The following is a 224,528-nucleotide window of genomic DNA, read 5'->3' as shown; positions in this document are numbered from 1 at the left end:
CGGGGCGTCGCGCGCGCCCTGATCGAAGCGGTCTGCGAGCATGCAGCGGCGGCCGACTCGCCACGGGTGTACTGGCAGACCCACGAGACCAACACCACGGCGATGAAGCTCTACGACAAGGTGGCCGAGAAATCCGGCTTCGTGGTCTATCGAAAGCTGCTCTGACGCGCGCGCCTCAGCTCCCTGTCGAGGCATAGTGGCGCACGCCCTTGCCCCAGGCCGCGAACGAGAGCGCGAGGAACGCGAAGCCGGCCAACGGCGAGATCCATCCCACCCATGCCGGCGCACCGAGCGGGTCGGCCCGCCCGAGGATCGCCAGCCCCGGGTAGTAGGCCACGCAGGCCAGCGGCACGACGAAGGTCAGCAGGCGGCGGAACCAGCGCGCGTACAACGCCATCGGGTACTGGCCGGCCTCCACGCCGCCATAGGTGAAGACGTTGGCGACCTCCAGGCTCTCGACGGTCCAGAAAGCCAGCGTGCCCTGCAGCACCAGGATGCCGAGGAACAGCGCCACGCCGCCGGCGATCGCGAACAGCGCCAGCGCCAGGTGCGCCGGCGTCCAGCCGATCGGCGCCTGCAGGCTGGCGAACACCAGCACGAGCAGGCCCTGCAGCAGCCGGCCCAGGCGGCTGATGCGCAGGTCGTGCCCCACCAGCTGCAGCGCCAGCGCGCGCGGTCGCAGCAACAGGCGATCGAAGGCACCGGTGCGCAGGAACTCGGTGCCGAGTACGTCGAAGCCGCGGCCGAGCGCGTCGGCCAGCGCGAACATCATGTTGACCAGGCCGTAGAACAGCGCCACCTCGCCGATGCGCCAGCCCTGCACGGTGCCGAAGCGATCGAACAGCGCCCAGATCGCGACCACCTCGATGCCGGTCACCAGGAACTGCGACACCGTCAGCATCAGGGCCGACGCCGGATAGCGGGCCTGCCCCCGCAGCGATCCGGCCACGAGCCGGAAAAAGAGCGAAAACCCGTTCATGTCAGCCGCCCTGCACTTCCAGGCGGCGCATCGTGCGCGCCATGAGCCAGCGGCCGAGCATCACCAGCACGACGGTCCAGCCGGCCTGCAGCGCCAGCCCGCCCGCCGCCTGCCAGCCCGCGAATTGCGCCACGTAGAGCCGCATCGGGATGTCCATCAGGCCGGCCAGCGGCTGCAGCAGCAGGGCCGTCTGCCAGGGGTCGGGCAACAGGGCCAGCGGCAGCAGGTTGCCCGAGAGCACGACCACCACCGGCACGGCCAGCGCGTTGATCCCGCGCTCGTTGAGCGCGGCGGCGGCCGCGACGTTGAGCAGCATCACGAGCGACACCGACAGCAGCAGCGCCAGCAGCGCGGAGACCGCAAAGGCCAGTCCGCCCGCCAGGCCCGCGGGCGGCTGCCAGCCCCATTCGCCCCATCCCAGCAGCGGCAGGGCGACGCCTGCGAAGGCCACCATCAGGGCCAGCCGCGGCAGCACGCGCGCCGCGATCCAGCCCGCGCTGCGCACGTACCACAGCGCATAGGCGTCGACCGGCCGCAGCCGGTCGTAGGCGACGGACCCGGTGCGCACCGCCTGCGCCACCTCGGGGTCGCCGGCCCAAGGCAGCAGCGTGAGCAGGCCCTGGGCCAGCCAGGTGTAGGTGATCGCATGCGCCAACGTCATCGGCAAGTCGCCCGCCTCGGCGCCGCCATAGAAGGCGGCCAGCACCATCACCTTGATGCCGCCCCACCAGCATTGGGTGCCGAAGCCCGCGAGCGCCGCCGTGCGGTACTGCAGCATCTGCAGAAAACGCGAGGCGAAGGCGGCCGTGTAGGGCCGCAGCAGGTTCTGCAGCGTCATGCCTCGGCCGCGCCATGCATGGCGTAGAAGCGCGAGATCACCTCTTCGATCGCCAGTGCTTCGAGCGGGATGTCCTCGCCCGGCGACTGCGCCGCGCTGCGCGCGGCCACCACCTGGGCACGCAAGGCTTCCACCGGGCTGTCGGCCAGCACGCGGCCATGGCCGATGACGATCACGCGCTCGGCCAGCGCCTCGATGTCGTGCATGTCGTGCGTGGTCAGCAGCACGGTCGTGCCGCGCTCGCGGTTGGCACGCCGCACGAAGTCGCGCACCGCCAGCTTCGACGGCGCGTCGAGCCCGATGGTCGGCTCGTCCAGGAACAGCAGGTCGGGCTCGTGCAGCAGCGCGGCGGCGATCTCGGCGCGCATGCGCTGGCCGAGCGATAGCTGTCGCACCGGTTGGTCGAGCACGCGCTCGAGCCTGAGCAGCGCCACCAGCTCGTCGCGGGTGCGCCGGTAGCGCGCCGCGTCGACGCGGTAGATGTCGCGCAGCAGGTCGAAGCCCTCGCCCACCGGCAGGTCCCACCACAGCTGGGTGCGCTGCCCGAAGACCACCCCGATGCGGCCGACATGCTGCTCGCGGTCGGCGAAGGGGTCGCGCCCGGCGACCTCCACCCGCCCGCTGTCCGGCCGCAGGATGCCGGCCAGGATCTTGATGGTGGTGGACTTGCCGGCGCCGTTCGGGCCGATGAAGCCGAGCAGTTCACCGCGCTCCAGCGCGAACGAAACGCCGGACAACGCCTCGACCGTGCGATGGCGCCGCTGCAGCAGGCCGCGCATCGCACCGCGCAGGCCCGGATCGCGCTCGGAAATGCGGTAGGTCTTGACGAGGCGCTCGACGCGGATGTGGGGCATGGTGCGGCACCCACGGTGTGGGCAGGAAGGCGGGGGGCGGATTCTAGGGGAACCCTTGCCCGCCGTCGCACCGCAGCGGTCAGTGTTCGACCGGCGCCGCCACGGCGGTCCCGTCTGCCTGCGCAGCGCCGTCCCTGCGCAGCATCGTGATCAGTTCGTCCAGCGCGGCCACGGCACCCTCGGCGTCCCGCGCCCGCAGGCACTGGACCACCTTGCGCCGCAGCGGAAACACGTCGGGCCTGGGCCGCACCGGGATCACGTGCGTCATGCGCTCGCGCAGCACGGTGGTCATCGTCTGGGCCATGAGCCGCAGCGCTTCGTTGTGCCCGGCCAGGCTGATCGACGAGAAGAAGCGTGCCGTCGCCTCGATGCGCCGCGGCAGCGCGTCCGCGCCCTGGTGCTGCTCGATCTCTTCCACGGCGGCCTCGATCGCGTCCACCTCCTCGGCGGTGGCCCGGTCGCAGGCCAGCCGCAGCAACTTGCCGTAGAGCGCGCGGTAGGCCTCGTCGATGTCGACCGTTCCCAGCTGCCCTTCGAGCACCCGCTGGCGCAGCGACTCGGCCAGCATCATGTAGGCGCCCTTGTAGAACACCAGCGCATGGTCGGCGCAGCCGCTGCGCATGTGCTTCACCTCGCCGATGAAGATCTCGTGGTCGCCGGCCTCGTGGCGGGCATGGACCCGGCACTCGAAGCTCGCCAGGCAATCGTCGACCAGCGGCGTCCCCAGCGGGCCGGGACGCCAGGCCACACCTTCGAACTTGTCGGCGATCCTGCTCGATGCGAAACGCCCGGACAGCTGGTCCTGGCTCTGCGAGAGGATGTTGATGGCGAAGCTGTCGGCCTCGACGAAGGTGCCCAGCAGGCTGCTCGCCTTGCGCAGGCTGAACAGCACCAGCGGCGGCTCCAGCGAGACCGAACTGAAGGAGTTGCAGGTCAGCCCCACGGGCGTGCCGTCCGGCGTGCGGGTCGTGATGACGGCCACCCCGGTGGGGAAGCAGCCCAGCAGCTGGCGAAACAGCTTGGGATCGATGGGCTCGGCGTGCGGCGTCGTTTGGCTCATGACGTGCTCCCCTGGCGCTTGAAGAGTTGGACGATGTTGCCCTCGGGGTCGCGCAGCGACAGCACCGCGCCGTGGGCGCCCATGTCGCGCACGCCGAGCACCTCGCCGCCCGAGGCGGCGACCCGTTGCGCGGTGGCGGCGAAGTCGTCGACCTCGAACACCATGACGACGCCGGAAGTCGCCGGCACGGCTTCTTCGCGGCAGGCCAGGGCTACGCTGGTGTTGCCCACCCCGTACTGGATCCAGCGGTCCTGGTCGCGGAACTTGAGCTGGAGCCCGAGCGCCGATTCGTAGAAGGCATGGAGTTCGGCGGGCCGTTCGGCCACCACGAAAACGTTCTGCAGCCGCTTGGGCGATTCGATGGCGGGGTTCATTGCGAGCTTCCGTAGAGATTGGTCAGCGATGCCTTCAGGAAGCCGCCGTCGACCACGATGTCCTGTCCGTTCACATACGCGGACGCATCGCTGGCGAGGAAGCACACGGCATCCGCGATGTCCGCCGGCAGGCCGAGCCGGCGGGCGGGAATCCTGGCGGTGCGGGCCGCCAAGGCGCCCTCGTCGCGGTAGTGCGGCTCCGACAAGGGCGTGCGGATCATGCCGGGGCTGACCGCGTTGGCACGGATGCCGCGCGGGCCCCATTCCACGGCCATCTGGCGGGTCAGCGCCTGCAGCGCGGCCTTGGTCGGCCCGTAGGCGCCGACCCGCGTGGGCACCTGCGCGGCGATCGACGCCACGTTGACGATGCTGCCCGCCTCGCGCTCGAACATCATCGGCGCCAGGGCCTGCGCGCACAGCAGGGCGCCGCGCAGGTTGACCCGGAAGATGCGGTCCCAGAGGTCGATCGGGAGGTCCTCGAGGCCCACCGGCGCCCCGCTGATGGCCGCGTTGTTGACCAGCACGTCGCAGCGGCCGAAGCGCGAACGCGTCAGCGCCGCCATCGCGGCGACGGATGCCGGCTCGGCGATGTCGCAGTGCACCGACAGCAGGCCGTCGGCCTCGGTCGGCGTGGCCGCATGGCTGATGTCGGCCTGCACCACCTGCGCGCCGATCGCGCGCAGGTGCTGGCAGATGGCCAGGCCCAGGCCGCCGGAGGCACCGGTGACCACGGCCACCCGGCCCTGCAGGGCGGCGTTGTCGAAAGCGAGGGGAGCGCGCATCGGTGACGGCGCCTCAGGCAGCGACGGCATGCATCGATGCGACTTCCTTGCGGATCGCCGGAATGATCTTCTCGCCCCACAGCTCGATCTGGCGCAGCATGGTCTTCTGGTCGCAGTCGCCCAGCTGGGTCTGCAGCGCGATGTGCTTGGGCCGCAGGATGGCGATTTCTTCCAGCATCTTGTCGATCACCTGGTTGACCGAACCCACCGGCAGGTTCTTGCGCAGCTGCTCGAAGCTCGGGTCGGTGGGCGACGGCACTTCCTTGACCATGTAGCCGTCGTCCGATTGGGCGCGGCGGAACTTGAGACTTTCCGAGATGCGGCGCTGGAAGCGCGCGTTGTCCAGGTAGGCGTCGATCTCGGATGCCTTGTCGGAGGCGAAGGCGCAGCGCAGGAAGCCGAACTTCACGTCCTCGTCGAGGTCGGCGCCGTTGTCCGCCGCCACCTTGTCGAGCCGCTCGCGCAGCGCCACGATCGCGTCGGTGCCGTTGAGCAGCGCGGTCACGAACAGGTTGTGGCCTTCGCGCACGCCGCGGCCCAGCGAGACGGGGTTGCCAGAGGTGATCCACAGCGGCGGCATCGGGTCCTGCACCGGACGCACGGCGATCGAGCTCGGCGGCAGTTTCAGGTACTGGCCGTCGTATTCGACGATCTTCTGGGTCAGGCCCTTGGGCAGGATGTCCAGGAACTCGTTGTAGATCGCGCCCGACTCCTCGATCTTCACGCCGAAGCGCTCGAACTCGAATTCCTGGTAGCCCGAGCCGATGCCGAGCTCCAGGCGGCCGTTGGACACCGTGTCCACGAAGCCGACCTCGGCCAGGAAGCGCGCGGGGTGGTACAGCGGAAGAATGCACACGGCCGATCCCAGGCGGATGCGCCGGGTCTTGGCCGCCATGTGCGCGATCATCATCAGCGGCGAGGGCGACAGCGAGTAATTGTTGAAGTGGTGCTCCGCATACCAGGCGGTGTCGAAGCCGGCCTGCTCGGCGACCACGCTCTGCTCGATCGAGTTCTGGATCACCTGCTGCGAAGTCTGGTGATAGCCGCGCTGCTGCGCCAGGATGAATACGCCGAATTCCATGTCTTGCCCCGCTTCCGAAGAGTGATGTGCGATGCAGGAATTCTCCAGTCGCGCCCGGCAATCGGGAATACGGTCGGCGCGCGATTCAGTCCTGCAAAAAAGCGCGGGATCGCCCCCCCGAGGCAAAAAGAAACGGGGCCCAGAGGCCCCGTTCTTCGTCACTTGCGCGATGCTTACTTTTCGCTCAGGTCGGTCACCTTCGCCAGGCCTTGCCAGATGGCGGCGTCCTTCTTGACCGAGGCGGCGAACTGCTTGGCCGAGCGGCTCGGCGGCACGATCATGTTCTGGCCTTCGATCTTCTGGCGCACCTCGTCGGTCTTCTGCAGGCGGTTGATCTCCTCGTTGAGCCGGTCGATGATGGCCGTCGGGGTTCCCGCCGGCGCGAACACGCCGTACCAGCCGTCGGCCTCGAACTTGTAGCCCTGTTCGGCCAGCGTCGGCACGTCGCGCGTGGCCGGCCAGCGCTGCGAACCCGTCTGGCCCAGCGCCACCAGCCGGCCATTGCGCATGTGCGGAATGGGCGATGCGATGTCGGTGAAGGCCACGCTGATGTTGTTGGCGATCAGGTCGGTGACTTCGGTGACGATCGTCTTGTACGGCACGTGGGGCATGTCCAGGCCGTAGTGCGCCTTGATGCCTTCCATGGCCAGGTGGCCGGACGAGCCCGTGCCCCACGAGCCGTAGGCGAGCTTGCCGGGATGCGCCTTGGCGTAGGCGACCATGTCGGCCAGGTTCTTGAAGCCGGTGCTCGGATTCGTCATCAGCAGGATGCCCGCGGCGCCGACCTGCGCGACCGGCACCAGGTCCGTTTCCGCGTTGTAGGGCAGCTTCGGGTGGATCACGGGGTTAATGAGGATGGACGACGACGGCGCGAACAGCAGCGTGTAGCCGTCGCCCGGCGCCTTGGCCACCGTGTCGCACGCGATCAGGCCGTTGGCGCCCGGCTTGGCGTCGACCACCACCGGCTGCTTCAGCGTCTTGCCCAAGGGGTCGGCGATCAGGCGGGCGAAGATGTCGCCCCCCGCGCCGGCCGAGCCGGCCACCACCAGGCGGATCGGGCGCGAAGGCCACGGCTCCGGGGCGGCCATGGCCTTGACGCCGGCGCCGAGCAGCATGCCGCCGAGCAAGACCGTGCGGCGCTGGATGAGTGTGTTGTTCATGGTTGTCTCCTGATTCGACTGCGCAAAGCGTTGGGGGATGGGGGTCCGCCTGTCCGGACCCGGTGCAGGCCCGCTGGGCCAGGGGGCGTGCCGATTGAATTCGGGTCAGGCAGCCAGTGCGTCGATCGCCGGCTGCTGGCGTCCCAACTCCTTCTGGATGGCGGGGATGATTTTTTCACCCCACAGGTCGATCTGCCTGAGCATGGTCTTCTGGTCGAAATCGCCCAGCTGGGTCTGCAGTGCGATGTGCTTGGGACGCAGGATGCTGATCTCCTCCAGCATCTTGTCGATGACCTGGTTGACCGAGCCCACCGGCAGGTTCTTGCGCAGCTGCTCCATCGTGGGGTCGGTCTCGGACGGCACTTCCTTGATCATGTAGCCGTCGTCGGACTGGGAGCGGCGGAACTTCAGGCTCTCGGAAATGCGGCGCTGGAAGCGGGCGCAATCCAGGTAGGCGTCGATCTCGGCCTGGTTGTCGGAGGCATAAGCGCAGCGCAGGAAGCCGAACTTGACGTCGCGGTCCAGGTCCTTGCCGTTGTCGTCGGCCACCTTGTCGAGGCGTTGGCGCAGTCCCTGGATGGCTTCGTTGCCGTTGAGCAGCGCAGTCACGAACAAGTTGTGGTTCTCGCGCACGCCGCGGCCCAGCGCGACCGGGTTGCCCGAGGTGATCCACACCGGCGGCATCGGGTCCTGGACGCAGCGCACCGCGATCGAGCTGGGAGGCACCTTCAGGAAGCGGCCTTCGTACTCGAAGATCTTCTGGGTCAGGCCCTTCGGCAGGATGTCCAGGAATTCGTTGTAGATCGCGCTGGCGTCGGCAATCTGGACGCCGAAACGCTCGAACTCGAACTCCTGGTAGCCCGAGCCCACGCCCAGGTCGAGGCGGCCATTGGAGACCGTGTCCACGAAACCGACCTCCGCCAGGAAACGGGCCGGCTGGTAGAGTGGAAGAATGCAGACCGCCGTACCCAGGCGGATGCGCGTCGTCTTGGCGGCCATGTGGGCGACCATCATCAACGGCGACGGCGAGAGCGAATAATTATTGAAGTGATGCTCCGCATACCAGGCATTGCAAAAGCCGGCCTGCTCCGCAGCGACAGTCTGCTCGATGGAGTTGTTGATGACCTGCTGCGAAGTCTGGTGATAGCCCCGTTGCTGGGCGAGAATGAATATTCCGAAATCCATGTGTGCTGTCTCCGCGAAAAATCGGGCCCGCGAGGGGTCAGCAAATTCTCGGGCAGGCCAGCTGAATTGATAATGGATGAAATTGCAGATCTGAACTGCGGAGACTGGAGGACTGATGGATAGATTGCGCGCCATGGAGCTGTTCCTGTCCATCTCCCAGACCCGTAACTTTTCCGAGACCGCGCGCCGCTTCGGGATCTCCGCCACCGGCGTGTCGCGCATGATCACCGACATCGAGGACGAGCTGAAGGTCAAGCTCCTGCTGCGCTCCACGCGGCAGGTCGCGCTGACCGAGTCGGGACAGGAATACGCGCGCCAGCTGGAGGGCATCCTGTGGCGCATCAACGAGCTGCAGGCCAACATCACCGCCATCAGCAGCGCGCCGCAGGGCCTGCTGCGCGTGCATTCGCGCATGATGTTCGGCTTGGGCGTACTGCCGCCCCTGATCGCATCGTTCCGCAAGCTCTACCCGGAGATCCACATCGAGCTCACGCTGGGCGAGACCGCGGCCGACCTGCGGCGCAGCCAGATCGACATCGATTTCCGGATCTCGCCGCCGGTGGAGGCCGGCGTCAAGCGCCGCATGCTGTTCCAGAGCGATCGCTACCTGGTGGCCGCGCCCGCCTACCTGGCCGGCAAGCCCGCCCTGCAGGCGCCCGAAGACATCCTGGCGCACGAGTGCCTGGCCTACCAGCTGCCCGGCGACGAATACACCTGGTTGTTCAAGCAGCCGGCGCAGACCAGCGCCATCGCGTTCAAGCCGCGCCATGTCAGCAACAACGGCATCGCCCTGCTGGAACTCGCGCGCCTGGGCGAAGGCCTGGCGCTGCTCGACGACTACACCGTGCACAACGACCTGCGCCAGGGCCGGCTGGTCCGGGTGCTGGGCGACCATCGCATCAGCAACAAGGGCTTCGACGAGGGCATGTACGCCACCATCCTCGACACCCCCATCATCCCGGCCAAGATCCGCCTGTTCCTGGATTTCGTGGCCGAGCACGTGGCGGGGCCGGAGCTGCGCTTTTCCGCCCACAGCAAGGCCGCCGGGCTCGACGCCCCGCCCGCGGCCTGACCGCCGCGCGGCCTACAGCGGCATCCGGCACTCGGGGCGGGCCGCGCCACTGAAGCCCAGGCCGGTCAGCTTGAGCACGGCGCCATCCAGGGGCCCGGAGGCGCTCAGGCGGCCGCTGTCGCTGATGGTCGTGACGAACAGATCGTCCATCGCCGGCCCGCCGAAGCACAGTGCGCTCGGGTGGGCCACCGGCAGCGCGACCTGGTGGGTGAGCCGGCCCTGCAGGTCGAAGCGGGCCAGCGCCCCCACGCGCACCAGCGCCATCCACAGGCCCCCTTCGCTGTCGAAGCAGCAGCCATCCGGTCCGGAGTCCTGGGCGTCGGTGCGCACGAACACCTGCTTGTCGGCCAGGCTGCCATTGGCTGCGATCGCATACGAATAGACGACCCGTGCGGCGCTGTCGGCCACGTGCAGGCGGCCGTTGACCGGGTTCACGCAGGGGCCGTTGGTGATGCCCAGGCCGTCGTCGAGCTTGTGCAATTGCAGCCGGGTATCGAGCCGGTACAGGCCGCCCAGGGGCGGCTCGTCGGCCTCGCGGAACACATGCATGGTGCCGACCACGAAGCTGCCGTCGGCCAGCGCGATGCCGTCGTTCAGCCGCAGGTGGGGGTGGCTGTGCTCGATGCGCGCCAGCGGGCGCAATTGCCCGCTGCGCAGGTCCAGCGCCGCGATCTCTTCCTTGAGGGCCAGCACGATGCGGTCGTCGCCGTTGAAGGCGAACGCGCCCAGGGGCGCAGGCGCCTCGTGGCGCGCCGTCACCGCCCCGGTGCCGGGGTCCAGCGCCAGCACCAGGCCGGCGCGGCAGTCCAGCAGCCAGAGCTGCTGTCCATGCCATACCGGGCATTCGCCCAATGCGGTTTTCAGATCTCCGAGGCGCTGAATATTCATTTTTGCACTCGCGCTTTAATTCTCTCAATTGAATTGAATCGACCAGATAAATCAATTGAACACATGGAAATTATCGTCCGTCGACTGGATGGAGGTCATGGTAGCGACCCTCTGGCGGCCCACCCGCCAGCGAATCCTTCATTTTTTGCAGAACACTCTCCCGGAAAAACGAGAAATCAAATTCAATGCGATTTCTATAATCGATCGAGCGTATTAAAACCGGGACAAACGTCTTTTTATTGCAGAGGTGGCGTATGAGTGATGAATGGGTTCGTCTGGAAGTTTCCGATGGCGTGGGACTGGTCACCATGGACCGCAAGCCGGTCAATGCGCTGAGCCGCGAGATGCGCCACGCGCTGGTGGCCACCTTCGACGCCATCTCCGAGCGCACGGACATCCGCTGCGCCGTCCTGACCGGCGCGGGCAGCGTGTTCTGTGCCGGCGCCGACCTGAAGGACCGCCCCGACGCCGATGTCGCCGGCGACTTCCTCGCGCACAACCGCATCACCCGCGAGACCGGCAACGCGATCCGCGAGTGCGCCAAGCCCGTGATCGCCGCCATCAACGGCGCGGCGCTGGGCGCCGGCTTCGGCCTGGCGGCGGCCTGCGACATCCTGTATGCCTCCGAGAACGCCACCGTGGGCATGCCCGAGATCAACGTCGGCCTGGCCGGCGGCGCCTCCATGCTCAAGACCCTGTTCGGCCGCTCCACACTGCGCCGCATGTTCTTCACTGGCCAGCGCCTGAGCGCGCACGACCTGCTGAAGCGCAACGTGGTCGACGACGTGCTGTCCGAGAAGGACCTGCTGCCCTTCACGATGGCACTGGCACGCGAGATCGCATCCAAGGCGCCGCTGGCCATCGCCTACGCCAAGCGCGCGGCCAACATGGTGGATGTCATGCCCCAGCGCGACGCCTATCGCTTCGAGCAGGAGTTCACCATGGCCCTGTCGAAGACCGAGGACGCCCGCGAAGCGCGCATGGCCTTCCTCGAGAAGCGCGCGCCCGTTTTCAAGGGACGCTGAAGCCATGCTGACCCAGGTTCAAGCCGCCCCGGGCGCCGGGCTCGACGCCTTCTTCAAGGCCGACGGCGTGGCCGTCATCGGCGCCTCCGACGACATCACCAAGATCGGCGGCCGCCCGGTGCAGCTGCTGCGCAAGTACGGCTACGCCGGTCCGATCTATCCGATCAACCCCAAGGGCGGCACCCTCCAGGGCCTGCAGGCCTACGCCTCGATCCTGGACACGCCCACGGCGCCGGAACTGGCGATCCTGGCGGTGCCGGTGGAAGCCACGCTGCAGGCGGTGCGCGACTGCGGCAGCCGCGGCGTGCGCGGCGTGATCGTGCTCACCGCGGGCTTCGCCGAGGCCGGCCCCGAAGGCGCGGCCCTGCAGGCCGAGCTGGTGCGGGTCGCGCGCAACCACGGCATGCGGCTGCTGGGCCCGAACTGCCTGGGCACCGTCAACGTGGTCGACCGGCTGGTGGGCTCGTTCTCGATCGCGCTGGAGCAGAGCCTGCCGCCGGCCGGGCAAGTGGGCATCGTCTCGCAGTCGGGCAACATCGGCAGCTTCACCATGCGCAACATGGCCGATCGCGGCCTGGGCGTGAGCCGCTTCATCGCGACCGGCAACGAGGCCGACGTGGACGTGGCCGACGGCATCGCGGCGCTGGCGCAGGACGACAGCACCCGCATCATCCTGTGCGCCATGGAAACCTGCCGCGATGCCGGCCGGCTGTTCCAGGCGCTCGACATGGCGCGCCGGCAGCACAAGCCGGTGATCGTGCTCAAGATCGGCGCCACCGAGCAAGGCCAGGCCGCCGCCGCCTCGCACACCGGCGCGCTGATGGGCTCCGACGCCGTGTTCGACGCCGTCTTCCGCCGCCACGGCGTGCTGCGCGTGCGCTCGTTCGAGGAGCTGCTCGACGTCGGCCATGCCGCCGCCCTGCTGGGCCGGCAGCGCCTGCCCGCCACCGACGCCGTGACGCTGGTGGCCGCCTCCGGCGGCTTCGGCATCATGATGGCCGACGCGATGGTGCAGGCCGGCATGACCTTGCCGCAGCTCGCCGAGACCACCCGGGCCCGGATCCGCGAGGCCGTGCCCACCGCCGGCACGAACAACCCGGTGGATGCGTCGGCCCAGATGTCGGCCCGCCCTGACATCCTGCTGAAGATGCTGAGCGCGCTGCAGGACGACGCCAACGGCAGCACGCTGGTGCTGCTGCTGGCCCTGTCGCTGTACAACCCGCGGCTGCGCGGCGTGTACCTGGAGGCGCTGTCCAAGGTCCGGGCCAGCCATCCCGATCGCCTGCTGGTCATCATCAGCCAGGGCCCGCCCGATGCGGTGGCCGAGATCAATGCGCTGGGCATCCCCGTGTTCCCGAGCATCCCGGCGGCCGCCATCGGACTGGCCGGCCTGGTCAGGCTCGGCCAGCTCGGCGCCCTGCCCGCGGCCGCCCCCTACGACGGTCCGGTCGACAGCGTGGATGCGGCCGTGTTCCGCAACGAGTTCCATGCCAAGAAGGCGCTGGCGGCGGCGGGCATCAGCGTGCCGCGCGAGGAGATCGTGGCCTCGGCCGACGAGGCCGTACGCAGCGCCCGCGCCACCGGCTACCCGGTGGTCCTCAAGATCGCCTCGGAAGACATCGCCCACAAGACCGAGATCGGCGGCGTGGCGCTGGGCCTGCAGGACGATGACGCCGTGCGCCAGGCCTACGACCGCCTCCTGGCCAACGCCCGGCAGCACGCGCCCGAGGCACGGCTGGACGGCGTGCTGGTGGCGCCGATGGTCCGCGGCGGCGTGGAGCTGATCGCCGGCGTTTCGCGCGATCCGGTGTTCGGCCCGGTGGTCATGGTCGGGCTGGGCGGCATCTATGCCGAGATCCTGAAGGATGTCGCGGTGCAGGTGGCGCCGGTCTCCGAAGAAGAAGCCCTGCGGATGATCCGCAGCCTGAAGATGTTCCCGCTGCTGGACGGCGCCCGCGGCCAGCCCAGGGCCGACGTGGCCGCCGCGGCGCGCACCGTGGCCCGGCTGTCGGACTTCGCCTGCCGCCATGCCGCCGACGTGGCCGAGATCGACATGAACCCCATCCTGGTCAAGCCGCAAGGCGAAGGCGTCCTGGTCCTGGACGCCCTGATGGTTCCCACCTCCCGCAACCGCCCTGCCCCCTGAGGCCTCTCATGCACATGGAAAAGAACCCGGCCATCCCGGACGCTGCAGCGGGCCCGGCCGTCTACCGGCAGTACGCCCGCCAGTGGCTGGGCGCCCACCTGCCCGCGCACATGCGTGCGGACAGCGTCGACTACCGCACCCCCACCCTGGACGAGTGCCGGGCCTGGGAGGCGTCGATGTACGACGCCGGCCTCGCGGGCATGACCTGGCCCAAGGCCTATGGCGGCCTCGGCCTGACGCTGCGGGAGCACCTGGTCGTCAACAAGGAAGTGGGCGCGCTGGCCATGCCGGAGAGCGTGAGCTCGATCGGCAAGGAGCTGGCGGGCCCGATCATCCAGACCGTGGGCACGGAAGAACAGAAGCAGCTGTTCCTGCCGCGCATCCTCGCCATGCGCGACTACTGGTGCCAGGGCTTCTCCGAGCCCGACGCGGGCTCGGACCTGGCGCGCCTGCGTACCAAGGCCGTGCCGGAAGGCGACGCCTGGCGCATCAACGGCCAGAAGATCTGGACCAGCGGCGCCGCCAAGGCGCGCTACTGCCTGCTGCTGACCCGCACCGGCACGGTGGCCGACAAGCACCGCGGCCTGCTGATGTTCGCCGTGCCCATGGACACGCCCGGCATCCGGGTGGTGCCGATCAAGTCGATCGATGGCAAGGTGTCCTTTGCCGAGGTCTTCTTCGACAACGTCGTGGTGCCCGACAGTGCGCGCCTGGGCGCACCGGACGAGGGCTGGAACGCGGCCATCCGCGTGCTGTCCATCGAGCGCGCGACCAACCGCATGTACCGTGCATGGCGCTTCGACTGCGAACTGCGCCAGCTGGTCGCCGCCTGCAAGTCCGATCCGCAGTTGTCGAGGCTGCTGGATGACGGCAGCTACCAGCGCCGCATCGGCGACGTGGTGGGCGAGATCGATGCGCTCAAGGGCCTGGTCGAGCAGACCGTGAACCGGATGATGGCCGGCGACAAGATCGGTGCCCGGGGTTCGCTCACCAAGCTGTATTGGTCCGAGTGCCACCAGGCCTTCGCAGGGCTGGCGCTCGCGCTCGTGTCGCACGTGAACCCGCGCTCCAGCGCGCTGGCGCAGCGCGCGCGCAAGCACTTCACCACGGCCTATTTCTATGCGCGTGCCGAGACCATCTACGCCGGCACCACCGAAGTGCAGCTGGACATCATCGCCCAGCGCATCATGAATCTTCCGAAGGACCTCTGAGATGACCATGCCGGACAACGATCTCAAGCCCGAAGAGTTCGCCCAGGCCGCGGCCGAGGCGATCCAGGATGCGCAGACCCGCGACTTCCGCGACGCCGCCCGGGTGCTGGCCGCCGCGGGTCTGTGCGGCGTCTGCGCGCAGGAGGACGCCGGCGGGCTGGCACTGGGCATCGCGTTCGCGCTGCCCATCGCGACCGAGGCGGGCAAGCTGCGCCTGCACTGGCCGCTGCTCGAAAACCTCCTGGTCGCAAAGGCGCTGGGCGACTCGCCCCTGGCGGCCCAGCTGGCCAGCGGCGAACGCGTCGCCACCTGGGCGCTGCAGGGCAGCCTGCAGGACGGGCTGGCCGGCCAGGCGCGTGGCGCCAGGGACTGCGACTGGGTGCTGGTGGCCGATGGCCGGGGCGGCGGCGCCCTGCTGGACGTGCGAAGCATCGAGATCCAGGAGGACGAGGCGCTGGACCCGGAGCATCCCCAATCCTGGCTGGTGCTGGACGATGCCGAAGTGCTGGCGCAGCTGGATGCCGCGGCCTTCGCCGCCCTGCAGCGCGACAGCCACATCCTGATCGCCGGCTTCGTCAACGGTGCGGCCGAGGCGGCCCTGGCCACCACGGCCGGCTACATGTCGACCCGTGTGCAGTTCGGGCGCCCGCTGTCGGCGAAGCAGGCCGTGCGCCACCTGCTGGCCCGCATGCGGCTGCAGCAGGAGGCCTCCAGCGCCGGCATCCAGCGCGTGCTCGACACCGACGAATACGGCCGCGTGCGCGAGACGCGGCCGGTGCTGGCCAATGCCCTGGCGAGTGCGGCCTTCGTGCTGGAGAAATCGATTCATCTACACGGCGGCATGGGCTTCACCTGGGAAGTGCCGCTGCACTACGCCCTGCGCGAAGTGCGCAAGTTCGATGCCGCCTTCGGCTCGGGCGCGCTGGCCAGCCAGGTCGGCCGCGACTTCATCCAGTCAGTGTGAAACAAGGAATGCGAATGAACCAGGATCTGCTCGGCCGCGTGGCCCTCATCACGGGCGCCGGCGCCGGCATCGGCCGCGAAACCGCGCTGCAGATGGCCGCCCGCGGCGCCATCGTCTGCGTCAACGACCTCAAGGAAGAACTGGTCATGCCGGTGGTGGACGAGATCCGCTCGCGCGGCGGCCAGGCCCATGCCGTGGTGCAGAACATCGCCAGCCGCGAAGGCATCCGCGAGGCCATCCAGCGCGCGCATGCGCTGGGCGGGCGCTTCGACATCCTGGTGAACAACGCCGCCTGGGTGCGCTACCAGGCCATCCCCGAGATCATGTCCGAGACGGTGGAACGCATGCTGGACGTGGGCTTCAAGTCCGTCATCTGGAGCCTGCAGGAGGCGGTGGCCCTGATGGACCCCGAGCGCGGCGGCGCGATAGTGAACGTGGCCTCGGTGGCGGCGCTGCGCTCGGCCGCCAACTCGGTGGTCTATTCCGGCATCAAGGCGGGCATCCTGGGCATCACCCGCGCCGCGGCCGCCGAGCTGGGCCCGCGCAACATCCGCGTCAATGCCGTCTGCCCTTCGGCCGTTCCGACCGAAGGCACGCAGCGCAACCGCAATGCCGAGCGCGACGCCAACCGCATTGCCCGCACGCCGATGGGCCGCCTGGGCACGGTGGAGGACATCGCCCGCAGCATCTGCTTCCTGGCCAGCGACGATGCGACCTTCATCACGGCCCAGGCGCTGGTGGTGGATGGCGGCATCACGCTGACCAACATCTGAGACGCGGGCGGTGGCGCGGATGCAGACCGTCCTGATCACCGGTTCGGCTTCCGGCATCGGACGAGACACCGCACGGCTGTTCGCCGGCGCGGGCTGGCAATGCGTGCTGGTCGACCACAACGCACCGGCCTTGCAGCAGCTGGGTCGCAGCCTGCCAGCGCCGGCCTCGGCCCCGCACCGCCTGCGCGCCGTCGACCTGACCGACCCGGTGCAGATCGCATCCCTCGGCGATGACACTCCCCGGCTGGATGCGATCCTCAACAACGCCGGCATGTCGGACGCCTCCAACACGCCGCTGGCCGAACAGGACGCGGCACAGGTCGCACGCCTGCTGGCGCTCAACCTGGCGGCGCCAGCGGCGGTGGTCGATGCCTGCGGACCGCTGCTGAAGCCGGGCGCGCGCATCGTGAACGTCGCATCGGGCGCCGGCCTGCATGCCATTCCCTGGCGCGGCGCCTACAGCCCGAGCAAGGCGGGGCTCATCGCCCAGAGCCTGGCCCTGGCGCAAGCGCGTCCCGACCTGTGCGTGACGGTGCTGGCGCCGGGATTCGTCCGCACCGAACTGGTGGATGGACTGATCCAGGCCGGCCGCCTCAAGCCCGAGGGCGCCCTGGGCAAGATCCCGCTCGGCCGCATGGCCGCGCCCGAAGAGATGGCGCAGGCGCTGTACTTCCTGGCCAGCGCCGGCGCGGCGCCGTTGCGCGGCCAGATCCTGGCCGTCAATGGCGGCTCGTCGGTCTATGGCGGCAGCCAGCCCTTGCCGCCCGCGACACTGCAGCCGCAGCCGCTGGACACGCCCCTGCAACTGGAGGTCTGCGGCGGCGAGGGCGAAGCCTGGCAAGGGGTGGCGCCGACCGCGGCCGCGCAGCCGCACTATGCGGCCTGCCTCGATCTGTCGCCGCTGCACTGCGCGTCGGCCGGCGTGCTGCAAGCCGTGCATGCGGCCGCCGCACGTTTCGCGGCGCGCCACACGCAGCAGGCCAGCCTGACCCTGCTGTTGCCCTCGGCACCGCCGCGCCGCTGGCAGGATGCCGGCGACGGGGCCGCGGCCCGCATGCTGGTTTCGACCCTCGCTTGCGAGTGGGGCAGCCGCGCCCTGCGCATCAATGCGCTGGAAGTGCCGGGCGGCGTCGATCCGCAGACGCTGCATCCGCTGCTGCGCTTCGTCTGCGGATCGGCCGCGCAGTACCTGACCGGTCAAACGCTGGTCTGCGGCGCAGACGCGCCAGGGACACCGCGATGAGCGATCCCGAACGCGCGCGGATCAAGGCGTACTTCATGGCCGAGCGCGGCTACTGGCGCCCCTGGACCGAGACCATGCTCGACGCCTGTCCCGGCTTCGTGCAGCACTACGCGCGCTACGCCGGCTATCCGGCGCGCTCGGGGCCGCTGAGCGAACGCATGGTGGAGTTGATCTACGTGGCCCTCGACACGTCGTCGTCGCATTTGTTCGAGGCCGGCCTGCACACCCACATGAAACGTGCGCTCGAGGTCGGCGCGAGCCGGGCCGACATCTTCGACGTGCTGCACCTGGTGGCCGTGCAGGGCATCGCCCGCGTGGGCCAGGCCGTCGACATCCTGGGCGAGTTCATCGACCTCGGCGGCGTGCCGGCCATCGATGAAAAGCTGCAGGCCCGCATCGACAGGCTCGGTGCCGCGCACGCCCTCGCCCTGCGCGGTGTGGCACGGCTCGACCCCGGCTATGCCGAGGTGCTGCTCGACTTCGTCGAGCAAGGCGGCCCCGGCACCGGGCTGAGCCCGGCGGAGCGCAGCCTGGTGCAGCTGGCGTTGCATGCATGCTTCACGGCCTTCGACGCGGATGCAGTCCGGCGGATCGTGCCCATGGCCCTGTCGCAAGGCCTGGCAGCCGCCGAACTGCTGCAAGCCATCCAGTTGGGGGCGCATCTGGCGGTGCATGGCAGCGCACTGGGCGCCAACGTCTACCGGCAAGTGTCGGGAACGGTTGCAGAGTGAAGGAGGCAGTGCCCCGCGCGTTCAGTCCTTGCTGAATGCCCGCGCTGCTTCCGCCGTGTCCAGTGCTTCGCGAAGCAGCTTGATTTTTCCTCCCTCGGCAATCAGCAAGCCGGCATAGGTTTGCCGGTAGAGCTTGCCGGTGTCGATCACGTGTGCCTCGACGGCGTATTCGCCGAACACCCTGTCGGGCGTGTCGATCCACAACTTGAAGTCCTTGAATCGGAAGTCCGGTATTTTCGCCAGCAGCCCGGAGATCAGCTTCTCAATGGCCGCTCGCCCCTGGGCGTGCGCCTTGACCGTTGGAAGTTCGAGTACGCCGTCCTCCGCAAAGAGGGCTGCGGCTGCGGCCGGGGTGCGGATGCTGGCTTGATAGGCCTCAAGCAATTCGAGAGCGGTCTTCATGATTGCGGCCTTAGACCTGGGCCATGCCGCCATCGGCGAAGAGCTCGATGCCGTTGATGAAGGACGAGTCGTCCGAGGCGAGGAAGACCGCTGCCTTGGCCACGTCGTCGGGTTGCCCGATGCGCCCGACGGGGATTTGCGAGGTCAGGTAGTCGAGCAGCCCTTGCTGCTGTGTTGTGTCCGGCCCGGCGAGTTCGACCAGGCCCGGCGTGTGGATCGGTCCTGGCGACAGCGTGTTGACGCGGATCGCACGGCCTTTGAGGTCCAGCACCCAGCTGCGGGCGAGGTTCCGGACCGCTGCCTTGGTGGCGCTGTAGATGCTGAAGTTCGCGGTGCCCGAGATGCCGGTCGTCGAGCCGGCCAGGATGACGGACGCACCGTTTGCCGCCTTGTCGAGCAGCGGCAACGCCTTCTGCACCGTGAACACCACACCTTTGACATTGCGATCGAAGGTCTGGTCGAAGTGTGCCTCGGTGATCGCGCCCAGCGGCAGCATCTCGCCGCCGCCTGCGTTGGCGTACAGCACGTCGATGCGGCCGTGCTGCGAGCTGACCGTCTCGTACAGGCGATCCAGGTCGTCGAGCTGGGTCGAGTCGGCCTGCACACCGGTCGCCTTGACGCCGATGGCGGCTACCGCCGCGTCGAGCTCGGCCTGGCGGCGGCCCGTGATGTAGACGAATGCGCCTTCCGACGCGAAGGCCTTGGCGGCGGCAAGGCCGATGCCGGTTGTGCCGCCTGTGATGACTGCGACCTTTTCAGAGAGTTTGTTGCCCATGTCTTGCTCCGATGTGTTGAGGTGAGCCAAGCTTATTGAGTTCACACGAATGAATAAATATGACAATCTTGACTTCTTAATTCATACATCTGAATAATCAGTCCCGCCATGGATCAACTGCTTGCCTTGCGCGTCTTCGTGCGGATCGCCGAGTCGGGCACGTTCTCGAAGGCTGCCGATTCGATGAACATTCCGCGCCCGACGGTGACCAAGCTCGTGCAAGACCTCGAGCGCCACCTCGCCACCAAGCTGCTGCATCGGACGACCCGGCGGGTCAGCGTGACGCCGGAGGGCGCGGCCTACTACGAGCGCGCCACGCGCCTCATCGGCGACCTCGACGAGATGGACGAAAGCGCCAGTCGCGCACGGGCTCAGCCGCGCGGCCGCATCCGCGTCGACGTCGGTTCGGTGCTGGCCAACATGATCCTGATCCCGGCGCTGCCGGGCTTTCGTGCGCGCCATCCGGACCTGCACATCGACCTGGGTGTCAGCGACCGGCCGATCGACCTGATCGGCGAAGGGGTCGACTGCGTGATTCGCGGCGGCGCACTGGCCGACACATCGCTCGTCGCGCGACGCATCGCCGACCTCGATTGGGTCACCTGCGCGAGCCCCCTGTACCTCGGCGCGCGCGGCGTCCCGAAGCATCCGTCAGAGCTGCTGCCCCGCGAGCCGGCGTCGGAGCAAGACGCGCGCGTGCCGGGCCACGCCATCGCCGGCTACTTCTCGTCACTCACCGGCCGGGCCTTCCCGCTCGAGTTCCGCAAGGGCGACGAGCAGATCCTGGTGCAAGGGCAGGTGGTCGTCGCGGTCAACGAGAGCACGGCCCACCTGAGCGCGCTGCTCGCGGGCGTCGGCCTGGGGCAGGCCTTCAAGTTCATGGTCTCCCCGCACCTCCAGAGCGGAAGGCTTCGCACCGTGCTCGACGACTGGCGGCGTCCGCGACAACCGCTTCACGTGGTCTATCCGAGCAACCGGCATCTGAGCGCCAAGACGCGGCTGTTCGTCGACTGGGTGGCGGAGGTGTTTGCGCCGTTCGACGACCGCTGAGACAGGTTGGGCTTTCTCCGGAGTCCAGCCGAATGGCCGCCGCCATCGTGTGGGCGGCGCGCGACAAGATGCCAAGGCTTGTGCATTGCGTGTGAAATTGCTCGCGCGCCACCGCCGCGCGCACCGCACAATTTCGACATGTCCAGCCATCGCCTACCGCCACTGTATCGCCACGCCTGGTGGCTGCCGGGCGCGTGCTCTGCCCTTGCGGCGGCCTTGGCGGCTGCTGCGTTTCATCCGAGCGAGAGCCTCCTGCTGGCTGTCGCGATCCTTTGCGCCCTCCCCTGGTCGCTGGCCCTTCTGCTCCTCGACCTCAGCCATGGATTCGCAGATCGTGCGGCACTGGTCGTCTCGCTGGGCCTGTTCGCGAACGCGATTCTGATCTGGGTAGTCACGGCACTCCTGCGTGCGCGCTTGCTCCACCGTCATCTGAACGAGTCCTGAGTCGTCGCGGCGCCATTCATGCGCTGGGACTGTCTACCAGGGCAGCCATGGAACGCCTTCTGCGGCGATTGCCCTCTTTCGCCCGGCGGCGGCCAAAGACTCAGTTCGGCCACGAGCGGACTCTCATGACCGCCGGCTGAATCGGATACAACATCCGTATGCATCAAGTCGCACAGCCAGACCGCCGGTCGGCCGAGCACCACGGGCTCGTCATCATCGAGGGAATCATGGGCTCCGGCAAGTCGACAACCATGAGGTTCGTCGCGAAAGCGCTGGAAGATGCAGGACGGCCGGTACTTGCTGTTCACGAGCGCACCGACCCTCACCCCGTCCGCGCGACCGATGATCTCCCGCACTGGTTCGAACCGTGGCGAGAATCCACGGCTGAACAGCTGGCGGTCCGTGCAATTTCGAAGTGGCGCTCGTTTGCGCAAACGGTTCGACTCGGCCCTTCTGTGCCCGTGCTAGACGGCCAGCTCTTTCACGGCGACCTTACCAATCTCTTCCTGATGGAGGCGAGCTTCGATGAACTCGCGGCGTACTGCGAGAGCTTGACTCAGCTCGTCGGGCCATTGCAACCGCTCGTCGTCTACCTGCGTCAGGAGAACGTGGAGCGCGCCGTGCGCACCGTTTGCGCAGAGCGGGGGGAGGCCTGGGTGAAGTATCAGGTCGATTGGAAGTTGAAGGGACCGTACGCGGTGCGCCGAATCCTGGTTGGTCTCGAAGGCCTCATCGCGCTGTACCAGGACTACCGACGCATGACGGACGCGCTGTTCGACCGATTGACGCTGGACAAGATGGTCATCGAGAACTCGGAGCGGCACTGGGCGCGGTACAACCAGCGGGTTCTCGAACGACTCGGTCTTGAAGGCGTACCAAGCGCCAGTTGAGGTGCGTGTTCATGGACAGAATCCGGCCAACAGCACAAGTTTGCATGCGCCACCCCATTTCCAATCCAGGAACAAGGTCCCCATGTTCATTGTCACTCTGACGTACATCCGTCCGCCCGAGGAGCTTGACGCGCCCATGTCCCAGCATGTCGGCTGGTTGAAGAAGCACTATGACAGCGGCCGCCCCGCCCGGCCAACTCCGGACATTCGCAAGTGGTGCCCAGTTCGCCAAGAACGAGCAAGGTTCGTTGCGGGTAAGCCGCGTCCTTCTTCTTGAGGAGACCTTCCGCCGCAAGGTGCCACTCGCTATGGCAGGATTCGGTATCGCTTCTTCGGCCGAGGCGTCTTCCCGACGGTCCCAGGATGACAGTTCGCCCAGGTCGAGTCGTAGCCACGGACGTGCAGAGGGGATCACATGAACGTCGACGAGTTCGTCAAGGTAACCGAGGCCCTCACAAAGCTGTTGGGCGTTTCTATATGGCCAATTGTTCTGGTGATTGTGCTCGTGAAGTTCTCGCCGGCGCTGAAAGAGTTCTTCTACGGTCTGGGTGAGTTTTCGTTCAAAGGAGGAGGTTTTGAGGCAACCGCAAAGAGAAAGCAAGCCGAAGCATCTGCAGCCCTTGTCGCCGCATCCGTCGCTCGCCCTGATGCCGGAACGACACCTGAGTCAGCTGCGAGGAACGCAAGGGAAGCGGCGGCTGTTGTTGCGGACACCGTCAATGCTCGAGTCATCCGTCGTGCCAGTTCCGCAACCGTGCTCTGGGTCGACGACCGGCCGAGCAACAACATCTTCGAGCGCCAGTCGCTGGAGGCTTTGGGCATCTCTTTTGTGCTCGCGACTTCGACCGAGGAGGCCCTCACGCTGGTGTCGAAGCAGCACTTCGACGCAATCATCTCTGATATGGGACGGCCTCCAGACCCCCGCGCGGGATACACCCTCTTGGAAAAGCTTCGCAGTTCAGGCAACCAAACGCCATTCGTCATCTACGCAGGCTCAAATGCTCCTGACCATAAGGCGGAAGCTCGCAGCCGCGGAGCCATTGGCTCGACAAATCGGGCGACCGAGCTGTTCGAGTACGTTCTTGCTGCCCTCAATGGAAAGCACTGACCTTCTCCGCGGTACGGCATAGTTCGGCCACGAGCGGTCGTCCCGTCCAGCTTCAAAGCAGAATTCATTCGGAAGGACCCGCCGCTTCGATCTCGACTGCGCACGAGGAGGCGGCAGCACATGCTCCGGCTTTCCGTCAACATCTCCACTGAGGACGCGTTCGAGGAATTGGGATGCTACTGTTGAACGATGCAGCGACGACTGTTTGCGACCGCGGTGCCGCACGTTGGAGGCGGCAACGTGCATCAGGGAAGGACAGATTTGCTCAACCAGAGAGGAAATCATGCGCCCCTCAGCCATCGTGCTTGCAGCAATGTCTGCAGCCACCCTGTTCGCGCCATTTAGTGCCACGGGCCAGAGCAATCCATACAACGGCAGCTGGCACGCCACCTTCAAGGGCTTCAGTGGCGCGAACCGTGATGGAACTGTCATCATCGCCGATGAGGGTGGTTCCTGGGACATGAACATCACCAACTCAAGCAACCCTTGCATTGGGAGAAAGTTCCCGATTGCCGTTCAGAAGGCAACCGCCGAGGAATTGGAGTTTACGGTGAATGGTTCTAAGACTTTGGTCGGCTGTCCGGACACACAGTTGACCTTCGGGCTATCGACGCCTCAACGCTCAAAGGAATGGTGAACGGGAACGAATTCACCCTGAAGAAGAAGTAGCCTGGGACCTGAGCCGATTCCAAGGAGCCTCCGCGTGAGAGGGGCGCCCGAGGGGCGAAAATCGGCTGCGGTCCTTCGGACGTGCCGCAGAATTGATAAGCAGACATTCGCGGCGCGGGGACAACAGTTCCGTCCTGAGGTAGGAATGCGCAGTCCGAAGCGCGTGCACACAAACAGGCATATGTGAACAATCGGCGGAATGCCCGGCCCAGCGCCCCTTTCGTTCAATTTTGTGCTCTTCGTCGCCATTGCTGCACTGGCCGGGCTGGCCATATCGCTCGTCGTTGGCCTCCTTATTGGGGCGGCGCTCCTGCCACGCGGCCATCCCGCGGCAGACCGCCTTCGTCAAATCGCTGGCAAGTTGCCTCGGTTTGCGCTCGCAGCCCTGGTCTGGATTCCTACCGTTGCGTTCGTCGGCGTCGTCGCCTTTTTCGCCCTTGTATAAGAACGCGCGATTTGGCCTGGACCAGTCACTCGTCTCCACCTGCTGGATTCAACAACCATGAGCCAACCCTGGACCTTCGCGGACGTCGGCGCTGGACATCCGTACCAGCCATGAAGTGCAGTCAATGTTCCAGCGTCGTTAGAGTTCTCTCCCCTGAGTGGCAAAGGCAACGCGAGGAGAGCGAGAAGACATGTCCATCGTGTGGCGCGGCGGTTGAGGTTGTTTTCGGCGGAATCAAGTTCGCCAAATGGCTCCTCGTGTCGGGCGCAATCGTGGCCGCCATATCGTTCGCCATGAGGGGGTCGGCGGTTCTGGCTGTGTTTCACGGATTCATGGTTGGAGTTTTCGTTGCGCTGTTTCCGAGCATCGAACTACGGCCACGGAAGCGCTTCAATTCAGGAATACGTCATGCACTGAATCGCCCGCGCGCCCTCCCAAGCTGGCTCAGTCCACCGGACTGGCTCAAGCTTGTCGGCGGGGCGACGTGGGCCGTTTGTGCGAAGCTGCTTTTGCTCGCCGCCATCGCATTGAGCGTCCCGCCTCCATGGTCGGGAATCTTGCTCGTCGTTCTGGGCGCCTTTGGAACCTTGCCGTGGGCGCCTTCCCCTGGCGCATCAAACGCCGCGAAGTTCGGCGCAGTTTGTCAATTCGTAGCAGGTCTTGCGATTCTTGTCCGCTACTAGGCCTACCTGCTCGCCCGACCGCAACCGCCGACGGTGGGATGCGGGCTTCCGGAGCGTGTGCGCACTGACCATGTGGCAGGCAAAAATCGGCCACGAACAGACATTCACGACTCAAGTTCAAGTCGTCCGATAGCCGACATTCGGGAGCGAACGGAACGCTCCTCGTCGTGTCTCGATTCGGCGAATCCAGGTGATGGCATGCTGGGCGGCTGCAATTCCTGTCGCCTCGGCAAGCAGCCTCTCCCGTGTGTTGCGATCAACATCCAGCAGCATGGCCCTCTGTGCAAGCAGCACACTGCGAAACAGATTCTCTCCGCTACGATCCATGCGCCCGAGGTGCAGGTCCAACTCCGCCAAGGCTTCGTCGCTGCGGCCCATTTCGACCAGCAGATCCGCCCTGAGGCTCGCGAACCAGGATTGCCAGTTCTCAAACCCCGTAGCCTGCCACAGGCGGATTCCGGCTTCCATGTCGTCCAGCCCGGCAGCGGTTTGTCCGTCGCGCGCCGTCGCCCAGCCACGCGAGATGCGGGCCAACCCCATGAATTCCGAGAATCCCGTCTGCGTGCAGAAGTCAATGCACTGTTGCGCGAACGTCCGCGCGACGCCCGGCTGGTTGCGCAATACCGCGATGGAGCAATTGGCAGCCATCGAAAAGCCCAGCGTGTGCGGCTGGTTCGCACGGGCGGCCAGTTCATGGGCGTCCCGGACGTGCCGGCCTGCAAGTTCTTCGTCGCCGGTGATCAGGGTGGCGAGCGCGAGGTAGAAGCGGCCGAACACGCCGAAGTCCATCAGGTAGACCGGGTAGAGCGAGGCATCGCGCTGCGGGTCGTAGCAGGCCACCGAGCGTTCCAGGTGTGCGCGCGCTGCACGGACGTCGCCCAGGCTCAGCTTGATCATGCCGCTCATGTTGTGCGCGGCGATCGTGGCTTCGGCGTCGTCGCGCCTGAGGTCGGCGACTTTCAACAGATCTTCGGCAAGCCATCGCGCGGTCTCGAGTTCGGCGCGGCCCCAGTGATAGAGGCAAAGGCCGTAGGTCACCGGGAACTGGCGCGGCGCGCCGGGCAGCTCATGACACAACGTGAATGCGCGTTGCTGCACATCCCTGAAAGCTTCGCTGCCAGGGCCGGTCAACACCATGGTGGTGGGCCCGAGTGTGGACAGGAGAGACAGCTCCGCTTCGCTGCGCTCGTGGCCGGCTGGCGCAGCGGCCAGCACGGAGACCCCTTCCGACAGGTGCGCGGCCGCCTCGCGAGGGGCGCCCCGTCGCAGGGCCTGCTCGCCCGCCCGGAGGAAATAGCGGCCCGCTTCGAGCGGCCTGAGCGCGCGCGACAGGTGGCGCGCAGCGACTTCGGGCTGGCGTTCGATGATTTCGGTGAATTCGCTCGTCAGCAAGTCCGCGAGCCGCCCGTGCAGGATGGCGCGAGTCTTGACGATTATCGAGCCGTAGGCCGCGTCTTCGATCAATGCGTGCTTGAAGGAGAATCGCTCGCCCTGGACATCGACCCGCAGCAGCAGGCCGGCACGCAGCATCGCGTGGAGTGCCTCGTTGAAGGCGGCCGGGTCCATGCCTGCCGCGCCGTACAGCAAGCGTCGGCTGAACTCGTGCCCGATCACCGCTGCGACCTGGGCCAGCCACTTGCCACTGCCCAGGCGATCGAGGCGCTCCATCAGTAGGTCCATCAGCGTGTCGGGGACTTCCGGCGGCCGAGCGATGGCATCGCATCGGCGGCCGCGGGAGTCCAGAAGCATGCGCGTCATTTCCTCGAGGAACAGGGGCACACCGTCGCTCCTGCGGATGATCGTTTCGATGTCCGCTGTAGACAACGCCATGCTGGCCGCCATGTTTGTCACCACTTCGCGCGACGCCTGCTCGTCGAGTCGCCCAAGGCGGATGAGCGAAGGCTGCGCCGCGAGTTCGCAAGGGCGTTCGGGCCTGCTGGTCAGCACCACGAGCATCGGCGCACGCTGTGCGCCAGCCAACAGTTGGTCAAGCAGGGCGAACGATGTCGGGTCCATCCAATGCAGATCCTCCACGATGAGAAGCAAGGGGGCCTTCTCGGTGGCGAGTCCCATGAAGTACCGGCACAGCACGTTTCGCGTCATCTGCAGTTGCATCGCGGCCGGCAGGTCGAGCGGTGGGTTGCCACTGGCGCCGTCGACCTCCACCAAAGAGGCGATGAGTCTGCGATCCAACTCGGCGCCTATGCCGGCGACGGCCAACTGGGCGTCCAGCTTCTCGACATGCAACGCCGGCGAGTCTGCCCGCGCGAAACCCGCCGCCCGCACGAGGTGTTGAACCACGGGCCGCAATATGCTGTTGGAATGGAACGGCGAGCATTGCAGGCGAACCGTCGTGTGAGCCACGGAGGCGATCTGCTGGTCGAACCCCGAAGCCAATCGCGACTTCCCGAGGCCGGGTTCGGCAACCACCAATACGCTCTCAATGCGGCGGTTCGTCGTGGCCATGTTCCAGCGCGCCTTGAGGCGCGCGATATCGGCTTCGCGACCCACCAGCGGGATCTTCGTGTCATGGCCCCGCCAAGCCGAACGGCCGTCAGGGTCGCCCGCGCCCGTGACCGCGGTGAGTCGCACAGGCTCGTCGAACCCCTTGAGCTCGAAGTCGCCGAGGTCCTGGTACTCGAACTGGGCGCCTGCAATGCGGCGCGTGCCGGGCGCGATGGTGACCTGCCCCGGACGCGCCACCGCCTGTATGCGAGCCGCGAGATTGGGCGTGCTTCCGGCGATCGCGAGGCCCTCCCTTGCTCCCACCGCGACGAGGCCGGTCGCAATGCCGACGCGCACTTGCACTGGCGTCGCGATGCCGCAGGTGTGATGCAGCCGCCCGGCTTCTTCGACGATGGCCAGGCCCGCATGCACCGCGCGCACCGCGTCGTCTTCGCTTGCGAGTGGATAGCCGAAATAGACATCGGCGCCGTCGCCGACGATCCGAGCGACGTGACCTCCGAAGCTCCGCGCGACGCGACCCATCAGGTCGCCGAATGCAGACAGCACGTCCAGCACGTCCTCCGGGTCGAGCCGTTCCGCCAGGCTTGTCGAGCCGACCACGTCGCAGAAGAGCACCGTCATCTGGCGGCGCGTCACACGCGAGGACCCGCTCGCGGGCGTCCGCCGGTCGGTGCCTGGTTCGGACACGACGTCATGCGATTCCATGGCGATGCTCCTTGGCAGGGCGCCGGCCTATGGACTGGCTGCCGTGAAGTGTTCCCGCAGCAACTGCTGGACGACCTTTTCGCCCAGCGCGCGGCCATGCACGGTCGCGGTGCGGAAATGCATGCCTCCATGGATGCGAGCCTGTTGCACGTTCTCGCTCATCGCTTCCACCGAATCAAACGGATGCGTGGTTCCGGTCACGGTGCTGTTGAAAGTGAATTGGACGCGGCTCGTTCCAAATGCCTGGCGAAGAGCCTCTCCCAGGGCGCCGGCGTTGCATGCATGCGCTGCGGGGTATTCGGGGTGATTGGGCGTGGTCACCACCGGCGTCCATTGCGGGTCCGGCTCGGTCGCTGCATTGCCGTCTGTTTCAGCCAGCCTGATGGCGGTTGTCGGACGCCAGAAATTGAAGTGATACTTCGATTCGAAGCACGCGGTGCTGGCGTCGGCCAGCGCAACCCAGAGCAACGCCATCAGCCTGGCGTTCTCTACCAGGGTCGGCTTGCTGGTGGCGAACTGGCGCAGGTTGCGTGTCCAGAACAGCGGGGGCGCCTCCGTGTGGAAGCGTGCGTTCTCGGTCTGTGCATCGGTGCGTTGCGTGCTGCTGGCGCTTCCCATGGTTCGGGTTTCGCCCACATCGGCAGCGTATGCAGCGCTGTCGAGCGCCGGCGGACCGCTTGCGCGAAACTGGTCGGCGGCCCTGAGCGAGAACGGGCGCAGGTAAGGGCGCGTCAAGCCCACCGGATTGACGCCTCGGAACTGCCCGGGGGCTGTGCCTGGCACGTAGGCCGGAACCGGCGTCCAGCGGCCGTCATTGGCCCGCTGCGCCAGGACCTTGCGGGCGACTTCCGCTCCGAATTGCAGGGCCGCTTGTGCGTCCGAATCCGCGGCGGCAAGCGCTGCGTCGTTCGTGGGTTGGTACTTGGCGGAACGCGATGGGAACAGCGTCGACAGAACGGTGTACGCCGCGCCATGCACGGCATAGTCCTGGGACAGCGAGCCGCGTGCGGGATCGTCCGGCATGGTCACCATGAATGGGCGGTAGGCTTTCGTGATGGCGGCGAGCGCGTCATAGATGGCCACATTCAACGTCGCCATGTCGGCGTCGTAGAGGGGCTGACGCTCTTCGGGTGTGCCGCTCGTGGCGGCCGGCACCGTGACCGTGTCGGCGGCCACCTTGTTCCAGAGGTCGACCGTGTTGGTACCCAGCGAGGTGATGGTGACGGGCTTGTCTTGTGCGGCCGGAACGAAGGCCGGGCCCCCGCCTCCCCCACCGCATGCCACCACGCCGGCCGTCGAGATGCTGATGGCCGCCACCAGCGCACGGAGATTGTCTCTGCGGTTCATCGAAGGTCCCTCCTGGTTCGGGCCGGCCGCGAGCGCGGTCGCACATGGACATTGTTCAACCTTGCCCTGAAGGCCGCTCGCGTTTGCGACGAACGCGGCGAAGGCATGACGAATGCGCCGCTACATCGATCGAAACAGGTGCTCATGTGCCTCGCTCACAGCCAATGTCTCGCTGCGCTGCTTGAGCTTGAGGTGCACATGGCCTCTGAAGTCCCTGGATACGCCGGCGATTGCGTTGGCATTGACGATCGTCGAACGGTGAACCAGCCAGAACTGCGAAGGGTCGAGTTGCTCCAGCAATTCCTTGAGTGAGCGGCGGATCAGCGACTCACCATCGGCCGTGATCACCAAGGTGTACTTCGATTCGGCCCTGAAGTAGCAGATCTCGTCGACAGTAATGATCCTGACGTCCTGGCCCTGCGATGCATTGATCCATCGCAGGTGATCGCGTACCGGCCTGGCCGCTGCAAGCTCGCGCAACAGCATGTCCAGCGAAGGCGGGGCGCTGCCGAGGCGCTCCTTCACCCGCCGAATTGTCTGCGACAGGCGCGGCAGATCATAGGGTTTGAGGACATAGTCGACGGCACCTTGTTCGAACGCGGCCACGGCGTAGGCGTCGTAGGCGGTGACGAAGACGACATGGCTGCGCCCCTGGATCTGGCGCGCGATGTCGATGCCATTGAGCCCCGGCATCTCGATATCGAGGAATACGACGTCGGGCACGTGCCTGTCCAGCGCCAGCAAGGCCTCCAGGCCGTTGCCAGCACTGGCTTCGATATGCAGGTCCGGCCAGAGGTCGCGAAGATGCGCTTGCAGCTCTTCGCGCAGCACGTCCTCGTCCTCGGCGACCAGGGCGGTGTGTCGGCGCATGGCGCTCATCCAGTCTTCTTCTTGGAGTCCTCGCCCGACTTCAGTTCGACCAGAAGGGCTCGCGAATCCTTGCCCGAGATGTTCTCGACCATGTGCGTCTCCGCCTCGCTCCAAAATACGCGCCCCAGCTTGGCCTCCCTGATCTCTACCTTGCCGTCGGGCAATGTCAACCGCGCTCTCGTGTCGGATAGGACGACCGTGAGATGGGGTGGATGCGAATGCATTCCGGTGCCGCATACGCCCATGCCCGGTCGGCTGTTGAACTCGAGGACACGCAGCTTGTCGTTCTCGAATGCCACCCGGTAGGCGCGAGGTTGGATCTTTTCTGCATCCTGCGCGTGCGCGGATTCACCAATAGCCAGAGTGGGCAACAGGGCCAGCAGCATCCGCCGCATGGTGTCCACGTCGCGAAATTCCTCGGGCAGCGCATTGAGAGGGTCGTCGCTCATTTCTGGCTCCTTTCCGGGTTAATGAATCAGGACGGGTTGGCGAATCGGATCCGCCTCCGGCGCGGCCTCGATGGCATTGGGCATCGCGACGGGCGGCGTCGCGCCAGAGCGAAGCGTGAAGGTGGTCGTTTCGCTGGAGGCATCGACCTCAACGTGGATCGCGGCATCGGCCCCCCACGTCGCACGCAAGCCGGCGAGCATGCGTTCTTCCAGCAACCGTACCAAGGAAGGCTCCGCGGCCCGTTTCACCTGGATCACGATGCGCCGTGCAACCCCTTCCAGATGGGCACTTACCGACCACGCCGGGCGCGGCGAAGGGCTACCGCGCAGTTCCTCGAGCATCGGCAACAGCAGCTGTGGCGGAAATGGGATGCGCCTGATGTCCTCGCCCTGCAGGTCGATCGCCCAACGCCCTCCGCCTGGATGGAGTTCATCCTGGAGATGGGCGCTGGCGCGAAGGATGAAGCATTCCGCCTCGAGCGTGGAGCTGTTGCTGCGAAGTCCCGGCATGAGACTGCGCAGGAGCGCGACGAGCCGGTCAAGCAGGCGGTCCGCGGCCACGGGGTCATGACCGTAGCGGTCCTGAATGACTTCCATCACGTGCAAGAAGAAGCTCGGATCGATCTGTCTCTGCAGCATCTGCAGCTGGGCCTGTTCGACCGCCTTCTCGCTTTGACGACGCGCAAGTTCTGCACGCCCGAGCATGCTGCGCGTTCGGGCAGCCCGGACGCTCAGGACATAGACGGGCGTAAACGTCGCTGCGATAAGGAGTGTCTCCCACGTCGTGTATGCCCACGTGCCGATGATGTGATGCGCTTCGCATGGTGCCTCCAGGCTTGGGAACATGACACCGAGGGCCCTTAGGTAGCCAAGGCGGCAAGCCGCTGGGACAAGGACTATCGCGATCAGCACTCCCCATCCCAAGGCAAGGACGACTGCTGCAACGATCAGCCTGGATCCAAGGTGCCGCTCGGCCCACATCACGCAGAACGCCATGCCCATGCCAGTGATGAACCATTGAACAAAAACCATCGACGCTACCGACAGCCACGTTGCAAATCCAAAGCTGGAGATGGGCAATACCGCCACCTCGACGATCCACGTCGCCACGCCCCAGATCGCAGAAAGGTAAAGAGAGCGCCGCCAGCCGCCATCATCCGATCCGCTCTTCCATTGGGTCATGGCGTGGCCTCCTGGATCGAACGGGGAAGTCGGATGCTGGCGCAAACGCCGCTTGGCTTGTTGCTCTCTACCCTCAGCACCCCGGAGGCGCCATAGAGGGTGCTCAGGCGGGCGCGGATATTGGCCAAGCCCACGCCACTGCCGCCCGAGCCGCTAAAGCCGGCGCCGGTATCGCGTACGGCGACCTCGACTTCGTCGCCATGCAGCTTGGCCTGGACGCAGATCTCGCCACCGGAGGGCGACGCGGAGATTCCGTGCTTGACGGCGTTCTCCACCAAGGTCGCGATGCACAAGGAAGGAAATACGCATTCGCGTAGCTCGGCAGGCACTTCGAACGCCACCTGCAATCGTCCGGACATGCGCACCGAGACGACGGCCAGATAGGCGCGCACGAGATCCAACTCACACCCAAGCGTGGTGAACTGCCCCTGAAGCTGCTGGCGTAGTGTTGAGTGCAGGTAGTCGAGAAAGTACGCCAGGAGCCGGGCACCTTCCGCGGGCTCCGTCTGGTGCAGGCGCCGGACCGTCGCGAGCGTGTTGAAGAGGAAGTGGGGCTCGATCTGGTTGCGCAACGCCTGCAATTGGACCTGGACGAGTTGGCGGCCCAGTTGCACACGCTGAAGGTCATTCGCCTGTGCCTCCGCGCGCAAGCGACTGGTGCGCGACGCAAGGCCGAACGTGGCCACGCTACAGCCGGAGATGGCCGCCCAGCGGACCGTACGCGCTGCCACCCAGGCCGTGTCGGGCGCGGCGCTCTGGAAGCCGGCAACAACAAGGGCGACATTCCCGAAGGCAGTGCCCAAGGCCACCGCGGCCATCAGGACGCAGGCATATGCCAACGGGGATGGACACTGCAGGCGAGACGCGAGCAGCAGCGCGCCGAGAACGAACATGCCTTCGACGATGCAGTGGCCCAGGACCTCGAGCCAGCCCGCAAGCACTTCATCCCATGGCCAGTTTTCCCACACGAAGGGCTGGAACAAATACTGGGTTGACAGCAGAACAGCCACCGCCAGCGACCAGAGCGCAGCAACGCGTGGTGGCAGGCGCCATGGGTCCATGGCGCACCTAGTGGCGCAAATTCCCGGAGGCTGACTCCCCGGGATGTTGTTCAACCTGCGTCGTCAAGGGATGGGCCATGAACTTCCCTCCGTTTTGATTCTTGACGCTCGACGCGATCCTTGCCTCCCTTTGCGACGAACGCCACCATTCGGGCGACGAGCACGCAAATCCAAGCTTGGAATACCCCTGATATCTCAGGAGAGCGCCAGCTTACCGGGCAATCCTCGGGGATTCAAGGAGCGGGTGCCACGGTTCGCAAGCGACCGGCTGCAACCAGTCAGTCTGAAGCTGAAGCTGGACGCAGTGTCAGACAACCGCCACTGACGTAGACGGGCTGACCTTGCGAATTCAGCATGCCGCCAGCGAGCGCTCAGTAGAGCGCCGCGGAACTAGCTGACTCTCGAGCCACTCGCACATCGGGCTTGCGCTCTGCTCGAAGCCGACGATCGCCGAGTAGTGGTTGGCGCCCGGTTGAGGTGCGCACAGCGACAGATTGCCCGCACCGGTCCATGCGGAATGGAAAGCCGTCGACTGCCGCACGAACTCCGCACTCTCCTCACCGCCCCATGTCAGCAGAACCGGCGTGGGACAGGCGCGAATCGAAATGAGCGGCGAGTTGCGCCGGATCACGCCGTCGTCCAGCTGAATCTGCGGCTGCAGATAGCTGTGGCGCAGCGGTTCCAGGTCGTACAGGCCGCTGACCAGGACGGCGGCCCGGAACGGATCTTCGGGCAGGCCGTAGTCATCCTGCCAGCGCGTCTGCAGTGCCATGGCCGCCAGGTGGGCGCCGGCCGAGTGCCCGCCGACGGCCACGCGCGCCGGATCCCCGCCGTGCCGCTCGATGTTGCGCAGCACCCAGGCCAGTGCGGCCCGCGTCTGGCGCGTGATCTCGTCGATGCCGACCCACGGCGCCAAGGCGTAGTTCACGACCACGGTCGTGATGCCCAGCGCATGCAAGCCCAGCGCGACACAGCTGAAATCACCGGCCGAGAACGCCCGCCAGTAACCCCCGTGGATGAAGACGAAGACCGGCGCACCGGGCTTCGCCGCCGGAAAGATGTCCAGCGTCTCGGCCAAGGTCGGCCCGAAGGGAACGCCCTGCAGGCCAGGCAAGCGCTCGCGCGCCAACCGGCTCTGTTCGACGTAGTGCCGCTGGTAGGCGCCCGGGTCGCTCAGCCGGGCCGCCGGGTTGTACTCGGCGTCGATCTCTGCCTGGCTGGCGAACTGGCGGTAGAGCATGGGTGGCCTCATCACAATCCCAGGTAGGCTTGGCGGATCATCGGATCGTCGATCAATGATGCCGAAGGGCCATGACGGACCACATGGCCATCCTCCATCACGTAGGCCGTGTCGGCAATCGACAGCGCCGCATAGACGTTCTGCTCCACCATGCCGATGGTCACGCCCTGGGCACGGATCGAACGCAGCGCGGCGAACACCTCGTCCGCCATGGCCGGCGCCAGGCCCAGGCTCGGCTCGTCCAGCAGCAGAACGCGCGGCATGGACATGAGGCCGCGCGCCAACGCCAGCATCTGCTGTTCACCGCCGGACAGCAGGCCGGCCGGGGTGGCGCGCCGCTCCTTCAGCCGCGGGAAGAGCTCATACATCAGGTCCACCCGCGCCCGCCACCCCTTGCGCACGCGCGGCAGGTAGGCACCGATGCGCAGGGTCTCGGCGACCGTGAAGTCCGCAAACACCAGGCGGCCTTCGGGCACAAGCGCGATGCCGTCGTCGACGCGCTGGTGGGCGAAACGGCCGGTGACGTCGGCGCCGTCGAAGCGAATGCGGCCCGACCGCAGGCGCAACAGGCCCGCCAGCGACCGCATCAAGGTGGACTTGCCCGCGCCGTTGCTGCCGATGATGGCCGTGATCGAACCGGCGGGGATCGCGACGTCGACCTGGTCGAGCACCTGGATCTCGCCGTAGCCGGCACTGGCGCCGAGCGCCTCAAGCAGGGACGGCATGGCGTCGTTCTCCCAGGTAGGCCTTGATGACGCGAGGATCGTTGGCGATCTCTGCAGGGAGGCCCTCGACCACCTTGCGACCTTCGTGCATGACCACGATGCGATCGCTGAGGCGCATGAGTGCCTTCATCACGTGCTCGATGATGACGATGCTCAGCCCGTAGCGCTCCCGCACTTCGCGGATCAGTTCGAGCGCCGCGCCCACCTCGGTGGCATTGAGCCCGGCCAGCACCTCGTCGAGCAGCAGCAGGCGGGGCCGGGTCGCCAGCGCGCGGGCGATCTCCAGCCGCTTGCGTCCCGCCAGGTTGAGCTGCGATGCCGGCAGGTCCGCTCGATCGGCGAGCCCGGTCTCGCGCAGCAGTGCGAAGGCATGTTCGCGGGCTTCCGCAGGGGACGCGATGCGCCCGCGCCCGTACATGGCACCGACGGCCACGTTCTCCAGCACGCTCATGCCCGGAAAGGGCCGCACGATCTGGAAGGTGCGTGCCACACCCAGCGCATTGATGCGCTCCGGCGGCTGCCCCTGGATCGCCTGGCCTTCGAGCATGATCTGTCCCGACGAAGGTTTGACGTTGCCCGCGATCATGCTGAACAGCGTGGTCTTGCCCGCGCCATTGGCGCCCATCACGCCGAGGATTTCTCCCGGCATGACATCGAAGCTGACGTCGTCGACCGCCAGGTTGCCGCCGTACCGGCGAGCCAGGTTGCGCACGGAAAGAAGACTCACGCCGGCCTCCCGACAACCGCGCGACGCTTGAGCGACGCCGAACGTCGCCGGGCCCACAGGCCCGACAGTCCGGACGGCGCCAGCAGCACGAAGCCGATCAGCAGCGCGCCCAGCAGGATCATGTAGGTCTGGGGCGCCCGAGCCCACAGCAGTTCGCTCAGGAACAGGATGAACGCTGCGCCCAGGATCGGCCCGGCGGGCCGGTCGCTGCCGCCGATGATCGCCATGGTCACGATGGTGAACGAGGTGGTCGGACTGAACAGCTGCATGGGCTCGAAGTAGGTGCTGCGCAGCACGCTCAGTGCGCCGACCATGGCGGGGATCACGGCCGACACCGCGAAGGCGAGCATCTTGATCCGCGTGACGGGCACGCCGACCGTGGCCGCGGCCGTCTCGTCTTCGCGGATGGCACGCAGCGCGGCACCGAGGCGCGACCGGGTCAGCCAGACGTTGATCGCGGTGGCGGCCAGGGCCAGCCCCAGCATCGGATAGAACAGGACAACGGTGTCGGGCGTGTCGATCAGCAGTCGGCCGCCGGCACCGAGCGACGCCTCGATGGCCACCACCACGTACTTCAGGAACTCCGAGATGCCCAAGGTCAGGATCACGAAGTAGGGACCCCGCACGCGCAGCGCCGGAAAGCCCACCACCAGCGCGAGCGCCGCCGCCGCCACGCCGGCCAGCGGCAGGATCGCCACGATCGGGATCTGCTGCCAGCCCAGCGCCATGATGTAGGCGCCAAGGCCGAAGAACACCGCGTGGCCCAGCGAGATGTAGCCCGTCATGCCGGAGAACGCGACCCAGCTGCCGGCCAGTGCGATCCAGGCGCACAGTTGCGTGAGAACACCGACCCCGTAGGCACTGAGGATCAGGGGCGACAGCGCGGCAACGCCGGTCAACGACGCGGCCACGGTCAGGCCGCCCTTGTCGACGGAAGAAATGACAGTGCGTGCCATCAGTTGGCCTTTCGTCCGAACAGCCCCTGCGGCCGCACGAACAGGATGAGAATGAACAAGCCGTAGACCAGGATCGAGCGGTAGGCCGCCGAGGTCAGCGTCACGCCGTAGACCTCGACGAAGGCCAGCAGCAGGCTCCCCGCCACGGCACCGCCGAGCGAGCCGAGGCCGCCGAGGATGACCACCACGAAGGCGGCGATCGTGAAGGGAAAGCCGCCGAAGGGCGTCACGCTCTCGGTCATGCTGATCAGCGCCCCGGCCAGGCCGGCCAGCGCGAAGCCCAGGCAGAACACCACGATGTTGATGCGATCGGCGTCGATGCCGATCAGCGACGCCGCGTCGCGTTGCTGTATCAAGGCCCTGATTGCGATGCCGAAGACGCTGAAGCGCAGGAAGCACAGCGCCGCCAGCGTCGCGCCGGCACTGATGCCCAGGATCACCAGTCGATTGAGGGCGATCGACACGCTGCCCCATTGCACCAGCGTGTCCATGTAGCTGTAGCTGCGGGCGTCGGCCGTGAACACCAGCGACATCAGGTTCTGCAGGATGATCGACACGCCGAAGAAGATCAGCAGCGAGTTGGCCTCCAGCCGCGCCGCGATCGCCGTGTTGCGCACCAGCCGCTTGAAGAACAGCGTGTAGCAGGCGATGCCCAGCCCCGCCGCAAGAAGCATCGCGCCGAAGAGACCCAGCAGCGGGCTCAGCCCCAGCAGGGTGAAGCCGCTCCAGGCCACGTAGCCGCCCAGCACCATCAGGTCGCCATGGGCCACGTTGAGCAGGCGCATGGCGCCGTAGATGAGGTTCAGGCCCAGAGCTACCAGGGCGTAGGTCGATGCGAGCATCAACGCCGCCAGCAGCAGCTCGGGAGACAGTATCTGTGCCATGGAGTTCGCCGGAGCGTCGTGGGCAAGGGGGCCGGGCCTACTTCTGCCAGCCGCTCTTGGCGACGAAGGACGCGGTCTGCTGCGAAGGCGGATAGACGATCTGGCCCTTGCCCTGCTGGAACTGCAGGAACATCGCCGGTGTCAGGCGGTTCTGGACGCCGTCGAAGGCAACCGGGCCGTCGATGGTTTCGAAGGTGCCGGAGGCGATGGCGGCGCGCAGCTTGTCCTTGTCCAGGCCCGCCTTGGCCACGGCCTGCTGCAGGACCTCGGCCGACACCCAGGCCAGCGCGACGTCGAGATAGTCGGGTGCCTCGCCGTACTTGGCCTGGTAGGCGTCGAAGAAGGGCTTCGCCTTCGGCCAGGCCTTCTGGTCCGGCGACCAATGGCCCAGGGTGACGATGTTGTCCAGGTTGGCGCCGAACATCTTCGAGAAGAAGGCGATGCTGGGGCCGACCGCCACGAACTGGAAGGGCGCCCGGAGATCCTGCTCGCGGGCCTGCTTCATGTAGAGCATCGAGTCTTCAGGGTAGGACAGCGAGATCACAGCGTCAGGCGCGGCGCGCTTGATGGCCACCATGCTCGCGGTCATGTCCTTGATGCCCGGCGCGTACTCCTCGTTGTGGACCACCTTGATGCCGGCGGCCTGCACGGCAGGCACCAGGAAGCGCTTGATCTCCTGCGGAAAGGGCAGCTGGACCGTGTTGATGGCGACCGACTTCACGCCCTGCGCCTGCATCATCTTCGCCAGCTCTGCGCCCAGCGCATCCGGGATGGCGGAGGTCGGGAACCAGATGTTCTTCGCCTTGAGCGAACGAATCTGCAGCGAAGCCGCGGAGCTGCCGACCATCGGAAACTTGTAGCGCTCCAGCACGCCCACCACCGCGAAGTGGGCGGGCGAGCCCCAGGGCGACAGCAGCAGGTCGACCTTGTCGCTGGTGATCAGCTTCTCGTAGATCGCCGCGGCCTTGGCCGGGTCGGACTGGTCGTCGTAGACCACCAGCTCCACCGGCCGCCGGGTGCCCGCCACATCGAGCCCGCCGGCCGCGTTGACCTGCTCCGCCCACAGCTGGTAGGCGTTGAGCTGGCCGGCACCGGCGGCGGCGAAGGCACCGGTCTTGGCCATGCTCATGCCGATGCGCACGGGCTGGGCGGCCCAGCTGCCGGCGGCCATCGCGAGCACGAATCCCGTCGCGAACATCCGAAAGACTTTGAGTAGTTTCATCATGGAGCCCTTGAGTTGAGAAAGTGCGGTCAGTGGCGAGGTGCCACCGTTCCGGTGGGTGAACTGTTGGCGGCCTTGAAGACCTGGCCCGCGACCCATTCGTCGCCCATGGCCGAGCGGATCACCTGCGAGCGCACCGCGTCGGGCAGGCAGGTGACTTCGCCGTACAGGATCGACCAGCGCTGGCAGTGCTCGACCAGCGGACGCTCCGCCGCTTCCCAGGCTTGCAGCGCCGCGGGGATGTCACGCGGGTCCTGCGCCTGCTCTAGCGCCACGGCCATGGCCAGGCCGTTCTGCATCGCCATGCCGCCGCCCTGGCCCAGGTTGGGTGGCTGGGCATGCGCGGCATCGCCGACGATCGCCGTGCGGCCGGCCGACCAGGCGCGGCTGCGCGTCACGCTGTAGACGCCCCAGCTCAGCGTGTCGCCGATGCGTTCGATCAAGTGGGCCCAGCGCGGGAAGGCGTCGATCCAGAGCTGCCGGTTCAGCGGCAGATTGCGCGCTTCATCGTCCTGCAGGCAGGTCAATGCGAGGTAGATCTGCGTCGCATTGACCGGCGTCACCAGAAGCCGGCGGGTGCCGTTCCAGTTCTCGATGTACTTGCCGACATCCTGCGCCGCGAAGTCGCCGGGCCGGGAGGCGATCATGGTGCGCAATGCGCCCTCGCGGGTCTGCTCGTGCAGCAGCTCCAGACCCAGGCTCTGGCGCACGCGCGACCAGATGCCGTCGACGCCGACCGCCAGGTCGGCGCGCACCGTCTGTCCGTTGGCCAGCAGCAACTCGCCGCCGGCCGTGGCGCCGATGGTTTCGGCGTTGGTGACGACCTTGACGCCGGCGCGCTCGCAGGCCGACTTCAGGGAGCCCAGCAGCCGGCTTCGCAGGACCGTCAGCAGGCGCTTGTCCGAGGCGATCGGTGCCGACTCGATGATCTGGTCGCGATTGTCACGCTGCTCGAAGTGGGTGCCGTGGAACGCCCCATCGGTGGCTTCTTCATAGGCCCCCAGTGCCTCCAGCACGCGCAGGCCGTTCTCCCAGATGTAGATGCCCGAGCCGGCCGCGCGCAGCTCGGACTGGCGCTCGTAGACGGTCACATCCCAGCCGCGCTGGGCCAGGGCGGCCGCGGTGGCCAGTCCGCCGATGCCGCCGCCGGAAATGATTGCGCTTCTTGCCATGGTTGTTGTCTTTCAGGCTGTTGAATGCCGAACGGGGACCGCTCAGGCCGCTTCGACCAGGTCGAGTTCGCCGAGTGCCGACAGCGCGCGCGGCGCTGGGCGCTTCGCGTACCACTCGCTGCAGAGGCCGTCGGGGTCGCGCAGGAAGATCGAACGCTTCCAGGGCAGATCGACCTGGCGCGCAATGGCCACGCCCTGCGTCTGCAGGCCCGCGATGGCCGAATCCAGCGTGGCCTCGTCGGCCAGCTGGAAGCTCGCATGGTGGTAGCTCGCGCTGTTCGCGGGCACCAGCACCAGGTGGTGGTCGTACTGGGCTTGCGTGGCGCCGAGGTAGACGACGCCCTCCTCGTGCGCCACCACGTGCAGACCGCCGATCTCGGTATAGAAGCGCGTCATCTCCTCGATGCGCGCCGTCTCGAGCACGGCATGCGTGATGCGCCAGGGGCGCATCGGCGCCGCGGTGTTGGTGCGCAGCACCGGGTCCGTGTCGTAGCGGCTTTCGGTGAAGCCCTCGGCGGTCAGCGGGTCCCAGTGCGTGGTGATCAGCGCCATCGGGCCGCTCAGGACCTGGCGCCATTCCTTGACGGTGTCGCAATAGAACTCGTTGTAGTTGCCGTCGGGATCGAACATGTAGACGCTGTGCGCCACCTGATGGTCGACCGTGATGTCGGTCGGAACGCCGTCGTCCTTCAGGCGCCTGAAGGCCGCCACCAGATCGGCCTCGTTCTCGAGTTCCCAGGCCAGGTGATTGAGGCCGGCATGCAGGCCGATGGTGCCGGGCAACTGGAGCAGACCATCCTTGCCGTAGCGGTCCACGCCATTGGTCTTCTGGATCATGCCGAGGTCATGCGGCGTATGGCCGGTTCCGAGGAAGGTGGCGACCAGCTCGGGCTCGCTGAACTCCACGCGCAGGCCGCACACATCGCTGTAGAAGCGTTCGGACGTCGGGATGTCATCGACCCAGAGATTCACATGCCCCAGGCGACGCGGGGTGAAGTAGGAAGCTTGTCGTGTGGCAGTCATGGAAGGCCTTTCATGAGTCGCGTAGCACCGGGCCATGCGGGGCCCGGACATTGATTTCCTTGGCATCGCCGAGCTCGAGAACTGCTCTTTCCGGGTACTCGAGTTGCGATCGAAGTGAACTCTAGAAGTCGCCTCGATGGCTGTCAATAGCGAATACCATTCATTTTTGAAAATGTGACAGCCAACGATTGGAAGCACAATTGGTGCATCGGGCGCTGCGGTCATCGCCGTCGGCGCGAGCACCAAAAGAAGGCATCGGCAAATGGTTCAACGCAAGAAGGAAGGGGTTCGAGATGCGATCCTCGAGGCTGCATTCCGCCTCTTCAGCGGACAGGGGTACAGCGAAACCTCCATTCCCGGCATCGCGCGGGAGGCAGGCATGTCGACCGCCAACGTCTACGTCTACTTTCAATCGAAGATCGACATCCTGTTCCAGCTGTATTCGCCGTGGTTGCTGGGACGCCTGGACAAGCTCGAGCGCGCGCAGCGCCGGATCGCCGATCCGCAAGAGCGACTGCGAAAGCTGTTGTTGACGCTGTGGCGCGACCTGCCCCGCGAAAACAACGGCTTCACCAACAACGTGATGCAAGCCGTCTCCACCAGCAGCGGCAACGGCGACTACAGCCCGGCGTTACGCCAGTTGTTCCAGTCGCGCGTGGCCGGTTGGATCCGAGAATGCCTCGGGACGCCCTCCGATGAGAGCGACATGCTCGCAAGCGTCGCGCTCATGGCGTTCGACGGCTTTGCCATGAACGTTCGCCTGGCGCACAGCCCCCCGTGCGACGACGACATGGCGCGACTGTTCAGTCGCTTGTTCGCTGGCGCCGCCGCGAAGTCCACGCCGACCCCATGAAAACGGTCTGGCCGCTGCAGAGGTCGAGTTGAGTGCCGACCAACCCGGTTTCGAAGCCAGATCGAACGACCGCGCGTGGCCGCGCAGCGCGTGTATCGACGCGGGCCGGGCTGCTCCTCGAGCGATGCTGCAACAATGTGGATGCCATGGATCCGATCTAACGTGACCCGCCGAGTCGACCCTTACAGCGTTCGATTGTTCGTCTCTGCCGCACGGGCCGGGTCGATCGTCCGCGCTGCCGAGCAGGAGCACATCGCTCCATCGGCGCTCAGCCGACGACTGGCCGACCTCGAGCGCGCCTTTGGCACGCCGCTTTTGATCCGGTCGCCCCGCGGTGTCGTTCTGACGGATGCCGGTCAACTGGTCCTGACGCGAGGTGAAAAGATCGACGAAGATTTGCAGGCGCTGCTGCGTGAGGTCCAGACAGAAGGCGCTGAGGTTCGCGGGCCCGTTCGCCTGTACGCCAACATGTCGGCCGTGATCGGATTTCTCCCGGAGCGTCTGCGCGCTTTCATGGCGGCTTACCCGCAAATTGAAGTGTCCTTGCAGGAGAACGACACGCGAGACGTCATCCGAGCCTGTCTGGACGACCGCGCCGACGTCGGTATCGGTGTGGACATGCCGGTGCCGTCAGGCCTCGAGACCTGGCTGTTTGCAACCGACCCCTTGCAGGTGGTGCTGCCTGCCGGCCACGCGCTCGCCAAGCGCAAGGCCTTGACCTTTGCGCAGGTGCTCGAACTGCCGCTGATCGGTGTTCATCAAGGTGGCGCCCTCGACCGCGCGCTGCACGAGCGCGCCGCCGCCTCGCATCGACCCTTCGCGCCTACCGTTTCGGTCAGCAGTTTCGATGCGGTCTGTCGCATGGTCGAAGCCGGCCTCGGCATCGCCGTGATTCCTCAGAGCGCGGCTGCGGCCTACGCCGGCAATCCGCGCTTCGTGCGCCGTCCGCTGGACGAGCCCTGGGCCGCTCGCGAACTCCGCATGTACGCACTTCGCAAGTCGCCGCGATCACGCGCGGTCGCCGCTCTGATCGAGCAGCTTCAAGGGTAAATACGGATCTCGCGTTTTGCGAGACCCCGTCTGCCGCATCAGCGCTTTTCGCCACCGGCCGTGCTGGCGAAGATTGGGCATGCCAGCCACGTCGCCAGCCAGCACCGCATCCCTCTCGTTCGCCCCGGCGATTCTCTTCCTGAGCAAGTCGGCCGACATTGTCGCCCGCAGCCTCAAGGGCGCGCCGGTGCGGCTCGACGAGGCCTTCCCCTTGCGCGATGACGTCTCCACCGACGAGATCACGCCGCTGACGATCCTCACGCACTACGATGAGAAGCTTGGCCGCTACCCCTATACGGGCTTCAGGGCCGGCGACGCAACGCCCATCGCCATCGACGCGGTCCACGCGCACGGGATCGAGGTCGTTGTGGCAGGCAAGCGCTATGGCAAGGGCTCCTCGCGCGAGCACAGTCCCGCCGCAGAGAAGCTCGCCGGCGTTCGGCTGGTGATTGCGGAGAGTTTCGAGCGCATCTACCGGCAGAACGCCGACAACATCGGCCTGTTTACCTCGACCGATTTCGGCCTGGTCGAACGCATCCAGAGGGGAGAGGCGATACCACTCCACGATCTGGTGGCCGGACGCGACGTACTGGCTGCCTCCATTCTTGAAAGCGGCGGTCTTCTGCGTTTCGGCCAACTGTTCATGCGGGACATCACCGTCGAGCCTGACGCGGTCGACGCGCGACCGCGAACGCTGTTCGAGAAGATCGTGGCCCGTCATGCGTTGGCCACGGAGCTGACTGCGGCGCACCCCGCAGCAGGCGACGGGGCCTTCGTGAAGGCGGACTGGCGCTTCATCCACGAGTATTACACCGGCATGGCGGCGCACATGCTGCACGCCACCTTCGGCCGTCCGCTGGCGCTGCGTGATGTCGCCTCCATCATCGTGTTCGAAGACCACACCTCGTACGTCGAGGAAAGCCCTGCTCACGTGCGCGGCGGCTTGGTTCCCAACGTGCACCGCATGGTCGAGGCACAGCGCGAATTCGCGTCGACGTACGCATTGCGCACGCACCGCACGCTCAGCGAAGCGGAGGCAGGGTCGGACGATGGCAGCAACATCGCCGGCATCTCTCACGCCATGATGGCCGAACGCTATGCGCTGCCGGGTCAGCTTGTCGTCGGCACCGATTCGCACACGCCGCACAGCGGTGCGCTCGGCTGCGTGGCCTTCGGGGTCGGCACCACGGACATGGCGAATGCATTTGTGACCGGGGCGGTGCGCCTGACCATGCCGGAATCACTGCGCATCGTGCTGGATGGCCGCGTGGCCGACGGCGTCACGGCCAAGGACATCGTGCTGCATCTTCTGGCGCTGCCTTTCATCCGAGGCGGCGGCGGGGTGGGCAAGGTGTTCGAGTTCGCAGGTGCGGCTGTCGCAGGCCTTGGCACCGACGAGCGCGCCACGCTCACCAACATGACAGCCGAGCTGGGCGGGCTGACGGGCATCGTCGCGCCGGATGGGGAGACGGTGCGCTTCCTGCGCGAGAGGCGCGGGATCGACTTCGAACTCGAGCCCTGGATGCACAGCGACGAGGGCGCTGCTTACGCCGAAACAGTCCGCATCGACTGCGCCGACGTTCAGCCGATGGTGGCGCGCCCGGGTGATCCCGGCAATGGTCTTCCACTGTCGGAGGTCTGCGAGCCGGTCCGCATCGACATTGCCTATGGCGGGTCATGCACCGCCGGCAAGCGCGAGGATTTCGACCATTACCACGCCGTGTTGCGCTGGGCGGCGGATCGCGGATTGAAGGTAGCGCCCAACGTGCAGCTGTTCCTGCAGTTCGGCACCACCGCCGTACGGGACTACTGCATCGCAGCGGGATACATGGCTGCCTTTGAAATGGTCGGTGCGCGAATGCTCCAACCTTCCTGCGGCGCTTGCGGAAATTGCGGCCCGGGCGGGTCGACCGCCCAAGATCAGATCACGGTCAGTGCGATCAATCGCAATTTCCCGGGACGAGGCGGTCCCGGGCGAGTCTGGCTTGCCAGCCCGCCGACCGTCGCGGCGAGCGCCATTGCCGGCGAACTGCTTTCCTTCGACGCGCTGCAGCAGCGGCACGCCTGACCCGACGACCACACCAGGAGACAACACGTGAACCCAAAGACCATCGGCCGACGTCCGGCCCTTGCCGCCGTATTCGCCCTGACATGCGTGGGCGTCGTCGCGCACGCCCAGTCCGACAAGCCCCTGCGCATGATCGTGCCCTTGGCGGCCGGCTCGACCGTCGACACCCTGGCGCGTGCCATGGCGCCGGGTTTCGGGATAGCCACCGGCCACCCGGTCGTCGTCGAGAACGTTGTCGGGGCCGGCGGAATCCCAGGAACCAGCCAGATCGTCAAGGCCCCAAAGGACGGGCTCACGCTCGGCATGATCTCGTCGAACCATGTCATCAACCCCGGAATCTACAAGACGGTTCCCTATGACAGTTTGAAGGACATCACCCCGATCGCGGTGCTCGCCACGGTGCCGTTGGTGCTGGTCGTGAATCCGACGCTCCCCATGAAGAATCTGAAGGAGTTGCTGGCCTATGCGAAGGCCAACCCCGGCAAGCTCAACTACGGCTCTGCCGGCAACGGCAGCACGCTGCATCTGGCGGGTGAATTGCTCATCAGTGAAACCGGGATCGACATGAAGCATGTGCCGTACCGTGGCACCGGGCCGCTGATCACCGATCTGATCGGGGGGCAGGTGCAGTCGGGCTTCGTCTCGATCTCTCAAGTCGCACCGCAGGTGAAGGCCGGGATGCTGCGTGCTCTCGCAGTGTCGACGCCCGCACGCTCCGCCGCGTTGCCCGACGTGCCGACCGTCGCCGAATCGGGGGCGCCCAAGTACAGCTTCGATGCGTGGATCGCGATGATCGGCCCCGCTGGGCTGCCCAAGACGATCGTCGACGCGGACTATTTGGCGGCGAAGACTGCGCTCTCCTCGCCGGAGGCGCAGACCGCGCTTTCGGCGCAGGGCCTGACGATCGTCAACACGGGGCCAGACCTGGCGCCGGCGTTCTTTCAGGCCGAACTGACGAAGCACCAGAAGCTGGTCAAGCAGTCGGGCGCGACCCTGGACTGAGAAAGACTTCGCGGATCACTCCCGCGACGCGAGATGTTCGCGCACGGCGGCAACGTGATTGCCGACCTTCGAAATGGTATCCCGCAGTTTCGCCTCAGTGCATCGAAGCTCCTTGCACCAGTACTTCAACTCCAGGGAATCTTCCTCAAGGATCCGACCTGGATCCAGTGGCTGGAAATTTCTCAGGTCATCAGGCATAAAGCCTCCTCAGGCAGTGTGGCCGGACCTTTATAGACTTGAGCGAATCGATCTGCAAGGCGGCGGACAGCGCAAAATCCACCCGCCTGAGCGTCGGCTGTGAGGCGTCACGAACTTCCGCTCCGGGCCCGAAGCTCCGATTCGCGACTTGCGGAAGCCGCCGTTCGCGCAGGAGGTCGTCCTGATCGTCCGTTGACACCCATGCCGGCAAGCCGCTCACATGAAACCGGCATGAGGAGAATGCGGCCATGGACGACCACGAAGTGCAAGCCGCCCTGCAGCGACACTGGGCGGCCTCCGATGCCAACGACTTCGCGGCGGAGCACGCGATCTACGCTGAGCACGCGGTGCTCGAGTACCCCCAATCCGGCGAGCGCATTCGCGGTCGGCAGCGCATTCAGGCGTCACGCATGGCGCAGCCGAACCAGAAGCGATTCACCGTGCGGCGAACGCTGGGTGGCGGCGCGCTGTGGATCACCGAATTCGTCATCACCTACGACGCGCAACCGGTCCATGCCGTGAGCATCATGGAATTCGAGGGCGGCCAGGTGGTTCGGGAAACGCAGTACTTCGGCGCGCCGTTCGAGCCCAGCCCCTCGCGCGCCCAGTGGGTCGAGCGGATGCGCTGAGGGCGGGTAATCCCTGCGCTTGATTGCGCCCAATTGCACGCATCTTGTGCTGATAATGCGGATTAGCAATTTAGTCATACGCATCAGCATCCCATGTCCGCCAGCCGTCGCCTGACCCAGCAAGACATCGCCAAGCTCGCGGGCGTGAGCCAGGCGACGGTGTCCCTGGTCCTCAATGGGGCCGACAACGCGCTGGCGCGCATTCCGCCCGAGACCCGGGAGCGGGTGCAGAAGATCATCCGCGAGACCGGCTACGTGCCCGATCCGATCGCCCGCCGGATGGCCAAGGGATCGAACCGGATCCTGGGCGTGTTCACCTACGAGCCGGCCTTCCCGAATGCGCACGCCGACTTCTTCCTGCCCTTCCTGTTCGGCATCGAGGAGGAGGCGCAGGCGCGCGGCTACGACCTGCTGCTGCTGACCGGCACCGGCCAGGGCCCGAACCGCAAGCTGTTCGCCGAGGAAAGCCGGCTGCGCATCGCCGACGGCTGCATCGTGCTCGGCAAGACCTTCGACCGGGCGGAACTCGCGCGGCTGGTGGCGGGCGACTATCCCTTCGTGGCCATCGGCCGGCGCGAGGATGCGGGCGGCCCCGTGCCCTTCGTCGGCGGCGACTACGCGACGGCCACCGGTGCGCTGGTGCGGCAGGCGCGCGACCTGGGGCATCGGCGCCTGGCCTGGCTCGGGTCGAACGGCCCGGCGGAATCGCCGCAGGACCGCTGGCGGGGCTTCACCGCGGCACTCGGCGACGACATGGAACTCGTCCTGCGCTTGCCCGAACCGCCCGCCGACGATGGGCAGGCGCTCGACGCCTTGCTGGCCAGTGGCGCGACCGCGGCCTTCTGCGTCGAACTGGCCGATGCGGTGCGCCTCGAACGCGCCGCCAGGGCACGCGGGCTGGGCCTGCCGGCGGATCTCTCGCTGGTCGCGCTGGGCTCGCACATCCGCACCGAAGGCAGCGGCACGCGCTTCGCCTCGTTCGCGATTCCGCGCGAGGAGATGGGCCGCCAGGCCACCGCGATGCTGGTGCGCCGCGTCGAGGGCGGCACGGCGCAGGCGGTGCAGCAGGTGCTGCTGCCCTGCGAGCCGATCCGCGGCGACACCCTCGGCCCCGTGAAGCCGCACTGAACCCATCCATTGGAACGACACAGCATGCGAGAACTGAAGACGGACATCCTGGTGGTCGGCGGCGGCCTCGGCGGTGTCGCCGCGGCGCTGGGCGCGCTGGAGGCCGGCCGCACGGTGGTGATGAGCGAGGCGTACGACTGGATCGGCGGCCAGCTCACCAGCCAGGCGGTGCCGCCGGACGAGCACAGCTGGGTCGAGCGGTTCGGCGTCACGCGCCGCTATCGGGCGCTGCGCGACGGCATCCGGCGCTACTACCGCGACCACTATCCGCTCACCGCGGCCAGCCGCGCATGGGACGAGCTCAACCCGGGCGCGGGCTGGGTCAGCCGCCTCTGCGCCGAGCCGCGCGTCGGCCTGGCGGTGCTCGAAGCCATGCTGGCGCCCCATCGCGGCGCCGGCCGCCTGACGGTGCTGCAACCCTACCGCCCGGTCGCGGCCGACACCCAGGGCGACACGGTGCGCGCGGTGACGCTGCGCCATCGCGACACCGCCGACGAGATCACGGTCGAAGCCGCCTTCGTGATCGACGCCACCGAACTGGGCGACCTGCTGCCGCTCGCCGGCTGCGACTACGCGACCGGCTTCGAAAGCCGGGCCGACACCGGCGAGCCGAGCGCGCCCGCCACGGCCCAGCCGCACAACGTGCAGGCGGTGTCGATCTGCTTCGCGATCGACCACGTCGACGGCGACCACACCATCGACAAGCCGCGCCACTACGACTTCTGGCGCAGCTACCAGCCGCATTTCTGGGGCGGGCCGCTGCTGGGCTTCAAGGCGCCGAACCCGCGCACCCTGGAGATCAGCGAGCGCTCCTTCACGCCCAATCCGGACGACGACCCGCTGCAGGTCGACGCCGACCAGCGCAAGAGCGGCGGCGACCAGAACCTGTGGACCTTCAGGCGCATCGCGGCGCGGCGCAACTTCGTGCCGGGCGCCTATGCCTCGGACATCTGCCTGGTGAACTGGCCCATGATCGACTACATGGAGGGCACGATCATCGACGTGCCCGAGGCCGAGCAGGCGCGCCACCTGCAGTCGGCGGCCGAGTTGTCGCACTCGGTCTTCTACTGGCTGCAGACCGAGGCGCCACGCGTCGACGGCGGCACCGGCTTCCCGGGGCTGCGGCTGCGCGGCGACGTCACGGGCACCTCGCACGGCCTGGCCATGGCGCCCTACATCCGGGAGAGCCGCCGCATCCTGGGCGTCACGCGGATCGTCGAGCAGGACCTGTCGCATGCCGTGCGCGGCGACCAGGGCGCCGTGCGCTATCGCGACAGCGTCGGCATCGGCATGTACCGCATCGACCTGCACCCCTCGACCGGCGGCGACAACTACATCGACGTGCCCTCCTGCCCCTTCGAGATCCCGCTCGGCGCCTTGCTGCCGCGCCGGATGACCAACTTGCTGGCCGGCGGCAAGAACATCGCCACCACCCACATCACCAACGGCTGCTTGCGGCTGCACCCGGTGGAGTGGAACGTCGGCGAGGTGGCCGGGATGCTGGCCGCCCATTGCCTAGCCCACGCCACCACGCCGCACGCGGTGCAGGCCGACGACGCGCGGCTCGCCGCCTTCCAGGCGATGCTGGCGCGCGCCGGCGTCGAGACGCGCTGGCCCGACGTGCGCGCCTACTGAGACTTCGACCGCTTCGCAGACCCGACCGAGGAGACCCAGCACCATGTTCCATTGCAAGACCTTCGCGAGCTTCCGTGCCATCGCCGGCGGCCTCGCCCTGTCGCTGACCCTGGCGGCCGGCGCGGCGGCCGAGACCCGGCTGCGCATGACCATCTGGAGCGCCAACGAGGCGCACCTGAAGCTCTTCAACGGCATCGCGGAGGGCTTCAAGAAGGAGAACCCCGACGTCACGGTCAGCTTCGAATCGCTGCCGTTCGAGAACTACACGACCGCGCTGACGACCCAGATCGCGGGCGGCAACGCACCCGACATGGCCTGGATCTTCGAGACCGCCGCCTTCGACTTCGTCAACTCCGGCGCACTGGTGCCGCTGACCAAGCCGCTGGCCGCCACGCCGGGCTACAACCTCGGCGAGCTCAGCCCGGCGGCGACCGAGCGCTGGTCGAAGGACGGCGTGCTCTACGCCTATCCCTTCTCGACCTCGCCGTTCGCGGTGTTCGTCAACAACGACCTGATCCGCAAGGCCGGCGCCAAGACCCCGGCCGAGCTGATCGCCGCCGGCCAGTGGACCTGGCCCCAGGCGATCGCGACCGCGCAGGCGGTGGCGCAAACCGGCAAGGGCGGCCTGGTGGTGCGCGACTTCAACTACCAGGCCTGGCAGTACCTGTCCTCGGTCTGGAACGCCTGGGGCGCGGCGCCCTGGAGCGCCGACGGCAAGCGCTGCACGCTGGCCGACAAGCCCATGGTCGATGCCCTGGGCTTCATCCACGACGCGATCTTCGTGAAGAAGGCGATTCCCGGGCCGGGCCAGAACGTCGACTTCTTCGCCGGCGACGCCGCGATGACGATCACGCAGATCAGCCGCGCCTCGCTGCTTCCCAAGGACAAGCGCTTCGACTGGGACCTGGTGCCGCTGCCCAAGGGCCCGACGGGCGACTACGCGATCGTCGGCCAGGCCGGCATCGGCGTGCTGCAGTCGGGCAAGAACCCGGCCGCGGCGGCCGCGTTCGTGGCCTACATGACCAACCCGGAGAACTCGGCCAGGCTGGCGCAGTTCTTCCCCTCGGCGCGCAAGTCGCTGCTCAACGCCGAAGTGCTCGGCAAAACCAACGCCCTGCTCTCGCCGGCGCAGCTCGACCGGGTCGTGGTCGCGGGCATCGCGAACGGCAAGGTGATGCCGGCGCACACCGACTTCGCGCGGCTGCAGCAGATGGTGCGCGCCGGCCTCGATGCCGTGTGGCAGCCGAAGGCCGACATCCCGGCCGCGACGCGCGCGATCTGCGCCCAGATCGCGCCGCTGCTCGCGCAGTAATCCGCCGCCGCCGGCACCCGACGCCCATCCCACGCCATGGCCCGTCCACCCGATCCCGCCGCCGAGCTGTCGCCGGACGCGCCCCGGCCGTTCTGGACCATCGCGCGGCGCGACACTGCGGCAGGCCTCTTGTTCGCCGCGCCGCAGCTGGCGGGCACGCTGGTCTTCGTGCTGGTGCCGCTGGTGCTGGTCTTCTGGTATTCGCTGCACGAGTGGAACGTCTTGGCCAACACCTTCCACTACACCGGCACCCGCAACTACGAACTGCTGTCGAGCGACCCCAGCCTGCCCGGCGTGCTGCTGGCCTCGGCGCTGTTCTCGGCCGGGCTGGTGGTCCTGAACATGAGCCTGGCCCTGCTGCTGGCCGTGCTGCTGAACCAGAAGCTCGCCGGCATCGCGGTGTTCCGAACGCTGTTCTTCTCGCCGGTGGTGGTGTCGCTGGTCGCCTGGACCATCGTCTGGGGCTTCCTGCTGCAGCACAACGGCGGCATCAACGGCACGCTCAGGCTGCTGGGCATCGAAGGGCCGAACTGGCTGCGCACCCCCGCCACCGCGATGCTTTCGGTGATCGTGGTGCAGGTGTTCAAGAACGTGGGGCTCAACATGGTGCTGTTCCTGGCCGCGCTGCAGGGCGTGCCGCGCGAGCTCTACGAAGCCGCGCGCATCGACGGCGCGTCGCGCTTCAGGCAGTTCCGCCGCATCACGCTGCCGCTCATCAGCCCCACCATCCTGCTGACCTCCATCATCACCATCGTCGGCTCGCTGCAGGTGTTCGCGCAGATCGCGGTGCTGACGCAAGGCGGGCCCGGCGTGTCGACCACGGTGCTGGTGTACTACCTGTACCAGCAGACCTTCCAGTTCCATCGCTTCGGCTACGGCTCGACGCTGGCGATCCTGCTGTTCGCGATCGTCGCGCTGCTGACGTTGGCCCAGTGGCAGCTGCGCAAGAGGTTCGTCTTCCATGAACGGTGAGATCTCCGCCCGCATGAAGGTCGCGCTGTACGGCCTGCTGTGCGTGCTGCTGATTCCCTTCGTGTTCCCGACCTGGTGGATGCTGACCTCGTCGCTGAAGCCGATCAGCGACATCTTCGTGTTTCCGCCGCAGCTTTTTCCGACCCACCCGGACTGGAGCAGCTACGCGCAGGTGTTCACGGTCCAGCCCTTCGCGCAGCAGTACTGGAACTCGGCCTGGATCGCGGCCGTGGTGACGGCCGCCACGCTCGCCATCTCGTCGATGGCCGGCTATGCCTTCGCGCGCATCCGCTTCCCGGGCGCCAACGCCCTGTTCATCGTCGTGCTGACCGGGCTGCTGATCCCTTCCGAAGTGACCATCGTGCCGCTGTTCCGGATGTTCCTGAAGCTCGGCTGGGTCAACACCCACTGGCCGCTGGTGCTGATTCCGGTCTTCGGTGCGCCCAGCGTGTTCGCGACCTTCGTGATGCGCCAGTTCTTCATCGCCCTGCCGGCGGAACTGGAAGAAGCCGCGCGGGTGGACGGCCTCGGGCGCTTCAGGATCTTCCGCACCATCGCGCTGCCGCTGGCGCGGCCGGCCCTGGCGTCGGTGGCGATCTTCACCTTTCTCCACAGCTGGAACCTGTACCTGGAGCCGATCGTGTTCCTGTCGACGCCGTCCAAGTTCACCCTGCCGCAGGCGCTCACGCAGTACACCGACGCCTATGGCGGGCCGATGTGGAACATCCAGCTGGCCGCGGCGACGCTCACGGCGCTGCCGGTGCTGATCGTCTTCGTGCTGGCACAGAAGCAGTTCGTCGAAGGCCTGGCCCACACCGGGCTCAAGGGCTGAGCCTCCACACACCGACCCCCTCATGGCAGAAGTCCTACTTTCCGGAATCCAGAAACGCTTCGGCGCCGTGCCGGTGATCCACGGCCTCGACCTCCATATCCACGATGGCGAGTTCGTGGCGCTGGTGGGGCCCTCGGGCTGCGGCAAATCGACCTTGCTGCGCATGATCGCCGGGCTGGAGGCCGTGTCGCACGGCCGCATCCGCATCGGTGGGCGCGACGTGACCGACCTGGATCCGAAGGACCGCGACATCGCCATGGTGTTCCAGAACTACGCGCTCTATCCGCACATGACGGTGGCCGCCAACATGGGCTTCTCGCTGGAGCACCGCGGGCGGCCGAAAGCGGAGATCGCCGAGCGCGTGCGCTGGGCGGCCGACATCCTGGGGCTGGCGGCACTGCTCGATCGCCATCCGCGCCAGCTCTCCGGCGGCCAGCGCCAGCGGGTCGCCATGGGGCGCGCCATCGTGCGCGATCCGCAGGTGTTCCTGTTCGACGAGCCCCTGTCCAACCTGGATGCCAAGCTGCGCATCGTCATGCGCGGGGAGATCAAGGGCCTGCACCAGCGGCTCAAGACCACCACGGTGTATGTCACGCACGACCAGGTCGAGGCGATGACGATGGCGGACCGCATCGTGGTGCTCAACGCCGGCCGGGTCGAGCAGGTCGGATCGCCGCTCGAACTGTTCGACCGTCCGGCCAACCAGTTCGTGGCCGGCTTCATCGGCTCGCCGGCGATGAACTTCGTGCCGGGCCGCTGCACGCCCAGGGGCTTCGAGGCCGCCGATGCGCTGCTGCCGCTGCCTGCGGCCGCCCTCGCCGGCCACGCGGGACGGGACGCCGTCTGCGGCATTCGGCCCGAGCATTTCGAGCTCTGCGATCCGGGCCAGGGGGCGGCGGCGCAGGTGCAGGTGGTGGAGCCCCTGGGCTCCGAGACGCAACTCGGCCTGCGCCTGGGCGCGGCTCAGGTGGTGGCGCTGTTCCACGAACGCCTGGCCGTGGCGCCGGGCGACCTGCTGCACCTGCGGCCGAAGCCGGGCGCCGTGCATCTGTTCGACCCGGCCACCGGCCTGCGGATGGACGCCGCCTGAGCACCAGGGCCTCGTGTCCCCGGCCGAAGCGGTGTATCGTGCCTTCCCGCCCACCCTGCGCTGCCCGCGATGAACGCCGCCACCCTCGCCGTCTTTGCCCTGGTCGCCCTGGTGGCCATCGCCACCCCGGGCCCGACCGTGCTGCTGGCCCTGGCCAACGGCTCGCGCCACGGCGTGCGCCGGTCCCTGTCCGGCATGTTCGGTGCCGTGGTCTCGGACTTCGTGCTGGTGGGCGCGGTGGCGCTCGGCCTGGGCGCCCTGCTCGCCGCATCGGAGTTCTGGTTCTCGGTCGTCAAGTGGGTCGGTGCCGCCTACCTCGCCTGGCTCGGCCTTCGGCTGCTGCGCTCCAAGGGCGGCCTGGACCTGTCGCAACTCGAAGAGCGCCGGGGCCAGGTGAGCACCCGGCGGATCTTCGCGCGCTCCTTCCTGGTCGCCGTGACCAATCCCAAGGGCTACCTGTTCTGCTCCGCGCTGCTGCCGCAGTTCATCGATGCTTCGGCCCCGCAATGGCCCCAGTACGCCGCCATCGCCCTGGTCTTCGCCGGCCTCGACTTCCTCGTGATGCTGGGCTATGCGGTGGTCGGCGCGCGCGCCGTGCGCCTGCTGCGCCAGCGCGCGGTGCTCTGGCTGGACCGGTCCTGCGGCGCGGCGCTGCTGGCACTGGCCGGATCGCTGGCCTTCTATCGGCGCGCCAGCTCCTGAGGACCGCGGCTCAATGCCGCAGGATCGAAGGGATGTCGGAGTGGTCCAGCAGTTCTTCCAGCGCGGTCACGGCGCGCCGGAACTCGTCTTCGTCGACACCCCGCGCCTGCAGCCAGCCGTGCACGAAACTGCGGAACGCCGCCTTGAAGCTGTCGTCGGCCATCCCGTGCGCGGCGAGCAGGGCAATCCCGATCACCTGGAACGTGGCCAGGCCGCGGGTGGCCTCGCTGTAGTTCTCCTCGAAACTCCGGGCCAGTCGTTCGCTGGCGGCGCCGTTCGAATTCATGGTGGGTGTGCCCCTGGTTGGCGGGTGCCATCTCGGCCGGCAAAATCTTGCGCCATCGGGACGGGTTTGTGAACTGTCTGTTCGGGTAACCGCCTCTGCCCTTTGGTGAGGGATTCCACCAAGGCGTGGCCCGGTCCGCCGCGGCGCATACTGGGGGCAGACCCGCGCCGATCCCCACCAGGTCGCGGGCGGCAGCCAGGAGACACGCCTTGCAGCGAACCGACATTGCCAACCCGGCCTATTTCCACAAGGTCGTCGATTGCCAGTACGCCTGTCCGGCGCACACCCCCGTCCCCGAATACATCCGCTTGATCGCGCAACGCCGCTATGGCGATGCCTACATGATCAACTGGGTCTCGAACGTGTTCCCCGGCATCCTCGGGCGCACCTGCGACCGGCCGTGCGAACCCGCCTGCCGGCGCGGGCGGGTCGAGGAGAGCAACGCCCAGGCACCCGAGCCGGTGGCCATCTGCCGGCTCAAGCGGGTGGCGGCCGACATGAAGGAGGACGTCCGCTCGCGGATGCCGACGGTGGCGCCCCGCAACGGCAAGCGCATCGCCTGCATCGGCGCTGGGCCGGCCTCGCTCACCGTCGCGCGCGACCTCGCGCCGCTGGGCTACGAAGTCACGGTGTTCGACGGCGAGGCCAAGGCCGGGGGCTTCATCCGGACGCAGATTCCGCGCTTCCGGCTGCCGGAATCGGTCATCGACGAAGAGACCGGCTACATCCTCGACCTCGGCGTCGAGTTTCGTTCCGGCGAGCGCATCGAGTCGATGAAGGCGCTGATGGCGCAGGGCTGGGACGCGATCTTCGTCGGCTGCGGTGCGCCGCGCGGGCGCGACCTGCAGGTGCCGGGCCGCCAGGAAGCGGCCGCCAGCATCCACATCGGCATCGACTGGCTCAATTCGGTCTCGTTCGGCCACGTGACGCACATCGGCCGGCGCGTGATCGTGCTCGGCGGCGGCAACACCGCGATGGACTGCTGCCGCTCGGCCCGCCGCCTCGGCGGCACCGACGTCAAGGTCATCGTCCGCAGCGGCTTCGACGAAATGAAGGCCTCGCCCTGGGAGAAAGAAGACGCCCAGCACGAGGGCATCCCGATCCTGAACTTCCACGTGCCCAAGGCCTTCGTCCACGAAGGCGGCAAGCTGCTGGGCATGCGCTTCGAGATCGTCCGGGCGGAATACGACGACCAGGGCCGTCGCACGCTGGTGCCCACCGGCGAGCCCGAGGCCTTCGTCGAATGCGACGAGGTGCTGGTGGCAGTGGGCCAGGAAAACGCCTTCCCGTGGATCGAGCGCGACTGCGGCATCGCCTTCGACAAGTGGGGCCTGCCCCGGCTCGACGAGAAGACCTTCCAGTCGTCGGTGCCGAACGTCTTCTTCGGCGGCGATGCGGCCTTCGGCCCCAAGAACATCATCACCGCCGTGGCCCATGGCCACGAGGCGGCGGTGTCGATCGACCGGCTGCTGCACGGCGACGCGGTCTATGTCCGACCGGCGCCGATGACCAACCTGGTGTCGCAGAAGATGGGCATCCACGAGTGGAGCTACGACAACGACACCTCCAACGACCTGCGCTACAAGGTGCCCTGGGCCAAGGCCGAGGCCGCGCTGGCCAGCATCCGGGTCGAGGTCGAGCTGGGCTTCGATGCCGCCACCGCCTTCAAGGAGGCCGAGCGCTGCCTCAACTGCGACGTTCAGACCGTGTTCACCGAGTCCGCCTGCATCGAATGCGACGCCTGCGTCGACATCTGCCCGATGGACTGCATCAGCTTCACGGTCAACGGCGAGGAAAGCGAGTTGCGGCCCCGGCTCAAGGCGCCCGCGCTCAATCTCGCGCAGGACCTGTACGTGTCCGGCGGGCTCAAGACCGGCCGCGTGATGGTCAAGGACGAAGACGTCTGCCTGCACTGCGGCCTGTGCGCCGAGCGCTGCCCCACGGGGGCCTGGGACATGCAGAAGTTTTTGCTCAAGATGACGCCGGCCGGGCCGCAGGCACGCGCCGCACGGGAGGTGGTGGCATGAGCCCCCGCCCGGCCGCTCCGAAGGGGGCTCGCACCGCAGTGCGCAGCACGGAGGTTGCTCTATGAGCCGTATCGAGGCAGTCAACGATTTCGTCATCAAGTTCGCCAACGTCAACGGCTCCGGCTCGGCCTCGGCCAACGAACTGTTCGCCAAGGCCATTCTGCGCATGGGCGTGCCGGTGAGCCCGCGCAACATCTTCCCGAGCAACATCCAGGGCCTGCCGACCTGGTACGAGGTGCGCGTCACCGAGAAAGGCCACCTGGGCCGGCGCGGCGGCACCGACATGATGGTGGCGATGAACCCGCAGACCTGGGACGCCGACGTCGCCGAGCTCGAGCCCGGCGGCTACCTGTTCTACGACAGCACGCGGCCGCTGCCGCCGTCGAAGTTCCGCGACGACATCCGGGTCATCGGCATGCCGCTGACCGAGATCTGCAACGCGGTCTACCACGACCCGCGGCAGCGCCAGCTGTTCAAGAACATCGTCTACGTGGGCGCGCTGGCGATCCTGCTGGGGATCGAGCCCGAGGTGGTCGAGAAGCTGTTCGGCGAGCAGTACAAGGGCAAGGAGAAGCTGCTGGCCTCCAACGTGCAGGCGCTGCACCTGGGCTGCGACTTCGCGCGCGAGAACCTGCGCGAGCCGGTGGGCCTGCAGGTGCGGCGGGCCGACCGGGTCGGCAACCGGATCTTCGTCGACGGCAACAGCGCCGCGGCACTGGGCTGCGTGTATGGCGGTGCCACGGTGGCGGCCTGGTACCCGATCACGCCGTCGTCCTCGGTGGCGGAGGCCTTCCAGAAGTACTGCGCCAAGTTCCGGGTCGACCCGGCGACCGGGCAGAACCGCTTCGCGATCGTGCAGGCCGAGGACGAGATCGCCTCCATCGGCATGGTGGTCGGCGCCGGCTGGAACGGCGCGCGCGCCTTCACCGCGACCTCGGGGCCGGGCGTCTCGCTGATGACCGAGTTCATCGGCCTGGCCTACTTCGCCGAGATTCCCGTCACCCTGATCAACGTGCAGCGCGGCGGGCCGTCCACCGGCATGCCCACGCGCACCCAGCAGGCCGACATCCTCTCGTGCGCCTACGCCTCGCACGGCGACACCAAGCACGTGCTGCTGTTCCCCGAGGACCCGCACGAGTGCTTCGAGCACGCGGCGGCGGCCCTCGACCTGGCCGACCGGCTGCAGACGCCGGTGTTCGTCATGACCGACCTCGACATCGGCATGAACCAGCGCCTGTGCGCGCCCTTCGCCTGGGACGACAGCCACGACTACGACCGCGGCAAGGTCATGACCGCCGAGGAACTCGAGGCCGGCCGCGACTTCGGCCGCTACAAGGACGTCGACGGCGACGGCATCCCCTGGCGCACCTTGCCCGGCACGCACCCGAGCAAGGGCAGCTTCTTCACCCGCGGCACGACCCGCGACGCCTATGCCCGCTATTCGGAACGCGGCCCCGACTACATCTACAACGTGGAGCGGCTGCTGAAGAAGTTCGCGACCGCCGCCGCCCTGGTGCCGCAGCCGGTGCTGCGGCCGGCGGCCCGCCAGACCGAGCTCGGCGTGATCTATTTCGGCTCGACCAGCCCGGCCATGGAAGAGGCGCTGGAGGCGCTCACCGAACGCGGCATCCACCTCGACGCCCTGCGGCTGCGCGCCTTTCCGTTCCCGGACAGCGTGGTGCAGTTCCTGGCCCGGCACACCCGGGTATTCGTGGTCGAGCAGAACCGCGACGCCCAGATGCGCAGCCTGCTGGTCAACGAACTCGAGATCGATCCGGCGCGCCTGGTCAAGGTGCTGCACTTCGACGGCACGCCGATCACGGCGCGCTTCATCGTCGAGGCCATCGGCGCCCATGTCGGGGCGCCCGCGCCCCGCGCCACCGACACCCAGGAAACCGCATGACCTACCTCGCCAAGCCCCGGCTGCATCATCCGACGCTGGCCACCAACAAGGTCGGCTACACCCGGCGCGACTACGAAGGCAAGATCTCGACCCTGTGCGCCGGCTGCGGCCACGACTCGATCTCCGCCGCCATCATCGAGGCCTGCTGGGAGCTCGACATCGAGCCGCACCGGGTCGCCAAGCTGTCGGGCATCGGCTGCAGCTCCAAGACGCCGGACTATTTCCTGGGCGCCTCGCACGGCTTCAACACGGTGCACGGCCGCATGCCCAGCGTGCTGACCGGCGCCAACCTGGCCAACCGCGACCTGCTGTACCTGGGCGTCTCCGGCGACGGCGACTCGGCCTCCATCGGCCTGGGCCAGTTCGCCCACGCCATGCGCCGCGGTGTGCGCATGGCCTACATCGTCGAGAACAACGGCGTCTACGGCCTTACCAAGGGCCAGTTCTCGGCCACCGCCGACCAGGGCTCCAAGAGCAAGAAGGGGGTGGTCAACACCGACAGCCCGGTCGACCTGGTCGGCATGGCGCTGCAGCTCGGCGCCAGCTACGTGGGACGCGGCTTTTCGGGTAACAAGGCGCAACTGGTGCCGCTGATCAAGGGGGCGATCAGCCACGGCGGCTCGGCCTTCATCGACGTCATCAGCCCTTGCGTCGCCTTCAACAACCACCCGGGCAGCACCAAGAGCTACGACTACGTGCGCGAGCACAACGAGGCGGTCAGCCGCATCGACTTCATCAGCGCCAGGGACGAGATCACGGTCGACATGGCGCCGGGCGAAGTGCTCGACGTGCGCCAGCACGACGGCACCCTGCTGCGGCTGCGCAGCCTGCATGCCGGCTACGACCCCGGCGACCGCTATGCCGCCATGGCCCACATGCAGCGCCACCAGGAGATGGGCGAGGTCGTGACCGGCCTGCTCTACGTCGACCCGCTGGCCACCGACCTGCATACGGCGCTCAACACCAGCGACCACCCGCTCAACGCGCTGGGGGCAGCCCAGCTCTGTCCCGGGGCGAAGGCCCTCGACCGGCTCAACGACTCCTTGCGCTGAGCCGGCACGACAGGCACCATAGCGCTTCCTCCGGAGGGCGGACCATGGCCGAACGCACTGTTTTCCAGTCCATCTCACGCAAGCACGTGACCAGCCTGGGCCCGCAGGCCAGCGTGCGGGATGCCGCCTGCATCATGACGCGCGCCAACTGCGGCAGCGTGCTCATCATGGAGCCGCCCGACAAGCTGCTGGGCATCCTGACCGAGCGCGACCTGATGACGCGCGTGCTGGCCAAGGGGCTCGACCCCGAGCACACCACGGCGCGCGAGGTCATGACGCCCAACCCGATCTGCGTGCCCCCCGAGACGCTGGTGTCCGACGCGGTCGTGCTGATGCTGGAGCGCGGCTTTCGCCACCTGCCGCTGGTGTCGGGCACCAAGATCCTCGGCGTCTTCTCGGTGCGCGACGCACTGCCGAGGGAGATCGGCACCGCGCTCAGCCAGGCGGAGTTCAACGAGCAGGTGAACGACGTGCTGGGCTGAAGGCGGCTGCGGCGGCTTGCCCGGTTCCGTGACATTTTCGGGGTTCGGGCCCCCGCAACGCGCGAACTTGCATCCGGCAACCCGCCGATCGGCGGCGGCGGCGTCGACAATCACGGGATCGCTCCGCCAGAAACCCGCCGGCCATGCCGTCCCGCTCCGCAGTCCTCCGCCTCCTGACAGGTCTGGCCGTCATCGCTGCCATCCTGCTGCTGACCCTGGTCGCCTGGTGGTCCACGCTGCCCCTGCGCGACGCGGTCATCGAGCGCGCGCACCGGGAGACGCAGCTCGAGGCGCTGAGCCTCTCCGAGCAGCTTTCCGCGGTCGCCCGCAGCGCGATTTCCAGCCTGAACGCCATCACCCAGTCGGTCCAGGAACGCGGCGGCCCGCGCCAGCTGCCCACCGCGGCGCTGCGCGCCGAGCTGCAGCGGGAGGCCGGCGACGAAGTCGGCACGCAGGCGATGTTCGTGGTCGATGCCGACGGCAAGGTGGTGGCGAGCGTCGGTCTCCCGGAAAGCCACGAGGGCCGCTCGCTGCTCGACCGCCCCACCATCGCCTATCACTTCCAGCACCCGACGGAGGTCGCCCTGCACGTCGGCCGGGCCCACTACTCCGAGCTGACCGGCGGCTGGATCCTGCCCATTTCCCGCATCATCGCGTCGCCCGAGGGAAAGATGCTCGGCGTCGTGTCGGTGGCGATCAACCTCTCGCACATGCGCGAGCTCTACGAGCAGATGGAGAACCTGCGAGAGGCGAGCCTCTCGATCATCGGGCGCAACGGAGAGATCATCTTTCGCTATCCCTTCGTCGAGCGCGCCGTCGGCTTCAAGCTGCCCGGTGGGCGTTCGTTCTCCGAAGGCACGGGCACCTACGAAGCGGCGAGCCCGATCGACGGCATCACGCGGATCCTCAGCTACCGTCAGCTCGACGACCTCGATGCGGTGATGCTGGTGGGCTTTCCGCGCGACCAGGTGCTGGCGGCCTGGCGCGACGTCGCGCGCGAACGCATGGTCTGGACCGCCTCCAGCCTGAGCTTGCTCGCGCTGCTCTGCGGCGGGGCGTGGCTGGCCTGGCACCGGCAACGCCGGCAGCTGCGCATGATCACGATGGACCACGCCACCAGGGAGCGTGAGCTGCGCGAGGAAGCACAGACCATCGAGCGTTTTTCCGTGGCGCTCTCGCAGAGCGTGAGCGAGCCGCTCAGCCATCTGCGGGGCCTGCTGCAGACCGACGTCGGCGGCGCCGCCACGGATGCGCCGACCGGCGCCCGGCGGGATGTCCTCGCGTCGACGATCAGGATGGAGGCGCTCGCCAAGGACCTGCGCGCGCTCGCACTGGCGCGGGACAAGCCGATCAAGCGCGAGGACCTCGACCTCTCGTCGCTGGCCCATGCGGTCGCGCGGTCGCAGCAAGCCGCGGACCCGGGGCGCACGGTCGAATTCCGCATCCAGGCGCAGATGTACACGACGGCGGATGCCCAATTGCTGAAGTTGGTGCTGACCAGCCTGGTCGGCAACGCCTGGAAATTCACGCGGGACTGTCCGCACCCCGTCATCACGGTCGGGGCCCACACGGGGCTGAACGAAACCACCTTCTGCGTGCGCGACAACGGGCCGGGCTTCGACCCGGCGGACGCGCGCAGCCTGTTCAAGCCCTTCCATCGGCTTTCGAATGCCGCGTCGTTCGAAGGACACGGCATCGGGCTCACGACCGCGAAACGCATCGTCGAGCGCCACGGCGGCCGCATCTGGGCCGAGGGCGGCAAGGACCACGGCGCCGCCTTCTTCTTCACGCTGCAGCCGGCGCTGTCGATCAGTTCCAGCAGCTACCAGGCCGCCCGCAGGGAACTCCAGAACCTCGGCTGAGCCCCGGGGGCATCCGCTCGGGCCGCCATCGCGGTTCACCCAAAACCCCCTGGAAGACCTTCGCCCCATCCGGAGCGGGGTGCGCACGCCCCTGGATTCAGGGTTTCTACCGGCGCTAATTTTTAGATCGCCCGTCTCTAAAAACGGTGCTTTGCGAGATCGCCTGCAGCTCCTAAATTCCGGTCACGCCACACGGCAGACGACCCGAATCCACAAACCAGGAACTCCGTCATGAATCACTCTTGCGACCCCGCACGCCGCCGCCTGCTCAAGACCTCGCTTGCCGCTGGTGCCTTCGCTGCCGGGGGCTTTCTCTCGATCGACGCGCTGGCCCAAGGCAAGACGCGCATCAACATGCAGCTCGGCTGGATCCCCAGCGTCAACCAGGTCGGCGAGGTGGTGGCCAAGCGCCTGGGCTTCTACGAGCAGGAGGGCATCGAGTTCGCGATCCAGCCCGGCGGTCCCAACATCGACGGCGTGGCGATCGTGGCCTCCGGCCGCTACGAAGTCGGCCAGGTGTCGTCGAGCCCCTCGGTGATGCTGGCCGTGTCGCAGGGCCTGCCGATCAAGTGCTTCGCGGTCGGCGCGCAAAAACACCCCTTCACCTTCTTCTCGCTCGCGAAGAACCCGGTGCGCAAGCCCGCCGACCTGGTGGGCAAGAAGGTGGGCATTCCGTCCACCGCCGGCATCCTGCTGCGTGCGCTGCTGGCCAAGAACAAGATCGCGGAGAAGGACGTGACCGTGGTCACCGTCGGCTCGGACATGGCGCCGCTCCTGACCGGGCAGGTCGACGTGGTCACCGGCTGGCTCACCAGCACCACCGCGCTCAAGGCGCTGGGTCCGGACCGGGTCGACCTAACGCTGTGGGACGGGGGTGTGCAGCTCTACGCACTGCCCTACTACGCCACCACCAAGACCATCGAGACCCAGCCCAAGGTGCTGGAGGCCTTCGTGCGCGCCACCTCGCGCGGCTGGCAGCATGCCAAGGGCAATCGCGACCAGGCGGTGGACCTGCTGGTGAAGGAATACCCCAACCTCAAGCGCGAGGACGAGCGCGCGGCCATCGACGTGATGATCGAGTACGCACTGGGCGGCGCCGCGCAGACCCAGGGGTGGGGCACGATGGACCCGGCGGTCTGGCAATCGCAGATCACGACCTACGCGGAGCTGGGCCAGTTCACGGCCCGCACGCCCAAGGTCGACGACGTCATCTGGCTCGGCGCGCTCAAGGGCACGGTCGAAGCACGCGTGAAGGCCTGAGCCATGGCTGCCGTGTTCAACGACGCACCCGCGATCTCGTGCCGCGATGTCGGCATGCGCTTCTTCACCGAGCGGCGCGACGTCACCGCGATCAAGTCGCTCGACCTCGAGGTGGCGCAGGGCGAGTTCCTGACGCTGCTCGGGCCCTCGGGCTGCGGCAAGTCCACGCTGCTGCGCGTGGTGGCCGACCTGCTGGCGCCGAGCCGCGGCAGCATCAGCGTGCTCGGCGCCACGCCCGAGCAGGCACGCCAGCGCCGCGACATCGGCTTCGTGTTCCAGGACGCGGCGCTGCTGCCCTGGCGCACCGCGCTGCAGAACGTGCAGTTGCCGCTGCAGGTGGGCGGCGGCGCCGGCCGCAAGGGCCGCCGGTCGCCGCAGGAACTGCTCGACCTCGTCGGCCTGAAGGACCGCGCCAACGCCTGGCCGCACGAGATGTCCGGTGGCCAGCGCCAGCGCGTGTCCATCGCGCGGGCGCTGGCGAGCGATCCGAAGATCCTGCTCATGGACGAGCCTTTCGGTGCGCTCGACGAGATCACGCGCGACCGCCTCAACGAGGAGATCCGCTGCGTCTGGAAGGAGACCGGCGTGACCATCCTGTTCGTCACCCACAGCATCCACGAGGCGGCCTTCCTCGGCCAGCGCGTGCTGATGCTGGCCGCCAATCCCGGGCGGGTGCGGGAGATCGTGCCGGTCGACCTGCCGGAAGACCGCACCCTGGACATCCGCGAGACCCCTGAATTCGTGCAGCTCACCGGCCATCTGCGCCGCGTGCTGGAAACCTGCTGAAGGCCGCCGACATGACCACCAGTTCCCTCGAAACCCCCGTGACGGTGCGCGCTTCCGTGGCCGCCGATCCCGAACACGCCGCCTGGGCCGCCGCGCGGCGCCGCAAGCTCTGGCGACGCCGCATCCTGCCCGCATTGGGCATCGGCGGGCTCGTCGCCCTGTGGTGGGCAGTGATCGTCGTCTTCGACGTCAAGCCCTTCATCGCGCCGTCGCCCTGGGCGGTGCTCGAGACGCTCTACGCCAAGCGCGCGGTGCTGCTCGACAACCTGATCCCCACCGCGCTGGAAGCGGCAGGCGGCTTCCTGCTGGGCAACCTCGCCGCGATCGCGATCGCGACGGTGTTCGTGCACAACAAGACGCTGCAGGACATCTTCTTCCCGGTGGTGCTGATGTTCAACGCCATCCCGCTGGTCGCGAAGGCCCCGGTGCTGGTGCTGATCATGGGCAACGGCATGGAGCCCAAGATCACCATCGCTGCGCTGGTGTGCTTCTTCCCCACGCTGGTCAACATGGTGCGCGGGCTGGAGTCGGTGAACCCGCAGGCCATGGAGCTGATGCGCGTGCTGTCGGCCAGCAAGACGGAGATCTTCTTCCGGCTGCGCCTGCTCAATTCGCTGCCCTACCTGTTCTCGGCGCTGCGCATCGCGGCCTCGATGAGCGTGATCGGCGCGGTGGTGGGCGAGTGGGTCGGTGCCACCGTGGGCATCGGCGCCATGATCCTGCAGGCCACCTTCAACTTCGACTCGCCGCTGCTCTACGCCGCGATCGTGATGAGCGCGACCTTGTCGGGTCTCTTCTTCCTGCTCGTGACCGTGGCCGAGCGTCTCGTCATCCGCTGGCAGCCCGAAGGCAGCCACTGAACCCCAGGAGCACGGCGCGCTGCGCGCCGCTCCATTCCCCCATCAATCAAGGAGATAGTGATGAGCCGTATTGGCGATTGGATGCATGAGAGCGCGCACGATGTTCGTGTCGCAGCCGAATCGGACGTGGTGGTGGTCGGCGGCGGCCCTGCCGGCCAGGCGGCCGCCTTGGCAGCTGCGCGCAACGGCGCCAGCGTGACCCTGCTGGAGCGCTACAACCACCTCGGCGGCCTCGCTTCCGGCGGCATGGTGCTGGTGCTCGACGACATGTGGGACAGCCATCTGCAGGAAATCTCGGTGCGCGGCATCTGCCTGGAGATGATCGAGCGCATGGCCGAGCGCGGCCTGGCCGAGTACCCGAAGCAGAAGGACTGGGGCAGCCTGCCCGAGTCGGTCCGCCGCTGGAAGCGCTGGGGCACCTTCGACTTCCACAGCAAGGAGAAGCCGCACCCGATCTGCTTCGCGGCCGCCTTCGACCCGGACGCCTTCAAGCGCGCTTCGCTCGAGATGGTGCTGCAGGCCAATGTCAACCTGCGCCTGCATTCGTGGTTCTCGCGCACGCTGGTGGAGGACGGCCAGGTCAAGGGCGTCATCTGCGAAAGCAAGAGCGGTCGCGAAGCGATCCTGGGCAAGGTGGTGATCGATGCCACGGGTGACCTGGATGTGGCTGCCTCGGCCGGCGCACCGCATGTCAGCGGCGCCTACATCGTGACCACGGTGTTCCGCCTCGGCGGCGTCGACACCGAGGAAGCCGAGCGCTTCGAGCACGAGGAGCCGGCGGCCTTCCAGGCGATCGACCGCGAGGTCAAGCACCTGCTGGGCGGCGCCTGGGACAGCTGGTGGCTCAAGACGCCGCTGCCGGGCGTGGTGTGGTGCAACTGCCCGCACATGGCGGGGCTGGACGGCCTCAAGGTGGCCGACCTGACGCGCGCCGAAGTGCAGGGCCGCGCGACCATCCACAAGGTGATCGAGTTCATCCGCGCGAAGCTGCCGGGCTTTGCCGACTGCTACCTGATCGACCTCGCGCCGCAGACCGGCGTGCGCCAGACCCGCCTGCTCGAAGGCGAGTACGTCATGAGCAAGGACGACGTGACGCAGCGCCTGCGCTTCGAAGACAGCGTGGCGCGCGGCCGCGACTACTACTACCCGTATCGCTCGCTGGTGCCGCGCAGCGTCGAGAACCTGCTGGTGGCGGGCCGCCACTACTCGTCGACTTCGGCGGCGCAGAAGATCTCGCGCGAGATCCCGCCCTGCATGGCGATGGGCGAAGCCGCCGGCACCGCTGCCGCATTGGCACTCGATGCCGGCGTGACGGTGCGCAAGGTCGACGTCGCCAAGCTCCAGCGCACGCTGCGCGCGCAGGGTGCCGACCCGGGTGACCAGAAGGGCCCGAATGCCGATGTGCCCGAGATCGCCCGTTCCTTCGCGGAGGCCGCATGACACACACGACGAAGACGCTGCCGCTGGCCGGCATCCGGGTGATCGACTTCACCCAGGTGATGATGGGCCCGGTCTGCACGCAGATGCTGGCGGACCATGGTGCGGACGTGATCAAGATCGAGCGCAAGGGCGCGGGCGACCTGAGCCGCTCCACCTTCGCGCCGGTGGCGGGGCATGACAACCCGATCTTCTGCAGCCTCAACCGCAACAAGCGCAGCTGCGAGATCGACCTGCGCGACCCGGCGCAGGTGGAACTGGTGAAGGCGCTGATCGCCGACGCCGACGTGGTCACCAACAACTTCCGCGCCGGCGTGATGGAACGCCTGGGCCTGGGCTACGAGGACTGCAAGCGCCTGAACCCGCGCATCATCTACGCGGTGGGCACCGGCTTCGGCGAAAGCGGGCCCTATGCGCACAAGGGCGGCCAGGACGTGCTCGCGCAGGCGCTGACCGGCGTGATGGCGCGCCGCGCCGATGCCTCGGTGCCGGTGTCGATCTATCCGACCGCGCTGGCCGACTACACCGCTGGCATGCACATGGTGCAGGGCATTCTCTTCGCGCTGCTGCAGCGCGAGCGCACCGGCGAGGGGCAGAAGGTCTCGGTGTCCCTCTACAACTCGATGCTGGCCATGCAGATGCAGGAGGCCGCGATGATCATGATGGAGGACTCCGAGGTGAACTGGGCGGCGATGCCGCTGTCGGGTGTCTTCCAGGCGCAGAACGGCGCGCTGGTGCTCGTCGGCGCCTTCAAGGCCAATCCGCTGCGCGACATCTGCGCCGCGCTGGAGATCGACGACCTGTCGCTCGACCCGCGCTTCTGCGACCTGCAGGGCCAGTTCAAGCACAAGGCCGAGCTGCACGCGATCTTCCGCGAACGCTTCGCGACCAACACCCGCGAGCACTGGCTGGCGCGGCTCGAGGCACAGGACCTGCTCTCCGCGCCGGTGCGTGACATGCGCGAGGCGCTGGTCGATCCGCAGACGCTTCACAACGAGATGATCCTCGACGGCGGAACGCCCGACGGCCGGCCACTGCGGTTCATCGCGAGTCCGATCCGCATGTCGGGCGCGTCCACCGGCCTGCGCCGTGCGCCGCCCCGGCTGGGCGAGCACACGGACGAAGTGCTGGACGAAGCGCGCGCGCTGAGCGAGGTGGCCCAATGAGCGTGAACTACGAAGTCAAGGAGCACGTCGCCCGCGTCACCATCGACCGGCCCGACGTGCTCAACGCGGTCGACCTGCCGACCGAGGCCGAACTCATCCGCATCTGGGACGACATCGAGCGGCGCGACGACGTGCGCGTGGTGGTGCTGACCGGCGCGGGCGAGCGTTCCTTCAGCGCCGGCGCCGACATGAAGAACACCAGCAACCTCAAGGGCGTCGAGTACTGGGCGGCCAGCCGCCCCGGCGGCTTCGGCGGCATTGCGCTGCGCGAGACGCTCGATGTGCCGGTGATCGCGCGGGTCAACGGCTTCGCGCTCGGCGGCGGCTTCGAGATGGTGCTCGGCTGCGACCTCGTGGTGGCCTGCGAGGAGGCCAGCTTCGGCCTGCCCGAGCCGCTGGTCGGTCGGCTGCCTCTGGATGGCGGCATGCTCCTGCTGCAGCGCCAGATCCCGTATCGCCAGGCCATGGGGATGATGCTGACCGGCCAGAGAGTCAAGGCGCGCCAGGCGCTGGAGATGGGCCTCGTCAACGAAGTCGTGCCGCGCGTCGAGCTCGACACCGCGGTCGAGCGCTGGGTGCAGCAACTGCTGGCCTGCGCGCCGCTGTCGCTGCGCGCCATCAAGCAGGTGGTGCGCCAGACTGGCCAGCTCTCGCCCGCTCAAGCCCACGGCATGCGCCTGCCCGCGCTGGTTGCCGCGCTGCAGTCGGAAGACTCCAGCGAAGGCGTGCTGGCCTTCCAGCAGAAGCGCAAGCCGCGCTGGCAGGGGCGCTGAGGCCGGAGCGCGAAGGGACGACACATGGCCCATGTCATCACCACCGCCTGCATCGACTGCAAGGACGGCGCCTGCGTGCCTTGCTGCCCGGTCGATTGCATCTACGAAGGCGCCCGGACTCTGTACATTCATCCGGATGAATGCATCGACTGCGGCGTTTGCGTATCGGCCTGTCCCGTGCAGGCCATCTACGAGGAGTCTCGGCTGCCGCCCGAGCTCGCGCATTTCACGGCCATCAACCGCGAGTACTTCGACGACGCGGTCAGCGGCCTGGGTTCGCCCGGCGGCGCGGACGGCCGGGCGAGCGCCTGCGACCACCCCGGCATCGCCACGGCGCTGCCATCCGTCGGAGCGATGGCGTAGTGCGCAGCGGGGCAGGAGGGCCGGCTGATGCATGCCAGCGTCCTGAAGTACTTCATCGAGGTGGCGCAGTGCGGCTCGGTGCGCAAGGCGTCCGAGCGGCTCTACGTGGCGGCCAGCGCGGTGAACCGGCAGATCCACAAGCTGGAGGACGAGCTGGGCGTCGAGCTGTTCGACCGCATGCCCAACGGCCTGCGGCTGAACCCGGCCGGCGAGCGGCTGCTCAAGCATGCGCAAGAGACGCTGCACCAGTTCCAGGTGATGCGCACCGAGCTGGATGCGCTCAAGGGCGAGCGCACCGGCCACGTCAAGGTGGCGGCGATGGATTCCTTCTTCGAGGAACTGCTGCCCTCTGCGGTGGAGGAGTTCCTCCAGATCTTTCCCGCGGTGACCTACACCATCACCTCCACCCAGCCCATGGAAGTGGCCCAGATGGTCATGGCCGGGCAGGCCGACGTCGGGTTGACCTTCCTGGGACGGCTGCCCGGCGGCGTGCGGGCCATGAACGTGGCGCACCTGCCGATCGGCATCGTGATGCCGCCGGGGCATCCGCTGGCCAGCTTCGATACCGTGTCGCTCAAGGAGTGCGCGAAGTATCCCTTCCTGCGCTCCAGCTCGCATCCGGTGATCAGCGCCGCGTCGTCCCCCGAGTTCGCCAGCTTCTGGGACGACATGGAGCCGGCCGCCACCTGCAATTCCACGCCCTTGCTCAAGCGCCTGATCATGGGCGGCAAGGGCATTTCCTGCTTCTCCAAGATCGCCTTCATCGAGGAACTCAAGCGCGGGGAACTGCTCTGGCGACCCTTCGAGTTGGAAGCGCTCAACGGAATGAAGGTGGGCATCGTGGTGCCCACGCAGCGCGTGCTGCCGCACGTCACGCAGAACTTCGTCGGCCGCATGGCCCGGCGACTCACGCAACTGGAAGCCATCGCCGCGACGCTCTGAAGATGCCCGCCGTGGTGGCGTTTCCTTCAACCCCTGAAAGAGCTTCACCATGAACGATCTGAAGAACAAGGCCGTCCTCATCACCGGCGCCAGCACCGGCATCGGCGCGGCCGTGGCACGCGCCATGGGCAAGGCCGGCGCCCGTGTGGCGGTGCACTACCGCGGCAGCCGGGCGGAGGCCGAAGCCGTGGCGCGCGACATCCGGTCGGCCGGCGGCGAGGCGCTGCTGGTGCAGGCCGACGTGATGGACACGAACGCGGTCGACCGCATGGTGCAGGCGGTGCACGAGGCCTTCGGCCGCATCGACATCCTGGTCAACAACGCCGGCGGCTTCGTCAAGCGCTCGCCGATCGTCGATGCGGACGACGACTACATCGACGCGGTGTTCAGGCTCAATGCACGCTCGGTCGTGGCGGTGAGCCGGCGGGTGATCCCGCTGATGTCGGCCGGCGGCGGTGGCGCCATCATCAACGTGACCACCCAGGCGGCGCGCACCGGCGGCGGGCCGGGCGCGGGGCTCTATGCGGCCTGCAAGGGATTCGTTTCCACGATCACGCGCACCATGGCCAAGGAACTCGTGAAGGACGGCATCCGCGTCAACGCGGTGGCGCCGGGCGTGATCGAGACGCCGTTCCATGACGGCCATTCGAGCCCCGAGGTGCTGAAGAACTTCGCCAGCGCGATCCCCATGGGACGCCTGGGCACCGCCGAGGAATGCGTCGGCGCGTTCATGTTCCTCGCGGACGCGCAGGCCAGCGGCTACATCACCGGCCAGATCGTCGAGGTCAACGGCGGGCAGGTGATGCCCTGAGGGTCAGCGCGGCCGCCACCACCGGCTTGGCCCATTGCGGCACCTGGTCGAGCGCGATGTGCGAGACGACCTGGCCGCCCTCCATGTGCAGCACCAGCACGGGTTGCGGCTTGATGCCGGCCTTGGGGTCGCCGTCGATGCTGTTGTCGTACACGCGCAGGCTGGCAAGGTGCGGCAGCAGGCGGACGAGGTTCGCGCGGCTGCTCTCGTAGCGCGCGCGGATCTTGTCCTCGGGGATGTCGTGGCCGCCGGCGATCACGCGTTCCTTCACGCGCTCGATGTGCTTCTCGGGCGATGCCAGCCCGGCGTACCAGAGGTGGACCTGCGCGCCCTTGCGTGCGCCGGCGAGCAGCATGTCCGGCAGCGTCCGCGCGCCCAGCGTGGTCTCGAAAGCGAAATTGAGGCCCTCGGCCAGCGCGCGTTCGAGACCGGCGCGGCCTATTTCCCAGGCCTGCGCGTTGGCCGTTTCCTGCGTGAGCGAGGGGTTGGCATCCAGCAGCGTGCGCGCCGCGAGGTCGGGGTTGAAGCAGGGGACCTTGCGCGCCTGGAGCGCCGCGCCGCCGATACTGCTCTTGCCGGCGCCGTTGACGCCCGCGAGAACGAAGATGCGCGCGACCATCAGCGGGGCATCACCTCTTGGCGGACTTGCTGCCGCCTGCGGCGCGGACGGCCGCCTTGCCCAGTTCGGCCGGGGACATCGCGAAGGCGTCTGCCATCGCCTGGGCGGCCGCGTCGCCCTGCATGCGGGCGAACATGTCGTCGAACTGCCGCGTGAGCGCATCCAGATCGGGCTTGGCCGCCTGTTCGAGCGCGAGGTAGCGGTCGATCGACATCAGCACCATGGCCGGCTCGTCGTGGCGGGTGACGACCACCGCGCCGTGCGTCATGACGGCGCTGGTGACCTTCTGCATCCCCGAGACCAGCTGGGTGGCGGAGACGGCAGGCAAGCCGCGCGTGAAACGATCGATGGCCTCTGGACGCGAATCGCGCGTGATGGACATGGGAAGCTCCGTTGGATCTCCGAAATACCCGTTTTAGCCGATTTGGCCATTTTAGGTATTTTCTGGGAAATCCGCGGGTCAGGGAGCGACAGCCCGGCGACCTAGCGCGGCGCCGAGGCCAGCAGCTTCGCGGTGCGCTCGGCACCCGCCTTGTTGTCGGCCGCCAGCGCCACGTCGTGGGCCCGGCTCCAGTAGTCCCTGGCGAGCTCCGGCCTGTCGGCCGACGCCTGGCCCAGCAGCAGCAGGTCCTGGTAGATCTTCTCGCTCGCCCCGGCCGCCTTGTCCAGCTTCAGGGCCTCCTCGAGCGGCGCCACGGCCGCGGCGGGCGTCTTCAGCGCAATGCAGGCGCTGCCCTGCAAGCGCAGGGCGTTGGCGCGCTCGAGCGCGTCGTCCTTGGCCAAGGCGCCGTGGGCCTGCTGGGCGAAGCGCAAGCCTTCCTCGGCGCGCCCCGAGGTCAGCGCCAGATAGGCCTTCAGGTTGAGGATCTTGCCCCTGACGGCGCATCGGCTGCCGCAGAGCGCGTCGGCGCGATCGAGCGCTTGCGCGGCGCCGGCGCGGTCCCCGGCCTGGACCGCCATCGCCCGGCGCAAGGCGGCCTCGGCGCGGCGGTCGTTGCTGAACGCGAGCCGGGGCTCGTCCAGCACCCCGTCCAGCTGCTTCAACGCCTCGTCCTGGCGCCCCATGCCGAGGTAGACCATCGACAGGTTGAGCCGGGCGACGGCGATCGCATCGTCGTCCTCGATCGACTGCGCGAGCTGGAGCGCCTGCTCGAAGTAGGTCAGCGCATGCGGCAGGTCGCCGGCCTTGTAGCGGTCCATGCCCTGGGTGTTGAAGCCCTGGGCCCGGATCTGCGCCGTCGAACGCGCGGGCGGCGTCGAGCAGGCCGCCAACAGGCCGGCCGCCACGACGCACACGACGACGGCGGCCCGCGCCGGTGCGCGACTCATTGCGCGTCCCCCGGCAGCGGCAGGCCGCCGATGCTGTCGATCGGCAGCGACTGCGGCGTGGTGGCGGTACCGGTCAGCCAGCTGATCGGCCAGGTCTGGCGCGCGTCGCTGACCATCTGGTTGGTCTGCGTCGCCGCCGCCTGGACCTGGTCGAGCACGCCGGGCAGTCTTTCGGCGGCCTGCGCCGCCATCGCATGCACCTCGGCGCTGGCCTGTTGCGAAGTGGCCGCCGCCTGCTGAACCTTCTCGATCACGGCCGGCGCGGCGTCGGCCACCACCCCGAGGGTCTGGTTGGCCTTCTGGAGCGTCGTCGCCGCGCCGCTCTCGACGGTCTTCACGGCCTGCTGCGCCTGCTGCAGCACCTCGCCGGCCTTCTCGGCGATGGCCGGGATCTTCGACGCCGCCTCCTGGCCGGCCTTCAGGGTCTGCTGGAACGGGCCCTCCGGATCGGTCAGGCTCTCGGTCAGCTTGCGCGCATCGGCGATCGCCGGCATCAGCGCGGCCTGCATGTCCTGCGACAGCTGGCCAGCCACGCGGGGGCGCTCGAACGCCAGCACCTCGCCGGAGGCCACCGGCTGCGCACGGCCGCCGCGCGGGGCCACCAGCTCGATCGCCGGCTTGCCAAGCGCGTTGTCCTGGACCAGCCTGGCCCGGGTGCCCTTCGGAAACTCCGCCATGTAGTCGCGGCCGATGCCGAGCTCGACCCTGACGCCCTGGTCGCCGGACGGCGCCGACGAGGCCAGCAGGATGCTGCGCACGCTGCCGATCACCAGGCCGCGGGTCGTCACCGGCATGCCCTCGCTCATTCCGGCCGCGTCGGGGACCTCGACGAAGAGCTGGTCCTGGCGGCTGAACAGCCCCTGGTGGTAGGCGATCCAGGCCAGCAGGGCGGCGATGACCAGCACCAGCAGGGCCATGGCGGGGGCCGTCCAGCGACGGCTGTCGGGAGTTGGCATCGAAGATCCTCCGTGGGGTGACAGTGAGAGCTCACAACGGTCACGCATGCTAGACCATCGGCCACCGCGCGTGGAGGCGTCGCTTTGCCTGACGGGCACGGTCAGTCGCGCATGCGCACGGCGTCCTGCTGGCGCAGCACGCGGCGCAGGATCTTGCCGGCCGGCGTCTTCGGTATGGCCTCGCACAGCACCACGTCGCCGAGCTGCTTGTAGGCCACCACCCGCTCGGCGACCCAGGCCTTGAGGTCCGCGGCGGCCAGGGCGCCGCGCGCCACGACGTAGGCCACCGGCATCTCGCCGGCACGGTCGTCGGGCCGGCCGATCACCGCGGCGTCGGCCACCTGCGGATGCGTATACAGCAGGGCCTCCAGCTCTGCCGGGGCGACCTGGAAGCCCTTCACCTTGATGAGCTCCTTGAGCCGGTCGGTGACGGTGAGGTAGCCGTCGGCATCGATGGTGACGAGGTCGCCGGTGCGGACCCAGCCGTCGTCGGTGAAGGTCGCCGCGGTGGCTTCCGGCTGGTTCAGGTAGCCCTTGAAGGCCTGCGGGCCGCGGAACCACAGCTCGCCGGACTGGCCGCGCGCCACGTCGGCGCCGGTCGCCGGGTCGACCACCCGCGCCTGCGTCCCGGGCAGGATCTGGCCGCTGGTGCCGGCGTGGATCCGGTCCGGGTGGCTCACGGTCACGCAACCCGAGGACTCGGTCATGCCGTAACCCTGCAGCACCTTGCACTTCAGGCGTTCGGCGACCTTGTGTTCCAGCGCGGCGCCGAGCGGTGCCGCGCCGCTGCCGATCACTTCGAGCGACGACAGGTCGAAGTCGTCCACCATCGGGTGCAGTCCGAGGAAGTGCATCACCGGCGGCACCACGGCGAGGCGCGACACGCGGTAGGTGGCGATCGCCTTGAGGAAGGCTTCAGGCTCGAAGCGCGGCACGGTCACCAACCGGCAGCCGGCGACCAGTCCGCACAGCGTGATGATGGTGAAGCCGAAGATGTGAAACATCGGCAAGAAAGCCAGCAACACCTTGTCCGGCGGGTGCGCATAGGCCTGCAGGTACTGGCTCACGTTGGCGACGATGGTGGCGTGCGTCAGCATCACGCCCTTGGCCATGCCGGTGGTGCCCGACGAATAGGGCAGCGCGGCCAGCGCGTCGGGGTCGATGTCCGGCGCCGGTTCGGGATCGGTGCAGGCCATCAGCGACGCGAAGGCCAGCGCGCCCTCGGCTTCGCCCAGCACCACCACGGTGGCCCCGCCGGCCAAGGCCGCGGCTTCGCGGACCGTGGGCAGCAGGGTCGGCAGGGTGAATACGAAGCGCGCGTTGGCGTCGCGCATCTGGTGCGCCAGGTCGGCCGCCCCGTACATCGGGTTGGCGCCGCTCACGACGCCGCCGGCAGCCATGGCGCCGAGCGCGGCGATCGGCCACTCCGGCGAGTTCGGCGCGAACAGCAGCAACACATCGCCGGGCTTGAAGCCCTGGGCCGCCAGGCCCGCCGCGAAGCGGCCGATCGCGTGGTCCAGCGCGCTGGAGCTCAGTTCGCGGCCGCTGGCGGCGTCCACCAGCGCGACCGCCTCGGGCCTTTCGCGCAAGCGTCGGCGAACGAACGCCGGCACGGTGGTCCGGGCCAATTCGCCCGTGAGCGCAGGCCCTTCGATGATGCCGTGGCTGCTGTGGTCCATGTGCGTCCTCCTTCGACTCGCCGCCGAGGCGCCGGCGCAAGTGTCTGTCGCGCCGCACATTACGCGCACCCGCGGACCGCGTCCAGACCCCGCGCGAAGGCCGTCGCACGCCGTTCGGAATTGCGGCTTATGCTCCGGGATCTTTTTCCAAGGAGCACCGATGCAGCCACGCCTCACAGCCCAGGACTTCGACCAGGAACTGCTCATTCTTTTCGACGCCTATGTCCACGGCAAACTGGACCGCAGAGGCTTCCTCGGGCAGGCGCAGAAGTTCGCCAAGGCGGGCGTCACCGCCGCCGGGCTGCTCGCCGCGCTGAGCCCCGATTTCGCGGCCGGCCAGCAGGTGCCGCCGGGCGACCCGAAGCTCAGGACCGAGCGCGTCGACTATCCCTCTCCCGCCGGCAGCGGCACCGTCAGGGGTTACCTGGCGCGACCCGCCGCCGCCGGCGCCACCCGCCTTCCCGCCGTTCTGGTGATCCACGAGAACCGCGGCCTCAACCCGCACATCGAGGACATCGCGCGGCGCCTGGCGCTGGACGGCTTCATGGCCTTCGCGCCCGACGCGCTGTCCCCGCTGGGCGGCTACCCCGGCGACGAAGACAAGGCCCGCGACGCCTTCGCCAAGCTGGACCAGGCCCATTCGCGGGAGGATTTCGTGGCCGCCGCCAATTGGCTGAAGGCGCGACCGGATGCCACCGGGAAGTTCGGTGCGGTCGGCTTCTGCTACGGCGGCGGCATCGTCCACGTGCTGAGCACGCGCATGCCCGACCTGAACGCCGGCGTGCCGTTCTATGGCAACGTGCCGGCGCCGGCCGACGCCGCCAAGGTCAAGGCGCCGCTGCTCGTGCACCGGGCCGCCGTCGACGAGCGCATCAACGCCGCATGGCCGGCCTACGAAGCGGCGCTCAAGGCCGCGGGCGTCAGCGTCAGTGACTTCCAGTATCCGGACACGCAGCACGGCTTCAACAACGACACGACGCCTCGCTACGACGCGGCCGCGGCCAAGCTCGCCTGGGCCCGCACGATCGAGTTCCTCAAGCTGCAACTGGGCGGCGCCGCCGGCTAGGCGTGTTCACCCTCATCCCCTGGAGCTTCACAAACATGACCATCCGCCATGCGTTTTTCCTGGCCGCCCTGCTCGTCGCCGGGCTCTCGCTGGGCCAGGCCGCCGCCGCGCAGCCCGTGCTGCCCAGCGGCTTCAAGACCCGCACGGTCGACGCGCAGGACGGAACGAAGCTCTTCGTTCGCTCCGGAGGCGCCGGCCCTGCGGTCGTCCTCATCCACGGATTCGGCGACACCGGCGACATGTGGGGGCCCCTGGCCGGGCAACTGGCCAAGACGCACCTGGTCATCGTGCCCGACCTGCGCGGCATGGGGCGCTCGGCCAAGGCGAGCGGCGGCTACGACAAGAAGTCGCAGGCCGCCGACATCCGGGCAGTGGTCACGGCTTTCGGCCAGGACCATGCGGCGGTGGTCGGCCACGACATCGGCACCATGGTCGCCTACGCGTACGCGGCGAGCTATCCGGACAAGGTCGACAAGCTGGTCGTGATGGACGCGCCGGTGCCCGGCATCGCGCCCTGGGACCAGATCATCCTCTGGCCCGCGCTGTGGCACTTCAATTTCGGCGGCCCCAATGCGGAGCGGCTGGTGGCGGGGCGCGAGCGCATCTACCTCGACCGCTTCTGGAACGAGTTCGCCGGCGATCCTTCCAAGATCGACGAAGCGACCCGCCGGCACTACACGAAGCTCTATGCACAGCCCGGCGCGATGCGGGCATCCTTCGCGCAGTTCAACACCATCGCGGCCAAGGATGTCGCCGACAACCTCGCGTTCTCGCGCAACAAGCTGCCGATGCCGGTGCTGGCCATCGGCGGAGAGAAGTCCTTCGGCCCCAACATGGCGACGGTCATGCGCAACGCGGCCACCAACGTGCAGCAGGAGGTGGTCCCGAACGCAGGGCACTGGCTGATGGAGGAAAGCACCGAGACGACGGTCGGCCTGGTCGACAAGTTCCTCGCCGTCCCGCAGTAGGGTCCCAGGCGAGCGCCATGGACCCGAACCCGACCGGCCTCAGGAAGGGCCTGACCAGCTACGGCGACCAGGGCTTCTCCCTGTTCCTGCGCAAGGCCTTCATCAAGGGCGCGGGCTACACCGACGGCGCGCTCGACCGTCCGGTGGTGGGCATTGCCAGCACGGGCAGCGCCTACAACCCCTGCCACGGCAACGCGCCCCAGTTGCTCGAGGCGGTCAAGCGCGGCGTCATGCTGGCCGGCGGCCTGCCGATGGAATTCCCGACGATCTCGATCCACGAGAGTTTCGCCGCCCCCACCAGCATGTACCTGCGCAACCTCATGTCGATGGACACCGAGGAAATGGTGCGCGCCCAACCGATGGACGCCGTGGTGCTGATCGGCGGCTGCGACAAGACCGTGCCGGCGCAGCTGATGGGCGCGGCCTCGGCCGGCATCCCGTCGATCCAGCTCATCACGGGCTCGATGCTGACCGGCAGCCACCGCGGCGAGCGCGTCGGGGCTTGCACCGACTGCCGCCGCTACTGGGGCCGGTTCCGCGCCGGCGAGATCGACGACGACGAGGTGGGCGAGGTCAACGACCAGCTGGTCGCGAGCGTCGGCACCTGTTCCGTGATGGGCACGGCCAGCACCATGGCCTGCATCGCCGAAGCCCTGGGGATGACGGTGCCGGGCGGCGCCTCGCCGCCGGCGGTCACCGCCGACCGCATGCGGGTGGCCGAACAGACCGGCACCCGGGCCGTGCAGATGGCGCGCGACGGCCTGTCGATCGACAAGGTTCTGACCCCGGCCGCCTTCGAGAACGCGATGCGCGTGCTGCTCGCAATCGGCGGCTCGACCAACGGCATCGTCCACCTGACCGCGATCGCGGGCCGCATGGGCCTGGACGTCGACCTGGACGCCCTCGACCGCATGGGCCGCGAGACGCCGGTGCTGCTGGACCTGAAGCCCTCGGGGCAGCACTACATGGAGGACTTCCATCGTGCCGGCGGCATGGCCACCCTGCTGCGCGAACTCAGGCCGCTGCTGCGGCTCGATGCGCTGACCGTGACCGGCCGCACGCTCGGCGAGGAGATCGAGGCCTCGGGGCCCGGCTTCGCGCAGGACGTGGTGCGGCCCATCGCGCGCCCGATCTACCCGCAGGGCGGCATCGCGGTGCTGCGCGGCAACCTGGCCCCGGGCGGCGCGATCATCAAGCAGTCGGCGGCGGACGCCCGGCTGATGGAGCACGAAGGCCGGGCGGTCGTGTTCGAGAACCTCGAGGACCTGGCCGAACGCATCGACAGCGACGACCTGGACGTCGCGGCCGACGACGTGCTGGTGCTGAAGAACATCGGCCCCAGGGGCGCGCCCGGCATGCCCGAGGCGGGCTACCTCCCGATCCCGCGCAAGCTCGCACGGGCCGGCGTGAAGGACATCGTGCGCATCTCCGATGGCCGCATGAGCGGCACCGCCTTCGGCACCATCGTGCTGCACGTCACGCCCGAGTCGGCCATCGGCGGCCCGCTGGCCCATGTGCGCAACGGCGACCGGATTCGCCTGAGCGTGCAGTCCCGCGAGATCGCCCTGCTGGTGTCCGACGAAGAGCTGGCGCGCCGCGCCGAGGCCTCGCCGGTGGTGGCGCCGACCGCCGGGCGCGGCTACCGCAAGCTGTTCCTGGAGACCGTCACGCAGGCCGACCAGGGGGTGGACTTCGACTTTCTGCGGGCCGCGAAGACGATGGGGAAGGTGCCGGAGTAGACACGCAGGCGGCGCTCACCCCGGCGCGGCGCCGCCCCAGTGCAGCCAGGCCATCACGAGCAGCGCCAGGAACACCGTTTCGCCGACCATCAGGGCGATCGGCTTCCATCCCACCGTGGCGAGTTCCTTCAACTGGGTCTTCATGCCGATCGCGGCGATCGACGTGACGAGGCACCATTGCGACAGGTCCATGCCCGCCTGGGCCACGGCCTTGGGCACCCAGCCCGTGCTGTTGATGGCGACCAGCAGCGCGAAGGCCAGCGCGAACCAAGGCAGCAGCGGCGGGCGCGGGCCATCGACCGCGCCGCCCTGGTGCGCACGCGTCATGAAGCCCGCGAACGCGATCACGGGCAGCAGCATCGCGACACGCAGCAGCTTCACGAAGGTGGCGGCATCGCCGGTGGCGGTCGACATGCCGTAGCCGGCACCCACCACCTGGGCCACGTCGTGGATCGTGGCGCCGAGGAAGATGCCCGCCTGCACCGGATCGAGGCCCGCCGCGCGCACGATCATCGGATAGACGACCATCGCCAGCGTCGACAGCGCGCTGACGCCGATCACGGTGAACAGCGTGGCGCGCTCGCGCATCGGGTGGTGCGGCATCGCCGCGGAAAGCGCCATGGCCGCCGAGGCGCCGCAGATCGCGACCGACCCGCCCGTGAGCAGGCCGAAGAAGCTCCGGTAGCCCATCAGCCTGGCGACCCCGATGCCCAGGCCGATGGTGAGCGCCACCGAGGCCACCACCATCACCACCGGATGCCAGCCCATGGCCGCGATCTGGCCGGTGGTGATGCGCAAGCCCAACAAGGCCACGCCGATGCGCAGCACCTGGCGGGCGGTCCACTCGATGCCCGGGGTGCAGGAGCTGTCGGCGGAAAGGAAGTTCATCGCCATGCCGAGCAGCAGTGCGAAGAGCATCACCGGCGCGCCATAGTGCTGCGACAGGAACATGGCGGCGGCGGCCACGACGGCGCTGGCAAGCACGCCGGGGAAAAGCTGGCGTCCGAGCGCCGGCCAGCCGGTCAGGGTCAGTGCGGTCATCGGCGGTCAGAAGATGTGGCGGATGCCGAGGTCGTAGCCGGTCGACGACTGCGCGGTCGGCACGGAACCATTGATCGGCTTCGCGTAGAAGGCCGGTCCGCCCACCGTGAGGTCGGCGCCGTTCGAGTTGTCGATTCGTGCCACGGTCGCGTACAGGGCCGTGCGCCTCGACAGGTTGTACACGTAGCCGAGGGCGAACTTCTCCGACTTCGGATCTGGCGACAGGCCGGGGATGAGCTGGCTCAGGGGGGTGACGTTGTTGTACTTGACCTGGGTGTAGACGGCGCGGATCAGGCCGGGTCCGACCGGCACGGTGGCGCCGACCAGGGCGCCGTTGGCGCCCGGGCTGGTGAAGCCGAAGGCGTTGGGCAGCGGCGGGATGCCCGAGAAGTCGGTCTTCAACTTGTTGTGCGAGTACTCGCCGAACAGCTTGACGACGCCGAAGTCGTAGGTTGCGCCGAGGTTCCAGATGTCCAGATTGGTCGTGGTGCCCTGGAAGAACTGGTCCCCGATGGTGCTCCGGCCCGCCGCCAGGGCGACGTCCAGCGGACCGTTGGCGTAGCCGAAGCGCCCGCCCACATAGCGGCCGGCGCGCTGGCTGTTGGGCACGTTCGGCGTCAGCGTGCCCGGGTCGTACTTGGTCGCCTCGTTGAAGGCGTACATGAGTTGGCCGTAGAAGCCGCCCAGGTTCGGCGGCAGGAAGTAGCCCACCGAGTTGGAGGCACGCAGGTAGTTCGGATTGCCCTGGAAGCCGTTGGCCACCTGGCCCGGCGAGTTGAAGCCGCTCGCGGTCGCGATCAGGTTGATGCCCACGCCGTTCGAGGTGAACGGATCGGCCACGGCGTCGTTCCAGAAGGTGGGCGTGTAGTCCCGGCCGAGGCGGACCTCGCCCAGGACGCCCGACAGGCTGACGGTCGAGCGGCGGTTGAAGGCCAGGCCACCGCTGGGCGTGACGCCGTTGCCGGTGTCGCTGAGCAACCCGGCTTCGAGCCAGAAGCTGGCCGCCGCACCACCGCCCAGATCCTCGGTGCCGCGGAAGCCCAGGCGGCTGCTGGCATAGCCGCCGCTGTTCTGTCCCGTGCTGCTGGTGGTCACGCCGACGCCGAACGGCGTCTCGGCCTTGTTCGAATAGCCGCTGACCGTGGCGTCGACGACGCCGAACAACGTGACGGAGGACTGGGCGGAAGCGCCGCCGGCGGCGAGGACGGTCAAGGCGACCAGGGTTCTTTTCATTGGAGTCTCTTTGGTTTTGGAAAAAATGCGGGCGCGAAAAAAGTCGTGCGCCCTCGGGCCAAGTCCTCGAACGGGACCTACATGGCGGTCTTGCCCCCGTTGACGGCGAGGATCTGGCCCGAGATGTACCTGGCGCGGTCGGACGCCAGGAACACCACCGCATCGGCGACCTCTTCCGGCGTGCCGATGCGACCGGCCGGGATCGCTGCGGCGACAGCCGCGATCTTCTCGGCCCCGCCGGCGATGCGTTCGAGCATCCCGGTGTCGATCGGGCCGGGGGCCACCGCGTTCACCCGCACGTTCGACCGTCCCGCCTCCAGTGCGGCAGACTTGGTCAGGCCCTCGATCGCGTGCTTGCTGGCCACGTAGATCGGGTTCTGCGGGTTGCCGCGGCTTCCCATCGTGGAGGAAAGATTGACGATGGCGCCCTGCCGCTGCCGCAGCATCACGCGCAACTGGTGCTTCATGCTGAGAAAGGTCCCCAGGACATTCGCATCGAAGGTCGCCGAATAGGATTCGACCGTCTGGTCCACGATCGAGCCGGGCGTTCCTTCCGTCCCCGCACTGTTCACGGCAACGTCGAGCCGTCCGAAGCGCGCGACGGTGCGCTCGACCAGCGCGCTGACTTGCGCCTCATTGCTGACGTCGGCGGCCACGAACTCGGCCTCCACGCCCAGCTCACGGAGTTCGGCCACCAGCGCGGCGCCGGCCGTGGCATTGCGGCCGGAGCACACCAGCCGGGCGCCTTCGCGAGCGAATGCGAGCGCGGTCGCGCGGCCAATCCCGGCCGTGGCGCCGGTGATCAAGACGACAGGTTCAGTCATCACAAGTTCCTTGTTCGGTGTTCGGGCGCAGGCAGCGGATCAGAAGGCAACCGCATGCCGGCCTTTGAGTTGCAGCATCTCGCGTGTGTCGGCGGGTGTCGCGATCTCCAGGTTCAGCGATCGCAGGGTCGAGACGATGCGCTGCACCTGCTGGGCATTGCTCGTCGCCAGCCGGCCCGGCCCGTCCCAGAGCGAGTCCTCGAGTCCGACCCGGACGTTGCCGCCCATCGAGGCGGCCATGGCGGCGAGCGGGAACTGGCTGCGGCCGGCGCCGAGCACCGACCAGTAGTAGTCCTTGCCGAACAGGCGCTCCGCCGTCCTTCGCATGTGCATCAGGTCGTCGGGGTGCGAGCCGATCCCGCCCAGCAGCCCGAAGACCGTCTGGATGAAAAAGGGCGGCTTCAGGATGCCGCGGTCGATGAAGTGCGCCGCGGTGTAGAGATGGCTGGTGTCATAGCACTCGATCTCGAAGCGCGTGCCGTTGTCGGCGCAGGATTCGAGGATGTAGCGGATCTCCTTGAAGGTGTTGCGGAACACGCGGTCTTCCGAGCCTTCGAGATAGGGGCGCTCCCAGTCGTGCTTGAATTCCTTGTAGCGGTCCAGCATCGGATAGAGGCCGAAATTCATCGAGCCCATGTTCAGCGACGCCACCTCCGGCTTGAGCTGCAAGGCCGGCTGCAGCCGCTCCTCAACCAGCATGTTCGGCGCGCCGCCGGTGGTGAGATTGACGACCACATCCGAGCGCTCGGCGATGACCGGCAGAAAGGCGCGGAACAGCGCCGGGTCCTGCGACGGCTGGCCGGTCTCGGGATGGCGCGCATGCAGATGGACGATCGACGCGCCGGCTTCCGCGGCCGCGATCGCCTCCCGGGCGATCTCGTCGGCGGTGATCGGCAGGTACGGCGACATGGTCGGCGTGTGGATCGCGCCGGTGACCGCACAGGTCACGATCACCTTGCTTTGGGGTGCTGCCATGGCGCGTCGCTCAGGCCACCAGCACGGTGGAGCCGATGGTCTTGCGTCCTTCGAGCGCGCGATGCGCTTCGGCCGCATCGGCCAAGGCGAAACTCTGCCGCGGTTCGCTGACGATCCGGCCGGCAAGCACATGGTCGAACAGCTCGCGCGCCATGTCGAGCATGTGCGAGCGGGGCTCGATGTAGTGCCTCATCGCCGGGCGCGTGAACCAGATCGAACCCTTGGTCGCCAGCAGCCCCGTGTTGAAGATCACCGGGCCCGACGACGTGCCGTTGCTCACCATCGTGCCGCGAAGCTGCAGGCAGTCGAGCGAGGCTTCCAGCGTGTCCTTGCCGACCGAGTCGTACACCACCGGCACGCCCTTGCCGTCGGTGATCTCGCGCACCCGCTGGGCGATGTTCTCGCGCGAGGTCACGATGGTGTGGGCGCAGCCGTTGGCCTTGGCGATGGCGGCCTTCTCGTCGGTGCTGACGGTGCCGATCATCGTCACGCCCATGGCGCGCGCCCACTGGCAGGCGATCAGGCCGACGCCGCCGGCGGCCGCGTGATAGAGGATGGTCTCGCCGCCCTTCAGCGGGAACACCTGGCGGAACAGGTACTGCGCCGTCATGCCCTTCATGATGAGCGAGGCCGCGGTGCGGTCCGGGATGCCATCGGGCAAGGGGATCAGCACATTGGCAGGCATCACGCGGGCCTGCGAGTAGGCCCCCGGCGGTCCCACCAGATAGCCGACCCGGTCGCCCACGCGGATGTCGGTCACACCGGGCCCCACGGCCTCGACCACGCCCACCGCATCGGTGCCCAGGCCACTGGGCAGCGCCTGCGGATAGAAGCCGGTCCGGAAGTAGATGTCGGCGAAGTTGACGGCGACGAAGCTGTGGCGAACGCGGGCCTCGCCGGCGCCGGGTTCGCCGACTTCGACGTCCTCGAATTTCAGGACATCGGCGCCCCCGGTTTCGTAGAAGCGGATGGCCTTGGTCATGGTGCGTCTCCTCGTGAATGCATGTGGAGCGGCGATTCTTGCGGGCCCGTTCCGCGAGCGGAAGCCCGCCGCCGCGAATGACCCATCTCGACAAGTTGATGTCCCATAAAAGCAAGTCTCGAGCGCCGCTGCGTCGGATACTGAAGGCGTCGGCAGCCCATGACCGGCACGAGGAAGAACTGGAGACAAAGATGAGACTGAAGCTGTTTGCGCGCCCTGCCCTGGCGCTGGTCGGATGCTCGCTGGCGTTCGGCGCCTGGGCCTTCGGCGACAAGCCCTTGAAGGTGATCGTTCCGGCACCGGCGGGCGGAACGACGGACATCGCCGCCCGCGTGGTCGGGCAACAGATGTCCGTGGACATCGGCCGGCCGGTGATCGTCGAGAACCGCCCCGGTGCGAGCGGATCGATCGGCCTTCATGCCATGCTGCAGGCCGCGCCCGACGGCGACACGATCATCGTCGGGCCGAACAACCTGCTGGTGGAATCGCCGCTGGTGATGAAGGTCCCGTACGACCCGCTGAAGGACATCGTCAGCATCGCGAGGGTGGCCAAGACCAGCTATGTGCTGGTGACGGGTGCAGGCTACCCGGCCAAGGACTTCCAGGGTCTCGTCGCACACCTGAAGTCGCGCAAGGGCAAGTCCAGCTTCGCCAACTATGGCAACGGCACGACCTCGCACTACTCGGGACTGATCTTCAGCGATCGGGCCGACCTGGGCATGCAGAACGTGGGCTATGCCGGATCGCCGCCCGCGCTTCAGGACCTGATCGGCGGCCAGGTCGACATCATGTTCGACGGCATGGCGACCTCCCTGCCGCTGATCAAGGGCGGCAAGCTCCGCCTCTACGCCGTGTCCGGCAAGAGCCGGTCCGGCTATTTCCCCGACGTGCCGACCATGACCGAGCTCGGCTATCCGGAGATCCAGTTCCAGGGACAGATCCGCTTCTACGGCTCCAGCAAGCTGCCGGCCGACGTGCTGGCGAAGCTGCAGGCGATCGTCAAGAAGGCCGCGGATGCACCCGCGGTGCAGAAGAAGCTGTTCGACGTGGGACTGGAGCCCGACGTCAGCGTGGACACGCCGGCCATGCTCGCCGAAGACAAGGCGCTGTACCAGCGCAACACCGCGATCGTGAAGAAGTTCGACATCCAGCTGAACTGATGCGCACATCCGTCATGAAATGAACCGGAGACAAAGATGAAACTGAAGCAACTGGCACGCGCGGCCACGGTGTCGATCGGATGTTCGCTGGCGCTCGGCGCCTGGGCATTCGGCGACAAGCCCTTGAAGGTGATCGTGCCGGCACCGCCGGGCGGAACGATGGACGTCGCCGCCCGCGTGGTCGGGCAACAGATGTCGATCGACCTCGGCCGGCCCGTCATCGTCGAGAACCGCGCCGGCGCAACGGGGTCGATCGGACTCAGCGCCCTGCTGAAAGCCGACCCCGACGGCAACACGATCGCGATGGGGGCGATCAACCTGCTGGTGGAAGCGCCGCTCGTGATGAAGGTCCCGTACGACCCGTTGAAGGACATCGTGACGATCGCCAGGGTGGCCCAGACCAGCCGCGTACTGGTGACCGCTGCCACCAATCCGGCCAAGGACTTCCAGGGTCTTGTCGCACAGCTGAAGACGCGCAAGGGCCAGACCAGCTTCGCCAGTTTCGGTACCGGCACGTCGTCGCACTACGCGGGCCTGATCTTCAGCGACCAGGCCGGATTGGGCATGCAGCACGTCGGCTACCCGGGGTCGCCGCCCGCGCTTCAGGACTTGCTGGGCGGCCAGGTCGACATCATGTTCGACAGCCTCCTGACTTCGCTGCCCTTGATCAAGGGCGGCAAGCTGCGCGCCTATGCCGTGGCCGGGAAGAGCCGGTCGCGGTATTTCCCCGAGGTGCCGACCATGGCCGAACTCGGCTATCCGGACATCCAGTTTCCGGGACAGGTCAGCTTCTATGGCGCCAGCAAGCTGTCGCCCGAGGTCCTGGCGAAGCTCCAGGCGGCCATCAAGAAGGCAGCGGACGCGCCCGCGGTGCAGCAGAAGCTGATCGACCTGGGGCTGGAGCCCGACGTGAGCATCGACACGCCCGCGATGCTCGCCGAGACCCGGTCGCTGTTCCAGCGCAATGCCGCCATCGTCAAGAAATTCGACATCCAGCCGAACTGACCGGCATCACGCAACCCCAGGAAGAACGAGCCATGAAGATCAGTCAAATCACGCCCGCCATCGGGGCCCGGGTCACGGACGTCCACCTCGGCGAGGCGTCGCGCAACCCCGAGACCTTCGCCCTGATCAAGGCCGCGCTGCTGAAGCACAAGGTGCTCTTCTTCCGCGGCCAGGAGATCACGCGCGCCGACCACGAAGCCTTTGCACGCTGCTTCGGCGAATTGGAGCGCCACCCCGTGCTCAACAGCGATCCCGAGTACCCGGGACTGGCGCTCATCTATCGCAGCGAGTCGAGGCACAGCTACGAGAACGTCTATCACTCCGACGGCCTGTGGCGCAAGAACCCTTCGATGGGTGCCGTGCTGCGCTGCATCGAATGCCCGGAGATCGGCGGCGACACGATCTGGGTCAACATGGTCCAGGCGTACGAAGAACTGCCGGAGGAGACCAAGCAGAAGATCCTGAAGCTTCGCGCCAAGTCCAGCATCGAGCCTTCGTTCGGCGCCGTCATGTCCCAGGAAGACCGCATCCAGCTGGACCGGGACAACCCGCCGGCAGAGCACCCGGTGGTGCGCACGCATCCGGAAACCGGCGAGAAGGTCTTGTATGTGGGCAGTTTCACCACCCACTTCGTCAACCACAACACGCCGGAGAACATCCGCCACGGCATCGACAAGACACCCGGCGCATCGCTGCTGCTGAACTACCTGCTCAGCCGCGCCAGCATTCCCGAATACCAGGTGCGCTGGTCCTGGCAGCCCGGCGACGTGGCCGTCTGGGACAACCGCAGCACCCAGCACTATGCGGTGAACGACTACTGGCCCGCACCGCGAAAGATGGAGCGCGCCGCCATCGTGGGCGACGTTCCGTACTGACGCTTTCGACACCACTCCCTCCCCTTCGACATTCTCGACACCCCCATTTCAACGCGGAAAGAACACCATGAACTTCCTTGACGGCCACCTGTACCCCGAGAACCAGCAGCCCCTGATCATCACGGCCGCGCCCTATGCGCCGGGCTGGATTCCCGCCGACTTCCCGGAAGACATTCCGGTCACCATGGAAGACCAGATCCAGAAGGCAGTCGATTGCTACGAAGCCGGCGCCACCGTGCTGCACCTGCATGTGCGCGAAGAAGATGGCAAGGGCAGCAAGCGCCTGTCCAAGTTCAACGAGCTGATCGCTGGCGTGCGCGCTCGCGTGCCGGAGATGATCATCCAGGTCGGCGGCTCCATCAGCTTCGCGCCTGAAGAGGGCCAGGGCGCCAAATGGCTCAGCGATGACACGCGGCACATGCTGGCCGAACTCCAGCCGAGGCCCGACCAGGTCACGGTGACCGTGAACACGTCGCAGATGAACGTGACGGAGCATGCCGGCCTGGACGACTTCAAGGGCGTTTCACGGGGATTCCCGCACCTCTATGCAACCTACAAGGACATGGTCGTGCCCTCGAACCCCAGCTGGGCCGAGGAGCACATCCGGCGCCTGACGGCCGCCGGGATCCAGAGCGAATTCCAGGTCTACAACATCAACAGCTTCGAGACCATCGAGCGGATGATCCGCCGCGGCGTCTACAAGGGTCCGCTGGTGATGAACTGGGTCGCCATCAGCGGCGGCATGGACCAGGCCAACATCTACAACCTGGCCAACATGCTGCGTGCGGTGCCCGACGGCGCGGTGGTCACGGTGGAAAGCTCGGTGCTCAACGTGCTGCCCATCAACATGATCGGCATCGCCCTGGGCCTGCATGTGCGCTGCGGCATCGAGGATGTGCTCTGGAACCAGACCCGCACCGGCAAGGCCAGCACGGTCGACCAGATCAAGCAGCTGGTGCGCATCTCGGGCGAGTTCGGCCGTCCCATCGCGACCGCGCAACAGGCGCGCGAGATCATGCAGATCGGGGTCTTCTACGACACGGCCGAAGAGACCCTTCAGCGCAATGGCTTCGCGCCCAATCGCAATGGAGGCAACCAGGGCTTTCTGCGCAAGCCGGACGCCGATCTCGGCCGGTGACTCCGTCGGGCCGGCCTAGGCTTCCTGGGTCGCCGCTTCGGCCGCCTGCTTGCTCCATTGCGATGGACTGCAGCCGAACAGATGGTGGAACCAGTGGCTGAAGCTGCTCGGACTGGCGAAGCCCAGCAGCTCGGCCACCTCGCTGAGCGGCAGGTCGCTCTCGCGCAAGTGGCGCTTCACCAGATCCGAACGCACCTGGTCCAGCAAGACGCTGAAGGTGAGGCCCTCGGCATCGAGTCGACGGTGCAGCGTGCGGCGATCGACGCGCAGGTGCCGTGCAATCTCCTGCGCCGAGCAGGTGCCCCCGGGCAGCAACGCCAGGATGAGCTGGCGACAGGTTTCCTGCACGCTTTCGCTGCGATCCCTGAGCGCCGCTTCCAGGTACTTGCGCGCGAAGCCCGCCGCCACCGGGTCTCCGGGCTCACGCGGCTTGGACAAGTCGGTCGCCAGGCAGACCAGGCCGTTGAATTCCTGATTGAACTTGACGCTCCGCCCGAAGAATGCCCGGTGCGCGGAGACGTCCGCGGGCGGGCGATGGGTGAAGCGGACTTCGAGCGGCCGCCAATGCGCACCGATCAGATCGCCCAGCATGCGGAACATGGTGCCCACGGAGAGTTCCACCGACTGCCGCATCTGCAGCCCGGGGCTCGGCAGCAAGTCTTCCCGGATGATGACCAGGCTGCCGGTGTCTTCGACCCGGACGATCAGCGACGCGTTCACCAGCTTGAGGTAGCGGCACAGCGTGTCGAGGGCGTGCCTCGGCGTGGGCTCCTCCCGTAGCACGAAGCTGATCGGCCCGAGGGCGGAGAGCTTGCGCTGGGCCGCAAGACGCAGCGCCAGGTCTTCCGTCCTGGTGGCACGCGCGGTGATCTCCAGCAACTCGCGCGCGGCGTCCCTCGGGATCAGCGTCTCGGGATCTTCGAGGAACCTGGCCTGCAGCCCCACGGTTCGCATGAACGCATTGGGGTCCCGGCCGAGAGACCTCACCAACTCGACGTAGCCGATCAAGGTGGCGCTGCGCACGAGTCGAGCGATATGTCTCATGGGGTGGCTGCCATTATCTTCGTCAGGCGCGCGACGGAGCGGCCGCACCTGCCTCGCCGAGGTAAGGCTCGACCACCTGCGTGAGCCAGTTCAGCACCGCCTTCACGCGCGGCGCCAGCTGGCGCCGGTGCGGGTAGAGCAGGGACACCGGCATCGGCGCCGCAGTGAGGTGGGGCATCACCTCCACCAGCAGGCCGGCATCGACCAGCCGCTGCGTGCCATGCGCCGGCGCCTGGATCAGCCCCAGGCCTGCCAGGCAGGCGGCCTGGTAGGCATCGGTGCCGTTGACCACGATCGCGCTGCGCATCGGATGCACACGGATCGCGCCGCCCTCCTCCTGGTACTCCCAGCCCGCGCCCTGCACGCCGAGCTTGGGCGCGTAGTGCACGATGCGGTGCCGGGCCAGGTCGGCCAGCGTCTTCGGCGTGCCGTTGGCACGCAGGTAGGCCGGACTCGCCACGTTGCGCATCGTCATCATTCCCAGCGGCCGCGCGACCAGGTCCGCGTCGACCAGCGGCCCGACGCGCAGCACGCAGTCGAAGCCTTCCTGCACCAGGTCGACGCGGCGGTCGGTGGTGCTGATGCCCAGCTCCAGCAGCGGATGCGCCGACAGGAATTCCGGCAGCCGCGGAATGACCAGGTCGCGCGCCAGCGAGTTGGGCAGGTCGATGCGCAGGCGGCCCCGCAAGCCGCTGGCCGCCGGCTGGAACATGGCCTGCAGCTGGTCCGCGTCGGCGATCAGCTCCTGGCCGCGTTCGAGGAACTGCTCGCCATCGGGCGTCAGCCGAACGCGGCGCGTGGTCCGCTGCAGCAGCCGCGCGCCGACCTGGGCCTCGAGCCGCTGCACCACCTGGGAGACGCGGCCCTTCGCCATCCCGAGCTGGTCGGCGGCCTGGGTGAAGCTGCCGAGTTCGGCGACCCGGGCGAAGATGCGGAGCTGGTCGAGATCCATTTCTTGATTGTCCTCTCTAGAAGAACAGTCCGGTAGATTTTCGACTATTTATCGTTCTTCGGTGAACTTCTAAAGTCAGGCCATCCCAACCCTCCAGACCCAGGACGACACCGCCATGAACACCCCCACCACCCCCCGCATCGCCCTTGTCACCGGCGCCAGCCGCGGCCTCGGCCGCAGCACCGCCCTGAAGCTGGCCGAGCAAGGCAGCGACCTGATCCTCACCTACAAGGGCAGCGAGGCCGAGGCCCACGCCGTGGTGCGGCAGGTCGAGGCGCTCGGCCGCCGCGCGGTCGCGCTCCAGCTCGACGTGGCCGACAGCGGCAGCTTCGGCGGCTTCGCCGAACGCGTGAAGGCCGCGCTGGCCGGCACCTGGCAGCGCGCGCACTTCGACCACCTGGTCAACAACGCCGGCATCGGCGTGGCGGCGCCCTTCGCGGAGACGACCGAGGCGCAGTTCGACCTGCTCGCCAACATCCACCTCAAGGGCACCTTCTTCCTGACCCAGAAACTGCTGCCGCTTATCGCGGACGGCGGGCGCATCGTCAACACCTCGACCGGCCTGGCCCGGTTCACCTTCCCGGGCTACGCCGCCTATGCGGCGATGAAGGGCGGCATCGAGGTGCTGACCCGCTACATGGCGAAGGAACTGGCCCCGCGCGGCATCACGGTCAACACCATCGCGCCGGGCGCCATCGAGACCGATTTCCGCGACGGCGCGGTGCGCGACGACCCGCACGCCAATGCGCAGATCGCCGGCATCACGGCGCTGGGCCGGGTCGGCCAGCCCGACGACATCGGCGGCGCGGTCGCGGCGCTGCTGTCCGACGGCAACCGCTGGCTCACCGGCCAGCGCATCGAGGTGTCGGGCGGGATGCTGCTCTGAGCGCCCGGCGTCAGTGGGGCGCCAGGCGTGACATCAGCAGCCGCATGGCGGCCGGAATGGGCGCGATCACCGGCACGGCAAAGCGCCCCTGGAGCCCGATCGCCGCCTGCCCCAGCGGCCCGCCGCCGATGATCACGGCCTCGGCGCCGTCGTCGTCGATGGAGCGCTGCACGGCCCGCGCCAGGGCCTCTTCGAGCGCCAGCGGATCGGCCGCGAGCTGGCGCGGATCGCCGTCGGTCAAGCGGATGCCGGCGTAGACGGCGAGCAGGCCGAGGGCGCGGGCCCGACCTTCGATCGGGCCGACCAGGTCCGGTGTCACGGTCGCGATGCCGAAGCGCCGGCCGCCGGCGCTGGCCTCGCGCATCGAGGCTTCGGCGATGCCGACGACGGGCACCCGGGAGACGGCGCGCACGCGCTCGATGCCCGGGTCGCCGAAGGCGCTGATGATCACGCCGGCCCAGTGGGTCCCGCCGCCGCGCCAGGTGCGCTCGACCTCCAGCGCGGCCGCATCGAGCTCGCTTGGGTTGACGATCATCGGCGGGCCATCCTGCGCGGTCCGGCCTTCGACCCGGTAGCCCGGGGGCGCATCGCCGGCGGCGATCGCCACCATCATGGCCGTGGTGGCGGAGGACGAATTCGGGTTGATGAGCAGGATCTCTTGCATGGCGTCTGCGGGTTGGATGTCAATTCGCCTGCGGCGCCGCGACGACGGTGTTGGCAGGCGCGGCGTCGTCCGACAGCGGCAGCGCATCGGGCGACTTGCCGTAGGTCTCGGGCACGCTCTGCACGCTGATCACGAAGACCGCGTACATCGCCGCGGCCAGGCCGAACACGCCGACCAGGCCGAAGGCATCGAACAGCCGTCCGGCCACCAGCGGCATGAAGGCGCCCGCCGCAGTGCCGGTCGCGAGGATGAAGGCGGTGCCGAAGGCGCGCACCCGGGTCGGATAGAGCTCGGGCGCGAAGATCCAGATGGTGGTGTTCAGCAGCAGCACGAAGAACTGGAACACCGCGCCCGCGATCAGGATCACCACGATGCTCTTGGCGACGAAGCCGATGGTCAGGGCCGCCATGCAGGCGCAGACGGCGCCGGCGGTCAGCACCCGCTTGCGCGGGAAGTGGAAGCCGAGCAGCGACGCGGCAATGGCGCCCAGCAGGCTGCCGCCCTGCATCACCATCGTGAAGAGCAGGCTCTTCGACATGCTGTAGCCCAGCGCGACGAGGATGGTCGGCATCAAGGTCAGCACCGAGATCTGGGCGCCGTAGGTCATCCAGATCGTGATGCACAGCGGAATGGTGCGGCGCGCCAGCGCGCCGCGGAAGATCTCGGTAACGCGCACCTTGACCTTGGCCTTCGGCGCCGCGGCGCCGTCGTCGCTGATGTACTGCTGCTGCGGCACGTTGCGCGCCGTGAGCCGGCCCGAGGCCAGCCGCGACAGCACCACATTGGTCTCCTTCACGCGGCCCTGGGCCAGCAGGAAGCGCGGCGTCTCGGGGATGTAGCGGCGATAGAAGGCGCCCAGCAGCGCGGGCACCATCAGGCAGGCGAACAGCCAGCGCCAGGCGTTGTCGCCCGGGAACAGCCAGAACACCAGCAGGCCGAAGCCGGGCGCGAGGAAGTTGCCCAGCCCGCCGGCGCCGACGTTGACCAGGCCGACCGCGGTGCCGCGGAACTTGGTCGAGCAGAACTCCGACAGCATCGTGACCGCGATCGCGATCTCGCCGCCGAGGCCGAAGCCGACGATCGCGCGGCCGATCGCCATCACCGTGAGGTTCGGCGCCAGCGCGCAGACGCCGGCGCCGAGCGTGAACAGCAGCAGGTCGATGGTCAGCATCACGCGGCGGCCGAAGCGGTCGGCGATGTAGCCCGAGACGATGCGGCCCACCGCCGCGCAGGCGAAGGTGACGGTGTTGAGCAGCCCGATGTCGGACGCCGTGAGCCCCCACTGCTCCTTGAGCATCGGGCCCACGATGCCGACCGCATTCTGCTCGAAGCTGTCGAACAGGCAGCCGATGAGGATCAGGAAAATGATCGTGTGATGCGAGCGCGTGACGCCGATCGTGTCGAGCGCCCGGTCGAGCTCGGCGACTCGGGGTGAGTCGGTCCCGGAAGAGAGTACAGGTCCACCAGCCATTGGGAGGCTCCTTGTCGAAGGATTGACGTGCTCGGCGCTGCTCGGAATCGCGTGTCGGATGCTAGATCGAGGCGCCTCGGATTGCCATATGGATTTCACCTATATGGTGCGTGTGAAATTGAAATTTCATTCGCAAAGGAGCATATGCAAGCGCCGTGCCAATCTCATCTGCCATATGAAATCCTGCTTGCAGGGTCCACCGGCGCACCGATGCAGTGCGCCGGCGGGCGATTTTCAGAGCTCGCCGGTCTCCGCGTGGCCCTGTTCGATGGCGGCCAGCCGCTTGCGCCCGGCGGGGCCCGAGGCTTCGATGACCATGGTCGCGATCAGGTCGCAGACCGCCATCACCGCGGCATGGTTGTCCAGCAGCCCCGGGCCGCGGCAGTCGCACTGCAGCGACCAGGTGGCGCCAGCGAAGTCCGGCGAGGCCTGGTCGCTGATGAAGAGGACCTTGGCCTTGGCCCGGCTCGCGCCTTCGAGCAGGAGCTCCATCTGGCGGGTCTGGCGGCGGGTGCCGAAGACGATCACGCAGTCGCGTTCGCCGATGCCCGCCAGGTGCTCGGCCAGGGTTTCGCCGGCGCCGGGAATCGCGGTCACGCGCGGCACCACCTGGATGATCTGCCAGCGCAGGTACTGGGCGAAGGCGTGGCTGCTGCGGCTGCCGAAGATCAGCACCTGGCCGGCGGCGATGATGGCCTTGACGATCTCCGCCATCTGCCGGTCGTTCAAGCGCTCGAAGGTGCTGGCCAGGTTGGCCTGCGAGCGCTGGAAGTGCGTCGCCACCAGGTGGCCGCGCCGGGAGGCCTCGGTGGCCGACTGGAACAGCGGCGAGCCGCTCTCCTTCTCCTCCCGGACCTGGCGCCGGGCCTCCTCGTAGTTGTCGTAGCCGATGCGCCGGATGAAACGGCTCACGGTCGACGGCGAGACCCCTGCGAGTTCGGCCAGTTCGTTGCCCGCGTAGCTGGCGAGTTCGCCGGGAAACTCCAGCACGAAGTCGGCGAGCTGCCGCTCGGTCGCGGAGAGGGCTTCCAGGTGGCTGCGCACCCGGCGGACGAACGAATCGGTGCTGCTGCTGCGCATCGCATTGAAAGGACGAGGGCCCGAAAAGCGCTGAACCCAGCCTTTCAAGCCTCGCCCGGGAGTGAAATCGGAATTCTAGGGGCGCCCGGCGGCACCGCTCATGGTGTCGCCGGTCCGAGCAGCAGGAAAGCGAATCCGAAAGCCAGCAGGAAGGCGATCGCCATCAGCTTGAGCGCGATCGCGAAGGCATGCAGGCGCCCGATCCCCAGGCGGGTGCGAAACCATTCCGTCTCGACGCCGAGATACCAGAGGACCGCGCCGATGGTCAACCCGGTCGCCACCAGCGAGAACCCCAGCCGCGCAAAGACCGAGGCCACCGACAGCGTCACCACGAACGGCGAGGCGAAGAAGCACTGCAGGAAGAACGGACGGCGCAGCGTCTTGCGGTCGATGTCGCGCCGCTGCCGATGCAGCAGGCCGGTCGCCATCAGCAGCGGGAACAGGCTGAAGGTGATGGCACGGAAGATCAGCAGGTTGGTATCGGAAGTCAGCACCTCCTTCGCCACGCTGGAGGTGAAGGGCGCGAGGTTGGCGTGCAGGCCGACCTCGAGCGCATGGGCCAGCAGGATCGACAGCATCAGGAACAGCGGCGGACTGACCAGGTCGATGAACTGGTCCTCCTCGCGCTCGCTCATCTCGGCCTCTGCCTGCGCCGCCAGCGCCAGCGGATGGCGCAGCACCCGCCACAGGGTGCGCGGATAGAACAGCATCCAGGTCATCACCTCGTAGAGGAGTTCTTCGAGCGAGCGGATGAATTTGAGGAATTCCATGGCCGGTGGCCGGATCATCGCGGATTTCTTCGGTGGCGCGCAGGCCCGAACTGGCGCAGCATGCGGCTCGGGACGACCCATGACCACGACCTGTGCCGGCTGCGGCGCCGAAGTGCTGCCCTCGTCATCGTTCTGCCAGCGCTGCGGGCGCCGGCTGGACAGCCCGCGCCCGCCCGACCCCGAGCCCAGCGCCGACCGGCGCCAGGTCACGGTGCTGTTCGCCGACCTCACCGGCTTCACGGCGCTGGCCGAGGAGCTCGATCCCGAGACGGTGCGCGCGTTCCAGAACGTCCTGTTCGAGACCATGGCCCAGGCCATCGCCCAAGGCGACGGCTTCGTCGAGAAGTTCGTCGGCGACGCCGTGATGGCGGTTTTCGGCGCGCCGCGCGCGCATGAGGACGACCCCCTGCGCGCCCTGGAAGCGGCGCAGGACATGATGCAGCGCGTCGAGCGGCTGAGCCGGCAATGGGGCCCGCGCCTCGGCCGCGGGGTCACGCTGCACATCGGCGTCCACACCGGGCCGGTGGTCGCCGGCAGCCTGGGCAGCGGTGCCGGCGGCGCCTATGCGGTCACCGGCGACACGGTCAACACCGCATCGCGCCTGCTCTCGGCCGCGCAGCCGGGCACGGTGCTGGTGTCGGACGCCACCTGGTCGCTGGTGCGCCACCGCTTCGACTTCGAACCCGCCACCGATCTGGCGCTGCGCGGCAAGGCGCAGCCGATGCGGGTCCATGTGCTGCGCGGCGCCCGCACGGATGCGGTCTCCGCGCGCGGCCTCGCCGAACTCGGGCTGGCGGCGCCGCTGGTCGGTCGCGACGACGCCATCGAGCGCCTGCTGGCCGCCTTCGACCGCATGCAGGGCGGTGAGGCGCAGCTGGTCAGCGTCGTCGGCGAGGCCGGCGCCGGCAAGTCGCGCCTGCTGGCCGAGCTGTTCGCGCGGCTCGAAGCCCAGGGCCGCCTGGCCTCGACCGGCGTGCGCCGCACCACCTGCTCGTCGCACGGCGAGCCGACCTATGGCACCTTCGGGGCCCTGTTCCGCGAGGTCTACCAGGTCCGCGCCGACGACTCGCTGGAGGTGGCGCGGCGCAAGCTGCACGACGGCCTGCAGGCCCTGGGCGCCGATGCCGCCGAGGTCGAAGCGGTCGCCCGGGTGGTGGGCCACCTGCTCGGCATCGAGGAAGCCCGGCCGCAGGACATCCAGCCCGAGCAGCTGCAGCGCCAGATCACGCTGGCGGCCCGGGCGATGCTCGAACGCCGGCTGGCGCGCCAGCCGGTGGTCATCGTGATCGACGACATGCAGTGGGCCGACGCCGCCTCGGCCGACCTGCTGCGCGAAGTGATCGACCAGCTTGCCGACCGGCCGCTGATGCTGCTGGCCGCGCAGCGCCCCGACGCCCGCGCGCTCCGGCCGCTGCGGGCAGCGCATTCCACCATCGCGCTGGAACCGCTCGACGCCCGGCAGGCCGGCGCGCTGGTGGGCCACCTGTTGGGAGGCGCCGACGGCGACGCCCTGGCGCCGGTGCGCGAACTGGTCGCCGCGCGGGCTGGCGGCAATCCGCTGTTCGTCGAGGAGATCGTCCGCAGCCTGGCCGGATCCGGCCTGCTGGTGCGCCAGGGCGAGCGCTGGCACTGCCAGCCCACGCACGAGGCGGCGGCCGTGCCGTCGACGCTGTACGGCCTGCTGCTGTCGCGCATCGACCGGCTGGAGGCGGAAGACCGCCGCCTGCTGCAGGAGGCGGCCGTGCTCGGCGCCGAGTTCGACGCCTCGCTGCTGCAGCGCGTGGCCAGCGACCCGCCCTCGACCGGGTCGGCGCTGGGCCGCCTGGCGGCCGCCGACCTGGTGCGCGCGGTGCGCGCCGAGCCGCCGGGCGGGCCGCGCTGGCGCTTCACGCACGCGCTGCTGCACGAGGTCGCCTACCAGAACCTGCTGCTGGCCCGGCGCACCGACCTGCATCAGCGAGCCGGACAGGCGCTCGAGGACATGTCGGCCCCGGGCCGGCAGGCGGCGGTCGATGGCGAGGGCACGAACCCGCGCCGCCTGGCCGAACTGGAGGCGCTCGGCCACCACTGGAGCCTGTCGACCGACAAGGCGCGCGGCGCCCGCTACCTGCTGGCCGCGGGCGACCGGGCCCGCGCCGTCTACGCCAACGACGACGCCATCCGCCATTACGAGCGCGCGCTGCGCACGCTGGCCGAAGCCCCGGCGGACACGCCGGCGGCCGCCGCCGAGGTCGAGCCCATGGCGCTCGACGCCCGCGAGCGGCTGGCCGACCTGTTCGGCCTGCAGGGGCGCCGCGCCGAAGCGCTGGCCCAGTACGAGCAGGTCCGGCAGGCGGCCGAACAGCGGCACGAGCCGGTGCGCCTGGCGCGCGCCCTGCGCAAGACCGGCGGACTGCACTGGGAGGCCGGCGACCGGGAGCGCGCCGGCGCCTGCTTCGACGCCGGGCTGGCGGGCCTGGGCGAACAGGGCGACCCGATCGAGCGCGCCCACCTGTTCCAGGAGATGGGCCGGCTTGCCTTCCGCGCCGGCGACAGCGCCGCCGCGCTGGCACTGGCCGAACGCGCACTGGGCGAGTTGCCCGCCGACGCCCAGGGACGCGCGCGCGAGGCCACCGTGGTGCGGGCCGAGGCCTGCAACACGCTCGGCGTCGCGCTGGCGCGCCTGGGACGGCCGTCCGAGGCGGTAGCGCAGATCGAGAGCAGCGTCGCCCAGGCCGAGGCGCACCAGCTGCTGCAGGCGGCCTGCCGGGGCTACACCAACCTCGGCGTGCTGTATGCGACGCTCGATCCGCAACGCAGCATCGAGACCTGCCTGCGCGGGCTCGAGACCGCGCGCAAGGTCGGCGACCTGGGCTTCCAGTCGCGGCTGTACGCGAACCTCGCGGTCGCCTACTGCGCCCTGACCAACCGCTGCGAAGACGAAGGCATCGAGGCCGCGCGCGCCGCCGCCAGCCTGGACCGCCGGCTCGGGCTGCTCGATCACCTGGCCGTGCCGCTGATCGTCCTGGGCCAGATCTACCAGTGCCACGGCGACCACGCGCGGGCCTTCGAGTCCTACAACGAGGCGTTGCAACTGGCCGAGCAGATCGACGAACCCCAGCTGCTCTTTCCCTGCTACGATGGTTTGGCGACGTTGTATCTCGACGCCGGGCGCATCGCGCAGGCCGAGGCCTACCTGGCCAAGGCACAGACCGTCTGCGAGCGCGCCGGCCTCGAGCCCGACGCCCTGATGGTGCTTCCGTTCCTCTGCTGAACCTGCCGGAAGGAGTCTCTCCATGACCTCCTCGATGAATCCCCCCGTGGCACCCGGCGAAGCCGCCCCCGACTTCGCGCTGCCGGCGGTGGCCGGCCCCGAGACGGTGTCGCTGGCCGACTACCGCGGGCGTGCCCCTCTGTTCCTGGCGCTGATGGTCGGCCTGTGGTGCCCGTTCTGCCGCCGCCAGCTGGTCCAGATCGGCAAATTCGAGGTCAAGCTGAAGGCGCTCGGGGTCGAAAGCCTCGTGGTGGTGGCGACCGACCCCGAGAACGCCCGGCTCTACTTCAAGTTCCGGCCGACCCAGCTGCGGCTGGCTTCCGACCCCGCCCTGTCGACCCACCGCGCCTACCGCGTTCCCAAGCCCGAGCCGACACCCGAGCTGATGCAGGCCTTGCAGGAAACCCGCGTCAATCCCACCGGCGAGTTGCCCGAGCCGCTGCCGATCCCGCAGGCCGCCAAGGCCATCGAGGCGCTCGACAGCTACGTCTGCACACCCACCGACCTCGGCGACGTCGAGCGGCAGTGGCCGCAGCTGAAGGCGATGTTCATGATCGACCGCGAGGGCATCGTGCGCTGGCACGACATCGAGTGCGCCCGCGAAGGGCTGGCCGGCATCGGCAAGCTGCCCTCGGAAGCCATGATCCTCGACGCCGCCCGCGCCTGTGCAGCCTAGCTTCCCAGGGGCGCAGGCCGGCTGGAAGCCATCATCGATTCGAGCCGATGGCGGTCGGCGATCAGGCGCGAGGTCACCAGGTTGACGACCTGGAAGCCGAAGGCCGGATTCTGGAAATAGAGCTGCTTGAAGGTGGTCTCGTCGATGCGCAGCACGGTGCAGTCGGTCGCGCAGCGCGCGGTCAGCGTGCGGCGCTTGTCGGGGGCGAAGAAGGCGATCTCGCCGAACAGGCGCCCGGCCTCCATCATCTCGCCGATCTCGACGAACTCGATCTGGCCCGACGCCAGGAAATACAGGTGCCTGGCCGCATCGCCCTTGCGGAACAGCACGCGGCCGGCCTTCATCCGGGCGCTGCGCATGTAGGGCCGCAGCCAGACCCCCGACAGGTCGTTCTCGGCCGCCGCCGCGGTCACGCGCCGCGTCAGGCGGACCATCTCGGCGGTCCGCCAGATGTTGATCGGCAGCAGCGCCCCGTGCAGCAGCATCATGATCAGCGAGGGATGGAGCGCACCGTAGAGCAGAAAGCCGAGGTTGCCCCCGACCGCCAGGCAGCGCAGCGGAATCATGGTCTTCACGAACGAGCTGACCACCACCAGTGCCCCGGCCACCGCCGCCGAACAGGCGGCCACGATGCCCGCCGGGGTGGCGAGCGACGATGTCAGGGTCGCGACCGCGGTGTCCCACAACAGTGCCATTGACATGCGTACTCCTGTTAGCCCCACACGCGGGCGGCGGCCCATCGCCGCGCGCTAGATTGTGCGTCGGCGCGCCGGATTCTCAACGCAGCAATTCACGTCCCGCCATGTAGAGCCCCAGCAGCGCCAGGCCGATGAAGAAGCAGCGCTTGAACACCGTCACCGAAATCCGCTGGCGCAACCGCTGGCCCAGCGCCATGCCGGCCAGCGCCGGAACCAGCATCGCCAGCGAGGCGCCGGCCCCGGGCATCGAGTAGCCGCCCTGCCCGGCCAGCGTCAGGCCGAGCGCCAAGGTCGAACTGGTGAACGAGAGCCCCATCGCCTGGATCAGCGCGTCGCGCGGCAGCCGCAGCGCCTGCAGGTAGACCACCGCCGGCAGCACGAACACGCCGGTCAGCGCCGTGATGGCGCCGGTGAGCGCGCCGACGACCGGGCCGAGCCACGCCTCGTGCCGCGCAGGCAGCACGAGCGAGCGCCCCAGCAGGCCCCAGGCCGCATAGCCGGCCAGCGCCAGACCCAGCGCGAGCATCGCCCCCGAACCGGCCGGGGCGCCGAAGCACCAGGCGCCCAGCAGCGTGCCGGCGACGATGCCGAGCTGCATGCCGGCCAGGCGGCGCAGCATGGCCATGGCGCCGGACCAGGGCTGGAGCTGCCACAGGTTGGTCACGAGCGAGGGCACGATCAGCAGCGCGGCGGCGGCAGCCGGCGGCATCCAGATGGCCAGCAGCGCCATCGACAAGGTCGGCAGCCCGAGGCCGATGACGCCCTTGACGAGGCCCGCCAGCACGAAGACGGCCGAGACCAGGGCCCACAGGGAAAGTTCGGAATCCAGCATCGTGCCAGTGTCGCGGTCCGGGCGCGGCCTGCAAATGCGGAACTTTCAGAGCCGGCCTCAGGCCCGGCCTGAGGCTCGGCGTGCTACCTTGCCGGCATGCGATTCGACCTCACCGACCTGCGGCTGTTCGAGCACATCGTCGAGACCGGCAGCATCACCGGCGGCGCGGCCCGCACGCACATGACGCTGGCCTCCGCCAGCCAGCGCGTGCTCGGCATGGAGGCCTACCTCGGCACGCCGCTGTTGCTTCGCTCCCGCCTGGGCGCGCAGCCGACCGAGGCGGGGCGCACCCTGGCCCACCACGCCCGGCTGGTGCTGCAGCAGATGGAGCGCCTGCGCGGCGAGCTCGGCGAGTATGGCGGCGGCCTGCGCGGGCACGTGCGGCTGTCGTGCAACAGCTCGGCGATGACCGAGCACCTGCCCGAGGCGCTCGGCGCCTTCCTCGCGCAGCATCCGCAGATCTCGGTCGACCTCGAGGAACAAGGCAGCAGCGAGATCGTCGATGCGCTGCGCGCCGGGCTGTGCGACATCGGCATCGTCTCCGACGTGGTCGACGTCGAAGGCCTGCAGCACTTCGTGTTCCGGCGCGACGACCTGGTGCTGGTGGTGCCGCGCGGTCATGCGCTGGCGCGGCGCCGGCGCGTCGTCCTGGCCGAGGTGGTCGACTGCCGCTTCATCGGCCTGGCCGAAGGCAGCCCGCTGCAAGACCACGTCGCCCTGCACGCCCGCCGGCTCGGCAAGCGGCTGGCCTACCGGGTGCGCGTGCGCAGTTTCGAGGCGGTCTGCCGCATGGTCGAGCAGGGCATCGGCGTGGGCATCGTGCCGAAGGCCGCGGCCGACCGCTCGCCTTCGCTGCCGCGCATCCGGTCCATCCCGATCGCGGAGGCCTGGGCCGCCCGCCACCTGCTGGCCTGCGTGCGCGATGCCGACGCGCTGCCGCTGCCGGCGCGCCGCATGCTGCAGCACCTGCTGGCGCCGGCGCCACAATAGCCGCGCATGGCAAGCCCGCCCGTCCCCACCGCCTCGATCGTCGCCCTGCTCCAGGCGCTGGTGCGCACGCCGAGCCGCGCCGGCACCGACGCGCCGGCGCCGGTGGTGCGCTGCATGGAAGACTGGCTCGGCAGCCGGGGCCTGGCTTGTCGCCGGCTGCTGGGTGCCGCCGGCGAGCCGCTGGGCCTCTATGCCGAGATCGCCGGGGCCCGGCCGGGCGGCCCCTGGACCGTGCTCGACGCCACGCTCGACACCGCGGGCTTCGGTGACGCCGCCAGCTGGACCTGGCCGCCGACCGATCCCCGCATCGAGGGCGGCTGGCTGCACGGCCGCGGCAGCGCCGACTCCAAGGGCGGCGCGGCCCTGTTCGCGCACCTGCTGGCGGAATTCGGCGCTGCGCGCGAAGGCTTCGCCGGCCGGCTCGGCCTGCTGCTCGATCTCGACGAGCATTCCGGGCGCTTCGGGGGCGCCCGCGCCTTCTTCGATCCGCCGCTGGGGAACGGGCCCGCGCCGAGGCCGGACGGCGTCATCATCGGCTACCCGGGGATGGACAGGATCGTCACCGGCGGCCGCGGCTTCCTGCGCGCGAGGCTGGTGGTGCACGGCATCGCCGCCCACGCCGGCGCCACCCGCCGGCGCGGCCTGAACGCCATCACGCGGGCCACGGCGCTGGCGCGCGCCCTCGAATCCGCGCCGCTGCCGCCGGCCGATCCGGCCTTCGGCCTCGCGCCCCGGCTCACCCTGACCGGCATCCAGGCCGGCGACGGCGGCTACACCCAGGTGCCCGATCGCTGCGAATTGCGGATCGACCTGCGGCTGACGCCCGGCTTCACCGACGCGCAGGCGCGCGCGCTGGTGCGGGCCACGATCGAACGGCAGGACGCGGACCATGCCGGCGCGGCCGCCACCGCCATCGAGTGGTTCGCCGGCTGGCCCGCCTACCGCGTGCCCGATGCCGACCCGATGGTCGCGGCGCTGCGCGAAGCGGGCCGCGCCGAGTTGGGCATCGACCTGCCGACCCGCGTGGCCGGACCGTCGAACATCGGGAACTACCTGCATGGCCTGGGCGTGCCCGCCCTGTGTGGCTTCGGCCTGCGCGGCGAGAACATCCACGCCGCCGACGAGCGCATCGCGCTCGACAGCATCGGGCCCGTCTACCGGATCTATCGCGCCGCGCTCGAGCGATTGCAGCGCGCCTGACCCCCCTGGCTAGCAGCGGCCCTTCTTGGCCTGGCCCGGGGGACAGTGGTAGCCGTCGTCGTCATGGTCATGGCCGCGATCGTGCTTGCCATGCTTCGGCGGCTTGCCGGGCTTCCACTGGTCATCGACCCAGCGCCAGCCGCCGCCCGCCTGGACCCAGCGGCCGGGCGCGTAGACGTAATCGGGCCGGTCGCGCTCCCAACGCCCCCCCTGCCACACATAGTCGCGCTCGTTCCAGACCCAGCGGCCCGGAACCCAGACCTGGCCCGGACGCGGGCCGGGCATGACTTCGTAGCGCGGCGGCGGCGGTGCCACCTGCACCAGCCCGGGGACGTTGATGTTGATGTTGACCTGCGCGAACGCCGGCAGGGTGGCCGCGGCCGCGAGGGCTGCAAGGGCGAAGGTGGCAATGCGCAAAGGGAAGCTCCGTTCAATCGTGGCCGCCGATTCTAGGGATCTCGCCTGTATCGAAACGCAAGGCGCTTCGATGCCGGTCCGGTCCGGTCAGGCCACGCCGGCGCCGAAGCTGAACACGCCGACCGCGGCCAGCCTGGCGGCTTCAGCGCGCACCAGGTCGCGCACGACGGCGAGCGCCGGACTCTGCGCCTGCTCGACCCGCGTGGCCAGCACCAGCATGCGGTGCAGCTGGGCGCCCGAGATCTCCGACAGCCTCACCGTGCCGGCGCGCGGCTCCTTGAACACCGACACCGGCATCAAGGTGGCCCACCGGCCCTGCAGCACCAGTTCGCGGATGGCATCGACCGAGTCGAACTCGGCCTCCACGTTGAGCCGGCCGCCGAGCGGCGCCAGGCTGCCTTCGACGATGCCGCGATGCAGGCGGGTCATCAGCAGCGGCACCCGGGCCAGCGACGACAGCGGCACCACCGGCGGCATGCCGCGCGAAGCCGGCGTGATCAGCGCGAAAGGCTCGGCCAGGAGTGGCTCGAAGGCGAGCGCGCGATGCGGCTGCGGATTGGTGACCACCGCCATGTCGACATGGCCGCGCTCCAGCCCTTCCACCAGCTGGGGCGTGAAGGCCTCGCGCACCGCCAGCCGAACGCCCGCCAGGTGGCGGTGGCAGCGCTCGAACACCCCGGGCAGGAGGACCCGCGTGAGCGTAGGCGAGACGCCCAGCACGACGGTGCTGTCGGTCGCGGCGCCATCGCCGCCCAGCTGCAGGCGCACCCGCGCCGCCTCGGCCAGCATCCGGCGTGCCGATTCGTAGAGGGTGGCGCCGCCCTGCGTCAGCCGCACGCCGCGCGCCCCGCGCTGGAGCAGCTGCACGCCCAGTTCGGCTTCCAGGTCGCGCACCTGGCGGGTCAGCGCGGGCTGCGCCACCGACAGGGCCGCCGCCGCCGCGGTGAAGCTTCCGGCATCGGCGATGGCCACGAAATAGCGCAGGGTACGCAGGTTCACGAGGGGTCGGTGGCGCAGGCGGCCGCGGGTTCTTGCATATCAATATGATATGGCTCGCGACCGAATCGGCATTGGACCGGCGGCGCTGCGCTTCCTAGACTGCCCTGCACCCGAGACACAGGAGACATTCGGCGCGCCGGCCACGGCGGGCCGACCCGCCGCATGCCGAGTACTGGACAAAGCACCCTACGGGCGCCGGGCGAGAGCCTGCGCCGCTTCATCGCCGCCGCGCTGCGCCGCGTCGGCCTGCCGGAAGAAGACGCCGCCAGCGTCGCGCGCCTCATGGCCGATGCCGACCTGCAAGGATCCGACGGCCACGGCGTGATCCGGCTGCCGCAATACGTGCAGCGCATCGAGGCGGGCGGCATCAACATCCGGCCCGACATCCGCGTCGTCGAAGAGCGGGCCGCCATGGCGGTGGTCGACGGCGACAACGGCATGGGCCACCTGGTGGTGTCGCGCGCGGTGCAGATCGCGATCGAGAAGGCGCGCAGCGCGGGCGTCGCATGGGTCGGCACGCGTGCCAGCAACCATGCCGGACCGGCATCGCTCTACGCGCGCATGCCGCTGGCGCACGACATGATCGGGCTCTACTTCGCGGTCGGCAACGCCAACCACATGACGCCCTGGGGCGGCATGGAGATGCTGTTGTCGACCAATCCGATCGCCGCCGGCATCCCGGCCGGGGACGAACCCGCGGTGGTGCTCGACATGGCCACCACCGTGGCCGCCTACGGCAAGGTCAAGGCCAAGGCCAAGCGCGGCGAGCCGATGCCCGAAGGCTGGATGATCGACCGCGACGGCCGGCCGCTGACCGACCCGAAGCGCGCCGGCGAAGGCTTCCTGCTGCCGATCGGCGGCCACAAGGGCTATGGCCTGGCGCTGATCGTGGGACTGCTGGCCGGCACGCTGAACGGCGCGGCCATGGGCCGCGAACTGGTGGACTTCAACGCCGACGACCGCACGCCGACCAACACCGGCCAGGCGATCCTGGTGATCGACCTCGCGGCCTTCGGCGGGGCGGCGCCCTTCAAGGCCGCCGTCGACGCGCTGGTGCGCGACATCCGCCAGAGCGAGCGCCTGCCCGGCGTGGAGCGCATCTGGCTGCCGGGCGAGCAGAGCCACGGCAAGCGCGAAGCCTACGCGCGCGTCGGCGTGCCGTTGCCGGCGGCGCTGGCCGAAGACCTCGACCGGCTGGCCGAGCGGCTGGGCATCGAGCCGCTCGAGCGGCTGCCGGAACCGCCGGGGCCGGCCTGACGGACAAGAACCACAAGGAGACCCCGCCATGAGAGCCTTCCTCAAGCACCTGATCCTCGCAGCGGGCCTGGCCGCCGCGGCCGCCGCGGCGGCGCAACCCACCTACCCCGCCAAAGGCATCCACATGATCATCCCGCTGGCCGCGGCCAGCGCCGTCGACAACGGGGCGCGGGTGCTGACGCAGCGCATGGGCAGCGAACTGGGGCAGTCGTTCTACCTGGAGAACATTCCGGGGTCGGCGGGGCTGATCGGCGCCGAGCGCGTCGCCAAGGCCGCGCCCGACGGCTACACCGTCGGCGGCTTCAACGACAGCGTGCTGACGATGGTGCCGAACATCTACAAGACCAGCTGGGACCCGCTGGCCGACTTCGCCCCGGTCTCGCTGGTCGGCACGATCGAATGGGGCCTGGTCGTCAAGGCCGATTCGCCCTACCAGACGGTTGCCGATTTCATCAACGCGGCGAAGGCGCGTCCGGCCACGCTCAACTATGGCTCCGGCGGCAGCGGCAGCCCGCAGCATCTGGCGATGGCCCTGTTCGCCGGCCGTGCGGGCATCGACGTGACGCACGTGCCCTACAAGGGCGCGACGCCGGCTGCCATCGCGGTCGCCGGCGGCGAGGTCGACGCCGCCTTCCAGGGCCTGGGCACGGTCACCTCGCTGATCGCCGCCGGCAAGCTGCGCCTGCTGGCGGTGTCGACGCCGCAGCGCCTGGCGCAATACCCCGGCGTGCCGACCGTCAGCGAATCGGGCCTGCCCGATTTCTTCTTCAACTCATGGTTCGCGATCGTGGCACCCAAGGGCACGCCCAAGCCGATCGTCGACCGGCTCTACGACGCGATGAAGGCATCGCTCGACGATCCCGAGACCCGCAAGCAGCTGGTGGCCCAGGGCATGACCCTGCGCGGCAGCACTCCGGCCGAGTTCGCCGCGGCGTTGAAGGACCAGTACGCGCTCTACCGCAAGGTGATCCAGAGCAACAACATCAAGGCTGATTGATGTGGCCCCCGCGCGGCGCCGTCCGCCGATGAGGCCGATGGTGCGCATGGTCGCCATCATGCCTGGCTACCCGAGCTTGGCCTCGAACGCCCTCTTCTCGCGCCAGATCTGCTGCACGAAGGGATCCGTCACGCCGTACAGGCCATGGCCCTTGCGCATGATCAGGTTCGCCGCGAGGAGTTCGTTGACCACGGGTTGCGTTTCCTCGACCCGCACCTCGCGTCCCACGGCCTTCGAATACGCGGCGGCGGCCTCGGCCGAGAACACGCCACGGGCATCTCCATGGGTCGAGGCAATGCGCTCGAAGATGGCCGTGGCAAGTCCGCCGAGTTGCTCCACTTTCGCCAGTTCGATGTCGGCGGCAGTGGACCGGAGGGTTGCGGCGATCACCGGCAGGTAGGCATCCGGATCGCCGCCGGGCGGCAAGTGCCGGCGCAGCTGGCCCAGGGCCTTGATCATTTCTTCCGGGCGGTTTCCCAGGGTCTTGAAGCTCTGGTTGGCGATCGCCAGGGAAGGCAGTGCGCCCGCGCCTTCCCCGGCGAGCCGCTGCAGCAAGTGCTCGACGTAGTCGGTCTCCAGCACGGGATAGGCCACCGACGTGGCGCCCGCAAATGCCTGGTTGCGCCGCGCCGTCAGCTCGTTGACGAGCGCGCGGTGCGAGCCCGTTCCGATGAAGAGGAAGTGGCCGGGCGTAGCGGGGCGCGGATTGATGGCGTCGCGCGCCGCCTTCAGCGCCAGCAGCATCTGATTGCCATCCTCTGAGGTGATCGCGTGCTGCACCTCGTCCACGATCAAGACGACATCCGTCTTCGCCTGGTCGACGACCTCGGTCAGTGCCTGGGCCAGCGTCGGCCCGCCCTGGGCGCCCAGGCTGTCGAGCTTGAAGCCGAACTTGAAGGTGAATGCGCCCAGGTCGACGCCGCTGACGCGCTTGAGCCTTTGCAGCACCGAGGACGCGGGTGTCTGCAGTTCGGTCAGCGTTTTCCGGATCGCGGCCTGGACCAGAACGGCCGGGCTGGTCTGGGTGTCGGCCCAGAGATCGACGTAGATCACGAGTGCGCCGGCCTCTTCCAGCGCAGGGATCAGGTCATTCAGCAGGAAGGTCGTCTTGCCCGTGCGGCGCAGGCCGGAGAGGAACAAGCCGGAACGCAGGCCCTCGTCCAGGACGCCGGGCCGCAACAGTTGCCCGGCCATCTGGACGGCCAGCGCAGGACGCCGGAAGATCGCCATGGGAATTATCCAGTTTTATTGAATCTGAATAATTATATCCATCCGATAATTTCCGATAAGGGACTCGCCTGCCGAGTGGCGCAGGGAGGCCTGCGCGGCCTTTTCCGCCCTACTGCAGGAAGCCCGGCTTCGCGTACCCCGGGAACTTGCTGTCGACCACCGCGCGGAAGTCCTTCGAGTGGTAGGCCTCGACGATGTCCTTGGCCCACGGCGTGTCCTTGTCGGCACGCTTCACGGCGACCACATTGAGATAGTGGTCGGGCGTCTTTTCGAGCACCACGGCTTCGGTCAGCTTCAGGCCCGAGGACATCGCGAAATTGCCGTTGATGATCGCGTACTCGGTGTCGCCCAGCGAGCGCGGCAGCTGGGCCGCCTCGAGCGGAATGAACTTCAGCTTGCGCGGGTTCTCGGCGATGTCCTTCTCGGTGGCGCGCAGCGCGTCGATGCCCGGCTTCAGCGTGATCAGCTTGTTCTGCTCCAGCAGCACCAGCGCGCGCGCCAGGTTGCTCGGGTCGTTGGGGATCGTGAAGCGGTCGCCGTCCTTGAGTTCGGCCAGTGTCTTGCGCTTGGTCGAGTAGACGCCCAGCGGCGCGATCGGGCCCTGCACCAGCTCGACGATGTCGAGCTTCTGGTCGGCCGCGAACTTCTGCAGATAGACGCGGTGCTGGAAGAAGTTGGCATCGAGCGAGCCCTGCGCCAGGGCGAGATTCGGCTGCACGTAGTCGTTGAACTCGACCAGTTTGACCTTGTAGCCCTTCTTTTCGAGCAGGGGCACGATGCCGGCCTTGAGCTGGTCGACGTTGGAGCCGGCGGTGCCGCCGATCACCAGATCCTTCTTGGCGGCGGCCTGGGCGTGGGCTTCGAGCGAAAGGCCGCCGAACGACAGGGCGAGCACCGAAAGAGCGAGGACGGAACGGCGGACGAGAGATGTTTTCATGGGAACGGTCACGGTTGGAAATCGGAATCGGTTGCGCCAGGGTCAGCGTTTGTCCAGGCGACGGGCGGCGGTGTTGCCGACGAACTGGATGATCTGCACCAGCGCCACGAGCAGCGCCACGGTGAGCACCATCACGTCGGTCTGGAAGCGGTAGTAGCCGTAGCGGATCGCCAGGTCGCCGATGCCGCCGCCGCCCACTACACCGGCGATCGCCGAGTAGGACAGGAAGCTCACGGCGAGCACGGTGAAGGCCAGCACCAGGCCCGAGCGGGCCTCGACGATCAGCACGCGCCAGATGATCTGCAGCTCGGAGGCGCCCATCGCATGGGCGGCCTCGATGACGCCGCGCGGCACTTCGCGCAGGCACTGGTCGACCAGCCGCGCGAGGTAGGGGATGGCGGCCACCGACAACGGCACGGCGGCCGCCAGCGGCCCGATCGAGGTGCCCGCGATCACCCGCGTGAAGGGCACCAGCGCCACCAGCAGGATGATGAACGGGAAGGAGCGCACCGTGTTCACGATCCAGTTGAGGATCAGGAAGGCGGGCTTGTTCTCGAGCGACTGGCCGGGGCCGAGCAGGAACAGCAGCACGCCGAGCGGGCCGCCGATCAGGAGCGCGGCCGTGAGGCCGATGCCCAGCATCATGAAGGTCTGGGCGATGGCGATCCCGAGCTCGGGCAGGATGGCGGCGATGTTCTCAGGCATGGGCCAGCTCCTGCGTGCCTGCTTGCTGGCGTTGGAGGGATGAAACCGCCTCGGCGGCGAGCGCTTCGCGCGCGTCGCGCTCGCGCCGGCGCACCAGGGCGTCGATCTCGCGGCCGAGCGCGGTGGTGCGCTCAGCGGCCGGCGAATCGACCTCGAACTGCTCGACCAGGCGGCCCTGCTCGAGGATCGCAACCTGGCGGCACAGCACCTCGACCACCGACAGCTCGTGGGTGACGATGACGATGGTCACGCCGAGTTTCAGGTTGATGTCGCGCAGCGTCTCGAGCAGCGCGCGCGTGGTCTCGCTGTCGAGCGCCGAGGTGGGCTCGTCGCACAACAGCACCTGCGGCCGCGGCGCCAGCGCACGCGCAATCGCCACCCGCTGCTTCTGGCCGCCCGAAAGCTGGGCCGGGTAGCTGTGGATCTTCTCGCCCAGGCCGACCAGTTCGAGGCACTCGCGCACGCGGGCCTCGATCTCGGCGCGCGAATGGCGGCCGTGGATCTTCAGCGGGAAGGCGACGTTGTCGAAGACGGTCGCGTTCTGGATCAGGTTGAACTGCTGGAAGATCATGCCGATGTTCTGCCGCGTGTCGCGCAGTTCGCGGCGCGACAGGGTGGTCAGGTCGCGGCCGCCGACCAGCACCTTGCCGGCATCGGGGCGTTCGAGCAGGTTGATCAGCCGCAGCAGGGTCGACTTGCCGGCGCCGCTCTTGCCGATCAGGCCGAAGACGTCGCCTTCATGGATGTCGAGCGACAGCGATCGCACGGCATCGAAGACCGCGCCGTCGGGGAGCGTGAATGATTTCTGCACCGACTCGAGTCGGATCAGGGGGGGCCGGGGCTGGGCCTCGGCCGGGGAAGAGGAAGTCATGGACGGGATCGGCCGGCACGGCCTGCGTGGCAGGCGGATGCAGCGGCGCCGCAAAGTCCGCAAGTATCGCGGCTCGCGACACCGAGGGGAACGACGCAATAGAAGGCTGCTTATATGCCCTGGGCATAAGCGCCCCGGGGTTACTGCACCGCGTCGAACAATTGCCGGTCGACCTTCCAGTCCGGCCCGTAGGTGGCGTCGGCATAGGCGTACACCACGGCCGAACCCAGCAAGCCGTGCAGGACGTCGCCCTGGGCCGCGCGCCGGCTGATGACCGCGTTCAGCGCCCCCTTGCGCGCCAGGTCCTGCAGCGCCTGGTCGACCCAGCGCTTGAGCTGCGCCGGCTCGAGCGCCGCGACCTCCTTCTTCATCGCCTCGATCTGCTCGCGCAGCCAGTTCGCGCCTTCGAGACTGGGCGCCGGCGCGGGGGTTTCCGGCACCGGCTGCAGCACCACCGGCGGGACGCCGGCGCGAGGGTCGGCGGCGCCTTCGGTGGCGGGTTCGTTGCGCAGCAGCGAGCGCAGGTACGAGAAGGCGTTCTCGATGGTGCGCAGCGACTTGTTGGCGGCGCGCCGCTCGAGCACCTCGATCTGGGCCCGCACGCGCTCGTCGCCGAATTCCTTCAGCAGCCCTTCCAGCTTGATCTCGCGGATGCCCAGCGTTTCGGCCCGCAGCACCAGCGTGGCGTCGACCGGCTCGCCGGTGAGCGGCCGCTGCAGCGGCGCCTGGCGCTTCTTGCGCACCGCGAACTGGACCTCGGTGATCACCCTGCCCTGCTTGTGCTCGATCAGGTCGATCTCGAGATCGGTCTCGGCGTTGATCTCGATCACCGCGTCCTTGACCCGCTCGTTCTTGAACTTGCGCCATTCGCGCCGCTCGGGACCGGGCCCGTTGCTCAGGGCGTCGACCCACCAGGTCACCGGCTTGCGGCTCGTGACCCCGCTCGGATTCTCGCGGTAGCGGGCGCAGATCTCGTAGAGCGCCACGGCGGTGTAGGAGCCCAGCTTGGCCAGCACGTCGAGGTCGATGCGGGCCCAGCGCTGCGGATCCCGAAGCGCCGCCATGATGGTCGGCGGATAGGACCAGCTGACCCAGTTCTCGCCACGCCTGAGTTCCAGCGCGACTTCGGACAGCATCGAGAAGCCGCGCCATTTGACGCCGTCGCCCGGCGCGGTCGACTCCCAGTCGACCTCCAGGCTGCGCATCTCGATCAGGTACTTCTTGGCGGCGGTGCGCTCGCTGCCGCTGGAGCCGGTGGTGCGCAGGATGGCTGCCAGCGGGGCCTCGAACATGAAGTCGGCCGCGGGCATGCCGGGCAAGGCGACCAGCCGCGTCTGCGCCACCTGCAGCAGCGCGCTGTAGATGCGGCGTCCGGTCAGGGTCACTCGGGCCGAGCGCGGCATCATCACGATCATCTCGTGCGGCTTCCTGAGCTCCAGCACGTCGTCGACGGCGTGGCTCATGACTGGCTTGTCGCCCGGATTTCCCGCGATCTGTTGGCTCATTGCAGGGTCAATGTTATGTCCAACGGCGTTTGGACACAACCCCGTGCGGATTGAGGTACAGCGGCCCGAGCAAAACCTGGACATTTGCGCCGGCGGCAGGCGCAGGAGATCCGATTAAAAGCTGGACGGTTGGCCAGAACGGGCCGCCCGGGTGGTCTTCGCACCCCGATTAAAAGCCGGACATTGGCGCTTCCAGCGCTTCCGATGGGCCCGGAATGAGCCTCAAAATGGCGCTTAAAACCTGGACATTGGCGTCAAGCTGGTGCGGAACCGGCCGAATCGGGCTGTGGACAAGGTGCATGAAGGCATCGATGTCGACCCGGACAGTTGGCGATGGAAGGCTGGACGGATCCGATCAGGAGCCGGACGCAAGCGATTAAAGGCTGGACATTCGGACCGCTAAAAGACGCGTAAGTTATTGATTTAATTGAAGAAAATCGCGTTTTCGACGGGCTTAATCTCTTGAATTTATTGAAGTTCCTTTCTTAATCTCCCGAGAGAGCTGAGGAAAAGGGCAAAAACCGCAGAAGAGGGCCTTCACTTCAGGTGATGGATCGACGTTTCTTCGTTTTTTCGCGTGTGCCCTGCATAATCGCAAGACACTCCAACTTTCAAGGCAGATCCCGTGGACATCAAGCAAACCATTCGACGTCAAAACCTGGAGGATATCGAGCAGCAAGCCCACAAGATCGCCGGCATGATGGACCGGATCCGGTCTGCCATGCTGGCTCCCACCGCCGTGAAGTCTGCGCCCACGCTGAAGGCGGTGCAACTGGCAGACCTGTGCGGTGTCGACAAATCGAAGATCTCCTACCGCCTGACACGCGGTGACCTCCCGGCCGGCGAAATCCATGGCAACAGTCGCGAGTGGTCCATGGCGGAGGCCCAGAGCTGGGCCCGCGAACTGCGCGCCGAGCACCTGCGCCCGGAAGGCGCGGCCGGCATCACCATCACGGTGGCCAACTTCAAGGGCGGCGTGGCCAAGACGACCTCGGCGGTGACGCTGGCCCAGGGCCTGTCGATGCGTGGGCACCGTGTGCTGCTGGTCGACCTCGATCCCCAGGGCTCGGCCACGACCTTGTTCGGCGTGCTGCCGGACGCGGAGGTCGAGACCGAGCACACGGCGATGTCGCTGTTCACCGGCGACCAGGAAAACCTCCAATACGCCGTGCGCCCCACCTACTGGCCCAATATCGACCTGGTGTGCGCCGCGCCCCTGCTCTATGGAGCGGAGTTCCATCTGCCAGCACGCCAGGCGCGAGACCCGGGTTTCGAGTTCTGGCGCGTGCTCGACCGCGGTCTCGATCTTCCGCGTGAAGCGTACGACGTCATCGTGATCGACACCCCGCCTTCGCTGAGCTACGTCACCATCAACGCGCTGATGGCAGCCGATGGCGTGATCATGCCTTTGCCGCCTTCGGCGCTGGACTTCGCGAGTTCGGCGCAGTTCTGGGATCTGTTCTCGGACCTGTGCAACCAGCTGGTGCGCAGCCGCGGCAAGGACAAGAGCTTCGAGTTCATCGATGTGCTGCTGTCGCGCGTCGAAGCCTCCGACACGGCCAGCTCGGTGGTGCGGCAGTGGGTGCTCGAGGGCTACGGCGACAAGGTGTTGCCGATCGAGATTCCAAAGACGGCGGTGGCCGCCACGGCGAGCGCCGAGTTCGGCACCGTCTACGACCTGCCGCGTGGCTCGGTGAATTCCAAGACCTTTTCACGGGCGCGGGTGGCCTACGACAGGATGTGCGAGTTGATCGAGCAGCAGATCGAAGCGGTCTGGGCCCGCCAGGTGGCGGAGCGTCAAGTACTGGAAACGGCGGTTTGACATGGGATTGAAAGACAAAGCCTCCAAGATCGACTTCGCATCGATCATGCCGAGTTCGCAGCCCAACCCGGAACTCGCGAAACCCAAGACAGCGCCTGGCGCGATGATGGCCTTTGCCAACGACCAGCGCTCGGACCTGCTGCGCCAGAACGACGAACTGCGGGCCCGTGCGGCACAGGTCGACGAACTGGAAGGGCGCCTGAGCGAAGTTCGCGACGAACTGCGCAGCTGGGACGGCGCCTTGCCGGCGCGCCTGATCGACACCGCGGACATCGCGCGCAGCGAGTTCGCCAACCGGCATGCGTCCGCGTTCGAGGGGAAGCTGTTCGAGGATTTCAAGCGCGAGATCCAGGAGGCGGGACGCAACTCGCAGCCCATCAAGGTTCGCGCGATCGCAAACCCGGGCGACGGTCCGCACTATGAGTTGGTGTTCGGACATCGGCGCTACGAGGCCTGCCGCCAGATCGGCTTGCCGGTCTGGGCGGTGGTCGAGAACCTGGACGACCGGGCCTTGATCGAGGAAATGGATCGCGAGAATCGGGGCAGGGCGGATCCGTCGCCCTGGGAGCAGGGAATGACCTACCTGCGTGCGCTCGAGAAGGGCATCTATCCGTCGAACCGCCAGATGGCGGCGGCGCTCGGGGTGGACATCAGCAACCTCGGCAAGGCGATCGCGTTGGCCAGACTGCCCGCCGCGGTGATCGCGGCCTTTCCCACGCCGCAGTCGATCCAGCTGGCATGGGCAACGGACCTGGGCAAGGCCATGACTGAGGACGAATCGGGCGTCTTGGCACGGGCCCAGGCGCTCTCGACCGAAAAGACAGCCTTGCCGGCGAAGAGCGTTTTTGCGCGCCTCGTTTCACCGCCGTCGGTGGTGCCCGAGGCCGCCCCGTTGCCGGTGCAGGCGAGCCACGCGCTGAAGGTGGGCGGGCAAAAGGTGGGCTCGCTGAGGTTCGATGCCATCGGACGTCCTTCGATCAGGCTGTCGATCAAGCTGTCGGATGATCAGCAGAAGGCGCTGATCAAGGCGATGCAAGGATTTGTCGATTCGATTTGAATGCCGATTCAGGCAGGACCCAAGGGGGGTGGTTTCAAACCACCCCCCTTTTTTAATGTGCAGCAGCGGTGGTGGAAGGTGAAGGGGGTAGTTTGAAACTACCCCCTTCCGCTCAGCCCGACGTCGCGCAAGGGGTAGTTTGAAACCACCCCCTCCTTGGCGATTCAACCCCGTCCGCTCTCGATACGCTCGAGCGTCGCAAGAATTTCGGACAACGTCGATTTCATGAGGCCCATGTCGCGGTCGCGGCGCGCTTCGGCGAGCGGATCGAATCCGGCAGCCGATGTCTGGGCGCCGCCGCCGAAGGCATCCTTGGCGCGCGCCACCACGTCATCCAGCTTGGTGATGAGGTTGTTGCGCAGTGCCGAAAACTGGGCCAGCTCCCGCCGCACCGCAGCCATCTCTCGCATCAGCGCCGTGAGTTGCTCCTGGACCTCTTGGAGTGCGGGCCCGGACACCGCAGCAGGGAGTTCGGAGGCAGCCGCGGGCAGCGCCAGTGAAGGGCCGGCGGGGCCGAGAGCGGCCCGGAAGTGGTCGGCGGTCCGGGCGACCGCCAGTTCGAGGATGGCGTGTGAATCGGAATCTGCCAGGAACGGCCACAGTTCGTAGACCCGGCCGATGGCTGCCGCGGTGCGCAATCTCAGACCCGGCCGGCCGCCTCGCCGCGGGCGCTGCAGCACTTCATGCGTCAGGGAGGAGGGGGCTTCGCTGGCATCGATATCTTCCTGGGTGGCCATGCAAGAACGGAACACGCCCGCGGCACTCCATTTCTTGAGGGAAGAATCCGCAGGTGCGCGAACGCCATGGATCAGCGTGAGTATCCGCCCCAGCTCCGCCAAGGTGCAGACGGCGGGCCAGCCGTGGCTGGCGGTGGAGGAGGGGATGGACCCGCCTGGGGAGCTGGCGTCTTGGACGCTTTCTGCCTGGCCAGGGGCTTGCGTCGAATGCGGGTCCGCTACAAATTCTGGCATTGCCGGGTCTTCATGGTTACTCAATAACCTAATTATGGCTGAAGAGCGACATTGCTCGGTCAAAAGCTGTGTGATGCCCACTGTTTCGTGAAACATTTCCCTCTTCTTGTCGAGAAAACAGTGGTAACTCGTTGTCCCAGAAGAAAAAAATAAGATGCTTCAAAATGTCGTGAAACAACGTAGCGGAAGTCCGTGGGTGACGCGATTAAAAGCTGGACGGTATCGAGAGATCGCGCGCGCGCGTCGTGTCGTGCGCCATCCTTTCCGACACGATGCGTGTCGGTTCTCAGCTAACCAGGCAACTCATCGCTCCTCGACCAGCCCAAGGGAGCAGCCTAGTTCGTAGCCGGCGCGTGCGGTCGACTCGACGCCGATGTTCGTGGAGATGCCGCCGAGAACGGCGGCGAAATCGCAGGTCAAGCTCCGTGCCGAAGAAGGCGTTCCATTGGCGCTTCGTGATCTGGGTGTCGCGCTCAACATGGCGGCACCCTGCAGAGGCAACATGCCGCCAGGCCCTCAGATCGCTCCAAGCAAGGTCTTTGCCTCCAGGTACGACTCCAGACCAAGCACACCGTATTCGCGCCCGACGCCTGATTGCTTGTAGCCCCCGAACGGTGCCAAAGGGTCGTGCTGCAACGTGTTGATCATCACGCGACCGGCCTGGAGCCTGGTCGCCACAGCCTTTGCCCGAGCCGGATCCGACGACATGACGTAGGCGTGCAGGCCAAACACCGTGTCGTTGGCCATCTCGATCGCTTCCTCGTCGCTGTCATAGGTCAGGATGGACAGAACGGGGCCGAAGATTTCTTCGCGTGCGATCGTCATGTCGTTTCGCACGTTGGCAAATACCGTCGGCCGGACGAAATAGCCCTCCTCGAGCCCGGCCGGATGGCCTTCGCCACCCGTGATGAGCGTTGCGCCCTCGGCAAGACCAAGCCGGATGTAGTTCTGAATGCGGTCGTATTGATTGCGATTGGCCAGGGGGCCGATGACTGTCGCTGGGTCGGCCGGGTCGGCCACCTTCATCTGCACCACCGTCTCTTTCACCATCGTGATGACTTCATCCAGGCGCCGCGCGGGGACGAGCAGTCGGCTGCCCGAGATACATGCCTGGCCGTTGTTCATGAACGCCGCATTGAGCGCGAGCGGAACCGCCTTCGTCAGGTCTGCATCGTCAAGGATGATGGACGGGGACTTGCCGCCCAGGGCCAGGTGGACACGCTTCATGGTGTCGGTCGCCGCACGCTGGATGATCTTGCCCACCGCCGTGGAGCCCGTAAACGAGATCTTGGCGACATCCGGATGCGTGCTCAGTTCGGCGCCCACGACGTCGCCGCGTCCGGTGACGATGTTGACGACGCCCGCCGGCAACCCGGCTGCGTGAATCGCTTCGGCCACGATCCTGTTCTGGATCGGGCTCAGCTCGCTCGGCTTGATGACGGACGTGCAGCCAGCGGCGATGGCCATCGCCAGCTTGCTGCAGATCGAGCCGGCGGTGCTGTTCCATGGCGTGATGAGGGCCGAAACGCCCACGGGTTCCATGGTCACGGTTGATGTGCCCATCACGCGGGTGAATTCGTAGGTCTCCAGCGTCGCCGCGGCATCAAGAAATGATTGCGCCGCAAACTGGGAGATCCAGGAGGCGCGTGAGACCGGGGCGCCATATTCCTCAATCGTCGTGTCGCGCAATGCATCGCTGTATGACAGGACGGCGGCATGCAGCCGCTTCAGCATGGCGACGCGCTCGGCGACGGTTGTCTGCGCGAACGCCGGCAATGCTTTCTTTGCCGCCGCGATGGCGCGGCGCGTGTCCTCGGCATCGGCGAGGGTCGCGCGGGCAAGGGGCCTTCCGGTGGTCGGGTTGATGACTTCGACGGTCTCCGTGCCGTGCGGTGTCACGAAAGCGCCGTCGATGTAGGTCTGGCGGATGGTTTGCATGATCGCTCCTGTGTTTTCCCCGGACTGTCCGGAGGCGTGCAGAGAGCGTATGGCCGCCCCATAGTTTTGATAAGCTGGATGAAAGTTGACGTTTTATTTCGAAACTCGGGACAATGCAAAAATCTGGTCTGGTCGGCTTGGAAGCCGTACTTGCTGTCGCCCGGTGCCAGAGCTTTCGGCGGGCAGCGAATGAACTCGGCATCTCGACCACGGCCGTGAGCAACGCGGTTGCCGGGCTGGAGGCGCGCCTCGGCGTTCGCCTGTTTCACCGGACCACCCGCAGCGTCTCCCTGACCGAGGCTGGCGAGCACTTCGTGGCCCGGATCGCGCCGGCCTTGTCGGAAATTCGCGGCGCCATGGAGGAAACGACCCTCAATCGCCTGGCGCCAATTGGCACGCTCCGCATCAATGCCTCGCTGGGCGCAGCCCGCATGGTGTTTGCGCCCATCGTGCTGGTGTACCTGCGCCGCTATCCCGACATGAAGGTGGAGATCGCGACCGAAGGGCGCATGGTCGATATCGTGGCTGAGGGCTTCGATGCCGGGATTCGCCTGAGCGAGATGGTGCCGCAGGACATGGTCCGCATCCCGATCGACGGTGATCTCCGGATGGCGGTGGTGGGCTCGCCCGAGCATTTCTCGCAGTTCCCGATCCCGACTTCGCCGGCCGACCTTGCCAAGCACCCCTGTGTGAGAGCGAGGTTTCCCAGCGGCGCGCCGTCGCGCTGGGAGTTCTCCCGCCTTGGCGAAGCAATGAATGTCGAGGTGAGCGGGCCGCTCACGCTCGACGACCCAGGCCTCATGCGCGAGGCCGTCTTGGCCGGCACGGGCCTGGCCTATCTGGCCGACTGGTATGTGCGTGACGACCTGGCGGCTGGGCGGCTCGTGCGCGTGCTGCAGGACTGGACGCCCAGCTACCGTGGTCTGGCGCTCTACTACCCGCCTGGCCGACAGCTACCGGCGGGACTCCGCGCCTTCGTTGACCTCATTCATGAACTTGGCTCGGGAAGATGAAACAGTAGTCGGCTGAGGCATGGACCTCCAAGGTGATCGTCGCCGACAGCCCGTCCCTGGCCGCGAACCCCGCCGCGTGTTCGGAGCGCGCGCTCACGATGTCTGCGCGATCAGTTCCAGCGGCACGACCTCGACTTCTCCACCGGCCACGCGCTTGCTTTCCTCGGTATACCGCTTGAAGAAGTCCTTGCTCTGCAGTGTCTTGATCGCCTGCTCGTCCGACGCGGCGGCGAGATGGTAGTAGCCGTCGCCATCTCGTTCCTTCATGCAGCGGTACGAGATTTTTCCTTTCACATCAGGCTCGCTGTCCAGCCAGGCGATGAACTGTTGGATGTGCTCGTGCCAGGCCTCGCGCGTGCCGGTCTTGAATCGGTACTTGATGAGGAAGTGCTTCATGGATCGCCACCTTTCTGATGTCATATCTTCGGCGGCGGCGCTTCGCGCCGGAAGACAGCCTGCGCAGCAGTTCCGATCCGTTCAATCTGGTTGCACCGGTCTCGAGAATCATGTGTTGGTTCGCGTGGCGCCATTGGGCTCGGGAACGCGCGAACTGGCAAGCATGGACCACGCCGCCGCGCAATGCGGCGTGCCGTATCCCGGCGCCTTGAGGGCGTGCGCGTAGGTGCCGAAGCCGCCGGCCTCCACCACCAGCACGAGCGCGATCAGGTCGTCGACGACGCCGTTGAGTTCATCCATTCAGGTCTTTCTGGGATACCGGGACTACGCCAATGCCCGCAGTTCCCGCAATGCGACAGACAACATCGAGGCATCAGGCGCCGGCACCGCACGCAGTTCGCTCATCAACTCCGCCGCACGTTCGAGCGACCGGCCATTGGTGGCGCGCCATGCCTCGACGAGTACCGCAGGCGACTCGTCGCCGCTCCCGGCAAGCACCGCGCCGGTGATCGAACGCTGCAGGCTCGACAGGTCGTCGAGCATCGCGGCTTTCGCAAGCATTTGCCAGTGCTGGTCCCCCGGTAGCGCAGAGATGCGCTCGCGCAGCCACGGCATGCCGAGGCGGTTCGCGAGGTCGAAGTAGATCACCGCCACGAGTGCCACCGGCCGACTGGCGCTGCCGGCGATCTCGGCGATGTCGAGCGTCGCGTACAACGAGTCGAAAGTGACGACGCGTTCGGCCAGTTCGCGCGGCACGCCGCCGGCCACATAGTGCGAGACTGCGGTGTCGACGCGGGCACGCTCGTCGGGGGCCAGCAGTTCGGTCAGCCGTGCCGACAGCGCCTCGACGTTCGGCGTGAAGTGCGCGATGGTCGATTCCATGTCCTCGTTCAAGCGCCGCGAACGCAGGAACCACTTCGTGCCGCGCTCCAGTTGCCGGCTGGTGTCGATCAGCAGGCTCGACTGCACGGCGTCGTCAATGCGGTTGTCGAGCGCTTCGATGGACAGCCACAGCGGCACCATGCCGAAGATCTCGCGGCTCATCAGATAGGCACGCACGACCTCGAATGCACGGGCGCCGGTGGTCTCGACCAAGCGATGCACGAAGGTGCTGCCGATCCGGTTGATGGCGCTGTTGGTGACGTGCGTGGCAATGATCTCTCGCCGCAGCGGATGCCTGGGCATGTAGACCGCGAACTTCTCGCTCAGCAGCTTCGGGAAGTAGCGCGCCAGCGCCGTCGCAACCCAGCGGTCGTCGGGCAGCGGCGAGGCCAGCAGTTCGTCGTAGAGCCAGATCTTGCTGTAGGCCAACAGCACCGCGCGCTCGGGACTGGTCAGGCCCTGGCCTTGGGCACGGCGCTCGGCCAGTGCTTCGTCGGACGGCAGGTACTCGATCGCACGATGCAACCGTCCGGCTTTCTCGAGGTACTGCATGAACCGGGTCTGCGCATCGAGCAGTTGTGGCGCGATGCGCCCTGTGACCGACAGCACCTGCGTCTGAAAGATGTTGTCGCGCAGCACCAGCGCAGCCACGTCGTCGGTCATCTCCGGCAGCAGCGCATTGCGTTGCTTCTCGGTGAGCTCGCCTTCGGTGATGGGCAGGCCGACCAGGATCTTGATGTTGACCTCGTGATCCGAAGTATCCACGCCGGCCGAGTTGTCGATCGCGTCGGTGTTGATGCGCCCACCCGCCTGCGCGAATTCGATCCGGCCCAATTGCGTGCAGCCGAGGTTGCCGCCTTCGGCGAGGACCTTGCAGCGCAACTCCCCGCCGTTGACGCGCAGGGCGTCGTTCGCACGGTCGCCCACCTGCGCGTGGCTCTCGCTCGCGGCCTTCACGTAGGTGCCGATGCCGCCGTTGTAGATCAGGTCGACCGGGGCCTTGAGGATGGCATTGACCAGTTCGGTCGGCGTGAGTGCGTCGGCGGTGATGTCGAGCACCTGCTTCATCTGCGGCGTGATCGGGATCGACTTGGCGCTGCGCGCATGGATTCCGCCGCCCTCGGAGATCAGCGACGCGTCGTAGTCGGCCCACGATGATCGCGGCAGCTTGAACAGGCGCTGGCGCTCGGCAAAGCTCTTCGGCACATCGGGGGTCGGGTCGAGAAAGACGTGCCGATGGTCGAACGCCGCCACGAGCCGGATGTGCGGCGAAAGCAGCATGCCGTTGCCGAACACGTCGCCCGACATGTCGCCGATTCCGGCCACCGTGAAATCGGTCGTCTGCGTGTCGATGCCCATCTCGCGGAAGTGGCGCTTCACTGATTCCCAGGCCCCGCGTGCCGTGATGCCCATGACCTTGTGGTCGTAGCCCACCGAGCCGCCGGAAGCGAAGGCGTCGCCGAGCCAGAAGCCGTATTCCTTGCTGACGCCGTTGGCGTAGTCGCTGAAGGTGGCCGTGCCCTTGTCGGCCGCAACCACGAGGTAGGGGTCGTCATCGTCGTGGCGCCTGACCTGCGGCGGCGGCACGATCGTGTCGCCGACGCGGTTGTCGGTGATGTCGAGCAGGCCGCGCAGATAGTCCTGGTAGCAGGCCACGCCTTCGCGCAGGTACGCATCGCGGTCGCTCGCCGCGGGTGCGCGCTTGAGCACGAAGCCGCCCTTGGAGCCCACCGGCACGATCACGGTGTTCTTGACCATCTGCGCCTTGACGAGGCCCAGCACTTCGGTGCGGAAGTCTTCCGGCCGGTCCGACCAGCGCAGCCCCCCGCGCGCGACCCGACCGCCGCGCAGGTGCACACCCTCGAAGCGGGTCGAGTACACGAAGATCTCGAACATCGGCTTGGGCGCCGGCAAATCGGGCACCTTCGAGGAGTCGAACTTGAACGACAGGAAATCGCGCCGGCCGCCTGCCGCATCGCGACGCCAGTAGTTGGTGCGCGTGGTGGCCAGGATCAGCGCGAGGTATTGCCGCAGCACCCGGTCTTCAGACAGGTTGGCCACGTTCTCGAGCGCGGCTTCGATCTCGCGCACCTTCTCGCCCGCCAGCGTGTCGGCGCCGGCCGCCTGTGCCGGATCGAAGCGCAGCTTGAACAGATCGACCAGCGCGCGCGCAACGGGAGCGTTCGCCGCCAGCGTGCTCTCCATGAACGGCTGCGACAGCGCGAAGCCGATCTGCCGCATGTACTTCGCGTAGGCGCGAAGCACCACGATCTCGTGCGCGGGCAGGCGCGCTGCGAGAACCAGGCGGTTGAAGTCGTCGTTCTCGACCTTGCCGCCGAGCACGGCGGCGAATGCGTCTTCGAACACCGGCCGCAGCGCGTCGACCTCGATCTCGGCATCGCCCAGCGCACTGCGCAGGCCGAAATCGTGGACCCAGATCGGCGATGCACCCTGCGGTGCGAGCCGGTGCGGATGTTCGTCCAGCACGCTCATGCCCAGGTGTTCGAGCATCGGCAGGCTGGTCGACAGGATGAGCGGCTCGCCGCGCCGCAGCACCTTGAAGCGCAGCGTGCCCGGCGCCGCTTCGAGCGGCCGGTAGAGATTCATGCCGATCGGCTGCGCGTCGCTCAGCCGTTCCATCAGTTCGATGTCGTGCACGGCGGTGCGCGCTGCGAACTCGTCGCGGTAGCCGGCCGGGAAGGCGCCGGCGAACTGGCGCAGCAGTTCGTTGCCGCGCGCTTCGCCGGTCGTCTCGATCAGCGCCGACTTCAGGTCGTCGTCCCAGCGGCGGGCGGCGGCGACCAGGCGTTGCTCGACCTCGCGCACGTCGAAGGGCGGGATATGTCCGGGCCGGGTGCGCACGGTGATCTGGATCAGGGCCAGGACCGATTCCGACAGGTGCACATTGAACTCGGAACTGGTGCCGTTGAAGGCCTGCACCAGGATCGCCTGCCACTTCTCGCGCAGCTCGGTCGTGTAATTCTCGCGCGGTGCGTAGATCATGCACGCCACGAAGCGCTCGAACGGGTCGCGCCGCACGAAGAGGCGAAAGCGCTGGCGCTCGCCCAGGTGGAGGATGCCCATGGACGTGGACAGCAGTTCGTCCGCGCTGGTCTGGAACAGCTCGTCGCGCGGATAGGTCTCGAGGATGTTGACAAGCGCCTTGCCCGAGTGGCTGCCGCTCGCGAGGCCGGCGCGCAACACCACGTCAGCCACCTTGCGCCGCAGCAGCGGAATGTCGGCCGGGCTGGCGCTGTAGGCCGTGGAAGTGAACAGGCCGAGGAAACGGTCTTCGCCGCAGACCAGGCCTTCGGCATCGAAGCGCTTGACGGCAATGTAGTCAAGGTAGCCGGGCCGGTGCACGGTGGAGCGAGAGGTGGACTTGGTGACCACCAGCAATTCGGGCCGGCGTGCGTAGGCGCGCACCTCCAGTGGCAGCGCCGCGAAGGCGGCAGTCGGGTCCTTGATCACCTCGCGCAAGATGCCGAGGCTCGAATCCGGCACCACCTTGAGCGCGTCCTCGCCGTCGACCTTCACCAGCTCGTGGCTGCGGTGCCCGAGGAGCGTGAAGTGATCGTCGGCCAGCCAGCGCAGGAAGGCCTGGCCTTCGGCAAGTTCCTGCGGCGGGATCGGCGGGGCGCGCTCGTCGAGGCCCTGGACGATGCCCAGCACGCGCTCCTTCATCGCCTTCCAGTCGGCCACGGCCAGCCGCACGTCGCCGAGCACTCGCGTCAGGTCGGCAGCGAGCGCCTCTAGCCGGCCCGCGTCGGCCACGCGGTCCACCTCGACATGGATGAACGACTCGCGCCGCGCATCGGGCGAAGGCGCTCCTGTCGCCAGCCCCTGGAGCGTGCCCTCGCTGTCGCGGATCACCGCGACCAGCGGATGAATGATCAGGTGCAGGGTCAGCCCGTGGCGGTTGACTTCCATCGTCACCGAATCGACGAGAAACGGCATGTCGTCGTTGACGATCTCGATGATGGTGTGCGTCGACTGCCAGCCGTGCTCCGCGATCGTCGGATTGAAAACGTGCAACCTGGCGCGCCCCGGCTCGCGCTTTCGCGCGAAGCTCCAATGCGAGAGCGCGGCGCCATACAGGTCGGCGATCTGGCGGTCGGCCAGGTCTTCGGGGTCCACCTGGCCAAAGTACTGCCGAGCGAACGCTGCGAGCAGATCCGCCTGGTCCGTGGTGACCTTGGCGCGAATCAGGCCAACGACCTCGTCCACGCGTTCGCCTGGGCGTCCAGCCTCGGGTGCATCGGTTTCCATGCTTGCCTCCTGATCGGTGTGTGTTCAGCCACTGTGGAAGCGACCGGGCGGAAAAGCAAGGGACTGCTGCACGCGAAGGCGTTGGCGACGAGACTACGTCGAGTGCAAATCGGGCCAGGCGTCTCCCGGTGTCATCTGGAGTTCTTCGGAGCGACTCATCACAGTCCAGGACTGCTTTGCATGATCCCGCCGTCCACGAAAATCGTGGTGGCCGTCAGGTAGCTCGCACCGTCGCTCGCGAGGAACGCCACGACGCTCGCGATTTCCTCCGAACGAGCCATGCGGCCCAACGGAATAGCCGAGTTCAGTTTCTTCAGCAGTACCGGATCGTTCATGGTCGACAGGTTGATCGGCGTGGCCACGGCGCCAGGGCCGACGCCGACGACGAGGATGTTGTGCGGCGCCAGCTCGACGCCCGCCGTGCGCGTGAGCATCCGAATGCCGCCCTTCGAAAGGCAGTAGGCGGCGTTGCCCGGCATCGGCCAGTCCTCGTGCACCGAACTGACGTTGATGATGCGCCCGCCGCCCCCCTGCTTGATCATCTGCTGCGCGGCGAACTGGGTGCCGAAGAACGCGCTCTTGAGATTGATGGCGAGCACCTTGTCGTAATCCGCCTCGCTCGTGTCGAGCACGGAGGTGCGAGTCTCGACCCCTGCGTTGTTGACCATGACGTCGATCCGGCGGAACCTCTTGACGGCAGTGGCGATCAGCTTTTGCAGGTCGGCGACCTTGCTCACGTCGGCTTGCACGCCGATCGCCTGGTCTCCCAAGGCGAGCACTTGCCTCTCCGTCGCTTCCGTTGCTTCGGGATGCACGACGTAGTCGATGACCACGTTGGCGCCTTGCTTGGCGAGCTCCAGCACGATGGCGAGACCGATGCCGCTGTTGCCGCCGGTGACGATGGCGACTTTGTCCTTCAGGTTCATGGTTGATCTCCTCGGTGAGTGATGGTTGAGGTCTGGGTCGGACTTTGAATCGGCGCGCGCACTGCTTCCGTGACCCGTGGCGGCGGGCGGCGGGCGATGAGCGCGGCAAGCACGACGAGCGCCAGCGCGACGCCGGTGGTCGCTCCATAGATCGTGCCCAAACTCAATCCCAACCGTGACTCCAGAGGGCCGACGCCAAAGGCCGCGATCCCGTAGCCGATCTGGTAGGACGCAATCAATCCACCGGCCATCGATGCGGCGATGGCCTTGAGTTCCGCCTGACCGAAGCTGATGACCAGCGGCAGCAGCGCCGAACAACCGAAGCCGGCGAGCGCAAAGGCCGGGATACCCAAGAGAGGCTGGCTCGGCTGCAGGAAGGCGAGGACGACAAAGCCAGCGGCCACAAGCAACGGCAGGACCTGGAAGACGGCGCGCTCGGGCAACCATTTCCCGACGAGGGCAAAGAGGACGCGCCCTGCCGTCACCATGCCCCAGAACACGGTGAGGGCGAGCGAGGACTGCGTCGCACTTGCGCCCAGCTCCTTCGTCATGTAGAGCGAAGCCCAGTTGCCGTTCATCGTTTCGCAGACACCGTACAAGAGCGCGAATCCGGCGAACACCCAGAACCGAAAAGGAAGCTTCGTCCGCCCGCCCACGACGCCGGCGCCGTCCGCTTGCGCATCCGGACTGAGCGGCAAGCGCGCACTGAACAGGAGCAAGCCCAGGATCAGCGCGCCAGCCAGCACCGGCAGTCCCCACCAGATGCCCAGACCAACGAACACCGCGACAAGAATCGGCGCCAGCGCAGTGCCTGACCCCAGCAGGGCGTTCAGCGCCAACACGGCCTTGTCCACCTTCTGAGGAAAGAAGGCGGCGGCGAAGGTGTTGAGCGTCGGCACCGTGAAACCGAAACCGACGCCGAGGCAGCCGGTGGCGACGAGCAGGACCACGTAGGCAACCGCGTGCTCGCTCATCGCGAACCGGCTCAGAACGAGCAGCGCCATCGACGCCAGATTCGCAACGAGTCCGATCAAGAAGATGCGCCTGGCGCCGAGGCGTCGTGCCAGGCCGGCGCCCAGCAGGGAGGATCCGATGGCCGTCACCGCCTGGGGCACGAACATGCCGCCGTATTCCGTTCTCGACAAACCGTAGCCCGTGGCGCTGGTGAAGACGACGCCCGCCGCCGGAAACGTGACCAGCGCCACGCCCTGAATCAAGCCGGCGCCGTACACGGCCGCGATTTCCTTGCGCCGTGCGAGCGGGTAATTTGTCATTGGACGCGGTGCAGCAGATGTTCGCCGACGCGCAAGGCATTCGCGATGGCGGTCAACGACGGATTCACCGCCCCGATGCTTGGGAAAAAGCTGGTGTCCACGACATACAGGTTGTCGAGCTCGTGCGCCTTGCAGTTGACGTCGAGGACGGACGTTGCCGGGTCGATGCCGAACCGGCAGGTGCCGGCCTGGTGAGCGACGCCGGCGATAGGAATGTGCTTTCCCATGTAGAGGTTGTTCGGGATGAGGTGAGGATGCATGTCCATGTGCTCGAGCATCGACTGCAATTTCCTTTGCAGGCGATTGATCGGCTCCACGTTCGTGAACTCGTAGTGGAGCTGGATCTCACCTCCGGAATTCACGGACACGCGATTCTGCGGAAGCGGCAAGTCTTCGCTCGTGAGCCAGAAATCCACCGCGTGTCGGGCCATCTGATCCAACGTGAAGCCGGGCGCGAACCGTGGCGCGTCTTCCTTGAACATCGGTCCCTGGGACTTGCCGAGCATCTGGATATTGCCGAGCGGAAATTCGTAGTCCGTCGCACCGAAATAGAAATCGTTGATCGTGAGCGTCTTCTGGAACTCGGTCGGGTTCTCGTGCCGGGAAAGGGCGACCAGCGCGACCGCGTTGTGAAACATGAAGTGGCGACCCACCATGTCCGAACCGTTCGCCAGCCCGCGCGGATGTTTTTGATTCGCCGACATGAGCAGGAGCCGCGCGGAATTGGCTGCCCCGCAGGACACGACGATGAGGCTTCCGGTGTACTCCTCGCGCTGCCCGTCGCGATGCACGATCACCTTGGTAACCGTGCGTCCGCTGGCGTCCGTTTCGAGGCGCTGGACATGAGCGTCTCTCTTCAGCGTCACGTTCGGGTACTGCAACGCGGGCCGCACGGCGATGACTTCAGCGTCCGCCTTCGCGTGGACGAGGCAGGGGTAGCCGTCGCAGGAATTGCAGCGTATGCAGGGGCTGTGCGGACGGTCCGCCTCGTCCAGCAGGATGCCGGTCGGCGCGTACGCCGGCCGATAACCCGCACGCTTCAAGCCATCGGCGATCTCCTGCACACGCGGCTCGTGGCTCACGGGGGGAAATGCGTAGGGTGCGCTGGCCGGTGGATCGGTGGGATCATCGCCGCGCTGACCATGGACGTGGTAGAGCGCTTCCGCCTGCGTGTAGTACGGTTCGAAATCTTCGTACCGAATCGGCCAGTCGGGCGTCGAGCCGTCGGCAGTGCGATGCGCCGTGAAATCCCTCTCGCGCAAGCGAAACATCGCAGCGCCGAACATCTTGGTCGCGCCGCCGACGAAGTAATGGACGCCCGGCTGGAACGGCTTGCCGTCCGAGTCATACCACGTGTCCTTCGACACGTAACGGTTCTTCACGAAGACGTCGGTCGGATCCCAGTTCTGCTTTTCGCGCGGCAGATAGTCGCCGCGTTCGAGTATGAGAATTCGCTTGCCGGAAGGGGCCAGCTTGAGGGCGAGCGTGCCGCCGCCGGCCCCGCTGCCGATGATGATGAAATCGTAGTGATCATCGCTGCGCATGAGGTTCCCCCGTGGGTAAGGCCTTGACTGCAGGAGTGGGCACCTCTTTCGCGGTCGATATTGTCGGAAATCGTTACGTTGGTAACGGGACAGTGTCGACGCCGCACAGGCGGGGGCAGTCGCCTCCAGAATCAGGTCCAGCTCGCTGCTCACTGCCCCACGGGAGGTCGAATGGCTCTTCGAATCGAGGACTACGGACTCATCGGCGACATGCACACTGCAGCATTGGTCGGGATCGATGGGTCGATCGACTGGTTGTGCCTGCCGCGCTTCGACTCTCCCGCATGTTTCGCGAACCTGCTCGGCACCGAGGAGAACGGTCGATGGCGCATCGCTCCGACCGGAGACGCCGTCGCCACGACGCGACGGTATCGGCCTTCGACGCTCGTTCTCGAAACCGAGTTCGAGACGGCCGACGGCGTGGTTCGGCTCATCGACTGCATGGCCGTGCGCGCATCGAACCCACGGATCGTGCGGATCGTCGAGGGCGTGCGCGGCACCGTATCGATGTCCGTTCGGCTCAACCCGCGGTTCGATTACGGCAAGACCGCCCCGTGGATCCTCGCCAGGGATCAGGCGGTGAGTGCCGGCGCGGGACCCGAGGCGGTCGAGTTGCGAGCCGACGTACCGATCACGTCGCAGGACCGTTGTCTCGAAGCCGACTTCTCGGTGAGCGCGGGCGAGCGCATTTGCTTTGTTCTCACAGGGTACCGCTCCTGGGAAGAGCCGCCGCCGCCCATCGATGCTCTCGATGCGGTGGCCGAGACTGAGGCTTGGTGGCGCGCCTGGTCGGGTCGTTCGACGTACAAAGGTGCGTGGAAGGACGAGGTCGAACGCTCCCTCATCACGCTCAAGGCGCTCACCTACGCACCCACCGGCGGGCTGGTGGCCGCGCCCACCACGTCGCTGCCCGAGTTCCTTGGCGGCGTGCGCAACTGGGACTACCGGTACTGTTGGATCCGAGACGCGGCGCTCGCGCTGGACGCGCTCATGTCTGCAGGCTATGTCGAAGAAGCGACGCATTGGCGCGACTGGGTGATCCGCGCCGTTGCGGGCGACCCCGAAGACCTGCAGATCATGTACGGGATCGCAGGAGAGCGCCGCCTCGACGAGTACGAACTCGGCTGGCTGGCGGGCTACGAGGGGTCCGCCCCCGTGCGGGTCGGAAACGCTGCCTCGGGGCAACTGCAGCTTGACGTCTATGGCGAGTTGGCCGATGCGATCTATCGCGCGCGGCGGCTCGGCATGACTGCCGTCGCCGCAGCGCTGGATCCCACCCAAAGCTTCGTTCTGTGGCTTGAGCGCCATTGGCGCGAACCCGACGATGGCATCTGGGAGGTTCGGGGGCCCCGACGTCAGTTCGTCCACTCGAAGGTGATGGCCTGGGTCGCTGCCGATCGCGTCGTGAAGATGTTGCAAGAGTCGGGCTACAAGGGCGCGATGGACGAACTGCTCCGGATGCGGGACGACATCCACGAGGAGGTGTGCCGCAATGGCTTCGACGCCGAGAGGAACACGTTCACCCAGTACTACGGATCCACGCAGCTCGATGCGGCGTTGCTGCTGATCCCGCAGGTCGGGTTTCTGCCGGCGACCGATCCGCGCGTGGCCGGCACGGTCGAAGCGATCCAACGTGAGCTCGTGCACGACGGGTTCGTGATGCGGTACATCCCGGACAAGGACGCGGCCGACGGATTGCCCCCGGGCGAAGGCGCGTTCCTCGCCTGCAGCTTCTGGCTCGTCAACGACTTGGCCATGCTCGGGAGACTCGAGGAAGCCCAGGTGCTTTTCGACCGGCTGCTCTCGCTCCGAAACGATCTCGGACTCTTCGCCGAGGAGTACGACCAGGCGCACCAGCGACTGATCGGCAACTTCCCTCAGGCGTTCACTCACCTGACGTTCATCGCCAGCGCCATGGCTCTCTCGGAAGCTGCCGATGCGCGGGCATCCACCGCACCGGATCGATGAGCGCGGTTGACGCGGTTTCGCCCCTCTCGGGCGCGCAATACGAGATCCGTCACGGCTCGCAGCGCGCCATCGTGACCGAAGTGGGCGCGACGCTGCGCCACTACTCGGTGGAAGACGCGGACATCATCGATGGATTCGGGGTGGAGGAGTGGTCGCCCAGCGGCCGCGGTCAGGTGCTGGCTCCCTGGCCGAACCGCCTCGACCGCGGGCAGTACCGGTTCGAAGGTCGGGCCGGCCAAGCGGCGCTCGACGAGCCCGAGTTGCAGAACGCGATCCATGGGCTGGTGCGATGGCTCCCGTGGAAGAGCGCATCGAAGTCAGCCGATGAAGTTGCGTTGACCTGCGCCCTCCATCCACAGCCGGGGTATCCGTGGCGGCTCGACCTGGAAGTCCGGTATCGGCTCGATGCGACGGGCCTGACGGTCTCCTTCCGGGCGCGGAATGCCTCTAGCGTCGCCGCGCCCTTCGGGATCGGTTTCCATCCCTACCTGACGGTGGGCGCCGCCATCGATGACGCGGTCCTGCGGGTCCCGGCGAATCGATGCCTGGTGATGGACGACCGCGGGCTTCCGGTCGGAGACGAGCCGGTCGCCGGATCGGACCGGGATTTCACCGAGCCGAGGTCGGTCGGCTCGATGCGGCTGGATACTGGCTACACGGACCTCGTGCGAGGGGCCGACGGCCTCGCGCGTGCATCCGTGGCGAGGCCCGACAAAGGCCGACGTGTCAGCCTCTGGGTCGATTCGTTGTTCCGATACCTCATGGTGTACACGGGCGACACCATCGAGAATGTGTCGCGTCGACGACGCGCCATTGCGATCGAGCCAATGACGTGCCCGCCGAATGCTCTTCGTTCAGGGATCGGCCTCTTGAAGTTGGAGCCCGGGCAACACGTCGAGGGCCGCTGGGGGCTGGTGCCGGATGGGGCCGAATCCGGCATTGACGCCGTCGTAGTGGGCGCCATGCGGCAGGACCGGACGGCGACCCACAACCGCCGTTCGGAGCCGCGCCCAGCGAAACCTTTTTGGGGGTGCTCGTAGAATTCACCGCTTTGCCGAGACAAATATGACCACTGCCAAAAAGCAAACGGCGTTCACGCGCCCCCTGACACCCAGCGTCGAGCTCGCAGCCGTCATTGGCTCCACGCCCCAGCCTCGAACCGAGGTCACCAAGCTGCTGTGGGAGTACATCAAGCTGAACAACCTCCAAAACCCAGCGAACAAGCGCAATATCCTTTGTGATGCCAAGCTTCAAGCGGTGATGGGCAAGCCCGAGGTGACGATGTTCGAAATGTCGGGTCTTGTTGGGAAGCACCTGTCCTGAAGAGCGCTGCCGCCGGGGGTGCTCCATCTACGACCCTCCGCTGCGGACCATCCTGTTGACCCGGCGCCCGACAACTTTCACTTCTGTTCGAAACAACCGGTCGGCTGCAGGTCGAATACGCCCACCTTAGGCCGTCCGCACATTCACTACGCCCAAGGGGCGAGCGAAAACGTCAGGGGCTGCCAAGCAATCTCACTGGCGAGGCCGAAAATGCGCTTGAATTTCATGCGAGGCGCTCAAGAGAGCTGGCCTGATTTCGCGCATGAAGAGTTCTGCAGACATCGATTGCGCCGGGCCAGCGGCGCTCAGAATCATCAGAGGCATGCCCTTTCCCACCCGAATCGGGGTGGCGATTCCATGTACTTCCTCTCGCCAGTCGCCGAACGAGCTGCAGCACCCAACTTCCTCGAGTTCAACGACAGCGCTACGAATGCCGGCTTCGATGCGCGGCCAGCCAGACGGGTCCAGCGCGCGAATCCTGTCCTCTAGTGCCTTGCGCGCGGCGGGCTTCACCGCAGCCAGATACGCCCGTCCCATCGAAGACGTGGCGAGCGGAATGCGGGAGCCGAGATTCAGTCGAAGCGTGACAACGGAGTCGCTGCGACAGGTCTCCACGTACAGCATTGACATTCCATCACGCATGCCCAGCGCGACGAGGCACTTCGTACTGTCAGCTAGCTTCTGCATGATAGGACGGCTAATCTCCTTCGCATCGAGCCTGGACAATGTTGTGCCACCAAGGGTCAGGGTCGCCATTCCAAGACGATATCTTCCTGAATCATTGTCGTGATGGAGAAATTCGAGCTTTGTGAGGGTGTATGTAAGCCGGGATACCGTCGACTTCGGCAACGAACATCGCTCAGCGAGCTCCTGGTTTCCAAGCCGCTCCTCGCCTGACCTGAACGATTGAAGAACTTGCAGGCCGCGCGCCAACGCCGTGACGAAGTGCCTGTCCTCCTTCGGTGCGCCCGTTATTCTGGGACTCGGAGTGACCGCTACTTCGCGAGTTGTCGAACGAGTCTTTGACATGAATGCGAACACTCCCCAGCTTCTCCACCATGCATTCCCCATCGGACAGGCAGCCACGCCCTTTTGTGAGAGTGCATGTTTGCTCGTCGCTCAGTCGACGACCAGTGCGCTCTCGCCGATAAGATTCGAAAGTCGTCGCGAAACGATGTCTTCCGCCTCGCGGACTATCCTTCCGAGCAGGTCTGCAACCGATGGTACGTCGTTTATCAGACCCGCGACCATACCGCAGCTCCAGGCACCGGCGTCCATCTGCCCCTCGACCATCACCTTGGGATAGACCCCGCCGACGAAGTCTCGGATGTCCGCGATGCCAATTTCAGCACCTTTCGCGCGCTCGACCGCCATCAAGGCGTCGACTCCGGCATTCTTCAGAACCCGTTCGGTATTGCGAAGCTGCCGCATGACCAGACGTGTGTCGAGTTCAGAGGCGTCGACGATAGCCTGCTTGACGTTCGGGTGAACCGGTGCCTCCTTGGTTGCAACGAAGCGCGTCCCCATGTTCATGCCGTCGGCGCCGAGCGCCAGCGCTGCGACCAGGCTTCGTCCGTCAGCCATGCCACCAGACGCCACAAAGGGGATGGACAGCTCATCGGCGGCCCTTGGAAGAAGAATCATGTTGGGCACGTCGTCCTCGCCGGGATGCCCACCGCATTCGAATCCGTCGACGCTGACCGCATCGCAGCCAATCTGCTGGGCCTTCAAGGCGTGCCGTACCGAGGTGCATTTATGGATGACCTTGATGCCTGACGCTTTCAAGGCCGGCATATATTGCTCAGGGCTTCGCCCGGCCGTCTCAACAATCCTTACCCCACCCTCGGCAATCGCGGCAATGTACTCGGCGTAAGGAGGCGAAGCGAACGTGGGCAGGAAGGTCAAGTTGACGCCAAAAGGCTTGTCTGTCATGTCCCTGCATCTCGCGATTTCCTTTGCCAGCAGTTCAGGGGTCTTCTGGGTCAAGCCAGTGATGAGGCCGAGCCCACCAGCGTTGGACACAGCGGATGCCAGTTCCGCCAAGCCTACGAAATGCATTCCACCTTGGATGATGGGGTGCCTGATGCCGAACAGTTCTGTGATTCTCGTCTTCATGATGCGATGTGTTGGGGCGTTGGCGGGGCGGGAAGCGGCCGGCCGTCGGCCTTCTGTCTAAGGATTTCTTCTTCAACTTCCCTCAGCCTGTCCTTGCCGAAGAAAATCTCGTCACCGACAAAGAACGTGGGCGAACCGAAGGCGCCTCGCGCGAATCCGCTCTGAGTGTTGAAACCTAAACGTTCCTTGACGTCGGCATCTTGTGTTGCCTTCAAGATTGCTTCTGCGTCAAGGCCTGCTGTCGTGAGTGCGCTGTGCACCACTGCTGGGTCCGCCATGTTCAAGCTCTGCTCCCACATGCAGGAGAACACTGCTTCCACATACGCGTCGAAGCAGCCGAGCTTCTCCGATGCCACTGCGCCCCTCATGATGAGCAGCGTGTTGACAGGAAAGAACTCGTTCTTTCGGAAGTTCGAGAGCTTGTGTTTGGCCAGGAAGCGCTCGACTTCCAGGGCATCGTAGGCACGCTTGTTGGGAATTCCAGCGAACGCCTCTGCCGGGGACCGATTGTTCGTCAGCTTGAACAAGCCGCCGAGCAAGATGGGCACGTACTCAATTCGGGTGTCAGTGCGCCATTCAATATCACGCAACACGCGGTGGCACATGTACGCGTTTGGGCTACCGAAGTCGAACAAGAATTGCGCAGCTACTTTACTCATGATTTTGGCCCGAAGAAACGGTGGTCGAAGGAGGCTTCAGGAAAGCGTCAAATGCAGCTTTGGCCTGAAGCGTTTGAAGCAAACGTGCAAACTTTTCGTTCTCTCGCTCCATCCGTCGAAGATACGTGTCGGAATCGCCGCGCATCAGCGACTTGATGGCTCGAAGCGCTGGCGCGGACCCACCACACAACCGACGACCTACTGCCACCGTGTGCTGAAGAACCTCCTCTGGCGGCAGGACCGCGTTGACCAAACCAAGCGTTTGGCCATCGGCAGCACTGACCGGGTCTCCTAGCAGGAGCAATTCAGCTGCTCGCTGATAGCCTAGAGTGGCTGGCAGCACCAGAGACGAAGCGAATTCGGGGCATAAACCAAGCTTCGAGAACGGGAAGGCGAGCTTCGCAGTGGCCCCAGCGAAGACCAGGTCGCAGTGCAACAGCATCGTTGCTCCAATGCCGACTGCAGGGCCGTTGACCGCGGCGAGCAAAGGCTTTCCCAGTCCGATCACCGACTTCATGAACTGGACAGATGGCCTTTCGCCCTCGATAGGACGCGGGTTGGCAAAGTCGGCGATGTCATTGCCAGCACAGAAGGCCGAGTCGGTTCCGTGGATGACGACAGCTCGTATGGAGTCGTCGTGTTCAGCTGCAACCAACGCCAGTGCCAGTTCGACGTACATCTCGGAGGTGAGCGCGTTCTTCCGCGCTGGTCGGTTGATGCCGAGCCGTACCAACCCGTCCTCGACCACTCGTGTGATTTCTGCGGACATCACCAGGTCTCCAGCCAAGGACGAATCTCTGTTTCGTGGGTCCAGGCATTGCGCGGCTGCATGTGAATCTGCCAGTAAGCCTCGCCAATGCTGTCGGGCGAAACAATACCCCCCTGGTCTTTCATCGCGTATCGCTCGGGGAAATTCGTGCGGATGAATTCCGTATCGATGGCCCCGTCAATGACCGGATGTGCGACGTGGATGCCCTTCGGCCAAAGCTCCCGGGCCATGGACTGCGCCAGGGCGCGAAGGGCATGCTTGGCACCCGCAAAGGCGGCGAAGCCGTCGCGCCCGCGCAGGCTCGCGGTTGCTCCCGTGAAGATGATGGTTCCCCGCCCCCGCGGCAGCATCTTCTTGGCCACCTCTCTGCCCATCAGAAAGCCGCCGAAGCAAGCCATCTCCCAGACCTTGAAGTAGACCCGCGCGGTGGTCTCGGTGATGCCGAAGCGGACGTTCGCGCCAATGTTGAATATCGCGACTTCAATCGGAGCGATGTCCCGCTCAATGGCCTCAATGAGGGCCACCATCTCCTCTTCCTTGCGAGCGTCGCTTCCGAAGGCATGGGCCTCACCGCCCGCCGCCCTGATTTCATTCACCAAGGGAACCAACTTGTCCGCACTGCGACGCGTGACGCACGCGATGTATCCCTCGCGCGCAAAACGTTTGGCGATTGCGCCACCTGTGGCGTCGCCCGCCCCAATGACTAGGACTGCTTTCTTCTCACTCATGTCATCTCCTTGATCGTTTGACAACGGAAGGTCCGGGAAAAATGCCTCGTGGGGAAACCTGTGGGTTGGATTTTGGGGCGTGAGTGGCCTCAAAAGCGGAACGCAGGGCAAACCTAGTTCTGCAGTGCGGAATGCTGCTCCTTGAACCGCCGCATTCAGTGGTTTGTGACCTGCGCGAGTCGCCAGCGCGACCGATGAGAGGGGAAGAGGGTGACGGCGGGCATCCGAGGCTAGCGCTCTACGGAGCCGATCGAAATTCTGCATTGCAGAACTGAATAGTCACATCTTCGGCCACTTGCTTCATACACTCTGCGCCGAGACAAACGCAAAGGAAAACAGAGATGAAGCCTGAGCAACAAACGCCGCGCAGGGTGCATGAGCTACTCGACCCCTGGGTAGCGAAGCAGCCGAATGCCCTCGCTCTGCGAGACGCCGTCGTGACGATGACCTATGGCGAGCTGGACCAGCAAGCGCGGCTGCTGGCGGCGAGACTTCAGTCTGCCGGAGTTCGCCCTGGCGACCGAGTGCTCATCGTGGGGGAGAACTGTGTCGCGATGTGCGTACTGTTCCTTGCACTGAGCAGAATCGACGCGTGGACCAGCGTGGTCAACGCCCGGCTCACGTCGCGAGAAATCGCGCAGTTCATTACTCATTCGGGCGCGCGTCGTGTGCTCTACCTGGGGCACGTATCGACCGGCGCGCAGGCCCACGCCGAGCACCACGGTGCAGCTTCATTCCCCTCTGAGCTGGGCGACATCGCGATTGGCCCGCTGGCGGAAGACGTGAAGGCGGAGGCCTCCTATGCAGACCCGTCTGAGCAAGTCGCTGCGATGGTCTACACCTCGGGGACGACGGGGTCCCCAAAGGGGGTCATGCTGACCCACAGCAACATGGCCTTCGTGGCCACGTCGGCGCGGGATGTCCGGAACATCGGTCCCGGCGACGTTGTCTACGGGGTGCTGCCCATGGCGCACGTGGTGGGCCTGTCGACGCAGTTTCTAGGCGCAATGTCAGCGGGGGCAGCGCTGCTGCTGGAACCACGCTTCACAGCGGAAGGGACTATCAGAGCGCTCGCCGAAGACGGGGTGACCATCTTCACTGGGGTCCCCGCTCTTTTTGCCCGCATGCTTGAGTGGGCCCGGCAGAGCGGTACGGCAATTCACGCGCCACGGTTGCGGCTCATCACGGTCGCCGGCTCGCCACTGACACCCAGCCTGAAGGCCGAGGTCGAGCGCGAATTCAAGCTTCCACTGCAGAACGGATATGGCCTGACAGAGACCTCCCCGACGATTGCGCAAACTGGCATCGGCGGCGATCGAGCCGACTGCTCCGTGGGGCCGCCGATTCCGGGCGTCGACGTGCGCATCGTCGATGCCGCTGGCGACGAAGTCGCGCCAGGCGAAGTAGGTGAACTCTGGGCCCGCGGGCCGGGCGTCATGAAGGGCTACTACAAGGACGAGGCGCTCACGGCCACCGTCATCAACTCCGAGGGCTGGTTCAACACGGGCGACATGGCCAGATGCGGTCCCGATGGAGCTCTCTTCATATCCGGTCGCACCAAGGAACTCATCATCCGCTCAGGCTTCAACGTCTATCCCGTCGAGGTCGAGCAAGTGCTCAACGCCTATCCGGCGGTTGTGCAGTCGGCGGTCGTGGGCCGCGAAGTTGGGCACAACGAGGAAGTGGTCGCGTTTGTCGAAACCAGGGATGGCTTTGCTATCGATATGAGCGACCTGCGCTCGTACCTGCGGGGCCAACTCTCACCCTACAAGCAGCCGACGGACATCCGGCTCGTGAAGACACTGCCATCGGCGCCGAACGGAAAGGTGCTCAAGCACGTGCTGCGAGAGCTTGCGAAGTCGCCGGACGACTTGGCGGCCGGCGCGTAGAGCCGGTCGACACAGAACTCGGGCAATGCCAGCCCTCTCTCGTCCAATTTATCACCCTCCAAGAGTCCAGACATCACATGAAGCATGCATCAACAAGCAGGACGTTCGCAGCCATCGCAGCATTGGCCCTGGGATTTGCAGCCCAAGGTCGCGCGGATGAGAGGCCGGAGGCGTATCCATCCCGTCCCATTCACGTGATGCTCGGCTTTGCCCCAGGTGGGTCGACCGATGCGCCCATGCGCGTGCTCGCCCAGAAGGTCGGCACGATTCTGAAGCAGCCTGTCGTCATCGAGAACAAGCCGGGGGCGGGAGGGGTCATCCCCACGCAAAATTTGCAGGCCGCAACACCAGATGGGTACACCCTCGCGATTGCCCCAGCGAGCGTCTACCGATTGCCATACACGCAAGGCATCAAGTGGGACCCATCGAAGGACCTTAGCTACGTCATCGGTCTGACGGGCTACGCGTTCGGCATCGTGGTGCCAGCTGGCTCCCAGATCAAGAACCTCAACGACTTTGTTGCCTACGCCAAAGCCAATCCGGGCAAGCTCACGTACAGCACGCCAGGCGTCGGGACGACCAATCACCTGACCATGGAGCAGGTGTCGCGGCACTACGGAGTCACGCTCAATCACATCCCATACAAGGGGTCCGCGGAGTCGCTTCAGGCCATCGTGGCTGGACAGGTCGATTCTGCGGCGGAGACATCAGCTTTTGTTCCCTACGTAGACAGTGGAAAGCTGCGTTTGATTGCGGTCTGGGGGAGCAAGCGAATGAGCCGCTATCCCGACGTTCCCACCCTAAAGGAGAGCGGCTTGAACATCGTCCAGACATCGCCGTGGGGGCTCGTTGGTCCCAAGGGTATGGACCCGGTCATCTCGGCCAAGCTGCATGATGCGTTCAGGCAAGCCATGGAGACGAAAGAGTTCAAGGATGTCTTGGGTCGGTTCGATATGGAACCTGACTACAAGAGCCCGAAGGCATACCAAGCTTTCGCAGTCGAGTCGATGAAGCGGGAGAAGGAGATTCTTGACGTCCTGGGGCTTTCGCAGAAATAGCGCGCTGCCGGCCTTGCGTTGCGGATGACCGTCGAAGGCGGAATTCGGGCCAGCAACGGACGCTCGGCGGTCATTGCACCGTTGCCCCCAGGTCCAGACGAAACTAGAACTTAGGTGTGAATTCATGGCTGCACCTAAAGAACGGCCTCGCGCTTTTTGAATGATGGCAGCGTAGCTAGCATCAATCAATGATTACAGCGCGCGGATTGGATGCAGTTTCCGAGGCACTGGCGACCAAAGGCCCTGTCGGGGCGCTTGCATATCTCAATGAAGGCGTGTCGCCTCGCTACACCGCCATCTATCGCTTCGCAGGCCCGCTTCTCCACAACGTGCTCTTGCATGACAAGCAGGGCAGGAAGCGACCGGACTATCTGTCGGTCGTCCCGTTCACGCAGAGTTTCTGCCAGTTCGTGCAGCGGGGAAAATCCTTTCGGACCATCGATTCCGCAGCCGACCCGCGGCTGAGCGGGCATCCGCTCCAGGGAGTCGTCATCTCCTATCACAGCGTTCCGCTCCTTGACGAATGCACAGGGCACCTGTGGGGCACGCTCAGCCACTTCGACATGAAGAGCTCGCCGCTATCGGATGCCGAGTTCGTCCTTCTTCAGGGAGCGGCTCGGCTGCTTCCCGCATTCCTGGCCAGAAGCTGAAAGCAGCCGGGGCGACGGACTCGTCTTCGTGGTCGGGTGCTGCTTTTCGCCGTCCTGACCCTCGTCTATTCTTGACCCCATCCTGGTACGACACTGCGGCCCATTGGCTGACCTCCACCAAGTCCCGAAAAAGTGTTTCCACGGAAGCACCATCGTCGTAGGATGAGACGCCAGGAGCGGGCGCTTGCCTGACAAAACTTGCCCAACCCACATGGGTGGAGAAGGACCATGCCTACGTACCAATATCGTTGCGCAAAGTGCGGCGAGGTTTTCGAGCACATCGAACACGTCGCTGAGCATGAGACTGCTCGCCTGCGTTGCCCGAAGTGTGCCAGCGAGGCCGTTCAGCACCAGCCGACGCAGTTCTTTGCCAAGACCTCCAAGAAGAGCTAGGTCATCCACACGAAACCTCCGGTGATTTGTGCTCCCCAGGGTATTCGGGGCCGCTGCCGAGGTTCCACCTGATGCGCGACAGGTCCAAGACGTCGGCGACTTGCCGGCCCTGAGGCCAGCTGCTATCGCCCAGTATCGGCGCGCGTACGACAGCGCGCTTACGGCCATCAGCGGAAGATCGCGAATGGCCGCGTTCCGGCATTCCACTTCGATCGATTGCGCCAGAATGTCGGATGGAGGTGTCGGTGGTGCAAACGAATTCACTCCGATCGCAGGGCTTGGCCTTGATGTGGCTGGTGCTGGCGTGTGCTTCGTCGGTGTACGCGGAGGAGGCGGCTCCGCCGCAGACCCGGCCGTTGCGGGTGGCCACGGGTGCGCTGGCGCCTTTCGTCATCAAGGAGGGGGACCGGTTCAAGGGATTCAGCGTCGACCTGTGGCGCGAGCTCGCGCGTCGAATGGGTGTCGAGTTCGTCTGGGTGGACGCGGGCTCACGTGCGGACCAGCTTGAAAGCGTGCCTCGTGGCGACGCGGACGTCGCCATCTCGGCCATTGTCATGACGCCTGAGCGCGAGCGCGTCATCGATTTCTCGCAAGCCTATTTTGATTCGGGCCTGCAGATCATGGTCCGCGCCGAAGCGGAAGGTCCCATTCTTGCAACATTGATGGCCATACCTTGGAAGTCCATCGGAAAGCTGTTCGGCGCGGCGCTGGTGCTTGTTTTTCTCTGCGCCAACGTGCTCTGGGTCATCGAGCGAAGACGAGGCCTGGATCTTGGCAAGGGATACCTGGCGGCCATCGGCAATGAGATGTGGAACACGACGCTGATCATCGCGACCGGCGAGCATGGCGAACGCCGCGACCCAGGCACCCTGAGGCGTATCGTGATCGCCAGCGTCTGGCTGATGGGCATCGTACTGATCACGCAATTGACCGCGACGGTTACCTCATCGCAGACGGTGCAGAGGTTGCGGTCGACCATCACCGGTCCGGGGGACTTGCCCGGCAAGACGGTGGCGACCGTGCCGGGCACTGTGGCGGCAGACTACCTCTCGAATCTGCACCAGCCTTTTGTCGAGGTCGCAAACGCCGCGGCCGCCATCGACTTGCTGACGCACGACAAGGTTCAGGCCATCGTGTTCGACGCCCCCACGCTGCAGTATTGGGCTGCGACATCAGGCAATGGATCACTGCAAGTTGTCGGCCCTGTGTTCAGACCGGAGAAGTACGGCATCGTGGTTGCGCTGGGCAGCCCGCTTCGCAAGCGGATCAACGAAGCGCTGCTCGGCGTCTATCAGGATGGGACTTACGAGCAGATCCACGACAAGTGGTTCAAGACGCAGAGGTAGCCGCCTTCGGAACCCCAGGCGCCGGAAGCCTGGCTCACTTTCTGGGCGTGGCGCTCGGCGCTGGTCCTGTCTCAGTTCGAGACGGACGCGGCGAGGCCTCGCTTCCATGCGGAATCCCGATATCGAAAGAACAAGTCGTTCGTTGGCGTTCGCGCCATGCCTTTCGACAATCGCGGGCTTTCATCACCCAGGAGATTCCATGGCCACCCTGCGACTCGGCGACACCGCGCCCAATTTCACCCAGGACTCCAGCGAAGGCGAGATCGACTTCTATCGCTGGGCCGGCGATTCGTGGGTGGTGCTGTTCTCGCACCCCGCCGACTTCACGCCCGTGTGCACCACCGAACTCGGCAAGACCGCGGCTTTATCGGGCGAGTTCGCCCGGCGCGGCGTGAAGCCGATCGCGGTCAGCATCGATCCGGCGGACAAGCACAAGCAATGGATCGGCGACATCAACGAGACGCAGAACACCACCGTCGACTTCCCGATCCTGGCCGACCCCGACCGCAAGGTGGCCGATCTTTACGACCTGATCCACCCGAACGCCTCGACCACGGCCACCGTCCGCAGCGTCTTCGTGATCGATCCGAAGAAGGTGATCCGCACCACCATCACCTATCCGGCGAGCACCGGGCGCAACTTCGACGAGATCCTGCGCGTGATCGACTCGCTGCAACTGACCGACAGCCACAAGGTGGCCACGCCGGTGAACTGGAAGGACGGCGACGACGTCGTGATCCTCCCGAGCCTGCAGGACCCGGCCGAGCTGGCCGAGCGCTTTCCGAAGGGCTTCAAGGCGATCCGGCCCTACCTGCGCATCACGCCGCAGCCGAACCGGTAGCCGTCGTGTCCGGGAAGTAGCGGTTGGCGGGGCGCGGAAGGCCGAGGTTCTCGCGCAAGGTGGCGCCCTCGTACTCGCGCCGGAAGATCCCGCGCCGCTGCAGCTCGGGCACCACCTTGTCGGCGAAGGCGTCGAGCCCGCCCGGCAGCCACGGGAACATGATGTTGAAGCCGTCGGAGCCTTCGCTGTCCAGCCACTCCTGCATCTCGTCGGCGATGGTCTGCGCAGTGCCGACGAAGGCCAGGCCGCCGTAGCCGCCGAGGCGCTGCGCCAGCTGGCGCACCGTGAAGCCCTCGCGCTCGGCCAGCGCGATCACGCGCTGCTGGCTGCTCTTGCTGGCGTTGGTGTCGGGCACCGCGGGCAGCGGCCGGTCGGGGTCGAACTTCGACGCATCGACACCGAGCGCGATCGACAACGATGCGATGGCGCTCTCCCAGTGCACCAGGCTGTCGAGCCTCGCGCGGATGGCGCGCGCCTCCTCAAGGGTGTCACCGACCACCACGAAAGCCGCCGGCAGGATCTTGAGGTGATCACGCTCGCGGCCCAGCGCCGCGAGCCGGCCCTTGACGTCGGCATAGAAGCTTCGGCCCTCGTCGAGCGTGCCGTGGGCGGCGAAGATGACTTCGGCCGTCTCGGCCGCGAGCTGCCGCCCGGGCTCCGATGCGCCGGCCTGCACGATGACCGGCCAGCCCTGCACCGGCCGCGCGATGTGCAGCGGGCCACGCACCGACAAGTACTTGCCCTTGTGGGCCAGCGTGTGCAGGCGTGCCGGGTCGAAGTAGCGGCCGCTCGCGGCATCGCGGACGAAGGCGTCGTCGGCCCAGCTGTCCCAGAGCCCAGTCACCACGTCGTGGAACTCGCGCGCCCTCGCATAGCGCTCGTCGTGCGCCATGTGGTCCTCGCGGCCGAAGTTGAGCGCGGCGTCGGGGTTGGAGGTGGTGACGATGTTCCAGCCGGCGCGGCCATTGCTCAGGTGATCGAGCGAGGCGAAGCGGCGCGCGACGTGGAAGGGCTCGTCGAAGGTGGTCGAGGCGGTCGCGACCAGGCCGATGCGCTCGGTGGCCTGGCTCAGCGCCGACAGCAGCGTGAAGGGCTCGAACGAGCTCACGGTGTGGCTGCGCTGGAGCGCCTCCATCGGCATGTTGAGCACGGCGAGATGGTCGGCCATGAAAAAGGCGTCGAAGCGCGCGCGCTCCAGCGTCTGCGCAAAGCGCCTGAGGTGGGCAAAGTTGAAGTTGGCGTCGGCGAAGGCGCCCGGGTAGCGCCAGGCACCGGTGTGGATGCTGACGGGGCGCATGAAGGCGCCGAGCTTGAGTTGGCGGTTCGAAGGCATGGCTGCACTTGTACGCGATGGCCATCGATGCCGCCAAAGACGGATTTCCTCGAAGCTTATGCCTTGCGTGTCCGAGCCCGGTCCGCCCCTCGGCGCCAACGGAAAGCGCATCTGCAAACTCGCATTCGTTCGTTCGCGGGCCCGCTGCGCGTCCGCAGAATGCCCAGGACTCCACTCCTTCTTCATTGATCGGTCCACCATGTCCATTCGCAATCCCGAACTCCTGGCGCCCCGTGTCCTGTCCGTGCTGCGCATCGTCTCGGCCTTTCTGCTGATCCAGCATGGCTCGGCCAAGCTGCTCGGCTTTCCTCGCGTGGCCTTCTTCGACAACCTCCAGATCTTCTCGCTGCTCGGCGTCGCCGGCATTCTCGAACTGGTGGGCGGCGTGCTGCTGCTGATCGGGCTCTTCACGCGGCCGACCGCGTTCGTCCTCTCGGGCCTGCTGGCCTTCGCCTATTTCCTCGGTCATGCGACCAAGGGCTTCGTGCTGGTCCCGTTCCTGAACCAGGGCGAGGCCGCGGTGCTGTTCTCGTTCGTGTTCCTGTACCTCGCCGCGGCAGGTGCCGGCCCGTGGAGCGTCGATGCGCTGCGCGCAAGTGGCCGGGCGAATGCACCCACGCCCGCGGCGGCGTAGTCGGTTGATTTGGCTATATGCAACTGACTTAACGGTTGTTCCACTTCGCGCCACCCCTTCGGACAATCGCGATCGCTTTTCCTGACGACTCCATGAACTCCCCCACATCACACGCTCCCACCAAAGACTTCAAGCCTGACTCCCCGGATGGCTCCATCTGGCAGATCCTGCGCGACATCGCGCTCAGTACGCTCGTGGTCTGCGCCATCGCGCTCATCACCGGCTTCCTGGCCGCCACCTCGGCGCATGCACAGGCGCCCAAGGGAGAACTGCGCATCGGCTACCAGAAGTCGGCGAGCCTGTTCGTGCTGCAGAAGGCGCAAGGCAGCCTGGAGAAGCGGCTGCAGCCGCTCGGCTTCGGCGTGAAGTGGGTCGAGTTCCCGGCCGGTCCGCAGTTGCTCGAAGGCCTCAATGTCGGCGCTGTCGACGTCGGCTACGTGGGCGAAGCGCCGCCGATCTTCGCGCAAGCGGCGGGCGCCAAGTTCGTCTACTTCGGCTACGACCCGGCGGCGCCGCGGGCCGAGGCGATTCTCGTCACCAAGGACTCGCCGATCCGTTCGGTCGCCGATCTCAAGGGCAAGAAGGTTGCGCTCAACAAGGGCAGCAACGTGCACTACCTGCTGGTGAAGCAACTCGAGAAGAACGGCCTCAAGCTCAGCGACATCCAGCCGGTCTACCTGGCGCCGGCCGACGGCCGCGCCGCATTCGAGAGCAGGAACGTCGATGCCTGGGTCATCTGGGATCCGTTCCAGGCTGCCGCCGAGAAGGCGACCGGCGCCCGCGTGCTGGCCGACGGCACGCCCGGCGTGGTCAACAACTACCAGTACTACCTGGGCGAACGCGGCTTCGTCACGAAGCACTCGAACGTGATCGAGGCGCTGTTCGAGGATTCGGTGGCCCAGGGCATCTGGCTCAAGAAGAACCTGCGCCAGGCGGCCGAGCAGATTGCGCCCCTGCAGGGCCTGCCGGTCGATGTGGTCGAGCTCGCGCTGCGCCGCTATGAGTTCAACGTGAAGCCGATCACGGCCGAGGTCGCGGCGGACCAGCAGAAGATCGCGGATGTCTTCTTCGACCTGAAGCTGATCCCGAAGGCCATCAAGGTCAGCGACGCGGTCGTCGTGGCCAAGCCCTGAGCGCCCGGCATAGACGGAGTCCAACGCGCATGCACATCGAGTCGACACCTGCCCAGCAAGCCCGCCACGTGATCGAGCGCACCGGTTCCGCCTGGCGGATCGCACCGGCGTCGCCACGCGAAGTGGCACGGCGCGCGCCGCGCGGCCATGTGCCGGCGCGGGTGGCGCGGCGTATCCAGGCGGCCGCGGTGGCTGCGGGTCTGCCGATGCTGGCGCATTCCTGGTGAAGCAAATTCAAATGACATCCCGATTCTTCCCCCCGATCCTTCGACGTGCGATGCTGGCCATCGGCATCGCGCTGGCGGCGACGGTCGCCGTCGCCCAGACCCAGCCGCCGGTTCGCATCGGCTATCAGAAGTCCTCCACGCTGATCGCCGTGCTCAAGGCGCAGGGCGCGCTCGAACGCGAACTCGCGCCACTGGGCGTGAAGCTGACCTGGCACGAGTTCACCAGCGGCCTGCCGCTGCTCGAGGCGCTCAACCTCGACAATCTCGATTTCAGCGCCGATGTCGCCGACACCGTGCCGGTGTTCGCGCAGGCCGCGGGGGCGCAGCTCACCTTCGTGGCCCAGGAGGCGCCGTCGCCGACCGCGCAGGCGATCGTGGTGCGCGCCGACTCGCCGCTCAAGTCCCTCGGCGACCTCAAGGGCAAGAAGATCGGCGTGGCCAAGGGCTCCGGCGGCCACTACCTGCTGCTGGCCGCCCTCGACAAGGGCGGAGTGTCGTTGAAGGACATCGAGGTCGCCTACCTGACGCCCGCGGACGGTCGCGCGGCCTTCGAGAAGGGAGCGATCGATGCCTGGGTGATCTGGGACCCGTTCCTGTCGGCGGCACAGCGCCAGGCCGGCGTGCGCGTGCTCGCCGACGGTACCGGCATCGCGTCCTACCAACGCTACTACCTCGCCTCGACCAAGTTCGCGCAGTCGCGCCCGGAGGTTCTGCGCGTGATCTACGCCGCGCTCGACAAGACGGGCAAGTGGGTCAAGAGCAACCCCCGGGAGGCCGCGGAACTGCTGGCGCCGGTGTGGGGGCTGGATGTCGCCACCGTCGAGCAGGCCAACGCGCGGCGCAGCTACGAGGTCCGCCGGGTCGTGCCCGCCGGCCTCGGCGAGCAGCAGCGCATCGGCGATGCCTTCTTCGCGGAGAAGCTGCTGCCGCGTCGCGTCGACACCTTGCAGGCCGCGCTCTTTCAACCCATCCGATAGACCCAACGCCATGAGGCAGGCCCGAGGAGGCCCGATGTCGAGCAACTGGAAATTCGAAACCCTCTCGGTGCATGCCGGCTATTCGCCGGAGCCGACCACGCGCGCCGTTCCGCCGCCGATCTATCAGACCGTGGCCTATGCGTTCGACAGCGCGCAGCATGGCGCCGACCTGTTCGACCTCAAGGTGCCGGGCAACATCTACTCGCGCATCAACAACCCGACCCAGGACGTGCTGGAGCAGCGCGTCGCGGCACTCGAGGGTGGCATCGCGGCGCTCGCGCTGGCCTCGGGCCAGGCGGCCGTGACCTACGCGATCCAGACCATCGCCGAGGCGGGCGACAACATCGTCTCCAGCACCGCGCTCTACGGCGGCACCTACAACCTGTTCGCCCACACGCTGCCGCAGTACGGGATCACGACGCGCTTTGCCGACCACCGCGACCCGAAGAGCTTCGAGCCGTTGATCGACGGCAGGACCAAGGCCATCTTCGTCGAGTCGCTCGGCAACCCGGCCGGCAACATCACCGACATCGCGGCCATCGCCGAGATCGCGCACCGGAACGGCGTGCCGCTGATCGTCGACAACACGGTGCCCTCGCCCTACCTGAGTCGGCCGATCGAGCACGGGGCCGACATCGTGGTGCATTCGCTCACCAAGTACCTGGGCGGCCACGGCACCAGCATCGGCGGTGCCATCGTCGACTCGGGCAAGTTCCCGTGGGCCGAGCACAAGGAGCGCTTCAAGCGGCTCAACGAGCCCGACGTGAGCTACCACGGCGTGGTCTACACCGAGGCGCTCGGTGCCGCGGCCTACATCGGCCGCGCGCGCGTCGTGCCGCTGCGCAACACCGGCGCGGCGATCTCGCCCTTCAATGCCTTCCTGATCCTGCAGGGGATCGAGACGCTGGCGCTGCGCATGGACCGCATCAGCAGCAACGCACTGGCGGTGGCGCAGCACCTGAAGCGGAGCAAGGCCGTGAAGTGGGTCAACTACGCGGCGCTCGAGGATCACCCCGACCACGCGCTGGCGCGCAAGTACCTCGGCGGCAAGGCCAGCGGCGTGCTGACCTTCGGCATCGGCGCCGGCCGCGAAGGCGGCGCGAGGTTCCTCGATGCGCTGCAGCTCTTCACGCGCCTGGTCAACATCGGCGACGTGCGCTCGCTGGCGACGCATCCGGCGTCGACCACGCACCGCCAGCTCTCGCCCGAGGAACTGGCCCGCGCCGGCGTGACCGAGGACACGGTTCGCCTGTCGGTCGGCATCGAGCACATCGACGACCTGCTGGCCGATCTCGACCAGGCCCTGGCGGCCGCTTGATCGCACCGGCCGCCTGACTCCCCGCAGCCCAACCCCGATCTCCCGTGTCGACTCCGTCCGCCCGTCTCCCCGTCGTCCTGGCCCGCGCGGCCGCATCGGGACAACCCGCCTGGCGCCGCTGGAGCCGGCAGCTGCTGCCACGCCTGGCCGGCTGGCCCTTTCCGCTGGCCGTCCTGCTGCTGTGGTATCTGGGCGCACGGTTCGAGTGGATCGCACCGCAGGTGCTGCCGTCGCCGGCAGCCGTCTGGGGCACGCTGCTCGACCTGTTCGACAGCGGAGAGATCTGGGGTCATCTGCGGGTCAGCCTCCTGCGCGTCTTCGCCGGGTTTGCGGTCGGCCTGGTCGCCGGCGGCGCGCTCGGTGTCGCGATGGGCCTGTGGCCGACCTTCAAGGACTACGTCTATCCGCTCTTCAAGGCCTTCAGCCAGATCCCGGTGCTGGGCTGGCTGCCGCTCTTGATGCTGCTGGTCGGCATCGACGAGGCGCTCAAGGTGATCCTGATCGCGAAGGCGGCGCTGGTGCCGGTGGCGCTCAACACCCTGAAGGGCATCGAGGGCGTGCCGACCCGCTACATCGAGGTCGCCCGGGTGCTGCGCTTCACGCGCTGGCAGCTCTTGACCCAGGTGGTCTTCCCGTCTGCCTTTGCGCCGATCTGGAACGGGGTTCGCTACGGCTTCACCCATGCCTGGCTGGCCCTGGTGGTGGTCGAGCTGCTGGCCTCCAGCGAGGGCATCGGCTTCCTGATCGTCTATGGCCGGCAGCTGTTCCAGCTCGACGTCGTGCTGGCCGCGGTGGTGGTGGTCGGTGCCGTGGGCTTCGCGCTCGACCGGGCGCTGGCGCTGATCGAGACCCGGCTCATGCGCTGGCGTCGGGCCGGATTCTGAGCCGCGCCGCCCCACGACTTTCCTCATGAGCGACGCCGAGACATTGCTTCGGACACCGGCCGTGCAGCGGCCGGCCCGCCATTCGGTGCCGAAGGCGCTGCGCGGCTGGGTCATCCCGGTCGGCCTGCTCGTCCTTTGGTGGACGGCCTTCCATTTCGGCTGGAGCAGCTCGGCGCTGCTGGTTTCGCCCGCTGCAGTGTGGCAGCGTGCGCTGCGCTACACCGCCAGCGGCGAGCTGAAGGTGGCATTGGGCGCCAGCCTGTGGCGCAACCTGGCGGGCTTCGCGATCGGCGCGACCGGCGGGCTGGTGTTCGGCGCCGCGCTCGGTTTCTCGCGGCTGTTCGAACGCGCGGTGGGGCCGAGCTTTCACACGCTCAAGCAGATCTCGCTGTTCGCCTGGATCCCGCTGATCTCCGTCTGGTTCGGCCTGGGCGATGCGGCCAAGGTGGCTTTCCTGTCGCTCGCGGCCTTCTTTCCGGTGGTGCTGAACACCTTCGAAGGCATCCGCAGCGTGCCGCGCGAGTTCATCGAGGTGGCGCGCGTGCTGCGCTTCGATCGCCGCCAGATGCTGACGCGGGTGGTGCTGCCGAGCGCCTCGCCGTCGATCTTCGCGGGCATCCACCTGGCGCTCATCTACGCCTGGCTGGCGACGCTCGGAGCGGAGTACCTGCTGGTGGCCGGCGTCGGCATCGGCAACACCATGATCGACGGCCGCGAGCATTTCGAGATGGACCTGGTGATCTTCGGCGTGATCGTGGTCGGCCTGGTCGGCTTCACGCTCAACTGGATCGCGACGCGGGTGGAACACCGCCTGCTGGCATGGCGTGGCCGTTCGGTGGCGCAGTTCTGAACGGCAACGAGGGAGCGACTTCATCACCATGGCGAACAACGCAGGCACGCTCGACATCCGGCACCTGAGCAAGCAATACGACGTCGACGGCGCGCCGCTCCAGGTGCTCGACGACATCTCCCTGCGGATCGAGCCGGGCGAGTTCGTCAGCATCGTGGGCACCAGCGGCTGCGGCAAGTCGACCTTGCTGCGGCTGCTGGTGGGCCTCGAACAGGACTACCAGGGCGAGCTGCTGCTCGACGGCCGGCGCATCGTCGGCACCAGCCTCGACCGGGGCATCGTGTTCCAGGAGCACCGGCTGTTTCCATGGCTCACGGTCGAGGACAACATCGCGCTCGGGCTCCTGAACGCGCCGATGACCGAAGGGCAGAAGCGCTTCGCCGTACGCGACCACATCGCGCTGGTCGGCCTGAAGGGCTTCGAGAACGCATGGCCGCACCAGCTGTCGGGCGGCATGGCACAGCGCGTGGCGATCGCCCGTGCACTCGTGAACCGGCCGGAGATCCTGCTGCTCGACGAACCCTTCGGCGCGCTCGACGCGATCACGCGCTCGCAGCTGCAGCAGGAGCTGCAGCGCATCTGGCAGGCCGAGGGCATCACGACGGTGCTGGTCACGCACGACGTCGAGGAGGCGGTGTTCCTCGGCGACAAGGTGGTGGTCATGGCGCCGCGGCCGGGCCGGGTCCGCCGCGTGGTGCCCGTGCCGCTGCCGCATCCGCGCAACCGCACTTCGCCGGACTTCGCCGAGATCAAGGAAGTCGTGCTGGCGGAGTTCGGTGCCTCGGCTGTCGCGCTCTGACCCGTTCCCCGCTTGTTCGTACCCAGGACCCTCCCATGAGCTTCTCTCTCGATTCAGTCGGCCGCCGGCCGTTCGTGGCCTTCGCCGTCGCCCTCGCCACCCTGGGAGGAGCGGCCGCCGCGCATGCCGCCGACCTGCCGCGGGTGATTCGCCTGGCGGCGCCCGAACAGGGCAGTGCCGGCAAGTCGTTTGCCGGTGCCGGGCCGGTGTCGCTGGCCTACGCGAGCAAGGCGATCGAGGCCGAGTTCGAGAAGGACGGCGTCAAGGTCGAATGGAAGTTCTTCAAGGGCGCCGGCCCGGCCATCAACGAGGCGCTCGCCACCGGCCAGCTCGACGTCGTCTTCCTCGGCGACCTGGCGGGCGTCATCGGCCGCGCCAGCGGCCTCAAGACCCGGGTGGTGCATGCCGGCGGTCGCGGCAGCAACAGCTATCTCGCGACCGCGCTGGGCTCGAACATCCAGAGCTTCAAGGACTTGAAGGGCAAGCGCGTCGCGGTGCTGCGCGGGACGGCCTACCAGCTGTCGTTCAACCGGCTGCTCGAAGACCAGGGCCTGACCGAGAAGGACGTGCGCTTCACCAATCTCGACTGGCCGACCTCCAAGGCGGCGCTCGTGAGCAAGGACATCGATGCCACCTTCGGCGGCTCCGACCTGCAGCTGCTGAAGCTCGCGGGGACGGCCGACATCCCGGTCAGCACCCGCGGCAAGGGCCCGATCTACGGCATCAACTCGGGCACGATCGCGACCGACGAATTCGCGACCAGGTACCCGGAAGCGTTGACGCGGCTGGTCAAGGTGCTGGTGCGGCAGGCGCATGCCGCCTCGCTCGACGAGGGCAAGCGCAATGAACTGTTCGCCCGCTTCCATGACATCAGCGGCCTGCCCGTGGCGCTGTTCGCCAGCGATTTCGAAGGGACGATCCTCAAGGACCGCTACTCGCCGCTGCTGGACAACGGCTTCGTGTCGCACTACGCCGACGTGATCGACGGCGCGAAGAAGGTCGGCATCATCCGCCAGACCTTCGATGCGCAGGCCTGGGTCGATCCCACCTTCCTGAACCGCGCGCTGAAGGAACTCAGGCTCGAGGGCTACTGGGCACCCACCAATGCCGCCGGACTGGTGGCGGCGCGATGAGCCATCCCCGCAGGCAGATGCACCTCGGTGCCTTCTTCTTCGGCGTCGGCCATCACCTGGCGGCCTGGCGCCACCCCGACGTCGATCCCGGCGCGGCCAGCAGCATCGATTCGCTGAAGGCCTGGACGCGCATCGCGGAGGACGCGAAGTTCGACGCCATCTTCTTTGCCGACAACGTGGGCATGCCAGGCCCGCCCGACGAGGTGGTGGCGAAGAACGCGCTGTGGTATCCGCTCGACCCGCTCATCACGCTGGCGGCGCTGTCGCAGTCGACCACGCACATCGGGCTGGTGGCCACGGTCTCGTCGACCTACCTGCCGCCCTATCACCTGGCGCGCAAGTACGCGGCGCTCGACCAGGTCAGCCAGGGCCGCAGCGGCTGGAACCTCGTCACATCGGGCAGCGACTTCGAGGCCCGCAGCTTCGGCCTCGACCAGCAGCTCGCGCATGCGCACCGCTATGCCCGCGCCCACGAGTACGTGAAGGTCGTCAAGGGGCTGTGGGACACATGGGAGGACGATGCCTTCATCCACGACAAGGAGGCCAACCGCTTCTTCGACCCGGCCAGGCTGCACCGCGTGGCACACCAGGGTGAGCACTACAAGGTGCACGGCGCGCTGCAGACGCCGCGATCGCCGCAGGGCTATCCGGTGCTGGTGCAGGCGGGTTCCTCGGGCGATGGCCAGGACCTGGCCGCTGCAACGGCCGAGGTGGTGTTCACGGCGCAGCAGAGCGTCGAGGCGGCGAGGGCGTTCTACGGCGGCCTCAAGGGCCGGCTCCCCGCGCATGGCCGCAGCGCCGACCAGCTCAAGATCCTGCCCGGCATCTCGCCCTTCGTCGGCCGCAGTCAGCAGGAGGCCCAGGAGAAGTTCGAGCAGCTGCAGGGCCTGATCGATCCGGTGCTGGGCATCGGCCTGCTGTCGACCTTCCTGGGCAATGTCGACCTGAGGGGCTACGACATCGACGGGCCGTTTCCGCGGGACCTTCCGGTCACGGAAGGCTGGAAGAGCCGGCAGGAACTGTTCGAGGGAATGGCCCGGCGCGAGAACCTGTCGATCCGCCAGCTCTACGAGAAGGTGGCCGGTGCGCGGGGTCACTGGACACTGGTCGGCACTGCTGAGTCGATTGCCGACCAGCTCGAGCACTGGTTCAGCACCGGCGCGGCCGACGGCTTCAACGTGCTGGCGCCGACGCTGCCGCATGACCTCAAGGACTTTGCCGAGCTGGTGATTCCCGAGCTGCAGCGGCGCGGTCTGTTCCGCACGGCTTACGAGGGCCGCACGCTTCGCGAGCACCTGGGGCTGGCGCGGCCTGTCCATCCCGGTGCACGGCAACGGGCCGCGGGCCCATAGATGAGATGGTTGTTAGGAATTGACTTTTCGGTAGTTCGTTCTGGCTCCGGCCGCGCCTAAAGTGGGCTATCGCCATCACGGCGAGCCAAGCAACCACCCTGCAACGGAGCATCCTTTCATGTCATCGGACGTCGAGACCCTCGCACTTCCGGCCGCGCTGGAGCAAGCCCAGGCCGCAGCCGAGCAACACAACCTGGCCTATGCCGGCGGCGTCGCGCCGCCAGTCGCATGGCAGTTGGTCCAGCGGCGCGAAGCGGTGCTGGTCGACGTGCGTTCGGGCGAGGAGCGCAAGTTCGTCGGCCACGTGCCCGAGAGCCTGCATGTGCCGTGGGCCACCGGCACCGCCCTCACGCGCAACCCGCGTTTCGTGCGCGAACTCGAGGCCAAGCTGGCCAAGGACGGCGGCAAGGACGCCGTGGTGCTCCTGCTGTGCCGCAGCGGCAAGCGCTCGGCGCTGGCGGCCGAGGCGGCGGCCAAGGCGGGCTTCACACATGTCTTCAACGTGCTGGAGGGATTCGAGGGCGAGATCGATGCCGACCAGCACCGCGGCTCGGCCGACGGCTGGCGCTTTCACAAGCTGCCCTGGGTCCAGGACTGAGCACCCGCGGCGCGCGACCGAATCGAGGAGGAAAACAATGACGGGATTCGATGTCGACCAGGTGGTCGGGGCGCTGCGCAGCGTGCGCGGCGAATGGCGCGATGCGCAGAAGCGATCGCGCGAGCCCGCCGGTCGGGAGTTCCCGTCGCGCGACGCGCTCTCGGTCGTGATCGAGCAGCTCAAGGGCGCGCTCTTTCCGATGCGGCTCGGCCCCTCGGACCTGCGCCACGACGGCGAGGACTTCTACGTTGCCCACACGCTCGATGCCGCCTTGCATGCCTTGCTGGAGCAGGCGCGGCTCGAGCTCCAGTATGTGGGGCGCCATGCGCCGCGTGCGGCGACCGAGATCGATGCCCAGGCGCGCGAAGCCGTGCGCGCATTCGGCGCCGCCCTGCCGGGCATTCGCCGGCTGCTCGACAGCGACGTGACCGCCGCCTTCCAGGGCGACCCGGCGGCGCACAGCGTCGACGAGGTGCTGCTGTGCTATCCGGGCGTGCTGGCGATGATCTACCACCGGCTGGCGCACCAGCTCTATCGGCTGGAGTTGCCGCTGCTGGCGCGCATCGTCGCCGAGCTGGCCCACGGACAGACCGGCATCGACATCCATCCGGGCGCGCAGATCGGCAGCGGCTTCTTCATCGACCACGGCACCGGTGTCGTGGTCGGCGAGACCGCGGTGATCGGCCAGCGCGTGCGCATCTACCAGGCGGTGACGCTCGGCGCAAAGCGCTTTCCCGTCGATGCCCACGGCCTGCTCCAGAAGGGCCTGCCGCGGCATCCGGTGGTCGAGGACGAGGTCGTGATCTATGCGGGCGCGACGATCCTCGGGCGCGTCACGATCGGCCGCGGCGCGGTCATCGGCGGCAACGTCTGGCTGACCGCCGACGTGCCGGCCGGCGCCAGCGTGACCCAGGCCGGCGTGCAGAACGCCGCGCCGGTCGGCGAAGCCCTCGCGGTGGCCGCGCGGTGAGCGCGCTGGTCGAGCGCTTCGGCGTGACCGTGCGGCAGCTGCGGGTGCAGAACGGCTGGTCGCAGGTGCAGCTGGCCGAACGCTCCGAACTCGATCGTTCCTATGTCGGCGAGATCGAGCGCGGCCGCGTGATCGCCTCGATCGTCACAGCCGAGAAGCTGGCCTTCGCGCTGCAGATCGACGTCGCGGCCTTGCTCTCGCACTGCCAGTTGCTCGACCAGCAGCGCGCCGGCCAGCTCATCAGTTTGGCGGCTATAGCCCGTTGAGGGAAAACCCGGATCCCGGGACACTTTCCTGCAATCGTCCTTTCTTGAAACCACGGAGTCCCTCCCCATGACCGCAACCGTCGGTGGTACCACCGCCCTTGGCGACAACGCCGCCCGCCAGCTAGCCAATGCCACCAAGAGCGTTCCCCAGCTCGAAACGATCAGCCCGCGCTGGCTCACGCACCTGCTGCAATGGGTTCCGGTCGAGGCCGGCATCTACCGCCTCAACAAGGTCAAGAATCCCGAGTCGATCCAGGTCGTCTGCACGGCCAAGGAAAGCGAGAACCAGCTGCCGCGCACCTTCGTCGACTACGAGGAGAAGCCGCGCGAGTACTACCTCAATGCGGTCAGCACGGTGCTCGATGTCCACACCCGCATCTCCGACCTCTACAGCAGCCCGCACGACCAGATCAAGGAGCAGCTGCGCCTGACGATCGAGACGATCAAGGAAAACCAGGAGAGCGAGCTCATCAACAACCCGGACTACGGCCTGTTGTCGCAGGTGACCGACGAGCAGCGGATCTTCCCGCTGACCGGCGCGCCGACGCCCGATGACCTCGACGAGCTGCTGACCAAGGTCTGGAAGGAGCCGGCCTTCTTCCTGGCCCATCCGCTGGCGATCGCCGCCTTCGGCCGCGAGGCCACGCGCCGCGGAACGCCGCCGCCGACCGTGAGCCTGTTCGGCTCGCAGTTCATCACCTGGCGCGGCATTCCGCTGATCCCGTCGAACAAGGTGCCGGTGGCCGACGGCAAGAGCAAGATCCTGCTGCTGCGCGTGGGCGACAAGCGCCAGGGCGTGGTCGGGCTGTTCCAGCCGGGGCTCACCGGCGAGCAGAGCCCGGGCCTGTCGGTGCGTTTCATGGGCATCAACAACCATGCGATCGCGTCCTACCTGATCTCGCTGTACTGCTCGGTCGCGGTGCTGACCAGCGACGCGCTGGCCGTGCTCGACGACGTCGAGATCGGCAAGTACCACGACTACACCGTCCTCGACACCTACAAGTAAGCCGCGCAGTGAGCACCTCACTTTCTCTACCGGGGCTGCCCCAAGTGCCACGGCAGCCCGAGGCGCCCTTCGACCCGGCCGTGCTGGCGCGGATGGCGAGCCAGCTGTTCGCGGCACTGCCGGGCCAGGCCGAGCCGCCCGGCGTGCAGGCGCCGTCGCAACTCGCTCCGCCCGGCTCGCCGCTCGCGAGCCCGGCCGGGTTCGGGCCCAGCGTGCCGGGCACGCCGATCCCGCAAGGCCAGCTGCCGGGCAGCAACCTGATCCCGGCTTCGCCGACGCAGGTGCTGTCGCTGGGCAACCGCGCACCGGCGCTGCAGCCGCACGCGCAGGCCGGCAACGGCGTGCCGGAGAACCTGCTGGGCGCCTTGCCGGCCTACGAGCCGCGGCTGGGCGGCGCGGTTCTCGGCGTGCCCGAAGCGCTGGCGGCAACGCCTGCGCAGTCATCGCCGTTCTACTTCCTGGGCGACAGCTACGGCCAGCCCTCGGAGGGTGTCCAGGGCCTGCCGGGGGCGAAGCCGCCAGGGCCACCCGTGCCGGCGGCCGAGGCCTCGGCGCAGCCGCAGTACTACTTCGTCGACTCGGTGCGCCTGACCAGCGGCTACGTGACGCCGGCCAAGCCGTCGCCGCACGGCGACGTGCCGGCGGTGGCGGCCGGCCAGCGCCAGCCCTTCGACGTGCATGCGGTGCGGCGCGACTTCCCGATCCTGCAGGAGCGCGTCAATGGCCGGCAGCTGGTCTGGTTCGACAACGCGGCCACCACGCACAAGCCGCAGTCGGTGATCGACCGCATCTCGTACTTCTACGAACACGAGAACTCGAACATCCACCGCGCGGCGCACGAACTCGCGGCCCGCGCGACCGATGCCTACGAAGGCGCGCGCGAGCGCGTGCGGAAGTTCATCAATGCGCCGGAGGTCGACGAAGTGATCTTCGTGCGCGGCACCACCGAGGCCATCAACCTGGTGGCCAAGAGCTGGGGCGGCCAGCACGTGGGCGAGGGCGACGAGATCATCGTCAGCAACCTCGAGCACCACGCCAACATCGTGCCGTGGCAGCAGCTCGCATCGGCCAAGGGCGCGAAGCTGCGCGTGATCCCGGTCGACGACTCGGGCCAGGTGCTGCTCGACGAGTACCGCAAGCTGCTCAACGACCGCACGAAGATCGTCGCCGTCACGCAGGTCTCGAACGCGCTCGGCACGGTCGTGCCGGTGAAGCAGATCGTCGAGCTGGCGCACCGCGCCGGCGCGGTGGCGCTGGTCGACGGCGCGCAGTCGGTCTCGCACATGCGGGTCGACGTGCAGGACATCGGGGCCGACTTCTTCGTGTTCTCGGGCCACAAGGTGTTCGGACCGACCGGCATCGGCGTGGTCTGGGGCAAGCGCGAGCTGCTCGAGGACATGCCGCCCTGGCAGGGCGGCGGCAACATGATCGCCGACGTGACTTTCGAGAAGACGGTGTTCCAGCCGATCCCGAACAAGTTCGAGGCCGGCACCGGCAACATCGCGGACGCGGTGGGTCTGGGCGCCGCGATCGACTACGTGAACCGGGTCGGCATCGAGAACATCGCGCGCTACGAGCACGAGCTGCTGGTGTATGGCATGCAGCAGCTGGGCGCGATCCCGGGCGTGCGGCTGATCGGCACCGCGGACGACAAGGCCAGCGTGATGTCCTTCGTGCTGGCCGGCTACAGCACCGAGGAGGTGGGCCAGGCGCTCAACGACGAGGGCATCGCGGTGCGCACCGGGCACCACTGCGCCCAGCCGATCCTGCGGCGCTTCGGGGTCGAGACCACGGTGCGGCCTTCGCTCGCGTTCTACAACACCTTCGACGAGATCGACCGGCTGGTGGCGGTGGTGCGCAAGCTGGCGGCCCAGCGCAGGGCCGGCTGACCCGATGCGGGGACGGGCGCGGCGGGCGCCTGCAGCGCCAGTTCAGGCGACGAGGCGTTGCGCAGGGGCCGCTTCGGCGGCCTCTCGCGAACGGCGGGCCTCGTAGCTGCGCAGTTGCGCATAGGCCAGCGGCAGCAGCACGGTGTCGGCAGTCGACCAGCGGCCACGACGCAGCAGATCGCCGAGGATGTGATCGCCCTCGGTCGGGGCGCCACGCTCGATGTCCTTCAGCAGCGAGGCGGTCAGTGCCGAGCCCGGCGCGGTGACCGTGGCGCGGGTCCTGCCCAGGGCCTCGGGACTGGGCGGGAAGCCGTTGTGCGCGGCGATGCGGCTGCATTCGTTCAGCAGTTCGAGGGCGACGTCCTGCGCCCCCGCCTGCGCGATGTCGCCCACGCTCGCACGCATCAGGCTGGTGGCGCCGGCGAGCGTGGCGATGTGCACCCATTTCTCCCACATCGATTGCAGGATCCTGTCGGTCGGCCGACTCTCGAAGTTGGCCGTGGCGAAGGCGGCTGCGATCGCTTCGCTGCGCGCGCTGCGTTCGCCGTCGAGTTCGCCGAAGGCGAGGGTGTGGTCTCGGCTCAGTTGCACGACATCTCCGCTGTCGTCGAGCGCAGCGGAGATCACGCCGAGGCCGCCCAGCACATGGCGGTAGCCGAAGCGCTCGGTCAGCCGGTCCAGGTGGCGCAGGCCATTGAGCAGTGGCAGGATCGCGGTCCCGGGCCCGACCGCGGGCGCGAACGCGGCGATCGTGCCCTCGAGGTCGTAGGCCTTGCAGCCCACGATGACGAGGTCGTAGGTCGACCGGATCTGATGCGCGAGCAGCACCGGCGGCGACGGCAGGTGCGCGTTGCCCGCGGGGCTGTGGATGCGCAGCCCGCCCGCGGCGAGCTGGGCCGCGCGTCGCGGGCGCAGCAGGAAGGTCAGGTCCTGCCCGGCTTGCAGCAGCCGGCCGCCGAAGTAGCCGCCCAGGGCGCCAGCACCCACCACGAGGATTCTCATGGGTCTTCCTTTCAAGTCCGTCGGTGTGCTTGAAGCCGTGGCCCGAGCAGGCCGATTCAGAATGCCGGCACCAGCGCGCCGCTGAACTTGGTCTCGATGAAGCTCTTCACCTCGGGCGAGTGGTAGGCCTTCACGAGCTGCTGCGCCCAGGGCTTGTCCTTGTCGGCGCGGCGCACCGCGATGATGTTGGCGTACGGGCCCTTCGGCGACTCCTTGATCACCGCATCCTTGGCCAGCGTCAGCCCGGCCTTCTCGGCGTAGTCGTTGTTGATCGAGGCGATCGTCAGGTCGTCCAGCGAGCGCGGCAGCTGCGCGGCATCGAGCGGCACCAGCTTGAGCTTCCTGGGGTTGGACACCACGTCGAGCGGCGTGGCGTTGTTGTTCTTCACGGCCTCGGGCTTGAGCGTGATGAGCTTGGCCTCCTGCAGCAGCAGCAGCGCGCGGTTGCCGTTGGACGGGTCGTTCTGGATGCCGACCGACGCGCCGTCGGGCAGCGCATCGATCGACTTGATCTTGCGCGAGTAGAAGCCCAGCGGCGCCGTGATCGTCAGGCCCACGGGCACGATGTCGAAGCCGCGCGACTTGTTCTGGTTGTCGAGGAAGGGCTGGTGCTGGAAGGCGTTGGCGTCGAGATCGCCGGCCGCCAGCGCGGCGTTGGGCAGCTGGTAGTCGTTGAACACGACGACCTCGACGGCCAGGCCGTCGCGTGCCGCCGCCTTCTTGACGACTTCCCAGATCTGCTCGCCGCTGCCGACGGAGACGCCGATCTTGAGGGCTTTCCTGTCTTGCGCGTGCAGTGCACCGCTGGTGGTGAAAAGGGCCGTGGAGGCAAGGGAAAGCGCGGCGATCAGCGCGGCGCGGCGGCGGACAGGGAGCATGGGGCGGGCATGTCGAGTGGAAGAGTCATCACTGTGACGTCCCTCGGCCCGGCGGGGAACGAAGGAAAACGCGCAAACTTATGCGCCGGGCGTCGAGCGGTGGCGCGCCGGCGGCAGCATGCAGTCGGCAAACGTGGCGCGGTCAGTTGAGGCGCTGGCCGCCGGCCGCGTCGAAGAGGTGCGCCTCGCCGGCCACCGGCCAAAGCGCCAGACGGTCGCCCGGCCGGGCGCCGATCCGGTCGCGGAACGCCGCCATGACGGTCTGGCCGGCCAGGCGAAGCGCCACCTGGGTCTCGGCGCCGGTGGGCTCGACCACGATCACATCGGCGGAGAGTCCGCGGGTCGGGTCGATCGTGAAATGTTCGGGGCGCGTGCCGTAGAGCACGCGATCGCCGTGAGCGCCGCGGGATGCCGACGTCAACGGCAGCCGCAAGCCGTCGTCCGTCAGGACGGAGGGGGCACCGTCGAGCTGCAGGCGCCCCGGGATGAAGTTCATCGCCGGCGAACCGATGAAGCCCGCCACGAAGGCATTCCGGGGCCGGTCGTAGAGTTCGAGTGGCGCCCCGACCTGCTCGATCAGGCCGTCCTTCAGCACCACGATCCGGTCGGCCATCGTCATCGCCTCGACCTGGTCGTGGGTCACGTAGACCGTGGTCGTTCCCAGGCGCTGGTGCAGGGCCTTGATCTCGGTGCGCATCTGCACCCGCAGCTTGGCGTCGAGATTCGACAGCGGCTCGTCGAACAGGAAGGCCTGGGGCTGCCGCACGATGGCGCGACCCATGGCGACGCGCTGGCGCTGGCCGCCCGAGAGCTGGCGCGGCCGGCGATCGAGCAGGTCGCCGAGGCCCAGCGTTTCAGCCGCCTGCCGCACGCGGCGGGCGATGTCGGCGGGCTTCAAGCCCTGGATCGTCAGGCCGAAACCGAGGTTCTGGCCGACCGTCATGTGCGGATACAGCGCGTAGTTCTGGAACACCATCGCGACATCGCGATCGCGCGGCGCCACGTCGTTGATGCGCCGCTCGCCCAGCAGGATCTCGCCCGCGTCGATGCTCTCGAGGCCGGCGATCATGCGCAGCAGCGTGGACTTGCCGCAGCCGGACGGGCCGACCAGTGCGACGAATTCGCCGTCGCGGATGTCGATGTCGATGCCGCGGATGACGGGCGCAGGACCGAAGTTCTTGGCGAGTTGGCGGATGGTGATGGAGGCCATGAGGAGGTCGGAAAGGGGGGAGGGTCAATCCTTGACGCCGCCGGCCGTGAGGCCGCGCACCAGGTACTTTCGAACCAGCACGGTGAACACCACGACGGGAAACATCACGAGCGTGCCGCTGGCGGCGATCTTGGTCCACTCCCAGCCCTCGTATTGCAGGAAGTTGACGATCGCCACCGGCGCCGTGATCGCGTTGGTGCGGGTCAGGATCAGCGCGTAGAAGAAGTCGTTCCACGAGAAGATGAAGCACAGCACCGCGGTGGCCGCGAGTCCGGGGGCGGTCAGCGGCAGCGACACGCGCCAGAAGGCCTGCCAGATGCCGCAGCCGTCGATCCAGGCGGCTTCCTCCAGGGTCGCTGGCACCGCCTCGAAGAAGGTCTGCATGAGCCAGATCACGATCGCGAGGTTGAAGGTCAGGTAGACGATCGCGAGGCCGATCACGGTGTCCTGCAGGCCGAGGTACTGGTAGGCCAGGAAGAAGGGAATCGTGAAGGCGATCGGCGGCGCCATGCGGGTCACCAGGATCCACAGCGCGATGCGGTCGCGGCCCTTGAAGTTCCAGCGCGTCAGCGCGTAGGCGGCCGGCACGCCGATCAGGAGCGAGAAGCCGGTCGACAGCGTGCTGACCAGCAGGCTGTTGCCGAAGGACTTCGGGAAGTTGCCCTGCAGCAGGCTGATGAAGCCGTCCAGTGTCGGCATGAACAGCAGGCTGTCTTCGAAGATGTCGGCCGCAGGCCGGAAGGCGAGCTGCACCAGCCACAGGAAGGGCGACAGAACGATGACCAGCAGCAGCACCACCGCGAGTGCGCGCGCATGCCGCGAGAGCCAGGATCGACGCCGCGTCGCGCCTGCTAGGCGCCTCGCCGCGCGCGCAGGGCTTGCGGCGATGCCTTCGTCGTGGCCGAGTTCGATCTCGTCGGCACTCCAGGTTCCGCTAGCGCTTGTCATGGTCGCTCCAGCCCAGTCTGCCGACCAGCCAGCTCAGCAGGAAGACGCCCACCAGCATCACGGTCGCGATGGCGCTCGCATAGCCCCAGTAGGAAAAGTTGAAGGCCTGGATGAAGCCGTAGAAGTTCGTGACCTCGGTGACGCTGCCCGGGCCGCCGTTGGTCAGCACGTAGATCAGCGGGAAGGCCTTGAAGCTGTCGATCAGGCGAAACAGCGCGCACACGACCAGCACCGGGCGGATGTACGGCAGCACGATATGACGGAACAGCTGCCAGCGGCTGGCGCCCTCGAGCGTGGCGGCCTCGATGGGGTCGTCCGGGATCATCTGCAGAGAGGCCAGCACCATCAGCATCGTGAACGGAAACCACTGCCAGGTGTCCGCGAGCGAGATGGCCCACAACGCGGTGTCCGGGTTGGCGATCAGCGAGCGGACCGGCCAGCCCAGCGCTTCGAGGCCGCGGTGGAGCGGGCTGATGTCGGGCGTGTACATGATCTTCCAGATCAGCGCGACCACGATCGGCGGCAGCACCATCGGGATCAGGAACACCGTCCGGGCGCCTTCGAGCACGCGCGACTTGCCGTTCAGCAGCAGCGCCAGGCCCAGGCCCGCGGCCAGCTGCAGCAGCACGCTCGACACCGACAGCTTCAGCTGCACGGCGATCGATGCGAGGAAGCGGCCGTCGTGCAGCAGCTGCCGGTAGTTGACCAGCGGGTCGTCGAAGCGGAAGGTGCCCGAAGGATCGGTGAGCTGCAGCGGCGTGAAGCTCGCCACCAGCAGGGCGGCCGCCGGCACCAGGGTGATCAGCAGCAGCACCGCCAGCGCGGGCGAGAGCCCGGCGAGGAAGGCCCGCCGCCGCTCGCCCTGCCAGCCATCCGCGGAGAGTGCGTGCGCCATGGCTCAGGCCTTCACAACTTGGCGCCCGAACGCTTGAGCTCCGCGATCGTGTTGGCCTGCGCCTGCTGGAAGGCCTGCTTGGCCGACAGCTGCCCGCTCGCGATCAGCTCGATGGCCTTGTTGAGCTGCTGGTCGACCTGCGGATAGACCGACACCGTGCGGTACTTCATGTGGCCGGTCTTGGCGGCGAGCTCGATCGAGTCGAGCGACAGCTTCGCGAGGTCGCTGCCGTTGATGACCTGCTTCTCGCGGAACGCCGTCGAGTCGATGTCGGAGCGCCGCGCCGGCGATCCGTAGCCCGCGGCCACGGCGCGGCCCGTGGTCTGCTTGCTCAGCGCCCACTGGATGAAGGCCCAGGCGGCCTCCTTGTTCTTCGAGCCGGCCGGAATGCCGAGGCCGTGCACGGCAGTGCCGGGGAACCGGCCCGCCGGGCCCTTGGGCACCAGGCCGAACTTCACGGTCTTGATCGTCTTGCTGGTGGCGGGGTCGCCCAGTTGCGCGAGGTGCAGCTGGCCGGCGTCGGTGAAGTTGACCCTGCCGAGCTTGAGCGCCTGCGTGACCTGGTCGGGCTGGTAGGTGATAGCGCCGTCCGGGCCGAATTCCTTGAGCAGGTTGGCGTAGTACTCGCCGGCGGCGATCGCCTCGGGCGTGTCCAGCGTCGGGAACAGGTCGTCGGGCGCCTTGCGAAAGACGTCGCCGCCGAAGGCATGCAGGTAGGGCACGAAGGTCCAGCCGTAGTGGTTGTCGGCGACGAAGCCGGCCACGCGCTCCTTCTTGTTGACCGCGCGCAGCACCTTGACGAGGTCGTCGGTGGTGTCGGGAAAGCCCAGGCCGGCTTTCTCGACCAGGTCGAAGCGCGACGATGCGGTGAGCAGGGCCTCGGCGGTCCAGGGAATGCCGTAGAGCTTGCCATCGCGCCCGGTCTCGGGCGCGCGGGCGCCTGCCAGGAAGTCGTTGACGTCCCAGTCGGCCGCGGTCAGGTTGGGGTTGCGGATGAAGTCGTCGAGCGGCGTCAGCCAGCCCGAGTTGATCCAGCGGCTCGAATAGATGAAGGTGACGTTGACGACGTCGTAGGCCGATCCCTTGGTCGACAGTTCGAGGTCGGCACGCTGGTTGTAGACCGGGAACGAGGGCGCATCGAAGTTCACCTTCGCACCCGTGGCTGCCTCGAATTCGGGCAGCCAGCGCTGCAGCAGCGTCGGATAGGCGGCGCTGAAGGTCGAGACGTTGAGCGTCACGCCGGCGAATTTCTTCGCGCCACCCTGGGCGGAAGCCAGGCGCGGCAGCAGCGCGCCGGCACCCAGTGCGGCGCCGGCCTGCAGCAAGCCTCGGCGGCGGCGATCGAAAGTCGGGAGTTCGTGTGTCATGAGAGGTTGCAGGCTCAGGCGGTGGCGGAAATGACTTCGTCGATGCGGGCGTCGTTGGTGGCTTCGGGCCGGCTACGGGTGCGGCTGCGCTGGCCGTCGATCGAGACCGCGGTCTCGCCGTGCACCGTGACCCGGCGCACCAGGCGCGGCTGGTTGCCGTAGTCGTTGATCGCGAAATGCTGCGTCGCGCGGTTGTCCCAGATCGCGACGTCGTCCTGCTGCCAGCTCCAGCGCACGGTGTTCTCGAGCCGCGTCACGCGGTTCTGGAGGATCTCGAAGATGCGAGCCGATTCCGCGGTCGACAGGCCGACCAGCTTCTTGACGAAGTGGCCGAGCAGCAGCGATCGCTCGCCCGACACCGGGTGCACGTGCACCACCGGATGCTCGGCCTCGTAGACCGCCGAGACGAACACCTTGCGGTGGTGGGTCAGGCGTTCGGCCTCGACCACCACGCGATCGGCGCCGTAGTCGTAGTCGTTGCTGTGCACGGCCCAGAGCTGGTCGGCGAGTTGCTTGAGCTGGGCGGGCAGCCGTTCGTAGGCCAGGGCCGTGTTGGCCCAGACGGTGTCGCCGCCATAGGCCGGGATCTTGACGGCGCGAAGGATCGATATCTTCGGAAAGGCATCCACGAAGGTCACGTCGGTGTGCCAGGAGTCGGCCCGGCCGCCGCCCTTGGAGGCATCGAGTTCGAACAGCTTCGTGCCTTGGGGGGACGGCACCGTGGGATGCGCGACGGTGCGCCCGAAGCGGGCCCCGAACGCCTGGTGCTCCTGGTCGTCCAGGTGTTTCTGGCCCCGAAAGAACAGCACCTTGTGCTTCACCAGCGCGGCGTTCAGCTGCTCGACGATGTCGGCGTGCAGATCGGCACGCAGCACGAGGTTCTGCACCTCGCCGCCGATGTTGCCGGCCACGCGCCGGATGCGCAGGTCGCCGATGCTGGTGTCGAGGGATGAAGGGGTGTCGTGGCTCATCGAGGGATCTCCTGGAAGCATGGAAGTCGTCGGTCGGGTTTCGGCGGCCGATTCTGCGGGCCCTTCATCGGATCTCGAACGACCGAATCGTTGAATTCAAATAAGCGAATGATCTGAGCCGTCGAGCGCATTCAGAACAGCCGGAACCGGACCGTGGGGTCTTGCGCGACCCTCTCACTGAGGCCACATTCCCACGCCAGGTAGTCGGCCCATGCACGGTCTCGATGCAAGGCCGACACCCGCATCACCGAGCCCCAGTCGTCCTCGAACGACGTCAGCAGTTGGGCGGATTCCCAGCTCTGCGCGATCGGCCATCCGGCTGCCTGCCATGCCGCGGTGCCGCCGCGCAGCCAGTCGAATCGGCGCTCGGGCCAGCGCTCGCGCGCCTGGGCTGCGACCCATCGGGCCGCATGACCATCCGGTGACGCGAAGACGATGCGGAGCCCGGCTTGCAGCAAGGGCGCCAGGGGTGTCAGCGTGCTGGGCAGCAGGAAGTGCGCGGCTGGCAGATGCCGACCTTCGAAATCGGCACTGGGACCCACGTCGACCACCCGCACGCGCGTCGGCTCGGAGGCCAGCAGCGCGGCCACTTCGTCGGCCGCAAGACCTGCGCCCGCGGCCGCCACGATGGCGTCGAACGCAGCGGCGGTGGCGGTCGATGCGGCGCTCGCGGCTCCGGCGGCAGGTGGTTCGCCATCGAGGATCCACACCTCGGACTGGTTGAGCTGGCGCAGCCAGAAGGCGGTGATGGCCGCGCGCAGGTGGTGCGGATCGTCCAGCAGCACGATGCGGGCGCCGCGGGTGCCGACCAGGTTCTCGAAATGCATCAGCAGTTGACCGCCGGCGACGCTGCGAATGTCTGGTGCGGCTTCGGCGCCCGGCCGCAGGTCGAACAGGTAGAGCGTACGGTCGCTCTCCGCCCGCCACCGCGACAGTGCGTCCGGCCGCAGCAACGGCAGTCGATGGCGCCCGATCAGCGCATCGGCGCGACGGCGCAGTTCATCGTCGGGCGCGACGGGCAGATCGGCGGCGGGCCGCGCGTCGCTCCGCACCGGCGCGCCGTCCAGTGCCCACTGCATCACGCCGTCTTCCAGGAAGTGCGCATCGGAGTGGCCGAGCAGCCGCAAGGTGGTGCTGCCGATGATGCCGCGGGTGCGGCTGAAGCAGTGGACCAGCCAGGGTCCGGGCTGCCCGTCGGAGGGCCACTGGCGCAGTGCGAGTTCGGTGCCGGCGTGGTTGTGGGACCCGGGCAGCGACAGGAAGGCATATTCGTCGGCTGGCCGCGCATCGATCAGGGTCGCCGACCGGCCCGCTTCGCGCAGGGCCCGCAAGGCTGCACCGGGAAGGGTCGGCGTCGCGTGGCGCGCCAGCACCTGGCCGCCGAAGGCCTTGACCAGCGTCGCATAGCCGTCGATCAGGGGCAAGCCTGCCGCCTGCCAGCCAACCGTTCCGCCGGCCAGCACCCGCACATCGGTGTAGCCGAGGCGGGCCAGCAACTTCGCGGCACGCGGCGCCGGACCCTGCGGATCACCCGTGTCGACCAGCACCACCTGTGTGCCCAGGCGCGGAACCAGCGCCTGCACCTCGAGCCCCAGGGAGGAAAGCGGCGCGAGCCGCGCGAGGTTCAGGTGGCCACTGACGAAGGCACGCGCCTCCCGCACGTCGAGCAGCGCCAGTTCGTGGTCGCCGAGCAGCAGCGCATGAAGCGCCTGGACCGCGATCGACGAGGAAGAGGAGGAGGCGGGCATGGACGAGCGAAGCTACTCCACATGGCGGCCGCGGCCAAGCAGGCTCGGCGAATTTGCTCATGCGCAATGGGAGCAAGCGAATGCATCGAACGGGCCCAAGATCGACCGCCGATCGCCGCCCAACCCGCCCGCATGACAACGCTCGCCCGCACCCTCCCATCGGACGTCAAGGGTGCCGCGCGCTGGTGGCAGCGCTGCGAAGCGCCGACCCTGGTGCTTGCCGTGGGGGTCTATGCGGCCTGGGCGGCGCTGGTCTACTGGCATGCCGCGATGGGTACCGCCGTGCTGTTCGTGCTGGGTGGCTGCATCGCTCAGCTGCACTCCTCGCTGCAGCACGAGGCCATCCACGCGATGCGCCGAATTCCGAGACTCCTTCGATGGGCCCTGGTCTGGCCACCGCTCAACCTGTGGCTTCCGTACCCGCTCTATCACCGGAGCCACAGCGTCCATCACGTCAACTTCCATCTCACCCATCCGCAGAAGGATTCGGAAAGCGTCTACCACTCGGCCGCGGCGTGGGCCGACTACGGACCGGTGCGCCGCGCGGTCATCGCCGCCAACCAGACCCTGGTGTTCCGGCTGATCGCGGGGCCCTGGCTCTGCCTGGGCAACATGGCGCGCTCGGAACTGCGGCGATGCCAGTCCGGCGACTTCTCGCACCTCGGCATCTGGTTGATGCACGCGGTGAGCGTGGCGCCGATCCTCTGGTTCGTGGTGTCGGTATCGGACATGAGCCTGGGCCTCTACGTCCTGTGCTTCGTCTACCCGGGCATGATGCTGGGCGCCCTGCGCTCCTTCACCGAACACCGCTGGGACGATTCGCCGCACGAGCGGGTGGCGATCGTCGAGTCGAACCCTGTCTTCGGACTGCTGTTTCTCAACAACAACCTGCACCATGTGCATCACCGTTGCCCGACGATGCCCTGGTACGAGATACCCGGCCACTTCCGCCGCAACAGGGCCGCGATGCTGGACGCCAATGGCCACTTCTACTACCGCGGCTACTGGCAGATCGTCAGGCGCTATCTGTGGAGGCCGATCTTCGAGCCGGTTCATCCGCAGTGGTGAGGTCGCCAGCCACACTGGACAATCGAGTCCTTCCTTTCCTTGATGTCCTCCACATGACCTACCTTGCCTCCCCCACGCGCTACGACGAAATGCCATACCGCCGGGTCGGCCGCAGCGGCCTCGTGCTGCCGGCGATCTCGCTCGGCCTGTGGCACAACTTCGGGGACAGCACGCCCCTGGAACTCCAGCGCCGTCTGTTGCGCACGGCCTTCGACCACGGCATCAACCACTTCGACCTCGCAAACAACTACGGCCCGCCCTACGGCAGCGCCGAGCTCAATTTCGGGCGTCTGCTGCGCGAGGACTTCAAGGCGCATCGCGACGAACTGGTCATCTCGACCAAGGCGGGGTGGGACATGTGGCCCGGGCCGTACGGCAAGGGCGGCGGCTCCCGCAAGCATGTGCTGAACAGCCTCGACCAGAGCCTGCAGCGACTGGGCATCGACCATGTCGACATCTTCTACTCGCACCGTTTCGATCCCGAGACGCCGCTGGAGGAGACGGCCGGCGCGCTGGCGCAGGCGGTGCGCCAGGGCAAGGCCCTCTACATCGGCATCTCCTCGTACTCCGCAGGCAAGACGCGGGAGATCGCCGCGTTGTTGCGCGAATGGAAGGTGCCGCTCCTGATCCATCAGCCGGCCTACAACCTGCTGAACCGCTGGGCCGAGAAGGATCTGCTGGCAGCGACCGAAGAACTGGGTGCGGGCGTGATCGCCTTCACGCCGCTGGCGCAAGGCTTGCTGACCGACAAATACCTCAACGGCGTGCCCGCCGACGCGCGCGTCCATCGCCCCGGCGGCGGCTCGCTCAAGCCGGAGCATCTTTCCGAAGCCAACGTGGCGCGTGCGCGCGCGTTGAACGTCATCGCCCAGCGGCGCGGGCAGACGCTGGCGCAGCTCGCTCTGGCCTGGACCTTGAGGGACCCGCGCGTGAGCTCGGCGCTGATCGGCGCCAGCCGGCCCGAGCAGATCGTGGTCAACGTCGCGGCGCTGCGGGGCCCGGCGTTCACCGCGCAAGAGCTGGCCGAGATCGATCGCCATGCGGTCGAAGGCGGCGTCAACCTGTGGGAGAAACCGTCGACCGACTACGCCTGACGAAGCGTTCTCTCAGCTATGGAAGGCAGGTTGTCTGAAATGGCTCAGGCCGCGGCGCGCTCGGCGCCGCGGCCCACGGGACGCGGCAGGCCGAAGTGGTCGCGCAAGGTCTCGCCTTCGTACGCGGTGCGAAAGATGCCGCGCCGCTGAAGCAGTGGCACCACGCCATCGACGAAGGCCTGGAGGCCGTCCGGCAGCACATCCGGCATGAGGTTGAAGCCGTCGGCCGCGCCGGCCCTGAACCAGCGCTCGATGTCGTCGGCGATCTGTTCCGGCGTGCCGACGATCACCCGGTGCCCGCCGCCTCCCGCGAGTTCACGGATCAGCTCGCGGGTCGTGAGGTCGAGGCGCCTTGCGGTCGCGAGCGTGGCATTGAAGAAGGTGTGGTTGCCGTTGCCGCCACCGGGCAGCGACAGGTTCTCGGGAAGCCGCTGGTCGAGCTTGAGCCGGTCGGGCGTGATGCCTAGGATGCCGGCCAGCCTTGTCAGGCTGTAGTCCCAGGGGATCAGGTCGACCAGCTCGTCGCGCCGGCGTCGCGCCGCCGCCTCGGTGTCGCCGATGATGGTGGTCAGGCCCGGCAGCACGCGCAATGCCTCGGGGCCGCGGCCCAGCGCCTCGGCGCGGGACTTGAGGTCGCGTGCATAGGCCAGCGCTTCCTCGAAGGACTGCGAGGCCGAGAACACCGCTTCGGCATGGCGTGCCGCCAGCGCGCGGCCGTCGCCGGAGCCGCCGGCCTGCACCAACACCGGGTGGCCCTGCGGCGTGCGCGGCAGGTTGAGCGGCCCGTGCACCGAGAAGAACTCGCCATGATGGGCGATCGGCTGCACCTTGGCGTCGTCGACGAAGCGGCCCGCGGCCTGGTCACCGATGAAGGCGTCGTCCTCCCAGCTGTTCCAGAGCGCCTTGACGATGGCGGTGAACTCGGCGGCGCGGGCATAGCGCTGCGCATGCTCGGGCACCGCGTCGCGGCCGAAATTGCGCGCCGATGGCAGGTCGGCGGTGGTGACCACATTCCAGCCCGCGCGTCCGCCGCTCAGGTGGTCCAGCGTGGCAAAGCGCCGGGCGATGTTGTAGGGCTCGTTGTAGCTGGTGGAGGCGGTCGCGATCAGCCCGATGTGGCGGGTCGCCGCCGCCACGCTGGCCAGCAGCACGGTCGGCTCCAGCGCCGTGATCGGCCGGAAATGGATCTGGTCGACGATGGCCGCGTTGTCGGCCAGGAACACGGCGTCGAGCTTGCCCGCCTCGGCGATCTGCGCCACGCGGATGTAATGCTGCACATCGATGAAGGCACGCGGGTCGCTGCCCGCCGGCCGCCAGGCCGACGGCAGGAAGCCCGAGTGCAGGATGTTGACGTTCAGGTGCAGGCTGCGCCGCACGGGTGCGATCATGGTTTGGTGACCCTCGGGATGGGAACGCGAAGGCCTGGATTGTTCGACCGATCGGGGCCGGGCGAAAGAAGGGATTCGAGTCTGCTTATGCGCACAAGGCGAAAGGCAGGCGCTCAGAACAAGCCGGTGGTCGGCGGTCCCTCGCCCTTGAGATGCCAGGCGCCCGCTGCGGCGGCCTTCCACTGGCGCGGATTGTGGTTGGCCACCGTGCGCGCATTGCGCCAGTGGCGATCGATGTTGTGGCGTCGGTCGGTGGCCGAGGCCCCGCCGACGTCGAAGGCGAGCTCGGAGGCGCGCAGGGCGGCTTCCGCGGCGAAGTACTGGGCCTGGGCGACCGCCACCGAAGCCTCGGTCAATGCGGGGTCGCTGAGTCGATCCGCCCAGGCGGCATCGATCGCATCGGCGGCGCGCAGCACGGTGGCTTCGGCGGCATAGGCCTGCGATGCGATCTGGCCGACGGTCTCCTGCACATAGGGGTCGTCGACCGACTTCTCGGCGCTGCTGTGACGGATCGGCCGCGCCCGATGCTGCGCGAAGTGCACGGCGTCGTGCAGCGCGTTGCGCGCGATGCCGGCATGGACCGCCGCCAGGAACAGCTGGAACAGCGGGGTGACCGGATTGCGCCGGTCGCGCTGGATGTAGGGCGGACGGATTTCCTCGGCAAGCACCACGGCGTCGTGGAAGCGCGTGGTGCCGCTGGCGGTGAGGCGTTGGCCGATGGTGTCGAAGTCGTCGACCAGCTCGACGCCGGCGCGTTCGCGTGGAACGATGAAGTGGGTCTCCTTGCCTTCCTCGTCGAGCGCGATGGAGGCGATCCAGTCCGCGAACAAGGCGCCGGTGCTGTAGTACTTGGTGCCGCTGACACGGAACTGCTCGCCGTCGGGCCGGATGCGCGCGCTGATCGCGCCGTGTGCGCCGCCGCGCTCCACGCCACCGTTGCCGAAGATGTCGCCGGCCAGCAGCAGGGGAAACCAGTGCCGGCGCTCCTGTTCGCTGCCCGCGAACAGCAAGCCGTCGATGATCCCGTAGTTGGGCCGCAGGGCCTGAGCGATGTTCGAATCGACGGTCGCGAGGTCGATCACGAAGCGGATCACGTCGTGCACCGAAGCCCCGGGTCCGCCGTACTCCTTGGGGATGCGAAACGTCAGCAGGCCGGCCGCGGCGATGCGGCGCACCAGTGCATAGGGCAGCTCGCGTGCCTGTTCGCGGGCGGCGGCAGCTTCGGCGATCTCGGGCAGCAGTGCGGCTGCGCGTGCGAACAGCACGGTCGCATCGCCGGCCGCTGGTGCGGCTTGCTGGCGGGGCGCGGGGTGACTGTTCGACGAGGGCCGTGAAGAGGCTTCGGCGTCGGGCAACGCTTCGGGGGAGGAAGGCATGGAGATCCTGAAACGAGGGCGGCGACCGGGGTGCCCGGCGGTACGCGAAGCCAGGGATCTTAGGCAGTACGACGCATCGGAATCCGAATATGGAAGCGCACTTTTCTTCGCTGCACCGGTGCGAACGGCTTCAAGAAGGGCGGGGGTCGGGCGCTCGCACGGTCTGCCGTCTGGCGCTCGCTCCGGATGCCTTCGGACTGGCTTTCAGGCCCGAGAAGATCGGGCCCTCCACTGCGCCTGGAATCTCGAGCGGCATGAAGGCAATGCGGTCGGCTTCGGCAGGCGCAAGTCCGAAGCCGACCAGCACGCTTCGCAGGATGAGCTCCGGATGGTTGGCGCGCGTGGGTTCGGTCAGCATCGTCTCGATGCCATAGAAAATGGCGCCGAGCACGATGTCGCGCGCCACGCGCACGCTGTCGACGGTCAAGCGGTTCTTGCTCTTGGCGAGTTCCAGATCGCGCGTGAGGTAGATGTCGATCAGCTGCCCACGCGTGGCGATGCGCGTTCCGACCTGCGTGATGAAGCTCCCCCACACCGGATAGCGCAAAGCCATCTGCATGTAGAGGCGGGTGCCGGCTGAAAAGCGCTCGACCGGATCGTCGAGGTGGAGCACCAGCGGATCGACGATCTGGAGCACTTCGTCGCTCATGGCGGTCGCGAGCGCCAGCAGCAGTTCGTTGGTGGTCTTGAAGTGGTTGTAGAAGGTGCCGCGCGACACCCCTGCCGCAGCGATGAAGTCGTCGATGACGGCCGAATCGGGCCCCTTTTCAGTGAAGACCGCCAAGGCACTTTCGAGCAGACGCAGGCGGGTTTTCTCGCGCCGCTGCGCACCGACCCTCACGCGGTGGTCTTCCCCCTTCGATTCACTGGTTTGCTCTGTCATCGGTGTCGAGCGTACACGAGGCACATGCCCCGGATGCGCGTGCTTGCTACCTAGGGAAATCCCTGCCATTTTGCTCTCTTTGTCATATTGACGATAACGTCAAAACGGATAGAGTTCGTTCTAGACAAACAGTCTAAATCAACACGGAAGGCAAACACCATGAAGCTGCTACGCCACGGCCCCGTCGGGGCAGAAAAACCCGGTGCACTGGACGCTGACGGTCAAGTGCGAGACCTCTCGCTCCTCGTTCCCGACTTCACGCCCGACTGGATGTCGCCCGCGAAGCTCGAAGCATTGAAGGCGATCGATCTGAACCGCATGCCGCTGGTGCCCGCAGGAACCCGGCTCGGCGCCCCGGTCGCCGGCACCCGGCAATTTGTCGCGATCGGGCTCAACTACCGCAAGCACGCGGCTGAATCCGGCCTCGAGATTCCGAAAGAACCGGTGGTCTTCACCAAGGCGCTGACCTCGCTGGCTGGCCCCAACGACGACGTCGAGTTGCCCGAAGGCTCGGAAGCGGGCGATTGGGAGATCGAACTCGGGTTCGTGATCGGCACCCAGGCGAAGAAGGTCTCGATCGCCGACGCGCTGTCGCACGTGGCCGGCTACTGCCTGGCCAACGACGTTTCCGAGCGTGACTGGCAGATCAAGCGCAACGGCCAATGGGGCAAAGGCAAGAGCTTCGACGGCTTCGGCCCGATCGGCCCCTGGCTCGTGACCAGTGACGAGCTGCCCGATCCGCAAGAGATTCCGCTCGAACTGGCAGTCAACGGCGAGACCCGCCAGCGCAGCAACACCGCCGACATGATCTTCCCGGTGGCCGAGATCGTCTCCTACCTCAGCCAGTTCATGACCCTGCTTCCGGGCGACGTGGTGATCACCGGCACGCCCGAGGGCGTAGGCCTCGGCGTCAAGCCGAATCCCGTGTTCCTCCGGCGAGGCGACGTCATGACCCTCAGTGCCGGTCCGCTCGGCACCCAGCGCCAGCAAGTCATCTGACCCACCTGGGTCGGACGAATCCCAACGAGAGACAAGGCCGTGCTCTGCACGGTCACGGGCGGAGCTTTGCCCGACGACATGGAGATAACGATGACTCTGAACCAAGGCAAACGAGAGCCGCTGCTGGCTGTGCACTCAGTCGACGAATTCGTCTTCAGCGTGCCGGACCTCGGCGAGGCGCGGCACTTCTACACGAGCTTCGGCCTGGACGTGCGAGAGGAAGGCGAAGAACTTGCACTCCATACCTTCGGCCACCCGCATCGCTGGGCCCGCGTCGTCCGGGGCCCGACCAAGCGCTTGCTCTGGCTCAGCCTAGGCATCCATGCAGACGACCTTCCCCGCTTCGAGCGCCACCTGGCGCAGCAGGAGGTCGAACGCATCGCACCGCCCTCGGACGCAGGCACGGAAGGCATCTGGATTCAAGGGCCGGATGGCCTGGCGGTGCAACTTCGTATCGCCGCCAAGAGTTCGCCTTCGCAGCCCTCCCCGAGGGAACTCCCACCGGAGAGCGCGAACGCCGGTCGCTCGCCGAGCCGCAGCAAGGCACAGCCGACGCGACCGCTCTATCTCTCGCACATCCTTCTGTTCAGCGCTGACGTGGATCGCGCCCGCCGGTTCTACGAGGATGTGCTGGGCCTGCGGCTTTCGGACAAATCGGGTTCGGTGATCGCCTTCCTGCACAGCCCGCACGGCAGCGACCACCACCTCATCGCGCTGGCGAAATCCGAAGGCCTTGGCCTGCACCACAGCAGCTGGTGCGTGCCGTCCATCGATGCCGTCGGCATCGGCACGCAGCAGATGGCGCAGGCCGGTTATCCGCGAGGCTGGGGCATCGGGCGACATGTGCTGGGCTCCAACTACTTCCGCTACGTGCGAGATCCGTGGGGCAGCTACGCCGAGTACTCGTACGACATCGATTTCGTTGCGCCCGACAACCAGTGGCCTGCGGCGGACCACCCGGGCGAGGACTCCCTCTATGTCTGGGGGCCGGAGCTGCCCGAGGACTTCATCTTCAACCACGAACTCGCGAACCGCTGAGCCACTGATTCACCGACCGAACCCACGCCCAGGAGCACATCATGACCGCACAGATCCCCCTCTACGACGTCGTCCAGATCGGCTATGGCCCGGTCAGCGAGATCATGGCCCTTGCGCTGGCGCGCCAAGGGCGCAGCGTGGCCGTGTTCGAACGCTGGAAGGTGCGATTCGCACTGCCTCGCGCCGTGTGCATCGACCACGAGTTGTACCGGGTGCTGTCCGCCCTGGGCATGAGCAAGGACCTGCCCGCGGTCAGCCACAAGGGGCCGATGTACCGCTGGTTCAATGCCGAGTGGAAGGAACTGCTGGCCATCGACTGGGAGTCGGAGTCGATCTCCGGCGGACCGGAGGTCAACTTCGTGCACCAGCCGACGCTGGAGAAGATGTTCGAGGATGTCGTGCAAGCCTGCCCGAACGTCGAACTCAACCTCGGCTGGGAGGCCATCGAAGCGACCCAGACGCCGGACTATGTCGAGCTGGTGGTGCGCGACTTCGAAACCGATGAACGCCGCACCGTGCGCGCCAAATACCTGATCGGCGCCGATGGTGCCAACAGCCTGGTCCGGCAGGCGATCGGGTCGACCCAGGAGGACCGCGGGTTCGAGGCCGACTGGCTGGTGATCGATGTGCTGCCGAACGAAGGCGTGACGCTCGACATTCCGTCCGCAGCGCAATGGTGCAATCCGGCGCGCCCGACGACCATCGTGCCCGCTGGCGTCAAGGAGGGCCGCTACTTCCGTCGCTGGGAGTTCATGCGCCTGCCGCACGAGACGCGCGAAGAGCTCGAGCACGAGCATGTCGCCTGGGACCTGCTGGCACCTTGGGTCAAGCCGGACCAGGCAACGATCGTGCGGCACAAGGTCTACACCTTCCGCTCGCTGCTTGCCAACACCTGGCGCAAGGGCCGGATGCTGATCGCCGGCGACGCGGCGCACGTCATGCCGCCCTTCATGGGGCAGGGCATGTGCGCCGGCTTGCGCGACGACTGGAACCTGGCGTGGAAGCTGAACCTGGTGCTGGACGGCAAGGCCGACGACAGCCTGCTCGACACCTACCAGCCCGAGCGTCGTCCCCACGTGAGTGACGTCATCGACCTGTCGATGTACCTCGGCAAGATCATCTGCATTCCGGATGCGGCCAAGGCGGCGGAGCGCGACCAGGCCTTCTTCAGCGGCGAGGTGCCGCCGCCGCCGGCCTTCCCGAGCCTGACGGCCGGCATCCTGCGCCGCGGCGCGGACGGTGCGGTGCAGGCGCCGGCCGGATTGCTCAGTCCGCACGGCCGGGTACTGGCCGGTGACCGCGAGGGGCGTTTCGACGACGTCGCCGGTCTTGGCTTCCTGCTGGTGTCGCGCAGCGATGCGGCCGAGGCGTCGCTCGGCGAAAGGCAGCGTGACTTTCTCGACCAGCTCGGCGCCAAGCGCGTGCAGGTCGCCGCGCGCGCTTCGACGGCGAGGGCAGGGGTGCTGGTCGACCTGGACGACAAATTCATCCCCTACATGACGCAGCATGGCATCGACACCATGCTCGTGCGGCCGGACTTCTACCTGTACGGCGCAGTCGCCAACGCCGACGAAGTCAACACGCTGATCGACGACCTCGCCGCGGACTTGCACCGTCACGGCGGGCGGCTGGATGGCGCGCCCATGCGGTCGACGACGCAAGCCGACGAGCCGCTTGCCATTCACGCCTGACACGACCGCAACCCGAAGACCGAAGGAGACAAGCCATGAACACCGACATCGCCGCCCAACCCCTGAGCCGCCCGGCATCGCGGAGGAGCCCGAGTTACGAATGGAAGACCGTCACCCTGCTGTGCCTCGGCTTCGGTCTGGTCGGCATCGACCGCTTCATGATCCTGCCGCTGTTCCCGGTGATCTCGAAGGAGCTGAACCTCGACTATCAGGATCTCGGCCAGATCACGGGCGTGCTGGCCATCGCTTGGGGCGTTGCAGCGCTGTTCATGGGCAACCTCTCCGATCGCGTCGGCCATCGCAAGGTGATCATTCCCGCGATCGTCGTTTTCTCGCTGCTGGCCGGGCTCAGCGGGCTCGCTGCCGGTGTCGGGAGCTTGATGATCATCCGAGCGCTGATGGGTGTGGCCGAAGGCGCCTACACGCCGGCCAGCATCGTCGCCACCATCGACGCCTCCAAGCCGAGTCGCCAGGGCATGAACGTCGGGATCCAGCAGGCGGCCTTGCCGCTGTTCGGCCTGGGCATCGCACCGATCCTGGTCACGCAGCTGCTGAAGGTGGTGGAGTGGCACTGGATCTTCGCGATGGTCTCCGTTCCGGGCCTGGTGGTGGCGTACCTGCTGTTCCGCGGGCTTCGCGATCCCGACCCGAAATCGGCCGCGGCGCACACCGCGACCCGGGATGCGACCACTCATCCCTGGACCGACGTCTTCAAGTACCGCAACATCCCGCTCAACATGATCGGCATGCTGTGCTGGCTCACCAACCTCGTGGTGCTCAGCGCCTTGCTGCCCAGCTACCTGATCGACCACCTGCACCTGACGCTCGAACAGATGGGCTATGTGCTTTCGGCCATCGGCTTCGGCGGCACGCTGGGCACCTTGGTGATGCCGGCCTTGTCCGATCGACTCGGCCGCAAGCCCGTGATGATCATCTCCGTCGTCGGTGCCGGCATCGGCCTGTACTTCCTCATGCATGCGGGGGCTGAGCCATTCGCACTCTTCGCCAGCCTGGCGGCGACGCTCTTCTTCGTCTTCAGCATGATCTGTCTGACCGTCGGGCCGATCAGCGCCGAGTCGGTGCCCGCCACGCTCATGTCGACCGCCTCGGGCATCGTGATCGGCACCGGTGAGATCTTCGGTGGCGGCATCGCACCCGTGATCGCCGGCTACGTGGCGCACCACTACGGCATCCAGTACATCATGCATCTCGCCGCGATCGCGCTCGTGGTCGGGTTCGTGGTGGCGCTGCTGCTCGAAGAGACAGCGCCTGCTCGGCGCCGCTGAACCTTTCCTCGGGTCGTGTCCGCGCCGCGGGCCGCGGGCGCAGCGACAATCCACCCATGACCCAAGGCAAGCGCATCTCTGCAGACATCGGCGGCGACGCCCTGCAATCCATCCGGGAACTGGGGGCGGCGGCCCGGCTGGCCCGAACGGCGGCCGGGGAGGGCCAGGCCGCCGCCGCCGCGCGCCTGGGCGTGCATGTGCAAACCATCGGCCGCATCGAAGCCGGGGAGCCCGGCGTGGCCATCGGGCACGTGCTGGGCCTGCTCGCGCTCTATGGCATCGGCGTTGGGCTGCAGCGGCCGGAGGGCGGCTGAACCATGAATCCGCTGCCGTCGAAGCGCCCCACCGTCGCCCTTCACACGCTTGCGAACGGGGTGAGGCTGCTCGCCATCCCCATGCCCCATGTGCAGAGCGCCAGTGTGGGGGTGTTCCTGCGCGTCGGCTCCCGCGACGAGACGCCGGCCACCAACGGCATCGGCCATGTCCTGGAGCACATGGCGTTCAAGGGGACCGCAACCCGCTCGGTGCAGGCCATCAACCTGGACGCGGAACGGCTGGGCGCGGATGTCAACGCGTTCACCGGCAAGGACACCACCGGCTACTTCATGACCGGCCTGGGCCGCCATGCGGAGCATCTGCTGCGCATGACGGCCGACATCGTCCTGAACAGCACATTTCCCGACAACGAATTGCAGCGCGAGCTGGATGTGATCCGCCAGGAGGCCATCGAGTACGAGGAGGACCCCGAGGATTGCTCCAGCGACCTGCTCGACCGCGCCATCTGGGGTGACGACCCGATGGGCATGCCGGTGATCGGCACCATCGGCAACATCGAAGGCTTCACCCGGAACGACCTGGTCGGCCACGTGCAGTCCCGCTACGTCGCGCAGCAGACCGTCGTCGCCGCGGCCGGCAACTTCGACGTCGAAGCCTGGGTGGCGCTCGCCGGGGAACTCTTCTCAGCGATGCCCGCGTCGGCCGACCTGTCCGTCTCGCGACCGCCGGAGCCGGCGAGGTATGTCGGCCAGGCCATGGCCCGGCGCTTCACGCAGGTGTCGCAGGTGTTCCTGAACATCGCCTACCCGCTGGCGCCCGCGCGGCCGGAGGAGATGTCGCAGCCGCGCTGGCGCCTTGCGGCCGCGCTGGCGGCCAACCTGTTCGGCGGCGGGATGTCGGCGCCCCTGGTCGACACCGTCCGGGAGCAGCTCGGCCTGGCCTACACGGCCCATTCCACGGTGGACAGCGGGGACGTCTGGGCCAACTTCGCGGTGCATGCGGTCACGACCCCGGACAAGCTCGACGCGCTGGTGACCGCGACCGGCCGCCTGCTGCGGGCGCAGGCCACGACCATCGATCCGGTGCACCTGGAGCGGGCGAAGAACCAGTTGACCGTGTCTCGCGTGCGCGCCGGAGAGCGGACCTACGCGAGCATGGAGCAGGCCGTCGAAGAGCTCTTCGCCAGCGGATGCGTGACGCCGATGGCCGAAGCGATCGCCATGATCGACGACATTCGGGCGGAAGAAGTGCGGGCGGTCTTCGAGCGGATGCTGGCCCACCCCCCGGCGCTGGCGATCACCGGCAAGGGCGCCAGCGTGCGAGGGGCGCGGCAGCTGGCGGCGCGCCTGGTCGACGGCGCCCGTTAGCGGACAGACACGTTCTGGCTGAGCGGATGTGCCCCAGGTGTGCCGAAACGCACAGACAGCCGGACGAGTTCACGGAAAAATGGGCACAGCTCTTCAGGAGACGGACCATGAACTCCATCGATCGGCAACTGGCGCGGAGCCCCACGCGGGGGCTGCAGAAAGCGCTGATGGCGCTGGGCATCGCCCTCGCAGCGCTCGTGAGCGCGATCGTGCTGGTCCTGAATCCGCAACCGTTTCCCTACCCGTCGCAGGTGCCGCTCGCCTGCAGCGTGGTCGACACCCACGGATCGCCCAAGGTCGCCATGGTGCGAGACGTGAGCCCCGTTTCCAGGCGCACCGATGAGGTTGCCGATGCCCGGTGTGCGTGAGGTGGACCCGGGAATCCGGGCGGCTAGCCAAGTCCGTCCAGTTCGAACAGCACATCCTGCGCGCCTTCCCACAGCACCTTGGTGCCGAGCGCGCGCAGGTTCTCCTTGCCCTCGACGATCGTCAGGAAGTGATTGCCGGCGAGCTGGCCCAGCTTGCTCGCGAAGCTGCAGGCGCCGTAGGCCAGGATGATCTCGGTCTCGCTGTAGCCGCCGGGGTAGAACAGGATGTCCCCCACCGAGGGGTGGCTGGTGTGGTTCTCGAAGCCGACGCCGAGCTGGAATTCGCCCAGCGGCACCCAGCAGCCTTCGCCGCTCCAGCGCACGTGGATGAGCCGCTGCCGATAAGGAAGCAGCTTGCAGAACGCCGCCACGGTGAGTGGTGCGTCGGGATGGGTGACGGCGACGAAGTCGAAGCCGCCGGCGGTGATCTTGATGCGGGTCATGTCTCGGTGTTTCCTGGAAGTCAGCCGCAGCAGCCGCCCATGCGGCCGTCGCGATAGAAAGGGGCAAGGTCTTGCGCGAGCGCAGCCACGGTGGTGCGCCAGCCGCCGTGCGCGGCGTCGGCGGCCAGGGCGGCGCGCGTGCGCGCGAGCAACTCGGCGCGCAGTGCGGCCTCGTCGATGCCGGTCACCCGGCCCGCCTCGACCACGGTCCGGCCGCCGACGATCACGTCCACGATGTGCGTGCCGTTGCCGCGCGCCAGCAGCAGCGCGAGCGGGTCGGTGTCGGCGAACAGGGCATCGTCATCGAGCGCGTCCCAGTCCAGCAGCACGATGTCGGCAGGTGCGCCGGGCGCGATCCGGCCGTTCGACAGTGCGGCGGCGCCCGACACGCTGCGGGGGCCGTTGCGCGACGCGAAGCCCCAGAGCTGCCCGGGCGTCATCGTCGTGTCGAAGCCCCAGCCGCGGTGCAGCGCATAGGCCAGGCGCGCCTCGCGCAGGGCGTCGTCGTCCTCGTCGAAGGCCATGCCATCGAGCCCCATGGCCACGCGGCAGCCCTGCGCGAGCATGCCGGGCAGCGGAGCGATGCCGGACTTCAGGCCCAGGTTCGAACTGGTGTTGACCGCGATGGTCGCGCCGCGTTCCGCAATCAGTGCCAGTTCATCGGGCCGCGCCCAGGCGCAATGCGCCAGCGTGAGGCGCGGGCTGAGCAGCCCGATGCTGTCGAGGAACTTGACGATGCCGTCCGGATGCACCCGGTCGGCCCATTGGCGCTGGTACCGGGTCTCCAGCAAGTGCATGTGCACCGGCCGACCGGTGTCGGCCGAAGCCCGCGCAATGGCTTCGAGCAGGGGCGTGCTGCACCATTGCACGGCCGTCGGGCCGTACTGCACGGCGACGTGGTCGCCCCATCCGTCGTCCTGCACCATCGCGGCGACCTCGTCGACCAGCGCGAGCTGCTGCGCGGGCGCCACCGGTTGCACGGCGAGCCGCTTCGCGACCGCGTCGCGGATGCCCGGGCGCACGGCGCTCAGAACCGTGGCGTCGTCGCAATAGGCGATGCCGTTGCGGTCGCGCATGGCCACCGCGAAGCCGATCCTCACGCCGACGTCGCGCGCGGCCCGTGCCACGGCGCGCGCTTCGTCCACGTAGGGCATGCCGCCCTGCACCCGGGTGTAGTGCACCATGAGGTGGGCGACACCGTTGCGCACCGAGCGTGCGAACGAAGTCGCGGCGCACAGGTACGGGTCCATGCCCGGCACGACGGCGAGAAAGGGCAGCCAGCTTTCCAGCGGCTGGTTGAACGCGCCCAGCGTGGCGCTGCGAAAAGTGCGCGCATGGTCGTGGGCGTTGGCGAGCGCCGGCAGCGCCAGCCTGCGGCGGCCGCTGCCCGCGCCCGGCCGTGCCTCGATGGAGGCCACGCGCCCTTCCGCCAGTCCGACGCGCACATCGCGCCGCGCGGGCTCCGCGCCCGGATCGGCCAGCAGCCAGTCGCAGTCGAGAAAGGCGGCGCCGGTCGCGGGCGTCGTCATGGGGCCGCCACCCTGCGCTCGGCCAGCGGCGGCAGGAAGCGGCGGTCGAAGACCTCGGCAGCGGTCGGCACGCGGGGCAGTTCGAACGCTTCCTGCACCTGGATGAGGGAGCGCGCGAAGCGCGCATCGCTGACGTCGCCCAGGCCGATGGCGGCGGCTTCGGGTGTCAGCATCACGGTTTTCAGGGTGTACATGAGGCGGCGTTTCTCCAGGTCCTTGTTCAGCAGCGGCTCGCGCTTCATGAGGGCGGCGATCGCGGCGTCGGGGTTGGCGATGGTATCGCGCAGTCCCTTGTGGATGGCGCGCACCAGCCCCGCGACGGCCTGGGGGTTGTCCTTGACGAGCTTCTGCGACACCAGCACGCCGTTGCCATACAGCTCGACGCCGAGGTCGCCGTAGTGGAACCAGCGGATGTCCTTGTCGGGGTCGATGCCCTGCGCCACCAGGTTCATGTAGCTGGTGACCGAGAACACCGCCGAGCCGTCGACGTGGTCTTTCAGCATCATCTGCTCCTGCAGGTTGGGCGCCACGTTGGTCCACTTGACCTTGGCCGCGTCGACGCCGCCCTTGCCCGCGATCACGGGAAACATCCGCGAGGCCGCACCGCCGGCCACGGTGCCGAGCGTCTTGCCTTCCAGGTCCTTCAGCGTCCTGATCGGGCTGGTCGACTTCACGATCAGCGCGAACGGCGCCCGGTTGTAGATCATGTAGACCATCACCGGCGCGGTGCCCGGCTTGGCGACGGCGTTCTGGATGATGGCGTTGACGTCGCCGAAGCCGGCCTGGTAGGCACCGGCCATCACCTTGGTCACGGCAGCGGCCGAGCCGTCGCCCTGGTCGATGGTGACCGCCAGCTTCTCCGCGGCGAAGTAGCCCTTGTCCTCGGCCAGGTAGTACCAGGCGTGGATGCCCTGAAGCTTCCAGTCGAGCACGAACTTGATGGGGGTGACGGGCTGCGCCGCGGCCGGGCGAACCGGCAGCCAGGCGGCGAGCGACGCCAGTGCGGCGAAGGCGAAGGCCGCGGCGCGGCGCGAAAGACGGTGGTGCATGAAAGCTCCAGGGTGGGATGAGGAAAGAAGGGGCCGCGACAAGCTCATGCCATCGCCATGTCGGTCTTGCGCTGCGCCCAGCCGGTCATGCGCTGTTCGACCAGCGAGGACACGGCGTAGAGCGCCACGCCCATCGCGGCCAGCAGGAAGAGCCCGGCGAACACCATCGGCACGTCGAAGTTGCCGCTGGCGATCATCATCACGGTGCCGATGCCCTTGTTCGACGCCACGGTCTCGGCCAGAACGGTGCCGACGAAGGACAGCGTGATCGCGATCTTGAGCGAGGCGAACAGATAGGGCAGCGTGCGCGGCAGGCCGACGTTCCAGAGGATGTCGCGCTTGCGGGCGCCGAGCACGCGCAGCACGTCCTCCAGTTCGGGCTCGGTGCTGGCGAGTCCGGTCGCGACGTTGACCACCACCGGAAAGATGCTGATCACCATCGAGGTCAGGATCGCCGGCACCGTGCCGGCGCCGAACCACACCACGAACAGCGGAACCACAGCCACCTTGGGGATGCTCGAGAAGCCGACCAGCAGCGGATAGGTGACGTCGTAGGCGAGCCTGGACGAGCCGATGCCGACGCCGATGACGATGCCCGCCAGCACGCCGAGCACGAAGCCGGCGAAGGTGGTGTAGAGCGTCTGCACGGCATGCGGCCACAGCAGCGGCATCTTTTCGATCAGCACGTTCGCGATCTGGCTCGGCCGCGGCAGGATCAGGTCGGACACGCCGAAGGCCAGGCAGGCCAGCTCCCACAGCAGGAAGAAGCCGATCAGCGCGCCGGCGGACAGCAGGCGCTGGCGGGTTCGAGGGGAAATGTTCATGCCGCCACCTCTTCCAGCGAGGCGACCGTGGTCGCGGCCGCGGCGGGTGGCGTGGCATCGCCGTCACGCCGCGCGTCGGCGATGCGCATGCGCAGCTGCTGCACCAGCGTGGCGAACTCGGGCGCATAGCTGCTCTCCAGCGTGCGCGGCCGGGCAAAGCCGACCTCCCGGGTCTCCAGGATGCGGCCGGGCCGCGAGCTCATCACGCAGATGCGGTTGGCCAGGTAGGCGGACTCGCGCAGATCGTGCGTCACCAGCAGCACGGTGGGGCGCCGGTCCATCCACAGCGTCTGCATGATGTCCCACAGCTCCTCGCGCGTGAACTGGTCGAGCGCGCCGAAGGGCTCGTCGAGCAGGAGGAGCTCCGGGTCGTGCACCAGCGCGCGGCACAGCGACGCGCGCTGCAGCATGCCGCCCGACAGCTGCCAGGGCCGCTTGTCGCCGAAGCCCTTGAGCCCGACCTGGGCGAGCAACGCCTCGACGCGGTCCTTGTACTCGCCGTGCCTCTTCTTGCCGAAGTGCTGGCGGAACGGCTCGACGATCTTGAGCGGGATCATCACGTTGTCGCGGATGGTCAGCCACGGCAGCATGGTCGGGTTCTGGAACGCGAGGCCGATGCGCAAGCGCGGCGCCTGCGACGCATGCGCGCCGCCACCGGGCAGCGTGCCGGCCGCGCCGACTTCGCGGCCGCCCGCGATCACGGCGCCTGCGCTGGGCCGCAAGAGGCCGGCCACCAGCTTCAGGATGGTCGACTTGCCGCAGCCGCTCGGGCCGACCAGCGCCACGAAGTCGCCCTCGTCGATGCCGAGCGTCGTGTGGTCCAGTGCGATGGTGCCGCCGCCGTAGCGCAGCATCACGTCGGAGAGTTGGATGTAGGCGTTGCCCATGGCAGCTTTCAGAAGGATGGAATGGCGAAGATGGCGGCCACCGGCCCGCCGCCGGGTGGCCCCTGGTGTTCGGCACCGCCCGACACGTAGAGCGCCGTCGACCCGACCACCGAAGCCAGCACGCCGCCGACGGCCGCACGCGCGTGCCGCGTCGAGTGGATGTCGGAGTCATTGAGCATGGTGTGGCGCGCCTCGCGCACGAGTCCGCCGGGACTCGCCTCGGCCTTGGCCAGCAGGTTGACCAGCCGGCTCGTGACGAGGTCGGCATCGGCCTCCGGGTCGAGCCCGAAGCGCTCGCGCAGCATGCGGCGCACGCTGTTGCCGTCGATCGCGTCCTGCATCACCGTGTGCGCGATGCGAAAACGCGAGGCACTGCCGGCCGCCTCGCCGAGCACGATGACCACGTTGCCGTCGAGTTCGATGCCGGCCGAGCACGAAGCCCGCGCCGAATAGAGCGTGCCGTCGTGCAGGATCGCCGCCTCGTCGACAGCTGCGAACTCGCCCAGGGCGAGGCCGACGCCGAGCGCCGAGGCGCCGCGCGACCAGCCCATCGACTCATAGGTGTCGCGCGTGACGGTGGCTGCGCCACTTTGCTGCGCTGCACGGATCCTGGCCGACGTGAGCAACGGGCACTTGACCTGCACGAAGTGCACGTCCGCCGCGTCGTCGATGCCGGCATCGCGCATCGCCGCCTTCACCGCCTCGGCGGTGGCCTCGACCTGTGCCATGCGTCCGAGTTCCTGCGGAGCGAAGTCCCGCGTATGCGCGATCCCGACCACGAGGCGCTTCTCGTGCGTCACTTCAGCCGCGCCGGCCGGCCCGCGCGCGAACACCGTGAAATGCGGCGACAGCACGCCTTCGGTGCCGCCCGACATCACGAGCGCCACGCGTCCATGCACCTGCGCGGCCGTGCAGTCGAGGTGAGGCGCCAGGAAGTGGCACCAGGCCGTGGCCGCGAAATCTCGCGTGTGGTCGTTGACGCAGCCGTTGCCTTCGGTCTTTCCCATCACGGCGATGATCTGCTGGGGGTCGAGGCGCCTCGCGTCGACCAGCGCCTGCACGCCCGACAGATCGGCCGGCCCGTCGCAGGGCACGCGGAACACGTCGACCTTCTGTGCGGCGCTCACAGTGCATCCACCAGCGGTTTGGCGTTCGCCGGAATGCCCTCGGGCGCCTCGACGATGGCGCTGCTGTAGTGTTCCATGTTGCGCGGCTTCGCAGCCGGCATCTTCTGGATGCCCTTGACGGACCGACCCCAGCCCGCCGCGTCGGCGACGAGCTTGCCGTCGCGCATCACGAAGCGGCCGCGCAGCAGGGTGTGAAGCGGATAGCCTTGCACCGCCCGGCCGTTCCATGGCGAGATCTTGCTGATGCTCTGCAGCTTGTTCTGCGACAAGGTGCCGGTGCGCGCCATGTCGACGACCGCGATGTCGGCATGGGCACCGGGCGCGATCACGCCCTTGGTGCCATACAGCCCCCAGGCCCGGGCCGGCGCCACCGAACTCCAGCGGACGTAGTCCATCAGCGAGGCACGGCCGCGATTCACCTCGGTCAGCATCAGCGGCATCTGCGTCTCCACGCCCGGAAAGCCGCAGTCGCATTCCCAGATGCTCTCGCGCGTCTTTTCTTCGGGTGTGTGCGGCGCGTGGTCGGTGGCGATCATGTCCAGGGTGCCGTCCATCAGTGCATCCCACAGTGGCTGGTTGTGGCGCGGTTCGCGGATCGGCGGGTTCACGCGCATCACGCCACCGAGCTTGCGCATGTGGTCGGTGTTGAGCAGCAGGTATTGAGGGCAGGTCTCGGCCGTGACGTCGACGCCGCGGCGCTTGAACTCGCGCAGCAGGTAGAGCGAATCGGCCGCGCTGTGGTGCGCGATGTGCACGCGCGCGCCGGTCCACTCGGCCAGCGTCAGCACGCGGTTGATGGCCTCGATCTCGGCCACCGCCGGTCGGGCCGCCAGGTGTGCCATCGCGTCGATGCGGCCGGCGTCCTGCAGGCGCTTCTGGCGACGGAAGAGAATCGACGAGTTCTCCGCGTGCACCACGGTGCGGATGCCCAGCGGCGCGAGGATCTCGAAACCTTCGAGCAGCGCGCCGTCGGTCGGTGCCGGCAGGTTGCCGAAGGTGTTGCCGACGAAGGCCTTGAAGCTCGTCACCCCGGCGTCGAGCAGCGCTTCGAGCTGGTCGATGCTCTCGTCGCCCAGCAGGCCGTGGATGCCGAAGTCGCAATACGACGACTCGGCCGCCTTCAGCTTGATGCGCAGCGCCTCCACGGTGCCGGTCGGCGGGTGGGTATTGGGCATCTCGAAGACCGTGGTCACGCCGCCCATCGCGGCAGCGGCGGAGCCGGTCTTCCAGGTCTCCTTGTTCGGATAGCCGGGGTCGCGAAAGTGGACGTGGCTGTCGATGGCGCCGGGCAGCAGGTAGAGGCCGTCGGCGCGCATCTCGGTGCGCGCGGGCGGCATGGTGTCGTCGTGGCCGACGGCGACGATGTGCTCGCCGGCAATCGCCACCGAGGCTTCGATGATCTGGTCCGGCGACACCACGCGGGCGCCACGGATGACGAGGTCGACTTCTCTGGTCATGGGATGTCCTCGCGCGTTCAGAGTGCGGCCCAGCCGCCGTCGACGGGCAGGTCGACGCCGGTGATCTGGCGCGACGCCTCGCTCGCCATGAACAGGCAGGCGTTGGCGATGTCGGCGTCGGTGGAGACGCGCTTCAGAGCGTAGTCGGCGGCATGGCGCGTCATGGCTTCTTCGAGCGTGATGCCCAGCTTCTCGGCCATGTTGGCGCACACCTTCTCGCGAAAGCGCGGGCCGTCCACCATGCCGGGGGCGACGTTGTTGACGTTGATGTTGTAGGGGCCGGCTTCGAGCGCAAAGCTCTTGGTGATGCCGCGCAGGCCCCACTTCGAGGCCGAGTAGGCCAGCCGGCCGGCGCGCCCGCGCAGGCCGAAGGTGCCGCCGACGTTGACGATCTTGCCGCTGCGGCGGGCGATCATCGACGGCAGGATGGCGTGGATGGTGTTGAAGCAGCCGGTCATGTTGAGCTGCACGATCTCGTTGAACTCTTCGGTGCTGGTTTCCCAGCCGGTCTTTCCGATCGGGCCCGAGCCGCCGGCCACGTTGACCAGCACGTCCACATGGCCGAAGGCCTCGAGCGCGTGCGCGGCCAGCGCCTCGGTCTGCGCCGCCACGGTCAGGTCGCAGGGCACCACGATGGCCTGCACGCCGAGCGCACGCGCCTCGGCGGCCACGGGTTCGATGGCGGCGGTGTCCCGGCCGGCCAGCACCAGCGTGGCGCCTTCGCGTGCGAAGGCGAGCGTCACGGCGGCGCCCATGCCCTTGGCGGGGCCGGTGATGAGGGTCACCTTGTCTTTCAGTTGCAAATCCATGTCGGGGTCTCCTGTGCGGGGTCAGTGGGTGGTGGTGGCGGAAGGGCGATCGGCGCGTGCCGGCAGGAAGCTGCGGTCGAAGATCTCGCCCGGCTCGGGCGTGCGCGGCAGCGCGTTGGCTTCGACGACGATCGCGATGTCTTTCTTCAGCCGCGCGTCGTCGACGTCACCGAGGCCGATGCGCGCGATCTCGGGGTGGCTCATGTCGTTCTTCAGCGTGGCGAGCAGCTTGTCCTTCTCGACCTCGCGCTTGAGCAGGGGCTCGCGCTGGATCGCATGGTCGACGCCGGCATCCGGGTTCGCGATGACTTCCTTCACCGCGCGGTTGAGCGCCTTCACGAAGCCGGCCACGGCCTTCGGGTTCTCCTTCACGAAGCGCTTCGAGAAGAACACCGTGTTGGCATAGAGGTCCATGCCGTAGTCGCCGTAGCGGATGAAGCGCAGGTCCTTCGCCGGGTCGAGTCCCATGCCCTTGGCGCTGAAGCTGACGGTGGTGACGTAGCCGAAGCCGGCGTCGATCTGGCCGCGCGAGAGCATCTGCTCGCGCAGGTTGGGCGCCATGTTGGTGATGTTGACCTTGGCGGCGTCGATCCCGGCGATCCTGGCGAAGGCCGGGAACAGCTTGAGTGCGCCATCATTGGCCGGCCCGCCGACCGTCTTGCCTTCGAGGTCTTTGGGCGTCCTGATCGGGCTGTCGCTCTTCACCACCAGCGCGAACGGCGGCGTGTTGTAGAGCATGTAGACGCCCACCGGGGCGTCGGCGGGGCGCCGGGACGCGAGGTCGACCAGCGCATTGATGTCGCCGAAGCCGGCCTGGTAGGCGCCCGCGGCCACCTTCGGGATCGACGCGGCCGAGCCTTCGCCCTGGTCGATCGTGACGTCGAGCCCTTCTTCCTTGAAGTAGCCCTTGTCCTGCGCCAGGAAGAACCACGCCTGCGGACCTTCGTATTTCCAGTTCAGCACCACCTTGATCGGCACCTGCGCCGCGGCCGGCAGCGCGGTGAGCGCGAGCGCGAGGCCGCAGGCGGACAGCAGGGCGCGTGGGAGAGGGAATTTCATGCTCAAGACTCCTTGGTTCTGGATGAGGATGTGGAAGAAACGACTCGAAGCGCGTCGAGCAGCGACTCGGCACTCGCGACGAAGCCGTGCAGCAACTCCACGAGGTAGAGCACGCCCTTGGTCACGTAGGCCGGCGACGGCGTGCTGCAGGCGTCCTGCAGCAGCACGCAGTCGTAGCCGAGGAAGTTGGCGTCCTGCAAGGTCGAGAACACGCAGCGGTCGGTGTTGATGCCGGTGAACAGCAGCGTGGTGATGCCCTGCTGGCGCAGCAGCGTGTCGAGTTCGTTGTCCCAGAAGCCGCTCAGGCGATGCTTGTGCACGCTGATGTCGGATGGCGCCACGGACAGCTCGTCGACGACTTGCGCGCCCCAGGAGCCCTGTACCAGCGAGGGGCCATGGTCGATCGGCGAGTGCTCGGCATAGCCGACGCCATCGGCCGTGCGCTTGCCCTTGAACTGGACCGTGGGGGCGAGGTTGCGCTTGTCGGCGCGGATGCCCCAGTTGAGCCACACCACCGCGCCGCCCGCATCGCGCCAGGCCGGCAACAGCGCTTGCAGCATCGGGATCGGCTTGCGCGCGGCCTGGGTGCCCAGGCCCTTCTGCGCGAACCAGCCTTCGGCGTGGCAGAAGTCGTTCTGCATGTCGACGACCAGCAGCGCGGTGCGCGCCAGGTCGATCTCGACGGCCTGCGGCGCGGCATCGGCGATCAGCAGCGGCCGCGGCTTGCGTGCCTTGCGCACGAAGCTCACGCAGTTTTCATCCTGCAAATGCCAGGCGTTGTGCGCGGCGGGGCCGAACGATGCTCTCGCAGGAGGCAGCTTGCGCGCCAATCTGGGGCGTGGGGGACGCGAAGGGGCTTTCATGCCCGATGTCATGCACGCGACGTGCCCGGGAGTGCGCCACTGTGACGCTTTTTCGCGTTTGCTGCGTTGCCGGAACGGCAACGGTCATCGAAGGCACGAAGGTTGCAAGACGGGCCGCATGAACCATTTGCGTCTTCTGCGTTACGTCGATGAAGTAGCCCGCGCGGGCTCGATCCGCCAGGCGGCCGAGCGGCTGCACGTGGCGCCCTCCGCCGTGAACCGCCGCATCCAGGACATCGAGGACGAGCTCGGCACGCCGGTCTTCGAGCGCCTGCCGCGCGGCATGCGGCTGACGGCGGCCGGCGAGCTGTTCGTGCGCTACATCCGCGGCCGCGCCGCCGACCTGGAGCGCGTGCGCTCCGAGATCGAAGAGTTGCAAGGCCTGCGGCGCGGCAGCGTGCGCCTGGTGGCGAGCCAGGCGCTGGCGCCAAGGTTCCTGCCGGGGGTGATCGGCGACTTCCGCAAGGCGCATCCGCTGGTCGCCTTCGACGTCCACATCGGCGACCACGTGCAGGCCGCACGCGCGCTGCGCAGCTTCGAGACCGACCTGGCGCTGGTGTTCAACCTGGCGCCGGAGGCCGACATCCAGCGCGCGATCGTGGTCGAGCAGAAGCTCATGGCGATCCTGCATGCGAGGCATCCGCTCGCCGCCGGCAGCGCGTCGTCACTGCGCCTGCGCGACTGCGCCGAGTACCCGGTGGTGCTGCCGAACCGCGACACCGGGGGGCGCCAGCTGCTGGAACGCTTCCTGGCGCGCAGTTCGACCCAACTCAATGCCATGGTGGAAAGCAACAGCTTCGAGTTCTTGCGCGGCTGCCTGGATGACCGGCGGTCGATCTCGTTCCAGATGGCCATCGGCGCCGCTTGGGACGACCGCGACATCGTCGCGCGCGATATCGAGGATCGCGGGTTTCCCAGGGGCGAGATGGTGCTGGCGAGCTTGCGGGGTCGACAGCTTCCGGTGATTGCCTATGCGTTTGCGGAGTTCCTGAGGAAGAGATTGGGGAGTCTGGGAGGTGGCGAGCCGCCGGCGGCGCGCTGAACCCGTCTTGGATCGCGGCCGGCCTCGCACCGGCTCATCGAGACGCCCTCATCAGGGCGCTGTGCGGGTTCAACGCTTCGCCCTTCCACCATTGCCTTTCAGGCCCAAGCATGAAGACCGCGAAATGGAGGTGAGGCGCACCGGTCGCAGCGTTTCCGGTGGTGCCCACATAGCCGATGAGGTCGCCGCGCCGCAGTTGCATGCCCTCGTGCAGGCCGTCGGCGTATCGGTCGAGGTGCGCGTAGTAGTAGGCCAGTTGCCCGGCGGGGTCGAACTGGTAGATGGTGAGCCCGCCCGGCTTGCTGTCGAAGAGCTTGACCAGCTTGCCATCGTCCGCGGCGCGCACGGGCGTACCGAGCGGGGCCATGATGTCGAGCGCCTCGTGGCGATGGCCGGGACGGCCGTCCTCGAAGGTGTCGCGCACCGTCTCCGGGCGGATGCCGTCGACCGGGAACTGCAACGGACGGGCCGCGAGAAGCGCCGGCCCGATGTGCTCGCTGGCGGATTGCGCCAGCGCGCCGCAGCACGCGGCGAGACAGGCGCACGCCACCGCCAGTCGAACGCGAGACAGGTGCACGGAAGCCGCCCTCTCAGGCCTTGACCTCGACCGCGAAGCCGGCCTTCGCCAGCTGGGACAGGCGGGCCGCATCCCAGTTGGTCAGGTGGATGCAGCCATTGGTTTCCTCGTGGCCGACGCGATCGGGCGCCGGCGTGCCGTGGATGCCCCAGTGCGGCTTCGACAGGCCCATCCACACATTGCCGATCGGGTTGTTCGGCCCGGCAGCGACGTCGACCTTCACCGCGTCGGCCGGCGCGTTCTTGAGGATCGAAGGATCGTAGGTGAAGGTCGGGTCTTTCACTTCGTTGATGATCTTCATCCTTCCCAGGGGCAATGGGTCGAGCGGTCCGCCGATGCTGATCGGAAAGCCGGCCAGCGCCTTGCCCGTGCCGTCGAGCACGAACAGCATGTGTTCGCTCTTGTCGATCTCGATCGACTTGGCGGCCTTGACGACGCCGGTATCGGCCGCGCCGGTGATGTTGACGACCACGATCTCGTCGCCGGCCTGGAATTTCGCTGCGCGGTTCAGCTCGGCCAGGGCCTTCGGCGACATGTGGTACTTCTCCGAGAGGGCCTCGCGCAGGTTCTCGTAGCCCATCGACTTGAGCTTGGCTCGATCCGCCATCTCCTTCGGCGTCGGTGCGTAGGGACCCGCGACATCCTTGTCGGTCAGGACATGGGTGGTGAACAGCGGCGCGCTGTCGGCCTTGAGCGCGGCCCAGGTCGCAGCGTCGACCTTGCCGCTCTCGGTGAGACCGAACGACCGCTGGTAGGCCGTGACGACGCGGCGCATGTTGGCACCGTAGCCGCCGTCGATCTCGCCGGGCGAGAACCAGGCGCGGTCGAGCAGGATCTGCGCGCGCATCACGGCGGCGCCCCGCGAACCTTGCGAGAGCAACGGCGTCTCGGGGGCCGCATTGAGCCGGTCGAGTGGGGCGGGACCCGTGGCCGGGCTGGCGGCGTTCGCGCGCCACGGTACTGCGCCGGCGGCGACCATGCCGAGGCAGGCGGCGGCGAGGAGAAAGGATCGGCGCGGAGAAGTTGTCATGGGACGTGCCGGGCTACTTGTCCTTGGCAGGGGTCACCGAGACCTTGGGGACCTCGATCACCTTTTCCTCTGTCTTCACTGTCGGGACCGTGATGGTCTTCTCTTCCTTCGTCACTTTCACGTCGGGAGCCGTCACGTCGTACTTGGGAAGCGTCACGTCGCCCTCTTGCGTCTTTTCGTACTTCGGCACCGTGATGTTCCCGTCAGCCGTCTTCTTCACGTCGCACGCGGCGAGCGTCATGATCGTGCTGATGGCGATAGCGATGGATGCAATGGCTTTCATGGAGTGACCTCTGAGTTGTTTCGGTCATTCTGAAGCGCATGCATCGTGGGCCTGTAAGACCGCGCCGCGTGATCGCGGAGGCGTGTGGACTCACGCGATGTGGTCTGCACGACGGGCTACCGGGCCAGGTTCGAGCGGCAAGCCGCTGACGCGCGGATTCTCAGGCGTCGGACGCGAGCAGGAGCGCGAGCCCTCGAATCTCGTCGGGCAAGGCCACTCTCCCCAACGGGACGGCGGCAATCTGGGCTGCGCGGAATTCCGCCTCGTCGGCGCGATCAGCCGAGATGCTGGTGGAAAACGGCCCCGGCGCGATGGCATTGACGCGAATGCCGTGGCGGGCGAGTTCCAGGGCGCTGGTGCGCACCAGATGAGCAGCGCCGGCCTTGGCGGCCATGTAGGCCATTCCGATCACTGGTCGTTGAGGTCCAGCAGCGTGACGCGCGCACCGCAGGCAGCGAGCGTCTCCGCGATCGCCAGGCCCAGGCCGCTCGCCGCGCCCGTGACGATTGCCGCCTGTTCAGTTGATTCCGACGGGGGACATACGTCCGGCATGCAGTTCGTTCGCGTTCACACGCAGCGCGGCTGGGTCGTGCGGGCCTCGGACGCCACGCACTTCTACGACAACCTGGAAAGCGGCAGGCCGTTCCCCGGGGTGTACTGCGTGCCGGACGCCGTGGCGTCGTTCAAGGCGCTGCGCGCCGCGGCACCCAGTCCGGCCCACATCATTCCGGGCCACGACCCGATGGTGATGAGCCGCTATCCTGCGCCACGGCCGGAGCTCGAAGGCATCGTGGTGCGGCTGGATGTCGAGCCGTCTGCTTGACTCGAATGCCCGGTGCGGTGCGAGGCGGCCCGCCCCGGGATTCACCCCTGGCCCGACGCCACGGCCAGCACGCGTCGCGCGTCGTCGGGTGATGCCGCGTCGGCTGCCCATGCGACGAACTGGTCCGGGCGCACCAGCACCAGCTTGGCCGCGTAGCGGGCAGTTTCGTCGCCGCTGTCCGCCATCACGATCGACAGGGGCAGCGACAGCTCGACCGCCGCTTCGCGGAACGCCTCGACCGCCGAAGCCGGCCCGCCCATCACCAGGAGCGTGAATCCGGCGCCGAGCTCGTCGTAGATGTTCTTGCCGGACGCTTGCGCGGCGGGTGCCAGGTGGTGCCCCGCGCGGGCATCGAAGCGGTGGGATCCCTTCGCGCTGCTCACTCGGCCTTCGCTCCCGCATACCACGGTCGAGCCTTCGTAGTGGGGCTCGAAGGCGTGCACCTCGCCGACCGCGCCCTGGGCGCGCGCTTGCCAGGCGGCTTCGAACGCCGCTTGGTCGCGGGCCGGATCGTAGGCGTCCAGGAACTCCCGGTCGGCATCGATCGACTTGGCGATGAAGTCGCGGATCGTTGAGCCGAACACGGGGCGCCGCTCGGCGTCGTAGGAGTCCAGCAGGCGTTCGCCACCCCAGCCCTGCAGCGTCGCGGCGAGCTTCCAGCCGAGGTTTCGCGCGTCCTCCAGCCCGGAGTTCACGCCGTAGCCGCCATAGGGCGGGTGGCTGTGGGCCGCATCGCCCGCAACGAAGATGCGGCCCTCGCGATAGTTGTCGGCCAGCATGAAGCGCAGGTCCCAGAAACCGATGTGCTCGAACTCGACGTCGAACTCCGCGCCGACGGCCTCGCGAAGGTAGGCCGCGAAATCGAAGTTGTCCTTGGTGGTGCCGGGAGGCACCGGCGCGTGGAAGAACCAGGTGCTGCCCAGGTCGACGCGACCGAAGAATTTCCAGTAGCCCTTCAGCGCCGGCTGCAGCACGTTGTAGTAGGACTTGCCCGGGTAGCACTCGAGCAGCCTGTGCAATTCATGCGACTTGAAGACCAGCAGCACCATCATGCGGTCGTGGTCGGTGCGCGTCTGCGTGATGCCGGCGTGCTCCCTCACGAGCGAGCGGGCCCCATCCGAGCCGACGGCGTAGGCGGACCTCAAGACGCGCCGGCCGCTTCCTTCGCGCTCGCCGATCGTGACCGACACGCCGCTGGCGTCCTGGGTCACTGCTTCCGCGTCCCAGCCGTACAGCGTCTGAACCGAGGGAAGTTCGGCGACGCGTCGTCGCAGCACCGCCTCGGTGGCGTACTGCGGAAGCCTTTCGTTGGACGTGAAGTAGTAGGGCTTGACCAGGTCGCGCTGCAGCCAGTCGTAGCTGTGAGGCCCGAGCAGCGTGCCGTAGGCGGTCAGGCCGCCGATCCCGTAGGACGGTGGAATGGTGCGCGCAGCCCGCAGTTCCTTTTCCGCCCCCCAGAAGTGGAAGTGCTCCATCGTGCGCTGGGTGAGATTCTGGCCCTTGGGGATGGGTTGGGGCTGCGGATAGCGTTCGACGACGATGGTGCGAACGCCGCGCTGGCCCAACTCGATGGCGAGGCCCATGCCCACGGGACCTCCACCGACGATGACGACCTCGGCATCGAATTGCGCCGAGATGGCTGATTGCTTGTTCATGCTCTGCCTACTCCGCGGTGATGCCTTGGGCCTTGATCAGATCGGCCCAGCGCTTGGCGTCTGCCGCCAGCATCTGCTGAAACGCCTCGGGCGTGCTGTGGGCAGGCGTCATGCCCTGGGTCTCGAAGGCCTTGGCGATGGCCGGCTGCGCCAGGATCTCGCGCAGCTCCTTGTTCAGGCGCTCGATGTACGGACGCGGCGTGCCTGCAGGTGCCAAGACGCCGTACCACATGTCGACGTTCATGTTCCCGAGCTTGAGGACGCTGAGCGGCGGCACCTCAGGGAGCAACGGGCTCGGCTTGTCGGAGCTGATCGCAAGCGCCTTGAGCTTGCCCGCCTTCACGTGCTGCAGGGCGACATGGATCGGCAGGAACATGACGTCGATCTGGCCACCCAGCAGGTCCGTGACGGCCGGCGCGGTGCCGCGATAGCTGATGTGCGTCAGGGACACCCCGGCCCGGTTCTTGAGCAGCTCCATGGCCAGGTGGTGCGGCGTGCCCGCACCGGGCGAGCCGTAGTTCAGGGCACCCGGTTTTGCCTTGGCGCGTGCGATCAACTCCTGCAGGGAGTCGATCTTGGTGCCCGGATACGCGACCAGGAGCAGTTGACCCCAACTCGTCTGACTGACTGGCGCGAGATCGGTCACCGGATTGAATCCCAGCTTGGGATAGAGGGCCATGTTCATGACCAGCGTGTTGACGCTCACGAGCAGCGTGGTGCCGTCCGGTGTCGCGCGAACGACCTCCTGCGTGCCGATGTTGCCCGAGGCGCCGGGCCTGTTCTCGACGAAGAAGGGGCGCTTGAGGCGTTCGGTAAGGCCGGGGGCGATCTGGCGCGCGATCAGGTCGATGCCGGTGCCGGGCGTAAAGGGAACGATCAGGCGAACGGGAGCGTCCGCCGAGCCTTGGGCGCGGGCGAAGGGGGTCGCCAGCGCGGCGAGTCCGCTGAGCAGAATGCGGCGGCGGTGCCGGAATGACGGCGACGGCTGCAAAGTCCTGGAAGTGTTCACGGCGATGTCTCTTTGGGAGTTGGGTGACAATTAAAGCGGTACCTTTGACATTGATCAAACGGAATATTCTGATGAATTCGTCAACAAAATTGATCAATGTGAGCAGCCGTCAGCTGCATGCGTTCCTTGAAATAGCGCGGCTGCAGAGCTTTGCCAAGGCGGCCGAGCAGGTTCATCTCTCGCCTTCGGGCATGAGCATGCTGGTGAAGGAACTGGAAGAGCAGGTCGGCGCGCGCCTTTTCGATCGAACGACGCGGTCCGTCACCCTGACCGGCGCGGGTCGGCGGCTGCAACCCGTGGCCGAACGCATCGTCGCCGAACTGCTTGCCCTGAGCGCCGTCGTGGGTGGATCCGAGGCTGCGGTGCGTTCCCGGCTCCAGGTGGCGGCCACGCCCATGGTATCGGCCAGCCTGCTGCCGGAGGTGATTCGCGCGTTCGCCGACAGCCATCGGCAGGTGAGTGTCGACCTGGCGGACGTCGACGTGAGCGTCGTCCGCCAGCGGGTGCTGGACGGCGAGGCGGACATCGGCCTGGGGTTCTTCGTCAAACCCGCTGTCGGCCTGCTGCGCCAGCCCTTGTGCAAGTTCAGGCTGATGCGCGTCAGCCCGCCGGGAGCCGACTCGGGCGGCCTTGCTCCCAGCCAGCCTTGGAGCAGCATCGCGGGCTTGCCGCTCGTCAGCCTGCCGACCGACAACCCGATTCAAGTGGTGATCGAGAAGCACCTGGCCCGGCTGGGCCGCGCGCACGAGGAGCGGCCGCGGATGAACTTGATCGGGACCATCATCGGGATGGTTCGGGCGGGACGCGGCCACGCCATCGTTCCTTCGTTCGCAATGGAAGAGTGCTTGGGGCAGGGCCTCGGCGTGGCGATGTTGCGCGAGCCCGTGGTTCACCTCGAACTGTTCATGGTGTCGCGGCGTGGCGCGCAGCCCAAGCCTGCGGCACTTGCCTTTGCCCAGGCGCTGAAGGAGGCCGCGGCACGGTTGCCGGGCTAGAGGTCGAGCACCAGCTCGGCAGAACAGGCGCGCGAGCAACAGATCATCATGGTCTTGTTGGAAGCCTTCTCTGCCGCCGTCAGGACATCGTCTCGGTGGTCCGGCCTGCCTTCGAGAACCTTCACCTCGCACGATCCGCAAATGCCTTGCTGACACGAGTAGGGCGCATCGTGACCCGCGGCCAGGAGCGCGTCGATGATCGTCTGGTCCGCGGCGATCGGCAGCGTCGCGCCGCTGCGTGCCAGCCGAATCACGAATTCCTGGCCTCCGCTCGTGGGCTCGGCACCAAAGCGCTCGAGATGAACCTGCTCGCGCGGCAAGGACGCGGTGGCCTTCGAGAAGGTGTCGAGCATCGGTGCCGGGCCGCAGCAATAGAAGTGCGTGCCGGCGGGCTGTTGCTCGACGATGCCCGCGATCGAGAGCCGGCATCCTTCGGCCGACGAGGCGTGAATGCGAAGCCTGTCGCCCAGATCGCGGACGGCAGGCTTGAACGCCACGTCCTCCACCGTGCGCACCGCGTAGTGCAGCGTCCAGTCTCGCCCCGATGCTTCGAGGCTCCGCGCCATCGGAAGAAGCGCGGTGATGCCGATGCCGCCTGCGATCAGCACGACGCGGCCGCTCGAAGCGGCGAGTGGAAAGTTGTCGCGCGGGGCGCCGATCCGCAGCCTGCTCCCGATGCGCAGCGATTCGGCCATGAAGGCCGATCCACCGCGGCTTTCGGGATCGCGCTTGATGCCGACATGGTAGCTCCCGGTCCCGGCCTGGACCACCGAATACTGGCGCACGAGTCCGTTGGGAAGATGCACGTCCACGTGCGCGCCCGGGGGACACGGGGGCAGCTCGCCCGAGACCGCGCGCAACTCGCAGGAAACCACACCGGGTGCTTCTTCGCGCAGTGCCACGACCCTGACGTCGAACAAGGTCGACCCGGTCATTCGAAGAAGTTCCCTGCCTTGACCGAAACCCTGGATTGTTCCCGGCTCGTTCCTTCCGGGTCACCGCCCTCCTGGACGACGCGGATCTGGCGCGCGAGCAGACGGCGCAGCATCACCAGGCCCTTGTCGCTGCCGGCAAGGTGCTCGTCGCTGTGCGCCGGAATGCTGCCCTGCGTGGACTGCGCCTCGTAGTCGCCCGGAAAGCGCCGGTGCTCGTCCTCGGTCATTTCCGACCACGTCTTGCCCTCGAAAACCGCCATGCGAGAGCGTCGTGAATAGAGCGGCTCCTCGTTCTTAGGGACACGTGCCACGCCGAATGTGCGATGGTGATGGCTGTCCACCGGCACCAGCCAGGCGACCTCCCGGCCTTGACCCGGCGCCAGCTCGATCGAAGGAACGATGCGGACATTGGGAAGCAGGGTCTGGGTGATGCGCGTGAACTGCGCGTCCTTGGCCTGGCGCACCGAGCGGTACATGACGCCGTGGTCGCAGAGTTCCCACTCCACTGTCGGCATCGCAGCCATCTGCTCGCGGAACTGGACGCCGCTGAAACGCGAATGGAGGATCACCACGTGAAAGGGGTCCATCACGTTTTCGAAGTTCTGCAGCCAGCTATAGGGCGCCACCGGGTTTTCCTGCGAGACGCCGCCGCCGATGTAGAAGCTCTGATCTTCCTGCTGCAGTTCCTCGTCCGGGCCCAGGCCCTCCAGGACGTCATACGTCGGCAGGGGGGGCATCGAATCGAGCGGCCCCATGTAGGCGAACACGAGGCCGTAGCGTTCCTGCACCGGGTACCACGGTTGGCGGCACTTGTCGCGATGCTGTCCTCCGCCCGGCTCGCAGGGCTGTTCGACACACGCGCCGTCGACCGCAAACAGCCAGCCGTGGTAGCAGCAGCGAATGCCCTGGTCCTCGACCTTGCCGTAGTAGAGCGAGGTGCCGCGGTGTGCGCAGTTCTCGTGCAGCAGGCCCGGCTTGCCCTGGCCATCCCGGAACAGGATCAGGTTCTCGCCGAGGATGCGCACCCGCTTCGGGTCCGTCGTGACCTTCGACGAAACGCCCACCGGATGCCAGTAGCGGCGCATGAACTCGCCGCAAGGCGTGCCGGGTTCGACCAGCGTGAGGAATTCGTCGGACTGCCCAGGCGGCTTGCCATAGCCTCCGCCTTGCTGGCGTTTGCCGACGAAGCGAATCGGCTGGGACGTCGCACGCTCTTCTTTCATGGGGTTGCCTCGCGGAGTTGGCAGGCACCTCGATCGCGGCGCCAATTACTTGCATTATGCAAATAATTGGAGCCTGCCGCAAGACATTCCCCGCCTAGAGATCGTCGGCTTCGGGCGGCCCGGACAGTCCTGCGCTCAGGGCTTGTACCTGGGCGTCGATGCGGTCGAGCATGCTCTCGAGCAGCCTGATTTCCTGCGCCGTCAGGCCTGCGCGAATGAACTTCTCGTTGGCGATGGCGCCCTGGACGATTTCCTCGTAGACCGCGCGGCCCGCGGACGTCAGCTCCAGCCGGGCTCGCCGTCTGTCGGACGGATCGGGGTTGCGCGTGATGAGTCCGCGCTTGACCAGCAGGTCGATCGCACGCACGACCCGGAACGGATCCGATGAAGTTCGTTCTCCGAGCTCCCCGGCGGAAAGCGGCCCGAAGCGCGCGATGACAGCCAGCGACCGCCACGCGGGCATGGGCAGGTCATGGGGGGCCACGTAGCGGGCGGACATCACGGCCCCGGTGCGCGAGGCGACGAGCCCGAACCGATAGGAGATCCAATGTTCGAGGGAGAGCTTCTTCTTGCTGGCCATGGCGCGAAATGAGTGATGGGCGGCGTGCGGTGCCGGACGAGCATAGCCGTGGCGGTGCGTCGCGATGCGAAAACGGGGCCCGCGGCGTACGGGAAAGCGATAGCGACGATGTCGTCGATTCTTGTCCAGGGGCATTGTGAACGCACTTCAATACTTGCATAATGCAATTGATGTCGCGGCGCGCCGATGCGATCGATGCCGGACGAAGACGAATGACGCGGCCTTCCACAGGGTCAAGGAGACATGCGATGAAAAACAGGATGCGCCTGGCGCTGCCGCTGATTCCGCTGGTCGCAGCCTCCTGGGCACGGGCGCAGGAGGCCTGGCCCAACCGGCCGGTGCGCCTCATCGTTCCGTTTCCGCCCGGCGGATCGACCGACGCGCAGGGCCGTCTGCTGGCTCAGAAACTCTCGGACCTGTGGGGACAGCCGGTGATCGTCGACAACCGACCCGGCGCCGGTGCGGTGCTCGCCACCAACGTGGTCGCGAAGGCACCCCCCGACGGCTATACGCTGGGCATCGCAGTGTCGTCCCATGCGATCAATCCGACCTTGCGGTCGGACCTGCCCTACGACACGCTGAAGGACCTGCAGCCCGTCTCGGAGGTGGGCGTACAGCACATCATCCTGGATGCCAACCCGTCCCTTCCGGTGCGCAACCTCGCGGAACTGCTCGACCTTGCGCGTCGGCAGCCCGGCAGCCTCAGCTACGCCAGCCCGGGAAGCGGCACGGCGCACCATCTGGTGATGGAGCTGCTGAAGGCAAAGGCGGGTGTGAACATCGTCCACGTGCCCTATCGCGGGGGAGCACCGGCGCAGCAGGATGTCATGGGCGGGCAGGTGCCGTTGCTCATGGATACCTTCTACGCGAGTGCCGGCCTCATCAAGGCGGGCAAGCTCAAACCCATCGCCCTGTTCAGTCCCGAACGCCCCGCGAGCGTGCCGGATATCCCCGTGGTCGCCGAGACCGTGCCGGGCGTATCGGGCCAAAGCAGCGTCGGCGTGATCGCGCCCGCGGGAACCCCGGCGTCGATCGTGCAGAAGATCAGCGCGGACATCGCCCGTGCGGCCCGCACGCCCGAGTTCGCGCAGAAACTCCTTGAGATGGGGCTGGACCCGGTGGGCTCCACTTCTCATGAGTACGACCAGCGCATCCGCGCCGACATTCTGAAGTGGGCACCGGTGATCAGGGCATCCGGCGCCAAGGCCGACTGACTCCCGTGGTCGGCCGCACTCCAGCCTGCGCCCGCACAACCGCAACAATCAACCTTCCCAAGCCATGCTGAGCAAAGAGAACAACGCCATTCTGACGCGTACCGGACCCGAGACCCCGATGGGCAAGCTGATGCGCTCCTTCTGGACGCCGGCGATGCTCGGGCGCGAGATCCCGGCAGCGGACGAGCCGCCGGTACGACTCACCCTGCTGGGCGAGAACCTGGTGGTATTTCGCGATACCGAGGGCCGCATCGGGGTGCTCGACGAGCATTGCCCGCATCGCGCGGCCAGCCTGTTCTTCGGCCGCAATGAAGAAGGCGGTATCCGTTGCGTCTATCACGGGTGGAAGTTCTCGGTCGAAGGCCAGTGCCTCGACATGCCCACCGAAGCGCCAGGCAGCCCGATGCGTTCCAGAGTCCGCGCGGTCGCCTATCCCGCGCGTCTGGCCGGTGGAGTCCTGTGGGTGTACATGGGAGAGGGCGATGCGCCACCGCTGCCCGACTTCGAGTTTCTGGGTCTGCCGGACGATCACATCTACGCGTCGCGCTGGGAGCAGGACTGCAACTACGCCCAGGCGATGGAAGGCGAGCTGGACAGCGCGCACGTGGGCTTCCTGCACAGCCTCGTCAACAAGATCGAGGGCGACGCCCAGACGCTGACGGGCGAGTACTTCCGTGACGACAAGGCGCCGACCTGGAAGATCGTCCCGACACCGGCCGGCTTCATGGCATGCAACGGTCGTCGGACGGCGGACGGGCAGCGCTACTGGCGTTTGAACCAGTTCCTGACGCCGTTCTACACCATGATCCCGCCGCATCCCAACGATGCCCAGCTGGTCCGCATGTGGGTGCCCATGACGGACGAGCGCTGCTGGGTGATCTGCGTGACCTTCCGCCCGGAGCATCCCCTGGGTGACAAGGAGCTGGCGGCATGGCGCAACGGGGATGTCGCGCATCGGAAGGTCGTTCCGGGGACGACGGTGCCGACGGAGCGCAAGGACAACAACTACCTGATCGATCGCGATGCGCAGAAGACGCAGTCGTTCACCGGCATCGCGGGGGTTCGTGCCCAGGATGCGATGGTCTGCGAATCGGCGGGTGCCATCGTCGATCGCACGCGCGAAAACCTGGGCAGCAGCGACCGGGCCGTGGTGGCGATGCGTCGCACGCTGATCGATGCGGCCGTCGCGTGCGGCGATCGCGGCGTGCGGCCCGAGGGCTCGCTCATGCCGCATCTCTACCGTGTCCGGGCCACCCAGACGGTCTTGCCGGAAGACGCCGACCCCGAGGACTCGGATGCCCTCATGGCAACGGCCCGGCCCAATGAAGGCGCCCCCGCTCAGAACTGAGCGCCTGAACCGATTCACAGACAGTCATTCCTCAAGGAGACAAGCAATGATCCCGACCATCGTCGGGCTGGCGCGTCGCGCCCGCTCCACCTTTCAAGTGCCGAAGCTCGGCCGGCGCGCAATTTCCTCGCTGCTGATTTCGGCGTTCGCCTGCACGGGCGCTTCGACCGCGCTGGCTGCGGGGCAGGCGTACCCCCAGCAGCCGATCAGCATCATCGTGCCCTTTGCTGCCGGCGGCAGCCTAGATGCAACTGCACGCGTGCTGGGCAAGAAGCTCGACGAGATCCTCGGCCAGCCGGTGCTGGTCATCAACCGGCCCGGTGCTGGCAGTGCGGTCGGCGCACGCGCGGCTGCCACGGCCAAGCCCGACGGCTACACGCTCTTCATCGCATCCGGATCGGCATTCGGCTTCGTGCATCTGCTGGTCCGCAATCACGACTTCTACCTGAAGGACTACGCGCCCATCGCCGGCCTCGGCATCTATACGTCGCTGTTCGCGGTGAGCGAAGCCACCCCCGCGAAGTCCTTGTCCGAGCTTGTCGCCCTGGCCGACAGCAAGCCGAGCGGACTGAGCATCTGCTCCACCGGGGCCAACGGAATCAACCACCTGCAACTTGAAATGCTGAGGTTCGCCTACCAGAAGAAGAATCCCGGCAAGAAGCTCAACATCACCCATGTCCCATACAACGGCGTGGCACCGGCGTTGACCGCGATGAAGGCGGGCGATGTGGACGCGTGCGTCTTGCCCTACAGCTCCCTGGTCAAGCAGATGGACGGCGCGGGGCTCCGGGTGATCGCAGTCCAGCGCGACAAGCGATTGCCTGCGCTGCCGAACGCCGGAACCACGGGCGAGCAGGGCTATCCGGAGCTCGACGGCAACGAGCAGCTGGTGACGATCTCGGCGCCGGCCGGAACGCCGGCACCCGTGCTGCAACGTCTGGAAAAGGCCTTCCGTGATGCGATGAACGACCCCGCCGTCATGAAGAGCCTGAACGAGCTGGAAGTGCAGCCGAAGTTCGTGGGCTCGGCTGACGCGCGACAGTGGCTCGAGCAGGACGTGAAGAAGCTCAGCAACGTGATTCGCGAGGCAGGACTCGGGAGCAATCCGTGAGCGGCACCCAGCGCCTCATGCCGCGTCTCGCATGGGACGACGGGTTCGCGCTCGGCGAACAAGGAATGGATCTGGCGCACCGCGAATTCGTCGATTGCGTCGATGCGTTGCTCACATCGGATGACGAGGCCCTGGAGGCCGCACTCGCAGTCTTCGAACGACACGCTTGCACGCATTTCGCACAGGAAGAGGAAGCGATGCGAAGCTCGCGATACGACTCGGCGCGCTGTCACGTCGACGAGCATGCGGCGGTCCTGGAAAGTCTGCGTCAGGTCAAGGCCGCACTGGCGCAAGGCCGCACTGAAGTGGTCCGTGCGTTCGCCGTCGCTCTTGCCGACTGGTTCCCGGGCCATACCGAAGTGATGGACAAGGGTCTGGCCAGCTGGCTTGCCCGTCAACGCTGGGGCGGAACGCCGATGGCCGTCACGCGAGCCATAGGCGCAGCGCCCTCGCGAGTCGGAGGACCTCGGCGGCCAGTGCATGCGGAAGCTTGAGGCCGGGTCCATGGAAACACGCCCTCTGACCTACTTCGAAAAGGTCTGGAACGAACACGCCATCGCTGACCTGGGCGACGGCACCTGGCTGCTGCAGGCCGATCGGCTGCTCCTGCATGACGTGACCGGCGGCGCGATCATGCGCACGCTGGTGACCGAAGGCCATGCACCGGCCTCGCCCTCGCAAGTGTTCGGGGTGATAGATCACCTGCTCGTGACCAGGCCGCAGCCCCAGCGGCGCGATGGATGGACGCCGGTGGCCGCCCAGATGATCAGCGAGTCGCGGCATCTCTCGCAGCAACTCGGCATCGAGCTCATCGATGTGGAGGACCCTCGCCAGGGCATCACGCACGTGATCGCGCCCGAACTGGGCATCGCGCTGCCGGGCCTGATGATCGTATGCGGCGACAGCCACACCTGCACGCTCGGCGGCCTGGGGGCGATCGGCTGGGGCATCGGAACCTCCGAGGGCGTGCATGTGCTGGCCACGCAGACGATCGCCCAGACCCGACCGAAACTCATGCGCGTCAATTTCGAAGGCCGGCTGTGTCCGGGCGTCTCCGCCAAGGACATGATCCTGCGTCTGATCGGTGAGATCGGTGCTGGCGGCGGTGCGGGCTTCGCGATCGAATTCGCGGGCGAGGCCGTCCGGGCGCTGCCGGTCGAGGCACGGATGACCCTGTGCAACATGGCCGTGGAGTGCTCGGCCAAGTACGGCGTGGTGGCGCCGGACGACACCGTGTTCGACTACCTCGAGGGTCGTGCCCATGCGCCCAAGGGCGCTGCCTGGGACATGGCGGTGGCGCATTGGCGTTCGCTCGCCACCGATGCGCTCGCGCTCTTCGACCGCGAGGTGTTCATCGACGTGAACACGCTCGAGCCGCAAGTCACCTGGGGCACCAGCCCGCAGCACGTGACCCCGGTGAACTCGAGCGTGCCCGTGCCTGAAGAGGCCGGCGACGGACCGTCGCGCGCGAATGCGAAGGCGGCGCTGGCCTATCAGCAACTCATGCCGGGTACGGCGCTCGAGTCGGTGCGCATCGATGTCGCGTACATCGGTACCTGCACCAATGCACGGCTGTCCGACCTGCGGCTGGCCGCCGAGTACCTGCGGGGGCGCAGGGTCGCGTCGCACGTGACGGCGATCTGCGTGCCCGGTTCGGCCGGCGTGAAACGGGCGGCCGAGGCCGAAGGGCTCGATGCCGTCTTTCGCGAAGCCGGCTTCGAATGGCATGACGCGGGCTGCGGCATGTGCGGCAGCGGCCGCGGGCGGCTGGAGGATGTACGCGTGATCAGCACGAGCAATCGCAACTTCGAGAATCGCCAGGGCAAACGCACGCGCACGCACCTGGCCAGTCCCCTGACTGTGGCCGCATCGGCCGTTGCGGGACATATCGCCGATCCGCGCAAGGAGGCGCACACCTGATGGAAAGCCTGCAACATGTGACCGGCATCGCCGCACCGCTGATGTACGCCAACGTGGACACCGATCAGATCATTCCCACGCGCTTTCTCGCGCGCCTTTCGGAAGATGGCATTGGCGAAGGCCTGTTCGCCGAATGGGCCACATGCAGAGACGGCAGCCCGCAACCGGACTTCCTGCTGAACCAGGCGCCCTGGAACCGCGCCAGCATCCTGCTGGCCGGCCCGATGTTCGGCTGCGGATCGTCGCGAGAGGCGGCGCCGCGTGCGCTGCGTGAACGCGGCTTCCGTGCGCTGATCGCCCCCAGCTTCGGCGACATCTTCTTCAGCAATTGCTTCCGCAACGGCATCGTGCCGGTTCGCCTTCCGGCCGACACGGTGCTGGCGCTGGCCGAACACATGCGTCGCGAGCGCGGCGATGGCGGGCGCTGTGTGCTCGCGGTCGACCTCGAGCAGGGCACCGTCACCCTCCCGCTGACCGGGGAGGTCCATGCCTTCAGCGTGCCGCCGCTGCTCGGCCGGATGCTGCGCGAGGGATTGGACGAGATCGCGCTCACGCGCACCCACCAGCCGGCCATCGACCGCTACCGCCTCGCCGACCGGGAGCGCCGGCCCTGGGCCTATCCCTGAGAACACGGTGGCCCCGTCGAACGACACACAGGAGACAGCATGAAGACCCGCTACCCCTTGGCGGCCCTGATCGCGGCGCTCGCATTGCCGACGTTCGCGCAGGGCGACTTCCCGAACCACCGCATCACGATCGTGGTGTCGGCATCCACCGGCGGAGGGCTGGACGGCGTTGCTCGGCTGTTGTCCAAGCGCATGCAGGAGGCCTGGAACCAGCCTGCGATCGTCGAAAACCAGGGCGGCGCCGACGGGTTGATCGCGACGCAGCGCGTTGCGCAATCGCCGGCCGATGGCTACACGATGCTCCTGACCATTCCCTCGCTGCTGCTGCTCAAGCACAACGCGAAGGACCTTTCCTTCGATCCGGTGGGTTCGCTGGCGCCTGTCTCGGAACTTGCGCGCACGCCTTCGGCCATCTCGGTCAATGGCAAGAGCGGCATCAAGACCTTCAAGGAACTCGTGAGCTACTGCAACAGCGCACCCACGCCCTGCACGTGGGGTTCCGGGCAGCAGCTGTCCTACCTGTACGGCAAGCGCACCTTCGCGGTCAGCGGTATCAAGGACAGCGTGAACGTGCCCTACAAGGGAACCGGCCCGGTCGTCAACGACTTGCTCGGCGGCCACATCGCGATCGGCATCACCAGCATCGCGGCGCCGCTGCCACAGCATCGTTCCGGCCTGTTGCGCATCCTCGCCGTGAACGCCGAGCAGCGTTCGCCCGAAGCGCCCGATGTGCCCACCTTCCGCGAGGCGGGCCTGAACGTGCCCGCACGCGGCTCGTGGTATGGCTTGTTCGTGCCGCGCAAGACGCCGCCCGAAGTCGTGGCGCGCATCGAAACCATGCTGAAGGGGCTCGCCGCCGATCCGGAGGCCAGGCAGGTGGTGCAGGCACTCGGCGCCGAGCCTGTGTTCGGCTCCACCCGCGACTTCGCCGCCGCGGTCGAGGATGAGCAGAAATTCCTCGATGGCCTGATCAGGCAGTTCCCGCTGAATTGACCTCGAACCGGCGTCTTGCCGCCCGTCTCTTCGGCGCGGCGACCTGGCTCACGTGGCGTATGGCATCGGCGAACGCCGTCAGGACCAAGGGCCTCTCCATCCCGTCCCTCCGGAAGAAAAGGCCGAACGATGGAAGGTCGATGGAGGGCGAGACATCGAGCCTTCGCGCACCGCCCCTGGCGATCTCGTCCACCGCATGCTCCAGCCGTACCGCGCACAGCAGCGAGGCATCCTGGCGCAGCACCGTGCCGATCGTCACCGACGACATGGCCTCGATCACCGGCACGGGCGGCGTCACGCCGCTGTTGAGAAAGGCCGTCATGAAAGCCTGTCGAACCAGCGTCTCCCGGGGCGGCAGTACCCACTTTGCCGCTCGCAGCTCGGCCCATTGATAGCTTCGTGCGGCGATGCTTTCGTTCGAAGCGGAAGCCAGCACGCACAGCGCGTCCTTCAGCAGCACAGCGGGCTCCAGCAAGGGAACCATGTCGCTGGAGAGCAGTTCGGGCGTGATGGCGCCGAAGACGCAGTCCAGTTCTCCTTGCAGCAGTCGATGGATGAGCTCGTGGACGCGGCCCTCCCTCAGCTGCACCGCGACGCCGGGCATTCGCTCCCGCAGCCTGACGATGGCCGCTGGAACGGCCGCGGTCACCGACGGGGTCCCCACACGCAGAACCGCGGTGACACCGCTCTGCAATGCGTCGACGTCTTCGGTTGCGCGGGCCAGTTCGTTCAGAACCGCTCTCGCCCTGAATGCTGCACTGACGCCCAGTGCATTCGCATGGATCCCCTGGTGGCTGCGTTCGAACAGCCTGGCCCCGAAGCAGCTTTCGACCTCGCCCAGCATCTTGCTGATCGCGGGCTGGCTCAGATGCAATCGCGCCGCCGCACCGCGCATCGTGGCGGTCTCGGAGAGCGCGACAAGCAGTTCGAGGTGTCTCAGTCGCAGCGTGCGGACGAGGCGGGCGGTCTTTGTATCCATTTCGGCGGCTCCGGCTATATCGAATCGTGATCACTCCCTCACGATTATCGAATTTTCAAGAATCGCGGAAGGCGATAACGTCGCGGCCAATGAACACCAGATCCAAAGAGACCTCTGAACCCGCCGCCCCGCTGAAGAATGTGCGGGTGATCGACATGGGGCAGTACATCGCCGGGCCCGGCGCCGCCATGGTGCTGGCCGAACTGGGCGCGCAGGTGATCAAGATCGAGCCGCTGGCCGGTGACCAGGCCAGGCACATCGGCCGCTATGGCGAGTCGATGATCCGCGCCTACAGCCGCGGCAAGCAATCCATTGCGCTCAACCTGAAGAGCGATGCCGGCCGGGACATCGCGTGGCGCCTGATCGGCGAAAGCGACGTCGTCATCCAGAACCTGCGCCCGGGTGCGGTGGACGCGCTGGGCCTGGGACCGGTGGCGGTGCGCGAGCGGTTCCCCAGGGTCATCTACCTGTCGATCTCCGGGTTCGGGGACCTGGGGCCCTCGAGCGAGCGGCCCGGCTACGACATCGCCGCACAGGCGGAGAGCGGCCTGATGTCCGTCACGGGCGAGCCGGACCGACTGCCACAGAAGGTGGGCGTTCCGATCATCGACGCCGCTGCTGCGCATCTCGGTGCGCAGGCTGTGCTCGCGGCACTCTACGGCCGCGAGCGGACGGGTGCCGGCGAGACGCTGAAGACATCGCTGCTCGAGGTGGCCATGCATCTGCAGGCAACCACATGGTGCGACTATCTCGGAGGTGCGCCCGAGCCCACGCGCATCGGCGATGGCCAGCCGAACAATGCGCCGGCTGCGGAGGTCGTGCCGACGCGGGACGGGCACATCGTCCTGTCCGCCTATGCCGACGAGCACTGGACACGCTTTTGCGGAGCGATGGGGCGCGAGTCGCTCGCGACGGACCCTCGATTCCGGACGAACGCCCTTCGGGTGCAGCATCGCGCCGAGCTCCGCATGGTGCTGCGCGAATGCCTCTCGTCCTTGACCAGCGAGGAGTGCGTGGCGCTGCTGAGCCGCCACCAGATCGTGGTCGGGTCCGTCCGCAGCTACCAGCAGGTGCTGCAGAGCAAGGACGTCCAGGCCAGTGGAATCCTGGTCGATGCACATGGCCCGACGGGTCAGGGCTACCCGGCCCTGGCGCTGCCTTACCGGCTGGGCGATTCACCGCGCGCCGTGCCGTCGGCCGCGCCGGCCTGCGGCGCCGACACGGATCGGCTCCTGGGCGGACTCGGATTCACGGGCCGCGACATCGACGAATTTCGCAGCGCCGGGGTGGTGGCATGACGCCGCAGGCGCAGGCCATGACCTCGGAGGTCGCCTCCATCGCGCACGGCTGCGACGATGCCGTCGTCCAGTCGCTGCCGCTGTTCGAAATGATGCGGATGCGCGCGGCGACGACAGCGCGTCGCCATGCCGCCTTCGGCTTCGCGGCGCCGAACCCGGGCTCCACCGTGCGATGGGTCAACCAGTTCACTCATACGCACCGTCGGCTCGGGCCTGAGGACAGGGAGGTCGTGAGCCCCAACAACGACACGGTCTACAGCAATGCCTGGCTGGACCTCTCCGAGGGACCGGTCATCATCGAGACGCCCGACATGGGCGACCGCTACTGGACCCTGGGGTTGCTGGACGCATGGACGAATCCGTTCGCCTACGTGGGCCGCAGGACCACCGGCGGCAGGCCCCAGCGCACGATGGTGCACGGGCCCGGCTGGCGCGGGGCCGTCCCGGCGGACGTGACGCTGACGATTGCCGCCCCCGGCGATGACGTGTGGCTCATAGGACGCCATCTCGTGGAGGGCGACGGCGAGGATGCTGCTCGTGTTCGAGAGTCGCAATCCTTGATGCGGCTCGTTCGCCCGGATGGCAGCGACGCGGCCATGGCGGTGGACACATGGATCGACGGGCGGGATACCCGCATCCCCTCCGCGGACCTGTATCTGTCGGTCCTGGACGCTGCGCTCCGCCGCAATCCACCCCTTCCGGGAGAACACCTGGCGTGGCCTCCTGCGGCAGTCGACCTCGCAGCGTCCCTGCCGGCGGTGTACGACCGGCTGCGAACAGGCAACCACCCTCGCGATCTGGGCGGTGGGTGGGCGATCCCGGTCGTGGTGAGAACCCACTGGGGCGACGACTACCTGGCGCGCGCCCGCATCGCTCGCAACTTCATCGGCGCCCTGGGCATCGAGGAGGCGATGTATCCCACCGCGGAAGTGGACGCGCAGGGCGCGCCGCTGGACGGATCGCGGCGATATGAATTGCGGTTCGCACCGGGCAAGGGACCGAAGGTGGGCGCCTTCTGGTCACTCACGATGTACCGCCGCAGCGACTGCCTCTTCGTCGCCAATCCCATCCACCGGTATTCGATCGGCGATCGCACGCCGGGCTTGCGCCACGACGCCGACGGCAGCCTTGCGATTCGCCTGCAGGCCGAGGATCCGGGCCCAGGCGTCAATTGGCTGCCGGCGCCGAAGGATGGACCGTTCTACATCGTGCTGCGCCTCTATCAACCGCATGCCGACCACCTGGAACTGCGATTCGACTATCCGCCGGTCCGGCCGGTCTGACACTGTCGAGAAATAAAATCAACGGAGACAAGCAGGAATGACAATGAACCGCAGACAGCTTCTTGCAGCGGCGGCTGCCGGCCTCACACTGCCCTGGAGCGCATCCGGCCATGCGCAGGGATGGCCCGCACGGCCGATCCGCATGGTCTCTCCTTACGGCGCCGGGGGGTCGAACGACATCCTGACGCGCGTGCTTGGCGACTTCCTTTCACGAGGTCTTGGCCAGGGCATCGTGGTCGAGAACAAGTCCGGTGCCGGGACACGCATCGCCAACGAGTATGTGGCCAAGGCGCCGCCGGATGGCTACACGCTGCTCCATGCGGCAGCACCGATCGCGATCGGAGAAGCCCTCTACAAGGACTTGCCGTACGACGTGCACAAGAGCTTCACTTCCATCGCGAGCACGGCAATCGCGCCTCTGTTCCTGGTGGTCAATGCCGAGGCGCCGTACAAATCGCTGGCCGAGTTCATCAAGTACGCGAAGGCCGACCCCAAGGGCGTGACCTTCGGCTCGCCCGGCGCTGGCTCCGCGCCGCACCTGACGGCCGAACTTCTGTTGCGCAGTGCCGGTGCCAATGGCATCGTGGTGCAGTACCGCGGCGATGCGCCGGCCTACACCGAGCTTCTTGCGGGACGGATCGACGCCACCTTGACGGCCATCTCGACCGCGGTTCCCCACATCCAGGCCGGCAAGCTGCGGGTGCTGGGTGTCGCGACGGAAGAGCGCACGCCGCTCTACCCGCAGGCGCCGACCCTCCGGGAGCAAGGACTGCCGTCCGTGGTGGGCTATGGCTGGTACGGCATGCTCGCGCCGGCCGGAACGCCGGCGAGCATCGTCGAGCGACTGAATGCCGGGATCAATGCGGCGGTGGGCGACGTCGAGGTTCGCCGCAAGGCCGAGGCCGCGGGACTTCAGTTGCGCGGCGGCACCGCGGCCGAATTCAGTGCGTTCATTGCCAGCGAGACGCGCAAGTGGGCGCAGATCATCAAGTCCGCGAACATCACGGTCGAGTGATGCATCGCGCGGCGGTGCCCGACGCCTGCCGCACGCGCCTCACGGTGCGGCGAGCGAGACCGAGGCGTTCTCGCCACGCAGGGTCCATGGATGCGGATGCGCGCGGCGCTCCTGATGCTGCCTTCGGAACTGCGCCGGTGTCATCCCGGTCCAGCGCAGGAAGGCGCGCCTGAAGTTGGCCGAGTCCGAGAAGCCCGTGATCAGGGCGATCTGCTCGACACTGGCATCCGGCCGCTGCAGGTGCTGGGTCGCCACGCTGTGGCGGACCTGGTCGGCAATGTTCGAGAAGGAGGTGCCCTCGCGAGCGAGGCGTCGCCGCAGCGTGCGCTCGTTCATCTTGAACGTCGAGGCCATCGCCTTCATCCCGGCCCCCGGATCAGGCAGCAGGCGCAGGGCCTGGTAGACCTTTCCCGCGAAGCCGGGAGATTCCTCGACCTCCGCCAGCAGGCCCTCGCAGGCCGACTGGAGCACGGCGGCGGTGAAGGCGTTGGCCAGCCGCGGACGCATTGACAGCAGCTCGCCGCCGAAGTGAAGCTCGTTGCGATGCCAGCCGAATATGCAGGGGCACTGCAGCTGCTCGGCGTACATCGCCCGATGTGCCGGCGCGGGATACGCGAAGCGCGCCAAGGTGGGCCGGACTTCGGGCCCCAGCAGGTCGTGCAGCTGGGTGACGAGCTGGGCGAACTGCTGCTCGAGCACGAAGATGCGCAGGCCGTCGGGCAGCTCGCGGTCGCCGCCGTCGCCAAGCACCCAGAGTGCATCACCCCCGTCGGTGCGGGCCTCCAGGGCGAGGGCGTTGGCCACCAGCCCCTGGTAGGTCTCGGCCCGGCGAAAGTAGTCGTCCACCGATTCACAGGACAGCAGCATCAGGCCGTAGGTGCCATGGTCGGGCAGGTGCAGGCCGCGACCCAGTTCGAACGACAGGCCCGGGACGGCCCGGAGCTCCAGTGCGTTGCGCCAGACCGCGAGGTGCTGCAGGACCGAGGTGCGGCAAGCGACGTCGTCCAGCGCCGCAGCGTCCAGCCCGGTGCCGGCCAGTACCGCGCCTGCCGGCACGTCCTTTCGCTGGAGCAGCCGGACCAGGGCGGTGATTTGGTAAGGAGGGTAGTGCCGCCCCCAGGGGGGCGTTATCCGTTGTGACATGCGTCGGACTCGCCAGGGCCATCGATCCTGGCTGCAGTCTCCGGCGCGGCGTGCGCCGCGCCTATGTCGTCATGTCACATAGATCGGGGCGCGACGATGTGAGCACACCGAGGGCCCCGCCAGATCAGAACGTTGCGCAAGTGAAGGATTCGGCGGCGTTCACGTCGCCCGTGCCCTTGTATTTGGGCCACGCGGGGTAGTCGCACAGCGGCCGCTTGCGGCCCGGCACCCCTGCCGTGTCGGTGGTCACCTGCGCCTTGGGCGCGGTGCCGTTCTCTGCCCATTGCTCCAGCGCCGTCAGCGAGTCCCAGGTCGCGTTGAACACGGTGCTGACCGCATGGCCGTAGCCCGCGACTTCGTAGTAGCGCGCGAAGCCGTCGACGTAGTTCGGTCCCAACTGCGCCTGCAGGCGCTGGTAGAACTGCTCGGTGGCGCGGGTGCTCACCAGCACGTCCGACAGGCCGTGCGCGAGCAGCAGCTTCCCGCCCCGTGCCGCGAACGCCGACAGGTCGCTGCTGACGTCGAGCATCGTGCTCAATTCGCTGAGGCGGGCGCCCCAAGGTCCCGGGTTCTCGGGATCGAGGGACAGGGAGTCGAACTGGAGGTCGCGCGTGACGCCGTACTTGATCGTCTGGTCGAGTTGCTTGGTGATGTAGGGCGCGCCGGCCGGCACGGGCATCGCCGGCTGCTCGGTGCCGAAGTTCAGGAAGGTCACGGTCGGCTGCAGCGGCGAGGGGTTGCTGGTGATGCCCAGGTCGGCACCCCAGACGTTGTAGCCCGGGTACCCGGTGGAGCCGCTGGCGAGGAAGAAGTTGAAACTGGTCGCGGTGTTGATGGTCTTGAGCGCGGCGATCTGCGCGTCCGAAAGGCAGGTGTCGCCTGTATCGGCACCGTTGGCACAACGCAGCGGCGCGCCGTTCACCGTGGCCACCGAGGGATCGAAGGTGCTGTTGCACCGCAGCTGGTTGCTGACCAGGCCGTCGGCGACGCCGTCCAGCGTGTCGCAGGCCTCCAGCACCGCCTGGCGCAAGAGCGCCCGCTTGGGCGTGTTCGGGTAGGCGCCCGGCTGGGCCAGGGCGCGGCTCATGCGGTGGCCGCCGAGCATTGCCGAGAGCTGGTTCCATGCCGGGTACCAGGCAATGATGCCGTCCCAGTCTTGCGGCCAGCGCTGCGCCACGGACACGGCCTCGCGGCCGCCGGTCGAGCCGCCGGCGAAGTACGACTTCACTGGCGCGCCGGCCGCATAGCGGGCCTGGATGAGATAGACGGCGGCATCGCGCGTCTTCTTGAGCGCGTGGCCGCCGAAGTTGCGGAAGGCCTCGTCGTTGAGCTGGAACTGCCCGTCCAGCGAACCGGCGGCGTTGGCCTGGTGGCCGGAGTCGCTGGCGAAGGTGGCGTAGCCGCGGCCGAGGGGCGCAGGCTGGTCGGCCGGACCCGCGGGCACGTTGCCTGCCACGTTGGGGAGCGTGCCGTCGAAGCCGCCGCCGCCGAACATGACCACCTTCTTGTTCCAGGCGGTGGGCAGCGCCAGGCGGAAGTTGATGCTGGGCGCGTTGGGGTCCACCGGCGCGATGCTGCCGAGCACATTGCAGTACTCCGGCAGCGCCGTGGCGCCGGTGCCGGTTGCCGCGGTGACGGTCGCCGCGGTCACCTTGCCGCCGGTGGTGGGCAGCCCGATGGCCGAGGCGGGAATCGCCATGCCGACCAGGTCAGCACATGCCTTGGGCGTGGGCACGGCGGGCGGCGAGGCCGGAGGGGAGGCGGGCGTGGCCGCTACGGGGGTCGAGGTGGGCGCGGCCAGCAAGCCCGTACCGCCGCTGCCTCCGCCGCCGCAGGCCGAAAGCGTCACGGCGCTCAGGCAGCCGAGCAGGAACAGATGTCGTTGTTTCACTGGAGTCTCCATGTTTCTTTGGATGGGGCGCCGTGGTCGGTGACCACACCCAGCGCCTTGGCGGCCGATGTTGATGCGCGGCGTGGCGGCCCGAAAGGTCGTGCGCGGAACGCCAGGAGTCATTTGCGGACAGCGCGGGAAAGCCCCAGGTCGGGTTTTCGAGGGGCGTGCACGCACCATCGGGGCGGCGTCTCGCGCTCCCCATCGACCGGCGAGTCGATGACATCGAGGGGGCTGCAAATGTGTGCGTGCGACACATAGGGCGTACCGCGCGGTTTGCGGAGACTTCCCTCGCATTACCACTGAAGGAGACAAAACCCATGACGGTCGTTCGCCAACTTGTCCGTGCCGCGCTGCCGGCTTCCCTGTTGCTCGCCGCGGTGGCCCAAGCCGCGCCGGTGAAGATCGGGATGGTCGAGACGCTTTCCGGTCCGCAGGCCTCTTCGGGCCAGGCCTACCGCGCAGGCGTGCGCTATGCCATCGACAAGTTCAACGCCTCTGGCGGCTGGAACGGCGAGCCGGTGCAACTGATCGAGTACGACAACCAGGGCGGCCCGGCCGGCGCGTCCGAGAAGCTGAAGGCGGCGGTCGCCGACGGCGTGCAGATCATCGTGCAGGGTTCGTCGTCCGCGATCGGTGGCCAGATCACCGAGGACGTGCGCAAGTACAACCTGCGCAACCCCGGCAAGGAGGTGGTCTACATCAACGTCGGTGCCGAGGCGCTCGAACTCACCGGCGACAAGTGCAATTTCTATCACTTCCGCTTCGCGGGCAACGCCCAGATCCGTGCCAAGGCCCTGGTGCAGGCGATGAAGGAAGCCAAGGCGCTGGGCACCAAGGTCTATTCCATCAACCAGAACTATTCCTGGGGCCAGGACATGGAGCAGGCCATCGTCGACAACGCGGGCGCCGGAGGCTACCAGTTGGTGGAGAAGACGCTGCACGATGTCAACAAGATCCAGGACTTCGCGCCCTACGTGTCCAAGATCAGCGCCTCCGGCGCCGAGACCGTGATCACCGGCAACTGGTCGAACGACTTGCTGCTGATGATGAAGGCAGCCAAGGCCTCCGGCCTCAAGGCGCGCTTCGGCACGGTCTACCTCGACCAGCCCGGCAACGTCAGCAACGCGGGAGATCTGGCGATCGGCAACTTCGTGGTCCATGCCTTCAATGCGGAAGCCGCCGGCGCGGCTGGCGAGCGCTTCGTGGCCGACTACACCGCGAAGATCGGTCACGCGCCGGTGTTCGTCGAGCCGCAGACGGTGTTCGGCCTCGACATGGTGACCGATGCGCTCAAGCGCACCAAGCCCGTCGGCGGTGCGCTCGACGTCAACGCCTTCGCCAAGGCGCTGGAAGCCGGCAAGTTCATGACGCCCATGGGCGAAATGAGCATGCGCGCGGCCGACCACCAGGTGCAGATGCCGCTGGTGGTGTCGGTGGTGTCCAAGGACGCGAAGTACAAGGCCGACGGAACCGACATGGGATTCAAGCCGGTGAAGGTGTTCAGCGCCGAAGCGATCTCGGTGCCTGCACAGGCAAGCTGCAAGATGCAGCGTCCGGGCTGAGTCAGGTACCCTTGGCACCCAACGGAGAACCATCCATGTCCTCATCTCTCGAAGGCCAGCTCGCCTGGATCACCGGTGGTGGCAGCGGCATCGGCCTTGCCGGTGCCATCGAACTGGCACGTGCGGGCTGCCGTGTCGTGATATCGGGTCGCGACCCAGCCAAGCTGGAGGCCGCCCTGGCCACGGCGCGGCGCGACGGCGTCGATGCCGATGCCGTCAGCGCGATGCCGATGGACGTCGCCGACAGGGAATCGGTCCGGCGCGTGGCCCAGGCTGTCCACGCGGCGCACGGCCCGGTGAGCATCCTGGTCAACAGTGCCGGCATCAACTTTCCCAAGCGCTACTGGGGCGACACGGACGGCGAGACCTTTGACAAGGTGATGGCCGTCAATCTCCATGGCGCGACCTATTGCACGCTGGCGGTCATCCACGGCATGCGCTCGCTCGGGCGTGGCACGGTGATCAACGTCGCCTCGTTCGTCGGCTGGCACCTGACGCACCTGACGGGCCCGGCCTATACCGCGAGCAAGGCCGGCATGATCGCGCTCAGCCATTCGTTCAACATCGAAGAGGGCGTCAATGGCTTGCGCGCCACGGCCCTGTGCCCGGGCGAAGTGGCTACGCCGATCCTCAAGTCGCGCCCCGTGGCGCCGAGCGACGAGGACATGGCGCGCATGCTGCAGGAAGAGGACCTGGGGCGCACCATCCGCTTCATCGCCGAATTGCCGCCGCATGTCTGCGTGAACGAGTTGGTGATCTCACCGGTGTTCAACCGGCTCTACCTCGGGGGGAAGGAGTTCGGGCGGCGCTAGGGCATGTCGGCTGCGGGCGGGGCTTCAGGCTGGCGCATCAGGCTCCACAGGCGCAGCGCCATGTGGATCTCCAGCGCCCGCGCGGCGTTGCCCCAATGTCCCAGCATGTCCTCGATGGTGGCGAGCCGTTGACGCACCGTGTTCACGTGGATGCCCAGGCGCTGCGCAGTGGTCTTGGCGTTCTGGTTGCCGTCGAAGTAGTGCAGCAGCGTCGACGCCAGCTGGGCGTTCTTCTTGCGGTCGTGCGAGATCAGGGGGCCGATGGTTGCTTCGAGAAAATGGGACAGGCTCGCCTGGTCGTGCGTCTCGAACAGCGCCGAGTAGAGCGCCAACTCGTTCTGGCCGATCACCTGGCCCTGGATGCCCAGCCGTCCCAGCACGCCCAGGGCGCGCCTGAGCGTGGCATAGAGCTGGGGGAGCTCGGCCGGCGACGCTGCCGGCCGGGAGAGCACACCGCGATGCATCGCGCCCGCATTGCGGCGCGCCCAGGCCGAAAATTCCTGTCGCAGGTCAAGGGCCCGCGGTGCGCCGCAGACGATGACCAGCATGCCGTCGATCTCGTCGATCAGCGTCCGCTCCATCGACGCCATGGAGCGGAAATACCGCGCCGCGTAGCCGGCACCGGGGCCCTCCATCTCGACGAGCAGGAGGGTCAGCGGCTGTGACAGATCGAGACCCAGGCGTTCGGCGCGGTTGACCAGCACGGCCCATTCGTCCTGTCGCGGCGACACCAGCGTGCGCAGCAGCGCCGAGACATTGCGGCTCTTGGCGGCTTCCATCCGTTCCTGCGACAGCAGCACGATGCCGATCACGCTGGAGCTGCGCTCGAAGGTACGCACCGCCACCTCTTCGAGTGCGCCTCGATGGAAGAGCGCGATCGAACCCAGCATGTCGTCGCCGCCGATGACCGGCATCACGCGGCAGCATTCACCGTCCACCTCGAAGGCCTGGACGGAACGGCCCGCCTGGCGGCTCAACCGCAAGGCGTGCGCCAGCTCTGCGCTGCGCCCGCCGTGCGGCTCGTAGCCTTGTGCACCGAGGCCTGCATAACTTGTCGCGGCACCCTGGCTGATCACCTGCGCCGCCTCGTCCAGCACCACCAGGCTGCCACCGAGCAGTTGCGCCACCGATTGACACAGCGTGGACAGCGATGCGCCGCGGGCCAGCAGCGAGGTCATCTGCTCGTGTGCGTCCGCGGCGGCCTGGATGCCGCGCAGGTGCCGCTCCAGTTCGGCGCGGGTCGCATCGGCCTTGTCCAGCGCTGCGCGCACCGCCTCGAAGTCGCGTGCGTTTTTCAGCGCGACCGCACCGTGGGTGGCCAGCGTGCAGAGGATCGACAGGCTCTGCGTGGTGTGGACGCGATGGTAGCGGTCGGCCACGAACAGCAGGCCGATGACCCCGCCCTCCCAGATCAGCGGCACGCCGACGAGGGCGGCGATGCCGTCCTCCCGGAATATCTCGTCCAGACCGGCATCATGCGTGAAGCGCGTGTCGTGCAGGTAGTCCGCCGTGGTGAAGGGCAAGTGCGTGGACATGACCACGCCTGCGACGCCGCGATCGCGCAGCGTCACCATGTCGGACACCCGCGGCGAGATGGCGCCCTGCGCCACCAGCACGCGGAATTCGTCGCGCGCGGGATCGTGCACCGACAGCCACGCCAGGTCCGAGCCGAGCAGCTTTCGCGCGCGCGCCACGATGGCGCCGAGGAGGCTGGTGAGGTCGAGCCGGCTCGAGAGTTCCTGCGCCGACTCGATCACGGCCGACATGCCACTTTCGCGTTGCTGGAGCAGTTCGAGGCGGTTGCGCACGGCCATCGCCATGCGCACCGCCTCGACCAGGTTGGACTTGCCAGGCCGGCTGGCGGGCAATGCATCGACCTCGGCCATGCATTGCGCGAATTCGTCGCTGGGCGTCCCCTGGTGCAGCAGGCGAACGAGCTGCAAGGCGATCTGCTCGCCGGTCTCCTCTTCATTGGTTCTCATCGTGCTGTCTCGAGTTCTCGTGCCGACGGGGACATGCGGTCCCCGTGACGAGGCTAACAGACGCAGTCGCCGCTTGCACGAGGGACGATGACATCGAAGCCGGGGAAAAAGTGTGCGCCCGACACATAGGGCGAGGCGTGCGCCACGTAGAGACTCAGTCAGACGACGCGGCGCCATGGGTGGCGGCGCGCAAGTGTGGAGGACCCCCAATGCCGCTGTACGAATCCCTTCGACCCCTGCCGGAACTGCGCGTGCTGGTGACCGCCGGTGCCAGCGGCATCGGCGCCTGCATCGCGCGTGCCTTTCACGAGGCCGGGTCGCGGGTGCACGTGTGCGACATCGATCGCGCGGCATTGGATCGGCTGGTGACCGAGACGCCCGGAATCACGGGCAGCATGGCCGACGTGTCGGTAGCCGCCGATGTCGACCTGGTGTTCGACGACGTGCGCGGCTGCCTGGGTGGCCTGGACGTGCTGATCAACAACGCGGGCATCGCCGGGCCGACCGGACCCATCGAGAGCTTCGACGCAAGCGGCTGGGAGCGCACCGTGTCGGTCAACCTCAACAGCCAGTTCTATTTCGCCCGCCGCGCCGTGCCGCTGCTGAAGGAATCGACTGCCGATCCCGTGTTGATCGCGATGAGTTCGGTGGCGGGTCGCCTGGGCTATGCCTTCCGCACGCCGTACGCATCCACCAAGTGGGCCATCGTGGGCCTGACCAAGTCGCTTGCCATGGAGCTCGGTCCGCAGGGCATTCGCGTCAACGCGATCCTCCCCGGGGTCGTGGAGGGCGAACGCATGGACGGCGTCATCGCTTCGCGCGCGGCTGCGCTGGGCCAGGGCGTCGAGCAGATGCGCGAGGAGTACCTGCGCAAGATCTCGCTGCGGCGCATGGTCAGCGCGAGCGACGTGGCCGCGATGGCGCTCTTCCTGTGCTCGCCGGCGGCGCGCAATCTCAGCGGCCAGGCCATCAGCGTCGACGGCAACCTCGAGTATCTCTGAGCCATGGACTGGATCATCTTCTCGCTCCTCAACGGCGTGATCCACGGATTGCTGCTGTTCATGGTCTCGGCCGGGCTCACGCTGATCTTCGGGATGATGGGCGTGCTCAACTTCGCCCACGCCTCGTTCTACATGCTGGGCGCCTACTTCGCCTACACGATGCAGGGCATCGTCGGCTTCGCGCCGGCGGTCGTGCTGGCCACGCTGCTGGCGGGTGCGGTGGGCGCGATGGTGGAGCGCTGGTTCCTGCGCCGCGTGCATCGCTACGGCCACGCGCACGAACTGCTGCTGACCTTCGGTCTTTCATTCATCATCGCCGAGACCATCAAGCTGTTTTTCGGCAACTATCCGGTGGACTATCGCATTCCGCCCGCACTCGACACCGCGGCCTTCGTGATCGGCAGCCAGCAGTACCCGATATACCGCTTGTTGATGGGGGGCGTGGCGCTGGCGATGTTCGCCGCGATCTACTTGCTGCTGACCCGCACGCGGGTGGGCATCGTCGTGCGCTCGGCAATCTACAAGCCGCGCATGGTCGAGGCGCTGGGCCACAACGTGCAGCTGGTCTTCATGGGCGTGTTCGGCGTCGGCGCCGCGCTGGCGGGCCTGGCGGGTGCCATCGCGGGCGCGTTCTACACCACCAATCCGAACATGGCGCTCGAAGTGGGGGTCATGGTGTTCGTGGTGGTGGTGGTGGGTGGGCTCGGCTCTCTGGGCGGCGCGATGCTCGCCTCGCTGCTCATCGGTGTGCTGACCTCATTGGCAGTCGGCGTCGACCGCAGCCTGGCCGACGCGCTGGCCCTGGTGGGTGCGGGCGAGTGGGCCCGCAGCGCGGGTGGCCTGCTCACGCTCAAGCTGTCGAGTCTCGCGGCCTCGCTGCCTTTTGCCCTGATGCTGCTCGTGCTGCTGCTGCGCCCCTCCGGCCTGATGGGCGAGAAGGCCTGATGACGATGCGTACCCCGCTCCTGCCTGCGCTCGCCGCCGTGGCCGTGCTCGGCGCGCTTCCGGTCCTGCTGCCGGCCGGCCTGCTCAACGCCTCGATCCAGGCGCTGATCGCTGCTCTCTTCGCCTGTGCCTACAGCCTGCTTGCCGGACGCGCCGGCATGCTCTCCTTCGGCCACGCGGCCTATTTCGGCGTCGGCGCCTTCGCCACGGTGCACGCCATGAACGCGCTCGGCGGCACCGGCCTGTTGCCGACGCCCCTGATGCCGCTGGTCGGGGCGCTCGGCGGCCTGGGCTTTGGCCTGATCGCGGGTTGGTTCGCCACCCAGCGCAGCGGCACGGCGTTCGCGATGATCACGCTGGCGATCGCCGAACTGCTGCACGCGCTGGCGCCGCAGCTCAAGGGCTGGTTCGGCGGTGAATCGGGCATCTCGACCATGCGCATGCCGGCCTGGGGTCTGAGCTTCGGTTCGACCACGCAGGTGTACTACCTGACGCTGGCCTGGGTGCTGGTTTCGCTCGCCCTGCTGTACTTCCACACGCGCACGCCGCTGGGCCGACTCACCCTGGCTCTGCGCGAAAACGAGCATCGGCTGCGCTTCCTCGGCTACGACGTGCATGGACTGAGCGTGTCGGCCTTCGCCGTCTCGTCGATGTTCTCCGGCATCGCCGGCGGCCTGCAGGTATTGGGCAACGAGTCGGCCAACTACGTCGTCTTCGACGCCGGCGTGTCGGCGACCGTGGTGCTCAACAGCTATATCGGCGGCGTCGGCAGCTTCCTCGGCCCGGCGCTGGGCGCTGCGCTGATGAGCTTCTTCGGCTACGCGGTGTCCGACACCACGCCGTCCTGGCTGCTCTACCAGGGCGTCCTGTTCGTGCTGGTGATGATGTTCATGCCCGAGGGGCTGACCGGGCTGGCGACCGCGACGCTGCGGCTGCTCGGGCGCCACGGCGTCATGGCGGTACTGCCGCTGGCCTTGAGCGCGGTGGTCGCCGGACTGCTGCTGGCGGGCGGGGCCGTCTTCCTGGTGGAGATGCTGCAGCGGCTCTGCTCACAGGACTATCGCTCGCTCGCGCGCATGAGCGGGACTGCGCCGCCGGTGCAGCTCTTCGGTCGCGCCTGGTCGGCCGCTGCGGTGGGCACCTGGATCGTGCCGGCGGGCCTGCTGGCTGCGGGGGCGCTGATGGCCGGCGTGGCGCAACGCTGCCGTCGCGGGCTGGCGCTCGCGGCTTCGCCCGAAGTCCCGGAGCGCGCGGCAGACCTGAGTGAACGAGCCTTGCCATGAACGATTCCATTCTTTCGCTTCGCGGTCTGCGCAAGTCCTTCGGCGCCACCGAGATCATCCGGGGCGTGGACCTCGAACTTCGCCCCGGCGAGCGGCGCGCGCTGATCGGTCCCAATGGCGCCGGCAAATCGACCCTGTTCCACCTGGTCTCGGGCAACCTCGCTCCAACTTCGGGCGAGGTGATCTTCGACGGCCAGCGCATCACCGGCTGGGCGCCACAGCGCATCAACCGCCTCGGGCTGGCGCGCTCCTTCCAGATCACCAACATCTTCCCCAAGCTCACGGTGTTCGAGAACATCAGGCTGGCGCTGATGCGTCATCACGAGCGGCAATACACCTTCTGGCGCGTCATCGACCGCCTGGCCGGATTGCGCGCGGCCACGGAGACGCTGCTCGAAAAAGTGCGGCTGCAGGCCCAGGCGCAGACGCTGGCTGGCGAGATGTCCTACTCCGAGCAGCGCTCGCTGGAGCTGGCGATGACGCTGGCGTCCGACCCCAAGGCGATCCTGCTGGACGAGCCCATGGCCGGCATGTCCAGCGAAGAGACCCACTACACGATGGAACTGATCCGCGAAGTGACGGCCGGGCGCGCCCTGCTGATCGTGGAGCACGACATGGACGTCGTGTTCGCCCTGGCCGACCGGATCAGCGTCCTGGTCTACGGCGAGGTCGTTGCCACCGGCACGCCGGATCAGATCCGCAACCACCAGGGCGTGCGCGAAGCCTACCTGGGCGAAGAGGTCGCGGCATGAATGCACCGACCCCTGCGCTCCTGCGCGTCGACGACCTGCAGGCCCACTATGGCAAGAGCCATATCCTGCGCGGCGTCAGCTTCGGGCTCGCGCGCGGCGAGGTGCTGAGCCTGCTCGGGCGCAACGGCTCTGGCCGCTCGACCGCGCTCAAGGCCATCATGGGCCTGGTGCCGCCAAGTTCGGGCCGCGTGTGGCTCGAAGGCCGGGAACTGGCCGGCGCCAAGCCACATGCGATCTGCCGATCCGGCCTGGCCTATGTGCCGGAAGAGCGCGAGGTGTTCGCCAACCTCACGGTGGACGAGAACCTTCGAATGGGCGAGCAGACGCCGGTGCAGGGTGCTCGGCGCTGGACGGTGCCGCAGATGTTCGAGTACTTCCCCCGTCTGAAGGAGCGCCGGAACACGAAGGCCGGCAGCCTCTCGGGCGGCGAGCAGCAGATGCTCACCATCTGCCGTTCGCTGCTCGGCAACCCGCTGGCCATCCTGATCGACGAGCCGACCGAAGGCCTTGCGCCCAAGATCGTGGCGCAGGTGGGCGAGTGCATCCAGGACATGCGGCGCCAGGGCGTGTCGGTGGTGCTCGTCGAACAAAAGCTGGCGATTGCGCTGAAGGTGTCGTCGAGGGTGTGCGTCATGGGGCACGGCCGCATCGTCTTCGAGGGCTCGCCCGCACAGTTGGAGGCCGACCGGGGACTGCTGTCCCAGTGGTTGGCGGTTTGATGAACAGGAGCAAATCAATGGCCCAAGGCCAAGAGAAAGTCATCATCACCTGCGCCGTCACAGGCTCGGTGCACACGCCGACGATGTCGCCCTACCTGGCGCTGACGCCGGAGCAGATCGCCACCCAGGCGATCGAGGCCGCCGAGGCCGGCGCGGCAATCCTTCATCTGCATGCGCGCGACCCTCTGGACGGCCGTCCGACTGCCGATCCGCGCGTGTTCGACCAGTTCGTGCCCCGGATCAAGGCCAGCACCGATGCCGTCATCAACATCACCACCGGTGGCAGCACACGGATGACGCTGGAGGAGCGCCTGGCCTATCCGCTGCAGGAGAAGCCCGAGATGTGCTCGCTCAACATGGGCTCGATGAACTTCTCGGTGCATCCGCTGGCGCGCAAGTACAGCCAGTGGCAGCACGATTGGGAGAAGCCTTACGTGGAGGGCATGGAAGACCTGATCTTCCGCAACACCTTCCGCGACATCAAGCACATTCTCCAGGTGCTGGGCAAGGAGTGCGGCACGCGCTTCGAGTTCGAGTGCTACGACCTGGGCCACCTCTACAGCCTCGCGCATTTCGTCGACGAAGGCCTGATCGAGGGGCCGCTGTTCATCCAGGGCGTCCTGGGCATCCTGGGCGGACTCGGCGCCGACCCCGAGAACCTGGTCACGCTCAAGAGCACCGCCGACCGCCTGTTCGGGCGAGGCGGCTACCGCTTCTCGGTGCTCGGAGCGGGTAGGCACCAGATGCCGCTGCTGACCATGGGCGCGGTGCTCGGCGGCAACGTGCGTGTGGGGCTGGAAGACAGCCTGTACCTGGGAAAGGGTCAGCTTGCACGGAATTGCGCCGAGCAGGTACGCAAGATTCGACGCATCCTGGACGAGTTGTCGCTCGAAGTGGCGACGCCGGAAGAAGCCCGCGCCATGCTGGGCGTCAAGGGCCGCGCCGCGGCGGCATCCTGAACACTGAAGTTGGAGAAGACGTGATGAAGAAACTCTTGTCGGGCCGGGTGGCCATCGTCACCGGCGGGGGAGGCGGACTGGGCCGTACCCATGCGCTCGAGCTGTCGCGCCACGGTGCGCGCGTCGTGGTCAACGACCTGGCCCACGAGCGCAACGCCGCGGCGGCGAGTGCGGTCGTGGACGAAATCCTTCGGGCAGGCGGCGATGCCATCGCGCTCACGGGCGACGTGACGCGCCCCGACGAGATGGAGGCCATGGCGGCGCATGCCGTCGAGCGGTGGGGACGCATCGACATACTCGTCAACAACGCCGGCATCCTGCGAGACCGCACCTTTTCCAAGATGTCGCTCGAGGACTTTCGCCTGGTGATGGACGTGCACGTGATGGGCGCCGTGCACTGCACCAAGGCGGTGTGGGCGCGGATGCAGGAGCAGCAGTACGGCCGCATCGTGATGACGACTTCGTCCTCCGGCTTGTACGGCAACTTCGGCCAGTCCAACTATGGCGCGGCCAAGATGGCGCTGGTGGGCCTGATGCAGACCCTGGCCCTGGAAGGCGAGCGCCGCAACATCCGCGTGAACTGCCTGGCGCCCAGCGCCGCCACCGCCATGACCGAGGCCATCCTGCCGCCCGAGGCACTGGCGCGCCTGACGCCCGAGGAGGTGAGCCCGGGGCTGGTGGCCCTGGTGGGCGATGATGCACCGACGCGCATGATCCTGTTGGCCGGGGCGGGCAGTTTCGAGTGCGCGCACATCACGATGACCCAGGGCGTGCACTTGGCCGACCGAGCGCGCGCCGGAGAGGCGCTGTGCGACCAGTTGCAGGCAGTCAGCTCGCGCGCGGGGGAGGTGGTGCCGGCGACGGGCTGGCAACAGTACGAGCTCGAAGTGGCAAAGGCCTCGGCGACCCAGGGTCGATCCGCCGGGGCCGTGGCGTCCGAAGTTTCTGCACACTTCGTCGCGTCCGGTGAAGGTCGACTTTCCGGCGCTACGCGAAGTTTCTGACCTTCCCCGCGACGAACTCGTCCCTGGCGAAGCCAGCTTGGCGGCCTTCGGACTCATCTGCTGGATCT

At 67.4% G+C, this 224,528-nt stretch carries 214 protein-coding genes and 1 pseudogene (1 of these 215 only partly in view); 112 read left to right on the top strand and 103 right to left on the bottom strand.

Annotation, left to right across the window (positions count from 1 at the left end):
* Positions 1–165 carry the final stretch of a GNAT family N-acetyltransferase gene (locus tag QTI68_RS08495; RefSeq protein ID WP_286520940.1) on the top strand. It extends 297 nt beyond the left edge of the window, so only the last 165 of its 462 coding nucleotides appear in the window; its start codon lies beyond the left edge, outside the window; its stop codon occupies positions 163–165.
* 10 nt (positions 166–175) lie between these two features.
* Here QTI68_RS08495 and QTI68_RS08490 read toward each other — a convergent pair whose 3' ends face one another.
* The 9 genes from QTI68_RS08490 to QTI68_RS08450 form a co-directional block, all read right to left on the bottom strand.
* A complete protein-coding gene (locus tag QTI68_RS08490; RefSeq protein ID WP_286520939.1) occupies positions 176–979 on the bottom strand; it encodes an ABC transporter permease in 804 nt (267 codons plus the stop codon).
* Between the two features lies 1 nt (position 980).
* A complete protein-coding gene (locus QTI68_RS08485) occupies positions 981–1,817 on the bottom strand; it encodes an ABC transporter permease (protein ID WP_286520938.1) in 837 nt (278 codons plus the stop codon).
* Positions 1,814–2,671, bottom strand: coding sequence for an ABC transporter ATP-binding protein (locus tag QTI68_RS08480; protein WP_286520937.1), 858 nt, complete (start codon positions 2,669–2,671; stop codon positions 1,814–1,816). Before QTI68_RS08480 ends, QTI68_RS08485 begins: the two co-directional genes overlap by 4 nt.
* 79 nt (positions 2,672–2,750) lie before the next feature.
* Positions 2,751–3,731, bottom strand: a complete 981-nt coding sequence (locus QTI68_RS08475; RefSeq protein WP_286520936.1) for a flavin reductase — start codon at positions 3,729–3,731, stop codon at positions 2,751–2,753.
* The gene (locus tag QTI68_RS08470; protein ID WP_286520935.1) at positions 3,728–4,105 is read right to left on the bottom strand and encodes a VOC family protein; all 378 of its coding nucleotides are present in this window, start codon (positions 4,103–4,105) and stop codon (positions 3,728–3,730) included. The genes QTI68_RS08475 and QTI68_RS08470 overlap by 4 nt, the downstream gene beginning before the upstream one ends.
* Positions 4,102–4,887 carry an SDR family NAD(P)-dependent oxidoreductase gene (locus QTI68_RS08465; protein WP_286520933.1) on the bottom strand — a complete coding sequence of 262 codons (786 nt, stop codon included), beginning with the start codon at positions 4,885–4,887 and terminating at the stop codon, positions 4,102–4,104. Before QTI68_RS08465 ends, QTI68_RS08470 begins: the two co-directional genes overlap by 4 nt.
* Positions 4,888–4,900: 13 nt before the next feature.
* Positions 4,901–5,968 (bottom strand): LLM class flavin-dependent oxidoreductase, encoded by a 1,068-nt coding sequence (locus QTI68_RS08460; RefSeq protein ID WP_286520932.1) that lies wholly within the window; start codon positions 5,966–5,968, stop codon positions 4,901–4,903.
* 173 nt (positions 5,969–6,141) lie between these two features.
* Positions 6,142–7,128, bottom strand: a complete 987-nt coding sequence (locus QTI68_RS08455) for a Bug family tripartite tricarboxylate transporter substrate binding protein (protein ID WP_286520930.1) — start codon at positions 7,126–7,128, stop codon at positions 6,142–6,144.
* A 105-nt stretch (positions 7,129–7,233) separates the two neighbouring features.
* Positions 7,234–8,313 (bottom strand): LLM class flavin-dependent oxidoreductase, encoded by a 1,080-nt coding sequence (locus QTI68_RS08450; protein WP_286520929.1) that lies wholly within the window; start codon positions 8,311–8,313, stop codon positions 7,234–7,236.
* A 115-nt stretch (positions 8,314–8,428) separates the two neighbouring features.
* Here QTI68_RS08450 and QTI68_RS08445 point away from each other — a divergent pair, with 115 nt between their 5' ends.
* Positions 8,429–9,385: a LysR family transcriptional regulator gene (locus QTI68_RS08445; protein ID WP_286520928.1), complete on the top strand. Its 957-nt coding sequence runs from the start codon at positions 8,429–8,431 to the stop codon at positions 9,383–9,385.
* 12 nt (positions 9,386–9,397) lie between these two features.
* Here QTI68_RS08445 and QTI68_RS08440 read toward each other — a convergent pair whose 3' ends face one another.
* Entirely contained in the window at positions 9,398–10,273 is an 876-nt protein-coding gene (locus tag QTI68_RS08440) for an SMP-30/gluconolactonase/LRE family protein (RefSeq protein WP_286520926.1), read from the bottom strand.
* A 254-nt stretch (positions 10,274–10,527) separates the two neighbouring features.
* On the opposite strand from QTI68_RS08440, the gene QTI68_RS08435 reads away from it, so the two are divergent.
* From QTI68_RS08435 to QTI68_RS08405, 7 genes are read left to right on the top strand one after another with little or no spacing between them, the layout of a single operon-like run.
* Positions 10,528–11,298, top strand: a complete 771-nt coding sequence (locus tag QTI68_RS08435; RefSeq protein WP_286520925.1) for an enoyl-CoA hydratase/isomerase family protein — start codon at positions 10,528–10,530, stop codon at positions 11,296–11,298.
* Between the two features lie 4 nt (positions 11,299–11,302).
* Positions 11,303–13,444, top strand: a complete 2,142-nt coding sequence (locus QTI68_RS08430) for an acetate--CoA ligase family protein (RefSeq protein WP_286520924.1) — start codon at positions 11,303–11,305, stop codon at positions 13,442–13,444.
* A gap of 8 nt (positions 13,445–13,452) precedes the next feature.
* Complete coding sequence (locus QTI68_RS08425; RefSeq protein ID WP_286520923.1) at positions 13,453–14,655, top strand: acyl-CoA dehydrogenase family protein; 1,203 nt, start codon at positions 13,453–13,455, stop codon at positions 14,653–14,655.
* Position 14,656: 1 nt separating this feature from the next.
* Positions 14,657–15,619, top strand: coding sequence for an acyl-CoA dehydrogenase family protein (locus tag QTI68_RS08420; protein ID WP_286520922.1), 963 nt, complete (start codon positions 14,657–14,659; stop codon positions 15,617–15,619).
* An 8-nt stretch (positions 15,620–15,627) separates the two neighbouring features.
* Positions 15,628–16,392: an SDR family NAD(P)-dependent oxidoreductase gene (locus QTI68_RS08415; RefSeq protein ID WP_286520920.1), complete on the top strand. Its 765-nt coding sequence runs from the start codon at positions 15,628–15,630 to the stop codon at positions 16,390–16,392.
* A 19-nt stretch (positions 16,393–16,411) separates the two neighbouring features.
* Positions 16,412–17,635 (top strand): SDR family NAD(P)-dependent oxidoreductase, encoded by a 1,224-nt coding sequence (locus QTI68_RS08410; protein WP_286520918.1) that lies wholly within the window; start codon positions 16,412–16,414, stop codon positions 17,633–17,635.
* Positions 17,632–18,366: a carboxymuconolactone decarboxylase family protein gene (locus tag QTI68_RS08405; RefSeq protein ID WP_286520917.1), complete on the top strand. Its 735-nt coding sequence runs from the start codon at positions 17,632–17,634 to the stop codon at positions 18,364–18,366. The genes QTI68_RS08410 and QTI68_RS08405 overlap by 4 nt, the downstream gene beginning before the upstream one ends.
* Positions 18,367–18,387: 21 nt before the next feature.
* On the opposite strand, the gene QTI68_RS08400 is transcribed toward QTI68_RS08405, so the two are convergent.
* Complete coding sequence (locus tag QTI68_RS08400; protein ID WP_286520916.1) at positions 18,388–18,768, bottom strand: nuclear transport factor 2 family protein; 381 nt, start codon at positions 18,766–18,768, stop codon at positions 18,388–18,390.
* 10 nt (positions 18,769–18,778) lie between these two features.
* The gene (locus tag QTI68_RS08395; RefSeq protein WP_286520914.1) at positions 18,779–19,543 is read right to left on the bottom strand and encodes an SDR family NAD(P)-dependent oxidoreductase; all 765 of its coding nucleotides are present in this window, start codon (positions 19,541–19,543) and stop codon (positions 18,779–18,781) included.
* Positions 19,544–19,651: 108 nt separating this feature from the next.
* Here QTI68_RS08395 and QTI68_RS08390 point away from each other — a divergent pair, with 108 nt between their 5' ends.
* The 5 genes from QTI68_RS08390 (at position 19,652) to QTI68_RS08370 (ending at position 23,672) form a co-directional block, all read left to right on the top strand.
* On the top strand, positions 19,652–20,593 hold the full coding sequence (locus tag QTI68_RS08390; protein ID WP_286520913.1) for a LysR family transcriptional regulator: 942 nt from the start codon (positions 19,652–19,654) through the stop codon (positions 20,591–20,593).
* 138 nt (positions 20,594–20,731) lie between these two features.
* Entirely contained in the window at positions 20,732–21,037 is a 306-nt protein-coding gene (locus QTI68_RS08385) for a hypothetical protein (RefSeq protein WP_286520912.1), read from the top strand.
* Positions 21,038–21,195: 158 nt separating this feature from the next.
* Positions 21,196–21,927, top strand: a complete 732-nt coding sequence (locus QTI68_RS08380; protein WP_286520911.1) for a P-loop NTPase family protein — start codon at positions 21,196–21,198, stop codon at positions 21,925–21,927.
* A gap of 415 nt (positions 21,928–22,342) precedes the next feature.
* Entirely contained in the window at positions 22,343–23,035 is a 693-nt protein-coding gene (locus QTI68_RS08375) for a response regulator (protein WP_286520910.1), read from the top strand.
* A 283-nt stretch (positions 23,036–23,318) separates the two neighbouring features.
* Positions 23,319–23,672, top strand: a complete 354-nt coding sequence (locus tag QTI68_RS08370) for a hypothetical protein (protein ID WP_286520909.1) — start codon at positions 23,319–23,321, stop codon at positions 23,670–23,672.
* A gap of 1,277 nt (positions 23,673–24,949) precedes the next feature.
* Here the strand turns inward: QTI68_RS08370 and QTI68_RS08365 are convergent.
* The 14 genes from QTI68_RS08365 to QTI68_RS08300 all read right to left on the bottom strand — a co-directional run bounded on the left by QTI68_RS08365 (position 24,950) and on the right by QTI68_RS08300 (position 40,861).
* A complete protein-coding gene (locus QTI68_RS08365; protein WP_286520908.1) occupies positions 24,950–28,003 on the bottom strand; it encodes an AAA family ATPase in 3,054 nt (1,017 codons plus the stop codon).
* A gap of 27 nt (positions 28,004–28,030) precedes the next feature.
* Positions 28,031–29,350, bottom strand: coding sequence for a vanadium-dependent haloperoxidase (locus QTI68_RS08360; protein WP_286520907.1), 1,320 nt, complete (start codon positions 29,348–29,350; stop codon positions 28,031–28,033).
* Positions 29,351–29,470: 120 nt separating this feature from the next.
* A complete protein-coding gene (locus tag QTI68_RS08355) occupies positions 29,471–30,229 on the bottom strand; it encodes a LytR/AlgR family response regulator transcription factor (RefSeq protein WP_286520906.1) in 759 nt (252 codons plus the stop codon).
* Entirely contained in the window at positions 30,226–30,669 is a 444-nt protein-coding gene (locus QTI68_RS08350; protein ID WP_286520905.1) for a hypothetical protein, read from the bottom strand. Before QTI68_RS08350 ends, QTI68_RS08355 begins: the two co-directional genes overlap by 4 nt.
* 18 nt (positions 30,670–30,687) lie before the next feature.
* On the bottom strand, positions 30,688–31,851 hold the full coding sequence (locus QTI68_RS08345) for a sensor histidine kinase (RefSeq protein ID WP_286520903.1): 1,164 nt from the start codon (positions 31,849–31,851) through the stop codon (positions 30,688–30,690).
* Complete coding sequence (locus QTI68_RS08340; RefSeq protein WP_286520902.1) at positions 31,848–32,912, bottom strand: sensor histidine kinase; 1,065 nt, start codon at positions 32,910–32,912, stop codon at positions 31,848–31,850. The genes QTI68_RS08345 and QTI68_RS08340 overlap by 4 nt, the downstream gene beginning before the upstream one ends.
* 349 nt (positions 32,913–33,261) lie before the next feature.
* Complete coding sequence (locus tag QTI68_RS08335; RefSeq protein ID WP_286520900.1) at positions 33,262–34,152, bottom strand: alpha/beta hydrolase; 891 nt, start codon at positions 34,150–34,152, stop codon at positions 33,262–33,264.
* An 11-nt stretch (positions 34,153–34,163) separates the two neighbouring features.
* The gene (locus tag QTI68_RS08330) at positions 34,164–34,877 is read right to left on the bottom strand and encodes an ABC transporter ATP-binding protein (protein WP_286520899.1); all 714 of its coding nucleotides are present in this window, start codon (positions 34,875–34,877) and stop codon (positions 34,164–34,166) included.
* Positions 34,861–35,604, bottom strand: coding sequence for an ABC transporter ATP-binding protein (locus tag QTI68_RS08325; RefSeq protein WP_286520898.1), 744 nt, complete (start codon positions 35,602–35,604; stop codon positions 34,861–34,863). The genes QTI68_RS08330 and QTI68_RS08325 overlap by 17 nt, the downstream gene beginning before the upstream one ends.
* The gene (locus QTI68_RS08320) at positions 35,601–36,560 is read right to left on the bottom strand and encodes a branched-chain amino acid ABC transporter permease (RefSeq protein WP_286520897.1); all 960 of its coding nucleotides are present in this window, start codon (positions 36,558–36,560) and stop codon (positions 35,601–35,603) included. Before QTI68_RS08320 ends, QTI68_RS08325 begins: the two co-directional genes overlap by 4 nt.
* The gene (locus QTI68_RS08315; RefSeq protein ID WP_286520895.1) at positions 36,560–37,444 is read right to left on the bottom strand and encodes a branched-chain amino acid ABC transporter permease; all 885 of its coding nucleotides are present in this window, start codon (positions 37,442–37,444) and stop codon (positions 36,560–36,562) included. Before QTI68_RS08315 ends, QTI68_RS08320 begins: the two co-directional genes overlap by 1 nt.
* 37 nt (positions 37,445–37,481) lie before the next feature.
* Positions 37,482–38,669: an amino acid ABC transporter substrate-binding protein gene (locus tag QTI68_RS08310; RefSeq protein ID WP_286520894.1), complete on the bottom strand. Its 1,188-nt coding sequence runs from the start codon at positions 38,667–38,669 to the stop codon at positions 37,482–37,484.
* 26 nt (positions 38,670–38,695) lie between these two features.
* A complete protein-coding gene (locus QTI68_RS08305; protein WP_286520893.1) occupies positions 38,696–39,838 on the bottom strand; it encodes an FAD-dependent oxidoreductase in 1,143 nt (380 codons plus the stop codon).
* Positions 39,839–39,880: 42 nt separating this feature from the next.
* Positions 39,881–40,861, bottom strand: a complete 981-nt coding sequence (locus QTI68_RS08300) for a VOC family protein (RefSeq protein WP_286520891.1) — start codon at positions 40,859–40,861, stop codon at positions 39,881–39,883.
* A gap of 262 nt (positions 40,862–41,123) precedes the next feature.
* On the opposite strand from QTI68_RS08300, the gene QTI68_RS08295 reads away from it, so the two are divergent.
* The 4 genes from QTI68_RS08295 (at position 41,124) to QTI68_RS08280 (ending at position 45,834) form a co-directional block, all read left to right on the top strand.
* Positions 41,124–41,714, top strand: coding sequence for a TetR/AcrR family transcriptional regulator (locus QTI68_RS08295; protein ID WP_286520890.1), 591 nt, complete (start codon positions 41,124–41,126; stop codon positions 41,712–41,714).
* Between the two features lie 162 nt (positions 41,715–41,876).
* Positions 41,877–42,764 carry a LysR substrate-binding domain-containing protein gene (locus QTI68_RS08290; protein WP_503011636.1) on the top strand — a complete coding sequence of 296 codons (888 nt, stop codon included), beginning with the start codon at positions 41,877–41,879 and terminating at the stop codon, positions 42,762–42,764.
* Positions 42,765–42,843: 79 nt separating this feature from the next.
* Entirely contained in the window at positions 42,844–44,832 is a 1,989-nt protein-coding gene (locus tag QTI68_RS08285; RefSeq protein ID WP_286520888.1) for an aconitase family protein, read from the top strand.
* A 27-nt stretch (positions 44,833–44,859) separates the two neighbouring features.
* On the top strand, positions 44,860–45,834 hold the full coding sequence (locus tag QTI68_RS08280; protein WP_503011635.1) for a Bug family tripartite tricarboxylate transporter substrate binding protein: 975 nt from the start codon (positions 44,860–44,862) through the stop codon (positions 45,832–45,834).
* Positions 45,835–45,849: 15 nt separating this feature from the next.
* Here the strand turns inward: QTI68_RS08280 and QTI68_RS08275 are convergent, their stop codons facing one another.
* Positions 45,850–46,032, bottom strand: coding sequence for a DUF3606 domain-containing protein (locus QTI68_RS08275; RefSeq protein ID WP_286520887.1), 183 nt, complete (start codon positions 46,030–46,032; stop codon positions 45,850–45,852).
* Positions 46,033–46,280: 248 nt separating this feature from the next.
* On the opposite strand from QTI68_RS08275, the gene QTI68_RS08270 reads away from it, so the two are divergent.
* The 8 genes from QTI68_RS08270 (at position 46,281) to QTI68_RS08235 (ending at position 54,332) form a co-directional block, all read left to right on the top strand.
* Positions 46,281–46,661, top strand: a complete 381-nt coding sequence (locus QTI68_RS08270; protein ID WP_286520886.1) for a nuclear transport factor 2 family protein — start codon at positions 46,281–46,283, stop codon at positions 46,659–46,661.
* Between the two features lie 93 nt (positions 46,662–46,754).
* The gene (locus tag QTI68_RS08265; RefSeq protein ID WP_286520885.1) at positions 46,755–47,789 is read left to right on the top strand and encodes a LacI family DNA-binding transcriptional regulator; all 1,035 of its coding nucleotides are present in this window, start codon (positions 46,755–46,757) and stop codon (positions 47,787–47,789) included.
* 24 nt (positions 47,790–47,813) lie between these two features.
* Positions 47,814–49,424 (top strand): FAD-dependent oxidoreductase, encoded by a 1,611-nt coding sequence (locus QTI68_RS08260; RefSeq protein ID WP_286520883.1) that lies wholly within the window; start codon positions 47,814–47,816, stop codon positions 49,422–49,424.
* A 43-nt stretch (positions 49,425–49,467) separates the two neighbouring features.
* A complete protein-coding gene (locus QTI68_RS08255) occupies positions 49,468–50,736 on the top strand; it encodes an ABC transporter substrate-binding protein (protein ID WP_286520882.1) in 1,269 nt (422 codons plus the stop codon).
* A gap of 36 nt (positions 50,737–50,772) precedes the next feature.
* Positions 50,773–51,708, top strand: a complete 936-nt coding sequence (locus QTI68_RS08250; RefSeq protein ID WP_286520881.1) for a carbohydrate ABC transporter permease — start codon at positions 50,773–50,775, stop codon at positions 51,706–51,708.
* Positions 51,698–52,540 (top strand): carbohydrate ABC transporter permease, encoded by an 843-nt coding sequence (locus QTI68_RS08245; RefSeq protein ID WP_286520878.1) that lies wholly within the window; start codon positions 51,698–51,700, stop codon positions 52,538–52,540. The genes QTI68_RS08250 and QTI68_RS08245 overlap by 11 nt, the downstream gene beginning before the upstream one ends.
* Positions 52,541–52,562: 22 nt before the next feature.
* Positions 52,563–53,630: an ABC transporter ATP-binding protein gene (locus tag QTI68_RS08240; RefSeq protein WP_286520877.1), complete on the top strand. Its 1,068-nt coding sequence runs from the start codon at positions 52,563–52,565 to the stop codon at positions 53,628–53,630.
* Positions 53,631–53,699: 69 nt separating this feature from the next.
* The gene (locus QTI68_RS08235) at positions 53,700–54,332 is read left to right on the top strand and encodes a LysE family translocator (RefSeq protein ID WP_286520876.1); all 633 of its coding nucleotides are present in this window, start codon (positions 53,700–53,702) and stop codon (positions 54,330–54,332) included.
* 10 nt (positions 54,333–54,342) lie between these two features.
* Here the strand turns inward: QTI68_RS08235 and QTI68_RS08230 are convergent, their stop codons facing one another.
* The gene (locus QTI68_RS08230) at positions 54,343–54,618 is read right to left on the bottom strand and encodes a hypothetical protein (RefSeq protein ID WP_286520875.1); all 276 of its coding nucleotides are present in this window, start codon (positions 54,616–54,618) and stop codon (positions 54,343–54,345) included.
* 209 nt (positions 54,619–54,827) lie between these two features.
* Here QTI68_RS08230 and QTI68_RS08225 point away from each other — a divergent pair, with 209 nt between their 5' ends.
* From QTI68_RS08225 to QTI68_RS08160, 14 genes are all read left to right on the top strand, one after another.
* Positions 54,828–56,645 (top strand): FAD-dependent oxidoreductase, encoded by a 1,818-nt coding sequence (locus tag QTI68_RS08225; RefSeq protein ID WP_286520874.1) that lies wholly within the window; start codon positions 54,828–54,830, stop codon positions 56,643–56,645.
* A 61-nt stretch (positions 56,646–56,706) separates the two neighbouring features.
* Complete coding sequence (locus QTI68_RS08220; RefSeq protein WP_286520872.1) at positions 56,707–58,548, top strand: 2-oxoacid:acceptor oxidoreductase subunit alpha; 1,842 nt, start codon at positions 56,707–56,709, stop codon at positions 58,546–58,548.
* Positions 58,545–59,600 (top strand): 2-oxoacid:ferredoxin oxidoreductase subunit beta, encoded by a 1,056-nt coding sequence (locus tag QTI68_RS08215; RefSeq protein ID WP_286520870.1) that lies wholly within the window; start codon positions 58,545–58,547, stop codon positions 59,598–59,600. The genes QTI68_RS08220 and QTI68_RS08215 overlap by 4 nt, the downstream gene beginning before the upstream one ends.
* Before the next feature lie 44 nt (positions 59,601–59,644).
* Positions 59,645–60,082: a CBS domain-containing protein gene (locus QTI68_RS08210; protein ID WP_286520868.1), complete on the top strand. Its 438-nt coding sequence runs from the start codon at positions 59,645–59,647 to the stop codon at positions 60,080–60,082.
* A gap of 143 nt (positions 60,083–60,225) precedes the next feature.
* Entirely contained in the window at positions 60,226–61,944 is a 1,719-nt protein-coding gene (locus QTI68_RS08205; protein WP_286520867.1) for a sensor histidine kinase, read from the top strand.
* A gap of 231 nt (positions 61,945–62,175) precedes the next feature.
* Entirely contained in the window at positions 62,176–63,204 is a 1,029-nt protein-coding gene (locus QTI68_RS08200; protein ID WP_286520866.1) for an ABC transporter substrate-binding protein, read from the top strand.
* A 3-nt stretch (positions 63,205–63,207) separates the two neighbouring features.
* Positions 63,208–63,990, top strand: coding sequence for an ABC transporter ATP-binding protein (locus QTI68_RS08195; RefSeq protein ID WP_286520865.1), 783 nt, complete (start codon positions 63,208–63,210; stop codon positions 63,988–63,990).
* A gap of 11 nt (positions 63,991–64,001) precedes the next feature.
* Complete coding sequence (locus tag QTI68_RS08190; protein WP_286520863.1) at positions 64,002–64,850, top strand: ABC transporter permease; 849 nt, start codon at positions 64,002–64,004, stop codon at positions 64,848–64,850.
* Positions 64,851–64,910: 60 nt separating this feature from the next.
* On the top strand, positions 64,911–66,290 hold the full coding sequence (locus QTI68_RS08185) for an FAD-dependent oxidoreductase (protein WP_286520862.1): 1,380 nt from the start codon (positions 64,911–64,913) through the stop codon (positions 66,288–66,290).
* Complete coding sequence (locus QTI68_RS08180; RefSeq protein ID WP_286520861.1) at positions 66,287–67,453, top strand: CaiB/BaiF CoA transferase family protein; 1,167 nt, start codon at positions 66,287–66,289, stop codon at positions 67,451–67,453. The genes QTI68_RS08185 and QTI68_RS08180 overlap by 4 nt, the downstream gene beginning before the upstream one ends.
* Positions 67,450–68,226, top strand: coding sequence for an enoyl-CoA hydratase-related protein (locus tag QTI68_RS08175; protein ID WP_286520860.1), 777 nt, complete (start codon positions 67,450–67,452; stop codon positions 68,224–68,226). The genes QTI68_RS08180 and QTI68_RS08175 overlap by 4 nt, the downstream gene beginning before the upstream one ends.
* A gap of 24 nt (positions 68,227–68,250) precedes the next feature.
* Positions 68,251–68,589 carry a 4Fe-4S dicluster domain-containing protein gene (locus QTI68_RS08170; RefSeq protein WP_286520859.1) on the top strand — a complete coding sequence of 113 codons (339 nt, stop codon included), beginning with the start codon at positions 68,251–68,253 and terminating at the stop codon, positions 68,587–68,589.
* Positions 68,590–68,616: 27 nt separating this feature from the next.
* Positions 68,617–69,531: a LysR family transcriptional regulator gene (locus QTI68_RS08165; protein WP_286520858.1), complete on the top strand. Its 915-nt coding sequence runs from the start codon at positions 68,617–68,619 to the stop codon at positions 69,529–69,531.
* Between the two features lie 49 nt (positions 69,532–69,580).
* Positions 69,581–70,342 carry an SDR family NAD(P)-dependent oxidoreductase gene (locus QTI68_RS08160; protein WP_286520857.1) on the top strand — a complete coding sequence of 254 codons (762 nt, stop codon included), beginning with the start codon at positions 69,581–69,583 and terminating at the stop codon, positions 70,340–70,342.
* Here QTI68_RS08160 and QTI68_RS08155 read toward each other — a convergent pair.
* From QTI68_RS08155 to QTI68_RS08135, 5 genes are all read right to left on the bottom strand, one after another.
* On the bottom strand, positions 70,317–70,961 hold the full coding sequence (locus QTI68_RS08155; RefSeq protein WP_286520856.1) for an ATPase: 645 nt from the start codon (positions 70,959–70,961) through the stop codon (positions 70,317–70,319). The genes QTI68_RS08160 and QTI68_RS08155 overlap by 26 nt on opposite strands.
* 10 nt (positions 70,962–70,971) lie before the next feature.
* A complete protein-coding gene (locus QTI68_RS08150; RefSeq protein WP_286520855.1) occupies positions 70,972–71,343 on the bottom strand; it encodes a type II toxin-antitoxin system Phd/YefM family antitoxin in 372 nt (123 codons plus the stop codon).
* 101 nt (positions 71,344–71,444) lie between these two features.
* The gene (locus QTI68_RS08145; RefSeq protein ID WP_286520853.1) at positions 71,445–72,290 is read right to left on the bottom strand and encodes a tetratricopeptide repeat protein; all 846 of its coding nucleotides are present in this window, start codon (positions 72,288–72,290) and stop codon (positions 71,445–71,447) included.
* Positions 72,287–73,246 (bottom strand): MlaD family protein, encoded by a 960-nt coding sequence (locus tag QTI68_RS08140; protein ID WP_286520852.1) that lies wholly within the window; start codon positions 73,244–73,246, stop codon positions 72,287–72,289. The genes QTI68_RS08145 and QTI68_RS08140 overlap by 4 nt, the downstream gene beginning before the upstream one ends.
* A gap of 101 nt (positions 73,247–73,347) precedes the next feature.
* Positions 73,348–74,925, bottom strand: coding sequence for an AMP-binding protein (locus QTI68_RS08135; protein WP_286520850.1), 1,578 nt, complete (start codon positions 74,923–74,925; stop codon positions 73,348–73,350).
* Positions 74,926–75,085: 160 nt separating this feature from the next.
* On the opposite strand from QTI68_RS08135, the gene QTI68_RS08130 reads away from it, so the two are divergent.
* Genes QTI68_RS08130 through QTI68_RS08120 form a run of 3 tightly spaced genes read left to right on the top strand, consistent with a single transcriptional unit; the run spans position 75,086 to position 78,698 of the window.
* Positions 75,086–75,991, top strand: coding sequence for a dienelactone hydrolase family protein (locus tag QTI68_RS08130; RefSeq protein WP_286520849.1), 906 nt, complete (start codon positions 75,086–75,088; stop codon positions 75,989–75,991).
* A 41-nt stretch (positions 75,992–76,032) separates the two neighbouring features.
* Complete coding sequence (locus tag QTI68_RS08125) at positions 76,033–76,959, top strand: alpha/beta fold hydrolase (RefSeq protein WP_503011646.1); 927 nt, start codon at positions 76,033–76,035, stop codon at positions 76,957–76,959.
* A 17-nt stretch (positions 76,960–76,976) separates the two neighbouring features.
* Positions 76,977–78,698, top strand: a complete 1,722-nt coding sequence (locus tag QTI68_RS08120; RefSeq protein ID WP_286520847.1) for an IlvD/Edd family dehydratase — start codon at positions 76,977–76,979, stop codon at positions 78,696–78,698.
* Between the two features lie 15 nt (positions 78,699–78,713).
* Here the strand turns inward: QTI68_RS08120 and QTI68_RS08115 are convergent, their stop codons facing one another.
* The 5 genes from QTI68_RS08115 to QTI68_RS08095 form a co-directional block, all read right to left on the bottom strand.
* Positions 78,714–79,739 carry a YeiH family protein gene (locus QTI68_RS08115; RefSeq protein WP_286520845.1) on the bottom strand — a complete coding sequence of 342 codons (1,026 nt, stop codon included), beginning with the start codon at positions 79,737–79,739 and terminating at the stop codon, positions 78,714–78,716.
* Between the two features lie 6 nt (positions 79,740–79,745).
* Entirely contained in the window at positions 79,746–80,972 is a 1,227-nt protein-coding gene (locus QTI68_RS08110; protein WP_286520843.1) for a porin, read from the bottom strand.
* Positions 80,973–81,049: 77 nt separating this feature from the next.
* Positions 81,050–81,796 carry an SDR family NAD(P)-dependent oxidoreductase gene (locus QTI68_RS08105; protein ID WP_286520841.1) on the bottom strand — a complete coding sequence of 249 codons (747 nt, stop codon included), beginning with the start codon at positions 81,794–81,796 and terminating at the stop codon, positions 81,050–81,052.
* Between the two features lie 39 nt (positions 81,797–81,835).
* The gene (gene kce, locus QTI68_RS08100) at positions 81,836–82,771 is read right to left on the bottom strand and encodes a 3,5-dioxohexanoate:acetyl-CoA acetone transferase (protein ID WP_286520840.1); all 936 of its coding nucleotides are present in this window, start codon (positions 82,769–82,771) and stop codon (positions 81,836–81,838) included.
* A gap of 10 nt (positions 82,772–82,781) precedes the next feature.
* Positions 82,782–83,753: a quinone oxidoreductase family protein gene (locus tag QTI68_RS08095; RefSeq protein WP_286520839.1), complete on the bottom strand. Its 972-nt coding sequence runs from the start codon at positions 83,751–83,753 to the stop codon at positions 82,782–82,784.
* A 191-nt stretch (positions 83,754–83,944) separates the two neighbouring features.
* Between QTI68_RS08095 and QTI68_RS08090 the strand changes: the two genes are divergently transcribed.
* The 4 genes from QTI68_RS08090 (at position 83,945) to QTI68_RS08075 (ending at position 87,931) form a co-directional block, all read left to right on the top strand.
* Positions 83,945–84,913 carry a Bug family tripartite tricarboxylate transporter substrate binding protein gene (locus QTI68_RS08090; protein ID WP_286520838.1) on the top strand — a complete coding sequence of 323 codons (969 nt, stop codon included), beginning with the start codon at positions 83,945–83,947 and terminating at the stop codon, positions 84,911–84,913.
* 36 nt (positions 84,914–84,949) lie between these two features.
* Entirely contained in the window at positions 84,950–85,918 is a 969-nt protein-coding gene (locus QTI68_RS08085; RefSeq protein ID WP_286520837.1) for a Bug family tripartite tricarboxylate transporter substrate binding protein, read from the top strand.
* A 32-nt stretch (positions 85,919–85,950) separates the two neighbouring features.
* On the top strand, positions 85,951–86,793 hold the full coding sequence (locus QTI68_RS08080; RefSeq protein ID WP_286520836.1) for a TauD/TfdA dioxygenase family protein: 843 nt from the start codon (positions 85,951–85,953) through the stop codon (positions 86,791–86,793).
* A gap of 67 nt (positions 86,794–86,860) precedes the next feature.
* Complete coding sequence (locus QTI68_RS08075; protein ID WP_286520834.1) at positions 86,861–87,931, top strand: beta-keto acid cleavage family enzyme; 1,071 nt, start codon at positions 86,861–86,863, stop codon at positions 87,929–87,931.
* A 15-nt stretch (positions 87,932–87,946) separates the two neighbouring features.
* Here QTI68_RS08075 and QTI68_RS08070 read toward each other — a convergent pair whose 3' ends face one another.
* The gene (locus tag QTI68_RS08070) at positions 87,947–88,975 is read right to left on the bottom strand and encodes an AraC family transcriptional regulator (RefSeq protein ID WP_286520833.1); all 1,029 of its coding nucleotides are present in this window, start codon (positions 88,973–88,975) and stop codon (positions 87,947–87,949) included.
* Positions 88,976–88,997: 22 nt separating this feature from the next.
* The gene (locus tag QTI68_RS08065; protein ID WP_286520831.1) at positions 88,998–89,927 is read right to left on the bottom strand and encodes a LysR family transcriptional regulator; all 930 of its coding nucleotides are present in this window, start codon (positions 89,925–89,927) and stop codon (positions 88,998–89,000) included.
* Positions 89,928–90,042: 115 nt separating this feature from the next.
* Here QTI68_RS08065 and QTI68_RS08060 point away from each other — a divergent pair, with 115 nt between their 5' ends.
* Positions 90,043–90,813: an SDR family NAD(P)-dependent oxidoreductase gene (locus tag QTI68_RS08060; protein WP_286520830.1), complete on the top strand. Its 771-nt coding sequence runs from the start codon at positions 90,043–90,045 to the stop codon at positions 90,811–90,813.
* A 10-nt stretch (positions 90,814–90,823) separates the two neighbouring features.
* On the opposite strand, the gene QTI68_RS08055 is transcribed toward QTI68_RS08060, so the two are convergent.
* From QTI68_RS08055 to QTI68_RS08040, 4 genes are all read right to left on the bottom strand, one after another.
* Complete coding sequence (locus QTI68_RS08055) at positions 90,824–91,477, bottom strand: aspartate/glutamate racemase family protein (RefSeq protein WP_286520829.1); 654 nt, start codon at positions 91,475–91,477, stop codon at positions 90,824–90,826.
* A 19-nt stretch (positions 91,478–91,496) separates the two neighbouring features.
* Positions 91,497–92,948 carry an MFS transporter gene (locus tag QTI68_RS08050; RefSeq protein ID WP_286520827.1) on the bottom strand — a complete coding sequence of 484 codons (1,452 nt, stop codon included), beginning with the start codon at positions 92,946–92,948 and terminating at the stop codon, positions 91,497–91,499.
* A gap of 234 nt (positions 92,949–93,182) precedes the next feature.
* A complete protein-coding gene (locus QTI68_RS08045) occupies positions 93,183–94,028 on the bottom strand; it encodes a MurR/RpiR family transcriptional regulator (RefSeq protein WP_286520826.1) in 846 nt (281 codons plus the stop codon).
* Positions 94,029–94,126: 98 nt separating this feature from the next.
* Entirely contained in the window at positions 94,127–94,798 is a 672-nt protein-coding gene (locus QTI68_RS08040) for a hypothetical protein (protein ID WP_286520824.1), read from the bottom strand.
* Positions 94,799–94,877: 79 nt separating this feature from the next.
* Here QTI68_RS08040 and QTI68_RS08035 point away from each other — a divergent pair, with 79 nt between their 5' ends.
* Both QTI68_RS08035 and QTI68_RS08030 read left to right on the top strand, forming a co-directional pair.
* Entirely contained in the window at positions 94,878–98,051 is a 3,174-nt protein-coding gene (locus QTI68_RS08035) for an ATP-binding protein (protein ID WP_286520823.1), read from the top strand.
* 22 nt (positions 98,052–98,073) lie between these two features.
* Positions 98,074–98,727, top strand: a complete 654-nt coding sequence (locus tag QTI68_RS08030) for a peroxiredoxin family protein (protein WP_286520822.1) — start codon at positions 98,074–98,076, stop codon at positions 98,725–98,727.
* Here the strand turns inward: QTI68_RS08030 and QTI68_RS08025 are convergent.
* Entirely contained in the window at positions 98,724–99,428 is a 705-nt protein-coding gene (locus tag QTI68_RS08025) for a Crp/Fnr family transcriptional regulator (protein ID WP_286520821.1), read from the bottom strand. The genes QTI68_RS08030 and QTI68_RS08025 overlap by 4 nt on opposite strands.
* Before the next feature lie 76 nt (positions 99,429–99,504).
* Positions 99,505–100,257 carry a sulfite exporter TauE/SafE family protein gene (locus tag QTI68_RS08020; protein WP_286520820.1) on the bottom strand — a complete coding sequence of 251 codons (753 nt, stop codon included), beginning with the start codon at positions 100,255–100,257 and terminating at the stop codon, positions 99,505–99,507.
* Positions 100,258–100,353: 96 nt separating this feature from the next.
* Here QTI68_RS08020 and QTI68_RS08015 point away from each other — a divergent pair, with 96 nt between their 5' ends.
* Both QTI68_RS08015 and QTI68_RS08010 read left to right on the top strand, forming a co-directional pair.
* Positions 100,354–101,247 (top strand): LysR family transcriptional regulator, encoded by an 894-nt coding sequence (locus tag QTI68_RS08015; RefSeq protein WP_286520819.1) that lies wholly within the window; start codon positions 100,354–100,356, stop codon positions 101,245–101,247.
* A 6-nt stretch (positions 101,248–101,253) separates the two neighbouring features.
* Positions 101,254–102,447: a M20 family metallopeptidase gene (locus tag QTI68_RS08010; protein WP_286520818.1), complete on the top strand. Its 1,194-nt coding sequence runs from the start codon at positions 101,254–101,256 to the stop codon at positions 102,445–102,447.
* 9 nt (positions 102,448–102,456) lie between these two features.
* Here QTI68_RS08010 and QTI68_RS08005 read toward each other — a convergent pair whose 3' ends face one another.
* Both QTI68_RS08005 and QTI68_RS08000 read right to left on the bottom strand, forming a co-directional pair.
* Positions 102,457–102,864, bottom strand: a complete 408-nt coding sequence (locus QTI68_RS08005; protein ID WP_286520817.1) for a hypothetical protein — start codon at positions 102,862–102,864, stop codon at positions 102,457–102,459.
* Positions 102,865–102,951: 87 nt separating this feature from the next.
* On the bottom strand, positions 102,952–103,863 hold the full coding sequence (locus QTI68_RS08000) for a LysR family transcriptional regulator (protein WP_286520815.1): 912 nt from the start codon (positions 103,861–103,863) through the stop codon (positions 102,952–102,954).
* A gap of 162 nt (positions 103,864–104,025) precedes the next feature.
* Between QTI68_RS08000 and QTI68_RS07995 the strand changes: the two genes are divergently transcribed.
* Together QTI68_RS07995 and QTI68_RS07990 are read left to right on the top strand one after the other, a co-directional pair.
* The gene (locus QTI68_RS07995; protein ID WP_286520814.1) at positions 104,026–105,120 is read left to right on the top strand and encodes an Ldh family oxidoreductase; all 1,095 of its coding nucleotides are present in this window, start codon (positions 104,026–104,028) and stop codon (positions 105,118–105,120) included.
* Between the two features lie 28 nt (positions 105,121–105,148).
* A complete protein-coding gene (locus tag QTI68_RS07990) occupies positions 105,149–106,117 on the top strand; it encodes a Bug family tripartite tricarboxylate transporter substrate binding protein (RefSeq protein WP_286520813.1) in 969 nt (322 codons plus the stop codon).
* A 66-nt stretch (positions 106,118–106,183) separates the two neighbouring features.
* Here QTI68_RS07990 and QTI68_RS07985 read toward each other — a convergent pair whose 3' ends face one another.
* The 5 genes from QTI68_RS07985 to QTI68_RS07965 all read right to left on the bottom strand — a co-directional run bounded on the left by QTI68_RS07985 (position 106,184) and on the right by QTI68_RS07965 (position 111,323).
* Positions 106,184–107,347: an ATP-binding protein gene (locus QTI68_RS07985; protein ID WP_286520812.1), complete on the bottom strand. Its 1,164-nt coding sequence runs from the start codon at positions 107,345–107,347 to the stop codon at positions 106,184–106,186.
* 109 nt (positions 107,348–107,456) lie between these two features.
* On the bottom strand, positions 107,457–108,284 hold the full coding sequence (locus tag QTI68_RS07980; protein ID WP_286520811.1) for a MetQ/NlpA family ABC transporter substrate-binding protein: 828 nt from the start codon (positions 108,282–108,284) through the stop codon (positions 107,457–107,459).
* A gap of 42 nt (positions 108,285–108,326) precedes the next feature.
* Entirely contained in the window at positions 108,327–108,989 is a 663-nt protein-coding gene (locus tag QTI68_RS07975; RefSeq protein ID WP_286520809.1) for a methionine ABC transporter permease, read from the bottom strand.
* Positions 108,982–109,860: a methionine ABC transporter ATP-binding protein gene (locus QTI68_RS07970; protein WP_286520808.1), complete on the bottom strand. Its 879-nt coding sequence runs from the start codon at positions 109,858–109,860 to the stop codon at positions 108,982–108,984. The genes QTI68_RS07975 and QTI68_RS07970 overlap by 8 nt, the downstream gene beginning before the upstream one ends.
* Positions 109,861–110,000: 140 nt before the next feature.
* Positions 110,001–111,323, bottom strand: a complete 1,323-nt coding sequence (locus QTI68_RS07965; protein ID WP_286520807.1) for a replication initiation protein — start codon at positions 111,321–111,323, stop codon at positions 110,001–110,003.
* A 667-nt stretch (positions 111,324–111,990) separates the two neighbouring features.
* On the opposite strand from QTI68_RS07965, the gene QTI68_RS07960 reads away from it, so the two are divergent.
* The gene (locus QTI68_RS07960) at positions 111,991–113,187 is read left to right on the top strand and encodes a ParA family protein (RefSeq protein WP_286520806.1); all 1,197 of its coding nucleotides are present in this window, start codon (positions 111,991–111,993) and stop codon (positions 113,185–113,187) included.
* A gap of 1 nt (position 113,188) precedes the next feature.
* Positions 113,189–114,244 carry a ParB/RepB/Spo0J family partition protein gene (locus QTI68_RS07955; protein WP_286520805.1) on the top strand — a complete coding sequence of 352 codons (1,056 nt, stop codon included), beginning with the start codon at positions 113,189–113,191 and terminating at the stop codon, positions 114,242–114,244.
* 164 nt (positions 114,245–114,408) lie between these two features.
* Here the strand turns inward: QTI68_RS07955 and QTI68_RS07950 are convergent, their stop codons facing one another.
* Both QTI68_RS07950 and QTI68_RS07945 read right to left on the bottom strand, forming a co-directional pair.
* A complete protein-coding gene (locus tag QTI68_RS07950; protein WP_286520804.1) occupies positions 114,409–115,311 on the bottom strand; it encodes a hypothetical protein in 903 nt (300 codons plus the stop codon).
* A 420-nt stretch (positions 115,312–115,731) separates the two neighbouring features.
* Positions 115,732–117,153 (bottom strand): aldehyde dehydrogenase family protein, encoded by a 1,422-nt coding sequence (locus QTI68_RS07945; protein WP_286520803.1) that lies wholly within the window; start codon positions 117,151–117,153, stop codon positions 115,732–115,734.
* Positions 117,154–117,266: 113 nt separating this feature from the next.
* Between QTI68_RS07945 and QTI68_RS07940 the strand changes: the two genes are divergently transcribed.
* Positions 117,267–118,166: a LysR family transcriptional regulator gene (locus tag QTI68_RS07940; protein WP_286520802.1), complete on the top strand. Its 900-nt coding sequence runs from the start codon at positions 117,267–117,269 to the stop codon at positions 118,164–118,166.
* A 93-nt stretch (positions 118,167–118,259) separates the two neighbouring features.
* Here QTI68_RS07940 and QTI68_RS07935 read toward each other — a convergent pair whose 3' ends face one another.
* From QTI68_RS07935 to QTI68_RS07910, 6 genes are all read right to left on the bottom strand, one after another.
* Positions 118,260–118,562, bottom strand: a complete 303-nt coding sequence (locus tag QTI68_RS07935; protein WP_286520801.1) for a hypothetical protein — start codon at positions 118,560–118,562, stop codon at positions 118,260–118,262.
* A 108-nt stretch (positions 118,563–118,670) separates the two neighbouring features.
* Positions 118,671–118,862 (bottom strand): hypothetical protein, encoded by a 192-nt coding sequence (locus tag QTI68_RS07930; protein ID WP_286520799.1) that lies wholly within the window; start codon positions 118,860–118,862, stop codon positions 118,671–118,673.
* A gap of 24 nt (positions 118,863–118,886) precedes the next feature.
* Positions 118,887–123,713 carry an NAD-glutamate dehydrogenase gene (locus QTI68_RS07925; protein ID WP_286520798.1) on the bottom strand — a complete coding sequence of 1,609 codons (4,827 nt, stop codon included), beginning with the start codon at positions 123,711–123,713 and terminating at the stop codon, positions 118,887–118,889.
* Between the two features lie 158 nt (positions 123,714–123,871).
* The gene (locus tag QTI68_RS07920; protein ID WP_286520797.1) at positions 123,872–124,639 is read right to left on the bottom strand and encodes an SDR family NAD(P)-dependent oxidoreductase; all 768 of its coding nucleotides are present in this window, start codon (positions 124,637–124,639) and stop codon (positions 123,872–123,874) included.
* Positions 124,636–125,913, bottom strand: a complete 1,278-nt coding sequence (locus QTI68_RS07915; protein WP_286520795.1) for an MFS transporter — start codon at positions 125,911–125,913, stop codon at positions 124,636–124,638. The genes QTI68_RS07920 and QTI68_RS07915 overlap by 4 nt, the downstream gene beginning before the upstream one ends.
* A complete protein-coding gene (locus QTI68_RS07910; protein WP_286520793.1) occupies positions 125,910–127,457 on the bottom strand; it encodes a GMC oxidoreductase in 1,548 nt (515 codons plus the stop codon). Before QTI68_RS07910 ends, QTI68_RS07915 begins: the two co-directional genes overlap by 4 nt.
* 171 nt (positions 127,458–127,628) lie before the next feature.
* Here QTI68_RS07910 and QTI68_RS07905 point away from each other — a divergent pair, with 171 nt between their 5' ends.
* The 3 genes from QTI68_RS07905 to QTI68_RS07895 are packed head-to-tail and all read left to right on the top strand — an operon-like array spanning position 127,629 to position 130,748.
* Complete coding sequence (locus QTI68_RS07905) at positions 127,629–129,425, top strand: glycoside hydrolase family 15 protein (RefSeq protein WP_286520791.1); 1,797 nt, start codon at positions 127,629–127,631, stop codon at positions 129,423–129,425.
* The gene (locus QTI68_RS07900; RefSeq protein WP_286520790.1) at positions 129,422–130,465 is read left to right on the top strand and encodes an aldose 1-epimerase family protein; all 1,044 of its coding nucleotides are present in this window, start codon (positions 129,422–129,424) and stop codon (positions 130,463–130,465) included. Before QTI68_RS07905 ends, QTI68_RS07900 begins: the two co-directional genes overlap by 4 nt.
* A gap of 25 nt (positions 130,466–130,490) precedes the next feature.
* Positions 130,491–130,748 (top strand): SWIB/MDM2 domain-containing protein, encoded by a 258-nt coding sequence (locus tag QTI68_RS07895; protein WP_286520789.1) that lies wholly within the window; start codon positions 130,491–130,493, stop codon positions 130,746–130,748.
* Between the two features lie 192 nt (positions 130,749–130,940).
* On the opposite strand, the gene QTI68_RS07890 is transcribed toward QTI68_RS07895, so the two are convergent.
* From QTI68_RS07890 to QTI68_RS07865, 6 genes and pseudogenes are all read right to left on the bottom strand, one after another.
* Entirely contained in the window at positions 130,941–131,504 is a 564-nt protein-coding gene (locus tag QTI68_RS07890) for an IclR family transcriptional regulator (RefSeq protein ID WP_286521547.1), read from the bottom strand.
* Positions 131,505–131,543: 39 nt separating this feature from the next.
* Positions 131,544–131,777: pseudogene (locus QTI68_RS07885) on the bottom strand (helix-turn-helix domain-containing protein); the annotation flags it as partial.
* A 90-nt stretch (positions 131,778–131,867) separates the two neighbouring features.
* Positions 131,868–132,863, bottom strand: coding sequence for an NAD(P)H-dependent flavin oxidoreductase (locus tag QTI68_RS07880; protein ID WP_286520787.1), 996 nt, complete (start codon positions 132,861–132,863; stop codon positions 131,868–131,870).
* Positions 132,860–133,522: a 2-hydroxychromene-2-carboxylate isomerase gene (locus QTI68_RS07875; protein WP_286520781.1), complete on the bottom strand. Its 663-nt coding sequence runs from the start codon at positions 133,520–133,522 to the stop codon at positions 132,860–132,862. Before QTI68_RS07875 ends, QTI68_RS07880 begins: the two co-directional genes overlap by 4 nt.
* Complete coding sequence (locus QTI68_RS07870; protein WP_286520780.1) at positions 133,515–134,291, bottom strand: enoyl-CoA hydratase; 777 nt, start codon at positions 134,289–134,291, stop codon at positions 133,515–133,517. The genes QTI68_RS07875 and QTI68_RS07870 overlap by 8 nt, the downstream gene beginning before the upstream one ends.
* On the bottom strand, positions 134,291–135,019 hold the full coding sequence (locus QTI68_RS07865) for an SDR family oxidoreductase (protein ID WP_286520779.1): 729 nt from the start codon (positions 135,017–135,019) through the stop codon (positions 134,291–134,293). Before QTI68_RS07865 ends, QTI68_RS07870 begins: the two co-directional genes overlap by 1 nt.
* Positions 135,020–135,360: 341 nt before the next feature.
* Between QTI68_RS07865 and QTI68_RS07860 the strand changes: the two genes are divergently transcribed.
* The 6 genes from QTI68_RS07860 to QTI68_RS07835 all read left to right on the top strand — a co-directional run bounded on the left by QTI68_RS07860 (position 135,361) and on the right by QTI68_RS07835 (position 141,196).
* Positions 135,361–136,908 (top strand): class I adenylate-forming enzyme family protein, encoded by a 1,548-nt coding sequence (locus tag QTI68_RS07860; protein WP_286520777.1) that lies wholly within the window; start codon positions 135,361–135,363, stop codon positions 136,906–136,908.
* 77 nt (positions 136,909–136,985) lie between these two features.
* A complete protein-coding gene (locus QTI68_RS07855; RefSeq protein WP_286520775.1) occupies positions 136,986–137,966 on the top strand; it encodes a Bug family tripartite tricarboxylate transporter substrate binding protein in 981 nt (326 codons plus the stop codon).
* A gap of 188 nt (positions 137,967–138,154) precedes the next feature.
* Positions 138,155–138,616 carry a guanylate cyclase gene (locus tag QTI68_RS07850; RefSeq protein ID WP_286520774.1) on the top strand — a complete coding sequence of 154 codons (462 nt, stop codon included), beginning with the start codon at positions 138,155–138,157 and terminating at the stop codon, positions 138,614–138,616.
* Positions 138,617–138,844: 228 nt separating this feature from the next.
* Positions 138,845–139,009 (top strand): FmdB family zinc ribbon protein, encoded by a 165-nt coding sequence (locus QTI68_RS07845; protein ID WP_286520771.1) that lies wholly within the window; start codon positions 138,845–138,847, stop codon positions 139,007–139,009.
* 233 nt (positions 139,010–139,242) lie between these two features.
* Positions 139,243–140,355: a transporter substrate-binding domain-containing protein gene (locus QTI68_RS07840; RefSeq protein ID WP_286520770.1), complete on the top strand. Its 1,113-nt coding sequence runs from the start codon at positions 139,243–139,245 to the stop codon at positions 140,353–140,355.
* Between the two features lie 199 nt (positions 140,356–140,554).
* The gene (locus QTI68_RS07835; protein ID WP_286520769.1) at positions 140,555–141,196 is read left to right on the top strand and encodes a peroxiredoxin; all 642 of its coding nucleotides are present in this window, start codon (positions 140,555–140,557) and stop codon (positions 141,194–141,196) included.
* Here the strand turns inward: QTI68_RS07835 and QTI68_RS07830 are convergent.
* Entirely contained in the window at positions 141,174–142,529 is a 1,356-nt protein-coding gene (locus QTI68_RS07830; protein ID WP_286520767.1) for an LLM class flavin-dependent oxidoreductase, read from the bottom strand. The genes QTI68_RS07835 and QTI68_RS07830 overlap by 23 nt on opposite strands.
* Before the next feature lie 199 nt (positions 142,530–142,728).
* Between QTI68_RS07830 and QTI68_RS07825 the strand changes: the two genes are divergently transcribed.
* From QTI68_RS07825 to QTI68_RS07755, 15 genes are all read left to right on the top strand, one after another.
* Positions 142,729–143,163, top strand: a complete 435-nt coding sequence (locus QTI68_RS07825; protein ID WP_286520765.1) for a DoxX family protein — start codon at positions 142,729–142,731, stop codon at positions 143,161–143,163.
* Between the two features lie 92 nt (positions 143,164–143,255).
* Complete coding sequence (locus QTI68_RS07820) at positions 143,256–144,296, top strand: sulfonate ABC transporter substrate-binding protein (protein ID WP_286520763.1); 1,041 nt, start codon at positions 143,256–143,258, stop codon at positions 144,294–144,296.
* Between the two features lie 29 nt (positions 144,297–144,325).
* A complete protein-coding gene (locus tag QTI68_RS07815) occupies positions 144,326–144,523 on the top strand; it encodes a hypothetical protein (RefSeq protein WP_286520762.1) in 198 nt (65 codons plus the stop codon).
* A gap of 11 nt (positions 144,524–144,534) precedes the next feature.
* The gene (locus tag QTI68_RS07810; protein WP_503011634.1) at positions 144,535–145,500 is read left to right on the top strand and encodes an aliphatic sulfonate ABC transporter substrate-binding protein; all 966 of its coding nucleotides are present in this window, start codon (positions 144,535–144,537) and stop codon (positions 145,498–145,500) included.
* A 34-nt stretch (positions 145,501–145,534) separates the two neighbouring features.
* Complete coding sequence (locus QTI68_RS07805; protein WP_286520761.1) at positions 145,535–146,818, top strand: O-acetylhomoserine aminocarboxypropyltransferase/cysteine synthase family protein; 1,284 nt, start codon at positions 145,535–145,537, stop codon at positions 146,816–146,818.
* Positions 146,819–146,862: 44 nt separating this feature from the next.
* Entirely contained in the window at positions 146,863–147,702 is an 840-nt protein-coding gene (locus tag QTI68_RS07800; protein ID WP_286520759.1) for an ABC transporter permease, read from the top strand.
* Between the two features lie 25 nt (positions 147,703–147,727).
* Entirely contained in the window at positions 147,728–148,552 is an 825-nt protein-coding gene (locus tag QTI68_RS07795; protein WP_286520758.1) for an ABC transporter permease, read from the top strand.
* A gap of 28 nt (positions 148,553–148,580) precedes the next feature.
* Positions 148,581–149,351, top strand: coding sequence for an ABC transporter ATP-binding protein (locus QTI68_RS07790; RefSeq protein WP_286520756.1), 771 nt, complete (start codon positions 148,581–148,583; stop codon positions 149,349–149,351).
* 35 nt (positions 149,352–149,386) lie between these two features.
* The gene (locus QTI68_RS07785; protein ID WP_286520755.1) at positions 149,387–150,484 is read left to right on the top strand and encodes an ABC transporter substrate-binding protein; all 1,098 of its coding nucleotides are present in this window, start codon (positions 149,387–149,389) and stop codon (positions 150,482–150,484) included.
* Positions 150,481–151,836 carry an LLM class flavin-dependent oxidoreductase gene (locus QTI68_RS07780; RefSeq protein WP_286520754.1) on the top strand — a complete coding sequence of 452 codons (1,356 nt, stop codon included), beginning with the start codon at positions 150,481–150,483 and terminating at the stop codon, positions 151,834–151,836. The genes QTI68_RS07785 and QTI68_RS07780 overlap by 4 nt, the downstream gene beginning before the upstream one ends.
* A gap of 118 nt (positions 151,837–151,954) precedes the next feature.
* Positions 151,955–152,434 (top strand): rhodanese-like domain-containing protein, encoded by a 480-nt coding sequence (locus QTI68_RS07775; protein ID WP_286369717.1) that lies wholly within the window; start codon positions 151,955–151,957, stop codon positions 152,432–152,434.
* 37 nt (positions 152,435–152,471) lie between these two features.
* A complete protein-coding gene (epsC, locus tag QTI68_RS07770) occupies positions 152,472–153,404 on the top strand; it encodes a serine O-acetyltransferase EpsC (protein WP_286520752.1) in 933 nt (310 codons plus the stop codon).
* On the top strand, positions 153,401–153,670 hold the full coding sequence (locus QTI68_RS07765; protein ID WP_286520751.1) for a helix-turn-helix domain-containing protein: 270 nt from the start codon (positions 153,401–153,403) through the stop codon (positions 153,668–153,670). The genes epsC and QTI68_RS07765 overlap by 4 nt, the downstream gene beginning before the upstream one ends.
* A 67-nt stretch (positions 153,671–153,737) precedes the next feature.
* Entirely contained in the window at positions 153,738–154,676 is a 939-nt protein-coding gene (locus tag QTI68_RS07760; protein ID WP_286520750.1) for a family 2A encapsulin nanocompartment shell protein, read from the top strand.
* 8 nt (positions 154,677–154,684) lie between these two features.
* Positions 154,685–156,565, top strand: a complete 1,881-nt coding sequence (locus QTI68_RS07755; RefSeq protein WP_503011633.1) for a family 2A encapsulin nanocompartment cargo protein cysteine desulfurase — start codon at positions 154,685–154,687, stop codon at positions 156,563–156,565.
* A 42-nt stretch (positions 156,566–156,607) separates the two neighbouring features.
* Here the strand turns inward: QTI68_RS07755 and QTI68_RS07750 are convergent, their stop codons facing one another.
* The 8 genes from QTI68_RS07750 to QTI68_RS07715 form a co-directional block, all read right to left on the bottom strand.
* The gene (locus QTI68_RS07750) at positions 156,608–157,567 is read right to left on the bottom strand and encodes a ketopantoate reductase family protein (protein WP_286520749.1); all 960 of its coding nucleotides are present in this window, start codon (positions 157,565–157,567) and stop codon (positions 156,608–156,610) included.
* A 56-nt stretch (positions 157,568–157,623) separates the two neighbouring features.
* Positions 157,624–158,445 (bottom strand): MetQ/NlpA family ABC transporter substrate-binding protein, encoded by an 822-nt coding sequence (locus QTI68_RS07745; protein WP_286520748.1) that lies wholly within the window; start codon positions 158,443–158,445, stop codon positions 157,624–157,626.
* 142 nt (positions 158,446–158,587) lie between these two features.
* Positions 158,588–159,655, bottom strand: a complete 1,068-nt coding sequence (locus QTI68_RS07740; protein WP_286520746.1) for an ABC transporter ATP-binding protein — start codon at positions 159,653–159,655, stop codon at positions 158,588–158,590.
* A gap of 24 nt (positions 159,656–159,679) precedes the next feature.
* Entirely contained in the window at positions 159,680–160,603 is a 924-nt protein-coding gene (locus QTI68_RS07735) for a carbohydrate ABC transporter permease (protein ID WP_286520743.1), read from the bottom strand.
* Complete coding sequence (locus QTI68_RS07730) at positions 160,590–161,498, bottom strand: carbohydrate ABC transporter permease (protein ID WP_286520741.1); 909 nt, start codon at positions 161,496–161,498, stop codon at positions 160,590–160,592. The genes QTI68_RS07735 and QTI68_RS07730 overlap by 14 nt, the downstream gene beginning before the upstream one ends.
* An 11-nt stretch (positions 161,499–161,509) precedes the next feature.
* Complete coding sequence (locus QTI68_RS07725; protein WP_286520740.1) at positions 161,510–162,865, bottom strand: ABC transporter substrate-binding protein; 1,356 nt, start codon at positions 162,863–162,865, stop codon at positions 161,510–161,512.
* A gap of 14 nt (positions 162,866–162,879) precedes the next feature.
* Positions 162,880–163,836 (bottom strand): TauD/TfdA dioxygenase family protein, encoded by a 957-nt coding sequence (locus QTI68_RS07720; RefSeq protein ID WP_286520739.1) that lies wholly within the window; start codon positions 163,834–163,836, stop codon positions 162,880–162,882.
* Between the two features lie 131 nt (positions 163,837–163,967).
* On the bottom strand, positions 163,968–165,584 hold the full coding sequence (locus QTI68_RS07715; RefSeq protein ID WP_286520738.1) for a rhodanese-like domain-containing protein: 1,617 nt from the start codon (positions 165,582–165,584) through the stop codon (positions 163,968–163,970).
* Positions 165,585–165,716: 132 nt separating this feature from the next.
* On the opposite strand from QTI68_RS07715, the gene QTI68_RS07710 reads away from it, so the two are divergent.
* A complete protein-coding gene (locus QTI68_RS07710; protein WP_286520737.1) occupies positions 165,717–166,652 on the top strand; it encodes a fatty acid desaturase in 936 nt (311 codons plus the stop codon).
* Positions 166,653–166,705: 53 nt separating this feature from the next.
* A complete protein-coding gene (gene mgrA / locus QTI68_RS07705) occupies positions 166,706–167,746 on the top strand; it encodes an L-glyceraldehyde 3-phosphate reductase (RefSeq protein WP_286520735.1) in 1,041 nt (346 codons plus the stop codon).
* Between the two features lie 44 nt (positions 167,747–167,790).
* Here mgrA and QTI68_RS07700 read toward each other — a convergent pair whose 3' ends face one another.
* From QTI68_RS07700 to QTI68_RS07690, 3 genes are all read right to left on the bottom strand, one after another.
* Entirely contained in the window at positions 167,791–169,134 is a 1,344-nt protein-coding gene (locus QTI68_RS07700) for an LLM class flavin-dependent oxidoreductase (RefSeq protein WP_286520734.1), read from the bottom strand.
* 113 nt (positions 169,135–169,247) lie between these two features.
* On the bottom strand, positions 169,248–170,510 hold the full coding sequence (locus QTI68_RS07695; protein WP_286520733.1) for an acyl-CoA dehydrogenase family protein: 1,263 nt from the start codon (positions 170,508–170,510) through the stop codon (positions 169,248–169,250).
* A gap of 130 nt (positions 170,511–170,640) precedes the next feature.
* Positions 170,641–171,393, bottom strand: a complete 753-nt coding sequence (locus tag QTI68_RS07690; protein WP_286520732.1) for a TetR/AcrR family transcriptional regulator — start codon at positions 171,391–171,393, stop codon at positions 170,641–170,643.
* A gap of 159 nt (positions 171,394–171,552) precedes the next feature.
* On the opposite strand from QTI68_RS07690, the gene QTI68_RS07685 reads away from it, so the two are divergent.
* The 7 genes from QTI68_RS07685 (at position 171,553) to QTI68_RS07655 (ending at position 178,418) form a co-directional block, all read left to right on the top strand.
* Positions 171,553–172,392: a fumarylacetoacetate hydrolase family protein gene (locus QTI68_RS07685; RefSeq protein WP_286520731.1), complete on the top strand. Its 840-nt coding sequence runs from the start codon at positions 171,553–171,555 to the stop codon at positions 172,390–172,392.
* 90 nt (positions 172,393–172,482) lie between these two features.
* Complete coding sequence (locus QTI68_RS07680) at positions 172,483–173,430, top strand: VOC family protein (RefSeq protein WP_286520730.1); 948 nt, start codon at positions 172,483–172,485, stop codon at positions 173,428–173,430.
* A 41-nt stretch (positions 173,431–173,471) separates the two neighbouring features.
* Positions 173,472–175,121 carry a bifunctional 3-(3-hydroxy-phenyl)propionate/3-hydroxycinnamic acid hydroxylase MhpA gene (gene mhpA, locus QTI68_RS07675; protein WP_286520729.1) on the top strand — a complete coding sequence of 550 codons (1,650 nt, stop codon included), beginning with the start codon at positions 173,472–173,474 and terminating at the stop codon, positions 175,119–175,121.
* A gap of 35 nt (positions 175,122–175,156) precedes the next feature.
* Positions 175,157–176,407 (top strand): MFS transporter, encoded by a 1,251-nt coding sequence (locus tag QTI68_RS07670; RefSeq protein ID WP_286520728.1) that lies wholly within the window; start codon positions 175,157–175,159, stop codon positions 176,405–176,407.
* Between the two features lie 56 nt (positions 176,408–176,463).
* The gene (locus QTI68_RS07665) at positions 176,464–176,721 is read left to right on the top strand and encodes a helix-turn-helix domain-containing protein (RefSeq protein ID WP_286520727.1); all 258 of its coding nucleotides are present in this window, start codon (positions 176,464–176,466) and stop codon (positions 176,719–176,721) included.
* 3 nt (positions 176,722–176,724) lie between these two features.
* Entirely contained in the window at positions 176,725–178,050 is a 1,326-nt protein-coding gene (locus QTI68_RS07660) for a M16 family metallopeptidase (RefSeq protein ID WP_286520726.1), read from the top strand.
* 107 nt (positions 178,051–178,157) lie between these two features.
* On the top strand, positions 178,158–178,418 hold the full coding sequence (locus QTI68_RS07655; RefSeq protein WP_286520725.1) for a hypothetical protein: 261 nt from the start codon (positions 178,158–178,160) through the stop codon (positions 178,416–178,418).
* A 23-nt stretch (positions 178,419–178,441) separates the two neighbouring features.
* On the opposite strand, the gene QTI68_RS07650 is transcribed toward QTI68_RS07655, so the two are convergent.
* Genes QTI68_RS07650 through QTI68_RS07605 form a run of 10 tightly spaced genes read right to left on the bottom strand, consistent with a single transcriptional unit; the run spans position 178,442 to position 188,351 of the window.
* Entirely contained in the window at positions 178,442–178,861 is a 420-nt protein-coding gene (locus QTI68_RS07650; protein ID WP_286520724.1) for a DUF3830 family protein, read from the bottom strand.
* A gap of 20 nt (positions 178,862–178,881) precedes the next feature.
* Positions 178,882–180,390: an amidohydrolase family protein gene (locus QTI68_RS07645; RefSeq protein WP_286520722.1), complete on the bottom strand. Its 1,509-nt coding sequence runs from the start codon at positions 180,388–180,390 to the stop codon at positions 178,882–178,884.
* Positions 180,387–181,439, bottom strand: coding sequence for an ABC transporter substrate-binding protein (locus QTI68_RS07640; RefSeq protein ID WP_286520720.1), 1,053 nt, complete (start codon positions 181,437–181,439; stop codon positions 180,387–180,389). Before QTI68_RS07640 ends, QTI68_RS07645 begins: the two co-directional genes overlap by 4 nt.
* A 44-nt stretch (positions 181,440–181,483) precedes the next feature.
* Positions 181,484–182,263, bottom strand: a complete 780-nt coding sequence (locus tag QTI68_RS07635) for an ABC transporter permease (protein ID WP_286520718.1) — start codon at positions 182,261–182,263, stop codon at positions 181,484–181,486.
* Entirely contained in the window at positions 182,260–183,150 is an 891-nt protein-coding gene (locus tag QTI68_RS07630; RefSeq protein WP_286520717.1) for an ABC transporter ATP-binding protein, read from the bottom strand. Before QTI68_RS07630 ends, QTI68_RS07635 begins: the two co-directional genes overlap by 4 nt.
* An 8-nt stretch (positions 183,151–183,158) precedes the next feature.
* Entirely contained in the window at positions 183,159–184,277 is a 1,119-nt protein-coding gene (gene atzD, locus QTI68_RS07625; protein ID WP_286520716.1) for a cyanuric acid amidohydrolase, read from the bottom strand.
* Positions 184,274–185,734 (bottom strand): allantoinase AllB, encoded by a 1,461-nt coding sequence (gene allB / locus QTI68_RS07620; protein ID WP_286520715.1) that lies wholly within the window; start codon positions 185,732–185,734, stop codon positions 184,274–184,276. The genes atzD and allB overlap by 4 nt, the downstream gene beginning before the upstream one ends.
* Before the next feature lie 17 nt (positions 185,735–185,751).
* Entirely contained in the window at positions 185,752–186,543 is a 792-nt protein-coding gene (locus tag QTI68_RS07615; RefSeq protein WP_286520714.1) for an SDR family NAD(P)-dependent oxidoreductase, read from the bottom strand.
* Between the two features lie 21 nt (positions 186,544–186,564).
* Positions 186,565–187,602: an ABC transporter substrate-binding protein gene (locus QTI68_RS07610; protein WP_286520713.1), complete on the bottom strand. Its 1,038-nt coding sequence runs from the start codon at positions 187,600–187,602 to the stop codon at positions 186,565–186,567.
* 2 nt (positions 187,603–187,604) lie between these two features.
* Positions 187,605–188,351, bottom strand: a complete 747-nt coding sequence (locus QTI68_RS07605; RefSeq protein ID WP_286520711.1) for a cysteine hydrolase family protein — start codon at positions 188,349–188,351, stop codon at positions 187,605–187,607.
* 232 nt (positions 188,352–188,583) lie between these two features.
* On the opposite strand from QTI68_RS07605, the gene QTI68_RS07600 reads away from it, so the two are divergent.
* Positions 188,584–189,507 (top strand): LysR family transcriptional regulator, encoded by a 924-nt coding sequence (locus QTI68_RS07600; protein WP_286520710.1) that lies wholly within the window; start codon positions 188,584–188,586, stop codon positions 189,505–189,507.
* 34 nt (positions 189,508–189,541) lie between these two features.
* Here QTI68_RS07600 and QTI68_RS07595 read toward each other — a convergent pair whose 3' ends face one another.
* The 5 genes from QTI68_RS07595 to QTI68_RS07575 all read right to left on the bottom strand — a co-directional run bounded on the left by QTI68_RS07595 (position 189,542) and on the right by QTI68_RS07575 (position 191,949).
* Positions 189,542–190,084 carry a M23 family metallopeptidase gene (locus tag QTI68_RS07595; RefSeq protein WP_286520708.1) on the bottom strand — a complete coding sequence of 181 codons (543 nt, stop codon included), beginning with the start codon at positions 190,082–190,084 and terminating at the stop codon, positions 189,542–189,544.
* Positions 190,085–190,097: 13 nt separating this feature from the next.
* The gene (locus QTI68_RS07590) at positions 190,098–191,114 is read right to left on the bottom strand and encodes a L,D-transpeptidase family protein (RefSeq protein WP_286520707.1); all 1,017 of its coding nucleotides are present in this window, start codon (positions 191,112–191,114) and stop codon (positions 190,098–190,100) included.
* A gap of 13 nt (positions 191,115–191,127) precedes the next feature.
* On the bottom strand, positions 191,128–191,397 hold the full coding sequence (locus tag QTI68_RS07585) for a hypothetical protein (RefSeq protein WP_286520706.1): 270 nt from the start codon (positions 191,395–191,397) through the stop codon (positions 191,128–191,130).
* Positions 191,398–191,557: 160 nt separating this feature from the next.
* On the bottom strand, positions 191,558–191,791 hold the full coding sequence (locus tag QTI68_RS07580; protein ID WP_286520704.1) for an SDR family oxidoreductase: 234 nt from the start codon (positions 191,789–191,791) through the stop codon (positions 191,558–191,560).
* Between the two features lie 14 nt (positions 191,792–191,805).
* Entirely contained in the window at positions 191,806–191,949 is a 144-nt protein-coding gene (locus tag QTI68_RS07575) for an SDR family NAD(P)-dependent oxidoreductase (protein ID WP_286520703.1), read from the bottom strand.
* Here QTI68_RS07575 and QTI68_RS07570 point away from each other — a divergent pair.
* Complete coding sequence (locus tag QTI68_RS07570; protein ID WP_286520701.1) at positions 191,948–192,220, top strand: MBL fold metallo-hydrolase; 273 nt, start codon at positions 191,948–191,950, stop codon at positions 192,218–192,220. The two genes, QTI68_RS07575 and QTI68_RS07570, sit on opposite strands and share 2 nt — an antisense overlap.
* 41 nt (positions 192,221–192,261) lie before the next feature.
* Here the strand turns inward: QTI68_RS07570 and QTI68_RS07565 are convergent, their stop codons facing one another.
* Together QTI68_RS07565 and QTI68_RS07560 are read right to left on the bottom strand one after the other, a co-directional pair.
* Positions 192,262–193,875: an FAD-dependent monooxygenase gene (locus QTI68_RS07565; RefSeq protein WP_286520699.1), complete on the bottom strand. Its 1,614-nt coding sequence runs from the start codon at positions 193,873–193,875 to the stop codon at positions 192,262–192,264.
* Positions 193,876–193,882: 7 nt separating this feature from the next.
* Positions 193,883–194,884 carry a Bug family tripartite tricarboxylate transporter substrate binding protein gene (locus QTI68_RS07560; RefSeq protein WP_503011632.1) on the bottom strand — a complete coding sequence of 334 codons (1,002 nt, stop codon included), beginning with the start codon at positions 194,882–194,884 and terminating at the stop codon, positions 193,883–193,885.
* 71 nt (positions 194,885–194,955) lie between these two features.
* Here QTI68_RS07560 and QTI68_RS07555 point away from each other — a divergent pair, with 71 nt between their 5' ends.
* Positions 194,956–195,879: a LysR family transcriptional regulator gene (locus QTI68_RS07555; protein ID WP_286520698.1), complete on the top strand. Its 924-nt coding sequence runs from the start codon at positions 194,956–194,958 to the stop codon at positions 195,877–195,879.
* Here QTI68_RS07555 and QTI68_RS07550 read toward each other — a convergent pair.
* The 3 genes from QTI68_RS07550 to QTI68_RS07540 all read right to left on the bottom strand — a co-directional run bounded on the left by QTI68_RS07550 (position 195,876) and on the right by QTI68_RS07540 (position 198,752).
* A complete protein-coding gene (locus QTI68_RS07550) occupies positions 195,876–196,781 on the bottom strand; it encodes a PDR/VanB family oxidoreductase (RefSeq protein ID WP_286520696.1) in 906 nt (301 codons plus the stop codon). The two genes, QTI68_RS07555 and QTI68_RS07550, sit on opposite strands and share 4 nt — an antisense overlap.
* 29 nt (positions 196,782–196,810) lie before the next feature.
* Positions 196,811–198,037 carry an aromatic ring-hydroxylating dioxygenase subunit alpha gene (locus tag QTI68_RS07545; RefSeq protein ID WP_286520694.1) on the bottom strand — a complete coding sequence of 409 codons (1,227 nt, stop codon included), beginning with the start codon at positions 198,035–198,037 and terminating at the stop codon, positions 196,811–196,813.
* 94 nt (positions 198,038–198,131) lie between these two features.
* Positions 198,132–198,752 carry a MarR family winged helix-turn-helix transcriptional regulator gene (locus QTI68_RS07540; RefSeq protein ID WP_286520693.1) on the bottom strand — a complete coding sequence of 207 codons (621 nt, stop codon included), beginning with the start codon at positions 198,750–198,752 and terminating at the stop codon, positions 198,132–198,134.
* Between the two features lie 125 nt (positions 198,753–198,877).
* On the opposite strand from QTI68_RS07540, the gene QTI68_RS07535 reads away from it, so the two are divergent.
* The 7 genes from QTI68_RS07535 to QTI68_RS07505 all read left to right on the top strand — a co-directional run bounded on the left by QTI68_RS07535 (position 198,878) and on the right by QTI68_RS07505 (position 205,829).
* Entirely contained in the window at positions 198,878–199,831 is a 954-nt protein-coding gene (locus tag QTI68_RS07535) for a tripartite tricarboxylate transporter substrate binding protein (RefSeq protein ID WP_286520692.1), read from the top strand.
* A gap of 64 nt (positions 199,832–199,895) precedes the next feature.
* Positions 199,896–201,179, top strand: a complete 1,284-nt coding sequence (locus QTI68_RS07530) for a Rieske 2Fe-2S domain-containing protein (protein ID WP_286520690.1) — start codon at positions 199,896–199,898, stop codon at positions 201,177–201,179.
* Complete coding sequence (locus tag QTI68_RS07525; protein ID WP_286520688.1) at positions 201,154–202,290, top strand: Bug family tripartite tricarboxylate transporter substrate binding protein; 1,137 nt, start codon at positions 201,154–201,156, stop codon at positions 202,288–202,290. Before QTI68_RS07530 ends, QTI68_RS07525 begins: the two co-directional genes overlap by 26 nt.
* A complete protein-coding gene (locus QTI68_RS07520) occupies positions 202,287–202,784 on the top strand; it encodes a bacteriohemerythrin (RefSeq protein ID WP_286520686.1) in 498 nt (165 codons plus the stop codon). Before QTI68_RS07525 ends, QTI68_RS07520 begins: the two co-directional genes overlap by 4 nt.
* A gap of 10 nt (positions 202,785–202,794) precedes the next feature.
* Positions 202,795–204,210, top strand: a complete 1,416-nt coding sequence (locus tag QTI68_RS07515) for a 3-isopropylmalate dehydratase large subunit (protein ID WP_286520685.1) — start codon at positions 202,795–202,797, stop codon at positions 204,208–204,210.
* On the top strand, positions 204,210–204,836 hold the full coding sequence (leuD, locus tag QTI68_RS07510) for a 3-isopropylmalate dehydratase small subunit (protein WP_286520684.1): 627 nt from the start codon (positions 204,210–204,212) through the stop codon (positions 204,834–204,836). Before QTI68_RS07515 ends, leuD begins: the two co-directional genes overlap by 1 nt.
* A 39-nt stretch (positions 204,837–204,875) precedes the next feature.
* Positions 204,876–205,829, top strand: coding sequence for a Bug family tripartite tricarboxylate transporter substrate binding protein (locus QTI68_RS07505; protein ID WP_286520683.1), 954 nt, complete (start codon positions 204,876–204,878; stop codon positions 205,827–205,829).
* Here QTI68_RS07505 and QTI68_RS07500 read toward each other — a convergent pair.
* A complete protein-coding gene (locus QTI68_RS07500) occupies positions 205,807–206,808 on the bottom strand; it encodes a LysR family transcriptional regulator (protein WP_286520682.1) in 1,002 nt (333 codons plus the stop codon). The two genes, QTI68_RS07505 and QTI68_RS07500, sit on opposite strands and share 23 nt — an antisense overlap.
* Positions 206,809–206,897: 89 nt before the next feature.
* Here QTI68_RS07500 and QTI68_RS07495 point away from each other — a divergent pair, with 89 nt between their 5' ends.
* From QTI68_RS07495 to QTI68_RS07485, 3 genes are read left to right on the top strand one after another with little or no spacing between them, the layout of a single operon-like run.
* The gene (locus QTI68_RS07495) at positions 206,898–208,106 is read left to right on the top strand and encodes a CaiB/BaiF CoA transferase family protein (RefSeq protein ID WP_286520681.1); all 1,209 of its coding nucleotides are present in this window, start codon (positions 206,898–206,900) and stop codon (positions 208,104–208,106) included.
* Positions 208,103–209,389, top strand: a complete 1,287-nt coding sequence (locus QTI68_RS07490) for a DUF1254 domain-containing protein (protein ID WP_286520680.1) — start codon at positions 208,103–208,105, stop codon at positions 209,387–209,389. Before QTI68_RS07495 ends, QTI68_RS07490 begins: the two co-directional genes overlap by 4 nt.
* A 37-nt stretch (positions 209,390–209,426) precedes the next feature.
* Positions 209,427–210,404, top strand: coding sequence for a Bug family tripartite tricarboxylate transporter substrate binding protein (locus tag QTI68_RS07485; RefSeq protein ID WP_286520679.1), 978 nt, complete (start codon positions 209,427–209,429; stop codon positions 210,402–210,404).
* A gap of 39 nt (positions 210,405–210,443) precedes the next feature.
* Here the strand turns inward: QTI68_RS07485 and QTI68_RS07480 are convergent, their stop codons facing one another.
* Together QTI68_RS07480 and QTI68_RS07475 are read right to left on the bottom strand one after the other, a co-directional pair.
* Entirely contained in the window at positions 210,444–211,547 is a 1,104-nt protein-coding gene (locus QTI68_RS07480; RefSeq protein ID WP_286520678.1) for an AraC family transcriptional regulator, read from the bottom strand.
* A gap of 124 nt (positions 211,548–211,671) precedes the next feature.
* A complete protein-coding gene (locus QTI68_RS07475; RefSeq protein WP_503011631.1) occupies positions 211,672–213,450 on the bottom strand; it encodes a tannase/feruloyl esterase family alpha/beta hydrolase in 1,779 nt (592 codons plus the stop codon).
* 308 nt (positions 213,451–213,758) lie between these two features.
* On the opposite strand from QTI68_RS07475, the gene QTI68_RS07470 reads away from it, so the two are divergent.
* The gene (locus QTI68_RS07470; RefSeq protein ID WP_286520676.1) at positions 213,759–215,003 is read left to right on the top strand and encodes a branched-chain amino acid ABC transporter substrate-binding protein; all 1,245 of its coding nucleotides are present in this window, start codon (positions 213,759–213,761) and stop codon (positions 215,001–215,003) included.
* 35 nt (positions 215,004–215,038) lie between these two features.
* Positions 215,039–215,815, top strand: coding sequence for an SDR family oxidoreductase (locus QTI68_RS07465; RefSeq protein ID WP_286520675.1), 777 nt, complete (start codon positions 215,039–215,041; stop codon positions 215,813–215,815).
* Here QTI68_RS07465 and QTI68_RS07460 read toward each other — a convergent pair.
* Positions 215,812–217,797, bottom strand: a complete 1,986-nt coding sequence (locus tag QTI68_RS07460; RefSeq protein WP_286520674.1) for a helix-turn-helix domain-containing protein — start codon at positions 217,795–217,797, stop codon at positions 215,812–215,814. The two genes, QTI68_RS07465 and QTI68_RS07460, sit on opposite strands and share 4 nt — an antisense overlap.
* A gap of 209 nt (positions 217,798–218,006) precedes the next feature.
* Between QTI68_RS07460 and QTI68_RS07455 the strand changes: the two genes are divergently transcribed.
* The 7 genes from QTI68_RS07455 to QTI68_RS07425 are packed head-to-tail and all read left to right on the top strand — an operon-like array spanning position 218,007 to position 224,460.
* Positions 218,007–218,798 (top strand): SDR family oxidoreductase, encoded by a 792-nt coding sequence (locus QTI68_RS07455; RefSeq protein WP_286520673.1) that lies wholly within the window; start codon positions 218,007–218,009, stop codon positions 218,796–218,798.
* A 3-nt stretch (positions 218,799–218,801) separates the two neighbouring features.
* The gene (locus QTI68_RS07450) at positions 218,802–219,743 is read left to right on the top strand and encodes a branched-chain amino acid ABC transporter permease (RefSeq protein WP_286520672.1); all 942 of its coding nucleotides are present in this window, start codon (positions 218,802–218,804) and stop codon (positions 219,741–219,743) included.
* A 5-nt stretch (positions 219,744–219,748) separates the two neighbouring features.
* On the top strand, positions 219,749–221,026 hold the full coding sequence (locus tag QTI68_RS07445) for a branched-chain amino acid ABC transporter permease (protein WP_286521540.1): 1,278 nt from the start codon (positions 219,749–219,751) through the stop codon (positions 221,024–221,026).
* The gene (locus QTI68_RS07440) at positions 221,023–221,778 is read left to right on the top strand and encodes an ABC transporter ATP-binding protein (protein ID WP_286520671.1); all 756 of its coding nucleotides are present in this window, start codon (positions 221,023–221,025) and stop codon (positions 221,776–221,778) included. The genes QTI68_RS07445 and QTI68_RS07440 overlap by 4 nt, the downstream gene beginning before the upstream one ends.
* Positions 221,775–222,497 carry an ABC transporter ATP-binding protein gene (locus tag QTI68_RS07435; RefSeq protein ID WP_286520670.1) on the top strand — a complete coding sequence of 241 codons (723 nt, stop codon included), beginning with the start codon at positions 221,775–221,777 and terminating at the stop codon, positions 222,495–222,497. Before QTI68_RS07440 ends, QTI68_RS07435 begins: the two co-directional genes overlap by 4 nt.
* A gap of 17 nt (positions 222,498–222,514) precedes the next feature.
* Positions 222,515–223,456, top strand: a complete 942-nt coding sequence (gene kce / locus QTI68_RS07430; protein ID WP_286520669.1) for a 3,5-dioxohexanoate:acetyl-CoA acetone transferase — start codon at positions 222,515–222,517, stop codon at positions 223,454–223,456.
* Between the two features lie 23 nt (positions 223,457–223,479).
* Positions 223,480–224,460: an SDR family NAD(P)-dependent oxidoreductase gene (locus QTI68_RS07425; protein ID WP_286520668.1), complete on the top strand. Its 981-nt coding sequence runs from the start codon at positions 223,480–223,482 to the stop codon at positions 224,458–224,460.
* The last annotated feature ends 68 nt before the right edge of the window (positions 224,461–224,528 follow it).

Origin of the sequence: Variovorax sp. J31P207, assembly GCF_030316965.1 — a bacterium.
GTDB classification, from domain to species: domain Bacteria; phylum Pseudomonadota; class Gammaproteobacteria; order Burkholderiales; family Burkholderiaceae_C; genus Variovorax; species Variovorax ginsengisoli_B.
Note: the sequence above shows the minus strand (reverse complement) of the source record. Positions and strands in the feature narration are given on the sequence as shown.

Coding starts and splice junctions, on each gene's coding strand:
- QTI68_RS08110 (WP_286520843.1), bottom strand. CDS start 80,972: ATGAAAAGAACCCTGGTCGCCTTGACCGTCCTCGCCGCCGGCGGCGCT.
- QTI68_RS07975 (WP_286520809.1), bottom strand. CDS start 108,989: ATGCCTGAGAACATCGCCGCCATCCTGCCCGAGCTCGGGATCGCCATC.
- QTI68_RS08435 (WP_286520925.1), top strand. CDS start 10,528: ATGAGTGATGAATGGGTTCGTCTGGAAGTTTCCGATGGCGTGGGACTG.
- QTI68_RS07940 (WP_286520802.1), top strand. CDS start 117,267: ATGCAAAAATCTGGTCTGGTCGGCTTGGAAGCCGTACTTGCTGTCGCC.
- QTI68_RS08045 (WP_286520826.1), bottom strand. CDS start 94,028: ATGCGCAGCAGCAGCACCGATTCGTTCGTCCGCCGGGTGCGCAGCCAC.
- QTI68_RS08145 (WP_286520853.1), bottom strand. CDS start 72,290: ATGAGTCGCGCACCGGCGCGGGCCGCCGTCGTCGTGTGCGTCGTGGCG.
- QTI68_RS08150 (WP_286520855.1), bottom strand. CDS start 71,343: ATGTCCATCACGCGCGATTCGCGTCCAGAGGCCATCGATCGTTTCACG.
- QTI68_RS08450 (WP_286520929.1), bottom strand. CDS start 8,313: ATGGATTTCGGAATATTCATTCTCGCCCAGCAACGGGGCTATCACCAG.
- QTI68_RS07580 (WP_286520704.1), bottom strand. CDS start 191,791: ATGGCCGCCAAGGCCGGCGCTGCTCATCTGGTGCGCACCAGCGCCCTG.
- QTI68_RS08010 (WP_286520818.1), top strand. CDS start 101,254: ATGGCAAGCCCGCCCGTCCCCACCGCCTCGATCGTCGCCCTGCTCCAG.
- QTI68_RS07850 (WP_286520774.1), top strand. CDS start 138,155: ATGATTACAGCGCGCGGATTGGATGCAGTTTCCGAGGCACTGGCGACC.
- QTI68_RS08020 (WP_286520820.1), bottom strand. CDS start 100,257: ATGCTGGATTCCGAACTTTCCCTGTGGGCCCTGGTCTCGGCCGTCTTC.
- QTI68_RS08180 (WP_286520861.1), top strand. CDS start 66,287: ATGACACACACGACGAAGACGCTGCCGCTGGCCGGCATCCGGGTGATC.
- QTI68_RS08355 (WP_286520906.1), bottom strand. CDS start 30,229: ATGAGCGCCATGCGCCGACACACCGCCCTGGTCGCCGAGGACGAGGAC.
- QTI68_RS08065 (WP_286520831.1), bottom strand. CDS start 89,927: ATGGATCTCGACCAGCTCCGCATCTTCGCCCGGGTCGCCGAACTCGGC.
- QTI68_RS07760 (WP_286520750.1), top strand. CDS start 153,738: ATGACCGCAACCGTCGGTGGTACCACCGCCCTTGGCGACAACGCCGCC.
- QTI68_RS07635 (WP_286520718.1), bottom strand. CDS start 182,263: ATGAACATTTCCCCTCGAACCCGCCAGCGCCTGCTGTCCGCCGGCGCG.
- QTI68_RS07890 (WP_286521547.1), bottom strand. CDS start 131,504: ATGGCGACCCTGACCCTTGGTGGCACAACATTGTCCAGGCTCGATGCG.
- QTI68_RS08465 (WP_286520933.1), bottom strand. CDS start 4,887: ATGCGCGCTCCCCTCGCTTTCGACAACGCCGCCCTGCAGGGCCGGGTG.
- QTI68_RS07980 (WP_286520811.1), bottom strand. CDS start 108,284: ATGAAAACATCTCTCGTCCGCCGTTCCGTCCTCGCTCTTTCGGTGCTC.
- QTI68_RS08190 (WP_286520863.1), top strand. CDS start 64,002: ATGACCACCAGTTCCCTCGAAACCCCCGTGACGGTGCGCGCTTCCGTG.
- QTI68_RS07790 (WP_286520756.1), top strand. CDS start 148,581: ATGGCGAACAACGCAGGCACGCTCGACATCCGGCACCTGAGCAAGCAA.
- QTI68_RS07665 (WP_286520727.1), top strand. CDS start 176,464: ATGACCCAAGGCAAGCGCATCTCTGCAGACATCGGCGGCGACGCCCTG.
- QTI68_RS08200 (WP_286520866.1), top strand. CDS start 62,176: ATGAATCACTCTTGCGACCCCGCACGCCGCCGCCTGCTCAAGACCTCG.
- QTI68_RS07660 (WP_286520726.1), top strand. CDS start 176,725: ATGAATCCGCTGCCGTCGAAGCGCCCCACCGTCGCCCTTCACACGCTT.
- QTI68_RS07775 (WP_286369717.1), top strand. CDS start 151,955: ATGTCATCGGACGTCGAGACCCTCGCACTTCCGGCCGCGCTGGAGCAA.
- mgrA (WP_286520735.1), top strand. CDS start 166,706: ATGACCTACCTTGCCTCCCCCACGCGCTACGACGAAATGCCATACCGC.
- QTI68_RS08080 (WP_286520836.1), top strand. CDS start 85,951: ATGAAGATCAGTCAAATCACGCCCGCCATCGGGGCCCGGGTCACGGAC.
- QTI68_RS07880 (WP_286520787.1), bottom strand. CDS start 132,863: ATGAAGACGAGAATCACAGAACTGTTCGGCATCAGGCACCCCATCATC.
- QTI68_RS08255 (WP_286520882.1), top strand. CDS start 49,468: ATGTTCCATTGCAAGACCTTCGCGAGCTTCCGTGCCATCGCCGGCGGC.
- QTI68_RS08375 (WP_286520910.1), top strand. CDS start 22,343: ATGAACGTCGACGAGTTCGTCAAGGTAACCGAGGCCCTCACAAAGCTG.
- QTI68_RS08060 (WP_286520830.1), top strand. CDS start 90,043: ATGAACACCCCCACCACCCCCCGCATCGCCCTTGTCACCGGCGCCAGC.
- QTI68_RS07425 (WP_286520668.1), top strand. CDS start 223,480: ATGAAGAAACTCTTGTCGGGCCGGGTGGCCATCGTCACCGGCGGGGGA.
- QTI68_RS07630 (WP_286520717.1), bottom strand. CDS start 183,150: ATGGGCAACGCCTACATCCAACTCTCCGACGTGATGCTGCGCTACGGC.
- QTI68_RS07865 (WP_286520779.1), bottom strand. CDS start 135,019: ATGAGTGAGAAGAAAGCAGTCCTAGTCATTGGGGCGGGCGACGCCACA.
- QTI68_RS08485 (WP_286520938.1), bottom strand. CDS start 1,817: ATGACGCTGCAGAACCTGCTGCGGCCCTACACGGCCGCCTTCGCCTCG.
- QTI68_RS07650 (WP_286520724.1), bottom strand. CDS start 178,861: ATGACCCGCATCAAGATCACCGCCGGCGGCTTCGACTTCGTCGCCGTC.
- QTI68_RS07745 (WP_286520748.1), bottom strand. CDS start 158,445: ATGCTCCCTGTCCGCCGCCGCGCCGCGCTGATCGCCGCGCTTTCCCTT.
- QTI68_RS08490 (WP_286520939.1), bottom strand. CDS start 979: ATGAACGGGTTTTCGCTCTTTTTCCGGCTCGTGGCCGGATCGCTGCGG.
- QTI68_RS07450 (WP_286520672.1), top strand. CDS start 218,802: ATGGACTGGATCATCTTCTCGCTCCTCAACGGCGTGATCCACGGATTG.
- QTI68_RS07985 (WP_286520812.1), bottom strand. CDS start 107,347: ATGGCGATCTTCCGGCGTCCTGCGCTGGCCGTCCAGATGGCCGGGCAA.
- QTI68_RS07955 (WP_286520805.1), top strand. CDS start 113,189: ATGGGATTGAAAGACAAAGCCTCCAAGATCGACTTCGCATCGATCATG.
- QTI68_RS08175 (WP_286520860.1), top strand. CDS start 67,450: ATGAGCGTGAACTACGAAGTCAAGGAGCACGTCGCCCGCGTCACCATC.
- QTI68_RS07815 (WP_286520762.1), top strand. CDS start 144,326: ATGCACATCGAGTCGACACCTGCCCAGCAAGCCCGCCACGTGATCGAG.
- QTI68_RS08370 (WP_286520909.1), top strand. CDS start 23,319: ATGCGCCCCTCAGCCATCGTGCTTGCAGCAATGTCTGCAGCCACCCTG.
- QTI68_RS07525 (WP_286520688.1), top strand. CDS start 201,154: ATGAAGGCGCCCCCGCTCAGAACTGAGCGCCTGAACCGATTCACAGAC.
- QTI68_RS07475 (WP_503011631.1), bottom strand. CDS start 213,450: ATGGAGACTCCAGTGAAACAACGACATCTGTTCCTGCTCGGCTGCCTG.
- QTI68_RS07495 (WP_286520681.1), top strand. CDS start 206,898: ATGAACACCAGATCCAAAGAGACCTCTGAACCCGCCGCCCCGCTGAAG.
- QTI68_RS07835 (WP_286520769.1), top strand. CDS start 140,555: ATGGCCACCCTGCGACTCGGCGACACCGCGCCCAATTTCACCCAGGAC.
- QTI68_RS07710 (WP_286520737.1), top strand. CDS start 165,717: ATGACAACGCTCGCCCGCACCCTCCCATCGGACGTCAAGGGTGCCGCG.
- QTI68_RS07555 (WP_286520698.1), top strand. CDS start 194,956: ATGAATTCGTCAACAAAATTGATCAATGTGAGCAGCCGTCAGCTGCAT.
- QTI68_RS07750 (WP_286520749.1), bottom strand. CDS start 157,567: ATGAGAATCCTCGTGGTGGGTGCTGGCGCCCTGGGCGGCTACTTCGGC.
- QTI68_RS08270 (WP_286520886.1), top strand. CDS start 46,281: ATGGACGACCACGAAGTGCAAGCCGCCCTGCAGCGACACTGGGCGGCC.
- QTI68_RS08250 (WP_286520881.1), top strand. CDS start 50,773: ATGGCCCGTCCACCCGATCCCGCCGCCGAGCTGTCGCCGGACGCGCCC.
- QTI68_RS07615 (WP_286520714.1), bottom strand. CDS start 186,543: ATGGATTTGCAACTGAAAGACAAGGTGACCCTCATCACCGGCCCCGCC.
- QTI68_RS07830 (WP_286520767.1), bottom strand. CDS start 142,529: ATGCCTTCGAACCGCCAACTCAAGCTCGGCGCCTTCATGCGCCCCGTC.
- QTI68_RS07685 (WP_286520731.1), top strand. CDS start 171,553: ATGAAGCTGCTACGCCACGGCCCCGTCGGGGCAGAAAAACCCGGTGCA.
- QTI68_RS07860 (WP_286520777.1), top strand. CDS start 135,361: ATGAAGCCTGAGCAACAAACGCCGCGCAGGGTGCATGAGCTACTCGAC.
- QTI68_RS08170 (WP_286520859.1), top strand. CDS start 68,251: ATGGCCCATGTCATCACCACCGCCTGCATCGACTGCAAGGACGGCGCC.
- QTI68_RS07655 (WP_286520725.1), top strand. CDS start 178,158: ATGAACTCCATCGATCGGCAACTGGCGCGGAGCCCCACGCGGGGGCTG.
- QTI68_RS07920 (WP_286520797.1), bottom strand. CDS start 124,639: ATGAACCTGAAGGACAAAGTCGCCATCGTCACCGGCGGCAACAGCGGC.
- QTI68_RS08035 (WP_286520823.1), top strand. CDS start 94,878: ATGACCACGACCTGTGCCGGCTGCGGCGCCGAAGTGCTGCCCTCGTCA.
- QTI68_RS08015 (WP_286520819.1), top strand. CDS start 100,354: ATGCGATTCGACCTCACCGACCTGCGGCTGTTCGAGCACATCGTCGAG.
- QTI68_RS08330 (WP_286520899.1), bottom strand. CDS start 34,877: ATGCCGTCCCTGCTTGAGGCGCTCGGCGCCAGTGCCGGCTACGGCGAG.
- QTI68_RS08320 (WP_286520897.1), bottom strand. CDS start 36,560: ATGGCACGCACTGTCATTTCTTCCGTCGACAAGGGCGGCCTGACCGTG.
- QTI68_RS08385 (WP_286520912.1), top strand. CDS start 20,732: ATGTCCAGCCATCGCCTACCGCCACTGTATCGCCACGCCTGGTGGCTG.
- QTI68_RS08410 (WP_286520918.1), top strand. CDS start 16,412: ATGCAGACCGTCCTGATCACCGGTTCGGCTTCCGGCATCGGACGAGAC.
- QTI68_RS07515 (WP_286520685.1), top strand. CDS start 202,795: ATGGAAACACGCCCTCTGACCTACTTCGAAAAGGTCTGGAACGAACAC.
- QTI68_RS08245 (WP_286520878.1), top strand. CDS start 51,698: ATGAACGGTGAGATCTCCGCCCGCATGAAGGTCGCGCTGTACGGCCTG.
- QTI68_RS08140 (WP_286520852.1), bottom strand. CDS start 73,246: ATGCCAACTCCCGACAGCCGTCGCTGGACGGCCCCCGCCATGGCCCTG.
- QTI68_RS08210 (WP_286520868.1), top strand. CDS start 59,645: ATGGCCGAACGCACTGTTTTCCAGTCCATCTCACGCAAGCACGTGACC.
- allB (WP_286520715.1), bottom strand. CDS start 185,734: ATGACCAGAGAAGTCGACCTCGTCATCCGTGGCGCCCGCGTGGTGTCG.
- QTI68_RS08335 (WP_286520900.1), bottom strand. CDS start 34,152: ATGCTCTACCGCCAGTTCGCCAGCCAGGCAGAGATCGACGCCGAGTAC.
- QTI68_RS08265 (WP_286520885.1), top strand. CDS start 46,755: ATGTCCGCCAGCCGTCGCCTGACCCAGCAAGACATCGCCAAGCTCGCG.
- QTI68_RS08135 (WP_286520850.1), bottom strand. CDS start 74,925: ATGGACCACAGCAGCCACGGCATCATCGAAGGGCCTGCGCTCACGGGC.
- QTI68_RS07695 (WP_286520733.1), bottom strand. CDS start 170,510: ATGCCTTCCTCCCCCGAAGCGTTGCCCGACGCCGAAGCCTCTTCACGG.
- QTI68_RS07535 (WP_286520692.1), top strand. CDS start 198,878: ATGCGCCTGGCGCTGCCGCTGATTCCGCTGGTCGCAGCCTCCTGGGCA.
- QTI68_RS07845 (WP_286520771.1), top strand. CDS start 138,845: ATGCCTACGTACCAATATCGTTGCGCAAAGTGCGGCGAGGTTTTCGAG.
- QTI68_RS08090 (WP_286520838.1), top strand. CDS start 83,945: ATGAGACTGAAGCTGTTTGCGCGCCCTGCCCTGGCGCTGGTCGGATGC.
- QTI68_RS07725 (WP_286520740.1), bottom strand. CDS start 162,865: ATGACACACGAACTCCCGACTTTCGATCGCCGCCGCCGAGGCTTGCTG.
- leuD (WP_286520684.1), top strand. CDS start 204,210: ATGGAAAGCCTGCAACATGTGACCGGCATCGCCGCACCGCTGATGTAC.
- QTI68_RS07935 (WP_286520801.1), bottom strand. CDS start 118,562: ATGAAGCACTTCCTCATCAAGTACCGATTCAAGACCGGCACGCGCGAG.
- QTI68_RS07470 (WP_286520676.1), top strand. CDS start 213,759: ATGACGGTCGTTCGCCAACTTGTCCGTGCCGCGCTGCCGGCTTCCCTG.
- QTI68_RS08400 (WP_286520916.1), bottom strand. CDS start 18,768: ATGAAGACCGCTCTCGAATTGCTTGAGGCCTATCAAGCCAGCATCCGC.
- QTI68_RS08115 (WP_286520845.1), bottom strand. CDS start 79,739: ATGACCGCACTGACCCTGACCGGCTGGCCGGCGCTCGGACGCCAGCTT.
- QTI68_RS07600 (WP_286520710.1), top strand. CDS start 188,584: ATGAACCATTTGCGTCTTCTGCGTTACGTCGATGAAGTAGCCCGCGCG.
- QTI68_RS07945 (WP_286520803.1), bottom strand. CDS start 117,153: ATGCAAACCATCCGCCAGACCTACATCGACGGCGCTTTCGTGACACCG.
- QTI68_RS08085 (WP_286520837.1), top strand. CDS start 84,950: ATGAAACTGAAGCAACTGGCACGCGCGGCCACGGTGTCGATCGGATGT.
- QTI68_RS08430 (WP_286520924.1), top strand. CDS start 11,303: ATGCTGACCCAGGTTCAAGCCGCCCCGGGCGCCGGGCTCGACGCCTTC.
- QTI68_RS07485 (WP_286520679.1), top strand. CDS start 209,427: ATGACAATGAACCGCAGACAGCTTCTTGCAGCGGCGGCTGCCGGCCTC.
- QTI68_RS08390 (WP_286520913.1), top strand. CDS start 19,652: ATGGATCAACTGCTTGCCTTGCGCGTCTTCGTGCGGATCGCCGAGTCG.
- QTI68_RS07905 (WP_286520791.1), top strand. CDS start 127,629: ATGGCTCTTCGAATCGAGGACTACGGACTCATCGGCGACATGCACACT.
- QTI68_RS07795 (WP_286520758.1), top strand. CDS start 147,728: ATGAGCGACGCCGAGACATTGCTTCGGACACCGGCCGTGCAGCGGCCG.
- QTI68_RS08345 (WP_286520903.1), bottom strand. CDS start 31,851: ATGACCCAATGGAAGAGCGGATCGGATGATGGCGGCTGGCGGCGCTCT.
- QTI68_RS08395 (WP_286520914.1), bottom strand. CDS start 19,543: ATGGGCAACAAACTCTCTGAAAAGGTCGCAGTCATCACAGGCGGCACA.
- QTI68_RS07990 (WP_286520813.1), top strand. CDS start 105,149: ATGAGAGCCTTCCTCAAGCACCTGATCCTCGCAGCGGGCCTGGCCGCC.
- QTI68_RS08305 (WP_286520893.1), bottom strand. CDS start 39,838: ATGGCAAGAAGCGCAATCATTTCCGGCGGCGGCATCGGCGGACTGGCC.
- QTI68_RS07785 (WP_286520755.1), top strand. CDS start 149,387: ATGAGCTTCTCTCTCGATTCAGTCGGCCGCCGGCCGTTCGTGGCCTTC.
- QTI68_RS07455 (WP_286520673.1), top strand. CDS start 218,007: ATGCCGCTGTACGAATCCCTTCGACCCCTGCCGGAACTGCGCGTGCTG.
- QTI68_RS08195 (WP_286520865.1), top strand. CDS start 63,208: ATGGCTGCCGTGTTCAACGACGCACCCGCGATCTCGTGCCGCGATGTC.
- QTI68_RS08475 (WP_286520936.1), bottom strand. CDS start 3,731: ATGAGCCAAACGACGCCGCACGCCGAGCCCATCGATCCCAAGCTGTTT.
- QTI68_RS07825 (WP_286520765.1), top strand. CDS start 142,729: ATGTCCATTCGCAATCCCGAACTCCTGGCGCCCCGTGTCCTGTCCGTG.
- QTI68_RS07895 (WP_286520789.1), top strand. CDS start 130,491: ATGACCACTGCCAAAAAGCAAACGGCGTTCACGCGCCCCCTGACACCC.
- QTI68_RS07965 (WP_286520807.1), bottom strand. CDS start 111,323: ATGAGCCACGCCGTCGACGACGTGCTGGAGCTCAGGAAGCCGCACGAG.
- QTI68_RS07490 (WP_286520680.1), top strand. CDS start 208,103: ATGACGCCGCAGGCGCAGGCCATGACCTCGGAGGTCGCCTCCATCGCG.
- kce (WP_286520840.1), bottom strand. CDS start 82,771: ATGGCAGCACCCCAAAGCAAGGTGATCGTGACCTGTGCGGTCACCGGC.
- QTI68_RS08235 (WP_286520876.1), top strand. CDS start 53,700: ATGAACGCCGCCACCCTCGCCGTCTTTGCCCTGGTCGCCCTGGTGGCC.
- QTI68_RS08360 (WP_286520907.1), bottom strand. CDS start 29,350: ATGAACCGCAGAGACAATCTCCGTGCGCTGGTGGCGGCCATCAGCATC.
- QTI68_RS07715 (WP_286520738.1), bottom strand. CDS start 165,584: ATGCCCGCCTCCTCCTCTTCCTCGTCGATCGCGGTCCAGGCGCTTCAT.
- QTI68_RS08365 (WP_286520908.1), bottom strand. CDS start 28,003: ATGGAATCGCATGACGTCGTGTCCGAACCAGGCACCGACCGGCGGACG.
- QTI68_RS08420 (WP_286520922.1), top strand. CDS start 14,657: ATGACCATGCCGGACAACGATCTCAAGCCCGAAGAGTTCGCCCAGGCC.
- QTI68_RS07530 (WP_286520690.1), top strand. CDS start 199,896: ATGCTGAGCAAAGAGAACAACGCCATTCTGACGCGTACCGGACCCGAG.
- QTI68_RS07995 (WP_286520814.1), top strand. CDS start 104,026: ATGCCGAGTACTGGACAAAGCACCCTACGGGCGCCGGGCGAGAGCCTG.
- QTI68_RS07875 (WP_286520781.1), bottom strand. CDS start 133,522: ATGAGTAAAGTAGCTGCGCAATTCTTGTTCGACTTCGGTAGCCCAAAC.
- QTI68_RS07460 (WP_286520674.1), bottom strand. CDS start 217,797: ATGAGAACCAATGAAGAGGAGACCGGCGAGCAGATCGCCTTGCAGCTC.
- QTI68_RS07565 (WP_286520699.1), bottom strand. CDS start 193,875: ATGAACAAGCAATCAGCCATCTCGGCGCAATTCGATGCCGAGGTCGTC.
- QTI68_RS08040 (WP_286520824.1), bottom strand. CDS start 94,798: ATGGAATTCCTCAAATTCATCCGCTCGCTCGAAGAACTCCTCTACGAG.
- QTI68_RS08380 (WP_286520911.1), top strand. CDS start 21,196: ATGCATCAAGTCGCACAGCCAGACCGCCGGTCGGCCGAGCACCACGGG.
- QTI68_RS08050 (WP_286520827.1), bottom strand. CDS start 92,948: ATGGCTGGTGGACCTGTACTCTCTTCCGGGACCGACTCACCCCGAGTC.
- QTI68_RS08415 (WP_286520920.1), top strand. CDS start 15,628: ATGCGAATGAACCAGGATCTGCTCGGCCGCGTGGCCCTCATCACGGGC.
- QTI68_RS07855 (WP_286520775.1), top strand. CDS start 136,986: ATGAAGCATGCATCAACAAGCAGGACGTTCGCAGCCATCGCAGCATTG.
- QTI68_RS08455 (WP_286520930.1), bottom strand. CDS start 7,128: ATGAACAACACACTCATCCAGCGCCGCACGGTCTTGCTCGGCGGCATG.
- QTI68_RS08300 (WP_286520891.1), bottom strand. CDS start 40,861: ATGACTGCCACACGACAAGCTTCCTACTTCACCCCGCGTCGCCTGGGG.
- QTI68_RS08075 (WP_286520834.1), top strand. CDS start 86,861: ATGAACTTCCTTGACGGCCACCTGTACCCCGAGAACCAGCAGCCCCTG.
- QTI68_RS08440 (WP_286520926.1), bottom strand. CDS start 10,273: ATGAATATTCAGCGCCTCGGAGATCTGAAAACCGCATTGGGCGAATGC.
- QTI68_RS08025 (WP_286520821.1), bottom strand. CDS start 99,428: ATGTCAATGGCACTGTTGTGGGACACCGCGGTCGCGACCCTGACATCG.
- QTI68_RS07545 (WP_286520694.1), bottom strand. CDS start 198,037: ATGAAAGAAGAGCGTGCGACGTCCCAGCCGATTCGCTTCGTCGGCAAA.
- QTI68_RS08315 (WP_286520895.1), bottom strand. CDS start 37,444: ATGGCACAGATACTGTCTCCCGAGCTGCTGCTGGCGGCGTTGATGCTC.
- QTI68_RS07445 (WP_286521540.1), top strand. CDS start 219,749: ATGCGTACCCCGCTCCTGCCTGCGCTCGCCGCCGTGGCCGTGCTCGGC.
- QTI68_RS07870 (WP_286520780.1), bottom strand. CDS start 134,291: ATGTCCGCAGAAATCACACGAGTGGTCGAGGACGGGTTGGTACGGCTC.
- QTI68_RS07690 (WP_286520732.1), bottom strand. CDS start 171,393: ATGACAGAGCAAACCAGTGAATCGAAGGGGGAAGACCACCGCGTGAGG.
- QTI68_RS08310 (WP_286520894.1), bottom strand. CDS start 38,669: ATGATGAAACTACTCAAAGTCTTTCGGATGTTCGCGACGGGATTCGTG.
- mhpA (WP_286520729.1), top strand. CDS start 173,472: ATGACCGCACAGATCCCCCTCTACGACGTCGTCCAGATCGGCTATGGC.
- QTI68_RS07585 (WP_286520706.1), bottom strand. CDS start 191,397: ATGAAAGCCATTGCATCCATCGCTATCGCCATCAGCACGATCATGACG.
- QTI68_RS07680 (WP_286520730.1), top strand. CDS start 172,483: ATGACTCTGAACCAAGGCAAACGAGAGCCGCTGCTGGCTGTGCACTCA.
- QTI68_RS07950 (WP_286520804.1), bottom strand. CDS start 115,311: ATGTTTCACGAAACAGTGGGCATCACACAGCTTTTGACCGAGCAATGT.
- QTI68_RS08350 (WP_286520905.1), bottom strand. CDS start 30,669: ATGAGCGACGACCCTCTCAATGCGCTGCCCGAGGAATTTCGCGACGTG.
- QTI68_RS07840 (WP_286520770.1), top strand. CDS start 139,243: ATGGAGGTGTCGGTGGTGCAAACGAATTCACTCCGATCGCAGGGCTTG.
- QTI68_RS08220 (WP_286520872.1), top strand. CDS start 56,707: ATGAGCCGTATCGAGGCAGTCAACGATTTCGTCATCAAGTTCGCCAAC.
- QTI68_RS07820 (WP_286520763.1), top strand. CDS start 143,256: ATGAACTCCCCCACATCACACGCTCCCACCAAAGACTTCAAGCCTGAC.
- kce (WP_286520669.1), top strand. CDS start 222,515: ATGGCCCAAGGCCAAGAGAAAGTCATCATCACCTGCGCCGTCACAGGC.
- QTI68_RS07670 (WP_286520728.1), top strand. CDS start 175,157: ATGAACACCGACATCGCCGCCCAACCCCTGAGCCGCCCGGCATCGCGG.
- QTI68_RS08130 (WP_286520849.1), top strand. CDS start 75,086: ATGCAGCCACGCCTCACAGCCCAGGACTTCGACCAGGAACTGCTCATT.
- QTI68_RS08285 (WP_286520888.1), top strand. CDS start 42,844: ATGCCAGCCACGTCGCCAGCCAGCACCGCATCCCTCTCGTTCGCCCCG.
- QTI68_RS08105 (WP_286520841.1), bottom strand. CDS start 81,796: ATGACTGAACCTGTCGTCTTGATCACCGGCGCCACGGCCGGGATTGGC.
- QTI68_RS07480 (WP_286520678.1), bottom strand. CDS start 211,547: ATGTCACAACGGATAACGCCCCCCTGGGGGCGGCACTACCCTCCTTAC.
- QTI68_RS08205 (WP_286520867.1), top strand. CDS start 60,226: ATGCCGTCCCGCTCCGCAGTCCTCCGCCTCCTGACAGGTCTGGCCGTC.
- QTI68_RS07610 (WP_286520713.1), bottom strand. CDS start 187,602: ATGAAATTCCCTCTCCCACGCGCCCTGCTGTCCGCCTGCGGCCTCGCG.
- QTI68_RS07645 (WP_286520722.1), bottom strand. CDS start 180,390: ATGACGACGCCCGCGACCGGCGCCGCCTTTCTCGACTGCGACTGGCTG.
- QTI68_RS08425 (WP_286520923.1), top strand. CDS start 13,453: ATGCACATGGAAAAGAACCCGGCCATCCCGGACGCTGCAGCGGGCCCG.
- QTI68_RS08470 (WP_286520935.1), bottom strand. CDS start 4,105: ATGAACCCCGCCATCGAATCGCCCAAGCGGCTGCAGAACGTTTTCGTG.
- QTI68_RS08275 (WP_286520887.1), bottom strand. CDS start 46,032: ATGCCTGATGACCTGAGAAATTTCCAGCCACTGGATCCAGGTCGGATC.
- QTI68_RS07540 (WP_286520693.1), bottom strand. CDS start 198,752: ATGCCCCTGGACAAGAATCGACGACATCGTCGCTATCGCTTTCCCGTA.
- QTI68_RS07720 (WP_286520739.1), bottom strand. CDS start 163,836: ATGAGCCACGACACCCCTTCATCCCTCGACACCAGCATCGGCGACCTG.
- QTI68_RS07700 (WP_286520734.1), bottom strand. CDS start 169,134: ATGATCGCACCCGTGCGGCGCAGCCTGCACCTGAACGTCAACATCCTG.
- QTI68_RS08185 (WP_286520862.1), top strand. CDS start 64,911: ATGAGCCGTATTGGCGATTGGATGCATGAGAGCGCGCACGATGTTCGT.
- QTI68_RS08055 (WP_286520829.1), bottom strand. CDS start 91,477: ATGCAAGAGATCCTGCTCATCAACCCGAATTCGTCCTCCGCCACCACG.
- QTI68_RS07465 (WP_286520675.1), top strand. CDS start 215,039: ATGTCCTCATCTCTCGAAGGCCAGCTCGCCTGGATCACCGGTGGTGGC.
- QTI68_RS08405 (WP_286520917.1), top strand. CDS start 17,632: ATGAGCGATCCCGAACGCGCGCGGATCAAGGCGTACTTCATGGCCGAG.
- QTI68_RS07435 (WP_286520670.1), top strand. CDS start 221,775: ATGAATGCACCGACCCCTGCGCTCCTGCGCGTCGACGACCTGCAGGCC.
- QTI68_RS08120 (WP_286520847.1), top strand. CDS start 76,977: ATGGACCCGAACCCGACCGGCCTCAGGAAGGGCCTGACCAGCTACGGC.
- QTI68_RS08165 (WP_286520858.1), top strand. CDS start 68,617: ATGCATGCCAGCGTCCTGAAGTACTTCATCGAGGTGGCGCAGTGCGGC.
- QTI68_RS07440 (WP_286520671.1), top strand. CDS start 221,023: ATGAACGATTCCATTCTTTCGCTTCGCGGTCTGCGCAAGTCCTTCGGC.
- QTI68_RS07640 (WP_286520720.1), bottom strand. CDS start 181,439: ATGCACCACCGTCTTTCGCGCCGCGCCGCGGCCTTCGCCTTCGCCGCA.
- QTI68_RS08295 (WP_286520890.1), top strand. CDS start 41,124: ATGGTTCAACGCAAGAAGGAAGGGGTTCGAGATGCGATCCTCGAGGCT.
- QTI68_RS07730 (WP_286520741.1), bottom strand. CDS start 161,498: ATGGCGCACGCACTCTCCGCGGATGGCTGGCAGGGCGAGCGGCGGCGG.
- QTI68_RS07740 (WP_286520746.1), bottom strand. CDS start 159,655: ATGGCCTCCATCACCATCCGCCAACTCGCCAAGAACTTCGGTCCTGCG.
- QTI68_RS08155 (WP_286520856.1), bottom strand. CDS start 70,961: ATGGTCGCGCGCATCTTCGTTCTCGCGGGCGTCAACGGCGCCGGCAAG.
- QTI68_RS08070 (WP_286520833.1), bottom strand. CDS start 88,975: ATGAGACATATCGCTCGACTCGTGCGCAGCGCCACCTTGATCGGCTAC.
- QTI68_RS07570 (WP_286520701.1), top strand. CDS start 191,948: ATGCAGTTCGTTCGCGTTCACACGCAGCGCGGCTGGGTCGTGCGGGCC.
- QTI68_RS07810 (WP_503011634.1), top strand. CDS start 144,535: ATGACATCCCGATTCTTCCCCCCGATCCTTCGACGTGCGATGCTGGCC.
- QTI68_RS08260 (WP_286520883.1), top strand. CDS start 47,814: ATGCGAGAACTGAAGACGGACATCCTGGTGGTCGGCGGCGGCCTCGGC.
- QTI68_RS07910 (WP_286520793.1), bottom strand. CDS start 127,457: ATGCGCAGCGATGATCACTACGATTTCATCATCATCGGCAGCGGGGCC.
- QTI68_RS07805 (WP_286520761.1), top strand. CDS start 145,535: ATGTCGAGCAACTGGAAATTCGAAACCCTCTCGGTGCATGCCGGCTAT.
- QTI68_RS08095 (WP_286520839.1), bottom strand. CDS start 83,753: ATGACCAAGGCCATCCGCTTCTACGAAACCGGGGGCGCCGATGTCCTG.
- QTI68_RS07780 (WP_286520754.1), top strand. CDS start 150,481: ATGAGCCATCCCCGCAGGCAGATGCACCTCGGTGCCTTCTTCTTCGGC.
- QTI68_RS07970 (WP_286520808.1), bottom strand. CDS start 109,860: ATGACTTCCTCTTCCCCGGCCGAGGCCCAGCCCCGGCCCCCCCTGATC.
- QTI68_RS07915 (WP_286520795.1), bottom strand. CDS start 125,913: ATGACAAATTACCCGCTCGCACGGCGCAAGGAAATCGCGGCCGTGTAC.
- QTI68_RS07900 (WP_286520790.1), top strand. CDS start 129,422: ATGAGCGCGGTTGACGCGGTTTCGCCCCTCTCGGGCGCGCAATACGAG.
- QTI68_RS08445 (WP_286520928.1), top strand. CDS start 8,429: ATGGATAGATTGCGCGCCATGGAGCTGTTCCTGTCCATCTCCCAGACC.
- QTI68_RS08240 (WP_286520877.1), top strand. CDS start 52,563: ATGGCAGAAGTCCTACTTTCCGGAATCCAGAAACGCTTCGGCGCCGTG.
- QTI68_RS08160 (WP_286520857.1), top strand. CDS start 69,581: ATGAACGATCTGAAGAACAAGGCCGTCCTCATCACCGGCGCCAGCACC.
- QTI68_RS08230 (WP_286520875.1), bottom strand. CDS start 54,618: ATGAATTCGAACGGCGCCGCCAGCGAACGACTGGCCCGGAGTTTCGAG.
- QTI68_RS08030 (WP_286520822.1), top strand. CDS start 98,074: ATGACCTCCTCGATGAATCCCCCCGTGGCACCCGGCGAAGCCGCCCCC.
- QTI68_RS08215 (WP_286520870.1), top strand. CDS start 58,545: ATGACCTACCTCGCCAAGCCCCGGCTGCATCATCCGACGCTGGCCACC.
- QTI68_RS07505 (WP_286520683.1), top strand. CDS start 204,876: ATGAAGACCCGCTACCCCTTGGCGGCCCTGATCGCGGCGCTCGCATTG.
- QTI68_RS07500 (WP_286520682.1), bottom strand. CDS start 206,808: ATGGATACAAAGACCGCCCGCCTCGTCCGCACGCTGCGACTGAGACAC.
- QTI68_RS08480 (WP_286520937.1), bottom strand. CDS start 2,671: ATGCCCCACATCCGCGTCGAGCGCCTCGTCAAGACCTACCGCATTTCC.
- QTI68_RS08340 (WP_286520902.1), bottom strand. CDS start 32,912: ATGGACCCATGGCGCCTGCCACCACGCGTTGCTGCGCTCTGGTCGCTG.
- QTI68_RS07735 (WP_286520743.1), bottom strand. CDS start 160,603: ATGACAAGCGCTAGCGGAACCTGGAGTGCCGACGAGATCGAACTCGGC.
- epsC (WP_286520752.1), top strand. CDS start 152,472: ATGACGGGATTCGATGTCGACCAGGTGGTCGGGGCGCTGCGCAGCGTG.
- QTI68_RS07575 (WP_286520703.1), bottom strand. CDS start 191,949: ATGCCGGACGTATGTCCCCCGTCGGAATCAACTGAACAGGCGGCAATC.
- QTI68_RS07925 (WP_286520798.1), bottom strand. CDS start 123,713: ATGGAAACCGATGCACCCGAGGCTGGACGCCCAGGCGAACGCGTGGAC.
- QTI68_RS07590 (WP_286520707.1), bottom strand. CDS start 191,114: ATGACAACTTCTCCGCGCCGATCCTTTCTCCTCGCCGCCGCCTGCCTC.
- QTI68_RS07930 (WP_286520799.1), bottom strand. CDS start 118,862: ATGGATGAACTCAACGGCGTCGTCGACGACCTGATCGCGCTCGTGCTG.
- QTI68_RS08460 (WP_286520932.1), bottom strand. CDS start 5,968: ATGGAATTCGGCGTATTCATCCTGGCGCAGCAGCGCGGCTATCACCAG.